At 56.2% G+C, this 226440-nt stretch carries 217 protein-coding genes, 1 tRNA gene, 1 other RNA gene, 3 pseudogenes and 1 other annotated feature (1 of these 223 only partly in view); of the genes and pseudogenes, 118 read left to right on the top strand and 104 right to left on the bottom strand.

Annotated elements, in window-relative coordinates; translation table 11 throughout:
- Window positions 1–944: the 5' portion of a D-alanyl-D-alanine-carboxypeptidase/endopeptidase AmpH gene (gene ampH / locus A6013_RS14320; protein ID WP_041911111.1), read on the bottom strand. It extends 217 nt beyond the left edge of the window; the window shows 944 of its 1161 coding nt (coding positions 1–944); it begins with the start codon at window positions 942–944; the stop codon falls past the left edge of the window.
- A 204-nt stretch (window positions 945–1148) separates the two neighbouring features.
- On the opposite strand from ampH, the gene A6013_RS14315 reads away from it, so the two are divergent.
- The 3 genes from A6013_RS14315 (at window position 1149) to A6013_RS14305 (ending at window position 4129) form a co-directional block, all read left to right on the top strand.
- Window positions 1149–1682: an isochorismatase family protein gene (locus A6013_RS14315; protein WP_069733293.1), complete on the top strand. Its 534-nt coding sequence runs from the start codon at window positions 1149–1151 to the stop codon at window positions 1680–1682.
- Window positions 1683–1796: 114 nt separating this feature from the next.
- Window positions 1797–3017 carry a peptide antibiotic transporter SbmA gene (gene sbmA, locus A6013_RS14310; RefSeq protein WP_028012117.1) on the top strand — a complete coding sequence of 407 codons (1221 nt, stop codon included), beginning with the start codon at window positions 1797–1799 and terminating at the stop codon, window positions 3015–3017.
- 14 nt (window positions 3018–3031) lie between these two features.
- Window positions 3032–4129 carry a DUF1615 domain-containing protein gene (locus tag A6013_RS14305; RefSeq protein WP_069733292.1) on the top strand — a complete coding sequence of 366 codons (1098 nt, stop codon included), beginning with the start codon at window positions 3032–3034 and terminating at the stop codon, window positions 4127–4129.
- On the opposite strand, the gene A6013_RS14300 is transcribed toward A6013_RS14305, so the two are convergent.
- Window positions 4126–4425 carry a DUF2755 family protein gene (locus A6013_RS14300; RefSeq protein ID WP_014882725.1) on the bottom strand — a complete coding sequence of 100 codons (300 nt, stop codon included), beginning with the start codon at window positions 4423–4425 and terminating at the stop codon, window positions 4126–4128. The two genes, A6013_RS14305 and A6013_RS14300, sit on opposite strands and share 4 nt — an antisense overlap.
- 249 nt (window positions 4426–4674) lie before the next feature.
- Between A6013_RS14300 and A6013_RS14295 the strand changes: the two genes are divergently transcribed.
- Entirely contained in the window at window positions 4675–4905 is a 231-nt protein-coding gene (locus A6013_RS14295; protein WP_028012119.1) for a DUF2754 domain-containing protein, read from the top strand.
- Here the strand turns inward: A6013_RS14295 and ddlA are convergent.
- Window positions 4902–6002: a D-alanine--D-alanine ligase gene (gene ddlA / locus A6013_RS14290; protein ID WP_048959628.1), complete on the bottom strand. Its 1101-nt coding sequence runs from the start codon at window positions 6000–6002 to the stop codon at window positions 4902–4904. The two genes, A6013_RS14295 and ddlA, sit on opposite strands and share 4 nt — an antisense overlap.
- 103 nt (window positions 6003–6105) lie before the next feature.
- Between ddlA and A6013_RS14285 the strand changes: the two genes are divergently transcribed.
- From A6013_RS14285 to adrA, 5 genes are all read left to right on the top strand, one after another.
- Window positions 6106–6789, top strand: coding sequence for an extensin family protein (locus A6013_RS14285; RefSeq protein WP_069733291.1), 684 nt, complete (start codon window positions 6106–6108; stop codon window positions 6787–6789).
- A gap of 168 nt (window positions 6790–6957) precedes the next feature.
- On the top strand, window positions 6958–8172 hold the full coding sequence (locus A6013_RS14280; RefSeq protein WP_028012122.1) for a multidrug efflux MFS transporter: 1215 nt from the start codon (window positions 6958–6960) through the stop codon (window positions 8170–8172).
- Window positions 8173–8382: 210 nt separating this feature from the next.
- Entirely contained in the window at window positions 8383–8643 is a 261-nt protein-coding gene (iraP, locus tag A6013_RS14275) for an anti-adapter protein IraP (RefSeq protein ID WP_028012123.1), read from the top strand.
- Between the two features lie 275 nt (window positions 8644–8918).
- Window positions 8919–9239, top strand: a complete 321-nt coding sequence (gene psiF, locus A6013_RS14270) for a phosphate starvation-inducible protein PsiF (RefSeq protein ID WP_041911105.1) — start codon at window positions 8919–8921, stop codon at window positions 9237–9239.
- Window positions 9240–9341: 102 nt separating this feature from the next.
- Window positions 9342–10445, top strand: a complete 1104-nt coding sequence (adrA, locus tag A6013_RS14265; protein ID WP_047367591.1) for a diguanylate cyclase AdrA — start codon at window positions 9342–9344, stop codon at window positions 10443–10445.
- 14 nt (window positions 10446–10459) lie between these two features.
- On the opposite strand, the gene proC is transcribed toward adrA, so the two are convergent.
- On the bottom strand, window positions 10460–11269 hold the full coding sequence (proC, locus tag A6013_RS14260) for a pyrroline-5-carboxylate reductase (protein ID WP_041911103.1): 810 nt from the start codon (window positions 11267–11269) through the stop codon (window positions 10460–10462).
- Between the two features lie 97 nt (window positions 11270–11366).
- On the opposite strand from proC, the gene A6013_RS14255 reads away from it, so the two are divergent.
- The 5 genes from A6013_RS14255 to ppnP all read left to right on the top strand — a co-directional run bounded on the left by A6013_RS14255 (window position 11367) and on the right by ppnP (window position 14004).
- Window positions 11367–11825 (top strand): YaiI/YqxD family protein, encoded by a 459-nt coding sequence (locus tag A6013_RS14255; protein ID WP_010428006.1) that lies wholly within the window; start codon window positions 11367–11369, stop codon window positions 11823–11825.
- A 144-nt stretch (window positions 11826–11969) separates the two neighbouring features.
- Window positions 11970–12494, top strand: a complete 525-nt coding sequence (gene aroL / locus A6013_RS14250; RefSeq protein WP_028012127.1) for a shikimate kinase AroL — start codon at window positions 11970–11972, stop codon at window positions 12492–12494.
- 44 nt (window positions 12495–12538) lie between these two features.
- On the top strand, window positions 12539–12730 hold the full coding sequence (gene yaiA / locus A6013_RS14245; protein WP_003859135.1) for a protein YaiA: 192 nt from the start codon (window positions 12539–12541) through the stop codon (window positions 12728–12730).
- Between the two features lie 237 nt (window positions 12731–12967).
- Window positions 12968–13645, top strand: a complete 678-nt coding sequence (locus A6013_RS14240; protein ID WP_028012129.1) for an AroM family protein — start codon at window positions 12968–12970, stop codon at window positions 13643–13645.
- 71 nt (window positions 13646–13716) lie between these two features.
- Window positions 13717–14004, top strand: coding sequence for a pyrimidine/purine nucleoside phosphorylase (ppnP, locus tag A6013_RS14235; RefSeq protein WP_008503270.1), 288 nt, complete (start codon window positions 13717–13719; stop codon window positions 14002–14004).
- 46 nt (window positions 14005–14050) lie between these two features.
- On the opposite strand, the gene rdgC is transcribed toward ppnP, so the two are convergent.
- The gene (gene rdgC, locus A6013_RS14230; RefSeq protein ID WP_014882739.1) at window positions 14051–14965 is read right to left on the bottom strand and encodes a recombination-associated protein RdgC; all 915 of its coding nucleotides are present in this window, start codon (window positions 14963–14965) and stop codon (window positions 14051–14053) included.
- Window positions 14966–15088: 123 nt separating this feature from the next.
- On the opposite strand from rdgC, the gene mak reads away from it, so the two are divergent.
- Window positions 15089–15994 (top strand): fructokinase, encoded by a 906-nt coding sequence (gene mak, locus A6013_RS14225; protein ID WP_045259882.1) that lies wholly within the window; start codon window positions 15089–15091, stop codon window positions 15992–15994.
- 80 nt (window positions 15995–16074) lie between these two features.
- Here mak and sbcC read toward each other — a convergent pair whose 3' ends face one another.
- A complete protein-coding gene (gene sbcC / locus A6013_RS14220; protein WP_069733290.1) occupies window positions 16075–19206 on the bottom strand; it encodes an exonuclease subunit SbcC in 3132 nt (1043 codons plus the stop codon).
- Window positions 19203–20408 carry an exonuclease subunit SbcD gene (gene sbcD, locus A6013_RS14215; protein WP_069733289.1) on the bottom strand — a complete coding sequence of 402 codons (1206 nt, stop codon included), beginning with the start codon at window positions 20406–20408 and terminating at the stop codon, window positions 19203–19205. The genes sbcC and sbcD overlap by 4 nt, the downstream gene beginning before the upstream one ends.
- 187 nt (window positions 20409–20595) lie before the next feature.
- On the opposite strand from sbcD, the gene phoB reads away from it, so the two are divergent.
- From phoB to A6013_RS14180, 7 genes are all read left to right on the top strand, one after another.
- Entirely contained in the window at window positions 20596–21285 is a 690-nt protein-coding gene (phoB, locus tag A6013_RS14210) for a phosphate response regulator transcription factor PhoB (RefSeq protein WP_008503265.1), read from the top strand.
- 21 nt (window positions 21286–21306) lie between these two features.
- Window positions 21307–22602 carry a phosphate regulon sensor histidine kinase PhoR gene (gene phoR / locus A6013_RS14205; RefSeq protein WP_047363942.1) on the top strand — a complete coding sequence of 432 codons (1296 nt, stop codon included), beginning with the start codon at window positions 21307–21309 and terminating at the stop codon, window positions 22600–22602.
- A gap of 410 nt (window positions 22603–23012) precedes the next feature.
- Complete coding sequence (gene brnQ / locus A6013_RS14200; protein WP_028012134.1) at window positions 23013–24332, top strand: branched-chain amino acid transporter carrier protein BrnQ; 1320 nt, start codon at window positions 23013–23015, stop codon at window positions 24330–24332.
- Between the two features lie 81 nt (window positions 24333–24413).
- Window positions 24414–25787, top strand: a complete 1374-nt coding sequence (proY, locus tag A6013_RS14195) for a proline-specific permease ProY (RefSeq protein WP_028012135.1) — start codon at window positions 24414–24416, stop codon at window positions 25785–25787.
- A gap of 141 nt (window positions 25788–25928) precedes the next feature.
- Window positions 25929–27746 carry a maltodextrin glucosidase gene (malZ, locus tag A6013_RS14190; protein ID WP_069733288.1) on the top strand — a complete coding sequence of 606 codons (1818 nt, stop codon included), beginning with the start codon at window positions 25929–25931 and terminating at the stop codon, window positions 27744–27746.
- 85 nt (window positions 27747–27831) lie between these two features.
- Window positions 27832–30453, top strand: a complete 2622-nt coding sequence (locus A6013_RS14185) for a DUF2339 domain-containing protein (protein ID WP_069733287.1) — start codon at window positions 27832–27834, stop codon at window positions 30451–30453.
- Complete coding sequence (locus A6013_RS14180) at window positions 30450–31835, top strand: DUF3999 family protein (RefSeq protein ID WP_069733286.1); 1386 nt, start codon at window positions 30450–30452, stop codon at window positions 31833–31835. Before A6013_RS14185 ends, A6013_RS14180 begins: the two co-directional genes overlap by 4 nt.
- A 43-nt stretch (window positions 31836–31878) precedes the next feature.
- Here the strand turns inward: A6013_RS14180 and A6013_RS14175 are convergent, their stop codons facing one another.
- Together A6013_RS14175 and acpH are read right to left on the bottom strand one after the other, a co-directional pair.
- Window positions 31879–32481, bottom strand: a complete 603-nt coding sequence (locus tag A6013_RS14175; protein ID WP_008503347.1) for a peroxiredoxin — start codon at window positions 32479–32481, stop codon at window positions 31879–31881.
- Between the two features lie 127 nt (window positions 32482–32608).
- Complete coding sequence (gene acpH / locus A6013_RS14170; protein WP_041911095.1) at window positions 32609–33190, bottom strand: ACP phosphodiesterase; 582 nt, start codon at window positions 33188–33190, stop codon at window positions 32609–32611.
- Window positions 33191–33282: 92 nt separating this feature from the next.
- Here acpH and queA point away from each other — a divergent pair, with 92 nt between their 5' ends.
- The 7 genes from queA to A6013_RS14135 all read left to right on the top strand — a co-directional run bounded on the left by queA (window position 33283) and on the right by A6013_RS14135 (window position 39949).
- Window positions 33283–34353: a tRNA preQ1(34) S-adenosylmethionine ribosyltransferase-isomerase QueA gene (queA, locus tag A6013_RS14165; RefSeq protein ID WP_047367601.1), complete on the top strand. Its 1071-nt coding sequence runs from the start codon at window positions 33283–33285 to the stop codon at window positions 34351–34353.
- A 53-nt stretch (window positions 34354–34406) separates the two neighbouring features.
- Complete coding sequence (tgt, locus tag A6013_RS14160) at window positions 34407–35534, top strand: tRNA guanosine(34) transglycosylase Tgt (RefSeq protein ID WP_045259930.1); 1128 nt, start codon at window positions 34407–34409, stop codon at window positions 35532–35534.
- 22 nt (window positions 35535–35556) lie between these two features.
- On the top strand, window positions 35557–35889 hold the full coding sequence (gene yajC, locus A6013_RS14155; protein ID WP_000007630.1) for a preprotein translocase subunit YajC: 333 nt from the start codon (window positions 35557–35559) through the stop codon (window positions 35887–35889).
- A 27-nt stretch (window positions 35890–35916) separates the two neighbouring features.
- Window positions 35917–37764 carry a protein translocase subunit SecD gene (secD, locus tag A6013_RS14150; RefSeq protein WP_072031998.1) on the top strand — a complete coding sequence of 616 codons (1848 nt, stop codon included), beginning with the start codon at window positions 35917–35919 and terminating at the stop codon, window positions 37762–37764.
- Between the two features lie 10 nt (window positions 37765–37774).
- Window positions 37775–38746: a protein translocase subunit SecF gene (gene secF / locus A6013_RS14145; protein ID WP_047367602.1), complete on the top strand. Its 972-nt coding sequence runs from the start codon at window positions 37775–37777 to the stop codon at window positions 38744–38746.
- A gap of 142 nt (window positions 38747–38888) precedes the next feature.
- Window positions 38889–39254, top strand: a complete 366-nt coding sequence (locus A6013_RS14140; RefSeq protein WP_045259891.1) for a VOC family protein — start codon at window positions 38889–38891, stop codon at window positions 39252–39254.
- Between the two features lie 14 nt (window positions 39255–39268).
- Complete coding sequence (locus A6013_RS14135; RefSeq protein ID WP_069733285.1) at window positions 39269–39949, top strand: YafY family protein; 681 nt, start codon at window positions 39269–39271, stop codon at window positions 39947–39949.
- A gap of 118 nt (window positions 39950–40067) precedes the next feature.
- On the opposite strand, the gene A6013_RS14130 is transcribed toward A6013_RS14135, so the two are convergent.
- A complete protein-coding gene (locus tag A6013_RS14130; protein WP_028012146.1) occupies window positions 40068–40952 on the bottom strand; it encodes a nucleoside-specific channel-forming protein Tsx in 885 nt (294 codons plus the stop codon).
- Between the two features lie 270 nt (window positions 40953–41222).
- Window positions 41223–41762: a DUF3251 domain-containing protein gene (locus tag A6013_RS14125; protein WP_028012147.1), complete on the bottom strand. Its 540-nt coding sequence runs from the start codon at window positions 41760–41762 to the stop codon at window positions 41223–41225.
- Between the two features lie 152 nt (window positions 41763–41914).
- On the opposite strand from A6013_RS14125, the gene nrdR reads away from it, so the two are divergent.
- The 5 genes from nrdR to thiL all read left to right on the top strand — a co-directional run bounded on the left by nrdR (window position 41915) and on the right by thiL (window position 45520).
- Entirely contained in the window at window positions 41915–42364 is a 450-nt protein-coding gene (gene nrdR, locus A6013_RS14120; RefSeq protein ID WP_008503337.1) for a transcriptional regulator NrdR, read from the top strand.
- A 4-nt stretch (window positions 42365–42368) separates the two neighbouring features.
- Window positions 42369–43472, top strand: coding sequence for a bifunctional diaminohydroxyphosphoribosylaminopyrimidine deaminase/5-amino-6-(5-phosphoribosylamino)uracil reductase RibD (gene ribD / locus A6013_RS14115; protein WP_069733284.1), 1104 nt, complete (start codon window positions 42369–42371; stop codon window positions 43470–43472).
- 87 nt (window positions 43473–43559) lie between these two features.
- Window positions 43560–44030: a 6,7-dimethyl-8-ribityllumazine synthase gene (gene ribE, locus A6013_RS14110; protein ID WP_006176874.1), complete on the top strand. Its 471-nt coding sequence runs from the start codon at window positions 43560–43562 to the stop codon at window positions 44028–44030.
- Between the two features lie 21 nt (window positions 44031–44051).
- Window positions 44052–44471 (top strand): transcription antitermination factor NusB, encoded by a 420-nt coding sequence (gene nusB / locus A6013_RS14105; RefSeq protein ID WP_006809908.1) that lies wholly within the window; start codon window positions 44052–44054, stop codon window positions 44469–44471.
- Between the two features lie 77 nt (window positions 44472–44548).
- The gene (thiL, locus tag A6013_RS14100) at window positions 44549–45520 is read left to right on the top strand and encodes a thiamine-phosphate kinase (RefSeq protein ID WP_048961221.1); all 972 of its coding nucleotides are present in this window, start codon (window positions 44549–44551) and stop codon (window positions 45518–45520) included.
- Window positions 45521–45569: 49 nt separating this feature from the next.
- Here thiL and A6013_RS14095 read toward each other — a convergent pair whose 3' ends face one another.
- The 4 genes from A6013_RS14095 to xseB all read right to left on the bottom strand — a co-directional run bounded on the left by A6013_RS14095 (window position 45570) and on the right by xseB (window position 49636).
- Window positions 45570–46544, bottom strand: coding sequence for an aldo/keto reductase (locus tag A6013_RS14095; RefSeq protein ID WP_028012150.1), 975 nt, complete (start codon window positions 46542–46544; stop codon window positions 45570–45572).
- A gap of 62 nt (window positions 46545–46606) precedes the next feature.
- Window positions 46607–48469 (bottom strand): 1-deoxy-D-xylulose-5-phosphate synthase, encoded by a 1863-nt coding sequence (gene dxs / locus A6013_RS14090; protein ID WP_047367605.1) that lies wholly within the window; start codon window positions 48467–48469, stop codon window positions 46607–46609.
- Window positions 48470–48493: 24 nt separating this feature from the next.
- Window positions 48494–49393, bottom strand: a complete 900-nt coding sequence (gene ispA / locus A6013_RS14085) for a (2E,6E)-farnesyl diphosphate synthase (protein ID WP_028012152.1) — start codon at window positions 49391–49393, stop codon at window positions 48494–48496.
- The gene (gene xseB / locus A6013_RS14080) at window positions 49394–49636 is read right to left on the bottom strand and encodes an exodeoxyribonuclease VII small subunit (RefSeq protein ID WP_003859094.1); all 243 of its coding nucleotides are present in this window, start codon (window positions 49634–49636) and stop codon (window positions 49394–49396) included.
- 178 nt (window positions 49637–49814) lie between these two features.
- Between xseB and thiI the strand changes: the two genes are divergently transcribed.
- Window positions 49815–51263 carry a tRNA uracil 4-sulfurtransferase ThiI gene (gene thiI / locus A6013_RS14075; RefSeq protein ID WP_045259896.1) on the top strand — a complete coding sequence of 483 codons (1449 nt, stop codon included), beginning with the start codon at window positions 49815–49817 and terminating at the stop codon, window positions 51261–51263.
- Window positions 51264–51350: 87 nt separating this feature from the next.
- Here the strand turns inward: thiI and yajL are convergent, their stop codons facing one another.
- A complete protein-coding gene (gene yajL, locus A6013_RS14070; RefSeq protein ID WP_069733283.1) occupies window positions 51351–51944 on the bottom strand; it encodes a protein deglycase YajL in 594 nt (197 codons plus the stop codon).
- Window positions 51907–52818 carry a 2-dehydropantoate 2-reductase gene (gene panE / locus A6013_RS14065; protein ID WP_069733282.1) on the bottom strand — a complete coding sequence of 304 codons (912 nt, stop codon included), beginning with the start codon at window positions 52816–52818 and terminating at the stop codon, window positions 51907–51909. The genes yajL and panE overlap by 38 nt, the downstream gene beginning before the upstream one ends.
- Before the next feature lie 121 nt (window positions 52819–52939).
- Between panE and A6013_RS14060 the strand changes: the two genes are divergently transcribed.
- The gene (locus tag A6013_RS14060; protein WP_023293165.1) at window positions 52940–53431 is read left to right on the top strand and encodes a YajQ family cyclic di-GMP-binding protein; all 492 of its coding nucleotides are present in this window, start codon (window positions 52940–52942) and stop codon (window positions 53429–53431) included.
- A gap of 32 nt (window positions 53432–53463) precedes the next feature.
- Here A6013_RS14060 and A6013_RS14055 read toward each other — a convergent pair whose 3' ends face one another.
- From A6013_RS14055 to A6013_RS14020, 8 genes are all read right to left on the bottom strand, one after another.
- Window positions 53464–54825: an MFS transporter gene (locus A6013_RS14055; RefSeq protein WP_045259898.1), complete on the bottom strand. Its 1362-nt coding sequence runs from the start codon at window positions 54823–54825 to the stop codon at window positions 53464–53466.
- Window positions 54826–54973: 148 nt separating this feature from the next.
- A complete protein-coding gene (gene cyoE, locus A6013_RS14050) occupies window positions 54974–55861 on the bottom strand; it encodes a heme o synthase (protein ID WP_003859062.1) in 888 nt (295 codons plus the stop codon).
- 11 nt (window positions 55862–55872) lie between these two features.
- On the bottom strand, window positions 55873–56199 hold the full coding sequence (locus A6013_RS14045) for a cytochrome o ubiquinol oxidase subunit IV (protein WP_006176899.1): 327 nt from the start codon (window positions 56197–56199) through the stop codon (window positions 55873–55875).
- Window positions 56199–56813, bottom strand: a complete 615-nt coding sequence (locus tag A6013_RS14040) for a cytochrome o ubiquinol oxidase subunit III (RefSeq protein WP_003859057.1) — start codon at window positions 56811–56813, stop codon at window positions 56199–56201. Before A6013_RS14040 ends, A6013_RS14045 begins: the two co-directional genes overlap by 1 nt.
- Entirely contained in the window at window positions 56803–58794 is a 1992-nt protein-coding gene (gene cyoB / locus A6013_RS14035; protein WP_028012157.1) for a cytochrome o ubiquinol oxidase subunit I, read from the bottom strand. Before cyoB ends, A6013_RS14040 begins: the two co-directional genes overlap by 11 nt.
- Window positions 58795–58810: 16 nt before the next feature.
- Entirely contained in the window at window positions 58811–59758 is a 948-nt protein-coding gene (gene cyoA / locus A6013_RS14030) for a cytochrome o ubiquinol oxidase subunit II (protein WP_008503322.1), read from the bottom strand.
- A 477-nt stretch (window positions 59759–60235) separates the two neighbouring features.
- On the bottom strand, window positions 60236–61711 hold the full coding sequence (gene ampG / locus A6013_RS14025; protein WP_028012159.1) for a muropeptide MFS transporter AmpG: 1476 nt from the start codon (window positions 61709–61711) through the stop codon (window positions 60236–60238).
- Window positions 61712–61756: 45 nt separating this feature from the next.
- Window positions 61757–62335 (bottom strand): lipoprotein, encoded by a 579-nt coding sequence (locus A6013_RS14020; protein ID WP_028012160.1) that lies wholly within the window; start codon window positions 62333–62335, stop codon window positions 61757–61759.
- A gap of 306 nt (window positions 62336–62641) precedes the next feature.
- Here A6013_RS14020 and bolA point away from each other — a divergent pair, with 306 nt between their 5' ends.
- The 11 genes from bolA (at window position 62642) to A6013_RS13965 (ending at window position 73719) form a co-directional block, all read left to right on the top strand.
- Window positions 62642–62959, top strand: coding sequence for a transcriptional regulator BolA (bolA, locus tag A6013_RS14015; RefSeq protein WP_003859051.1), 318 nt, complete (start codon window positions 62642–62644; stop codon window positions 62957–62959).
- 330 nt (window positions 62960–63289) lie between these two features.
- A complete protein-coding gene (gene tig, locus A6013_RS14010) occupies window positions 63290–64588 on the top strand; it encodes a trigger factor (RefSeq protein WP_008503318.1) in 1299 nt (432 codons plus the stop codon).
- A 260-nt stretch (window positions 64589–64848) separates the two neighbouring features.
- Window positions 64849–65472: an ATP-dependent Clp endopeptidase proteolytic subunit ClpP gene (gene clpP, locus A6013_RS14005; RefSeq protein WP_014069126.1), complete on the top strand. Its 624-nt coding sequence runs from the start codon at window positions 64849–64851 to the stop codon at window positions 65470–65472.
- Between the two features lie 125 nt (window positions 65473–65597).
- Window positions 65598–66872, top strand: coding sequence for an ATP-dependent protease ATP-binding subunit ClpX (gene clpX / locus A6013_RS14000; protein WP_028012161.1), 1275 nt, complete (start codon window positions 65598–65600; stop codon window positions 66870–66872).
- Between the two features lie 183 nt (window positions 66873–67055).
- Window positions 67056–69410 (top strand): endopeptidase La, encoded by a 2355-nt coding sequence (lon, locus tag A6013_RS13995; protein ID WP_023334706.1) that lies wholly within the window; start codon window positions 67056–67058, stop codon window positions 69408–69410.
- A 210-nt stretch (window positions 69411–69620) separates the two neighbouring features.
- Window positions 69621–69893 carry a nucleoid-associated protein HU-beta gene (hupB, locus tag A6013_RS13990; protein ID WP_002444653.1) on the top strand — a complete coding sequence of 91 codons (273 nt, stop codon included), beginning with the start codon at window positions 69621–69623 and terminating at the stop codon, window positions 69891–69893.
- 212 nt (window positions 69894–70105) lie between these two features.
- A complete protein-coding gene (ppiD, locus tag A6013_RS13985) occupies window positions 70106–71977 on the top strand; it encodes a peptidylprolyl isomerase (protein WP_069733281.1) in 1872 nt (623 codons plus the stop codon).
- Between the two features lie 148 nt (window positions 71978–72125).
- Window positions 72126–72506: a helix-hairpin-helix domain-containing protein gene (locus A6013_RS13980; RefSeq protein WP_069733280.1), complete on the top strand. Its 381-nt coding sequence runs from the start codon at window positions 72126–72128 to the stop codon at window positions 72504–72506.
- Window positions 72507–72603: 97 nt separating this feature from the next.
- Complete coding sequence (locus A6013_RS13975) at window positions 72604–73002, top strand: YbgC/FadM family acyl-CoA thioesterase (RefSeq protein WP_025756175.1); 399 nt, start codon at window positions 72604–72606, stop codon at window positions 73000–73002.
- Window positions 73003–73049: 47 nt separating this feature from the next.
- On the top strand, window positions 73050–73403 hold the full coding sequence (locus A6013_RS13970; protein ID WP_028012164.1) for a type II toxin-antitoxin system RelE/ParE family toxin: 354 nt from the start codon (window positions 73050–73052) through the stop codon (window positions 73401–73403).
- Window positions 73390–73719, top strand: coding sequence for an addiction module antidote protein (locus A6013_RS13965; protein WP_028012165.1), 330 nt, complete (start codon window positions 73390–73392; stop codon window positions 73717–73719). The genes A6013_RS13970 and A6013_RS13965 overlap by 14 nt, the downstream gene beginning before the upstream one ends.
- A 2-nt stretch (window positions 73720–73721) precedes the next feature.
- On the opposite strand, the gene queC is transcribed toward A6013_RS13965, so the two are convergent.
- On the bottom strand, window positions 73722–74417 hold the full coding sequence (gene queC, locus A6013_RS13960) for a 7-cyano-7-deazaguanine synthase QueC (RefSeq protein WP_008503311.1): 696 nt from the start codon (window positions 74415–74417) through the stop codon (window positions 73722–73724).
- 66 nt (window positions 74418–74483) lie between these two features.
- Window positions 74484–76184, bottom strand: coding sequence for an SgrR family transcriptional regulator (locus A6013_RS13955; RefSeq protein ID WP_069733279.1), 1701 nt, complete (start codon window positions 76182–76184; stop codon window positions 74484–74486).
- Between the two features lie 101 nt (window positions 76185–76285).
- On the opposite strand from A6013_RS13955, the gene cof reads away from it, so the two are divergent.
- Window positions 76286–77104 (top strand): HMP-PP phosphatase, encoded by an 819-nt coding sequence (cof, locus tag A6013_RS13950; protein WP_028012168.1) that lies wholly within the window; start codon window positions 76286–76288, stop codon window positions 77102–77104.
- A gap of 41 nt (window positions 77105–77145) precedes the next feature.
- Here the strand turns inward: cof and A6013_RS13945 are convergent, their stop codons facing one another.
- On the bottom strand, window positions 77146–78192 hold the full coding sequence (locus A6013_RS13945; RefSeq protein ID WP_069733278.1) for a PLP-dependent cysteine synthase family protein: 1047 nt from the start codon (window positions 78190–78192) through the stop codon (window positions 77146–77148).
- A gap of 115 nt (window positions 78193–78307) precedes the next feature.
- Here A6013_RS13945 and A6013_RS13940 point away from each other — a divergent pair, with 115 nt between their 5' ends.
- The 5 genes from A6013_RS13940 to amtB all read left to right on the top strand — a co-directional run bounded on the left by A6013_RS13940 (window position 78308) and on the right by amtB (window position 84224).
- Window positions 78308–78766: an Lrp/AsnC family transcriptional regulator gene (locus tag A6013_RS13940; RefSeq protein ID WP_008503307.1), complete on the top strand. Its 459-nt coding sequence runs from the start codon at window positions 78308–78310 to the stop codon at window positions 78764–78766.
- Between the two features lie 30 nt (window positions 78767–78796).
- On the top strand, window positions 78797–80569 hold the full coding sequence (locus A6013_RS13935; protein ID WP_045259904.1) for a SmdA family multidrug ABC transporter permease/ATP-binding protein: 1773 nt from the start codon (window positions 78797–78799) through the stop codon (window positions 80567–80569).
- Complete coding sequence (locus A6013_RS13930) at window positions 80562–82343, top strand: SmdB family multidrug efflux ABC transporter permease/ATP-binding protein (RefSeq protein ID WP_069733277.1); 1782 nt, start codon at window positions 80562–80564, stop codon at window positions 82341–82343. The genes A6013_RS13935 and A6013_RS13930 overlap by 8 nt, the downstream gene beginning before the upstream one ends.
- A gap of 220 nt (window positions 82344–82563) precedes the next feature.
- Window positions 82564–82902, top strand: coding sequence for a P-II family nitrogen regulator (gene glnK, locus A6013_RS13925; protein ID WP_008503304.1), 339 nt, complete (start codon window positions 82564–82566; stop codon window positions 82900–82902).
- Between the two features lie 35 nt (window positions 82903–82937).
- A complete protein-coding gene (gene amtB, locus A6013_RS13920; RefSeq protein ID WP_069733276.1) occupies window positions 82938–84224 on the top strand; it encodes an ammonium transporter AmtB in 1287 nt (428 codons plus the stop codon).
- 94 nt (window positions 84225–84318) lie between these two features.
- Here the strand turns inward: amtB and tesB are convergent, their stop codons facing one another.
- Window positions 84319–85179, bottom strand: a complete 861-nt coding sequence (gene tesB / locus A6013_RS13915) for an acyl-CoA thioesterase II (RefSeq protein WP_028012172.1) — start codon at window positions 85177–85179, stop codon at window positions 84319–84321.
- Window positions 85180–85382: 203 nt separating this feature from the next.
- Between tesB and A6013_RS13910 the strand changes: the two genes are divergently transcribed.
- Window positions 85383–85910, top strand: a complete 528-nt coding sequence (locus tag A6013_RS13910; protein ID WP_028012173.1) for a YbaY family lipoprotein — start codon at window positions 85383–85385, stop codon at window positions 85908–85910.
- 33 nt (window positions 85911–85943) lie between these two features.
- Here the strand turns inward: A6013_RS13910 and A6013_RS13905 are convergent.
- Window positions 85944–86340 (bottom strand): annotated as a pseudogene (locus tag A6013_RS13905) (MGMT family protein).
- Between the two features lie 84 nt (window positions 86341–86424).
- Here A6013_RS13905 and ffs point away from each other — a divergent pair.
- The 3 genes from ffs (at window position 86425) to A6013_RS13890 (ending at window position 87243) form a co-directional block, all read left to right on the top strand.
- An RNA gene (gene ffs / locus A6013_RS13900) (signal recognition particle sRNA small type) lies at window positions 86425–86521 on the top strand.
- Between the two features lie 258 nt (window positions 86522–86779).
- Window positions 86780–87031 carry a hypothetical protein gene (locus tag A6013_RS13895; RefSeq protein WP_063155355.1) on the top strand — a complete coding sequence of 84 codons (252 nt, stop codon included), beginning with the start codon at window positions 86780–86782 and terminating at the stop codon, window positions 87029–87031.
- Window positions 87028–87243 carry a hypothetical protein gene (locus tag A6013_RS13890; RefSeq protein ID WP_028012176.1) on the top strand — a complete coding sequence of 72 codons (216 nt, stop codon included), beginning with the start codon at window positions 87028–87030 and terminating at the stop codon, window positions 87241–87243. Before A6013_RS13895 ends, A6013_RS13890 begins: the two co-directional genes overlap by 4 nt.
- An 80-nt stretch (window positions 87244–87323) precedes the next feature.
- On the opposite strand, the gene A6013_RS13885 is transcribed toward A6013_RS13890, so the two are convergent.
- Window positions 87324–88745, bottom strand: a complete 1422-nt coding sequence (locus tag A6013_RS13885; protein ID WP_069733275.1) for a PLP-dependent aminotransferase family protein — start codon at window positions 88743–88745, stop codon at window positions 87324–87326.
- 86 nt (window positions 88746–88831) lie between these two features.
- Here A6013_RS13885 and A6013_RS13880 point away from each other — a divergent pair, with 86 nt between their 5' ends.
- From A6013_RS13880 to A6013_RS13870, 3 genes are all read left to right on the top strand, one after another.
- A complete protein-coding gene (locus tag A6013_RS13880) occupies window positions 88832–89443 on the top strand; it encodes a YitT family protein (RefSeq protein ID WP_028012178.1) in 612 nt (203 codons plus the stop codon).
- Window positions 89444–89519: 76 nt separating this feature from the next.
- Window positions 89520–90590 carry a LacI family DNA-binding transcriptional regulator gene (locus A6013_RS13875; RefSeq protein ID WP_048999088.1) on the top strand — a complete coding sequence of 357 codons (1071 nt, stop codon included), beginning with the start codon at window positions 89520–89522 and terminating at the stop codon, window positions 90588–90590.
- A gap of 102 nt (window positions 90591–90692) precedes the next feature.
- Window positions 90693–93785, top strand: coding sequence for a beta-galactosidase (locus A6013_RS13870; protein WP_069733274.1), 3093 nt, complete (start codon window positions 90693–90695; stop codon window positions 93783–93785).
- 33 nt (window positions 93786–93818) lie between these two features.
- Here the strand turns inward: A6013_RS13870 and A6013_RS13865 are convergent, their stop codons facing one another.
- A complete protein-coding gene (locus tag A6013_RS13865) occupies window positions 93819–94637 on the bottom strand; it encodes a nickel/cobalt efflux protein RcnA (RefSeq protein WP_069733273.1) in 819 nt (272 codons plus the stop codon).
- 133 nt (window positions 94638–94770) lie between these two features.
- On the opposite strand from A6013_RS13865, the gene A6013_RS13860 reads away from it, so the two are divergent.
- Window positions 94771–95043: a metal/formaldehyde-sensitive transcriptional repressor gene (locus tag A6013_RS13860; protein WP_028012182.1), complete on the top strand. Its 273-nt coding sequence runs from the start codon at window positions 94771–94773 to the stop codon at window positions 95041–95043.
- Here the strand turns inward: A6013_RS13860 and A6013_RS13855 are convergent.
- A complete protein-coding gene (locus A6013_RS13855; RefSeq protein ID WP_069733272.1) occupies window positions 95036–96601 on the bottom strand; it encodes an EAL domain-containing protein in 1566 nt (521 codons plus the stop codon). The two genes, A6013_RS13860 and A6013_RS13855, sit on opposite strands and share 8 nt — an antisense overlap.
- Window positions 96602–96820: 219 nt before the next feature.
- Between A6013_RS13855 and A6013_RS13850 the strand changes: the two genes are divergently transcribed.
- Together A6013_RS13850 and ykgO are read left to right on the top strand one after the other, a co-directional pair.
- The gene (locus tag A6013_RS13850; protein ID WP_006176933.1) at window positions 96821–97081 is read left to right on the top strand and encodes a type B 50S ribosomal protein L31; all 261 of its coding nucleotides are present in this window, start codon (window positions 96821–96823) and stop codon (window positions 97079–97081) included.
- A 2-nt stretch (window positions 97082–97083) separates the two neighbouring features.
- Window positions 97084–97224 carry a type B 50S ribosomal protein L36 gene (gene ykgO / locus A6013_RS13845; RefSeq protein WP_003859006.1) on the top strand — a complete coding sequence of 47 codons (141 nt, stop codon included), beginning with the start codon at window positions 97084–97086 and terminating at the stop codon, window positions 97222–97224.
- Here ykgO and A6013_RS13840 read toward each other — a convergent pair.
- Window positions 97221–97931 carry a GNAT family N-acetyltransferase gene (locus A6013_RS13840; protein WP_069733271.1) on the bottom strand — a complete coding sequence of 237 codons (711 nt, stop codon included), beginning with the start codon at window positions 97929–97931 and terminating at the stop codon, window positions 97221–97223. The genes ykgO and A6013_RS13840 overlap by 4 nt on opposite strands.
- 101 nt (window positions 97932–98032) lie before the next feature.
- Here A6013_RS13840 and A6013_RS13835 point away from each other — a divergent pair, with 101 nt between their 5' ends.
- Window positions 98033–99493, top strand: a complete 1461-nt coding sequence (locus A6013_RS13835; RefSeq protein ID WP_069733270.1) for a PLP-dependent aminotransferase family protein — start codon at window positions 98033–98035, stop codon at window positions 99491–99493.
- Here the strand turns inward: A6013_RS13835 and A6013_RS13830 are convergent.
- From A6013_RS13830 to acrA, 6 genes are all read right to left on the bottom strand, one after another.
- On the bottom strand, window positions 99465–99932 hold the full coding sequence (locus A6013_RS13830) for a YlaC family protein (protein ID WP_028012186.1): 468 nt from the start codon (window positions 99930–99932) through the stop codon (window positions 99465–99467). The two genes, A6013_RS13835 and A6013_RS13830, sit on opposite strands and share 29 nt — an antisense overlap.
- Window positions 99933–100048: 116 nt before the next feature.
- On the bottom strand, window positions 100049–100600 hold the full coding sequence (maa, locus tag A6013_RS13825) for a maltose O-acetyltransferase (RefSeq protein ID WP_028012187.1): 552 nt from the start codon (window positions 100598–100600) through the stop codon (window positions 100049–100051).
- 209 nt (window positions 100601–100809) lie between these two features.
- On the bottom strand, window positions 100810–101028 hold the full coding sequence (locus tag A6013_RS13820) for an HHA domain-containing protein (protein ID WP_008499287.1): 219 nt from the start codon (window positions 101026–101028) through the stop codon (window positions 100810–100812).
- Between the two features lie 27 nt (window positions 101029–101055).
- The gene (tomB, locus tag A6013_RS13815; protein ID WP_028012188.1) at window positions 101056–101430 is read right to left on the bottom strand and encodes an Hha toxicity modulator TomB; all 375 of its coding nucleotides are present in this window, start codon (window positions 101428–101430) and stop codon (window positions 101056–101058) included.
- Window positions 101431–101939: 509 nt separating this feature from the next.
- Window positions 101940–105086, bottom strand: coding sequence for a multidrug efflux RND transporter permease subunit AcrB (acrB, locus tag A6013_RS13810; protein WP_047367620.1), 3147 nt, complete (start codon window positions 105084–105086; stop codon window positions 101940–101942).
- A gap of 22 nt (window positions 105087–105108) precedes the next feature.
- Entirely contained in the window at window positions 105109–106302 is a 1194-nt protein-coding gene (acrA, locus tag A6013_RS13805; protein WP_028012190.1) for a multidrug efflux RND transporter periplasmic adaptor subunit AcrA, read from the bottom strand.
- A 141-nt stretch (window positions 106303–106443) separates the two neighbouring features.
- Between acrA and acrR the strand changes: the two genes are divergently transcribed.
- Together acrR and mscK are read left to right on the top strand one after the other, a co-directional pair.
- Window positions 106444–107097, top strand: coding sequence for a multidrug efflux transporter transcriptional repressor AcrR (gene acrR / locus A6013_RS13800; protein WP_023310602.1), 654 nt, complete (start codon window positions 106444–106446; stop codon window positions 107095–107097).
- Between the two features lie 112 nt (window positions 107098–107209).
- Window positions 107210–110557, top strand: a complete 3348-nt coding sequence (gene mscK / locus A6013_RS13795; protein WP_047362428.1) for a mechanosensitive channel MscK — start codon at window positions 107210–107212, stop codon at window positions 110555–110557.
- A gap of 1 nt (window position 110558) precedes the next feature.
- Here the strand turns inward: mscK and rsmS are convergent, their stop codons facing one another.
- Together rsmS and priC are read right to left on the bottom strand one after the other, a co-directional pair.
- Entirely contained in the window at window positions 110559–110735 is a 177-nt protein-coding gene (rsmS, locus tag A6013_RS13790) for a pleiotropic regulatory protein RsmS (protein WP_045631461.1), read from the bottom strand.
- 14 nt (window positions 110736–110749) lie between these two features.
- Entirely contained in the window at window positions 110750–111277 is a 528-nt protein-coding gene (gene priC / locus A6013_RS13785; RefSeq protein ID WP_069733269.1) for a primosomal replication protein N'', read from the bottom strand.
- Between the two features lie 50 nt (window positions 111278–111327).
- Between priC and A6013_RS13780 the strand changes: the two genes are divergently transcribed.
- The 9 genes from A6013_RS13780 to A6013_RS13740 all read left to right on the top strand — a co-directional run bounded on the left by A6013_RS13780 (window position 111328) and on the right by A6013_RS13740 (window position 120696).
- A complete protein-coding gene (locus A6013_RS13780) occupies window positions 111328–111705 on the top strand; it encodes a DUF454 family protein (protein WP_063942743.1) in 378 nt (125 codons plus the stop codon).
- A 151-nt stretch (window positions 111706–111856) separates the two neighbouring features.
- Window positions 111857–112408, top strand: coding sequence for an adenine phosphoribosyltransferase (gene apt / locus A6013_RS13775; protein ID WP_000127359.1), 552 nt, complete (start codon window positions 111857–111859; stop codon window positions 112406–112408).
- Between the two features lie 88 nt (window positions 112409–112496).
- On the top strand, window positions 112497–114425 hold the full coding sequence (dnaX, locus tag A6013_RS13770; protein WP_047367624.1) for a DNA polymerase III subunit gamma/tau: 1929 nt from the start codon (window positions 112497–112499) through the stop codon (window positions 114423–114425).
- Window positions 113755–113819: a sequence feature (DnaX frameshifting element), on the top strand. Its footprint overlaps the gene before it by 65 nt.
- A gap of 54 nt (window positions 114426–114479) precedes the next feature.
- Window positions 114480–114812 (top strand): YbaB/EbfC family nucleoid-associated protein, encoded by a 333-nt coding sequence (locus A6013_RS13765; RefSeq protein ID WP_003858972.1) that lies wholly within the window; start codon window positions 114480–114482, stop codon window positions 114810–114812.
- Complete coding sequence (recR, locus tag A6013_RS13760; RefSeq protein WP_006809843.1) at window positions 114812–115417, top strand: recombination mediator RecR; 606 nt, start codon at window positions 114812–114814, stop codon at window positions 115415–115417. The genes A6013_RS13765 and recR overlap by 1 nt, the downstream gene beginning before the upstream one ends.
- 110 nt (window positions 115418–115527) lie before the next feature.
- Entirely contained in the window at window positions 115528–117402 is a 1875-nt protein-coding gene (htpG, locus tag A6013_RS13755; RefSeq protein WP_069733268.1) for a molecular chaperone HtpG, read from the top strand.
- Window positions 117403–117597: 195 nt separating this feature from the next.
- Window positions 117598–118242 (top strand): adenylate kinase, encoded by a 645-nt coding sequence (gene adk, locus A6013_RS13750; RefSeq protein ID WP_006809841.1) that lies wholly within the window; start codon window positions 117598–117600, stop codon window positions 118240–118242.
- A 124-nt stretch (window positions 118243–118366) separates the two neighbouring features.
- Window positions 118367–119329 carry a ferrochelatase gene (gene hemH, locus A6013_RS13745; RefSeq protein ID WP_069733267.1) on the top strand — a complete coding sequence of 321 codons (963 nt, stop codon included), beginning with the start codon at window positions 118367–118369 and terminating at the stop codon, window positions 119327–119329.
- A gap of 62 nt (window positions 119330–119391) precedes the next feature.
- Window positions 119392–120696, top strand: a complete 1305-nt coding sequence (locus tag A6013_RS13740; RefSeq protein WP_045260696.1) for an inosine/guanosine kinase — start codon at window positions 119392–119394, stop codon at window positions 120694–120696.
- 93 nt (window positions 120697–120789) lie between these two features.
- On the opposite strand, the gene ybaL is transcribed toward A6013_RS13740, so the two are convergent.
- Window positions 120790–122466, bottom strand: a complete 1677-nt coding sequence (gene ybaL / locus A6013_RS13735; protein ID WP_069733266.1) for a YbaL family putative K(+) efflux transporter — start codon at window positions 122464–122466, stop codon at window positions 120790–120792.
- A gap of 232 nt (window positions 122467–122698) precedes the next feature.
- Window positions 122699–123907, bottom strand: coding sequence for an MFS transporter (locus A6013_RS13730; protein WP_028012201.1), 1209 nt, complete (start codon window positions 123905–123907; stop codon window positions 122699–122701).
- A 164-nt stretch (window positions 123908–124071) separates the two neighbouring features.
- Between A6013_RS13730 and ushA the strand changes: the two genes are divergently transcribed.
- Window positions 124072–125724 (top strand): bifunctional UDP-sugar hydrolase/5'-nucleotidase UshA, encoded by a 1653-nt coding sequence (gene ushA / locus A6013_RS13725; RefSeq protein ID WP_069733265.1) that lies wholly within the window; start codon window positions 124072–124074, stop codon window positions 125722–125724.
- Window positions 125725–125843: 119 nt separating this feature from the next.
- Here the strand turns inward: ushA and ybaK are convergent, their stop codons facing one another.
- From ybaK to A6013_RS13695, 7 genes are all read right to left on the bottom strand, one after another.
- Window positions 125844–126323 carry a Cys-tRNA(Pro)/Cys-tRNA(Cys) deacylase YbaK gene (ybaK, locus tag A6013_RS13720; protein WP_008499307.1) on the bottom strand — a complete coding sequence of 160 codons (480 nt, stop codon included), beginning with the start codon at window positions 126321–126323 and terminating at the stop codon, window positions 125844–125846.
- A 198-nt stretch (window positions 126324–126521) separates the two neighbouring features.
- Window positions 126522–127316 (bottom strand): TraB/GumN family protein, encoded by a 795-nt coding sequence (locus tag A6013_RS13715; RefSeq protein WP_049000966.1) that lies wholly within the window; start codon window positions 127314–127316, stop codon window positions 126522–126524.
- Window positions 127317–127366: 50 nt separating this feature from the next.
- On the bottom strand, window positions 127367–129865 hold the full coding sequence (gene copA, locus A6013_RS13710) for a copper-exporting P-type ATPase CopA (RefSeq protein ID WP_069733264.1): 2499 nt from the start codon (window positions 129863–129865) through the stop codon (window positions 127367–127369).
- A 275-nt stretch (window positions 129866–130140) separates the two neighbouring features.
- Entirely contained in the window at window positions 130141–131025 is an 885-nt protein-coding gene (locus tag A6013_RS13705; protein WP_048249721.1) for a type VI secretion system-associated protein TagO, read from the bottom strand.
- A gap of 4 nt (window positions 131026–131029) precedes the next feature.
- Window positions 131030–131362: a hypothetical protein gene (locus A6013_RS13700; protein ID WP_010428212.1), complete on the bottom strand. Its 333-nt coding sequence runs from the start codon at window positions 131360–131362 to the stop codon at window positions 131030–131032.
- A 112-nt stretch (window positions 131363–131474) separates the two neighbouring features.
- Window positions 131475–131723, bottom strand: coding sequence for an ogr/Delta-like zinc finger family protein (locus A6013_RS25275; RefSeq protein WP_045346406.1), 249 nt, complete (start codon window positions 131721–131723; stop codon window positions 131475–131477).
- A 39-nt stretch (window positions 131724–131762) separates the two neighbouring features.
- A complete protein-coding gene (locus A6013_RS13695; RefSeq protein ID WP_069733263.1) occupies window positions 131763–132899 on the bottom strand; it encodes a phage late control D family protein in 1137 nt (378 codons plus the stop codon).
- A gap of 153 nt (window positions 132900–133052) precedes the next feature.
- Between A6013_RS13695 and A6013_RS13690 the strand changes: the two genes are divergently transcribed.
- The 6 genes and pseudogenes from A6013_RS13690 to A6013_RS13670 all read left to right on the top strand — a co-directional run bounded on the left by A6013_RS13690 (window position 133053) and on the right by A6013_RS13670 (window position 139105).
- Window positions 133053–134234, top strand: coding sequence for a phage tail sheath family protein (locus A6013_RS13690; protein ID WP_069733322.1), 1182 nt, complete (start codon window positions 133053–133055; stop codon window positions 134232–134234).
- Window positions 134235–134750, top strand: coding sequence for a phage major tail tube protein (locus tag A6013_RS13685; protein ID WP_006117904.1), 516 nt, complete (start codon window positions 134235–134237; stop codon window positions 134748–134750). It abuts the gene before it with no gap.
- Window positions 134751–134798: 48 nt separating this feature from the next.
- Window positions 134799–135116 (top strand): phage tail assembly protein, encoded by a 318-nt coding sequence (locus A6013_RS13680; RefSeq protein ID WP_069733262.1) that lies wholly within the window; start codon window positions 134799–134801, stop codon window positions 135114–135116.
- 5 nt (window positions 135117–135121) lie between these two features.
- Window positions 135122–135277, top strand: coding sequence for a GpE family phage tail protein (locus A6013_RS25270; RefSeq protein WP_032424037.1), 156 nt, complete (start codon window positions 135122–135124; stop codon window positions 135275–135277).
- Window positions 135278–135422: 145 nt separating this feature from the next.
- Window positions 135423–138158 (top strand): annotated as a pseudogene (locus A6013_RS13675) (phage tail tape measure protein); the annotation flags it as partial.
- A 458-nt stretch (window positions 138159–138616) separates the two neighbouring features.
- On the top strand, window positions 138617–139105 hold the full coding sequence (locus A6013_RS13670; protein ID WP_069733260.1) for a phage tail protein: 489 nt from the start codon (window positions 138617–138619) through the stop codon (window positions 139103–139105).
- 154 nt (window positions 139106–139259) lie between these two features.
- Here the strand turns inward: A6013_RS13670 and A6013_RS13665 are convergent, their stop codons facing one another.
- The 16 genes from A6013_RS13665 to A6013_RS13590 form a co-directional block, all read right to left on the bottom strand.
- Entirely contained in the window at window positions 139260–139856 is a 597-nt protein-coding gene (locus tag A6013_RS13665) for a tail fiber assembly protein (RefSeq protein WP_069733259.1), read from the bottom strand.
- A complete protein-coding gene (locus tag A6013_RS13660; RefSeq protein WP_069733258.1) occupies window positions 139856–140842 on the bottom strand; it encodes a phage tail protein in 987 nt (328 codons plus the stop codon). The genes A6013_RS13665 and A6013_RS13660 overlap by 1 nt, the downstream gene beginning before the upstream one ends.
- Window positions 140832–141446 carry a phage tail protein I gene (locus tag A6013_RS13655; RefSeq protein ID WP_069733257.1) on the bottom strand — a complete coding sequence of 205 codons (615 nt, stop codon included), beginning with the start codon at window positions 141444–141446 and terminating at the stop codon, window positions 140832–140834. The genes A6013_RS13660 and A6013_RS13655 overlap by 11 nt, the downstream gene beginning before the upstream one ends.
- Window positions 141439–142335 (bottom strand): baseplate J/gp47 family protein, encoded by an 897-nt coding sequence (locus A6013_RS13650; RefSeq protein ID WP_069733256.1) that lies wholly within the window; start codon window positions 142333–142335, stop codon window positions 141439–141441. Before A6013_RS13650 ends, A6013_RS13655 begins: the two co-directional genes overlap by 8 nt.
- Window positions 142322–142690: a GPW/gp25 family protein gene (locus A6013_RS13645; RefSeq protein WP_021312601.1), complete on the bottom strand. Its 369-nt coding sequence runs from the start codon at window positions 142688–142690 to the stop codon at window positions 142322–142324. The genes A6013_RS13650 and A6013_RS13645 overlap by 14 nt, the downstream gene beginning before the upstream one ends.
- A complete protein-coding gene (locus tag A6013_RS13640; RefSeq protein ID WP_069733255.1) occupies window positions 142687–143268 on the bottom strand; it encodes a phage baseplate assembly protein V in 582 nt (193 codons plus the stop codon). The genes A6013_RS13645 and A6013_RS13640 overlap by 4 nt, the downstream gene beginning before the upstream one ends.
- Window positions 143265–143903 carry a phage virion morphogenesis protein gene (locus A6013_RS13635; protein ID WP_069733254.1) on the bottom strand — a complete coding sequence of 213 codons (639 nt, stop codon included), beginning with the start codon at window positions 143901–143903 and terminating at the stop codon, window positions 143265–143267. Before A6013_RS13635 ends, A6013_RS13640 begins: the two co-directional genes overlap by 4 nt.
- On the bottom strand, window positions 143896–144366 hold the full coding sequence (locus A6013_RS13630) for a phage tail protein (protein ID WP_061357502.1): 471 nt from the start codon (window positions 144364–144366) through the stop codon (window positions 143896–143898). Before A6013_RS13630 ends, A6013_RS13635 begins: the two co-directional genes overlap by 8 nt.
- Before the next feature lie 210 nt (window positions 144367–144576).
- Window positions 144577–145014: a DUF2570 domain-containing protein gene (locus tag A6013_RS25265; RefSeq protein ID WP_083264124.1), complete on the bottom strand. Its 438-nt coding sequence runs from the start codon at window positions 145012–145014 to the stop codon at window positions 144577–144579.
- Window positions 145011–145556, bottom strand: coding sequence for a lysozyme (locus tag A6013_RS13620; protein ID WP_069733253.1), 546 nt, complete (start codon window positions 145554–145556; stop codon window positions 145011–145013). The genes A6013_RS25265 and A6013_RS13620 overlap by 4 nt, the downstream gene beginning before the upstream one ends.
- The gene (locus A6013_RS13615; protein ID WP_021312609.1) at window positions 145540–145842 is read right to left on the bottom strand and encodes a hypothetical protein; all 303 of its coding nucleotides are present in this window, start codon (window positions 145840–145842) and stop codon (window positions 145540–145542) included. Before A6013_RS13615 ends, A6013_RS13620 begins: the two co-directional genes overlap by 17 nt.
- Window positions 145833–146033, bottom strand: coding sequence for a tail protein X (locus A6013_RS13610; protein ID WP_006117890.1), 201 nt, complete (start codon window positions 146031–146033; stop codon window positions 145833–145835). The genes A6013_RS13615 and A6013_RS13610 overlap by 10 nt, the downstream gene beginning before the upstream one ends.
- Window positions 146033–146557, bottom strand: coding sequence for a head completion/stabilization protein (locus tag A6013_RS13605; protein ID WP_069733252.1), 525 nt, complete (start codon window positions 146555–146557; stop codon window positions 146033–146035). The genes A6013_RS13610 and A6013_RS13605 overlap by 1 nt, the downstream gene beginning before the upstream one ends.
- 98 nt (window positions 146558–146655) lie before the next feature.
- Window positions 146656–147513: a phage terminase small subunit gene (gene gpM / locus A6013_RS13600; RefSeq protein ID WP_069733251.1), complete on the bottom strand. Its 858-nt coding sequence runs from the start codon at window positions 147511–147513 to the stop codon at window positions 146656–146658.
- A 46-nt stretch (window positions 147514–147559) separates the two neighbouring features.
- Window positions 147560–148609, bottom strand: coding sequence for a phage major capsid protein, P2 family (locus A6013_RS13595; RefSeq protein WP_069733250.1), 1050 nt, complete (start codon window positions 148607–148609; stop codon window positions 147560–147562).
- Between the two features lie 23 nt (window positions 148610–148632).
- Window positions 148633–149469, bottom strand: coding sequence for a GPO family capsid scaffolding protein (locus A6013_RS13590; protein WP_069733249.1), 837 nt, complete (start codon window positions 149467–149469; stop codon window positions 148633–148635).
- A gap of 159 nt (window positions 149470–149628) precedes the next feature.
- Between A6013_RS13590 and A6013_RS13585 the strand changes: the two genes are divergently transcribed.
- Both A6013_RS13585 and A6013_RS13580 read left to right on the top strand, forming a co-directional pair.
- Complete coding sequence (locus A6013_RS13585; protein WP_058678863.1) at window positions 149629–151359, top strand: terminase large subunit domain-containing protein; 1731 nt, start codon at window positions 149629–149631, stop codon at window positions 151357–151359.
- Window positions 151359–152417: a phage portal protein gene (locus A6013_RS13580; protein ID WP_069733248.1), complete on the top strand. Its 1059-nt coding sequence runs from the start codon at window positions 151359–151361 to the stop codon at window positions 152415–152417. The genes A6013_RS13585 and A6013_RS13580 overlap by 1 nt, the downstream gene beginning before the upstream one ends.
- Before the next feature lie 678 nt (window positions 152418–153095).
- Here the strand turns inward: A6013_RS13580 and A6013_RS13575 are convergent.
- The 7 genes from A6013_RS13575 to A6013_RS13540 form a co-directional block, all read right to left on the bottom strand.
- On the bottom strand, window positions 153096–155318 hold the full coding sequence (locus A6013_RS13575; protein ID WP_069733247.1) for a S8 family peptidase: 2223 nt from the start codon (window positions 155316–155318) through the stop codon (window positions 153096–153098).
- 11 nt (window positions 155319–155329) lie between these two features.
- On the bottom strand, window positions 155330–156469 hold the full coding sequence (locus A6013_RS13570; RefSeq protein WP_058678866.1) for an AAA family ATPase: 1140 nt from the start codon (window positions 156467–156469) through the stop codon (window positions 155330–155332).
- Window positions 156470–156602: 133 nt separating this feature from the next.
- Complete coding sequence (locus A6013_RS13565) at window positions 156603–159017, bottom strand: replication endonuclease (RefSeq protein ID WP_083264123.1); 2415 nt, start codon at window positions 159015–159017, stop codon at window positions 156603–156605.
- A 209-nt stretch (window positions 159018–159226) separates the two neighbouring features.
- Window positions 159227–160213, bottom strand: coding sequence for a Dam family site-specific DNA-(adenine-N6)-methyltransferase (locus tag A6013_RS13560; RefSeq protein WP_069733246.1), 987 nt, complete (start codon window positions 160211–160213; stop codon window positions 159227–159229).
- The gene (locus A6013_RS26820; protein ID WP_157844754.1) at window positions 160206–160373 is read right to left on the bottom strand and encodes a hypothetical protein; all 168 of its coding nucleotides are present in this window, start codon (window positions 160371–160373) and stop codon (window positions 160206–160208) included. Before A6013_RS26820 ends, A6013_RS13560 begins: the two co-directional genes overlap by 8 nt.
- Before the next feature lie 80 nt (window positions 160374–160453).
- Window positions 160454–160735: a hypothetical protein gene (locus A6013_RS13550; protein WP_139128229.1), complete on the bottom strand. Its 282-nt coding sequence runs from the start codon at window positions 160733–160735 to the stop codon at window positions 160454–160456.
- Window positions 160736–160949: 214 nt separating this feature from the next.
- Window positions 160950–161411, bottom strand: coding sequence for a hypothetical protein (locus tag A6013_RS13540; protein WP_224787880.1), 462 nt, complete (start codon window positions 161409–161411; stop codon window positions 160950–160952).
- A 123-nt stretch (window positions 161412–161534) separates the two neighbouring features.
- Between A6013_RS13540 and A6013_RS13535 the strand changes: the two genes are divergently transcribed.
- The 3 genes from A6013_RS13535 to cueR all read left to right on the top strand — a co-directional run bounded on the left by A6013_RS13535 (window position 161535) and on the right by cueR (window position 163423).
- Window positions 161535–161834 carry a helix-turn-helix transcriptional regulator gene (locus A6013_RS13535; protein ID WP_069733243.1) on the top strand — a complete coding sequence of 100 codons (300 nt, stop codon included), beginning with the start codon at window positions 161535–161537 and terminating at the stop codon, window positions 161832–161834.
- Window positions 161835–161903: 69 nt separating this feature from the next.
- Window positions 161904–162926, top strand: a complete 1023-nt coding sequence (locus A6013_RS13530) for a tyrosine-type recombinase/integrase (RefSeq protein ID WP_069733242.1) — start codon at window positions 161904–161906, stop codon at window positions 162924–162926.
- An 86-nt stretch (window positions 162927–163012) separates the two neighbouring features.
- Window positions 163013–163423: a Cu(I)-responsive transcriptional regulator gene (gene cueR / locus A6013_RS13525; protein WP_028012206.1), complete on the top strand. Its 411-nt coding sequence runs from the start codon at window positions 163013–163015 to the stop codon at window positions 163421–163423.
- On the opposite strand, the gene A6013_RS13520 is transcribed toward cueR, so the two are convergent.
- The 3 genes from A6013_RS13520 to A6013_RS13510 form a co-directional block, all read right to left on the bottom strand.
- Window positions 163420–163872: an NfeD family protein gene (locus A6013_RS13520; protein ID WP_028012207.1), complete on the bottom strand. Its 453-nt coding sequence runs from the start codon at window positions 163870–163872 to the stop codon at window positions 163420–163422. The two genes, cueR and A6013_RS13520, sit on opposite strands and share 4 nt — an antisense overlap.
- Complete coding sequence (locus A6013_RS13515; protein ID WP_008499312.1) at window positions 163869–164783, bottom strand: SPFH domain-containing protein; 915 nt, start codon at window positions 164781–164783, stop codon at window positions 163869–163871. The genes A6013_RS13520 and A6013_RS13515 overlap by 4 nt, the downstream gene beginning before the upstream one ends.
- Before the next feature lie 110 nt (window positions 164784–164893).
- Window positions 164894–165751, bottom strand: coding sequence for a hypothetical protein (locus tag A6013_RS13510; RefSeq protein WP_041911048.1), 858 nt, complete (start codon window positions 165749–165751; stop codon window positions 164894–164896).
- Window positions 165752–165997: 246 nt separating this feature from the next.
- Here A6013_RS13510 and fetA point away from each other — a divergent pair, with 246 nt between their 5' ends.
- Together fetA and fetB are read left to right on the top strand one after the other, a co-directional pair.
- Window positions 165998–166669, top strand: a complete 672-nt coding sequence (gene fetA / locus A6013_RS13505; protein WP_069733241.1) for an iron ABC transporter ATP-binding protein FetA — start codon at window positions 165998–166000, stop codon at window positions 166667–166669.
- On the top strand, window positions 166662–167444 hold the full coding sequence (gene fetB / locus A6013_RS13500; RefSeq protein WP_069733240.1) for an iron export ABC transporter permease subunit FetB: 783 nt from the start codon (window positions 166662–166664) through the stop codon (window positions 167442–167444). The genes fetA and fetB overlap by 8 nt, the downstream gene beginning before the upstream one ends.
- A 50-nt stretch (window positions 167445–167494) precedes the next feature.
- Here the strand turns inward: fetB and A6013_RS13495 are convergent, their stop codons facing one another.
- The 3 genes from A6013_RS13495 to tesA are packed head-to-tail and all read right to left on the bottom strand — an operon-like array spanning window position 167495 to window position 169830.
- The gene (locus tag A6013_RS13495) at window positions 167495–168349 is read right to left on the bottom strand and encodes a co-chaperone YbbN (RefSeq protein WP_069733239.1); all 855 of its coding nucleotides are present in this window, start codon (window positions 168347–168349) and stop codon (window positions 167495–167497) included.
- 58 nt (window positions 168350–168407) lie between these two features.
- The gene (locus A6013_RS13490; RefSeq protein WP_102863616.1) at window positions 168408–169217 is read right to left on the bottom strand and encodes an SDR family oxidoreductase; all 810 of its coding nucleotides are present in this window, start codon (window positions 169215–169217) and stop codon (window positions 168408–168410) included.
- On the bottom strand, window positions 169207–169830 hold the full coding sequence (gene tesA, locus A6013_RS13485; RefSeq protein WP_028012213.1) for a multifunctional acyl-CoA thioesterase I/protease I/lysophospholipase L1: 624 nt from the start codon (window positions 169828–169830) through the stop codon (window positions 169207–169209). The genes A6013_RS13490 and tesA overlap by 11 nt, the downstream gene beginning before the upstream one ends.
- Between tesA and ybbA the strand changes: the two genes are divergently transcribed.
- The 3 genes from ybbA to A6013_RS13470 all read left to right on the top strand — a co-directional run bounded on the left by ybbA (window position 169801) and on the right by A6013_RS13470 (window position 174226).
- Window positions 169801–170487: a putative ABC transporter ATP-binding protein YbbA gene (gene ybbA / locus A6013_RS13480; RefSeq protein WP_041912055.1), complete on the top strand. Its 687-nt coding sequence runs from the start codon at window positions 169801–169803 to the stop codon at window positions 170485–170487. The genes tesA and ybbA overlap by 30 nt on opposite strands.
- Window positions 170484–172898 (top strand): putative ABC transporter permease subunit YbbP, encoded by a 2415-nt coding sequence (ybbP, locus tag A6013_RS13475; RefSeq protein WP_059357446.1) that lies wholly within the window; start codon window positions 170484–170486, stop codon window positions 172896–172898. Before ybbA ends, ybbP begins: the two co-directional genes overlap by 4 nt.
- A 182-nt stretch (window positions 172899–173080) precedes the next feature.
- Window positions 173081–174226 (top strand): porin, encoded by a 1146-nt coding sequence (locus A6013_RS13470; protein ID WP_047367634.1) that lies wholly within the window; start codon window positions 173081–173083, stop codon window positions 174224–174226.
- A gap of 122 nt (window positions 174227–174348) precedes the next feature.
- On the opposite strand, the gene mnmH is transcribed toward A6013_RS13470, so the two are convergent.
- The 5 genes from mnmH to ppiB form a co-directional block, all read right to left on the bottom strand.
- Complete coding sequence (gene mnmH, locus A6013_RS13465) at window positions 174349–175419, bottom strand: tRNA 2-selenouridine(34) synthase MnmH (protein WP_069733238.1); 1071 nt, start codon at window positions 175417–175419, stop codon at window positions 174349–174351.
- Window positions 175420–175503: 84 nt separating this feature from the next.
- Entirely contained in the window at window positions 175504–176571 is a 1068-nt protein-coding gene (gene purK / locus A6013_RS13460) for a 5-(carboxyamino)imidazole ribonucleotide synthase (protein ID WP_069733237.1), read from the bottom strand.
- Window positions 176568–177077 (bottom strand): 5-(carboxyamino)imidazole ribonucleotide mutase, encoded by a 510-nt coding sequence (purE, locus tag A6013_RS13455; protein WP_006809824.1) that lies wholly within the window; start codon window positions 177075–177077, stop codon window positions 176568–176570. The genes purK and purE overlap by 4 nt, the downstream gene beginning before the upstream one ends.
- A 119-nt stretch (window positions 177078–177196) precedes the next feature.
- Complete coding sequence (lpxH, locus tag A6013_RS13450; protein WP_041911038.1) at window positions 177197–177919, bottom strand: UDP-2,3-diacylglucosamine diphosphatase; 723 nt, start codon at window positions 177917–177919, stop codon at window positions 177197–177199.
- Window positions 177920–177922: 3 nt separating this feature from the next.
- Window positions 177923–178417, bottom strand: a complete 495-nt coding sequence (gene ppiB / locus A6013_RS13445) for a peptidylprolyl isomerase B (RefSeq protein ID WP_000256009.1) — start codon at window positions 178415–178417, stop codon at window positions 177923–177925.
- A gap of 175 nt (window positions 178418–178592) precedes the next feature.
- Between ppiB and cysS the strand changes: the two genes are divergently transcribed.
- Window positions 178593–179978, top strand: coding sequence for a cysteine--tRNA ligase (gene cysS / locus A6013_RS13440; RefSeq protein WP_041911037.1), 1386 nt, complete (start codon window positions 178593–178595; stop codon window positions 179976–179978).
- A gap of 42 nt (window positions 179979–180020) precedes the next feature.
- Here cysS and A6013_RS13435 read toward each other — a convergent pair whose 3' ends face one another.
- From A6013_RS13435 to folD, 5 genes are all read right to left on the bottom strand, one after another.
- Entirely contained in the window at window positions 180021–180542 is a 522-nt protein-coding gene (locus A6013_RS13435; RefSeq protein ID WP_028012221.1) for a metal-dependent hydrolase, read from the bottom strand.
- Between the two features lie 73 nt (window positions 180543–180615).
- Entirely contained in the window at window positions 180616–181632 is a 1017-nt protein-coding gene (gene malI / locus A6013_RS13430) for a Mal regulon transcriptional regulator MalI (protein ID WP_028012222.1), read from the bottom strand.
- A gap of 83 nt (window positions 181633–181715) precedes the next feature.
- Complete coding sequence (locus tag A6013_RS13425) at window positions 181716–183215, bottom strand: PTS transporter subunit EIIC (RefSeq protein ID WP_028012223.1); 1500 nt, start codon at window positions 183213–183215, stop codon at window positions 181716–181718.
- Between the two features lie 223 nt (window positions 183216–183438).
- A complete protein-coding gene (ybcJ, locus tag A6013_RS13420) occupies window positions 183439–183651 on the bottom strand; it encodes a ribosome-associated protein YbcJ (RefSeq protein ID WP_045356450.1) in 213 nt (70 codons plus the stop codon).
- A 1-nt stretch (window position 183652) separates the two neighbouring features.
- Window positions 183653–184519: a bifunctional methylenetetrahydrofolate dehydrogenase/methenyltetrahydrofolate cyclohydrolase FolD gene (gene folD, locus A6013_RS13415; protein ID WP_028012225.1), complete on the bottom strand. Its 867-nt coding sequence runs from the start codon at window positions 184517–184519 to the stop codon at window positions 183653–183655.
- A gap of 310 nt (window positions 184520–184829) precedes the next feature.
- On the opposite strand from folD, the gene fimA reads away from it, so the two are divergent.
- The 6 genes from fimA (at window position 184830) to sfmF (ending at window position 190841) form a co-directional block, all read left to right on the top strand.
- Window positions 184830–185393 carry a type 1 fimbrial major subunit FimA gene (fimA, locus tag A6013_RS13410; RefSeq protein ID WP_028012226.1) on the top strand — a complete coding sequence of 188 codons (564 nt, stop codon included), beginning with the start codon at window positions 184830–184832 and terminating at the stop codon, window positions 185391–185393.
- Window positions 185394–185461: 68 nt separating this feature from the next.
- The gene (gene fimI / locus A6013_RS13405) at window positions 185462–186007 is read left to right on the top strand and encodes a type 1 fimbrial protein subunit FimI (RefSeq protein WP_028012227.1); all 546 of its coding nucleotides are present in this window, start codon (window positions 185462–185464) and stop codon (window positions 186005–186007) included.
- A gap of 34 nt (window positions 186008–186041) precedes the next feature.
- Window positions 186042–186734, top strand: coding sequence for a type 1 fimbria chaperone FimC (fimC, locus tag A6013_RS13400; protein WP_028012228.1), 693 nt, complete (start codon window positions 186042–186044; stop codon window positions 186732–186734).
- A gap of 14 nt (window positions 186735–186748) precedes the next feature.
- Window positions 186749–189310 carry a fimbrial biogenesis usher protein gene (locus A6013_RS13395; protein ID WP_069733236.1) on the top strand — a complete coding sequence of 854 codons (2562 nt, stop codon included), beginning with the start codon at window positions 186749–186751 and terminating at the stop codon, window positions 189308–189310.
- Window positions 189303–190310 carry a type 1 fimbria D-mannose specific adhesin FimH gene (gene fimH / locus A6013_RS13390; RefSeq protein ID WP_059355415.1) on the top strand — a complete coding sequence of 336 codons (1008 nt, stop codon included), beginning with the start codon at window positions 189303–189305 and terminating at the stop codon, window positions 190308–190310. The genes A6013_RS13395 and fimH overlap by 8 nt, the downstream gene beginning before the upstream one ends.
- Window positions 190311–190319: 9 nt before the next feature.
- Window positions 190320–190841: a fimbria assembly protein gene (gene sfmF, locus A6013_RS27595; RefSeq protein ID WP_028012231.1), complete on the top strand. Its 522-nt coding sequence runs from the start codon at window positions 190320–190322 to the stop codon at window positions 190839–190841.
- Between the two features lie 51 nt (window positions 190842–190892).
- Here sfmF and fimZ read toward each other — a convergent pair whose 3' ends face one another.
- The 3 genes from fimZ to A6013_RS13370 all read right to left on the bottom strand — a co-directional run bounded on the left by fimZ (window position 190893) and on the right by A6013_RS13370 (window position 193777).
- The gene (gene fimZ, locus A6013_RS13380) at window positions 190893–191525 is read right to left on the bottom strand and encodes a fimbria biosynthesis transcriptional regulator FimZ (protein WP_028012232.1); all 633 of its coding nucleotides are present in this window, start codon (window positions 191523–191525) and stop codon (window positions 190893–190895) included.
- Window positions 191526–192337: 812 nt separating this feature from the next.
- Window positions 192338–193054, bottom strand: coding sequence for a response regulator transcription factor (locus tag A6013_RS13375; RefSeq protein ID WP_069733235.1), 717 nt, complete (start codon window positions 193052–193054; stop codon window positions 192338–192340).
- Window positions 193055–193078: 24 nt separating this feature from the next.
- Complete coding sequence (locus A6013_RS13370) at window positions 193079–193777, bottom strand: EAL domain-containing protein (protein WP_028012234.1); 699 nt, start codon at window positions 193775–193777, stop codon at window positions 193079–193081.
- A 278-nt stretch (window positions 193778–194055) separates the two neighbouring features.
- On the opposite strand from A6013_RS13370, the gene A6013_RS13365 reads away from it, so the two are divergent.
- The 8 genes from A6013_RS13365 (at window position 194056) to A6013_RS13330 (ending at window position 204898) form a co-directional block, all read left to right on the top strand.
- Window positions 194056–194132 (top strand) — tRNA-Arg (locus A6013_RS13365).
- Window positions 194133–194419: 287 nt separating this feature from the next.
- Window positions 194420–196603, top strand: a complete 2184-nt coding sequence (locus A6013_RS13360) for a TonB-dependent siderophore receptor (RefSeq protein WP_069733234.1) — start codon at window positions 194420–194422, stop codon at window positions 196601–196603.
- Between the two features lie 127 nt (window positions 196604–196730).
- Window positions 196731–198704, top strand: coding sequence for a PhoX family phosphatase (locus A6013_RS13355; protein ID WP_069733233.1), 1974 nt, complete (start codon window positions 196731–196733; stop codon window positions 198702–198704).
- 102 nt (window positions 198705–198806) lie between these two features.
- On the top strand, window positions 198807–200195 hold the full coding sequence (gene pheP / locus A6013_RS13350) for a phenylalanine transporter (RefSeq protein WP_069733232.1): 1389 nt from the start codon (window positions 198807–198809) through the stop codon (window positions 200193–200195).
- Between the two features lie 244 nt (window positions 200196–200439).
- Window positions 200440–201675 (top strand): MFS transporter, encoded by a 1236-nt coding sequence (locus A6013_RS13345; protein WP_069733231.1) that lies wholly within the window; start codon window positions 200440–200442, stop codon window positions 201673–201675.
- A 15-nt stretch (window positions 201676–201690) separates the two neighbouring features.
- Entirely contained in the window at window positions 201691–202716 is a 1026-nt protein-coding gene (locus A6013_RS13340) for a sugar phosphate isomerase/epimerase (RefSeq protein WP_069733230.1), read from the top strand.
- Window positions 202709–203851, top strand: coding sequence for a Gfo/Idh/MocA family protein (locus A6013_RS13335; RefSeq protein WP_069733229.1), 1143 nt, complete (start codon window positions 202709–202711; stop codon window positions 203849–203851). Before A6013_RS13340 ends, A6013_RS13335 begins: the two co-directional genes overlap by 8 nt.
- A 75-nt stretch (window positions 203852–203926) precedes the next feature.
- Window positions 203927–204898: a LacI family DNA-binding transcriptional regulator gene (locus A6013_RS13330; RefSeq protein ID WP_069733228.1), complete on the top strand. Its 972-nt coding sequence runs from the start codon at window positions 203927–203929 to the stop codon at window positions 204896–204898.
- Here A6013_RS13330 and A6013_RS13325 read toward each other — a convergent pair whose 3' ends face one another.
- A complete protein-coding gene (locus A6013_RS13325; protein WP_041911005.1) occupies window positions 204899–206143 on the bottom strand; it encodes a mechanosensitive ion channel family protein in 1245 nt (414 codons plus the stop codon).
- 65 nt (window positions 206144–206208) lie between these two features.
- Window positions 206209–207645, bottom strand: a complete 1437-nt coding sequence (locus tag A6013_RS13320; RefSeq protein ID WP_069733227.1) for an MFS transporter — start codon at window positions 207643–207645, stop codon at window positions 206209–206211.
- 107 nt (window positions 207646–207752) lie between these two features.
- Here A6013_RS13320 and A6013_RS13315 point away from each other — a divergent pair, with 107 nt between their 5' ends.
- The 4 genes from A6013_RS13315 to A6013_RS13300 all read left to right on the top strand — a co-directional run bounded on the left by A6013_RS13315 (window position 207753) and on the right by A6013_RS13300 (window position 210028).
- On the top strand, window positions 207753–208622 hold the full coding sequence (locus tag A6013_RS13315; protein ID WP_069733226.1) for a helix-turn-helix transcriptional regulator: 870 nt from the start codon (window positions 207753–207755) through the stop codon (window positions 208620–208622).
- Window positions 208623–208761: 139 nt separating this feature from the next.
- Window positions 208762–209091, top strand: a complete 330-nt coding sequence (locus A6013_RS13310) for a type II toxin-antitoxin system RelE/ParE family toxin (protein ID WP_028012246.1) — start codon at window positions 208762–208764, stop codon at window positions 209089–209091.
- Window positions 209072–209359: a helix-turn-helix domain-containing protein gene (locus A6013_RS13305; protein WP_028012247.1), complete on the top strand. Its 288-nt coding sequence runs from the start codon at window positions 209072–209074 to the stop codon at window positions 209357–209359. The genes A6013_RS13310 and A6013_RS13305 overlap by 20 nt, the downstream gene beginning before the upstream one ends.
- Window positions 209360–209437: 78 nt before the next feature.
- A complete protein-coding gene (locus A6013_RS13300; RefSeq protein WP_069733225.1) occupies window positions 209438–210028 on the top strand; it encodes a hypothetical protein in 591 nt (196 codons plus the stop codon).
- Between the two features lie 27 nt (window positions 210029–210055).
- Here A6013_RS13300 and nfsB read toward each other — a convergent pair whose 3' ends face one another.
- From nfsB to A6013_RS13285, 3 genes are all read right to left on the bottom strand, one after another.
- Complete coding sequence (gene nfsB / locus A6013_RS13295; RefSeq protein ID WP_047367650.1) at window positions 210056–210709, bottom strand: oxygen-insensitive NAD(P)H nitroreductase; 654 nt, start codon at window positions 210707–210709, stop codon at window positions 210056–210058.
- A gap of 120 nt (window positions 210710–210829) precedes the next feature.
- A complete protein-coding gene (locus A6013_RS13290; protein WP_028012250.1) occupies window positions 210830–211198 on the bottom strand; it encodes an MmcQ/YjbR family DNA-binding protein in 369 nt (122 codons plus the stop codon).
- Entirely contained in the window at window positions 211188–211778 is a 591-nt protein-coding gene (locus A6013_RS13285) for a TetR/AcrR family transcriptional regulator (protein ID WP_028012251.1), read from the bottom strand. Before A6013_RS13285 ends, A6013_RS13290 begins: the two co-directional genes overlap by 11 nt.
- Window positions 211779–211968: 190 nt before the next feature.
- Between A6013_RS13285 and A6013_RS13280 the strand changes: the two genes are divergently transcribed.
- Window positions 211969–213072, top strand: a complete 1104-nt coding sequence (locus tag A6013_RS13280) for a RomA family MBL fold metallo-hydrolase (RefSeq protein WP_069733224.1) — start codon at window positions 211969–211971, stop codon at window positions 213070–213072.
- Between the two features lie 32 nt (window positions 213073–213104).
- Window positions 213105–213446: a RamA family antibiotic efflux transcriptional regulator gene (locus A6013_RS13275; protein WP_028012253.1), complete on the top strand. Its 342-nt coding sequence runs from the start codon at window positions 213105–213107 to the stop codon at window positions 213444–213446.
- A gap of 56 nt (window positions 213447–213502) precedes the next feature.
- On the opposite strand, the gene A6013_RS13270 is transcribed toward A6013_RS13275, so the two are convergent.
- Window positions 213503–213751: a DUF1158 domain-containing protein gene (locus tag A6013_RS13270; protein ID WP_041910998.1), complete on the bottom strand. Its 249-nt coding sequence runs from the start codon at window positions 213749–213751 to the stop codon at window positions 213503–213505.
- 488 nt (window positions 213752–214239) lie between these two features.
- On the opposite strand from A6013_RS13270, the gene A6013_RS13265 reads away from it, so the two are divergent.
- The 3 genes from A6013_RS13265 to A6013_RS13255 all read left to right on the top strand — a co-directional run bounded on the left by A6013_RS13265 (window position 214240) and on the right by A6013_RS13255 (window position 221240).
- Window positions 214240–216948, top strand: coding sequence for a cation-transporting P-type ATPase (locus tag A6013_RS13265; RefSeq protein ID WP_069733223.1), 2709 nt, complete (start codon window positions 214240–214242; stop codon window positions 216946–216948).
- An 83-nt stretch (window positions 216949–217031) separates the two neighbouring features.
- Window positions 217032–218096 carry an efflux RND transporter periplasmic adaptor subunit gene (locus A6013_RS13260; protein ID WP_069733222.1) on the top strand — a complete coding sequence of 355 codons (1065 nt, stop codon included), beginning with the start codon at window positions 217032–217034 and terminating at the stop codon, window positions 218094–218096.
- A gap of 9 nt (window positions 218097–218105) precedes the next feature.
- A complete protein-coding gene (locus A6013_RS13255; protein WP_069733221.1) occupies window positions 218106–221240 on the top strand; it encodes an efflux RND transporter permease subunit in 3135 nt (1044 codons plus the stop codon).
- Here A6013_RS13255 and A6013_RS13250 read toward each other — a convergent pair.
- On the bottom strand, window positions 221191–222312 hold the full coding sequence (locus tag A6013_RS13250; protein ID WP_047367655.1) for a YbdK family carboxylate-amine ligase: 1122 nt from the start codon (window positions 222310–222312) through the stop codon (window positions 221191–221193). The two genes, A6013_RS13255 and A6013_RS13250, sit on opposite strands and share 50 nt — an antisense overlap.
- A gap of 105 nt (window positions 222313–222417) precedes the next feature.
- Here A6013_RS13250 and A6013_RS13245 point away from each other — a divergent pair, with 105 nt between their 5' ends.
- Window positions 222418–223308, top strand: coding sequence for an oxidoreductase (locus A6013_RS13245; RefSeq protein ID WP_069733220.1), 891 nt, complete (start codon window positions 222418–222420; stop codon window positions 223306–223308).
- Window positions 223309–223361: 53 nt separating this feature from the next.
- Here A6013_RS13245 and A6013_RS13240 read toward each other — a convergent pair whose 3' ends face one another.
- From A6013_RS13240 to tssD, 3 genes are read right to left on the bottom strand one after another with little or no spacing between them, the layout of a single operon-like run.
- Entirely contained in the window at window positions 223362–223796 is a 435-nt protein-coding gene (locus A6013_RS13240) for a hypothetical protein (RefSeq protein WP_069733219.1), read from the bottom strand.
- Window positions 223793–224149, bottom strand: coding sequence for a tlde1 domain-containing protein (locus A6013_RS13235; protein WP_063154757.1), 357 nt, complete (start codon window positions 224147–224149; stop codon window positions 223793–223795). Before A6013_RS13235 ends, A6013_RS13240 begins: the two co-directional genes overlap by 4 nt.
- Before the next feature lie 31 nt (window positions 224150–224180).
- Entirely contained in the window at window positions 224181–224651 is a 471-nt protein-coding gene (gene tssD / locus A6013_RS13230) for a type VI secretion system tube protein TssD (protein WP_069733218.1), read from the bottom strand.
- Between the two features lie 448 nt (window positions 224652–225099).
- Between tssD and A6013_RS13225 the strand changes: the two are divergent.
- A pseudogene (locus A6013_RS13225) lies at window positions 225100–225252 on the top strand (ketopantoate reductase C-terminal domain-containing protein); the annotation flags it as partial.
- Window positions 225253–225635: 383 nt separating this feature from the next.
- On the opposite strand, the gene A6013_RS25250 reads toward A6013_RS13225, so the two are convergent.
- Complete coding sequence (locus A6013_RS25250) at window positions 225636–226292, bottom strand: ATP-binding protein (RefSeq protein WP_083275083.1); 657 nt, start codon at window positions 226290–226292, stop codon at window positions 225636–225638.
- Between the last annotated feature and the right edge of the window lie 148 nt (window positions 226293–226440).

The raw sequence follows: 226440 nt of genomic DNA, 5'->3' as shown, positions 1-226440 counted from the left end.
ATATAGACCCAGCCCAGGCCGAGCGCATCGGCTTTACCCGGCACGTCCATCCCGATGACGCGATGCAGCTGAGTACGCTGATAGATAAGAGTCTGCATACGATCGGCCTGGCTGCTGCGGGAGTAAAAATCCGAAGAAAGGAACTGCTGCATCCAGCGCATCATGTCGCCAGGGGTGGAATAGACCCCGCCGCTGCCCACGGCCGCCAGCGTGTTGTTACAGGGGCTTGCGCCTTTCTCTGCCACCATCAGGCGTTTGCACTGGTCCGGGGAAGGGGTAAAGGTGGTGTCTTTCATGCCCAGCGGACGCGTGATCTGCTCTTCAAACAGCTGCGGGTAAGGTTTGCCCGCCGCCGTTGAAAGCGCATCCGCCAGCAGATCGAACGCCAGGTTCGAGTAAGAGGCCTGCGAGCCCGGGGCGGATTTCAGCGTGGCGGTGCTCAGGTAGTTCCAGCGCTGTTGGCGCGTTGGCCAGACAAAAACGTCGCGGTGCGCCGCGCCGCCCGGCTGCTCGCGCGGCAGAGCGCTGGTGTGCGTCGCGAGGTTCACCAGGCGAATTGGCGTGCCCTGATACGTCGGCACGCGGGCACCCGGCGGGGCGTATTTGCTGAGCGGATCGTCGAGCTTTACCACGCCCTGGTCGAGCAGCTTCACCAGCATTTCGCTGGTCATCAGCTTGGTTAAGGACGCGACGCGCACAACGGAATCCAGCTGCGGACGAACGTTATTACCTGGACGCGTTTCACCAAAGCTGCGGAAAACGCGCTGGTTGCCGTCGATGACCACCATTGCCATCCCGGTCGCGCCGCTGCCGTAATAGATCAGGTTCGCGTAGCGATCGGCAATATCGGAAGCCAAAACGGGCGCCGTCAGCGGCTGGGCTGCCTGGGCGGTGGAGAAGCTCACCGCACACAGCGCGGCAAAAGAGAGCAGACAACGTTTCAACGAAAAGCATCCATGAAGTGAATGAGGAAAGTAATGGGTATTTATACTACTAATCGGCACCGTGCAATGCCCCGAATAGCATAACCATAGCGAGAAAAACGTAACCATGGGTAAATATGAAGAATTTCCCTGCGAGCGCTCTCCCATTTTGTGACATCGGGCTTATGATAGGCACCAGTGTTACTCAATCTTGCGGAGAACGGTATGTCTGAAAAGCGTGTGGTAATGGTGGTTGATATGCAGAACGGGGTGTTTGAAACCCCGCGTCATCAGCGCGAGACGTGTGTCTCTCTGATCAACCAGCTTACGCAGGCTGCCGACACGGTGATTTTTATTCAGCATGCCGAGGCCAGGGGGCTGGAAGAGGGAAGTGACGGGTTTGCGTTGCTGCCTGAACTCCATCAACCTGCTGGCGCGCTGTACGTGACCAAAACCGCCTGCGATGCCTTCTATAACACCGGGCTTGAAGCGCTGTTAGGCGAGCAGGGCATTCGCGAGTTTGTCATCTGCGGCTGCGCCACCGATTACTGCGTTGACGCCACGGTCAAGAATGGCGTCAGCCGGGGTTACCACATTACCGTGGCGGAAGATGCCCACACCACCGCCAACCGCCCGGCTGCTGAAGCACAGATCCTGATTCACCACCACAACGACGTCTGGCGAAACTTCATTGCGCCGGCGAACCCTGTCGCGGTGAAACGCACCGAAACAATTCTCGAAAACTGGAAAGCGAACTAATAATCAACCCACGGGTCTGACCTTTTTGCCCGAGCCGGGGTCCGGCTCGGGCAAGGTATTCGTGTGGTAATGTGTTGAGCACAGCAACAACCATAACAACAAGAAGGAAGTATCATGTTTAAGTCTTTTTTCCCAAAGCCGGGGCCTTTTTTCCTGTCGGCATTTATTTGGGCACTGATCGCAGTCGTGTTCTGGCTGGCGGGCGGCGGTGCATGGCTGACGCGCATCGTGGGGGCGACAGGCGAGGTGCCGATTAGCGCGGCGCGCTTCTGGTCGTTCAGCTATCTGCTGTTTTATGCCTATTACGCGCTTTGCGTCGGGCTATTTGCGCTGTTCTGGTTTAATTATTCCCCTCATCGCTGGCAGACGTGGTCCATTCTCGGAACGTCGCTGATTATTTTTGTCACCTGGTTTCTGGTCGAAGTGAGCGTAGCCATTAACGCGTGGTATGCCCCGTTCTACGATCTCATCCAGAAAGCACTTAGCGCCCCTAACAGGGTGCCAATTGGCGAGCTTTATAATCAGTTAAAAATTTTTATGGGCATTGCGATGATTGCTGTCACCGTGGCGGTGCTGAATAATTTCTTCGTCAGCCATTACGTCTTCCGCTGGCGTACGGCGATGAACGAATTCTACATGACCCACTGGGAGCGTCTGCGCCATATTGAAGGTGCTGCTCAGCGTGTTCAGGAAGACACCATGCGTTTTGCGTCAACGCTTGAGGATATGGGCGTCAGCCTGCTTAATGCCATCCTGAAACTGTTTGCGTTCTTACCGATTCTGGTCGCGCTTTCTCCACATATTTCAGCATTGCCGATTGTCGGACATTTACCGTACGGCCTGCTCATCCCGGCGCTGATTTGGTCGCTTATGGGCACAGGCCTGCTTGCCGTCGTCGGGATTAAGCTGCCGGGCTTAGAGTTTAAGAATCAGCGTGTGGAAGCGGCCTATCGTAAGGAGCTGGTCTACGGAGAGGACGACCCAACGCGCGCTGCGCCCCCGACGATAAAAGAGCTGTTCCGCAACGTCCGTTTCAACTATTTCCGGCTCTATTTCCACTACATGTATTTCAATATTGCCCGTATTTTCTATCTGCAGGTCGATACTGTTTTTGGACTATTCCTGTTGTTCCCGTCTATTGTTGCGGGAACAATCACGCTGGGCTTACTGACCCAGATTACCAACGTGTTCGATCAGGTCAGAAACTCGTTCCAGTATCTGATCAACTCCTGGACCACGCTGGTGGAGCTGATGTCCATCTACAAACGTCTGCGCAGCTTTGAACATGAGCTGGACGATCGGGACCTGCAGGAAGTCACCAACACATTTAGCTAATACAGGGAGTTGCTATGTCTTTTGCCGTACCGCGTGCGTTACCGCTGTCCTTGCTGGCTGCCCTCGTTCTGGCGGGCTGTGCCGAAAAAGGGGCTGCTCCGCTTAAAAAGGGCGAGAAGCCCGTGGATGTCGCAAGCGTTGTGCGGCAAAAAATGCCCGCCAGCGTGAAGGATCGAAATGCGTGGGCGGATGCGCTGGCAAAAACCTTTGAAAGCCAGAAGATTGCCCCAACCGAGGAGAATATCTGCTCGGTGCTGGCGGTGGCGCAGCAGGAGTCGATGTACCAGTCAGACCCGGTGGTGCCGGGTCTCAACAAAATTGCCTGGAAAGAGATCGACCGCCGCGCGGAATCGATGCATATCCCGGTATTCCTCGTGCATACCGCGCTGAAAATCACCTCGCCAAACGGCAAAAGCTACAGCGAGCGGCTGGACACGGTGAAAACCGAAAAACAGCTCAGCGCCATCTTTGATGATTTCATTAACATGGTGCCGATGGGGCAGAAACTGTTTGGCTCACTGAATCCGGTTCACACCGGCGGCCCGATGCAGGTGAGCATTGCGTTTGCCGAGAAGCATACCGACGGCTACCCGTGGGAAATTGACGGTACGGTGCGTCAGGAGGTCTTCTCCCTGCGCGGCGGGCTATGGTTCGGCACGTATCATCTGCTGAACTATCCGGCGAACTACAGCGAGCCCTTGTACCGCTTCGCAGACTTTAACGCGGGCTGGTATGCCAGCCGTAACGCGGCGTTTCAGAGCGCGGTTAGCCGCGCAAGCGGCGTCAAGCTGGCGCTGGACGGCGATCTTATCGCCTACGGCAGCAGCGAGGCGGGAAGCACCGAGCGGGCGATCCGGAAATTATCGACAACGCTTGATATGAGCAACAGCGACATTCGCCGTCAGCTTGAGAAAGGCGACAGCCTGGCATTTGAGAAAACGGATCTCTACAAGAAAATGTTTGCGCTTGCCGATAAGAAGAGTGGGAAAACGTTGCCGAGGGCAATTCTGCCGGGGATTCAGCTGGAAAGCCCGAAGATCACGCGTAACCTGACCACCGCCTGGTTCGCAAAACGCGTGGACGATCGCCGGGCTCGCTGTATGGGGCTTTAATGGCGACGACGAAAGCGCAGGACGAGCGCGACAACGCCTAAAATCATACACCCCGCGAGGAAGGGAACGAGGCCAAACAGCGTGCTCACGCCAAACCCGATTTCAACCCGCGGGCGTCCGTTATCCTGCACCTGCATCAGGTGTTCATAAACGCCCGGCGCGTGCACCAGCATATTAAGCAGCTGGGAGCCAGCCCAGAAGCAGAACAGGACAAACAGGGCATACGCGATATTACCCGCCGTGGAGGTTTTTGGTTTGCCGCCAAAAATCGGTTTCGACAATGTAAAGTCAGCCATGTTGACCTCCCGAAATATCACTCTGTTTTAATACGCGTCTTACGGGGTGAGTTTGACAGGTCATCGCATTTGTCAATATCAGAATCGTGGTAATTTTCGCTCAGGATTTCTCCTGGATTGTTGATTTCTGCAGCATGTCACAATTTGTTAACTTAAATGAAACTGCACCGCATTTCAGAATTTCCGCATCTGCCACAGACCTGGCGGTGAAACTGTGAGAGGATGTCTTTTTTTCCTGCCGGAGTTGTTATGAAGCTCACGTCCAAACTTCGCCGTGACTGGCACTACTACGCCTTTGCTATCGGGCTGATCTTTATTCTTAACGGCGTCGTGGGGCTGTTGGGATTTGAAGCAAAAGGCTGGCAAACCTATGCCGTGGGCTTGGTGACCTGGGTAATCAGTTTCTGGCTGGCAGGGCTGATAATCCGCCGCCGTCCGGAAGAGACGACAGCGGAGGAGACCGCTAAGGGTGCCGATTAGCCGTTAACGGAACTTTTCAGGGCGCTGTCGGCGGCATGACGCTCCAGCGCCAGCTCGATCAGGCGGGTGATCAGCTCAGAGTAGCCAAGCCCGCTGGCCTGCCACAGTTTAGGATACATGCTGATATTGGTGAAACCCGGCAGCGTGTTGATTTCATTGATCACCACCTCGTTCTCCGGCGTCAGGAACACGTCCACGCGCGCCATGCCGCTGCAGCCGAGCGTCTGATAGGCCTGAATGGCGATCGCCCGGATCTTATCGTTAATGGCCGGATCGATATCCGCAGGAACAACAACCTGGGCGCCTTTATCATCAATGTACTTGGTGTCGTACGAGTAGAAGTCGCTGTTTAAGACCACTTCACCGCAGGTGCTGGCCTGTGGGAAATCGTTGCCCAGCACCGCGCACTCAATTTCGCGGCCTTTGATCCCCTGCTCAACCACCACTTTATGGTCGAACTCGAATGCCAGACGGACGGCTTGCGTGAACTCTGCTTCGGTGGTGACTTTGCTGACGCCCACGGAGGAGCCCTGGTTGGCTGGCTTCACAAACAGCGGCAGACCCAGTTCAGTGCTAATTTGCGCGAAGCTGTGTTTGTCGCGGTTGGCGCGGGTGAGCGTCACGAACGGCGCGATATTCAGCCCGGCATCGCGCAGCAGGCGTTTGGTGACGTCTTTGTCCATGCAGGCGGCGGAGCCCAGCACGTCCGAGCCCACGAACGGCAGGTTGGCCATGCGTAACATTCCCTGCAGGGAACCGTCTTCGCCGAGGGTGCCGTGCACGATGGGGAAGACTACGTCGATCTGGGCGAGAGCCTGCGCGTTGCCTGCGTCGATGAGCTGACCCTTCACGACGCCGGGTACGGTGGCGACGCTAATTTCCGAAGGATTAAGGGCGATGTGTGCCGGATCGTGGGCATTCAGCAGATACTGGCTGGCATCGTTAACATGCCACTGGCCCTGTTTATCAATGCCCAGCAGCACCACGTCGAAACGGCTTTTATCGATCGCATCAACGATATTTTTAGCCGATTGCAATGACACCTCGTGCTCCGCTGATTTTCCCCCAAAGACAATACCTACGCGCTGCTTTGCCATCTCACTCTCTTCCAGTCTGACGAAAAGCCAATAACATACCACGATGCCCTGCGGGTTTCGCGGCCTTCTGCCATAATGTTTTGGGGAACAGTGAGGGGGGAGAGTGAAAGGAAAAACGCTGCTGACCATTTTCATCCTTGGGGCAATCGCAACGGCGGGCTATCGCTGGCTGCCGTCTTACTACAACCCTTTCACGCCGCTGAACCTGGACGACCCGCCTGGCCGCATTACCCAGTATAAACTGCGGCACTTAACGCGCGAAGCCTGCGCGAGCCTGTTAGCGCAGGCTAATCAAAAAAAACTGATCCGCACGCAGGCGGTCGCTGACAGCGGCGGGGAATGCCCGCTGAACAACGTCGTGCGCGTGCGTGACTTTGGCCCGGTGAGCCTGAACGGCAGTTTTCTTGCCAGCTGTCCGCTGGCGCTCAGCTCAGCCCTGTTTGTCAGCCAGCAGGCCCGGCCCCTGACTAAACGCTTTACCGGCAGTGAACTGACGCGCATTGAGCACCTCGGCAGCTTTGCCTGCCGCAATATCTACCACCGGCCCGATGCGCGGCGCAGCGAGCATGCCACGGCAGAGGCGCTGGATATCGCCGCTTTTCGGCTGGCGAACGGAGAGCGCGTTACGGTACTTAACGGCTGGAAATCGGCAAAAACGCAGCCCTGGCTGAAGGCTCTGCTGGCGGCAAGCTGCGGTTACTACGGAAACGGTCTTGGGCCGGAATATAACGCGGCGCACGCCAGCCATTTTCATCTGGGAATGCGCGGCTTTGGTCTCTGCCGCTGAAGCATAATCTTCCGCCAGAAAATGGATGAATTGTGACTTATTTCACAAATATGATGACTGGGAAGATAAAACACCAAAGTCAGCGAGGCCGCATCTCTGGTGCGACGTTAAGACGCGTAACTTGCTAATCTGACGGCGAATTCGCCTAAAAATGAAGACTATTTCTGTATGGAATCCTGGAAAGTTAATCTCATCTCGGTCTGGTTCGGCTGCTTCTTCACCGGGCTTGCCATCAGCCAGATCCTGCCGTTCCTGCCGCTGTACGTGTCACAGCTGGGGGTCAGCTCCCACGAAGCGCTGTCCATGTGGTCCGGGCTGACGTTCAGCGTCACGTTTCTGGTCTCCGCCATTGTGTCACCGATGTGGGGCAGCCTGGCGGATCGGAAAGGGCGCAAGCTGATGCTGCTGCGCGCCTCCCTCGGGATGGCGATTGCTATTCTGCTCCAGGCCTTCGCCACCAACGTCTGGCAGCTGTTTTTCCTGCGGGCGGTGATGGGGCTGACGTCCGGGTATATTCCCAACGCCATGGCGCTGGTTGCCTCTCAAGTGCCGCGCGAGCGCAGCGGCTGGGCGCTGAGTACGCTCTCCACCGCCCAGATCAGCGGCGTTATCGGCGGCCCGCTGCTGGGAGGCTTTCTGGCTGACCATGTCGGTCTGCGCGCGGTATTCATCATCACCGCAATCCTGCTGGTGATCAGCTTTCTGGTTACGCTCTTTCTTATCAAAGAGGGGGGCCGCCCCGTTATCAGTAAATCTGAGCGCCTGAGCGGCAAGGCCGTCTTCGCCTCACTGCCATACCCGGGACTCGTAATTAGCCTGTTTGTCACCACCATGGTGATCCAGCTCTGCAACGGTTCGGTCGGCCCGATTCTGGCGCTGTTTATTAAGTCGATGGAGCCGGACAGCAACAATATCGCCTTTCTCAGCGGCATGATTGCCGCCGTGCCGGGCGTCTCCGCGCTGATCTCTGCCCCGCGTCTGGGAAAACTGGGCGACAGGATCGGCACGGCGCGCATCCTGATGGCGACGCTGATTTTTGCGGTGGTGCTCTTTTTCGCCATGTCGTTTGTTACCTCTCCGCTTCAGCTGGGCGTGCTGCGGTTTTTACTCGGCTTTGCGGATGGCGCTATGTTGCCCGCCGTACAGACATTGCTGGTCAAATATTCCAGCGACCAGGTCACGGGGCGTATTTTTGGCTATAACCAGTCGTTTATGTATTTAGGCAACGTCGCCGGTCCGCTTATTGGTGCGTCCGTTTCTGCAATGGCGGGTTTTCGCTGGGTATTTGCCGCGACGGCGATTGTCGTTTTAATCAATATTATCCAGCTGGCTATTGCCCTGCGTCGCCGCAGGCAATTAGCGGAGGCGAAATCTGCGAAATAACCTTTTCGCAGATGTATTATATATTCTTATGGTAGCCGCATTTTTATATAACAAAATGCGGCGTTTTTTTATAGAAAAACGTTTCGCTGAAAAGATCGCTGCGCTAATTTGGCGGCAATGTCACTTTTGCATAAGATAATACTTTTCTCCGCTTTGCATATTTCATTCCTGGTGTTAATTTCAGAGGAAATCCCATAAGGAAATAGCACGATGAAAAATCTCATTGCTGAGTTGCTGGTTAAGCTTGCACAAAAGGAAGAGGAGTCGAAAGAGCTGGTCGCCCAGGTCGAAGCGCTGGAAATAGTTGTCACCGCGCTGCTGCGGCAGATGGCAACATCGGATCAGCAGGCGTTAATTGAAAGTATTGAAGGAGCGCTGGATAAGGCGCGGCCCGATACGCAGGTTCCGCCAGAGGATGCCGAGTTGCTGCAGCAATACGTAAAGAAGCTGTTGAGGCATCCGCGCAGTTAAGCCGTTACTGACATGTCATAGGATTGTCATGCAGGATGCCTGGAGTCGCTCTGTTTTATTTTTGTATTTGTACATGAAGAAAATAAATTGAAACAGAGCGCGCTTTTTAGCGCGTTACATTCCCTGTTAATTACCCCTGCCATTTATGCTGATACCGTCAATTCCTGCGTGCTGGAACTGAAATGATAAATTCCCGGCCGAAATCACATCTGCCGGGTGGTTTTTTTCCTGTCACGAACCAGACTTACAGGGAATGTTCACAAAAGGATGGTGCAATGAAAACAACATTACTGGTTACTCTGCTCTCCGGCCTGTTCCTTATCTCCTCGGCGAACGCGGAAGAAAAAACATTAACGCCGCAACAGCAACGCATGACCACCTGTAATCAACAGGCGACGTCCCAGAGTCTTAAGGGGGATGCACGTAAAACCTACATGAGCGACTGCCTGAAAAACGGCGCCGCGAAACCCGGCGAAAAAAGCCTGACGCCGCAGCAGCAAAAAATGCGCGAGTGTAATGCGAAAGCAACCGAACAGTCCCTCAAGGGCGACGATCGCAGCAAGTTCATGAGTGCCTGCCTGAAGAAAAAAGTGTAGTTCTAACGGGTGAGCGGCTCCGGCGGCTCACCCGAAATTTCATACTTTCCCCGCAGACCCCCTCTCTATAATTTGGGAAAATGTTTCAGAATATTCCCAAAAATGATGAATGATGACATTTATTACTACAAAAAGCGCATTCGGGAAGAGTGGAGTTTAACCCTTTCTCAGGATGACCCTCACCGTACCGGCATCCAGTTTGCCAGGCGAGCCCGGCTGGCGCGCGTTGTCGGGCTGGCGGCGATGTTTGTCCCGGTGGCGGAAATTCTGGTCAGCCATTTTTTACCCGGCGGCTGGTGGTTGTTGCTGGTGGGGTGGGCATTCATCTGGCCGCACTTTGCCTGGCAGTTATCCTGCCGCGCCGCTTCACCTCATCAGCAGGAAATTTTTAACCTCAAGATGGATGCCGTTATAGCCGGGGTCTGGATCGGCGTGATGGGGATGTATGTATTACCCACTGCGGCGCTGGTGATGATGGTGGGGATGAATATGATGGGCTCTGGCGGCTGCCGCCTTTTTATCGCGGGGATCGTGCTCACCCTGCTTACTGCGCTGCTTACGTTACCGCTTGCTGGCAGAGCGCAGCCCTTTAATCCGGGGGCGCTGGAGTGGGGCTTAACGCTTCCTGTCCTTATGCTTTATCCCATGCTGTTTGCCTGGCTTAGCCATCGAACGGCCGTCAGGCTGGCGGAACATAAGCGGCGGCTGGAAATGATGAGCACCCGTGACGGGATGACCGGGGTCTTTAACCGCCGACATTGGGAAATGCTGCTGCGCAATGAATTTGAGCACTGTCGCCGGAGCCACTGCACCGCCACGATATTGCTGATTGATATCGACCACTTTAAAAACATCAACGATACCTGGGGGCACGACGCAGGCGACAAGGCCATCGTGGCCATTACCCGCCAGCTTCAGATGTCGGTACGGTCAGGCGATGCGATAGGCCGGTTTGGCGGGGATGAGTTCGCGGTGATTATGTCCCAGACGGCCGCTGAAAGCGCCATCGCCGTCATGTCGCGGGTTCACGCGCGGCTGGAAACGCTGTCGTTACCGTGCGCGCCGAAGGAGCCTCTGCGCATCAGCGTGGGCGTGGCCCCCTGGGGGCCGCAGTTTGTACACTATCGGGAATGGCTGAAGGCGGCAGATGTGGCGCTGTATAAGGCGAAAAATGCCGGGCGCGGCCGCACCGAAGTGGCCGCCTGACGCCCGGCCAGACATCAGGATTTACTCAGCTTCTCTGACTTTTCCATGCATTTTGCCATCGCTTCGATAACCGCAGAACGGAACCCGCGTTCTTCCAGCACACGCACCGCTTCGATGGTGGTACCGGCCGGGGAGCAGACCATATCCTTCAGTTCACCCGGGTGTTTACCGGTCTCCAGCACCATTTTGGCGGAGCCCATCACTGCCTGCGCGGCGAATTTATACGCCTGCGCGCGCGGCATACCGCCAAGCACCGCGGCGTCCGCCATCGCTTCTAAAAACATGAAAACGTACGCGGGGGCTGAACCGCTCACGCCGACCACCGGATGGATCATGGATTCTGCAATCACTTCCGCCTCGCCGAAGCAGCGGAAAATGTTTAGCACGTCCGCCACCTCTTCTGAAGTCACCAGCGCGTTAGGGGTGACGGAGGTCATACCGGCGTTGACCAGTGAGGGGGTATTCGGCATCGCGCGGACGATTTTACGATCGTGGCCCAGCGCGCGCGCCAGCTGATCGAGCGTCACGCCTGCGGCAATCGACACGACCAGCGTCTCTTTATTCAGGCTGGAGGTGATGTCGCTTAACACTTTGATCATGATGTTCGGCTTAACGGCACCAAAGACGATATCGGCAACCTGGGCAACCTCCTGCGCGCTTTCGGCGGCGTTGATCCCGTATTGATCGCGCAACGCGGCGACGTTATCCGGTGACGGGGTATAAACCCAAATCTGACCCGGCAGAACCTGCCCGCTGGCGATCAGGCCGCCCAGGATGGCTTTGCCCATGTTACCGCAGCCGATAAACCCGATTTTCTTGTCCATCATGATTCTCCGTCATTATGCGTTGTTTTCTCTGATTGATAGCTTAACAACGAAATGCAGGCGACAATAGTCGGCAGAGTCATTATGGGGAGACAACATGGCGATTTGGGTTGATGCGGACGCGTGTCCAAATGTGATTAAAGAGATTTTATTCCGCGCCGCCGAGCGCGTTCAGATGCCGCTGACGCTGGTGGCGAACCAGAATATTCGCGTCCCGCCTTCGCGGTTCATCCGCTCCCTCCGCGTGCCGGCCGGGTTCGACGTGGCGGATAATGAAATTGTTCGTCTGTGCAGCGCGGAAGATCTGGTCATCACCGCCGATATTCCGCTGGCGGCGGAAGTGCTGGAGAAAGGGGCGGCGGCGCTCAATCCGCGCGGCGAGCGTTATTCGCCTTCAACCATCCGGGAAAAACTCACTATGCGCGATTTTATGGATACGATGCGGGCCAGCGGCGTGCAGACCGGTGGACCGGACAGCCTGTCCCAGCGCGATCGCCAGCAGTTTGCTGCCGAACTGGATAAATGGCTGCTGGAAGTGAAGCGCCGTACGGCGTAATGATAATTATTGTCAATATGTGGTACAGTGTGGCCTCCACAGGGTTGTCATCCCGTACCGCTTTGCAGTAAAGTATTCGACACATCTTCTGCAATTATTTCTTTACACTCTTTAGCCATTCGGCATCAAGGGGAACACCTGGCTATGACCCAACCCATCTTTTTAGTTGGCCCCCGCGGCTGTGGGAAAACCACCGTTGGCGTGGAACTGGCACGCGCATGTCATCGTCAGTTTGTTGATACCGACCACTGGCTGCAGACCGAGGCCGGCAAAACCATCGCAGACATCGTGGAGCAAGAGGGATGGGAAAGCTTTCGCGCCCGCGAAACGGCCGCGCTGAAAGCGGTCACCACGCCGTCAGCCGTCATTGCGACGGGAGGCGGTATTGTTCTGGCCGAATGTAATCGTCACTTTATGCGCGAAAAAGGCATTGTGATCTATCTCTGCGCGCCGGTGGCGGCTCTGGTAGGGCGACTTGAAGCATTTCCTGAAGAGGGACAACGCCCGGCGCTGACGTCACGACCGCTCAGCGAAGAGGTGAGCGAAGTGCTGGCCGAGCGTGATGCCCTCTACCGTGAAGCGGCACACCATGTCGTGGATGCCTCTGCGGCCCCGGAAGATGTGGTAATTCAGATTATTACCGCCCTGCGTCTGGCGTGTGCCAGCTAACCGCCGTCTATACTGATAGCTCAGACATAAAAAAAGGATGAGCTATGCCAACCAGACCTCCCTATCCGCGCGAAGCACGTATTGTTACCGTTGAAAAAGGCAATGGCGACCAGACCGTCACCTGGTACCAGCTGCGTGCCGATCACCCCAAACCGGACTCGCTGATCAGTGAACATGAGACTGAACAGGAAGCGCTGGATGCCAAGCGGCGCTACGAAGATCCCGAAAAGTCGTGAATGTTTTCCTAAACGCTCCAATACCGTGCCTGAATCACACTTTTTACTCATCGCAAATGTTAAGCAGGAGTTAATATTTAGTTATTACAGGTAGCTCCGTTACCGGCAGGCGATCTTTACATTTCGGGGCAGAGATCGCCTGCTACGCTTGGTGCTGTTTTGTTGAAAAAACGAACTGTACAGCGTAGAGAGCCTGTACCTGTGTTTACGTTTTTGTAGTGATGGAAGGCGAAGAAGATGAAGGCAACGTTGGCGATCCTCACCATTGGTGTGGTCCCTGTAAGCGAAGTGTTACCGCTCTTAACCGAGCATGTATCTGAACAACAGATCACGCATCTCAGCCTGCTGGGTAAGATGAGCCGGGAAGAGGTCATGGAAGACTACGCTGTAGAGGCGGGGGAGGATCCCCTGGCGACGTTATTAAGCGACGGTAAACTGGCGCATGTTTCTCGGCAGAAAATTGAGCGTTCGCTGCAGGCAGTAATAGAAGTACTCGATAATCAGCAATATGACGTTATTTTGCTGATGAGCACCGCCCCCATTAAGGGGCTCATCGCGCGCAATGCGATTTTGCTTGAGCCGATGCGCATTATTCCTCCGCTGGTAGCCTCCATTGTTGACGGGCATCAGGTGGGGGTCATTGTGCCCATCGAGGAGCTTATGGACAACCAGGAAGCAAAGTGGCACGTGCTCGAAAAAACGCCCCTGTATGCGCTGGCAAACCCCTTCTGGGACAGCGAGGCTAAACTCATTGCTGCCGGGAAGGAGCTGCTGGAGAGAGGGGCGGATGTATTGATTCTGGACTGTCTTGGTTTTCACCAGCATCACCGGGATTTACTGCAAAAGGCGCTGGACGTGCCGGTGCTGTTATCCAACGTTCTGATGGCTCGCCTGGCCTCAGAACTTCTGACGTAATGATTTTGCGTGACAGGTGATGAGCATGGCCCCTATAGTGAATTTTTATCTCTGAATATAAGGGCCAGTCCATGCTTCAAAGTAACGAATACTTTTCCGGTAAAGTGAAATCCATCGGTTTTACCAGCAGCAGCACTGGCCGCGCCAGTGTGGGCGTTATGGCTGAAGGGGAATACACCTTTGGCACGGCGGAAGCGGAAGAGATGACGGTGGTCAGCGGCGCGCTGAACGTCTTACTGCCGGGTGAAACGGAATGGAAAGTTTACGCTGCCGGGCAAGTTTTCAACGTCCCTGGCCACAGCGAATTTCATTTGCAGGTCGCTGAACCGACCTCTTATCTGTGCCGCTACCTGAAATAATCTTCTTTCCTCTCCCCTTTGGGGAGAGGATCAGGGTGAGGGGAAATTATCTCTGCGCTTCGCCGCCGAGACCTTCCACCAGATTCTGAATTAACGCGGCCAGTTCGCCGGTCATCAGGATAAAGTCCGCGTCAAAGCGCTGGGCGTAATCTTCCCGGTCGATATCTTCGTTTTGATCGCGCAACTCGTCGCAGAACTTCAGACGCTTCACGGAACCGTCGTCGCACATCACGAACTGAATGCGCTGCTGCCAGTCGAGCGCCAGTTTGGTGACCACTTTGCCCGCTTCAATGTGTACGGCGATCTCGTCGCTCACCAGATCCTGCTTTTTCGCGCGGATCACGCCGCCATCTTCCAGCAGGGCTTTCAGCTCGGCTTCGTCCAGAATCTGGAAACCTTGCGCCGCGGTACCGCTGCGAACCCACTCGGTCAGGGTCAGCTCAATCGGCGTTTCCAGCGCCAGCGGTACGACCGGTAAAGAGCCGATGCTTTTACGCAGCAGGGCCAGCGTATCTTCCGCTTTTTTGGCGCTGGCGCAGTCCACCATGATCAGCCCGTTAACGGTATCGATCCACATCATCGTCTGGCTGAAGCGGCTGAAGGCGCGCGGCAGCAGAGAGTGCAGTACTTCATCTTTCAGCGAATCTTTTTCGGTTTTTTTCAGCTTGCGGCCCTGCTCGGCTTCCAGCTTGAAAATTTTTGCTTCAAGCGCCTGCTTAACTACCGGCGTGGGCAGAATTTTCTCTTCTTTGCGGGCGCAGACGATGATTTGACCCGTGCTGCTGGCGTGGGTCAGTGCATCGCTTTGTGAACCCATTGGCGGAACCCAACCGGTTTTCGCCATATCCTGGCTACCGCAAGGGGAAAAGCTATAAGCGGCTAACTGTTTTTCCATCTCTTCTGCGCGCAGCGAAACGTCGCGGCTGAGACGGTAAACCATCAAATTTTTGAACCACAGCATGATAATTTCCACGGCCTTGTCGTTAAATCAGCGGGCATGATAACGAATTGTCGCATCGCTTGCATTGCTAATCGGGAAGCGTCCTTCTACTCTGTTGATAATCAAAATAATGAGGAGAGTCTTGTGCGTATTGGGATTGATTTGGGCGGCACCAAAACAGAAGTCATCGCATTAAGCGAGCAGGGGGAACAGCTGTTCCGCCACCGTCTGCCGACGCCGCGCGATGATTATCACCAGACGATCGAGACGATTGCCCGGCTGGTTGATATGGCCGAGCAGGCGACGGGCGAGAGGGGCACGGTCGGGATGGGGATCCCCGGCTCCATTTCGCCTTATACGGGTGTGGTGAAAAATGCCAACTCCACCTGGCTCAACGGTCAGCCGTTTGATAAGGATTTGAGCCAGCGTCTGAACCGGGAAGTGCGTCTGGCGAATGACGCTAACTGCCTGGCGGTCTCTGAGGCCGTTGATGGTGCAGCCGCAGGAGCGCAGACCGTGTTTGCGGTGATTATCGGTACCGGCTGCGGCGCGGGCGTGGCCTTTGGCGGACGTTCACATATCGGCGGCAACGGCACGGCGGGTGAGTGGGGGCACAACCCGCTGCCGTGGATGGATGAAGACGAGCTTAAATACCGCGCCGAGGTGCCGTGCTACTGCGGCAAGCAGGGCTGTATCGAGACGTTTATTTCCGGCACCGGTTTTGCAACCGACTACCACCGCCTGAGCGGCCAGCCGCTCAAGGGGAACGAGATTATGCGTTTGGTGGAAGAACAGGATCCGGTGGCCGAACTGGCGCTTAGCCGCTACGAAATGCGTCTGGCGAAATCGCTGGCGCACGTAGTGAACATTCTCGATCCGGACGTGATTGTGCTCGGCGGTGGCATGAGCAACGTTGACCGGCTGTACGCCACGGTACCAAATCTGGTGAAACAGTGGGTCTTCGGCGGCGAGTGCGAAACCCCGATCCGCAAAGCCGTCCACGGCGATTCCAGTGGCGTGCGCGGCGCGGCGTGGTTATGGCCGGAGTAAACGCAAAACGGCAACTTGCGTTGCCGTTTTTGATGTTTAGAGGGCCAGGGAGAGGGCACCAGACCGAATCGACCCAACACTCACCCCACCGCAAACTCCCTGTCCAGCCTGCTATACCCCAGTCCGTTGATCTTCTTCACCTTGATCTGCACCGGAATGCGCTCTTTCATCGCCTCGACGTGGCTAATCACCCCGATGGTTTTCCCGGTGGCGTTCAGCGCGTCGAGCGCATCCAGCGCGGTATCCAGCGTTTCACTGTCGAGCGTGCCGAATCCCTCATCCAGGAACAGGGAATCAATCCGCGTTTTGTGACTGACCAGGTCAGAAAGCGCTAACGCCAGCGCAAGGCTGACCAGGAAGCTCTCGCCGCCGGAGAGCGTGCGCGTATCGCGCACCGCATCGGCCTGCCAGGTGTCGACCACTTCCAGCTCCAGCGCCTCGCTGGCCTTACGCTGTAGGAGATAACGGCCGTGCAGGCGGTTAAGCTGCTGGTTTGCGAGCCAGACCAGGTTATCCAGCGTCAGCCCCTGAGCGAACTTGCGGAACTTGTCGCCGGTGCTGGAGCCGATCAGCGCGTTGAGATAGCCCCAGTCGTCGGCCTGGCGCGCGGCCTCTTCAATTTGCAGCATTAACGCCTGCTGATGCTGGCGGTTATCGCTGTCCTGCTTAAGCTGCTGGCGGATCTCGCCCTGATGCGTGGTGTTCTCACGAAGCCGTTGCGCCAGCTGCTGCAGCTGGCTTTGCAGGGTAGACACATCCGCGTCAAGTTCTTCCGGGCGCAGCGCAAGGTGCGCCTGCAGCTGCTGATTAGCCTGGCCGGAAAGGGCCGCGGCCTGCTGTATCTGGTTTTCCAGCGACTGTTTCAGCTGTTCGAGGCGGCGAATAGCATCGTCATCCAGCAGCGCGGCAAGGAATGCATCCCGATCGGCAAAACAGCTTGCGGAGAGCGCCGCGGTGAACTGCGTCTGCGATTGCTGCAGGCGCTCGCGCTCCAGCGCCTCCTGCTGCTGCAGGGCGGCGAGCTGGCTTTGCAGCGACACGCATTCATTGTGGATGTCGCGCCAGTCATCAGGAATGGCCGGTTCAGCCTCTTCACCGTGTGTTGCCGGAAGCGTGTCGAGCAGCGGCTTCAGCGCGCTCACGCGTTCCTGAAGCACGCCGTGCTGCGTTTGCTTCTCCTGCCAGTGGGCAAATTCCGCTTCGCGGGCGTGCAGCCAGTCGGCTTCATTGCCCTCTTCGGGAACGCTAAGCGAGAGCGCGAGCAGAGTATGTTCCAGCGCCTGGCGGGTTGCGGTGCGCTGCTGCTGATACTGGCGTTCCTGCGCTTCCTGCTCGTTCAGCTGGTTTTGCAGGGTCAGACGCTGGCTGAGCTGATAAAGCTGGCGCTCGTAGTGTTCCTGCTCGTTCATCCATGGCGCGATATCCTCCTGAATATTCAAAGCGATATTCAAAGACGCGCACGCCTCCAGCCACGCTTTGGTGAGCGCTTGCTCTTCCTGAGAAAGCGTCTGCGCTTCGTCTGTCTCACGCTGGATCTGTTGAGCCAGGGCATTAACCTGTCCCAGTACCAGCAGGCCTTCCTCTTTAAGCGCGGCGACCTCTTTTTCGAGCGCATCACGGCGACGCTGGTTATCCGTCAGCTCAAGCGACCGGTAGGTCTCCACGGCAGGATGCTCGTGGGAGCCGCACAGCGGGCAGGGTTTGCCTGCCTCAAGCTGTGAGCGATAGCTTTCCAGATTTTTAATCGTCGCTTCGCGTTCGCACAGGGCTTTCAGGTCCAGATAGTGCTGGTGTTTCTCTTTGTACTGCTGGCGGCGCAGCGCCAGGGTTTCATTGAGCTTGCTCTGCTCCGCCTGGGCTTTCTGCACGCTTTCACCGTTCTGGCTCAGGCGCTTTTGCAGCGGCTGATAGCGGGCATGCAGCGACGTCAGCTGCTGGCGCAGCGTACGGGACCGGGACTGCTGCTCCATGGCCGCGCTGACTTCATCCGCCGTCAGCGTCAGCGTATTTTCCGGCATCTCAGCCAGCTTTTTACGTAGCTCAGTTATCCGCGCAGCAAGCGCGACGAGCTGACTTTTGTCACGGTTTAGCTGTGAGAACTGGGCGCGCCAGCCGGCAATTTCCTGGCCCAGCAGGCGATAACGCTCATTCTCCGCCAGCCACTGTCCCAGCGCCGTCAGTTCGGCCTGTAGCCGCTCATGGGTACGCAGGGCGGTATTGCGGATCCGCGCGCGCAGTGCGGTTTTGGTCTGTAAGCGAGTATTTACTTCGTTAATTCGCTGCTGGGTTTGCGTCAGACGTGCGGTTTGCTCCTGCTGATGCTCCCAGAGCGGACGAAGCTGGGCGGCGGGCTGGGCAAGCTGGAGTTTTGCCAGTTCCGGCGCCGCGTTCGCCTGCGCCTGTTGCGCCTGCTGCTGCAGGGCGGTAACGCGCTGCTGCTCCCGCACGAGCTCGTCATGACGCGTAAGCCACTGAAAATCTTTCTGTTGGCTTTGCTGCTGGGCCAGCAGGGTTTTCTCTTCGTCAGTAAGTGCCTGCAAACTTTGCTGCAACTGCTGCTGTTGTTCTTCGTTGAGCAGCACGACACCCGCCGCCTGCGCCTCGCATTTTTCCAGCGCGCTGCGGGCGGCTTTGTGTTTCTCAAACACCATCGCGGAAATCTGGCCGTAGATTTCGGTGCCGGTGAGTTCTTCCAGCAGTTCTGCGCGGTCGGCCGGTTTGGCATTCAGGAAGGCGGCAAATTGCCCCTGCGAGAGCAGCATTGAACGGGTAAAACGGCCGTAGTCCAGCCCGGTGAGCGCCGCGGTTTGCTCCAGTTTATCCGACACCTTATCGGCCAGAATCTTGCCATCCTCGCAGCGGGCCAGCTCCACGCGCGGTGCCTGCAAGTTCCCGTCCGGCTGGTTGCGCGCCCGGTTCTGGCTCCAGAATGCGCGATAGGCAACGCCTTTCACCTCAAATTCCACTTCCGCCAGGCACTCGGCGGTATCGCGCGTCATCAGATCGTTTTGCGCCTGAGAGACCTTATTCAGGCGCGGGGTTTCGTGGTAGAGCGCCAGGCAGATGGCATCGAGCAGGGTGGTTTTACCCGCGCCGGTTGCGCCAGTGATGGCAAACAGGCCGTTGCTGGCAAAAGGCTCCGCAGTGAAGTCAATTTTCCACTCGCCCTTGAGGGAGTTGAGATTTTTCAGGCGCAGGCTCAGAATTTTCATGCGTTTTCTTCCTCGTCATTGAGGGCGTGCAGAGTATGGCTGAACAGCTCGTTGAGCCTGACGCGCTTCGCATCATCGATCTCTTCCTGCGACAGTCGGCGCTCGAACACCTCTTCTACGCGCAGTTCGCTAAGCGTTTCGCGCTGGGCGCCGAGCAGAATTTTCTCGCGCTGCTCGCGGCTGCGGCGCACCAGCAGCACCTCAACCGGCAACTCTTCGGTCAGCGCCTGAATTTTCCGCTGCATATCGTGCAGGTAGTCATCGGTGGTGATTTCAATATCCAGCCAGACGGGCGGGTTAAGCTCAGTGCCGCGCCACTGCTCAAGCTGGGCGGTGATGGCAGCCAGATCGCCCTTCAGCACCGCCAGCGGCTGGGTGACCGGCACTTCCAGCGTCTCGACGGCGCTGAGTTTGCCCTCATCAAAGCTCACCAGATGCACGGATTTGGCTTTTCCGGTTTCATCGAAGCTGAGCGAAATAGGGGAGCCACAGTAGCGGATATGCTCGCAGCCGCCGATGACCTGGGCGCGGTGAATGTGCCCGAGCGCGATGTAGTCCGCGGGCGGGAAGTTTTGCGCCGGAAAGGCGTCCAGCGTACCGATATAGATCTCGCGGACCGCGTCACTTTTGCTGGCCCCGACGGTAGTGAGGTGCCCGGTGGCAATGACCGGAATGGCCTGTTCACCGCGCAGGGCACAGGCTTCCGCGTGCTGCTGGTGATAGTAGTCGGTGATGGCCTGCAATAAATGCTGCTGCTTTTCCGCGCCCGACAGTCCCGCCTGGCTTTGCACGATGTCGCGCGGACGTAAAAAGGGAATCGGACACAGTACCGCGCCCGGCGACCCGTCGCGTTTTTTCAGGATCTGCGGCGCGTGCCCGGCGCTGGCGACCACGGTGGTATTGAGAAACGCCAGGATGTCGCGGGATTCATTGAGCGTGGCGACGGAGTCATGGTTACCGGCGACAATCACCAGATGACAGCCGGTCTGCTGCAGGTTCACCACGAAGCGGTTATACAGTTCACGCGCATAGCTCGGCGGCGAACCGGTATCAAAGATGTCACCCGCCACAATAATGGCATCCACCTCGTGCGCCTGGGCCGTTTCCAGAAGCCAGTTCAGGAACGCTTCATGTTCAGCCGCACGGCTTTTGCTGTAAAAATTTTGACCCAGATGCCAGTCCGAGGTGTGAAGTATGCGCATAGGAGATCCGTGGCGAAAAACGATGCGGGCGATTATAAACTGTCAGGGAGAGGAAAATAACCGCTGTAATAAAACAACAGTTTGCCATTTATAGTGGTACTGTTTTTCATAAATCTGTCATAAATCTGACGCATAATGGCGCCGCATTACAAACTTGTAACTTAAATAAGATAAGACAGGGCAAAGTATGGCGAGACGTATTCTGGTCGTAGAAGATGAAGCTCCAATTCGTGAAATGGTGTGCTTCGTGCTCGAACAAAATGGCTTCCAGCCGGTTGAAGCGGAAGATTATGACAGCGCGGTGAACCAGCTGAATGAACCCTGGCCCGATCTGATTCTGCTTGACTGGATGTTGCCCGGCGGCTCCGGACTGCAGTTTATCAAACATCTGAAGCGTGAAGCGCTGACCCGCGACATCCCGGTGGTGATGCTCACGGCGCGCGGAGAGGAAGAGGATCGCGTGCGCGGTCTGGAGACCGGCGCGGACGATTACATTACCAAGCCTTTCTCCCCGAAAGAGCTGGTTGCCCGCATTAAAGCCGTCATGCGCCGTATTTCCCCGATGGCGGTCGAAGAGGTGATCGAGATGCAGGGCCTCAGCCTTGACCCAACGTCACACCGCGTGATGACCGGCGAAAATCCCCTCGACATGGGGCCTACCGAATTTAAACTCCTGCACTTCTTTATGACCCATCCGGAACGCGTTTACAGCCGCGAGCAGTTGCTGAATAACGTCTGGGGAACTAACGTGTATGTCGAAGACCGGACGGTTGACGTACATATCCGCCGCCTGCGAAAAGCGCTGGAACTGAGCGGCCACGATCGCATGGTACAGACGGTCCGCGGTACGGGTTATCGTTTCTCGACCCGTTTCTGAATAATGACAGGAGTGTGACGCGTGCTGGAACGTCTGTCATGGAAAAGGCTCGTCTTTGAACTGATCTTATGCTGTATTCCGGCCCTTCTTCTGGGGGCCTTACTTGGGCATCTGCCGTGGTTTCTGCTGGCGGCGGTCACCGGGCTGTTAGCCTGGCATTTCTGGAACCTGCTGCGTCTCTCCTGGTGGCTGTGGGTGGACCGCAGTATGACCCCGCCGCCGGGAAGCGGCAGCTGGGAGCCGCTGCTGTACGGCCTGCACCAGATGCAGATGCGTAATAAAAAGCGTCGCCGCGAGCTGGGAAGCCTGATCAAACGCTTTCGCAGCGGTGCAGAGTCGCTGCCGGATGCGGTGATCCTGACGACAGAAGAAGGAACTATTTTCTGGTGTAACGGGCTTGCGCAACAGCTGCTGGGCCTGCGCTGGCCGGACGACAATGGTCAGAACATCCTCAACCTTCTGCGTTATCCCGAGTTCACGCTGTATCTGAAAAAGCGTGATTTCACCCGTCCACACAATCTGAAGCTGAATAACGGTCGCCATCTGGAAATCCGCGTGATGCCCTACAGCGATCGCCAGTGGCTGATGGTGGCGCGCGACGTCACCCAGATGCACCAGCTGGAAGGGGCGCGTCGTAACTTCTTCGCCAACGTCAGCCACGAACTACGCACCCCGTTGACCGTGCTGCAGGGCTACCTGGAGATGATGCAGGAGCAAACCCTGGAAGGCGCGCCGCGTGAAAAAGCGCTGCATACGATGCGCGAGCAAACGCACCGTATGGAAGGGCTGGTGAAGCAGCTGCTGACGCTGTCAAAGATTGAAGCGGCGCCTTCTCTTGCGCTGAATGACACCATTGATGTGCCAATGATGCTGCGCGTCGTCGAGCGTGAAGCGCAGACGTTAAGCCATAAAAAACATCAGCTGACCTTTGACGTCGACAACACGCTGAAGGTGCTGGGCAGCGAGGATGAACTGCGTAGCGCTATCTCCAACCTGGTGTACAACGCGGTAAACCATACGCCGGAAGGAACGGATATCGTGGTGCGCTGGCAGCATACGCCGGCAGGCGCCGAGTTTAGCGTTGAGGATAACGGGCCGGGGATCGCCCCGGAGCATATTCCGCGCCTGACCGAGCGCTTCTACCGGGTGGATAAAGCGCGATCGCGGCAGACGGGGGGGAGCGGCCTGGGGCTGGCGATTGTGAAACACGCGGTGAATCACCATGAAAGCCGTCTTGATATCCAGAGTACCCTGGGTAAGGGAACCCGCTTTAGTTTCGTTATCCCGGAACGATTAATTGCCAAAAAGAGCGCCTGACGGCAGGCGTGTCATTTTACCTTTCCACGGGTCAGCCATCGCTGGCCCGTTTGCTTTGCAGTCAAGCGAAACGCGTGTGAATTTTATACGGTTGGCTGTTTTTTGTTCGCATGATTAGCCATGGGTTTTTCCTATAATTAGCGCATTGTTCTGGTGCGCGTTTTCATACTGGCATATTGTTCTGGTTTTGCGATCCCTCCTTGCCTTTAAACGTTATAAGCGTTTAAATTGCCCCCCAGATACTGTCAGACCGACTGTATTTGCGTGGTAAATCGAAAAACTATTCTTCTCCACGCCAGGACGGGAGCATTTCCCGCTGAAATTGAGCAAATTTTCGGCTGTATCGTCCCGTCAGGGAAATCGAAAAATCTCAACGTTTTCAACACCACATCCACAGGCAGTAAGGTTTTATGACCCATCACTTAAAATCGCGTGACATTATCGCGCTGGGCTTTATGACATTTGCGCTGTTCGTTGGCGCAGGCAACATCATTTTCCCTCCAATGGTTGGCTTACAGGCGGGTGAACACGTCTGGACCGCCGCGTTCGGTTTCCTGATTACTGCCGTGGGCCTGCCGGTACTGACCGTTATCGCACTGGCGAAAGTCGGTGGCGGCGTGGATAGCCTTAGCACCCCGATTGGCAAAGTGGCTGGCGTTCTGCTGGCTACCGTCTGCTATCTGGCCGTTGGTCCGCTGTTTGCCACCCCGCGTACCGCGACTGTTTCCTTCGAAGTGGGCATCGCCCCGCTGACCGGCGACGGCGCGATGCCGCTGTTCATCTACAGCCTGATTTATTTCGCCATCGTGATTCTGGTTTCCCTCTATCCGGGCAAGCTGCTGGACACGGTAGGTAACTTCCTGGCGCCGCTGAAAATTGTAGCGCTGATCGTGCTGGCCGTGGCGGCCATCATCTGGCCAGCCGGCCCGATTAGCGACGCGATGGATGCCTATAAAAACGCCGCGTTCTCTAACGGCTTTGTGAACGGCTACCTGACGATGGATACGCTGGGCGCGATGGTGTTTGGTATCGTTATCGTTAACGCCGCGCGTTCCCGCGGCGTGACCGAAGCGCGTTTGCTGACCCGTTATACCATCTGGGCTGGCCTGATGGCCGGTGTGGGCCTGACGCTGCTGTATCTGGCGCTGTTCCGCCTGGGCTCTGACAGCGCGATGCTGGTTGATCAGAACGCGAACGGTGCGGCTATCCTGCACGCTTACGTTCAGCACACCTTCGGTGGGGCGGGCAGCATGCTGCTGGCGGCGCTGATCTTCCTGGCGTGTCTGGTAACAGCGGTTGGCCTGACCTGCGCCTGCGCAGAGTTCTTTGCGCAGTATCTGCCGCTCTCTTACCGTACCCTGGTGTTTATTCTCGGTATCTTCTCCATGGCGGTGTCTAACCTCGGTCTGAGCCACCTGATTCAGGTCTCTATTCCGGTGCTGACGGCAATCTATCCGCCGTGCATCGTGCTGGTTGTGCTGAGCTTCACCCGTCCGTGGTGGCATAACTCCTCACGAATTATTGCGCCAGCCATGTTTATCAGCCTGATTTTTGGTATCCTTGACGGGATTAAAGCATCAGCGTTCGCTGAAATTCTGCCAGCCTGGACACAGCGTCTGCCGCTGTCCGAGCAGGGCCTGGCCTGGCTGATGCCTACCGTTGTTGCACTGGTTCTGGCGGTTATCTGGGACCGTGCTGCAGGGCGTCAGGTCACATCGAACGCTCATTAATCAACGGCAACAAACTGTTTAACCACGGGGCTTAAGGCCCCGTGGTTTTTTGTTTTTTTCGTGTTGAATGGCAAGATTTAAATGGAAAGCACTAACAAACTTAAACGTGGATTGAGCACGCGCCACATCCGCTTTATGGCGCTGGGCTCTGCTATCGGCACCGGTCTTTTTTATGGCTCGGCAGATGCCATCAAAATGGCCGGTCCAAGCGTGCTGCTGGCGTACATCATCGGCGGTGTGGCGGCGTATATCATCATGCGCGCCCTCGGCGAAATGTCGGTTCACAACCCGTCTGCCAGCTCCTTCTCCCGCTACGCGCAGGAAAACCTCGGCCCGCTGGCCGGGTTTATCACCGGCTGGACCTACTGCTTCGAAATTTTGATTGTGGCGATTGCCGACGTAACCGCATTCGGCATCTACATGGGCGTCTGGTTCCCGGCGGTGCCGCACTGGATCTGGGTGCTGAGCGTGGTGTTGCTCATTTGCGCCGTCAATCTGATGAGCGTGAAGGTGTTCGGCGAGCTGGAGTTCTGGTTCTCCTTCTTCAAGGTCGCGACCATCATCATCATGATTGTGGCGGGTTTCGGGATCATCATCTGGGGGATTGGCAACGGCGGCCAGCCGACCGGCATCCATAACCTCTGGAGCAACGGCGGCTTCTTCAGCAACGGCTGGCTCGGGATGGTGATGTCGCTACAGATGGTAATGTTCGCCTACGGCGGCATCGAGATTATCGGCATCACCGCCGGGGAAGCGAAAGATCCGGAGAAATCCATTCCGCGCGCCATCAACTCGGTGCCGATGCGTATTCTGGTGTTCTACGTGGGTACGCTGTTCGTGATTATGTCCATCTACCCGTGGAACCAGGTAGGCACTAACGGTAGCCCGTTTGTCCTGACCTTCCAGCATATGGGCATTGCCTTTGCTGCCAGCATTCTGAACTTTGTGGTGCTGACCGCGTCGCTTTCGGCCATCAACAGTGACGTCTTTGGCGTGGGCCGCATGCTGCACGGCATGGCGGAGCAGGGCAGCGCGCCGAAGGTGTTCGCCAAAACTTCACGCCGCGGCACGCCGTGGGTGACGGTGGTGGTGATGACCGTAGCGCTGCTGTTCTCGGTTTACCTGAACTACATCATGCCGGAGAACGTCTTCCTGGTGATTGCGTCCCTGGCGACCTTCGCGACCGTGTGGGTGTGGATCATGATCCTGCTGTCGCAGATTGCCTTCCGCCGCCGTCTGTCGCCGGATGAGGCGAAAGCGCTGAAGTTTAAGGTGCCGGGCGGGGTGGCGACGACCGTGGTCGGGCTGATCTTCCTGGTGTTTATCATTGGCCTGATTGGCTACCATCCGGATACCCGCATTTCCCTGTACGTGGGCTGTGCGTGGATCGTTCTGCTGCTGATCGGCTGGGTGTTTAAGTGCCGCCGTGACCGTCAATTGGCAGAAGCACAGTAATATTTTTATCCCCCCTCCCTCCCGGGAGAGGGGATTTTTGCCTCCTCCCCCGTCCTCCTCCCCCAATAAATCTCGTCATGGTGAGCTATCCTTAACCACCCTGTGGCAAGGTGACGTCAATTTCATCAGAGGGGATTCGTGATGTTAAACGCCTGGCACCTTCCGGTTGCCCCATTTGTTAAGCAAAACAAAGACAACCTTGTGATTACGCTCTGGCTGGCGGGGGAAAATCAGCCGGAACGCGTGACGCTCCGCGCCGAAATTGATAACGAAGAGACCGGGCTGAAAATGCACAAGCTGCGCAGCCAGCCGCAGCCGGGGATTACGGCGTGGCGGGCGAATATCGATTTGCGCAGCGGGCAGCCGCGCCGTCGCTATAGCTTTAAGCTTTTGTGGAACAACCGCCAGCTGTGGTTTACCCCGCAGGGGTTTAGCCGTTTCCCACCGGCCCGGCTGGAGCAATTCGCCGTCGATTACCCGGATAACGGCCCGCAGTGGGTTAACGATCAGGTCTTTTATCAGATTTTCCCGGACCGCTTTGCGCGCAGCGAAAAACGCACCGCCGGCCAGGACAAGGTCTATTACCATCATGCCGCGGGTCACGACATCATCCTGAAAAAATGGGATGAACCGGTGACGGCGCAGGCGGGCGGCTCGACGTTCTACGGCGGCGATCTCGACGGCATCAGCGAAAAGCTGCCGTACCTGAAAAAACTCGGCGTGACGGCGCTGTACCTCAACCCGGTGTTTAAAGCCCCGAGCGTACACAAATACGATACCGAAGATTATCGCCACGTTGACGAGCAGTTTGGCGGTGACGAGGCGCTGCTGCGCCTGCGTAAGAACACCCAAAAAGAAGGCATGCGCCTCATTCTGGACGGTGTCTTCAACCACAGCGGCGATTCGCACGCGTGGTTTGACCGGCATAACCAGTCGATGGGGGGAGCATGCCATAACCCGGATTCGCCGCAGCGCGACTGGTACAGCTTTAGCGAGGAGGGCCGCGCGCTGGACTGGCTGGGCTACGCGAGCCTGCCGAAGCTGGACTTCCAGTCGCCGTCACTGGTGAACGAGATTTACGGCGGGGAAGACAGCATCGTGCGTCACTGGCTGAAGGCGCCGTGGAATATGGACGGCTGGCGTCTGGACGTGGTGCATATGCTCGGTGAAGCGGGCGGGGCGCGAAATAACCTTCAGCACGTGGCCGGGATCGCGCGTTCGGCGAAAGCGGCTCAGCCGGAGGCGTTTGTCTTTGGCGAACACTTTGGCGACGCGCGCCAGTGGCTGCAAAACGATGCCGAAGATGCGGCGATGAACTATCGCGGCTTTACCTTCCCGCTGTGGGGATTCCTGGCTAACACCGATATCTCCTACGATCCGAACCATATCGACGCCGAAACCTGCGCCGCGTGGATGGATAACTATCGCGCTGGCCTGTCGCATCAGCAGCAGCTGCGGATGTTTAACCAGCTCGATAGCCACGATACCGCGCGCTTTAAATCCCTGCTCGGCAAGGATGTGGCGCGTCTGCCGCTGGCGGTCACCTGGCTCTTCACCTGGCCGGGCGTACCGTGCATTTACTACGGAGACGAAGTGGGGCTGGACGGCAACAACGATCCGTTCTGCCGCAAAACCTTCCCGTGGGAGGCAGAGAAACAGGATAAGGTGCTGTTCAGCCTGTATCAGCGGCTGGCGAAGCTGCGCAAACAGAGTCTCGCCCTGCGCTACGGCGGCTGTCAGGTGGCGTACGCCCACGATAATGTGGTGGTCTTTGTCCGCGTCTATAATCAGCAGCGCGTACTGGTGGCGATTAACCGGGGCGAGGCCTGCGAAGTAGTGCTGGATGATTCGCCGCTGCTTAAGGTGGCGACGTGGACGAACAAAGAGGGCAAGGCAACGATACAGGATGGCGTGCTCGCGCTGCCTGCGGTATCCGCGACGGTCTGGCTCGGCAGCTAATGCGCTAAAGTTTCCCCTTTTAAGATGGCGCAAATGCAACGATTTGTGTCAATCTTAACGGATCGTTTACGGTGAAGGTGGAAACATGGACGAGCTTTACATCCTTGGCTGTTTATTCCTGGTTTTTGCGCTGCTGGTTGCGCCCGTGCTTGCGGTTATCGGGTTTAATCGAAGCACGGCGGCGCAGCAGGAGATCGCCCGGCTACGCCAGCGCATTGAGGTGCTTGAGCAGCGCGGCGCAGCTCAGGTAGCGCCGGAGACAGAACAGGTGCAAGCGGTCACTCCGGCTGTCGTGGCCGCACCGGTGGCTGAGGACGCGCCCGCGCCTGTCGATCCCTGGCGTCCCGACATTCCTGCAGCCGAGGCAAAACCCGCTCCGGCCCCTGCGCCTGCGGCTAAACAGCCTTCTGCCTTTGGCGGCATTGTGACGTCGCTGACGCGCTGGTTTATGCAGGGTAATCCCCTGGCGAAGCTTGGCATTCTGCTGCTCTTCCTCGGCCTCTCTTTCCTGCTGCGCTATACCGTTGAACACTCCCTGTTCCCGCTTGAGCTACGCCTGGTGGCGACGGCGCTGTTTGCCATCGTGCTGCTGGCGGTTGGGTGGCGGCTGCGGCACAAGCAGCCGATCTACGCGCTTATCTTACAGGGCGGGGCGACGGGCATTCTCTACCTGACGGTCTTTGGCGCCTTCCGGCTCTGGCAGATGCTGCCGATGACGCTGGCCTTTGCGCTACTGGTGGTGATTTGCGCCGCGAGCGTTGGGCTGGCCGTGCTGCAGAAAGCGCTGAGCCTTGCCATGCTGGCGAGCCTCGGCGGGTATCTTGCGCCGCTACTACTATCTACCGGGGGCGGCAGCTTTGTGGCGCTGTTTTCCTTCTATCTCCTGCTTTCCATCGGCATTCTCGCCATCAGCATCTGGCAGCACTGGCGCGAGCTCAACCTGCTCGGGCTGCTCTTTACCTTTGGCGTGGGCGGCCTGTGGGGGCTAAGTGAGTACCAGCCTGAAGACTATTGGATCTGCCAGCTGTTCCTGATTGCCAATACGCTGATATTCGGCGTGCTGAGCGTGGCGCTGTCGCTGCGGGCGCAGGAGAAAGGAAAGCAGATTATTGACGGCGTGCTGCTGTTTGCTCCGCCGCTGATAGGCTTTGGGATGCAGTACGGTTTGACCCGGCACTGGGAATATGGTCCGGCCCTGAGCGCTTTGGGATACGGCGCATTTTATCTGGCCCTCGCTTTCCTTGCGCTGCGCCGCTATCCGTCCATCGGGCGACCGCTGGTGATGGCGGCGCTGGCGATCGGCGGCGGGTTTGCCACGCTTGCGATTCCGCTCGCGCTCTCCGCGCGGTGGACGGCGATGGCCTGGGCGCTGGAGGGGCTGGGCATCCTCTGGCTGGGCGTGCAGCAGCACCAGCGGCGCATGAGCTATAGCGGGACGGCGCTGCTGGTGCTGGCGCTCGGCAGCGCGCTGTGGGCGCAGATGAACGGCGTTACTCCGCTGAGCCTGCTGCTTATCTTCGCCATCCTCAGCCTTTGCTGGCTGGCTGCGGCCTGGCTGTGGCGGAACCTCTTTCTGCCGGTTAGCTGGGCGCTGCTGGCAGGCGGGCTGCTGTTCTGGCTCGTGGCGCTATTTGGCGCGTCGCGGCTGGTGTTGAAGCAGGAACTGCCTGTTCTGGCAGGCGTGCTGGCGCTGACGGCGGCGTCGGTCTGGGGCTGGCGTCAGGCTGCCGCTCGTCTGGCGTGGCGGGAGCTGGATGCCAGCAAATGGCTGCTGTGGCCGCTGATGCTGGTGATGGTGGGCTATCAGCTCTCGCACCAGCAGATGTTTGCCGCCGGCTGGTCAAATCTGGCCTGGGGTATTGCGCTTCCCGCCGCGCTGATGCTGCTGCGGCGCGACGGCGCCCGTTTAGCGCCGCGCATCTCTATGGGGCTGCATCTGGCGCTGTTCTGGATGATATTACTGGCGCTGGCGGCGGAGCTTTACTGGTTTGCCCGGTCGCTGCCGTGGGGCATGGCGGCCTGGGGCAGCGGGCTGGCGATGGCCGCAGGCGGCGGGGTGATTATGGCGCTCTCTGCGGCGGTGCGCCGTCGCGGGTGGCCGTTCCGGGAGTGGCCCGCGCTCTACGCGTGCATAGCACCGATCCCCGTGCTCGCGGCGCTGCTGGTATTGCTGGTGGTGACCAATTTCCAGGACGGCGTGGTTTATCGTCAGACCTGGCTGCCGCTGGTGAACCCGCTTGAAGAAGGCGCGGCGTTCGCGCTGCTGGGGCTGGTGGTCTTTTACCGGGCGGTGGATCGCTACTACCCGACGCAGCTCTTGCAGGCCCGTCCGTGGCCTGCCGTCGCGATTATGGCGTTTGGCTTCTGGTGGCTTAACGGTGCGCTGATGCGCGCCCTGGCCTGGTACGGCGACGTGGCCTGGAATATGGCGTCGCTGTGGGATTCGCGGCTGATCCAGACCACGTTTGCCCTGTTCTGGATGCTGAGCGCGCTGGTTATCATGGTCCACGCCACCCGTAGAGCTTCCCGTCAGGAGTGGCTTGGCGGTGCCGCGCTGCTGGGCGTGGTGATGGTTAAACTGATGCTGGTGGACAGCGCGGGTGGAGGCGGTCTGTCGCGTGCGGTGGCGTTTATCGGCGTGGCAATACTGGTGCTGATCGTGGGGTATTTCTCGCCGTTACCGCCCAAAACAGGAGATGAAAAATGAAATGGATGAAAGCGGTAGCTTGTACCGCTCTGCTGGCGCTTGCAGGCCCGGCGTTCTGCGACGAGGTACAAACGGAATCGCCCCGGGACTATGCCTTTGGCCGCTCGCTGGATACGTCTGCTCCTTCCCAGTGGTATCGGGTGACGCTGCCGCTCGCCGTCTATACGCAGAGCACGTCGCCGGATCTGCATGACGTTCGCGTCTTTAACCAGTCGGGCGAGCCGGTTCCTTTCAGCCTGGTCACCGCGACGCGTCCGCAGGTGGCAGCGCAATCCACGGCGCTGCGCCTCTTTCCTCTGGACGCCTCACCGCTTGCGCCTGCGCGTGGGGATGAGGGCAGCGATAAGATCCTGCTCCGTTCCGGAAACGGCGTAGAGATTGTGCTGGAGGGGCAAAAAGCCGCCGCAGCCGGGCAGCATTATCTGCTGACCCTGCCGGAGCAGGCTACGGGTGAGATTGCCCTGTCCCAGCTGCAGCTGCTCTGGAATACCCCGCAGGCGCCGTGGCAGGGAACGGCGTCGATCTACTACAGCGAGGATCTTAAGCGCTGGTATACCCTGCGCGAGGATATGCCGCTGCTGGACGTGATGAGCGGGCAGGATCGTCTTAAGCTCGATGGGATCGATACCGATATCGTTTTGTCTCCCGATACGAATCGCTATCTCCTGGTTGTGCTGAATGCTCAGAGCCAGGGGGTGACCTTAACCGGCGTTAACGCGATTAGCGCTCCTGCGCGGGCGACGCCGGACGCGATCGCTCTTGAGGGGATAGGGGAGCAGCTATCGACAAGCGAAGCGCAGTGGCACTGGGCGCAGCCGCAGCCGCTGAGTGCTATCAGCATTGTACTGAATGGCGACGGCGTCCTTCCCGTGGAGATAGCGTGGCGGAGTACGGAAAAAGACACATGGCACCCCCTGAAAAAAGAGGTGCTTTACCGTCTGGAGGGCAAAACGTCTTCACCGGTTTCGCTTAGCGGAGGCCTGGTGCAGGCGGTGAAAATCACGACGCTGAATGCGCGCCTGCCGGAATACCTGCCGGGCGTCACCGGGCATCGTGACCGCTATGATCTGGTGTTCAACGCGCAGGGAAAAGCGCCATACGTGCTTGCCTGGGGTAATGGCGCTGCAAAGCCTGCCAGCGTGGAGCCTGACATGCTGATCCCAGCCGATCTGCGCAAAACCTATGATATGGAGCACCTGCCGCAGGCCGACATTCTGGATGATGTCGCGTTAGGCGGCGAGGGGCGTCTGACCGCTACTTCTGCGTCCGAGCGGGAGAGCCGGATGAACGCGCTGCTGGTGTGGGGCGTGCTAATTGCGGGCGTAATTCTGCTGGCGGGAATGGCCTGGCGCATCTGGCGAGAGACGCAGCGTAAGGCATAAAAAAAGGCCCGCATAAGCGGGCCTTCTTCGTAAACCGTGCCGATTACAGGCTGGATACGTTCTCAGACAGGTATTTAGCAACGCCGTCTGGGGACGCAGCCATACCTTCTTTACCTTTTTCCCACTGAGCCGGGCACACTTCGCCGTGCTCTTCGTGGAACTGCAGCGCGTCAACCATGCGCAGCATTTCGTCGATGTTACGGCCCAGCGGCAGATCGTTCACAACCTGGTGACGAACGATGCCGTTTGCGTCGATCAGGAAGGAGCCGCGCAGCGCAACGCCAGCGTCCGGATGTTCAATACCGTAAGCCTGCTGGATTTCGCGTTTGATGTCCGCAACCATTGCGTATTTCACCGCACCGATGCCGCCTTTGTCGACAGGGGTGTTACGCCATGCGTTGTGTACAAATTCAGAGTCGAAGGAGACGCCAACCACTTCCACGCCACGCTTCTGGAATTCTTCATAACGTTTGTCGAACGCGATCAGCTCAGACGGGCAAACGAAAGTGAAGTCCATTGGCCAGAAGAACAGAACGGTCGCTTTACCGTTGGTGTGCTGTTTGAAGTTGAAGTTTTCAACGATTTCACCGTTGCCCAGAACTGCTGCAGCTGTAAAATCCGGAGCCGGACGAGTTACCAGAACCATATGATTCTCCTGTAGATACTAAGGTTATTTGGAACGCAACGCGAGCCAGTATAGAGAGTGTTCGTGGATAAGACAAAGAGGTGGTGACAATCGTTCCGCCAGCTTTTACCTATCAATGATCGTGCTGTCAGAGCTGCTTGTTTTTCGCCTGCGCCATCATGCGCGGATAAAACTGCCAGAATTGGCTCTCCAGCGCATCGTAATGCTCATCCAGGTCGTACCAGGAGTCGCGCAGCGCATCCAGCCGCGGGCGACGGCTCGCCATGCCATTCAAGACATTCTGGATAAAGTCCATCTCGCGATAGCGCTCCAGCCAGCGTTCCGACCACAGGTAGTTATTCAGATTCACAAAGCGCGGCGGCGAGTCGGGCAAAATGATCGACACCTGCTGGTGGGCGTAGCGCACAAAAGCCGGCAACGGCATCTCCGGCGAGAGCTGTTCCCAGTGGCGAGACAGGAAGTGGTCCCACATCACATCGAGCGTGATCGGCGCAACGCGGCGCGTTTCAGGGCGAAACCACGCTTTCGCTTCCGTCACCTCGGGCAGATTATCAGTGATGACATCAATGCGGCGGTGCATAAAAATCCCGTCGACAACCTCGGGAGAATACGCTTCAGCGGGGTTGCCGCGCACGAAATCGGCCAGCAAATTGCCGGAAAGGGAGCTGTCAGCGAGGTGAGCGAGATGCAGGTGAGCGAGAAAATTCATGCGTTTTATTTGTCCAGTGGCGGCTAGTTGTTGCAGCAAAAGGGTGTGAGCACTAGACTATGCCGCCTGTTTTTAAGTCACGAGTATACGTCATGCGCGTCGCCGATTTCTCCTTTGAACTACCTGAATCCCTGATTGCTCACTATCCCATGCCTGAGCGCAGCAGCTGTCGCTTACTGTCACTGGATGGGCCAACGGGCGAGCTGACGCACGGTACTTTCACCGATTTGCTCGACAAGCTCAACCCTGGCGATCTGCTGGTCTTTAACAATACCCGCGTGATCCCGGCGCGCCTGTTTGGCCGTAAGGCCAGCGGCGGCAAGATTGAAGTGCTGGTCGAACGTATGCTCGATGATAAACGTATTCTGGCACATATTCGCGCTTCCAAAGCGCCGAAGCCGGGCGCGGAGCTGCTGCTGGGTGATGACGAAAGCATCAAGGCGACCATGACCGCGCGCCACGACGCGCTGTTCGAGGTGGCGTTCGACGACGAGCGTACGGTGCTCGATATCCTGAACGCCATCGGCCATATGCCGCTGCCGCCGTACATTGAGCGCCCGGACGAAGAGGCCGATCGCGAGCTGTACCAGACCGTCTATAGCCAGAAGCCTGGCGCGGTCGCGGCGCCAACCGCAGGTCTGCACTTTGATGAACCGCTGCTGGAAAAGCTGCGCGCGAAGGGCGTTGAGATGGCGTTTGTGACGCTGCACGTCGGCGCGGGCACCTTCCAGCCGGTGCGGGTGGACAGTATTGAAGACCACATCATGCACTCCGAGTATGCCGAAGTGCCGCAGGATGTGGTGGACGCGGTGCTGGCGGCGAAAGCGCGCGGTAGCCGCGTCGTGGCCGTCGGTACGACGTCCGTGCGTTCACTGGAAAGCGCCGCGCAGGCTGCAAAGCGCGATCTTATCGAGCCGTTCTTTGGCGATACGCAGATCTTTATCTACCCGGGCTATCAGTACAAAGTGATTGACGCGCTGGTGACCAACTTCCATCTGCCTGAATCGACGCTGATTATGCTGGTCTCTGCGTTTGCGGGTTATCAGCATACGATGAATGCGTACAAGTCTGCGGTAGAACAAAAATATCGCTTTTTTAGCTACGGGGACGCGATGTTTATCACGTACAATCCGCTGGCTTTGAATGAGCGTGTCGGGGAATAAGTCCGCGGCACCGTATGACAACGTTGGACTGTTTTTCTGACGTCGGAGAAAAAATGAAATTTGAACTCGATACCACCGATGGCCGCGCGCGTCGCGGTCGCCTGGTGTTTGATCGCGGCGTGGTGGAAACCCCCGCGTTTATGCCTGTGGGCACGTACGGCACCGTAAAAGGGATGACGCCGGAAGAAGTTGAAGCCACGGGCGCACAGATTATCCTCGGCAATACCTTCCACCTGTGGCTGCGTCCAGGTCAGGAGATCATGAAGCTCCACGGCGATCTGCACGATTTTATGCAGTGGAAAGGCCCGATCCTGACCGACTCCGGCGGCTTCCAGGTCTTCAGCCTGGGCGATATCCGCAAGATCACCGAACAGGGCGTACACTTCCGTAACCCGATCAACGGCGATCCGATTTTCCTCGATCCCGAAAAGTCGATGGAGATTCAGTACGATCTCGGCTCCGACATCGTGATGATCTTCGACGAATGTACGCCGTACCCTGCAGACTGGGACTACGCGAAACGCTCTATGGAGATGTCTCTGCGCTGGGCGAAGCGCAGCCGCGACCGTTTTGACTCCCTGCAGAACAAAAATGCGCTGTTCGGCATCATTCAGGGCAGCGTTTACGAAGATTTACGCGATATCTCTGTTAAAGGTCTGGTAGAGATAGGTTTTGATGGCTACGCTGTCGGCGGTTTGGCTGTGGGTGAGCCGAAGGAAGACATGCACCGCATTCTGGAGCACGTCTGCCCGCAAATCCCGGCGGATAAACCACGATACCTGATGGGTGTGGGTAAACCCGAAGATCTGGTGGAAGGCGTACGTCGCGGCATTGATATGTTCGACTGCGTGATGCCAACCCGCAACGCGCGTAACGGTCATCTGTTCGTTACCGATGGCGTGGTGAAAATCCGTAACGCGAAGCATAAGAGCGACACCAGCCCGCTCGATTCCGAGTGCGATTGCTATACCTGTCGCAATTATTCTCGCGCGTATCTGCATCATCTCGATCGTTGTAATGAGATTTTGGGCGCGCGTCTCAATACGATTCATAATCTTCGCTACTATCAGCGCTTAATGTCTGGTTTACGCAAGGCTATCGAAGAGGGTAAATTAGAGAGCTTCGTGACCGATTTTTACCAACGTCAGGGGCGGGATGTTCCACCGTTGAACGTTGATTAATATTAATAATGAGGGAATTTGAATGAGCTTTTTTATTTCTGATGCGGTAGCGGCAACAGGTGCTCCGGCGCAGGGCAGCCCGATGTCTCTGATCCTGATGCTGGTTGTGTTCGGTCTGATCTTCTACTTCATGATCCTGCGCCCACAGCAGAAGCGTACCAAAGAGCACAAAAAGCTGATGGACTCCATCGCGAAAGGCGATGAAGTGCTGACCAACGGTGGTCTGGTCGGCCGCGTAACCAAAGTGGCTGAAAGCGGCTACATTGCTATCGCCCTGAACGACACCACTGAAGTGGTTATCAAACGTGACTTCGTAGCTGCCGTTCTGCCGAAAGGCACCATGAAGGCGCTGTAATCCCAACTTTTCCCAAAGGGAACTGCCGTGTTAAACCGTTATCCTTTGTGGAAGTACATCATGCTGGTCGTCGTGATTATCGTCGGCCTGCTGTACGCGCTTCCCAACCTGTATGGTGAGGATCCGGCTGTTCAAATCACTGGCGCGCGCGGTGTCGCCGCCAGTGAGCAAACGCTGATCCAGGTCCAGAAAACGTTACAAGAAGAAAAAATTACCGCTAAGTCTGTGGCTCTGGAAGAGGGTGCAATTCTTGCTCGCTTCGACACCACCGACACGCAGCTCCGCGCTCGCGAAGCGCTGATGGGCGTGCTGGGTGACAAATATGTCGTGGCGCTTAACCTTGCTCCTGCAACCCCTCGCTGGCTGGCTGCGCTGAACGCAGAGCCAATGAAGCTGGGTCTTGACCTGCGTGGCGGCGTTCACTTCCTGATGGAAGTGGATATGGATACCGCGCTCGGCAAGCTGCAGGAACAGAATATCGACAGCCTGCGCAGCGATCTGCGCGACAAAGGCATCCCATACACTACCGTGCGTAAAGAAGATAACTACGGCATGAGCATCACGTTCCGCGACAGCGCGGCGCGCGATCAGGCTGTAGATTACCTGACCCAACGTCACCGTGACCTGGTGATCACCTCTCAGGGCAGCAACCAGCTGCGTGCGGTGATGACCGATGCGCGTCTGAAAGAAGCGCGTGAATATGCCGTTCAGCAGAACATCAACATTCTGCGTAACCGTGTAAACCAGCTGGGCGTGGCTGAGCCGCTGGTACAGCGTCAGGGTGCTGACCGTATCGTGGTTGAACTGCCGGGTATCCAGGATACCGCGCGTGCGAAAGAGATCCTCGGTGCGACCGCGACGCTGGAATTCCGTCTGGTGAACTCCAATGTCGATCAGTCTGCCGCGGCGTCTGGCCGTATTCCGGGTGACTCCGAAGTGAAACAGACCCGTGAAGGTCAGCCGGTTGTGCTGTACAAGCGCGTGATCCTGACCGGTGACCACATCACCGACTCCACTTCAAGCCAGGATGAGTACAACCAGCCGCAGGTTAACATCTCGCTGGATAGCGCGGGTGGTAACATCATGTCTAACTTCACCAAGGACAACATCGGCAAACCGATGGCGACCCTGTTCGTGGAGTACAAAGACAGCGGTAAGAAAGATGCAAACGGTCGTGCGGTGCTGGTGAAAGAGGAAGAGGTGATTAACATCGCCAACATCCAGTCTCGTCTGGGTAACAGCTTCCGTATTACCGGTATTAGTAACCCGAACGAAGCGCGTCAGCTCTCGCTGCTGCTGCGTGCCGGTGCGCTGATTGCGCCAATTCAGATTGTTGAAGAACGTACCATTGGTCCAACCCTGGGTATGCAAAACATCCAGCAGGGTCTGGAAGCGTGTCTGGCCGGTCTGGCGGTCTCTATCCTCTTCATGATCTTCTTCTATAAGAAGTTCGGTCTGATTGCGACCTCCGCGCTGATTGCAAACCTGGTGCTGATCATCGGCATTATGTCCCTGCTGCCGGGGGCGACGCTGACCATGCCGGGGATTGCGGGTATCGTTCTGACCCTTGCGGTGGCGGTCGACGCCAACGTACTGATTAACGAACGTATCAAAGAAGAGTTGAGCAACGGTCGCTCTGTCCAGCAGGCGATTGACGAAGGTTATAAAGGCGCGTTCAGCTCTATCTTCGATGCGAACGTAACAACACTGATTAAGGTTCTTATCCTGTATGCAGTGGGTACTGGCGCGATCAAAGGCTTTGCGATTACCACCGGTATCGGTGTCGCAACGTCAATGTTTACCGCTATTGTCGGCACCCGTGCCATCGTGAACCTGCTGTACGGCGGCAAGCGCGTCAAAAAGCTGTCTATCTGAGGAGTGCGTTGTGGCACAGGAATATACTGTTGAACAATTGAACCATGGCCGTAAAGTCTGGGACTTTATGCGCTGGGACTACTGGGCCTTCGGCATTTCAGGTTTACTGCTGATTTTGTCCATCGTCATTATGGGCGTGAAAGGCTTTAACTGGGGTCTCGATTTCACCGGTGGTACGGTCATCGAGATCTCCCTGGAAAAACCGGTCGATATGGACCAGATGCGCGAATCGCTGCAGAAAGCGGGCTTTGAAGAGCCGCTGCTGCAGAACTTCGGCAGCAGCCGCGACATCATGGTGCGTATGCCGCCGGTGCACGATGCCAACGGCAGCCAGGAGCTGGGCAGCAAGGTCGTACAGGTCATTAACGAAACCACCAGCCAGAGCGCGGCGGTCAAGCGTATTGAGTTCGTCGGCCCGAGCGTGGGTGCGGACCTGGCGCAAACCGGCGCCATGGCGCTGCTGGTGGCGCTGATCTCCATCCTGGTGTACGTCGGTTTCCGCTTCGAGTGGCGACTGGCGGCCGGTGTGGTTATCGCCCTGGCGCACGACGTGGTGATCACCATGGGCATACTGTCTCTGTTCCACATTGAGATTGACCTGACCATCGTGGCATCCCTGATGTCCGTAATCGGTTACTCACTGAACGACAGTATCGTGGTATCTGACCGTATCCGTGAAAACTTCCGTAAGATCCGTCGCGGCACGCCGTACGAAATCTTTAACGTGTCGTTGACCCAGACGCTGCATCGTACCTTGATCACCTCCGGTACTACCCTGATGGTGATCCTGATGCTGTTCCTCTTCGGTGGCCCGGTGCTGGAAGGCTTCTCGCTGACCATGCTGATCGGTGTCTCCATCGGTACGGCGTCGTCTATTTACGTGGCGTCCGCTCTGGCACTGAAACTTGGCATGAAGCGCGAGCACCTGCTCCAGCAGAAGGTCGAGAAAGAAGGGGCGGATCAGCCGTCCATTCTGCCGTAAGGCGACGTTTAGCGCGTTATCGGAATCCCGGTCTGTTGACCGGGATTTTTTTTATCTGCTCCTGACAAACACTCCTGACAGTATGCTGTCAGGAGCCCTGCCGTAGACTCCTTCTGAACCCACACAACAGGCAGGAGGATGTATGAAAAGCGTAATTAACTGGTTTGAAATTCCGGTTTCGGATATGGATCGCGCCATCAAATTTTATGAGCCGGTGATGCAGCTCGCGCTGCGTCGCGAGAAAATGGACATTGCCGAGCTGGCGGTTTTCCCGCATGAGGATCCCGCCACCGGAGGAGCGCTGGCAAAATTTGACGGCGTTACGCCCTCTTTGCAGGGCGCTATTATTTACCTGCATACTGACAATCTGGCGGCCACGCTCGATCGCATTGCCTCTGCGGGCGGCGAGTGCGTGTTTGGCCCGCTGGAGCTGCCGCATGGTATCGGCACTATCGCACTGTTTACCGACAGCGAGGGTAACCGCGTCGGCCTTCATCAACCTGCCTGAGAGCGAATGACGTTATGACCCGACGCGCTGACCGTTTGTTTCAGATTGTGCAGATCCTGCGGGGCAGGCGTCTGACAACGGCTGCGCATCTGGCGGACCGGCTTGGCGTGTCCGAGCGCACGGTCTACCGCGATATCCGCGACCTGTCGCTTTCCGGCGTCCCGGTGGAAGGCGAGGCGGGAAGCGGATATCGGCTGATATCGGGTTTTGACCTGCCGCCGCTGATGCTGACAAATAAGGAATCCGAAGCGCTGATGGTCGCGATTCGCCTGCTCAAAACCTGGGGAGGTGAATCGCTGTCGCGCGAGCTGGAGTCGGCCCAGGAGAAGGTGCTGGCTATTCTGCCCGAGGAGAGCCGCAGAAAGGCGGAGCAGACGCGGATCTACGCCCCGGATTTTTGCATGCAAAGCCACTCCCGCAGCGATTTTGACATGATTCACCAGGCGATTTCCGCTCAGCGCGTATTGGCGCTGCATTATCGTGATGAAGCCGGGCTGCTCTCAAAACGTGAGGTACAGCCGCTGGGGTTGTTCTTCTGGGGGGAGCGCTGGCTGCTGGCGGCATGGTGTGAACGGCGCGATGACTACCGCTGTTTCCGGCTCGACCGGTGTCTCAATGTTGTAATGACGGAGAGGCGGTTCAGTGAGAGTGCGGACAGGTCTTTGGCGGATTTTTTGCGCAAGGTGAAGCAGTAAAAAGCCGGGTGGCGAGGTAAAAGCAAAACGGCAACGATGTTGCCGTTTTTTGTGTTTGCACCCTCTCCCGTGGGAGAGGGAAGGGGTGAGGGCACCAGCCCGCACAATCCCGCACTGATTAGAAGTTGTAACCCACGACCAGGTAACCACCCCAGCCGGTAGAGCGGACGCTAAAGTCGCCGTTACCGAAGTTCAGGCTCGCGTCGTCGTTCCACTGGCCACCGTTGTGCCAGTAACGCGCAACAACAGAGTAATGCCAGTGATCGTAGTTCAGCGCCAGGATGTGGCTGGAGGCGATGGAATCGTTGGTACGCGCTTTCTTGCCGTTCAGGTCACGGAAATCGTCGTCGCCCAGGTCTGAGCCCCAGTCAAAGTTAGTGAAACCGATGTAGCTCAGATTACCGCCCCACAGTTGGGTAATTGGCACGAAGTATTTCACTTTGAAACGGTAGCCGTCCCACTCGTTTTCATTCGCTGCGCCGTAGTTCTGCCACTGGTATTTTGCATACACGTTCAGGGACAGGCTCATCGGCAGGCCGGTGTCAATGTCAGTACCCAGACCCATATACCAGGTGCTCTGACGACCGGACTTATTGCGGCCCATGTCGTAGATGTAGTTGTTCGCGAAGTACCACTCTTTGAACGGACCAAACGCCAGGCTGGTACCGGTCAGTTTGTCGATGGAGAAGCGCGGTTCAATCTCCATGAACAGTGGGGAACCGTGGTTCCAGATACCTTTCGCATCGGTGTTACCACCGAAGAACACAGGCGCATCCATATAGCCGTAGAAATCAAACCAGTCTTTCTTGGCGAACGCTTCATATTCCAGGTAGGTATCGTTGCGGATCTGCGGTCCGAAACGGGTGTGGTAGCTGCCTACCACGTTAACGCTCTGGTGCCACCAGTCGGAGAGGTATTGTGGTTTCTCGTTTTCCGCTGCGTTAACAGTGAAAGAGGAGGACAGTGCCAGAACTGCACCGGCTGCGAGTAATGTTTTTTTCATAATCATGCCACTGATTGAAATTCCCTTCCGGGAGTGAAAAATGCGCGAATTGCGTTTCTAAATATTTCGTGTTTCTGCGGTGCCTATTATAGGAATCCCTGCTCACAAAAATATGTGTTGTTTCACATATCTCTCACACGCGTAATCGATTGCGTTCACGTTTGCGTACTTTAAACGGCCGGGATTGTAGCGGCAATCATTTCTGTTGCCAATCCATACGAAATGTAAATGTTAGCGGAGTGACATTTCACTCCGCTCAAAAGGAAGGGATTACTGCGCGGCAGGTTGAATGTCGTGAATGCGGATAAAGCCTAACTGCTCAGGCGTAAGTCCGCTTAGCTGAAGTGGAATATCCACATCGCTGGGCGCTAACACGCTGGCTGGAGCGGTGAACAACTGGTTCTTCACGTTCACCTCCTGGTAGCTCTCCGTGGTGCCCTGGATCTGGCCCCACTCTACCGTGCCGCTGAAGGCGGGCAGCGGATCGTTGGACTCACCGTGAATACGTAATGTTGCGCGCGTACCATCCGCATTCGCCGCCACATTCACCAGAGACATCTTCAGCGTGCCAATCTGGCTATTAAGCAGGGCAGGCGTATTCGCTCCTGGCAGCAGATATACCCCGCTGGTGGATTTAGCGTTCAGCGCGTTTTGCTGGGTGATCTTCACCGTTTCTTTGTTCAGTTTGTCCATCGCCGTGTTGAGCGTATTCACGCTTTGTTTCATCTGGCGGACTTCGGTTTGCTGTGCACAGGCACTAAGGGTGAAGAGGCTCCCCACCAGTAAAATTTTCAGGTAACGTCTTGTCATAGCGTTTATTCCTTGAAATGACGGATCCCCATAATGGTAGCCAGCAACGTACCGCCAGACATAGATCCTTTATCTCAAAAAAGCTCCTCCTTTGTTGTCAGGCCAGATCAGGGTAAAATGAAAATCAGTTAACCAGATAACAGGGATACCGTATGCATTGCCCATTCTGCTCCGCTGTGGATACCAAAGTCATCGACTCTCGCCTTGTGGGCGAAGGGTCTTCTGTGCGCCGTCGTCGGCAGTGTCTGGTGTGCAACGAGCGTTTCACGACCTTTGAGGTTGCAGAGCTGGTAATGCCGCGCGTAGTAAAAAGTAACGACGTGCGCGAGCCGTTTAACGAAGAGAAACTGCGCAGCGGAATGCTGAAGGCCCTCGAAAAACGGCCCGTCAGCGCGGATGATGTCGAAATGGCGTTAAACCACATTAAATCTTACCTGCGTGGCCTGGGCGAGCGTGAAGTGCCGAGCAAAATGATCGGCAACCTGGTGATGGAGCAGCTGAAAAAGCTCGATAAGGTCGCCTATATCCGCTTCGCCTCTGTCTACCGCAGTTTCGAAGATATCAAAGAGTTTGGCGAAGAGATCGCCCGCTTACAGGATTAAGCCCATGCAGGATGAGAAGTACATGGCGCGAGCCATGAAGCTGGCGCAGCGCGGTCGTTTTACCACCCATCCTAACCCCAACGTCGGGTGCGTTATCGTGAAAGATGGCGAGATCGTGGGGGAAGGGTTTCACTATCGCGCAGGCGAGCCGCATGCTGAAGTGCATGCCCTGCGTATGGCTGGGGAGAAAGCGCGAGGCGCGACGGCCTACGTGACGCTGGAGCCATGCAGCCACCACGGGCGCACGCCGCCGTGCTGTGAAGCGCTGATTGCGGCAGGGGTTTCGCGCGTGGTCGCCGCTATGCAGGATCCTAACCCGCAGGTGGCGGGCCGCGGCCTGTATCGTCTGCAACAGGAAGGGATCGACGTCAGCCACGGCCTGATGATGCAAGATGCGGAAGCCATCAACAAAGGCTTCCTGAAGCGGATGCGCACCGGCTTCCCGTTTATTCAGCTCAAGCTGGGCGCCTCGCTGGACGGGCGTACGGCAATGGCGAACGGTGAAAGCCAGTGGATCACCTCGCCGCAGGCAAGGCGCGATGTGCAACGTCTGCGCGCGCAAAGCCATGCTATCCTCACCAGCAGTGAAACCGTTCTGGCTGACGATCCGGCCATGACCGTGCGCTGGGATGAGCTGAATGCCGATACCCAGGCGCTTTATCCGCAGGAGAACCTGCGCCAGCCGCTGCGTATTATTATTGATAGCCAGAACCGCGTGACCCCGGAGCACCGCATCGTGCAGCAGCCGGGTGAAACCTGGATTGCGCGCACCAAAGAAGATACGCGCGAATGGCCGGAAGGCGTGCGCAGCATTATGGTGCCGGAGCATAACGGACATCTGGATCTCGTGGTGCTGATGATGTTGCTCGGCAAGCAGCAGGTGAACAGTATCTGGGTCGAAGCCGGTCCGACGCTCGCCGGCGCGCTGCTCCAGGCGGGGCTGGTGGATGAACTGCTCGTCTACGTTGCGCCTAAACTGTTAGGTCACGACGCGCGCGGCCTGTTTGTGCTGCCTGGCCTTGAAAAACTGGCCGATGCACCGCAACTCACATTCAGCGAGATTCGTCCGGTGGGTCCGGATGTCTGCCTCCATGTAAAGACAGCGTAATTGCTCCCGAAATAGGGAAGCAGTGCGCAAAGTATTATGATAAAATCCGCCCCCCTGCGGGGCCAAATGAACCCGTAAAGGAAGAGTATGAACATTATTGAAGCTGCTGTAGCTACCCCGGACGCTCGCGTCGCCATCACCATTGCGCGTTTCAACAACTTCATCAACGATAGCCTGCTGGAAGGTGCGATTGACGCCCTGAAACGTATCGGCCAGGTTAAAGATGACAACATTACCGTTGTTTGGGTTCCAGGCGCTTATGAACTGCCACTGGCGGCGGGCGCGCTGGCGAAAACCGGTAAATACGACGCGGTGATTGCGCTGGGTACCGTTATTCGTGGCGGCACTGCGCACTTCGAATACGTTGCGGGCGGTGCAAGCAACGGTCTGGCACACGTTGCGCAGGATGCTGAAATTCCTGTCGCGTTCGGCGTGCTGACCACCGAAAGTATTGAACAAGCCATCGAACGTGCTGGCACCAAAGCCGGTAACAAAGGTGCAGAAGCTGCACTGACCGCGCTTGAAATGATCAATGTATTGAAAGCCATTAAGGCCTGATTTTTTTGTAAGGGGAATTCCGTGAAACCTGCTGCTCGTCGCCGCGCCCGTGAATGTGCCGTCCAGGCACTTTACTCCTGGCAGTTGTCCCAGAACGACATCGCTGATGTTGAATACCAGTTCCTGTCAGAACAGGACGTGAAAGACGTTGACGTTCTGTACTTCCGTGAACTGCTGTCGGGAGTGGCGACTAATAGCGCGTATCTCGATGGCCTGATGAAGCCATACCTGTCCCGTCTGCTCGAAGAGCTGGGCCAGGTGGAAAAAGCAGTGTTGCGTATCGCGCTGTTTGAGCTGTCTAAACGTGATGATGTGCCGTACAAAGTGGCCATCAACGAAGCGATCGAACTGGCGAAAACCTTCGGCGCTGAAGACAGCCACAAGTTCGTTAACGGCGTACTTGATAAAGCCGCACCTGCGATCCGTCCCCACAAAAAGTGATCCGCAAACCGGAGTTCTGCATTGCCTGACGGGCAGTGCGGCTCCGGTTTTTTCTTTTATTTGCTGAGGCATAACGTATGGCATGCGGCGAATTCTCCCTGATTGCCCGTTATTTCGACCGTGTCAGAACCTCTCGTCTTGATGTTGAAACCGGCATTGGCGATGACTGTGCACTTCTCAATATTCCTGAAAAGCAGACGCTGGCAATCAGCACCGACACCTTAGTGTGCGGACGTCATTTCTTACCTGATATCGATCCTGCCGATCTGGCGTATAAAGCGCTGGCGGTCAACGTCAGCGATCTGGCGGCAATGGGCGCCGACCCGGCCTGGCTGACGCTGGCCCTGACGCTGCCGGAGGTGGATGAAGCCTGGCTTGAAGCGTTCAGCGATGCGCTGTTTGAACAGCTGAACTACTACGATATGCAGCTGATTGGCGGCGATACGACTGCCGGGCCGCTGTCGATGACGCTGGCGATCCACGGCTATGTGCCGCTCGGTCGCGCGCTGAAGCGCTCGGGCGCTAAACCGGGCGACTGGATCTACGTGACCGGTACGCCGGGAGACAGCGCGGCAGGGCTGGCGATCCTTCAGGATCGCTTAAACGTGACGGACGCTGACGATGCGGCGTATCTGGTGAAGCGCCACCTGCGCCCGACACCGCGTATTCTGCACGGTCAGGCGCTGCGCGAGAGGGCCAGTTCGGCTATCGATCTCTCTGACGGTCTCATCTCGGACCTCGGCCATATCCTGAAGGCCAGCGGGGTGGGCGCGCGCGTTGACCTGGATCTGTTCCCGCTGTCGGAGCAACTGCTTCGCCATGTGGAGCCTGAGCAGGCGCTGCGCTGGGCGCTCTCCGGTGGGGAAGACTACGAGCTGTGCTTCACGGTGCCAGAGCTGAACCGTGGAACGCTGGACGTGGCATTGGCCCATCTTGGCGCAAAGTTTACCTGCATCGGTCAGATCATGCCGGAGAGTGAAGGGCTGAAGTTTGTGAAAGACGGTGCGCCCGTTACGCTGGACTGGAAAGGGTACGATCACTTCGGGTAAGTTTGTGCGCTCAGTATTGCCGGGTAAGCGTACGCCACCCGGCAAGTGTTTACTTAAACCCCACCACCGGATGCTGCTGATACGGCGTCTCCAGCTCGGCAACCTGCTCCGGCGTCAGCGATAAATCCACCGCGCTTAACAACTCGTCCAGCTGTTCTTCCCGCGATGTACCAATAATCGGTGCGGCGACACCCCGCTTGCCCAGCAGCCACGCCAGTGCCACCTGCGCGCGCGTTGCGCCGATATCGTCGGCGATCCCGGCTAAACGTTCGGCAATCAGCGCATCGCTGGCTTCGGTACCGGAATAAAGATTTTTACCCACTTCATCTGATACCAGCCGCGCCGTGGTTTCTCCCCACGGACGAGTTAAGCGTCCGCGCGCCAGCGGGCTCCACGGGATCACCGCCACGCCTTCCTGGTAGCAGAGCGGCAGCATCTCGCGTTCTTCTTCCCGGTAAATCAGGTTGTAGTGATCCTGCATGGTGACAAAGCGCGCCCAGCCGTGCTGCGCCTGGAGATCGAGCGCCTGAGCAAACTGAGATGCGTGCATTGACGACGCGCCGATATAGCGCGCTTTACCCGCTTTCACGACATCGTTCAGCGCTTCAAGGGTTTCTTCAATTGGCGTGTTGTAATCCCAGCGGTGAATTTGCAGCAGGTCGACGTAATCCATGTTCAGGCGTCTGAGACTGTCATCAATGGAGCGCAGGATCTGCGCGCGAGAGAGGCCTTCAGCCAGATCGCCTGACGGGTAGTACACCTTGGTGGCGACCACAATCTCATCCCGACGGGCAAAATCACGTAGAGCGCGGCCCACAATCTCTTCGCTGCTGCCGTCAGAGTAGCTGTTGGCGGTATCGAAGAAGTTGATGCCGCCGTCTATGGCGCGCTTGATGATAGGGCGGCTGCTCTCTTCCGGCAGCGTCCAGGCGTGATTTCCCCGGTCAGGCTCGCCAAAGGTCATGCAGCCCAGGCAAAGCCGGGACACCCTGAGGTCCGTTTTTCCTAATGTCGTGTATTGCATGGTTCCGCTCCTGCTGTTTAAACAATACGTTTAAGCATAGCAGGAGCGGAAAAGGGGAGGGATCAGGCCAGCCAGCTGCGGATTCTGGCTTCGATACCGGCGGCGTCCAGGCCGATGTCGGCACGCGCCTCGTCCTGTGTGCCTTGCGGGATGAAGTGGTCCGGCAGGCCGAGGTTCAGCACCGGAACCAATTTACGGTTCGCCATCAGTACCTCGTTAACGCCGCTGCCCGCACCGCCCATGATGGCGTTCTCTTCCAGCGTGACCAGCACGTCGTGGCTTTCCGCCATGCTCAGAATCAGAGATTCATCGAGCGGCTTCACAAAGCGCATATCCACCAGCGTCGCGTTCAGGGTTTCAGCGACTTTTGCCGCTTCCGGCATCAGCGTACCAAAGTTCAGGATCGCCACTTTTTCGCCGCGACGTTTCACCAGACCTTTACCGATCTCTAGTTTTTCCAGCGGCTGTAGTTCAACGCCAAGGGCATTGCCGCGTGGATAACGTACCGCGCAGGGGCCGTCCTGATAGTGGTAGCCGGTATACAGCATCTGACGACACTCGTTTTCGTCGCTTGGCGTCATGATGACCATGTCCGGGATGCAGCGCAGGAAGGAGAGATCAAACGCCCCCTGGTGCGTCTGGCCGTCGGCCCCCACGATGCCTGCGCGATCGATAGCAAACAGCACCGGCAGCTTCTGGATGGCAACGTCATGGATCACCTGGTCGTAGGCGCGCTGCAGGAAGGTGGAGTAAATCGCCACCACCGGCTTGTAGCCGCCAATCGCCAGCCCCGCCGCGAAGGTGACCGCGTGCTGCTCGGCAATGGCGACGTCGAAATACTGGTCCGGGTATTTTTTGGAGAACTCGACCATGCCGGAGCCTTCACGCATGGCAGGCGTGACCGCCATCAGCTTGTTATCTTTTGCCGCCGTCTCGCACAGCCAGTCGCCAAAGATTTTTGAGTAGCTTGGCATTCCGCCGCTGCTTTTCGGCAGGCAGCCGCTGGTATGGTCGAACTTTGGCACCGCGTGGAAGGTGATCGGATCTTTCTCCGCCGGTTCGTAGCCACGCCCTTTTTTGGTCATGATGTGCAGGAACTGCGGGCCTTTCAGGTCGCGCATGTTTTTAAGCGTGGTCACCAGACCCAGCACATCGTGCCCGTCCACCGGGCCGATATAGTTAAAGCCCAGCTCTTCGAACAGCGTGCCCGGCACGACCATGCCTTTGATATGTTCTTCGGTACGCTTGAGCAGCTCTTTGATCGGCGGCACGCCGGAGAAAACTTTTTTCCCGCCTTCCCGCAGGGAGGAGTAAAGCTTGCCGGAAAGCAGCTGCGCCAGATGGTTGTTCAGCGCGCCGACGTTCTCGGAGATCGACATTTCGTTATCGTTGAGGATAACCAGCATGTCCGGCTTGATATCGCCCGCGTGGTTCATGGCTTCAAAAGCCATCCCGGCGGTGATCGCCCCGTCGCCAATGACGCAGACGGTGCGGCGCTGCTTGTTCTCTTTCTCGGCAGCAACGGCAATACCGATGCCCGCGGAAATGGAGGTCGATGAGTGGCCGACGCTCAGCACGTCATACTCGCTCTCACCGCGCCACGGGAACGGGTGCAGGCCGCCTTTCTGACGAATGGTGCCAATTTTATCGCGACGTCCGGTCAGAATTTTGTGCGGATAAGCCTGGTGGCCCACGTCCCAGATAAGCTGATCGAACGGCGTGTTATAGACGTAATGCAACGCCACGGTCAGCTCAACCGTGCCAAGCCCGGAGGCGAAGTGGCCGCTGGAGCGGCTAACGCTGTCGAGCAGGTAACGACGCAGCTCGTCACACAGCTTCGGCAGACTCTCTTTCGGCAACAGACGTAACTCCTGGGTGGAGTCAACTAACGCCAGTGTCGGGTATTTGGCAATATCAAAACTCATCAAAGGCTCATCGAGATATATAGTTTATTTATCACGCTGGATTATATAGTCCGCTAGCGCTTCCAGTGCCGAGGTATCCAGCGATTGCGCGGCCAGCTCATTCAGCGACTGGCGGGCATCGTCAATCAGATCCCGGGCTTTACGTTGGGCTTGCTCAAGACCCAGCAGGGCGGGATAGGTACTTTTGCCAAGCTGCTGATCCGCACCCTGACGTTTACCCAATGTTGCAGTATCGCCCACCACATCCAGAATGTCATCCTGAACCTGGAATGCCAGACCGATACTTTCTGCGTATCTGTCCAGAATCGGCAGGGCTTTGCGCCCTTGCTCACCCGCGCTCAGCGCGCCCAGGCGAACGGCGGAACGAATAAGCGCGCCCGTCTTATGGCGATGAATACGCTCCAGCTGTTCCAGATTAACCTGACGTCCTTCCGCTTCAAGATCCAGCGCCTGACCGCCGCACATGCCGGCCACGCCGCTGGCCATTGCCAGTTCGGAGATCATCGCCAGGCGGTCGCGGTCGGCCACTTCCGCCATCGGCGCATCACTGAGAATCGAGAACGCCAGCGTCTGCAAGGCATCGCCCGCCAGAATGGCATTCGCCTCGCCAAACTTAATGTGGCAGGTTGGCTGACCCCGGCGCAGATCGTCGTCGTCCATCGCCGGGAGATCGTCGTGGATCAGCGAGTAGGCATGGATGCACTCCACGGCGGCTGCCGGGGCGTCCAGCGTATTATCGCTGATGCCAAACATGTTGCCCGTGGCATACACCAGGAACGGACGCAGGCGTTTTCCCCCTAAGAGTGCGCCATAGTGCATGGCTTCAACCAGTGGAGTGTTCTGAAAAGGCTGCGGCTCAATAAAACGGCGCAGGGCGTCGTTGGCGCGAACGACGCGCGCCTGAAGCGCGTTGGTAAAATCCATTTACTCGGCGTCCGGTGTGAATGGCGTGGTTTTAGCGTCTTCGCTGTCGGAAAGCAGGATCTGCACACGCTGCTCGGCCTGCTGGAGTTTTACCTGCCCCTGGCGCGCAAGCTGCACACCGCGCTCAAATTCGTTGAGGGCGTCTTCCAGCGGTAAATCGCCGCTCTCGAGGCGGGTAACAATCTGCTCAAGCTCACTCAGCGCAGTTTCAAAACTGGCCGGTGCGTCGTTCTTCTTCGGCATAGTGAATTAACTCTTATATTCTTCGCCCCAACATGGTAACGGACTCGGGGCAATTATCAAATAACGCGAGTGGCGCGATGGTGGTATACTTGCGCGCCTGGATGCAGCCACGGGTGTGGGCTGCTGTATCATTTTCCACTACAAGCCTTTATAAGCTTGCCTAAGAAACATTGCCGCCATGAAGTTTATCATTAAATTGTTCCCTGAAATCACCATCAAAAGCCAATCTGTGCGTTTGCGCTTTATTAAAATTCTCACCGGGAACATTCGTAACGTATTAAAACACTACGACGAAACGCTCGCCGTGGTGCGTCACTGGGATCACGTTGAAGTCCGCGCGAAAGACGAAAGCAAACGCCTTGATATTCGCGACGCGCTGACCCGTATTCCAGGTATTCACCATATTCTGGAAGTGGAAGACGTTCCGTTCAGCGATATGCACGATATCTTCGAAAAGGCGCTGGTACAGTACCGCGACCAGATCGAAGGCAAAACCTTCTGCGTGCGCGTGAAGCGTCGCGGTAAGCACGAGTTCAGCTCGATTGAAGTCGAGCGCTACGTCGGCGGCGGTCTGAACCAGCACGTTGAGACGGCGCGCGTGCGCCTGACTAACCCGGACGTCACCGTTAACCTTGAGATCGAGAACGATCGTCTGCTGCTGGTTAAGGGCCGTTATGAAGGTATTGGCGGTTTCCCGATCGGCACGCAGGAAGATGTGCTGTCGCTGATCTCCGGCGGCTTCGACTCCGGCGTCTCCAGCTACATGCTGATGCGTCGCGGCTGCCGCGTGCACTACTGCTTCTTCAACCTGGGCGGCGCGGCGCATGAAATTGGCGTTCGTCAGGTGGCGCATTACCTGTGGAACCGCTTCGGCAGTTCCCACCGCGTGCGTTTTGTGGCGATCAACTTTGAGCCGGTAGTGGGCGAAATCCTTGAAAAAGTGGATGACGGCCAGATGGGCGTGATCCTCAAACGTATGATGGTTCGCGCGGCGTCCAAAGTCGCCGAACGTTACGGCGTGCAGGCGCTGGTCACCGGCGAAGCGCTGGGCCAGGTCTCCAGCCAGACGCTGACCAACCTGCGTCTGATCGACAACGTATCAGATACGCTGATCCTGCGTCCGCTGATCTCCCACGATAAAGAGCACATCATCGACCTGGCGCGCGAAATCGGCACCGAAGACTTTGCCCGCACCATGCCGGAATACTGCGGCGTGATCTCAAAAAGCCCGACCGTCAAGGCAGTGAAGGCGAAGATCGAAGCGGAAGAAGAGAACTTCGATTTCAGCATCCTGGAAAGAGTGGTGGCAGAAGCGTCCAACATCGACATCCGCGAGATTGCCCAGCAGACCGAGCAGGAAGTGGTTGAAGTGGAAACCGTGAGCGGTTTCGGTGCGAACGATGCGATTCTGGATATCCGCTCCATTGACGAGCAGGATGACAAGCCGCTGAAGGTTGAAGGCGTAGAGGTGGTTTCTCTGCCGTTCTACAAGCTGAGCACTAAGTTTGGCGACCTCGATCAGAGCAAAACGTATCTGCTGTGGTGTGAGCGCGGGGTGATGAGCCGCCTGCAGGCGCTGTACCTGCGCGAGCAGGGATTCGCGAATGTGAAGGTTTATCGTCCGTAGCGTGCGGCCTGGTGCCCTCACATTAAAAACGGCAACCAACGGTTGCCGTTTTGCTTTTACCTCGCGCCACCCGGCTTTTTTTATGCACTACTCTTCATAGTAATTATAAATCCCCGCCGGCATCACCAGCGACGACGCCACTTCGTAGGCCTTCTCCCGCCCGACCAGCAGATCAATAATCTTTAAGCCAAAATCAATCGCGGTGCCGGGTCCCTGGCTGGTCAGCAGGTTGACGCGCGGATCCCAGACAACGCGTTTATCCACCCAATGATCTTCCGGGATCGTATCCTTAAGCCCCGGGAAGCCAGTCATATTGCCGATGGGGAAGATATCGTGCGGAATCAGAACTGTTCCAGCGGCGGCACAGATTGCCGCGACGATACGACCCGACAGATGAAACTGACGCACGGTTTCAACCAGCAGCGGGCTGTCGCGGAAACATTCCGCGCCTTTTAAGCCGCCGGGCAGGACGATGATGTCGTAATCGCCGTCAGCAACCTGGACAAGCGGTGCGTCTGCCAGGATTTTCACCCCTCGTGAACAGGTGATTGCCAGATTGCCGTCGCTGGCTACGCTGGCGGTTGTTACCTTAATGCCGCCACGTACCAGTAAATCAATAGTGGTGACCGCTTCCATCTCTTCGCTACCAGGAGCGAGGCAAATCAGTGCCGACGCGCTCATATTCACTCTCCTTACGTTTAACCAGGTCATACAGACGGGCGTTTTCCGGCACGGCGATGCCGTGCGCGCGGGCGCGCTTTAGCAGATAGCCGGTAATGTAATCTATCTCCGTATGGCGAAATGCCCGAACGTCCTGCAGCATCGAGGAGATGTTCTCAGCCGTGCTCTCAATAACCTGCTCGACATAACAGCGTAAATCCTCTGCTGAGGTGTGCAGGCCTTCTCGCTCAATGACCGACGCGACTTCTGCACACAGGGACGCCACCTCCTGCGGATGGTTTTTTAGCTCCCCGTTCGGGCAGTTCCACAGCGCCGTCAGCGGATTGATCACGCAGTTTACGGCCAGCTTGCGCCACAGTTGAGGGCGGATGTTGTTGTGCCAGGCGACGTCCGGCAAGACCTTTTGCAGAACATCGGCCAGATAGCTGTAGTCGCCATCCTGTGTTCTGGCCGGGCCGATGTGCGTCACGCCGCTGGCGACATGCACGATAATAGTCCCGTCGCGACGCGCAGCGTGGGTGGTGGTCGCCATTAGCAGAGGCTGCGGGACGCTTTTCAGCTCATCAAGGGTTCCCATACCGTTATGCAGCAGCAGAATGGGGGACGTGGGGGGGAGCTGCGCGGCCAGAGTCTTAACCGCATCTGAGACCTGCCACGCCTTGAGCGTCACCAGCAACAGGTCGCTTTGCGCCAGGAAATCAGGATCGTTCGCGGTGAGGGATTCGTTAAAAATGCTTCCGTCTTCACCAATCAGGTTGACACTGCAATAGGGCTGGGGCACGCGCAGCCAGCCCTGAACCTCATGTCCGTGCTTGCACAGCGCGGTCAGCCACAGCTGGCCGAGCGCTCCGCATCCGAGCACCGTAATTTTCATTGTTCCTCCTCACCTGCAACTGCGCCAAGTGTTACAGCTTAATTATACAGCTAAGCTTCTGTTGAGTTATGCCTCGTAGCGGGTATTATGCAACGCAACAAAAGTGAAGGGAGAAGAAAAGATGCCATCTTTCGATATTGTTTCCGAAGTTGATATCCAGGAAGTTCGCAACGGCGTTGAGAACGCAACCCGCGAAGTTGAGTCACGTTTCGATTTTCGCGGCGTTGAGGCGTCGTTTGAGCTGAACGACGCAAATAAGACCATTAAGGTGCTGAGCGAGTCTGATTTCCAGGTGAATCAGCTGCTCGACATTCTGCGCGCCAAGCTGTTAAAACGTGGCATCGAAGGAACGTCTCTGGACGTGCCGGACGAGTTTGTCCACAGCGGTAAGAACTGGTTTGTAGAAGCCAAACTGAAGCAGGGCATCGAGAGCGCGGTGCAGAAGAAGATCGTTAAGCTTATCAAAGACAGCAAGCTGAAGGTGCAGGCGCAGATCCAGGGCGAAGAAATTCGCGTAACCGGAAAATCTCGCGACGACCTGCAGTCCGTGATGGCGCTGGTGCGCGGCGGGGATTTGGGTCAACCTTTCCAGTTTAAAAACTTCCGCGATTAAGACAAAAAAGCCCGGTTCAACCGGGCTTTTTTTCAGGCCTTCAGCGCCTGCTCCACCTCAAAGCGGTTCGTCACTTTGCTGTCAATTTTGACATAAGCGCTGCGTTCTTCGGGAACAATCAGCACCTCTGTGACCCCTTCTTTTCCTTCCAGACGCTGCTTCAGCGCGTCGCTAATCTCCACGTCATCCGGGATTTCTACCCGCAGGCTGCTCACGTAGCGTGGCTCTTTCATGGTGCTGGCGACCAGCAGCCAGACTGTTGCCAGCAGCGCGCCCGCGAGAAACACGGTTTGTGAATCAAACAGGCCGTCGACCCAGCCGCCAAGCGAGCCGCCGATCGCCACGCCGAGGAACTGGCTGGTGGAGTAAATGCCCATTGCCGTGCCTTTGTAACCGGCGGGGGACTCTTTGCTGATCAGCGACGGCAGCAGCGCTTCCATCAGATTAAACGCCAGGAAGAAGAGCTGCACGCCTGCGATCAGCTCCCAGAAGTGCGGGCCGGCACCCCACAGCACGATCTCGGCAATCAGCAGTAACGCCACGCAGCCCACGAAGACGCGCTTCATTTTGCGCTTCACTTCGGCGTAGATGATGAACGGCACGACAGAGACAAACGAAATCAGCATCGTGACCAGATAAATTTTCCAGTGCTCGGCCGCCGGGAAACCTGCTGCGGCAAGCTGGCCGGGCAGGGCGACGAAGGTGGACATCAGCAGAATATGCAGGCACATAATGCCGAAGTTAAGTTTCAGCAGACGCGGCTCGGCGATGACTTTGCTAAAGCAGCCTTTAACCATCCCGGATTCACGGTTAAGGACGTGATTTTTACTGTCTGGCACAACCCACAGGGTGAGTGCGATCCCGATAGTCGCCAGCACCGCAATCATCCAGAACAGGGCGTGCAGACCCAGTTTGTGCGTAATGATGGGACCGAGCACCATCGCAATCGCAAACGTTACGCCAAAGCTCACGCCGATGAACGCCATCGCTTTGGTGCGGTTTTGCTCGCGGGTTAAATCTGACAGCAGCGCCATCACCGCCGCGGCAATCGCACCGGAGCCCTGCAGGGCGCGGCCCAAAATAATGCCCCAGATGGAGTGGGAGAGGGCGGCAATAACGCTCCCGAGCACAAAGACCAGCAGCCCGCCGACAATCAGCGGCTTGCGGCCCACCCGATCAGAGAGCAGGCCAAAGGGGATCTGGAACACCGCCTGCGCCAGACCGTAGATACCGATCGCCAGACCAATCAGCGCTTCGCTGGCACCCTGTAACGCCATGCCGTACGTGGTCAGAACGGGCAGGACCATAAACATGCCAAGCATCCGCAGCGAGAAAACAGTCCCTAAACCCCAGGTCGCACGCAGCTCGCCCGGCGTCATTTTATAATCGTTCATTACCACCTCAGTTCAAAAGCAGGCCATAGTGTAGTGCGGGGAAGGGGCGGGGTAAATAAAGGCTTATTTAACAAATATTACATGCGCAATTAATAGATTTCGTGAATAAAAAAGGGTGCCGAAGCACCCTTTTCATCATCACATAAACTTACCAGACGTAAGTCAGCAGGTTTTGCGAGTCCGGCACCATGAAGTCTACGGACATCATCACGGACAGGGAGGTGATGGCGACAATCGAGAACACAAACAGCTTGCGTGCCCAGACTTTGTCATCTTCCACCTTGTAGCCGCGCAAGGCCATGCCGAGCCACCAGACGCTCACCGCGGCTGCTACCACCAGATATTTATATCCGGCGTAACCGCCCAGAGAAAGCATCAGCGTTGCCACGGCAAAAGCGATGATGTAGAGCGTGATGTGGTTCTTGGCAACTGAAATGCCCTTCACGACCGGCAGAACCGGAATGTTCGCTGCCTGATAATCCTTGAAGCGGAAAATCGCGATGGCATAGGAGTGCGGCATCTGCCACAGGCTAAAGATAGCCAGCAGGATGAGCGCACCGCTGTCGAACTCGTTCGTGACGGCGCAGTAGCCAATCACCGGCGGCGCAGCGCCGGAGAGAGAACCAATCAGCGTGCCGTAGACGGAGTGACGCTTCATATACAGGCTGTAGACGCCTACATACACCACGAACCCCATCACCCCCAGCCAGCAGGCCAGCGGGTTAGCACCAAACCACAGCAGCATAAAGCCAGCAATACCCAGCAAGGTGGCGTACACCAGCGAGACGGAAGGGGCAATCAGGCCTTTAACCAGCACCCGATTTTTGGTCCTTTCCATCTTCTTGTCGATATCCATGTCGATGTAGTTGTTAAATACACAACCGGACGCAACCACCAGTGACACACCGACCAGCGTGTAAATAAAGAGGGTGTAATCAATGCTGCCTTTAGAGGCCAGCAGGAACCCTCCGATTACGGAGATCAGGTTGCCAAAGATGATGCCTGGTTTCGTGACTTGCAGGTATTGCTTAAACATACTCGCCGCTCTTAGTGAACCATCATGTTGTAGTTGAGGTTCCACATAATCCAGATGGAACCGACTACCAGGATAGCGATGATAATCACGGTAAAGATAAAGGCAGTCATATTCCAGCCTTCATCGGACTTGGTGTTCATGTGCAGGAAGCAAACCAGATGCACCAGAATCTGAATCACCGCGGTCACCAGGATTGCTCCCAGGATAACCGGCTTGGACGCAGAACCGCTCATCACCATCCAGAACGGGATCACCGTCAGGATGATCGACAGGATGAAACCTGTCATGTAGGTTTTTACGCTGCCGTGGGAAGCGCCATGATCGTTAGAATGACTCATTACATCGCCCCCATCAGATAGACAACAGAGAACACGCAGATCCATACCACGTCCAGGAAGTGCCAGAACAGGCTCAGGCACATGATACGGGTACGGTTAGTGCTGGTCAGGCCGCGGCGGGAGATCTGGAACATCAGTACTGCCATCCAGATCAGACCCGAGGTCACGTGCAGACCGTGGGTACCCACCAGCGCGAAGAACGCGGACAGGAAGCCACTGCGATCCGGTCCGAAGCCTTCCATAATCAGGTGGTGGAATTCATAGATTTCCATCCCGATAAAGCCAGCACCAAACAGCCAGGTCAACGCCAGCCAGGAGACAACCTGGCTCTTGTTGTTTTTGTACATGGCGATAGCCGCCATGCCGTAGGTGATGGAGCTGAATAACAGCAGTGCGGTTTCAACCAGAACGAACGGCAGTTCAAAAATGTCCTTGCCGGTCGGGCCGCCCGCTGTGCCGTTCACCAGAACGGCATAGGTCGCGAACAGACAGCAGAACAGAATGCAGTCGCTCATCAGGTAGATCCAGAAACCGAAGACTTTGGTCGGTCCTGTATCATGGTGCGCATGTTCATGCGCGTGGGCAGTTGAGTGCGCCAGAGTATCAGTTGCCATTTTTCAGCCCCGCTTTAGAAATCTCGTCGAAATGCTGATTTTCCAGCTTTTCAACTTCACGGACTGGTACGTAGTAGTCCACGTCCTCGTCAAAGCTCTTCACAATCCAGCTGATTACGATGCCAGCGAAGCCAACAATCGCCATCCACCAGATGTGCCAGATCATTGCGAAACCAAATACCGTTGCGAAAGCGGCAATCACGATGCCCGCAGCGCTGTTTTTCGGCATATGGATCTCTTCGTAATGCTCAGGTTGCTTGTACGCTTCACCTTTTTCTTTCATTTCCCAGAATGCGTCACGCTCGTGAATGTGCGGCACTACGGCAAAGTTATAGAACGGTGGTGGAGAAGAGGTTGCCCACTCCAGCGTACGGCCACCCCATGGGTCACCGGTCAGGTCGCGGTTCAGGTTACGGTCGCGGATGGACACGTAGTACTGAATCAGCTGGCACAGAATACCGCAGGCAATCAGCGCTGCACCGCCCGCTGCAACCATCAGCATTGGGTGGAACTGCGGATCGATCTGCTGGCTCAGACGACGGGTCATACCCATGAAGCCCAGCACGTACAGCGGCATAAACGCCACGAAGAAGCCAATGATCCAGAACCAGAACGCGCGTTTACCCCAGGTTTCGTTCAGCGTGAAGCCAAACGCCTTAGGCCACCAGTAAGTCACACCTGCGAAGCAGCCGAAGACCACGCCGCCGATAATAACGTTATGGAAGTGCGCAATCAGGAACAGGCTGTTGTGCAGAACGAAGTCAGCACCTGGCACCGCCAGCAGTACGCCGGTCATCCCACCTACGGAGAAGGTCACGATGAAGCCGATGGTCCACAGCATTGCTGAGTGGAACACGATACGGCCCTGGTACATGGTGAACAGCCAGTTGAAGATCTTCACCCCGGTAGGGATGGCGATAATCATGGTGGTGATACCGAAGAAGGCGTTTACGTTCGCGCCCGCACCCATGGTAAAGAAGTGGTGCAGCCAAACGATGAACGACAGAACGGTAATACACACGGTTGCCCACACCAGAGAGGTGTAACCAAACAGACGCTTACGCGAGAAGGTTGCCGCGATTTCGGAGAACACACCGAAAACAGGCAGAACCAGAATGTACACTTCCGGGTGACCCCATGCCCAAATCAGGTTGATGTACATCATCATGTTGCCACCCATATCATTCGTGAAGAAATGGGTGCCCAGGTAGCGGTCCAGGGTCAGCAGCGCGATGGTGACGGTCAGAATTGGGAACGACGCGATAATCAGTACGTTGGCGCACAGAGATGCCCAGGTAAATACTGGCATCTTGAACATCGTCATACCTGGTGCACGCATCTTCAGGATGGTCACGAAGAAGTTGATACCGGTCAGGGTGGTACCGACACCGGAGAGCTGAAGCGCCCAAATCCAGTAGTCAACGCCTACACCCGGACTGTACTCAATTCCCGAAAGCGGTGGGTAAGCCAGCCAGCCGGTCTGTGCGAATTCGCCCACGCCCAGTGACAGGTTAACCAGGATTACACCGACAACCGTGAACCAGAAGCTCAGGTTGTTCAGGAACGGGAACGCTACGTCGCGCGCGCCAATTTGCAGCGGAACGACAACGTTCATCAGACCGATTACCAGCGGCATCGCCACGAAGAAGATCATGATAACGCCGTGGGCGGTAAAGATCTGATCGTAGTGGTGCGGTGGCAGGAAGCCGGCTTCGCCCGCAGACGCGAGTGCCTGCTGGCTACGCATCATGATTGCATCCGCAAAGCCACGAATTAACATGACGATACCGACGATGCAGTACATGATACCGAGTTTTTTGTGGTCAACCGAAGTCAGCCACTCATTCCACAGGTAGCTCCACTTACCGAAGTAAGTGATCAGGCCAACTAAGGCCGCGCCACCAATGATAATTGCAGCCACCGTAACCATGATAATCGGTTCATGGTAGGGCACTGCATCCAGTGTCAATTTTCCGAACATTTTCTTCCTCGGCCCCTTAGTGAGCGGTTTCCGCGTGGCTCATGTCCATGCCTTCCATACCTTCGTGCGCGCTGTGCTCGCCTTCTGGCTGGGTCATGTCCATGCTCTTGCCGTGATCCATAAATTTGCCAATAACGTCTTTGAACAAATCTGGTTTCACGTTAGAGAAGTACTCCACCTTGTTGTATTCGCTAGGTGCAGCCACTTTTTCGAACGCCGCCATGTCAGACATGGTGTTTGGAGACTGCTTCGCTTTTTCAACCCACTGGTCGAAAGCGGCACGGTCCGGCGTCGCAATAGCTTTGAACTTCATACCTGAGAAGCCCGGGCCGCTATAGCTGGCGGAGATACCATCGTAGGTGCCTGCTTCATTCGCGATCAGATGCAGGTTCGTCTGCATACCGGCCATCGCGTAAATCTGGCTACCCAGACGCGGGATGAAGAAGGAGTTCATTACGGAGTTGGAGGTCACTTTGAACTGAACCGGAGTGTTCGCCGGGAAGGCGATTTCATTCACGGTAGCAATGCCCTGCTCTGGATAGATGAAGAACCATTTCCAGTCCATGGAGACCACTTCAATGGTAATAGGTTTTTCATCGTGAACCAGCGGCTTGCTTGGCTCAAGTGCGTGAGTGGTTTTCCAGGTCAGCACGGCAAGGAACAGGATGATCAGGATAGGTACCGTCCAGACCACAGCTTCAACTTTGTTGGAGTGTGACCAGTTCGGGCTATACTTCGCATCTTTATTGCTCGCACGATACTTCCAGGCGAAACCAACAGCCATCAAAATGGCAGGAATAACCACAATCAACATCAGGCCAAAAGCCGTCAATATCAGTGAACGTTGTTCCAGTCCAATCTGTCCTTTGGGGTCTAGTAGTGCAGAATCACAGCCACTGAGTAATACAGTACCTGCGAATAATGACAACCATCCCAAACTTTTATTGTATTTCCTGAGTCTCATTTAACGACCTCAATTCCACGGGAGTCTGGTGGCGTTTAAAGTGTGCGGGCATTTTACGGGAAGGTTACATTACTGTAAACATCATTAGGCCTGTGTCAGGAAGGTGTTACCGGGTTCTGCCGCACGTGTCACAAGTGTTGCAGATTATGTCGGTTTTTATGACCGAAGCCGCATGATATGGGCTTTATAACGAAAGGACCCCCAAGCATACCCTAAAAGGGGCAATTGGTATAACCATTGTTAAAAATATACAAAAAATTAACAATTAATTATCAATAAAAAGACATCTAAAAAACGAAAAATCAAACTTTCCAATGCTGAATCGTTTAATGAAAAATAGCGTTTTGGAATTGGCTCCAATAATTTCCAAATCCTATCCCGCACAAAACAACAAATATTTTTTTAGCGGCTGTTGGCTATTTCACCGTTATAATTTCGGTTAGTGATTACAACGGGAAATAACCTTTCACTTTTTCTTCAGGTCATCTGCGTTTTACGCAATGCCATAAAATCGAGCAGACCGCCCGTCAGGATCCCGGCGATGGCCAGCAGGGCTCCTGCGTCCAGCAGAAGAGCTTCGAGGGGGAGCGCCAGAGACGTACTGGCGTTAACGATAAGTACCACAAGCCATAGCGCCAGCGCGCCGCAGCCCGCCATTAGCAGACGTAACGCAAATCGGTAGGCGCGGTGATATTCAGTGCGCGGCATAAAGTGTTCGGTCCGCTGGGTATATTCCAGCGTCTGGCGACACACCAGCAATAATAAAATCCCCGGCACGGCAGCAGCGACCGAGAAGAGATAAAACGTTGGCCAGCCGTGGGCTTCTACAAACCAGCCGGCAATCGGACCTACGTACACGCGGCCAACGGCCGAGAGTGCCGAGAGCAGCGCAAACTGCGTGGCGGAAAACGATTTATTGCACAGGGTCATCAGCAGGGCGACAAACGCCGCCGTCCCCATGCCGCCACAGAGATTTTCAAAGAACACCGCCGCGGCCATGCTGAACATATGCTTGTCAGTCACCGACAGGAGCCAGTAGCCCGCGTTAGATGCGCCCTGCAGGATGCCGAAGATCAGCAGCGCGCGGAACAGCGTCAGGCGCTGCATCAATACGCCGCCGTAAAGCGCACCGACGATGGTCGCAAACAGCCCCAGCGTTTTATTCACCACGCCCACTTCACCGGCATCAAAACCGACGCCGCGGATCAGGAAGGTGGTGGTCAGGCTCATGGCAAAGGCATCGCCCAGCTTATAAAGGACGATGAGCAGCAGGATCAGCCAGGCATTGTTGCGGCCAAAAAAGTCACGCAGCGGTTCGGCCACGGCCTGCTCCAGCGAGCGGGGAACCGGAATGACGTCGCTCGGTTCGGGTGCAAATAGCGTAGCGATAATGCAGGGGATGAGCAGGGCAGCCATCAGCCAGTACATACCCTGCCAGCCGAGATAACGGTCGGCCAGCCACAACGCCAGCCCGCCGGAGACCAGCATCCCGAGGCGATAGCCCAGCACGCTGATCGCCGCACCGGCACCGCGCTCTTCCGCAGGTAACACGTCCGTCTTCCAGGCGTCGAACACGATATCCTGAGAGGCGGAACAGAAGGCTATCACCACCGCAAGCGCGGCCATCCACCGGAGCTGTGTGGTCGGCTCAAGAAAGCCCATCGCCGCAATCGCCAGCAGCAGCAGGACCTGTGTCATCACTAACCAGCCGCGACGACGCCCCAGAAACGGCGGCGTATAGCGATCCATCACCGGCGACCACAGGAACTTAAAGACATACGCCTGACCGACAAGCGAGAAGAAACCAATGGTTTTGAGATCGATGTTCTCAACCGTCATCCACGCCTGAAGCGTGCCGGAGGTGAGCGCGAGGGGTAAACCGGAGGCAAAGCCGAGGATCAGCAGAATCGCTGATTTCGGTTGCTGGAAAATGCGTAAGTAGTGACTGGACATGTTCTTATGAACTGACCCGGTGAAGTACCGGGCCAGTGAGCAGGATTAACGTGCGTTCTGCTTGATAAAGTCGTGAATGCTGGTGTCCTGCGCCATATCGGCGATGGTGTCCGTCAGCACGCTGTTAACGGCGTTAGCAATATTCTTGTTAGAGGCCTGGAACGCGCCTTCAACAGAGTAGCTGGCGCGGTAGTTTTTGGTCATCTTGTTGCCGTTCTTCGCGGTGGCAATGATGGCGATATCCGCTTTGGTCGCAATGTTGTAGCGCACGTTGCCCTGAGAGACGTCTGCGTACAGGTTGTTGACGATAATCTGCAGATCAACCGCGCCGCTTGGGCCAATCATGTAGCCGCGAGCGGTCATTTGCTTCTCAAGCACTTCCTGCAGCAGGAAGCGCAGGTCGCGGGATGCGGTCAGCGTCACCTGCTGGTTGTCGCGAGTCACTTTTGCCAGCGCCTGGTCCTGACGCTGATCGGCACCGTTAATGCTCACGGTGACGCCCATCAGGCTTGGGTCCTGCTGAGGCAGGGTGATTTTTGGTGAGACATCAATAGTGGTAGGCGGAGTCGCACAGCCTGCCAGCATAAAAAGGGCTACCAACGGAAAGAAGAGTTTTTTAAACATTTTCAGGTTCTCAACGAATCGTAAGCATTAAAGAGAGAAAAATTGCCGCCATCATATCATCGACTACGGCCAGGGGAAGTGGTCAACGCATGTAAATTCATCGTCTTGTCTGAAAACTGACCAGCTCATCCTTTTTCTCCTCCCGCCAGAGACGACAGGTATGAGTGTCACAGTGAACTTCATGCATTTGAATGAGAAAATCAGACGAAAGCTAAATATTTGTTGTCAAGGTGTAATGGAAACGGTAAAAGCGGCTAACATTTAAAGGGATGGGTGACATCTTAGCGTTGTCGGAGGAGTAATTTCATGATGATACGTGAACAGATAGAAGAAAAATTAAGGGCAGCGTTCAACCCTGTGTTCCTCGAAGTCGTCGACGAAAGCTATCGTCATAACGTGCCGGCAGGTTCTGAAAGCCACTTTAAAGTGGTTCTGGTTAGCGATCGCTTCACGGGAGAACGTTTCCTGAACCGACATCGCCTGATCTACAGCACCTTGACGGAAGAACTCTCCACGACCGTGCATGCGCTGGCACTGCATACCTACACCATTAAGGAATGGGAAGGCTTGCAGGATACGGTTTTTGCGTCGCCGCCGTGTCGCGGTGCAGGCACCATCGCCTGATAAATCGGATTTGCAACGGCTGGAGCTTTTCCAGTATGTTGCTTACAGATTTCCTCAAAACGGCTTCCGGGCCGTTTTGTTTTGTCTGAGTTTTGAGCGGATGGTGCGATTTTAAGGCTAAAAATAGCCTTAAAGTGTGAAAAAAGCCGCAGCAACATGCTCCAACCGTTCTCGACTCACCTAAGTGATGCCGCTATAATGCCGCGTCTTATTGAATGTCTTCGGGATGATTCTGGCGACAGGGAATGTGAATCTGCACTAAGAGAGCATCCCGGTATAACAGACAGATTCAGAGTTGACCGAGCACTGTGATTTTTTTGAGGTAACAAGATGCAAGTTTCAGTTGAAACCACTCAAGGCCTTGGCCGCCGTGTAACGATTACTATCGCTGCTGACAGCATCGAAACTGCTGTGAAAAGCGAGCTGGTCAACGTAGCAAAAAAAGTACGTATTGACGGCTTCCGTAAGGGCAAAGTACCAATGAATGTTGTTGCTCAGCGTTATGGCGCTTCCGTGCGTCAGGATGTGCTGGGTGAACTGATGAGCCGCAACTTTATCGACGCGATCATCAAAGAAAAAATCAATCCAGCCGGCGCGCCAAACTACGTGCCAGGCGAATACAAACTGGGCGAAGACTTCACCTACTCCGTAGAGTTCGAAGTGTACCCGGAAGTTGAGCTGAAAGGCCTGGAATCTATCGAAGTTGAAAAACCGATCGTTTCCGTGACTGACGAAGACGTTGACGGCATGCTGGACACCCTGCGTAAGCAGCAGGCGAACTGGAAAGAGAAAGAAGGCGCTGTTGACGCGGAAGACCGCGTAACCATCGACTTCACCGGTTCTGTAGACGGCGAAGAGTTCGAAGGCGGCAAAGCGTCTGATTTCGTACTGGCAATGGGCCAGGGTCGTATGATCCCAGGCTTCGAAGACGGCATCAAAGGCCACAAAGCGGGCGAAGAGTTCACCATCGACGTGACCTTCCCTGAAGAGTACCACGCTGAAAACCTGAAAGGTAAAGCAGCGAAGTTCGTCATCAACCTGAAGAAAGTTGAAGAGCGCGAACTGCCAGAACTGACTGAAGAGTTCATCAAGCGTTTCGGCGTGGAAGATGGTTCTGTTGCAGGCCTGCGTACCGAAGTGCGTAAGAACATGGAGCGCGAGCTGAACGGTGCTGTGCGTAACCGCGTGAAATCTCAGGCGATTGAAGGTCTGGTAAAAGCGAACGAAATCGACGTTCCTGCTGCCCTGATCGACAGCGAAATCGACGTGCTGCGCCGTCAGGCTGCACAGCGCTTCGGTGGCAACCAGCAGCAAGCGATGGAACTGCCGCGCGAGCTGTTCGAAGAGCAAGCGAAACGCCGCGTTGTTGTTGGCCTGCTGCTGGGCGAAGTGATTCGTACCCACGAGCTGAAAGCTGACGAAGAGCGTGTGAAGGGCCTGATCGAAGAGATGGCGTCTGCATACGAAGATCCATCAGAAGTGATCGAGTTCTACGGTAAGAACAAAGAGCTGATGGACAACATGCGCAACGTCGCACTGGAAGAGCAGGCTGTTGAAGCGGTACTGGCGAAAGCGAAAGTGACCGAAAAAGCGACCTCTTTCAACGAACTGATGAACCAGCAGGCGTAATTTCGCTCTAACGGTTTAAAGTTTGAACAAAAAACCCGTTGCCTTCCGGCGACGGGTTTTTTTTATCGCGGCATGGGTTCTGGAAGGGTGCTAAAACGCCCTTTCAGTGTTAGCGTTACAACAAAAGGTTGTTATGCTTGAAATAGGGCGTGGCGAACCCCATAAGTATGTAATCACGATGATTGAGACTGGCTGATAATCCGTCCATAAGGTTACAATCAGTACAGCAGGTGTTTTCAATTTTGAACCAGGAGACGGAAATGTCATACAGTGGCGAACGAGATAACTTTGCACCCCATATGGCGCTGGTGCCAATGGTTATTGAACAGACCTCACGCGGTGAGCGTTCTTTCGATATCTATTCCCGTCTGCTCAAGGAACGCGTTATCTTTCTGACCGGCCAGGTAGAAGACCATATGGCTAACCTGATCGTGGCGCAGATGCTGTTCCTGGAAGCGGAAAACCCGGAAAAAGACATTTACCTGTACATCAACTCGCCTGGCGGTGTGATTACGGCGGGCATGTCCATTTATGACACCATGCAGTTCATCAAGCCAGATGTCAGCACTATCTGTATGGGGCAGGCTGCATCCATGGGGGCCTTCCTGTTAACCGCAGGGGCGAAAGGTAAGCGTTTCTGCCTGCCTAACTCCCGCGTGATGATTCACCAGCCGCTGGGGGGTTACCAGGGGCAGGCGACGGATATCGAAATCCACGCCCGCGAAATTCTGAAAGTAAAAGCGCGCATGAATGAACTTATGGCGCAGCATACAGGTCAATCTCTTGAGCAGATCGAGCGCGATACCGAGCGCGATCGCTTCCTCTCTGCTCCAGAGGCAGTTGAGTACGGCTTAGTCGACTCCGTATTGACCCATCGTAATTGATGCCCGCGACGCGAGTGTGCCGCTATACTAAGGTAGGGCGGCACGCTGCTTAAAGCACACGCGTCTTAGAATGGCATTTGCGTCGTCATGTGCGGCACAAAGAACTTAAAAAGAGGTTTGGACTCATGACAGATAAACGCAAAGATGGTTCGGGCAAACTGCTGTACTGCTCTTTTTGCGGCAAAAGCCAGCATGAAGTGCGTAAACTGATTGCCGGGCCGTCCGTGTATATCTGCGACGAATGCGTCGATTTATGTAACGACATCATTCGCGAAGAGATTAAAGAAGTTGCGCCGCACCGTGAGCGTAGCGCATTGCCAACGCCGCATGAGATTCGTCATCACCTTGACGACTATGTCATCGGTCAGGAGCAGGCCAAGAAAGTGCTGGCGGTGGCGGTATACAACCACTACAAACGTCTGCGTAACGGCGACACCAGCAATGGCGTAGAACTGGGCAAAAGTAACATTCTGCTGATCGGGCCAACCGGCTCCGGTAAAACGCTGCTGGCGGAAACCCTGGCGCGCCTGCTGGATGTTCCGTTTACCATGGCGGATGCCACCACCCTGACCGAAGCCGGTTATGTGGGTGAAGACGTTGAGAACATCATTCAGAAGCTGCTGCAGAAGTGCGATTACGACGTTCAGAAAGCACAGCGCGGGATTGTTTATATTGATGAGATCGACAAGATCTCCCGTAAATCAGACAACCCGTCCATCACCCGTGACGTGTCGGGTGAAGGCGTGCAGCAGGCCCTGCTGAAGCTGATCGAAGGTACGGTTGCGGCCGTTCCGCCGCAGGGTGGACGCAAACATCCGCAGCAGGAGTTCCTGCAGGTCGATACCTCCAAGATCCTGTTTATTTGCGGCGGCGCGTTTGCTGGTCTGGATAAAGTCATTTCCCACCGTGTTGAAACCGGCTCCGGCATCGGTTTTGGCGCAACGGTGAAGGCGAAGTCCGAGAAAGCCAACGAAGGTGAACTGCTTTCGCAGGTTGAGCCTGAAGATCTGATCAAATTTGGTCTGATCCCTGAATTCATTGGCCGTCTGCCGGTTGTAGCAACGCTGAATGAGCTGAGCGAAGACGCGCTGATTCAGATCCTGAAAGAGCCGAAAAATGCGCTGACCAAGCAGTATCAGGCGCTGTTCAATCTGGAAGGCGTTGAGCTGGAATTCCGTGACGAAGCGCTGGATGCGATTGCCAAGAAAGCGATGGCCCGTAAAACCGGTGCGCGTGGTTTGCGCTCTATCGTTGAAGCGGCATTGCTCGACACCATGTACGATCTGCCGTCGATGGAAGACGTCGAAAAAGTGGTTATCGACGAGTCCGTGATCGGCGGCCAATCCAAGCCGCTGCTGATTTACGGTAAACCGGAAGCCCAGCAGGCATCTGGCGAATAATTCACCAAATCATACAAGCAGTTAATCAAAAAGGGGGGATTTTATCTCCCCTTTACTTTTTCCGTATTCATAGCGTTGAATGTGTGGGAAACATCCCCATATACTGGATACATGTTAATGGTTATGTGAAGCACTGTGACATGACCAGCTTACCTGGCGGACACTAAACTAAGAGAGAGCTCTATGAATCCTGAGCGTTCTGAACGCATTGAAATCCCCGTATTGCCGTTGCGCGATGTGGTGGTTTATCCGCACATGGTCATACCCTTATTTGTAGGGCGGGAAAAATCTATCCGTTGCCTCGAAGCCGCCATGGATCATGATAAAAAAATCATGCTGGTGGCCCAGAAAGAAGCATCAACGGATGAGCCGGGTGTAAACGATCTTTTCACCGTCGGGACCGTGGCCTCTATTTTACAAATGCTGAAGCTGCCGGACGGCACCGTGAAGGTGCTGGTCGAAGGCTTACAGCGTGCGCGTATTACCACGCTGTCAGACGATGGCGAACACTTCTCTGCCAAGGCAGAGTACCTTGATTCGCCTGAACTTGATGAGCGCGAGCAGGAAGTGCTGGTACGTACCGCGATTAGCCAGTTCGAAGGCTATATCAAGCTGAACAAGAAAATCCCACCAGAAGTGCTGACGTCGCTGAACAGCATCGACGATCCTGCGCGTCTGGCGGACACCATCGCTGCACACATGCCGCTGAAGCTGGCTGACAAACAGTCCGTGCTGGAGATGTCCGACGTTAACGAACGTCTGGAATATCTGATGGCGATGATGGAGTCTGAAATCGATCTGCTGCAGGTTGAGAAGCGCATTCGTAACCGCGTGAAAAAGCAGATGGAAAAATCTCAGCGTGAGTACTATCTGAATGAGCAAATGAAGGCCATTCAGAAAGAGCTGGGCGAGATGGACGACGCACCGGACGAAAACGAAGCGCTGAAGCGTAAAATCGACGCGGCGAAGATGCCGAAAGAGGCGAAAGAGAAAGCCGAAGCAGAACTGCAGAAGCTGAAAATGATGTCTCCGATGTCGGCTGAAGCAACCGTCGTGCGCGGCTACATTGAGTGGATGGTGCAGGTTCCGTGGAACGCCCGCAGCAAGGTCAAGAAAGACCTGCGTCAGGCCCAGGAGATCCTCGATACTGACCACTACGGCCTGGAACGCGTGAAAGACCGCATCCTTGAGTACCTCGCGGTACAAAGCCGAGTAAACAAAATTAAAGGCCCAATTCTGTGCCTGGTAGGACCGCCGGGGGTGGGTAAAACCTCTCTGGGTCAGTCCATCGCCAAAGCGACCGGACGTAAGTACATCCGTATGGCGCTGGGCGGCGTGCGTGATGAAGCGGAAATCCGTGGTCACCGCCGTACCTACATCGGTTCTATGCCGGGTAAACTGATCCAGAAAATGGCGAAAGTGGGCGTTAAAAACCCGCTGTTCCTGCTTGATGAGATCGACAAAATGTCGTCGGACATGCGCGGCGACCCGGCGTCTGCTCTGCTGGAAGTGCTTGATCCAGAACAGAACGTGGCGTTCAGCGATCACTACCTGGAAGTGGACTACGACCTCAGCGATGTAATGTTCGTGGCAACGTCCAACTCCATGAACATACCGGCACCGCTGCTGGACCGTATGGAAGTGATCCGCCTCTCCGGTTATACCGAAGACGAAAAGCTGAACATTGCTAAACAGCACCTGCTGCCGAAGCAGATTGAGCGTAACGCGCTGAAAGCCAACGAGCTGACCGTCGAGGACAGCGCGATTATCGGCATCATTCGCTACTACACCCGTGAAGCGGGCGTGCGTAGCCTTGAGCGCGAAATATCTAAGCTGTGCCGTAAGGCGGTAAAACAGCTGCTGCTGGATAAGAGCCTGAAGCACATCGTGATTAACGGTGACAATCTGCATGCCTACCTGGGCGTTCAGCGTTTCGACTATGGCCGCGCGGATAACGAAAACCGCGTGGGTCAGGTGACCGGTCTGGCATGGACGGAAGTGGGCGGCGATCTACTGACCATCGAAACCGCCTGTGTGCCGGGCAAAGGCAAGCTGACCTACACCGGCTCGCTGGGTGAAGTGATGCAGGAGTCCATCCAGGCTGCGCTGACCGTGGTGCGCGCGCGCGCGGAAAAACTGGGTATCAACCCGGATTTCTACGAAAAACGCGACATTCACGTTCACGTTCCTGAAGGGGCGACGCCGAAAGATGGCCCAAGCGCGGGTATTGCCATGTGTACCGCTCTGGTTTCCTGTCTGACGGGCAACCCGGTACGTGCCGATGTGGCAATGACTGGTGAAATTACGCTGCGCGGTCAGGTCCTGCCAATCGGCGGATTAAAAGAAAAACTGCTGGCGGCACACCGCGGTGGGATCAAAACCGTATTGATCCCTTACGAAAATAAACGCGATCTGGAAGAGATTCCGGACAACGTGATTGCCGATCTGCAGATCCATCCTGTTAAGCGAATTGAGGAAGTTCTCAGTCTCGCACTGCAGAATGAACCCTCCGGAATGCAGGTTGTAACCGCAAAATAGTGACCTCGCGCAAAGAGCGTCAATAAAAACAAGGCTGGTAAGTCATTTCGCACTTGCCAGCCTTTTTTTGTATAGCTAATTTAGATTGCTGATTAGGTCAGCCATCAACAACGGGTGTTGTAAGGTCATGGCAGGCCTGATATAACTGCTGCGCGGTCGCGTTGTGAAGGACTCAGGCGCGATATAAATTATAAAGAGAGGAAGAGAACAGTGAATAAATCTCAACTGATTGACAAAATTGCTGCTGGTGCTGATATTTCTAAAGCTGCAGCTGGACGTGCGTTAGATGCATTAATTGCTTCTGTTACTGAATCTCTGCAGGCTGGGGACGACGTTGCACTGGTAGGCTTCGGTACTTTTGCTGTTAAAGAGCGTGCTGCCCGTACTGGCCGCAACCCTCAGACCGGTAAAGAGATCACCATTGCTGCTGCTAAAGTGCCGGGTTTCCGTGCAGGTAAAGCGCTGAAAGACGCAGTAAACTGATTGCTTTCCCGTTTCAGGGAAGCCGGATAGTACAAGGGCGCATCGTTTGATGTGCCTTTTTTGTTTGTCCAGACCTGATTTGTGCGAGTTTATGCGAGTTGTGGGCTGACAATCGCCCCGTTTTCTTGTCACAATACGCCTTCACGCGCGACGGGCAGGATTTTCCGTCAGCGTCAGGTAACCAGTCACCTACAGCGGAGTGTTGTTACACCATGATGGACAGCTTACGCACGGCTGCTAACAGTCTCGTGCTCAAGATTATTTTCGGTATCATTATCGTGTCGTTCATATTGACCGGCGTGAGCAGTTACCTTATTGGCGGTGGCGCGAACTATGCCGCAAAAGTGAATGGCCAGGAAATCAGCCGTGGTCAGTTCGAGAATGCTTTTGCCGGTGAGCGTAACCGTATGCAGCAACAGCTGGGCGACCAATTCTCTGAACTGGCGGCGAATGAAGGGTACATGAAAACCCTGCGCCAACAGACACTGAACCGTCTTATCGACGAAGCGCTGCTGGATCAGTATGCCAAAAAGCTGGGCCTTGGCATCAGCGACGAGCAGGTCAAAAAAGCGATCTTCGCCACTCAGGCATTCCAGTCTAACGGTAAATTCGACAACGCGCGTTACAACAGTATCGTTAACCAGATGGGCATGACGGCGGATCAGTACGCGCAGGCGCTGCGTAACCAGCTGACAACCCAGCAGCTCATTAACGCTGTCGTGGGTACCGATTTCATGCTTAAAGGTGAAACCGACGAACTGGCCGCGCTGGTGGCACAGCAGCGCGTGGTCCGTGAAGCGACCATTGATGTGAACGCCCTGGCGGCGAAACAGCAGGTGAGCGACGCAGACGTTAATGCTTACTACGAGCAGAATAAAAACACCTTTGTTTCTCCGGAGCAGTTCCGCGTCAGCTACATTAAGCTGGATGCAGCTGCGCTGCAGGAAAGCGCGTCTGATGCCGAGATCCAGTCTTACTACGACCAGCATCAGGATCAGTTCACTCAGCCGCAGCGTAACCGCTACAGCGTGATTCAGACCAAAACTGAAGCAGATGCTAAGGCGGTACTGGATGAGCTGAACAAAGGCGCTGATTTCGCCACCCTTGCGAAAGCGAAATCCACCGATATTATCTCTGCGAAAAACGGCGGTGATATGGGCTGGCTGGAAGACGCAACCACGCCCGACGAGCTGAAAAATGCCGGCCTGAAAGAGAAAGGCCAGCTGTCTGGTGTGATTAAATCATCCGTTGGTTTCCTGGTCGTGCGTCTGGACGACATCACCCCGGCGAAAACCAAGCCGCTGGCTGAGGTTCGTGATGATATCGCCGCGAAAGTGAAACAGGAAAAAGCCCTGGATGCTTACTACGCGCTGCAGCAGAAGGTGAGCGATGCTGCCAGCAACGACAACGAATCTCTGGCAGGTGCAGAGCAGGCGGCGGGTGTCAAAGCGGTTGAGACCGGCTGGTTTGGTCGCGACAACCTGCCGGAAGAGTTGAACTTCAAACCGGTTTCTGATGCCATCTTTAACGGTGGTCTGGTGGGCGAGAACGGCACGCCGGGCAGCAACTCTGACATCATTACCGTTGACGGCGATCGCGCCTTTGTTCTGCGCGTCAGCGAGCACAAGCCAGAAGCGGTCAAACCGCTGGCGGAAGTGAAGGATCAGGTCGTCGCTCAGGTTAAGCACAACAAAGCAGAACAGCAGGCTAAACTGGACGCTGAGAAGATTCTGGCCGATCTGAAAGCGGGTAAACAGGACGCGCTGAAAGCGGCAGGTCTGAGCTTCGGTGAGGCGAAGACGCTGAGCCGCACCGGTCAGGACCCAATCAGTCAGGCCGCGTTTAGCCTGACGCTGCCGGCAAAAGACAAGCCAAGCTTCGGTACCACCACCGATATGCAGGGTAACGTTGTTCTGCTGGCGCTGGACGACGTGAAAGCCGGCACTCTGCCAGAAGCGCAGAAGAAGGCGATGGTTCAGGGCATTACTCAGAACAATGCTCAGATTGCTTTCGAAGCCATGATGAGCAACCTGCGTAAAGACGCCAAAATCAAGCTGGGCGATGTCATGACTCAGCAGCAGTAATTACGTGTCTGCTCGCAGATTTTCGTAACGCTCTGCAAAAACTAAAGGCCGCTTTCGCGGCCTTTTCCATTTCTGCAATCTGCTGTTTGTGCCTGTTTTCACAGGCGGCTATCGTTGCGTGGCTGTCAACAAACAAGGAGATAACAGCATGAAATGTGGAATCAAAGCACTGTTAATTACGCTGGCTATTGCCACCACCGGGATGAGCGCGGGCGCGCAGGCGGCGACGCCCGCCGCCAAACCACAGGCTACGCAGAGCAAGTCTGACGCGGCCGTGCCGGTACAAGGGCAGACCAAAGCGGCTGACGCCGGTAAAAATGCGGATGATGACGGTACGCGGGTCAGCATTAACTCGGCCTCGGCAGAGGATCTCGCCCGCGCAATGAATGGCGTGGGCCTGAAAAAAGCGCAGGCTATCGTCAGCTATCGTGAAGAGTACGGCCCATTCAAAACGGTCGACGATCTCAAACAGGTTCCGGGCATGGGCAGCGCGCTGGTTGAGCGCAACCTCTCACACCTGACACTGTAATAACGCAATTTCTTGCACTGCGGCAAAAGTTTGCCAGGATAAAGAGGTCATACCAGTTATGACCTCTGATCCTAAAACAATGAAAGGCTATTGCGCTATGCAGACAAAAATCAAAGTACGCGGTTTCCATCTTGATGTTTATCAGCACGTCAATAACGCTCGCTATCTTGAGTTTCTTGAAGAAGCGCGCTGGGACGGGCTGGAAAACAGTGAAAGCTTTCAGTGGCTGACCGCGCACAACATCGCGTTCGTGGTCGTCAATATCAACATCAACTATCGCCGTCCGGCCGTGCTGGGCGATGTGCTCACCGTGACCAGCCAGGTACAACAGCTAAACGGCAAGAGCGGCGTGTTAAGCCAGGTGGTGACGCTCGATCCAGAAGGGCAGGTGGTGGCTGATGCACTGATCACCTTTGTCTGTATCGATCTGAAAACTCAGAAAGCGCTGCCGCTGGAAGGGGAGCTGCGGGAAAAGCTGGAGTTGATGATCGCGTAGGATTTTGTCTTTTATAAAAGACAAAAGGATTTTTCAGGGATAGAATAATGGACAGGGACTACGTTGTTGAACGTTACCGGACCCGTGACGGGAAAGTGCCGTTTGAGGAGTGGGTAGCCAGAATGAATCGAAGGGATCCGGATACGGTTTTCCGGATCCTTATGCGGATCAACCGCGCAATAAAACGTAATTTTGGCGATTACAGATACCTCAGGGAAGGTGTTTGGGAGATGCGAGTCGACAGTGGCCCCGGCTACAGAATCTATTTTGCAGTAAAGAATCGGCAGGTTTTATTGTTACTTATCGGTGGTGACAAAAAGAGCCAAAAAGCGGATATCAAACTGGCAATAGATTACTGGAAAGATCATCAAATTAAAGGACAATCGAATGAGCGCCACTGAACGAAAATATTCGAGTTCTGTTAGCCATCATGATGCTGTTGTGAAAATGCTACGAGAGAATCCTTCCTACGCTCAGCGTTATTTGCAAACAGCCCTGGAAGAAATCTATGAAGACCAGGGGATCCCTGCCTATCTCATTGCACTCCGCCAGGTTATCGAAGCACGCGGTGGCATCGGAGAAATTTCTGCTAAATCAGGCCTCTCTCGTCAGCAGCTATACCGAACCTTATCAGACAACGGCAACCCAACGCTGACAACGCTGATGAAAGTCACCCGTGCTGCCGGTGTGAAACTGTTCGACAGCACGGTTAAGTAGCCCTATTTAAGCCCGGTCTTTTTCTGCATCGCGGCCATCACGCCGGCTTTATCGGCAAGATAGTGGTTAAGCCCGTTAGCGCGCAGATTACAGGCGGCGCACTGGCCGCAACCGTCGCCTTTGATGCCGTTATAGCAGGTGAGGGTTTCGCTGCGAACCAAATCCAGCTTGCCCCAGTAGTCGGCCAGCGCCCAGGTTTCGGCTTTATCCAGCCACATGAGCGGGGTTTCAAAGCGCGTCTCTTTCGCCATCCCCAGATTGACGGCGTGGTTAAGCGCTTTGACAAACTCATCGCGGCAGTCCGGGTATCCTGAGAAGTCGGTCTCGCATACGCCCGTAATTACCGCTTCGGCTTTTACCTGATAGGCATAAATCGCCGTCAGGGTCAGGAACAGAATATTACGCCCCGGCACAAACGTGTTCGGAATGCCGCTGGCATCGGGTTCGTAGTCCGGTACAGGAATACTGTCCCGGGTGAGGCTGCTGACGGCCAGTTCATTTAACAGCGTAACGTCCAGCACCTTGTGCGCGCGTGCCCCCAGTTTAAGGGCCAGTTCACGGGCAACGTCGATTTCAGCGCGGTGACGCTGGCCATAATCGAAAGTCACACAGTGAACTTCATCATACTGATGAAGGGCCTGAACCAGGCAGGTTGTAGAGTCTTGTCCTCCGCTGAACACGACGACGGCACGTTTCATAAATCATCTCGACTGTTACGGTAAAACCGTTATGTTACCGTCTGGCTACGGCGGCGACCAGCTTCTTCACGATTTGGGGGCGGGTAGCCAGGCTTCGGTAAAATCAAACCAGCCGCGGGTGTTGAGGCGTATGCCGTTGACTCCCGGCGGGGCGCTGATTTGATATTGATAGTTAAAAAGCGGCGTCAGCACCGCATTCTCCATCAGGCGGTTGAAAATGGCTTGCAGACCGGCGTGTCGGTCCCGAGCTTCGGCCTGAGACTGCACCGAATCCAGCGTGGCTTGCAGATGGGCGTAGGCCGGTGCGCTTAACACGTGCGGCCACAGGGCATCGCAGCGCAGCCACTGCTCAAGCGTATACGCTGGCGCTTCGCCAATCAGCCTGTCCCCCATCATGATGTCTGCATCGGCAAGCTGCTGGCATCCGTCCCACGTCTTGGCGTCGTGGAAGATGACGGTCAGGTCACAACCCTGTCGCGCCAGGTACGCCTTTAACTGGCTGGCCATGGTGTGAAGCTCAACGGGAAGATGGTAAACCAGCGTCAGCGCCTCAGGCAGGGCAACGTCCGTTAAGTCAGGCCATTCGGGGATTGTCCAGCCGGGAAGCAGTTCCCCGGTGGGCGTAATGAGTCCTTCGTTGAGCGGAAGCGTGTGCAGAAGCCTGGAGAGATGGATGATATTGATAAGCCGCTTCGCCTGGATCTCACTCAGACGCGCGCTCTGTTTCAGCGTGAGGTAACAGAAGCCCAGGCTGGTGCTGCTGCTGACCAGCCTCAGGGTTTCAAGCTCATCGGCCTCGCCAATCGCAATTTGCACCGGGTGACGACAGCTGGTGCCCAGCCTGTAATCAAACAGCTGGGGGGTGATCCAGTATTCGATGGCTTTGAGCAGAGGATGGCTCAGGTGGTATTGCTCATGGCTTTCCAGACGAACCAGGTCGGGCTCAAAGGCGGCCAGCCGGAAAGGGCCGCAGCCAAGTTCAGGATAATCGGGATGCGCCAGACGGCTGCAGTAGGTTGCCAGCCTGTGCGCCAGCCAATAGTCCGGTTGATGCAGCATAAATGTCAGACACTGTGGATGCGTTGTTTCGATACGTAAAACGCTCCTGAACAGGGTGCGCAGGGCGGGAAGCGTCAACAGTGCCGTAAGGCTTCGCTGGAGCTGCGCCGTTTCTATTTTATCGCCGTTATGCCAGTGCAGGGTGGAGCGAATGTAGAAATGCCAGCGCAGCCCGTCAGCAGAGACCTCCCAGTGATGCGCGAGATCGCCCGTGGGTTCACTGCTGTTACCGTTAAAACGCGTCAAGCCTGAAAATACCTGTCCCGCCAGATGCTGCTCCGCCCGGCCAGGCAAAAAGCCCGGCTGAAGCGGCTCCAGCGAGCGATAGTAGGGGATACGCAGCGTCGGCGTGTCGTTTTGCCACTGCCCGCCTAAAAACGGATGCAGCAACGATCTCAGCGCTTCAGGAGCAAGCTGGGCCAGCTCCAGCGCGTTATGCTGCTGCCCGCTCTTCAGCGCCTCTTCCATCATCGCATTGCGCAGTGACTCCGGGCTGGCATGGAACGTCAGCTCACCGCGCTTGCCGCGACCAGACCGCGCGTGCCAGCTGAGCCAGCCCGCCTCCTGAGCCTGACGCAGCAGGGTGCGGACATGCCGCTCGCTACAAAAACAGCGGCTGGCAAGCTCACTTATGGTGACCTGCTGTGGAGCGCCAGCGGAAGGTTGCCACAGGCGTTGATACTGGTTAAGACGGTTAAGCTGGCGCATAAGAAACCCGGAACAATAATTTTCATCTATTCACTATTACTTCCGTATATCTCACACGATACTGATGCACAAGTTAATCGCATCACATTTCAGGAGTAATCATGGCCCGCCTCGCTGCATTTGATATGGACGGTACGTTGTTAATGCCGGATCACCGTCTGGGGGAGAAAACGCTGAGTACCCTGAAGCGTCTGCGCGAGCGTGATGTCACCCTGACGTTTGCCACTGGCCGCCACGTGCTGGAGATGCGTCATCTGCTGGGCACGTTTTCCCTGGATGCGTTTTTAATCACGGGTAACGGAACGCGCATTCACACCGTTGAAGGAGAGGTGCTGCACCGCCAGGATCTCAACCCGGAAGTGGCGGATATTGTTCTGCACAGCACGTGGGACACGCAGGCCAGTATCCACGTATTCAACGATCAAGGCTGGTTTACCGGAAGCGAAATCCCCGAATTGTTGCACGCGCATGTTTATAGCGGCTTCAAATACCAGCTTATCGATCTGCGCCGGATCCCCGCCCACGCGGTGACCAAGATTTGCTTCTGTGGCGATCACGACGATCTTTGCCGCTTACGCATTCAGTTAAATGAGGCGCTGGGCGACCGGGCGCACCTGACCTTCTCGGCGGTGGATTGTCTTGAAGTCCTGCCGGTGGGCTGTAACAAAGGTTCAGCCCTGGCGGTGCTCAGCGACCACCTGGGCTTAACGCTGCAGGAGTGTATGGCGTTTGGCGACGCCATGAATGACCGCGAAATGCTGGGCAGCGTTGGGCGCGGCCTGATTATGGGGAATGCGATGCCGCAGCTGATCGCAGAGCTTCCTCATCTGCCGGTTATCGGACACTGCGGCAACGAAGCGGTGTCCCATTTTTTGACGCATTGGCTGGACAATAACAACCTCCCATATTCCCCCGAATAGTGAGACCCTTCCAGCAAGCCAGACTTCGGTCTGGCTTTTTTTTATTTCAGCAGCTGCGCAATCTGCGCTTTCCACGGGGTGATGTCGCCGATGTTGGCCTGTACCCACTCCGCATTGTAGTAGGTCTCAAGGTAGCGCTCGCCGCTGTCGCACAGCAGCGTGACGATGGAGCCGGTACGGCCTTCCTCGCGCATGCGTGCCGCAAGCTGCAGTACGCCCCACATGTTGGTGCCCGTTGATGCGCCCACCTTGCGGCCGAGCTGCGTCTCCAGCCAGTGCGCGGTGGCGACGCTGGCGGCGTCCGGCACCCGGAGCATTTCGTCGACAACGTCAGGAATGAACGACGGTTCCACGCGCGGGCGGCCAATTCCTTCAATTTTACTGCCCACCGGGCTGCGCAGGCTGGCATCGCGGCTTTGCCAGTAGTCGAGGAACACGGAGTTCTGGGGGTCAACCACCATCAGCTGGGTATCATAACCCTGACAGCGAATGTAGCGTCCGATAGTGGCTGACGTGCCGCCCGTACCGGCGCTCATCACAATGTACGACGGAACCGGATGCGGTTCGTGGGTCATCTGGCGGAAAATACTGTCGGCAATGTTGTTATTGCCGCGCCAGTCCGTTGCGCGCTCGGCAAAGGTGAACTGGTCCATATAGTGGCCGTTTAGCTCGCGGGCGAGCATTTCAGAGGCGGCGTAGATCTCGCAGGCGCTTTCCACAAAATGGCAGCGTCCGCCGTAAAATTCGATCTGCTCGATTTTTCGTTTTGCGGTGCAGGAGGGCATCACGGCGATAAACGGCAGGCCCAGCAGACGAGCGAAATAGGCTTCAGACACCGCCGTTGAACCGGATGAGGATTCAATAATGGTCGTGCCTTCTTTGATCCAGCCGTTGCACAAACCGTATAAAAACAGAGAGCGCGCCAGGCGATGCTTCAGGCTACCGGTAGGATGGGTGCTTTCATCCTTCAGGTAGAGCTGAATACCGTCAAATCCCGGCAGGGGGAGGCGAATCAGGTGGGTATCCGCCGAGCGCTGGTAGTCGGCATTGATTTCGCTGATGGCATGTTTAACCCAGGTGCTATTCATCGTAGTTATCCGTTTGTCATTTTGTGCCCAGCATAGCGAAAAGCACAGAAAAAATTGTTGCTATCTGGCCTTTAAAATAGAATGAAGGGAGAAAAATTTTCTCTATGAGGTGGGTATGCTAGATAAAATTGACCGCAAGCTCCTTTCATTGCTGCAAAGTGACTGTACCCTCTCTTTGCAGGCGCTGGCAGATGCCGTTAATCTGACCACCACACCGTGCTGGAAGCGCCTAAAAAAGCTGGAAGATGACGGCATTCTTCTGGGGCGCGTCGCATTACTCGATCCCGAAAAACTGGGGCTTGGGCTGACGGCATTTGTGCTGATAAAAACCCAACACCACAGCAGCGAGTGGTATTGCCGCTTCGTCACTCAGGTGTCTGAGATGCCCGAGGTGCTCGGCTTCTGGCGTATGGCCGGCGAGTACGATTACCTGATGCGCGTCCAGGTGGCTGACATGAAGCGCTATGATGATTTCTACAAGCGGCTGGTGAACAGCGTCCCGGGCTTGTCGGACGTCACCTCAAGCTTCGCCATGGAACAGATTAAGTACACCACAGCCTTACCCATTGAATAACTTCGTAAAATACCTTCAGGAACAAACCGCGTGCGATTATTTGCCCAATTAAGCTGGTACTTTCGTCGGGAGTGGCAACGCTACCTCGGTGCAGTCGCCCTGCTTATTATCATTGCCATTTTGCAGCTGATCCCGCCGAAGGTGGTGGGCTACGTCGTGGATGGCGTCACTGAACAGCATTACACCACCGCACGGGTGTTGATGTGGGTCGGCACGCTGGTGCTGACGGCGGTCATTGTTTATCTCCTGCGCTACGTCTGGCGCGTGCTGCTGTTTGGTGCGTCCTATCAGCTGGCCGTTGAGCTGCGTGAAGATTTTTACCGCCAGCTGAGCCGACAGCATCCCGAATTTTATCTGCGTCATCGCACCGGGGATCTCATTGCCCGCGCGACGAACGACGTCGATCGCGTGGTCTTTGCCGCCGGGGAAGGGGTGCTGACGCTGGTGGACTCGCTGGTGATGGGCTGCGCGGTGCTGATCGTCATGTCCACGCAGATCAGCTGGCAATTAACCCTGCTTGCCCTGCTGCCGATGCCGATCATGGCGCTGGCGATCAATCGCTACGGCGAACAGCTGCACGAGCGCTTCAAGCTGGCGCAGGCGGCGTTTTCTTCTTTGAACGATCGCACCCAGGAGAGCATGACCAGCATCCGCATGATCAAAGCGTTTGGCCTGGAAGATAGGCAGTCCGCGCTGTTTGCGGCCGATGCGGCAGACACGGGGGCGAAAAACATGCGCGTCGCGCGTATTGATGCGCGATTTGATCCAACGATTTATGTCGCAATCGGCATGGCAAACCTGCTTGCGATTGGCGGCGGGAGCTGGATGGTGGTGCAGGGCACATTGACCCTGGGGCAATTGACCAGCTTTGCGATGTATCTGGGGCTGATGATCTGGCCGATGCTGGCGCTGGCCTGGATGTTTAATATCGTAGAGCGCGGCAGCGCCGCCTACAGCCGCATCCGCGCCATGCTGGCCGAAGCGCCGGTGGTCAATGACGGCAGCGAAGCGGTGCCGGAAGGGCGCGGCGTTATGAACGTCGACGTTCGCAAATTTGTCTATCCGCAAACGGAACATCCGGTGCTGGAGAACGTTAGCTTTACGCTGCGGCCGGGCCAGATGCTGGGCATCTGCGGCCCGACGGGGTCCGGAAAAAGTACCGTGCTCTCTCTGCTTCAGCGCCACTTTGACGTCACCGAGGGCGATATCCGTTTCCATGATATCCCCCTGGCGAACCTGCTGCTGGACGAGTGGCGTGGCCGTCTGGCGGTAGTCAGCCAGACGCCGTTTTTATTTTCGGACACCGTGGCGAATAACATTGCGCTTGGTCATCCGTCGGCGACGCAGGAAGAGATCGAACACGTGGCGCGCTTAGCCAGCGTACATGACGATATTTTGCGTCTGCCGCAGGGCTACGAAACGGAAGTCGGGGAACGTGGCGTCATGCTGTCCGGCGGGCAGAAACAGCGAATCTCGATTGCCCGCGCGCTGCTGTTGAATGCTGAAATCCTCATTCTGGATGATGCGCTCTCCGCCGTGGATGGTCGTACCGAGCATCAGATTCTGCATAACCTGCGCCAGTGGGGCGACGGACGCACGGTAATTATCAGCGCCCACCGTTTGTCAGCGCTCACCGAGGCCAGCGAAATTCTGGTCTTACAGCACGGACACATTGCCCAGCGCGGGCAGCATGAAACGCTTGCCGAGCAACCGGGCTGGTATCGCGATATGTACCGCTATCAACAGCTTGAGGCGGCGCTGGACGATGCGCCGGAACAGGATCAGGAGGCCACCAATGCGTAAGCTCGGAACGATGTGGCCGACGCTCAAACGTCTGCTGGCCTACGGTTCGCCGTGGCGCAAACCGCTCTCCGTGGCCGTGCTTTTACTCTGGATAGCGGCGATTGCTGAGGTGAGCGGGCCGCTGCTCATCAGCTACTTCATCGACAATATGGTCGCCAAAAGCTACCTGCCGCTGGGGCTGGTGGCGGGCTTAGGCGTGGCCTACGTTGGGTTGCAGCTGGCGGCGGCAGGGCTGCACTATGCGCAGTCGCTGCTGTTTAACCGTGCCGCCGTGGGCGTGGTTCAGCAGCTGCGCACGGATGTAATGGACGCGGCGCTTCGCCAGCCGCTCAGCGAGTTTGATATCCAGCCGGTCGGGCAGGTGATTTCGCGCGTGACCAACGATACCGAAGTGATCCGCGACCTGTACGTCACCGTGGTCGCGACGGTGTTACGCAGCGCGGCGCTAATCGGCGCGATGCTGGTGGCGATGTTCAGCCTCGACTGGCGCATGGCGCTGGTGGCGATTACCATCTTCCCGGCGGTGCTGATCGTGATGATCATCTACCAGCGCTACAGCACGCCGATCGTGCGTCGGGTGCGCGCCTATCTGGCCGACATTAACGATGGCTTCAACGAAGTGATTAACGGCATGAGCGTCATCCAGCAGTTCCGCCAGCAGGCGCGCTTTGGCGAGCGGATGGGCGAAGCCAGCCGATCGCACTATATGGCGCGTATGCAGACGCTGCGCCTTGACGGCTTCCTGCTGCGTCCGCTGCTCAGCCTTTTCTCTGCGCTGGTGCTTTGCGGTTTACTGATGCTCTTTGGCCTGAGCTCAAGCGGTACGATTGAAGTGGGCGTGCTGTACGCTTTTATTAGCTACCTGGGGCGCCTTAACGAGCCGCTGATCGAGCTCACGACCCAGCAATCGATGCTGCAGCAGGCGGTCGTCGCCGGCGAGCGCGTGTTTGAGCTGATGGACAGGCCGCGTCAGGCCTACGGTCGTGACGAGCGACCTCTGCAAAGCGGCGCCATTGCCTTTGATAACGTCTCGTTTGCCTATCGCGAAGACCGGCTGGTGTTGCAGGACATTACGCTGGATGTTCCGTCGCGCGGTTTCGTGGCGCTGGTGGGACATACGGGCAGCGGCAAGAGCACGCTCGCCAGCCTGTTGATGGGCTACTACCCGGTCACGCAAGGCGAAATCCGCCTCGACGGACGCCCGCTCGCGTCTCTCAGCCACAACGTGTTGCGTAAAGGCGTCGCGATGGTGCAGCAGGATCCGGTCGTCCTGGCCGATACCTTCTACGCCAACGTGACCCTGGGGCGAGACTACTCTCAGGAGCAGGTATGGGAGGTGCTGGAAAAAGTGCAGCTGGCAGACCTGGCGCGCGGGTTTAGCGACGGGATTAATACCCGGTTGGGCGAGCAGGGAAACAACCTCTCCGTTGGGCAAAAGCAGCTTCTCGCGCTGGCGCGGGTGCTGATTGAAACCCCGCAGGTGCTGATTCTGGATGAAGCGACGGCCAGCATTGACTCCGGCACCGAGCAGGTCATCCAGCAGGCGCTGGCTGCGGTACGCGACCATACGACGCTGGTGGTGATTGCCCATCGCCTTTCCACCATTGTCGATGCCGATACCATTCTGGTGCTGCATCGCGGACAAGCCGTGGAGCGCGGGACGCACCGTGAACTGCTGGAAGCCAAAGGGCGCTACTGGCAGATGTATCAGCTTCAGCTGGCGGGCGAAGAGCTCGCGGCCAGCGTGCGCGAGGAAGAGTCGCTCAGCGCCTGATGCACCAAAACAAAGCAACGCGCTAACAGTCATTCCTGTTGGTGCAATACTGAAACGCACCGTGCACCGACATGGTGCGTTTTTTTTCGCCGGTTCGTTAAGGAAGACGGCATAACGCTCGTCGCACCGCTTTTCTCCCTCCATTTCATTTCTGGCACACCCCTTGCAATACCTTCTGCGTGAGCTGCGGCCATTACCGAATTCTGACTGGAGGGGATCTATGAAGCTGGTTACGGTGGTAATCAAACCATTCAAACTGGAAGACGTGCGTGAAGCATTGTCCTCAATGGGTATTCAGGGACTGACTGTCACCGAAGTGAAAGGCTTTGGTCGTCAGAAGGGTCATGCCGAGCTTTATCGCGGGGCGGAATACAGCGTTAACTTTCTGCCAAAAGTAAAAATTGATGTCGCGATTGCTGACGATCAGCTTGATGAAGTGATTGATGTGATTAGCAAAGCGGCCTACACCGGCAAAATTGGCGACGGCAAAATTTTCGTTGCCGAACTGCAGCGCGTCATTCGCATTCGTACCGGCGAATCTGACGAAGCGGCACTGTAAATAACGCCTGGCACACAGTGATAGGGATCGAGAAAATGAAGATAGCAACACTTAAAATGGGTCTGGGTTCGCTGGCACTGCTGCCGGGCCTGGCGCTGGCTGCTCCTGCCGTGGCAGACAAAGCCGATAACGCCTTTATGATGATCAGCACCGCGCTGGTGCTGTTCATGTCTATCCCGGGCATTGCGCTGTTCTACGGCGGCCTGATCCGCGGCAAAAACGTTCTCTCCATGCTGACGCAGGTTGCCGTGACGTTCGCGCTGGTCTGCGTGCTGTGGGTGGTTTACGGTTACTCGCTGGCATTCGGCACCGGCAACGCCTTCTTTGGTAACTTCGACTGGGTAATGCTGAAAAATATTGAGCTGACCGCGCTGATGGGCAGCTTCTACCAGTACATCCACGTCGCGTTCCAGGGCTCGTTCGCCTGCATTACCGTCGGGCTGATTGTGGGGGCGCTGGCGGAGCGCATCCGTTTCTCTGCCGTTCTGATCTTCGTGGTGGTCTGGCTGACCCTCTCCTATGTGCCGATTGCGCACATGGTCTGGGGCGGTGGTCTGCTGGCAACGCACGGCGCGCTGGACTTTGCGGGCGGTACCGTTGTCCATATCAACGCCGCGGTAGCGGGCCTGGTGGGCGCATACCTGATTGGCAAACGCGTGGGCTTCGGTAAAGAGGCGTTCAAACCGCATAACCTGCCGATGGTGTTTACCGGTACGGCTATCCTCTACTTTGGCTGGTTCGGCTTCAACGCCGGCTCCGCAAGTGCCGCGAACGAAATCGCCGCGCTGGCGTTCGTGAACACCGTTGTGGCGACGGCGGGTGCAATTCTCTCCTGGGTATTCGGTGAGTGGGCGGTACGCGGTAAACCTTCCCTGCTGGGTGCCTGTTCAGGGGCGATTGCCGGTCTGGTCGGTATCACCCCGGCGTGTGGCTATGTGGGTGTCGGTGGTGCGCTGCTGGTGGGCCTGGTCGCGGGCCTGGCAGGTCTGTGGGGCGTCACCGCACTGAAACGTGTGCTGCGCGTGGATGACCCTTGCGATGTGTTCGGCGTCCACGGCGTGTGCGGCATCGTCGGCTGTATCATGACCGGCATCTTCGCCGCGAAATCACTGGGTGGCGTGGGCTACGCAGAAGGTGTCACCATGGTTCATCAGGTGCTGGTGCAGCTGGAAAGTATCGCTATCACCGTGGTGTGGTCTGCCGTTGTCGCCTTCATTGGCTATAAGCTGGCGGATATGACCGTTGGGCTGCGCGTACCGGAAGAGCAGGAGCGCGAAGGTCTGGACGTCAACAGCCACGGCGAGAATGCGTATAACGCCTAATAAAAAGCAAAACGGCAACTTCGGTTGCCGTTTTTAATGTTTATTCCCTCTCCCATGGGAGAGGGGCAGGGTGAGGGCATCAGGCCGCACACTATCACCCGCGATTACGCATTACCCCTTCCTGCACCGTAGAAGCGACCAGCACGCCGTCCTGGGTATAAAACTCTCCACGCACAAACCCGCGAGCGCTCGACGCTGACGTACTCTCCACGCTGTAAAGCAGCCACTCATTCATATTGAACGGACGGTGGAACCACATGGAGTGATCGATGGTTGCGACCTGCATCCCTTTTTCAAGGAAACCAACGCCGTGCGGCTGTAGCGCAACCGGCAGAAAGTTAAAGTCTGACGCGTAGCCCAGCAGATACTGATGCACGCGGAAATCTTCCGGCACGGTGCCATTGGCGCGGATCCAGACCTGACGCTTCGGCTCGGCGGTGTGGCCTTTCATGGGGTTGTGGAACTCAACCGGGCGGATCTCCAGCGGTTTATCGCAGAGAAACTTCTCTTTGACCTGCGGCGGAAGCAGATGTGCCAGCGCGCGGGCGATATCGGTCTCTGATTTGAGTTCGTCCGGCGACGGTGCTGGCGGCATCACTTTCTGATGTTCATACCCCGGTTCCGGCGCCTGGAAAGAGGCGGTCATATAAAAGATAGGCTTACCGTTCTGAACGGCCGCCACGCGGCGTGCGCTGAAGCTGTTGCCGTCTCTCAGGACTTCAACGTCATACACAATCGGTTTTGCGCTGTCGCCAGGGCGTAAGAAATAGCTGTGGAATGAGTGCACCAGACGGTCTGCAGGGACGGTCTCCTTTGCAGCGTACAGCGCTTGTCCAACGACCTGGCCGCCGAAAACCTGACGTAAGCCGAGGTCTTCGCTCTGCCCGCGATAGAGTCCTTCCTCAATTTTTTCCAGATTCAGTAATGTCAGCAGATTGTTCAGTGCCTGACTCATAATTGTCCTCAATAAACGCCGTAGCGAAAGATAGGCAGAGTATAACGCAGAAATGAAAGTGGTCCGATGGGTAGAATAATCTGAATGTCGGCACGTTTTTAGGCATTAATCGGTGATCTGTGCCACACTTAAAAACGTTATGTGATTGAAACGACATCGGATGGGATCGATCCCGCTGGTGCATTGATGATAAGGAGACTTCAATGAAACTCGTGCCCATGCTAAGTGGTGTAGCTATTGCGGTGGCGTTGTCCGCCTGTGCCGGTAAGAGCGCCCAGGTGCCGGTACCAGCTGCAGATCCGAACGGGATTAATACCCTTTCACAGCAATCCATTCAGCAGCCTAACGTTTCCGGTACAATCTGGATTAAACAGAGAGTCGCTCTGCCGCCGGATGCGGTATTAACGGTCACGCTGTCTGATGCTTCCCTGGCGGACGCGCCGTCGAAGGTGCTGGCTCAGCGCGCGGTCCGTACTGAAGGTAAGCAGGCTCCGTTTAGCTTCGTGTTGCCGTATAACCCGTCAGACGTGCAGCCGAATGCCCGTATTCTGCTGAGCGCAGCGGTAACCATCAACGGCAAGCTGGTCTTTATCACCGATACGGTCCAGGAAGCGATTAACCACGGTGGAACCAAAATCGACCTGAATCTGGTGCCGGTGCAGCAAACCGAAGTCCCGGTTGCTCCACAGACCAATCAGCCGTCCCTGCCAACCCCACCGACCCAGATGTAACTGTTGCTCTTACCCTCTCCTTCGGGGGAGGGTTTAGTACACCCAGCGGTATTTCTGCAAATCAATCTGTCCTGCGCCCGACACCTGCACACCCTCTGAAAGCAATGCCTGACGCTGACGCTGGAGATCCGGCCCGGTCAGCGAGATAGCGCCATGACGGTTCACCACCCGATGCCAGGGCAGCGTACTTCCCTCCGGCAGCCGCTTCAGGACGCCACCGACCTGTCGCGCCGCGCGTGGAGAGCCTGCCAGCCTTGCCACATCACCGTAGGTGGTGACATAGCCTTCCGGAATCGAGGCCACGATTTGCCATACGCGCTGGGGAAAGGAGTCGTTTTCGTCCATACCTTCACCTGTGGGGATGTTTGGACCGTCATGGTAAACGAAGATCGCCCTGATTGCTGCGCCTGTTTGCGCAAGAAACCAGCATCCGGTTCCTGGTCGCTTGCAATTGGCTCTTCGCACAGGGATAATGCGCCAGCGCGTTGGTTATCAACGCTCTCAATGGGGGCTCTGTTGGTTCTCCCGCAACGCTACTCTGTTCACCAGGTCAGGTCCGGAAGGAAGCAGCCAGGGCAGACGACGTGGGTGCCGGGATGTAGCTGGCAGGGCCCCCACCCATTTGTGGCCTCATCCATCTTTCCTGTTTCCATCTCTTTTTAGCCTTTATTCCACAATAATATAATGCCTATACCGTGTAATATATATTTCATCGCCCTGAAATATTACTGTCATAAACCTGTAATAATAGACTGGCATTTTATAATTGGACGTCTATTTTCGTCAAAATTCAAAAAAATATAGATCTGGATAACAGTGATAACTTCGTGTATTAAATAAAGTACTTATTCCGAAGGGAAGTGACAAACATGGCTACTGCAGTTTTAAATGTTAAAATTGACGAAGCGCTAAAAGAAAGACTCCGCCACTATGCGGAAGTAAATAACGAAAATTTAAGCGTGACCACAGAGAAACTGCTGCTGCTGGCGTTTGAAGCAGTAGAAGAGGCGGGAGTATCGGAAGAGGATATTGATAATCAGCATACGGAAGAAGAGAGTGTTTCTCCTTTTACTCCTAAAGAAATCAAGGCTCTACGTAAAATTCTGAAGAAGAGAAAATGAAACAACAACTGTCAACTGCCAGTGACTACAACGAGGCCTGCGCTCTGTTGCGTTCAGGCTACGTGAAGCATGTACGTCTTGGCTGGAATGTTGGAAGCGATGAGTTCTTTCGTATTGCGTCTGACTGGTGTGATACCGGTGCAAAAATTAAGAAAGACGGTGATAATTTCGTTATTTCCCTGAAAGGTTTCCCCATTCCTCCTCAGCACTAAATCCTGACCAGTGAAAACTGCTGACTGCATATATTACAGTCAGCAGTTTTTATTTTATGATCCAGTTCAAAATTTTAATATTAAACCAGGCGGCGTTTGACTGCTGGCGTATTTGAATTTAGCGCGAGCCATAACGGTTTAATCCGCAGCAATGCCGCTTCCAGCTCCGCTGGCTCCAGCGAAAAGGGCATACGTAAAAAGCGGTCAAACGCCCCCGATAAGCCAAACCGCGTCCCGGTTCCCAGGTTAATCCCGATGATTTCTGCCCGTGCGGCAAGCTGTGTCGCCAGCATGCCAGGAAGTTCGATCCAGTAAGAGAGCCCACCCTCCGCCTCATGAAACGTCCACTCCGGGAAATGTTCTCGCAGTAGGTTACTGCATCGATCGCGCCGTTCCGCCAGCATCTTGCGGCGAGCGGGCAGAAAACGCTCGCTATTGTCGATAAGCCACAGCGTTGCCAGCTGCTCAAGCAGCGGCGAGCCTAAATCCAGCGTATCGCGCGTCTGGGCGAGCGTGGCGATAGTCCGCGAGGAGGCGCGGATCCAGCCGAGACGCAGCCCGCCCCAGAAGCTTTTTCCGGCAGAGCCTAGCGTTATCACGCTGGCCTGCGGGTTAAACGATGCCAGCGGTGGCGGCGGTGGCGAATCAAACCAGAGATCGACCATCGTTTCATCCACGACCAGCACCGTGCGGGTCTGGGCTGCTATATCAGCGATTGCCTGACGGGTGGCGATATCCATACATCGACCGGTTGGGTTGTGAAAATCTGGCATCAGGTAGGCCAGGCGCGGCGCGGTCTGGGCAAGCGTAGCCGCAAAGCCATCCGTATCCCAGCCCGTTTCCGGCAACGACACTCCTACTGGCCGACACTGTGCTCCCTGAATAGCGGCAATCGCCAGCGGATAGGTGGGGTGATCGACCACGACGCGATCCCCCGGTCCGGCCATCATCCGCAGCACCAGCGCGAACCCGCTGACGGCACCGTTGACCACCATCACCTCGTCTGCCCGGGTGGGAAGACCTCGCGCGGTATAGCGCGCAGCGATGGCCTCCCGTAGCGCCGGCAGCCCAAGCTGCTCGTAGCCCGTCAGCGAGAGGTGTTGAGTAATAGCCGTAAGTGCATGGGTGTAAGCCTGGTGGATCTCCGGCCCGGCGCTGAGGGCGGCAGTGGAAAGATCCAGGGCGACGCTCGCTGCGGAAAGGGTGGGAACGGCGCGTGCATCCGGGAGGATGACGCGCGACCCGCTGCCGTGGCGGCTTTCAAGATAACCCTCTTCACGCAGGTGGGCGAGGGCGCTGCTGACGGTGGTTCGGCTGACGTTCAGCGCCGTCGCCAGCTCACGCTCACCCGGCAGGCGCGTATGCAGCGCCAGCCGGCCATCAAGGATTAATAAGCGCAGCGCGTCGGCCAGCTGGCGCCAGAGCGGAGTGCGGGATGAAGTTTGCTGCCAGTGCCCTAAAAGGCGTACCAAAGACTGGCTTCCGAAGCGGCGTGATGACATAAGCAGTCCACTATTTAAAAACTGGACATTAATCTTAGTGCCATTTTAGGTCAGGATGAAAGTCGGGTTCACTGGAGAAGATAAAAATGGTACGTCGTCTGCTACAACTTTATGTCGGTTTAGGGCTGTATGGGCTTTCCACCGCGATGTTTATTCGTGCGGATCTGGGGGTCGATCCGTGGGATGTGTTTCACCTTGGCGTGGGAATACAGCTGGGGATGAGCATCGGAACGGTGATCATTTTGACCGGGGCTGCGGTGCTCTTACTGTGGATCCCACTGCGTCAGATGCCCGGTCTTGGCACGATCAGCAACGTGATTTGTATCGGTCTGGCGGCGGACGCCAGCATGGCGCTTATCCCCGAACTGAGTTCGTTATCCGTGCGCATCGCTTTCCTGGTGTCGGGCATCGTGATGAACGCGATCGCCACCAGCATGTACATCGGGGCCGGTTTCGGGCCTGGTCCGCGCGACGGCCTGATGACCGGCATTCACGCCCGGCTGGGGTGGTCCATTCGCAGCGTGCGTACCTCCATCGAAGTGTCCGTCCTGCTGATTGGGTGCGTGCTGGGTGGCTCGTTTGGGGTGGGAACTGTGGCGTATGCTCTGACCATTGGCCCGCTTATCCAGCTCTGTTTGCCCTGGTTCCGCCAGAAGCCGCGCGGTGAGAAAATGACGCAGCCGGAGCGGGTTGTTTAATTTGCGAAGCGCTCACATGTTTTAACGGCGTCGCTGTGCCAGAATAGACGCTTCGAAAATCGCGATGCCAGAACGCATGAAAGCAATCACTCTTTATGATGTCGCCCTCCTTGCGGGGGTTTCTTATCAGACCGTTTCCCGCGTGATTAACGACGCGGAGCACGTCTCTGCCCGCACGCGGGAAAAGGTGCAGCAGGCAATGGCGGAGCTGCATTACGTTCCCAACCTGCGGGCGCAGCAGCTGGCGGGGAAACGCACCCGTACGCTGGGGCTCATCACCACCGATCTGGCGCTGCACGCGCCTTCGCAAATTGTCTCGGCGGTAAAATCCCGGGCTGCAGGGCAGGGGGCGAGCGTCCTGATTTCCATGGTGGAGCAGCCGCAGCAGTGTCAGGCGGCGCTTCAGGCGCTGCTGGCGCAGCGGGTAGACGCGCTGCTGGTAAATGTGCCGCTTGACGATCCGCACGCCGAAGCGCTCAGGTCGCTGGCGACGCCCGTCCCGGTGCTGTTCCTCGACGTGTCACCGTCAGCGCAGGTAAATAGCCTCGTGTTTAACGCCGAAGAGGGGGCACGCCTGGGCGTTGAGCATCTGCTTTCGCTGGGGCATCAGCATATTGCCCTGCTGAGCGGGCCGGAAAGCTCTGTCTCTGCGCGCGCGCGTCTGGCGGGATGGAAAGCGACGCTGGCGCAGGCGGGTCTTGACGCGGCTGCGGTGGCCTACGGCGACTGGAGCGCGGCCAGCGGCTATGAGAAGGGACATGTGCTGCTCTCAGGGGCGGTACTGCCGGATGCCATTCTGGTGGCGAACGATCAGATGGCGCTTGGGGTAATGCGCGCCTGTGCGGAAAAAGGGATAGCTGTTCCTGGCCAGATATCGGTGGTCGGGTTTGACGATACGGCCGACAGCGCCTGGTTTTCTCCGCCGCTGACGACCATTCGTCAGGCGTTTCGCGAGGCGGGTGAGCGCAGCGTGGAGTGGCTTCTGTCCCCCTGCGGGGGGGAGGAATGCTGGCAGGTTCAGCTGCCGGTAACGCTGGTGACCCGCCATTCCAGCGCGCGCCGCACCCCGCAGCAGGCCGAACGCGAGGATCTGGCGCAGCAGCTCAGAAGCCTGGCCCTCCTTGCCGGGCAGCTTGCCCGCAAATAAAACTTTGTGATCGGACTCGCTACCCCGCGATTGCGTGCTTTACCGTCGCCGGGTGCCAGGGCATGTTAACCAAAATTGTGAGCGCTTCGCAAAGAGGTTAATATGCCCAACACTTTATCGCTGACTCTCAGCGCCATTCTGGCCCGACGGGACTGGGAAAACCCGGGCGTCACCCAGTGGAACCGTCTGGAGGCACATGCGCCGTTACACAGCTGGCGTCTTGAACAGCCTGCCCTGGATGATGCTGGATCCGCCAGCAGACGCTCCCTCAATGGGGTGTGGCGATTTAACTACTTTCCTGCACCCGAGCAAATCCCGGAGGCGTGGGTAACCGAAGACTGTGCGGACGCCGTTGCGATGCCCGTGCCGTCGAACTGGCAGATGCAGGGGTTTGACACGCCCATCTACACCAACGTCACCTATCCTATCCCCGTTAATCCGCCTTTTGTGCCGCAGGAAAACCCAACCGGCTGTTACTCGCTCACATTTGATGTGGATGACGCGTGGCTTCAGAGCGGGCAGACCCGCATCATCTTTGACGGCGTGAACTCTGCGTTTCATCTGTGGTGCAACGGGCGGTGGATGGGCTATTCCCAGGACAGCAGGCTGCCTGCCGAATTCGATCTCTCGACGGTCCTGCGGCCCGGTGAGAATCGCCTGGCGGTCATGGTGTTGCGCTGGTGCGACGGCAGCTATCTGGAAGATCAGGACATGTGGCGCATGAGCGGTATTTTCCGCGATGTGACGCTGCTGCATAAACCCGAAACGCAGATTGCCGATTATCGCGTGGTGACGGACCTGAATGCGGAGCTGGACCGCGCGGTGCTTAAGGCAGATGTCGCGCTGGCAGGGGCGGGCTTTGCAGACTGCGAGGTGGTCTTTACTCTGTGGCGCAAGGGTGAAAAATGCGCCAGCGTTTCCCGGCGTCCGGGGTCTGCCGTTGTGGACGAGCGTGGCAGCTGGGACGAACGCTTAACGGTGGCGATCCCCATTGACCGCCCCGCGCTCTGGAGTGCTGAAACGCCGGAACTGTATCGCCTGACGATGGCGCTTCTCGGCCCGCAGGGTGAGGTGCTGGAGGTTGAGGCGTGCGATGTGGGCTTCCGCCGCGTTGACATCAGCAACGGCCTGCTGAAGCTTAACGGTAAGCCGCTGCTGATCCGCGGGGTTAACCGTCACGAGCATCACCCGGAAAACGGTCAGGTGATGGACGAGGCGACCATGCGTCGCGACATCGAAATCATGAAGCAGCATAACTTCAACGCCGTGCGCTGTTCGCACTATCCGAACCATCCGCTGTGGTACCGGCTTTGCGATCGCTACGGGCTGTACGTCGTTGACGAAGCCAATATTGAAACCCACGGCATGGTGCCGATGAGTCGCCTCGCTGACGATCCGCGCTGGCTGCCCGCCATGAGTGAGCGCGTAACCCGCATGGTACAGCGCGATCGCAATCATCCCTCAATTATCATCTGGTCGCTGGGTAACGAGTCCGGCCACGGCGCGAATCATGATGCGCTGTACCGCTGGCTGAAAACCACCGATCCCACGCGCCCGGTGCAGTACGAAGGCGGCGGGGCGAATACGGCGGCGACCGATATTGTTTGTCCGATGTACGCCCGGGTCGATTGGGATCAGCCCTTCCCGGCGGTGCCTAAATGGTCAATTAAAAAATGGGTCGGTATGCCCGACGAAACGCGTCCGCTGATCCTCTGTGAATACGCCCACGCGATGGGAAACAGCTTCGGCGGGTTTGCGAAATACTGGCAGGCGTTTCGCAGCCATCCTCGCCTGCAGGGTGGGTTTGTCTGGGACTGGGTCGATCAGGCACTGACGAAGAAAGACGAAAAGGGCAACGCGTTCTGGGCCTACGGCGGGGACTTTGGCGATACGCCGAACGATCGCCAGTTCTGCCTCAATGGCCTGGTCTTCCCCGATCGCACGCCGCACCCGGCGCTGTACGAGGCGCAGCGCGCCCAGCAGTTCTTTACCTTTACGCTGGTCAGTACCTCTCCGCTGGTGATTGAGGTGCAAAGCGGCTACCTGTTCCGCCCTACCGATAACGAGGTGCTGAGCTGGACGGTTGCCCGGGACGGAGACGTGCTGGCCGCAGGTGAGATGACGCTGGCGATAACGCCTGAAGGCGCCCGGCGTCTGGAACTCGACCTGCCGGAGCTGAAGGCCGGGCCGGGTGAAATCTGGCTGAACGTTGAGGTTCGCCAGCCGCTGGCAACGCCGTGGTCACCGGCTGACCATCGCTGCGCGTGGGAACAGTGGCTGCTTCCGTCTCCGCTGTTTGTCGCACCGCCAGCCTCTGCGGGCGAGCCGCCGGTTTTAACGCAAAACGATCGCATCCTGGTGGTCACGCATCGTCAACAGCGCTGGCAGTTCGATCGCGCATCCGGAAACCTGACTCAATGGTGGCGAAATGGCGTTGAAACGCTGCTTTCACCCGTGACGGATAACGTCAGCCGCGCGCCGCTGGACAACGACATTGGGGTGAGCGAAGCGACGCGCATCGATCCAAATGCGTGGGTTGAACGCTGGAAAGCGGCGGGCATGTACGATCTCACCTCGCGCATGCTGCACTGTGAGGCAGAGCAGCATGCGCGTGAGGTGGTGGTTACCACGCTTAATGTCCTGGAGCATCGCGGCAGGGCGCTGTTCCTGAGCCGTAAAATCTGGCGGGTGGACGAGCAGGGTGTTCTGCATGGCGACATTCAGGTCGATATTGCGTCTGATATCCCGGAGCCCGCGCGCATTGGCCTGAGCGTTCATCTCGCTGAAACGCCAGAAAAGGTTGACTGGCTGGGGCTGGGTCCGCATGAAAACTACCCGGACAGAAAGCTGGCGGCGCAGCAGGGGCGCTGGACACTGCCCCTGACAGACATGCACACGCCGTATATCTTCCCGACGGAAAATGGTTTGCGCTGCGATACCCGCAAACTTGTGCTGGGTGCGCATCAGCTGAATGGCGCGTTCCATTTCTCAGTGGGCCGCTATAGCCAGCAGCAGCTGCGTGAGACAACCCATCATCATCTGCTGCGGGAAGAGCCGGGGTGCTGGCTCAACCTCGATGCGTTTCATATGGGGGTGGGCGGCGATGACTCCTGGAGCCCCAGCGTTTCGCCGGAATTTATCCTGCAGACGCGCCAGCTTCGTTATACCTTTAGCTGGCAGCAGACTCTTACCTGACCAGAGAGGCGGCCACCGGGCGTGGCCGCCTGCTTACGCCAGAATGCCGCTCAGGCCATGCAGGCTCATGTAAATCCCTATCACGATAATCAGCGCGGCGGAGATCCACGGCGCTTTGCGGGAAAGTTCGCTGAATCCGGGCCAGCGTTTTGTCGCGTGCTTGAGGCTTAAGGCGGCAATCGCGCCGGAAGCGACCAGCGTTAACGCCAGACCGATGCTGAAGCTGAATACCAGCGTCGCGCCGAGCGCAAAATGCTTCAGCTGCAGGCAGATCAGCAGAACGGTGATGGACGCCGGGCAAGGGATAAGCCCGCCGGTCAGGCCAAACATCGCGATCTGTCCTGTCGTCACGTTTTGTCCGTTAAAACGCCGGTTGATATCCTGCGCGTGCGCGCGCTGGTGGGCGTCCTGCCACTCCTCTTCAACCAGCGGGTGTTCGTGGTGATGGTGATGATCATGGTGGTGGTCATGGTCATGATGGTGGTGGCAATCGTGATGATGATCGTGTGGCCGGCTCTCTTTCCAGGTTCGCCACGCCATCCACAGGGCGATTGCAACGATCAACACCCCGGAGATCAGCTGGAACCAGGGTTCGGACGTATGTGCGTCCCAGCCGCGGCCAAACCATAGTCCTGCCATGGCAATGATCCAGACTACCGCCGTATGGGAAAGCGTAGCCGCCAGACCGAGCAGCACCGCCTGCTTCAGCGTGCCGCGGATAGCCACGATAAAGGCAGCCATCATTGTTTTTGAGTGGCCCGGCTCCAGGCCATGCAGCGCACCGAGCAGGATAGCGCTGGGAACAAACAGCCAGGCATTACCCTGCTGCAGGAGTGAAGCAAAATCGTTCATTGAAATTTCCAGTATGGAAAGCGTGCGCAAATAGTACTCCCCCCCAGTAGGTTAATACTACCCCCCAGTAGAAAAATACTCAGGGGGAGTAGAGCGTGATATGCTTTAAAAGCCAAAACTGAGGGAGACAGAGATGTCACATACCGTTCGCGATAAGAAGATGTTATTGACTCGCCTGAAGAAAATTCAGGGGCAGAGCACCGCGCTGGAGAAAATGCTCAACAGCGATCACGAATGTGCCGAGGTGTTACAGCAGCTGGCGGCGATCCGTGGCGCGGTCAATGGCATGATGATGCAGGTGATTGAAGGGCATCTTACCGATCATGTCGTGAAAGAGCCCGAAGAGGCGCAGCGTGAAGCCGATCTTGGCGTCGTGCTGCAGGTGATCAAATCCTATCTTAAGTAGAGCGCGTGGCGAGGTTGTTCTCTGCCCAAAGGATAAATTCCGTCTTGGGCAGCGCCTTACTGTAGAACCACCCCTGCCCATACTGCACGCCGTGGCGGTGCAGCCAGGTAAGCTGCCCTTCGGTCTCCACGCCTTCCGCCACCATTGCCAGCTGCAGCGACTTCGCCATTTCGATAATGTGCGGCGTTACGTTTTTGTACTCCAGTGCGTCCACGAACGATTTGTCAATTTTTAGCGTGTCGACATCGAGATGCTGCAGATAGCTGAGGCTGGAATAGCCCGTGCCAAAATCATCAATGTAGACAGGGTGGCCCGAACGGCGAAACGCGGCGATAGCCGGCGCGCTGATTTTGGGGTCGGTAAAGCCACGCTCGGTTAACTCAAGGGCGATTTGTCGGGGATGAATCTGCCACTTATTCAGGAGTTGGCTCAGTAAAGGCGGCAGATTACCGGAGGTCAAATCGGCCGGGGCGAGGTTGATGGAGATATGCTGATCGGGGTGGAGCTGCAGCCAGTGGCCCATATCTTCAAACACTTTTTCCATAACTAACTGCGTCAGCTGCGAGATGAGGCCGGTTTGCTCGGCAAGCGGCACAAATATATCAGGCGAGAGACTGCTTCCGTCTGGCTGGGGCCAGCGCGCAAGCGCTTCCGCACCCACGATTTTTCCACTGCACAGCGCCACGATGGGCTGATAGTGAACCACAAAATCGCGGCTGTTAATGGCGTCCAGCAGGCGATTGCGTGGCGACTGGATACGTCGCAGGATCCGCAGGACAAACAGTGCCGCCAGCAGGCTTATCAGGACGCCAAACGGCAGCCAGAAAAGCAGCTGTCGGTGCCAGCTTTCAGCCAGGGGGGTGAGCGATGCCCACGTGACGACAGTAAATCCAAGCTCAGGTACCGGCTTCATCACGTACATGGAGCCCTTGTACTGAACGCTGGAGACGCCTCGATCGTTGATCCGATCGCGGATATGCGGATCAAGCGTGTTACTGCTGGCGAAAATAAGATGCGTTGCGCTTCCCACCAGAGCGGCATCAATGGCAATCGCCCCGAAAGGGATCACATCCACAAGCGAGGCAGGATCGACCAGAACAAGGTAATGGCCCTTCCCGAGCACGGCCATATAGCGGTGAAAGCCAAGATCGTTCTGTGCGGTAAGCCACGCGCTGTAGCCATCTTCGGTGATACGCATGGGGGGAGGATAAGCGGCGGATTTACTGGCCTGCTCAAGCGAAGAGCAGAGGGGTTTAAGGTTGTCGATATAGATCACCTCCTGGATATAGCGCCACGAGAACGCGACCCGACGTATTTCCCTCAAATGCAGCGGACTACAGGGAACGCCCTTAAATCCCTGCAGGTGATTTAACGCTTCTTTAGCCTGATCCACGACCCTGTCGGTGCGCATCAGCACCCGAGAAGCATAGCTATCCAGCGCATCAACAAATTTCTCTTCTGCCTGGCGATGGGCAAGCCAGATGCTGAGGCAAATGGGAACCAGCACGGAAAAGATAAGTACGCCAGTCACCAGACTGACCAGATGTCGGGTTTTCATGCTGTCGTTTCCTTTCTCATATGCCCAAATCCGGACGCTGAGTTTCCTGCCTGAAGAGAAAGATTTTACCGCGAAATGAAATAGTTATAGCACGTGGGGGCAGGGTTTTCATGTTATCTAAAGCAAATTAGAAAATATCCTCAGGAGAGAGAGGGTTGTTTTTTCAACCTTGCCTGGATATTATTTTGTTATGTTATAACAAAACACAAAGGGTTTATGATGAAACCAAACATCCATCCAGCGTATCGCACCGTGGTATTCCACGACACCAGTGCCAATGAATACTTTAAAGTGGGTTCAACCATTAAAACCGACCGCGAAATTGAGCTCGACGGTGAAACGTATCCGTACATCACTATCGAGGTTTCTTCAAAATCGCATCCGTTTTATACCGGTAAGCAAAAAACGTTTTCCACGGATGGCAGCGCAGCGCGCTTCCGCAAGCGTTTTGGCGGTTTTCTTAATGCGAAGCGGGGCTAACCATGCAGGTGCTTAACTCATTGCGCAGCGCAAAACAGCGTCACCCGGATTGCCAGATAGTCAAACGCAAGGGACGCTTATACGTGATTTGCAAATCTAATCCGCGTTTTAAGGCGGTGCAGGGACGTAAAAAAAGACGCTAGACGCGCGTTTCTCGCCAGCTTTCCAGGGATCTTTTCTGTTTGCCATCGGCAGTAAAATTGTCGGTGGCAAGCCAGCCTTCAAAGGCGCTCGCCAGCGCCGGCCACTCTTTGTCGAGAATCGAAAACCAGTCGGTATCCCGGTTACGGCCTTTTATGACCAGCGCCTGGCGAAAACGGCCTTCAAACTGAAAGCCCAGACGCAGTGCCGCTTTGCGTGATGGTTCGTTCAGGCTGTTGCACTTCCATTCATATCGCCGGTAGCCCAGGGTATCGAACGTGTACCGCATCAGCAGATATTGCGCTTCTGTTGACATGGGCGTGCGGCTTAACAGCACGGAGAAGTGAACGTGTCCCACTTCCACAACGCCGTTTTTAGGATCGATCCGCATCAGGGCCAGCGTCCCGACCGGGGCCTGGGTCTGATTATCGATAACGGTAAAGTGCATCGGGTCAGATAACTCACACACGCTTGCCACCCATTCGGCAAACTCAGCGGCCGTGGCATCGGGTTCACGCAGAAGCCACGTCCAGCTTCGGGTGTCTCCGGCCAGAGCATAGGCGGAGAACAGCGCCCCGGCATGCTCCACACGCAGCGGTTCAAGCCGACAATAATGCCCCTGCAGTACCACCCGGGATGGATGAGGGCGAGGCTGCCAGTCGGTAAGGGCTTCGCCCACAGGTTGTCCAAACTCATTGAATATCTTCATCTTTATTTCCGTGACGTTGAGAAGAGTTTCAGATTAGAAAATTACTGGTTCCTTAAAAAGAACCACTCAGCTATGTTTTGGTGGTACCACAAGGAGATGAGATGAACATACCGGGCGATGAACTTTATACCTTGCTCCATGCTGCGCTTAAAACGCGTGGGGAAGAGACGCTCCAGCGCGCGCTCTATCTTGCTTTACGGGAGGCCATACTGGGCGGAAGGCTTCGGTCCGGCAGCCAGCTGTCCGGCTCGCGAACGCTGGCGCAGCAGCTTTCCGTTTCACGGAACACCGTCAATGCGGCGCTGGACCAGCTCACGCTCGAAGGCTATTTGCTGCGTAACCGTCAGGGGACGCGGGTGGCGCAATTCGCCCATCGTGCCAGCCCGCGGGTTCTGACCGATCCTGAGGTCAGGCTGGCAAAACGTGTCGTTCAGCTGCCTGCGCCTGTGCCGCGCGACACCCCGGTGATGGCCTTTACGCCGGGAACGCCCGCCATCAACTATTTCCCCTTGCCGCTGTGGCGGCGATTGTACGATCGCGTCCTGCGGGAGGAGGGGAGCGCTCTGCTGGGCTATGGCGACCCGGCCGGTGAGCCGTCGCTGCGGGCAGCCATCGCCCGTCACCTTGCGCTTTCTCGCGGCATTGACTGCGACGCCAGCCAGATTGTGATAACCGAAGGGGCGCTGGAGGGCGTCAATCTGTGCACGATGCTGTTAAGCGAGCCGGGGGATGTCGCCTGGGTGGAAAATCCCGGCTACAGCGGAGCCAAAAGCGCCTTCGTCAAAACCGGCCTTGCGATGATCGGCATACCGGTGGATGACGAGGGAATGTGCTGGGAAGGGCTGCATGCGCCTTCACCTGCGCTCGTTTTCACTTCGCCGTCGCATCAGTTTCCTTACGGGAGCGTGCTCAGCGCGCGGCGGCGTCTGGCGCTGCTGGAACTGGCCCGCCAGCACAAGGCGTGGATCATTGAGGACGATTATGACAGCGAGTTCCGCTATGTCGGCGAGCCCGTACCGGCGATGCTGGGCATGGTTAACAATGCGCCCGTTGTGTATCTGGGGACGTTTAGTAAAACGCTGTTTCCGTCGCTCCGAATGGGGTTCATGGTGTTACCGCCAGCGCTGGCGAAAGCAGCGCGTCCTGCTATCGGCTCGCTGCTGCGCGGCGGACATCGCGCAGAACAGCGCACCCTGGCGCTGTTTATCGAGGAGGGGCACTATGCCCGTCATCTTGCCGCCATGCGTCGCCTGTATCGTAAGCGTTACCGCCAGCTGCGGGAGGTGCTGAGCGCAGAGCTTTATACTCCGCACCGTGTTCTTGCCGGTGAAGGGGGAATGCACCTGACATTGGCGATTGACGGTATCGACGACCAGCGGCTGGTGGAGAAAGCGAGGGCATTTCAGCTGGCACCTGCTGCGCTGAGCGGCTATTACCTGGAGACGAAGCAGGGGCAAACCGGCCTGGTTTTAGGTTACGGCAACACCTCTGCTTCGCAGTTTGCACCGGGTATCCGACGCCTGCAGGCGTTAATTACGCAGCAGCAGGGCGGGAAAGGGTAAAAACATCATAAAAAGAGAGCTGGCCTTTCGTTGCGACCATTTTCTGCAGCTTCTCTTTGTGCACGGTTTCGACAGCCGGAGAGTGCAGGATGCTGTCGATAAGCTCATTTGGCACAAAACGCGTGTTGTACCATTCGCCGTTGTAGCATACCCGGAAATCGAGGACGTCGATATCTTCGTAACGGTAGCGGGGATTCACGTCGAAAAAGAAAAAGGCGTTAAACACGACAAACAGCACCACCAGCAGCCAGACGGAGTCCACCAGCGTTTCGGACTTCAGCATGACAATCAGCGTCGCCAGCCAGGCGGCATACATGGCAACAAACAGCCCGGGATGTTTGCGGATAAAGCTAATGCTAAAGCGCGGGCGATTGTCTCGCTTTTCGCGGTGGTTAAGATCGTCGATGGTAGCGGTAAGCAGGCGCTGTATCTCGGTCATTTTTGGCCTTTTGAGAGTTGACAATACAGGGTATCTGCCAATTTTAGGGGAGCCATCCGGCTGAAAAAAGTAACAGTCGGGCGCTAAAAGACCATAACAGTTGGCTCCCCGGAGCGTTACAGCGTTTTGATGATTTTCGCCGGGTTGCCGCCCACGACGACGTTAGCCGGCACGTCTTTCGTCACGACGGCACCGGAAGCCACAACCACATTATCCCCGATGGTGACGCCTGGGTTAATGACCGCACGTCCACCAATCCAGACATTATTGCCAATGGTGACGGGCTTACCAAACTCCACTCCGCTGTTACGTTCTTGCGCATCCAGCGGATGGGTGGCCGTATAAATATGAACGCCCGGCGCGAGCATGCAGTTGTCGCCAATATGTACAGGGCAGACATCCAGCATTACGCAATCGAAGTTGGCGTAAAAGTCTTTGCCCAGATAGATGTTATATCCATAGTCACAGCGGAAGCTCGGCTCAATATATGCCCCTTCGCTTTGTCCCAGCAGTTCCGCCAGAATGTTCTGGCGTTCTGTTTTTTCGTCAGGCGCGGTGTGGTTATAGCGGTGAAGCAGATGGCGCGCCCGAAGCCGGTCGGCGCGTAACGTCTCATCACCAGGGCGGTAATGTTCACCTGAAATCATCTTCTGTTTTTCTATGCTCATCGGAAACCTCTCTGGATGTTATTCCTGAAGGGTAATCGCAACAGGCATTAAGGGGAACGTTCCCGGAAGGCCGATGTGACCACAGTCACAACATTGTTGCTGATGAGCGCGTTTAACACGGAGACCTGGCTTTCGCGCAGGGAGCATAATGGGACAGGTGAATACAGCTTATAACGTGGCGTAGAACCTCTACAGACACACTTCAAAGATTAACGGACAAATTTCCATACAGAAGTAGGGATTTTGTCATACAGCTTATTCATCGTTAGCTCTGCAAGGCGATGGTCAGCGGCTGAATAAAATACCGCCAGTTCATTATCAGAAAGCTCGTATTTATTCTTTTCAATGACGCGTTCAAGGGTGTCAATTGACTGACAACGTCGTAAGCGCATCAAATAATCGATTTTTGTGAGTGGTTTATCAGACATAAATTCACCTTAGTAATTGTAATAATTTTAACAGGAAAGACTAACCGGGTTAGCTCTGCTCACGTTGACGAAACAGCGGAATAGCCGGTTTCCCGATTTACGCCATTTTTGCAAATCCTGAGTGTTAATGCCGTAACTGCTGAACAACATAAAGGTGTCGTCCAGGTATTCATCAATTTGCTCAATGAGCTTATTATCTTCATTGTACTTAATTTTATAATTAAGTGCGAAGGTAGCGATATGCTCTATCAGCTCATTCAACTGTAAATTGATGGCAGACGTTGGGTCATTTACCCAGCCATGGTTGCTTTCATCAAGATTGGCAAGGCAGTCATGGTACAAGGATTCGCAGAGAAATTTCAACTGCGCGATATCATGCCTTTTTGGCGAGTACTCGTCCATAGCGCATCCCCTTCTGAGTGATTTCTTACTCACCGAACATCATTGTCGGGATGGATACATCTGACTTAGCTACATGAGCGCTGTGTTCCTGATAACCTAACTATAAGCCACTCCTTCCTGGATTTCACCGCGCTATTACGAAAAATTACAAATAAAACCGCAGGCTGCGAGCGTCTACGCAAATGTTCATCCGAAACTGAACTTTTTTATCAGGATTAACGATAGTTTTTTCGCTTCCTTACATTTCATTGGCTTAGCTTACAGCCATAAGAAAAGTTCACATCCGGAGTTCCGTTTGTCTTAACTTTTAATTAGGAATATTCCTAACAACTTAAGCAGGGAAATAGATTTAAAAAAATCCTGAGTTCACCTATTAAGTTATCAGTTAAATATGATATGTCTGTTTAAGATGACAGAAAATAAATAGGACCTCAATAAGCTTATTTTATGATTTTTTCTGAAAATGAAAAAGGCCGCAAATGCGGCCTTTTTATTATATGAAACCGGTATCAGTGAGGTTCTACCGAATGACTGTGCTCAACATCTTCATTCTTCCGGCTGAAGCGGCGGCGCACCACCACGAAGAACACCGGGACGAAGAAGATAGCCAGTACGGTCGCGGTGATCATACCGCCCATTACACCTGTACCGACCGCGTTCTGCGCACCGGAGCCTGCACCGGAGCTAATAACCAGCGGCATTACGCCGAGGATGAACGCCAGAGAGGTCATCAGGATTGGACGCAGACGCATACGCACCGCTTCCAGCGTCGCCTCAATAAGGCCTTTACCCTCTTTCTCCATCAGATCTTTGGCGAATTCTACGATAAGTATCGCGTTCTTCGCCGACAAGCCAATGGTTGTCAGCAGGCCTACCTGGAAGTACACGTCGTTGGTCAATCCACGGAACGTTGCCGCAAGCAGCGCACCAATAACCCCGAGTGGAACCACCAGCATAACGGAGAACGGAATTGACCAGCTCTCGTACAGCGCCGCCAGACACAGGAAGACCACGATCAGTGAAATGGCGTACAGGGCAGGGGCCTGGTTACCGGACAGACGTTCCTGATAGGACATACCGGTCCAGTCATAGCCGATACCCGCAGGCAGTTTGCTGGCCAGCTCTTCCATCAGGTTCATGGCTTCACCGGTGCTTCGGCCCGGTGCGGCCTGACCCAGGATTTCCATCGACGGCAGACCGTTGTAACGTTCCAGACGCGGAGAGCCGTATTCCCAGTGTGACGTTGAGAAGGATGAGAACGGCACCATCTGACCGTTGCTGCCGCGAACGTACCAGTTGTTGATATCGTTCGGCAACATACGGTACTGCGCTTCGGACATGACGTACACTTTCTTCACGCGACCACGGTCGATGAAGTCGTTGACGTAGCTACCGCCCCAGGCCGCGCCCAGCGTGGTATTGATGTCGCTGATGGACACGCCCAGCGCCTGCGCTTTTTCCTGATCGATGTTGATCTTATACTGCGGCGTATCTTCCAGTCCGTTTGGACGTACGCCGACCAGCAGGTCAGGGTGTTTAGCCACTTCGCCGAACAGCTGGTTACGCGCCTGCGTCAGTTTCTCGTGACCCAGACCGCCCTGGTCGATAAGCTGGAAGTCGAAGCCGGTCGCCGTACCCAGTTCAACAATCGCTGGCAGGTTAAAGGCGAAGACCATCGCATCTTTAATCTGCGAGAAGGTGCCCATGGCACGGCCCGTAATCGCTTCAACTTTATTCTCATCGCCCGGACGATCCGCCCAGTCTTTCAGAGAAACGAAGGCGATACCGGTGTTCTGACCACGACCCGCAAAGCCAAAGCCGTTAACCGCAAACACGGATTCAACGTTCGCTTTCTCTTTGGTGAGATAGTAGTCCGTCACTTCGTCCAGTACCTTCTGGGTACGCTCTTGCGACGCCCCTGCCGGAAGCTGTGCCATCGTCAGGAACACGCCCTGGTCTTCATCTGGCAGGAACGAGCTTGGCAGACGAACGAACAGGAACGCCATCCCCACTACGATGATGATATAGAGCAGCAGATAACGACCGGTGCTGCGCAGGATATTACCCACGCTGTCGGTGTAGTGGTGCGCGCTCTTATCAAACATGCGGTTAAACCAGCCGAAGAACCCTTTATGCTCGCCGTGACCGCCTTTCTGAACCGGCTTCAGCATGGTGGCACACAGCGCTGGCGTCAGGATTAACGCTACCAGTACCGACAGCGCCATCGCGGAGACGATGGTAATGGAGAACTGGCGGTAAATCGCACCCGTAGAGCCCCCGAAGAAGGCCATCGGGATAAATACCGCGGACAGCACCATCGCAATACCGACCAGCGCGCCCTGGATCTGGCCCATAGATTTACGGGTGGCTTCCTTCGGCGGTAAACCTTCTTCCGCCATCACGCGCTCGACGTTTTCTACCACCACGATGGCGTCATCCACCAGCAGGCCGATGGCGAGCACCATCCCGAACATCGTCAGGGTGTTTATCGAGAACCCAAAGGCTGCAAGGATGGCGAAGGTCCCCAGCAGAACGACCGGCACGGCGATGGTTGGGATCAGCGTCGCGCGGAAGTTTTGCAGGAACAGATACATCACCAGGAACACCAGGATGATCGCTTCTACCAGCGTTTTAACCACTTCGTGAATCGAAATTTTAACGAACGGCGTAGTGTCATACGGATAAACGATTTTCAGGCCAGACGGGAAGAACGGTTCCATCTTCTTCAGTTCCGCACGGATCGCCGTCGCGGTGTCCAGGGCGTTCGCGCCTGTCGCCAGTTTGATACCCAGACCGGACGCCGGTTTACCGTTAAACTTCGCGATGATGTCGTAGTTCTCACCACCCAGCTCAACCCTGGCCACGTCGCGCAGACGAACTTGCGAACCGTCCTGGTTCACCTTCAGCAGAATTTTGCTGAACTCATCGGCGGAGGTCAGACGGGTTTGCGCGATAATGGACGCGTTAAGCTGCTGGCCTTTCACCGGCGGCGTACCGCCTAACTGACCGGCTGCCACCTGGGCGTTCTGCGCTTTAATCGCGTTAATCACGTCAACCGGCGTCAGCTGGAAGTTGTTCAGTTTGTTCGGATCCATCCAGATACGCATTGCGTACTGGGAACCGAACAGCTGAACGTCACCCACACCGGACGTACGGCTGATGGCGTCCTTCATGTTGGCGCCCACGTAGTCGGAAATATCCTCCTGCGTCATGGTGCCGTTGGTGTTAATAACGCCGACAACCATCAGGAAGCTGCTGGACGATTTCTCGACGCTCACACCCTGCTGTTGCACTTCCTGCGGCAGAAGAGGCATTGCCAGCTGCAGTTTGTTCTGCACCTGAACCTGCGCAATGTCCGCATCCGTACCGGATTCAAAGGTCAGGGTGATCTGAACCGTACCGGTGGAGTCACTGTTTGAGGACATGTACATCAGGTTATCGATACCATTCATGTTCTGTTCGATAACCTGAGTCACGGTATCCTGCACCGTTTTCGCATCAGCCCCCGGGTAGGTTGCGGAGATCGTTACCGCCGGTGGCGCAATCGTTGGATATTGCGCAACAGGCAGCTTCAGGATCGCAAGTCCCCCGGCCAGCATGATGATAATGGCGATCACCCACGCAAATATGGGGCGATCGATAAAGAAATTAGGCATGTCTTAACGGCTCCTGTTTAAGTTAAGACTTGGTTTGTTCTGACTGGCCAGCGGCCGAAGCTTGTTGTTTATCGTCAGATGTCACTTCCTGTGCTTTTACCTGCGCGCCAGGACGTACTTTTTGCAAACCAGTAACAATCACGCGATCGCCATCTTTCAGACCTTCCGTCACCAGCCATTTATCGCCAATCGCCTGCGTGGCGGTGATATTGCGCGTTTCGACTTTGTTATCTGCCCCAACAACCAGTGCGCTCGCATCGCCGCGTGGCGTACGGGTCACACCCTGCTGTGGAACAAGAAGTGCGGTTGGATTCGTTCCTTCTTCCAGACGCGCGCGAACGAACATACCTGGCAGCAGATTTTTGTCAGGGTTCGGGAAAATCGCACGTAAGGTGATGGAACCGGTGGTCTGGTCGACCGTCACATCAGAGAATTCCAGAGTACCTTCCTGCGGGAACTTGATACCGTCGTTGGTAACCAGCTCCACTTTGGCTTTGCCGTTTTCCTGTTTCAGGGTGCCGTTAGCCAGCTCCTGTTTCAGGCGCAGGAAATCGTTGCTGGACTGCGTCACGTCAACGTAGATCGGATCAAGCTGCTGCACGGTAGCCAGCGCAGTGGTCTGCCCGTTCTGCACCAGCGCCCCTTCCGTCACGGCAGATTTACCAATACGACCGCTGATAGGGGAGGTCACTTTGGTATAGGCCAGGTTAATGCGTGCAGTTTCGACAGCCGCTTTGGCTGCTACCACGGCCGCGTTAGCCTGCTGGGCATCTGCCAGCGCGGTATCGTAATCCTGTTGGCTGATGTACTTCGTGCCGAGCAGTTTCTGATAGCGGTTCAGCGTCAGCTGAGCGATTTTTGCCGCCGCTTGTGCTTTAGCCAGGTCACCTTTCGCGCTTTCATAAGAAGCCTGATAGGTCGCGGGATCAATCTGATACAGAGACTCACCGGCCTTCACATCGCCGCCTTCGGTAAAGTTACGTTTCAGGATAATGCCGCTAACCTGAGGACGCACTTCCGCAATGCGGTAAGCGTTTGTACGGCCTGGTAATTCTGTGGTGATCTGCAGAGGTTCAGATTTGAGTGTCACAACGCCGACTTCTGGCGCCTGCTGAGCTCCTTGTTGAGCCGGTTTGTCGTCACATCCTGTAAGCGCTAAGCTGCCTGAGAGCATCAGAACGACCGCCAGAGGCGTTAACCCTCTGTTTTTGTTCATATGTAAACCTCGAGTGTCCGATTTCAAATTGATCAAGGGTCCTGAGTCTAAAAACCCATTGCTGCGTTTATATTATCGTCATGCTATGGTACATACATTCACAAATGTATGTAAATCTGACTCCTGTAAATTCACCCACCTATGGCACGAAAAACTAAACAACAAGCGCTGGAAACCCGACAACACATTCTGGATGTGGCAATACGTTTGTTCTCTCAGCAGGGTGTTTCTTCTACCTCGCTGGCGCAAATTGCTCAGGCTGCCGGTGTGACGCGGGGAGCGATTTACTGGCACTTTAAAGATAAGTCAGATCTGTTCAGTGAAATCTGGGAGCTTTCAGAGTCCAGCATTAGCGATCTCGAGAGTGAGTATCGGGCAAAATTCCCTGACGATCCACTCTCAGTATTAAGAGAAATATTAGTATATATCCTTGAAGCAACGGTAGTTGAAGAGCGTCGCAGATTAATGATGGAAATTATCTTTCATAAATGTGAGTTCGTGGGCGAAATGGCGGTGGTGCAACAGGCGCAGCGCAGCCTCAGCCTGGAGAGCTACGATCGTATCGAACAGAACCTGAACCTGTGTATGCAAGCAAAGCTGTTACCGGCCAATTTACTCACCCGCCGGGCAGCCATCCTGATGCGCAGCTACATTTCAGGTCTGATGGAAAACTGGCTTTTTGCGCCGCAATCCTTTGACCTCAAAGAGGAAGCCCGCAGCTACGTGGCGATTTTACTGGAAATGCTACAGCTCTGCCCGACGCTGCGCAGCGACGCGCCTTCGCTCACGGCCTGAGCCCTTCCAGGATTTATCTCAGAGGCTTACGTTCTCGCTATTCTGCTTCCGACGAGCGTGATATTCTTCACGCCGGACTATTTTCGGTCATCTGCTGACATCATTCACAACTATGCTGCCCATCAATCGCTCGCAACATCCTGTATTTGCATTGCTCTTTGCTATGCTGTTTTTCTTCTCCACCGCGCCGCTTTCCTGGGCCCGCGCAGACAACAGCACTGATATTCCCTCGCGCAGTGAAATTCAGTCGCAGCTCGACACCCTGAACAAACAAAAAGAGCTCTCTCCTCAGGAGAAACTCACCCAGCAGGATCTGACGGAAACGCTGGAAAACATTGATAAGATTGAGCGCGTTAAAGCTGAAACCACCCAGCTTCGTCAGAAGGTGGCGCAGGCGCCGGAGAACATGCGTAAGGCCACGGAAGCGCTGAGCGCGCTGAGCGACGTCGATAACGACGATGAAACGCGCAAAACGCTCTCCACGCTCTCCTTACGCCAGCTGGAATCGCGCGTCGCGCAATTGCTCGACGATCTGCAAACCGCACAGTCTGACCTCGCGACCTACAACAGTCAGCTCGTCTCCCTGCAAACCCAGCCCGAGCGCGTGCAAAACGCGATGTACGCCGCGTCTCAGCAGCTGCAGCAGATCCGCAACCGCCTGAACGGCACGACGGTAGGGGAGGGCACGCTGCGCCCGACCCAGCAAACCCTGCTGCTGGTTCAGCAGTCGCTGCTCAATGCGCAAATCGAACAGCAGCGTAAAAGCCTGGAAGGGAATACGGTGCTGCAGGACACGCTCCAGAAACAGCGTGATTACGTGACGGCGAATATTAATCGTCTGGAGCATCAGCTTCAGCTGTTGCAGGAGGCGGTAAACAGCAAACGCCTGACCCTGACGGAAAAAACCGCTCAGGAAGCCGTCTCGCCGGACGAAACTGCCCGCATTCAGGCCAACCCGCTGGTGAAACAGGAGCTTGAGGCTAACCACCAGCTCAGCCAGCGCCTAATACTGGCGACGGAAAGCGGCAACTCGCTGGTTCAGCAAAATATCAAAGTGAAGAACTGGCTGGATCGCGCGCTGCAGGCGGAGCGCAACATCAAAGAGCAGATCGCGGTCTTGAAGGGCAGCCTACTGCTGTCGCGTATTCTCTACCAGCAGCAGCAGACGCTGCCGTCTGCCGACGAGCTGGAGGACATGACCAACCGCATTGCGGATTTACGTCTGGAGCAGTTTGACGTCAACCAGCAGCGCGATGCCCTTTTCCAGAGTGATGCTTTCGTCGCCAAAATTGAAGAGGGGCACTCCAGTGACGTAAACCCGGAAGTGCATGACGCGCTGCTCCAGGTGGTGGATATGCGCCGTGAACTGCTGGACCAGCTCAATAAACAGCTGGGCAACCAGCTGATGATGGCAATTAACCTGCAGATCAACCAGCAGCAGCTGGTCAGCGTGTCAAAAAGCCTGCAGGAGATTTTGACGCAGCAGATTTTCTGGGTGAACAGCAACAAGCCGATGGACTGGGACTGGATTAAGTCCTTCCCGGAGACGCTGAAAACGCAGATTAAGAGCATGAAAATCACCGTGAACTGGGAGAAAGCCTGGCCTGCGGTAATGATTGCTTTCCTGGCGGGCTTACCGCTGCTGCTGATTGCCGGTCTGATCCGCTGGCGTTTGAAATGGCTGAAACAGTACCAGGCGAAGCTGGCCTCGGAAGTAGGGCAACTGCGTAACGACAGCCAGCTCCATACGCCAAAAGCGATTCTGATCGATCTCATTCGCGCGCTGCCGGTGTGCCTGATTATTCTGGCCGTGGGCCTGATCCTGCTCACGATGCAGCTTAACGTCAGCGATCTGCTCTGGGCGTTCAGTAAAAAACTGGCACTGTTCTGGCTGGTATTTGGCGTGTGCTGGAAGGTGCTCGAAAAAGACGGCGTGGCGGTGCGTCACTTCAACATGCCTGCGCAGCTGACCAGCCACTGGCGTCGCCAGATTGTGCGCGTCAGCCTGGCGCTCCTGCCGCTGCACTTCTGGTCGGTAGTCTCCGAGCTTTCCCCGCTGCATCTGATGGATGATGTGCTGGGTCAACTGGTCATTCTGCTCAACCTGCTGCTGATTGCGATCCTGATGTGGCCGATGTGCCGCGACAGCTGGCGTGATAAAGAGTCCCACAATATCCGTCTGGCCACCGTGACGGTGCTGGCGATCATTCCGCTGGCGCTGATGGTGCTTACGGCAACGGGCTACTTCTACACCACGCTGCGCCTGTCCGGGCGCTGGATCGAGACGGTCTATCTGGTGATCGTCTGGAACCTGCTCTATCAGACCGTGCTGCGCGGCTTAAGCGTCGCGGCCCGCCGCATTGCTTACCGTCGTGCCATTGCGCGTCGTCAGCATCAGGTGAAAGAGGGGGCTGAAGGCGCGGAGCCGCAGGAAGAGCCGACCATCGCGCTGGAGCAGGTTAACCAGCAGACGCTGCGTATCACCATGCTGGTGATGATCGCGCTGTTTGCGGTGATGTTCTGGGCGATCTGGTCTGATTTAATTACCGTCTTCGCCTATCTCGACAGTATTACCCTCTGGCAGTACAACGGTACCGAAGCCGGCGCGGCGGTGATGAAAAGCGTCACCATGGGCAGCCTGCTGTTTGCGCTGGTGTCGTCGGTAGTGGCCTGGGCGCTGATTCGTAACCTGCCGGGTCTGCTGGAAGTGCTGGTGCTCTCAAGGCTGAACCTGCGTCAGGGGGCGTCTTACGCCATCACCACCATCCTGAATTACGTCATCATTATCGTCGGGGCGATGACGGTATTCGGCTCGCTGGGCGTCTCGTGGGATAAACTGCAGTGGCTGGCGGCGGCCCTCTCGGTCGGTCTTGGTTTTGGCCTGCAGGAGATCTTCGGTAACTTTGTCTCCGGCCTGATTATCCTCTTCGAACGTCCGGTGCGTATCGGCGATACCGTCACCATCGGTACGTTCTCCGGTACCGTCAGCAAGATCCGAATTCGTGCGACCACCATCACTGACTTCGATCGTAAAGAGGTGATCATCCCGAACAAAGCGTTCGTGACCGAGCGTCTGATCAACTGGTCGCTCTCGGATACCACCACGCGCGTGGTGATTCGCCTCGGCGTGGCCTACGGTTCCGATCTGGATAAAGTGAAAGAGGTATTGCTTAAAGCCGCTAAATCGCATCCAAAAGTCATGCACGATCCTGCGCCAGACGTCTTCTTCACCACCTTCGGGCCAAGCACGCTGGATCACGAGCTGCGTTTATACGTGCGTGAATTGCGCGATCGCAGCTACACAGTTGATGAACTGAACCGCGCGATCGACCGCCTGTGCCGTGAAAACAACATTAACATCGCCTTCAACCAGCTTGAGGTTCACCTGCATAATGAGAAAGGTGATGAGCATACGGAAGTGAAGCGCGACATTAAGGGCGACGACCCGACTCCGGCTTAATCTATTTTCCCTCTCCCACAGGGAGAGGGTTAGGGTGAGGGGGAAGTTTCCCCTCAAAATCCCGCCGCACAATCTCCAGCGCTTTAAGCACCGTCTCGGCCGGGATCTCATGATTCTCCAGAAGCATAATTAAGTCGACGGCCAGCTTGACCTCGTCGGGTGCATTTTCCAGTGACATAGATGTGGCTCCAGTTAACGGGTCAGGCGTTCAATCACGCGTTCAATCTCATCCAGCGCCTGACGGCAGCGGACGATGCGGCCTTCCAGCGCGCTAATCTCGCGCATCAATAGCTGCTGCTCTTCCAGCGTTTCGCTGTTGTTCAGGCGGGTTTCGCGCTCGCGCTTCATCTCAAACAGACGCCGCTCAAACTCCTGGTTCTCCAGCCGCTTGCGCTGCCATTTGCCCAGACCAGGCGAGGCGCTGTCCCACGCCCGTAGCGGCCAGGCGGCGATTTCGCGGTGCAGGGCAGTGATCTGCTCGGTAAGATGCTCCGCAAGCCACACCACCTGTTCCTGTTGTTCACTCTCAACCGCGTGGCGAAGCTCATCGAGGTTGGTCTGCATCTCAGCAAGGTAATCCTGAATGACGGTGCTGCGGGTGCGGAAAAGCTGCCGGTCAAAGCGCGGTTTCAGCGTGGCGTGTCCCATCAGCGGCGTGGCCTGCGCCCGCAGAGCGATCAGCTGATTTTGCAGCCTCTCAAGAAGCAGTGCTGTTTTCAATGCGCTCTCCAGTGGTAAAGTAGCCGTTCAGTTTGATAACGATTCGCATTATGCAGCGTACTATTTTAATCATCATTGGCTGGCTCGCGGTAGTGCTGGGTACGCTGGGCATCGTATTGCCCTTGCTGCCGACCACCCCGTTTATCCTGCTGGCCGCCTGGTGCTTCGCCCGCTCGTCGCCGCGTTTTCACCACTGGCTGCTGTATCGCTCGTGGTTTGGCGGCTACCTGCGGCACTGGCAAAAACACCGGGCCATGCCGCCCGGGGCCAAGCCGCGCGCCATTGCCTTTATCCTGATCACCTTCGCCGTTTCGTTATGGCTGGTGAACATGATGTGGGTGCGTATTCTGCTGCTGGCGATCCTGGCCTGCCTGCTGATCTTCATGTGGCGGATCCCCGTGGTTGATGAAAAGCAACAAAAGCACTGAAGCCTCATCATTGCGGTTGCAATTATGGCGCGCAGCCAGTAAATTCGACCGTTTTCGAGCACAGGTGCGCCTGGTCAAAGGTTAAACAACTGTTACTTTGACCGACTCGTCGCGCGCCGTGAGTAACACTGTTTCATTTAGGCACAAACCGATGACCGCAACTGCACAGCAGCTTGAATATCTGAAAAATAGCATCAAAAGCATCCAGGACTATCCAAAGCCTGGCATTCTTTTCCGTGATGTCACCAGCTTGCTGGAAGACCCGAAAGCGTACGCGCTCAGCATTGAACTGCTGGTCGAACGTTATAAAAACGCCGGGATCACCAAAGTAGTAGGTACCGAAGCCCGCGGCTTCCTGTTTGGCGCACCGGTTGCGCTGGCGATGGGCGTGGGTTTTGTGCCGGTGCGTAAGCCGCGCAAACTGCCGCGTGAAACCATCGCCGAGAGCTACGAGCTGGAGTACGGCACCGATCAGCTGGAGATCCACGTTGACGCGATCAAGCCCGGCGACAAAGTGCTGGTGGTGGACGATCTGCTGGCAACCGGCGGCACCATTGAAGCGACCGTCAAGCTGATCCGCCGTCTGGGTGGTGAAGTGACCGACGCGGCCTTCATCATCAACCTGTTCGATCTTGGCGGTGAACAGCGCCTGGAAAAACAGGGCATTACCAGCTACAGCCTGGTGCCTTTCCCGGGTCATTAATCCCGGTTTTCACAACCTCGCTCAATGGGTGAGGTTGTGATAGCATTCCCCTCCATAAATTCACCTTCCAGCGTTGCAGAGCCTGCCCATGAGTTATCAGGTGTTAGCCCGTAAATGGCGACCACAAACCTTTGCTGACGTTGTCGGTCAGGAACATGTGCTGACGGCCCTGGCGAACGGCTTGTCGCTAGGTCGCATCCATCACGCCTATCTTTTTTCCGGCACCCGCGGCGTCGGTAAGACTTCTATTGCCCGTCTGCTGGCGAAAGGTCTGAACTGCGAAACCGGGATCACCGCCACCCCGTGCGGCGTGTGTGACAATTGCCGCGAGATCGAGCAGGGGCGTTTTGTCGATCTGATCGAGATCGACGCCGCCTCGCGTACCAAGGTGGAAGACACCCGCGATCTGCTCGACAACGTGCAGTACGCCCCGGCGCGCGGCCGCTTCAAGGTCTACCTGATCGATGAAGTGCACATGCTGTCGCGCCACAGCTTTAACGCCCTGCTGAAAACGCTGGAAGAGCCGCCCGCGCACGTTAAATTCCTGCTGGCGACCACCGATCCGCAAAAGCTGCCGGTCACCATCCTGTCGCGCTGCCTGCAGTTCCACCTGAAGGCGTTGGACGTTGAGCAGATCCGCGCTCAGCTTGAGCACATCCTTGACGAAGAGAAGATCGTTCACGAGCCGCGCGCCCTGCAGCTGCTGGCCCGCGCGGCTGACGGCAGCCTGCGTGATGCGCTAAGCCTGACCGACCAGGCGATTGCCAGCGGTGACGGCAAGCTCTCGACCGAAGCGGTCAGCACCATGCTCGGCACGCTGGATGACGATCAGGCGCTGTCGCTCATCGAAGCGATGATTGCCGCCAACGGTGAGCGCGTGATGTCGCTGGTGAACGCGGCCGCTGCCCGCGGTATTGAGTGGGAAGCGCTGCTGGTCGAGATGCTCAGCCTGCTGCACCGCGTGGCGATGCTGCAGCTGTCTCCGTCGGCCATCGGTGCGGATATGGCCGCTATTGAACAGCGGATGCGTGAACTTGCCCGCACCGTGCCGCCTGCCGACGTGCAGCTGTATTACCAGACGCTGCTGATTGGCCGCAAAGAGTTACCGTTCGCGCCGGACCCCAGGATGGGCGTCGAAATGACGCTGCTGCGCGCGCTGGCGTTCCACCCGCGCATGCCGTTGCCGGAACCGGAAGCGCCCCGACAGTCCTTTGCGCCGGTTGCTCCGACCGCGGTAATGTCACCGCAGCAGGTGCCACCGCAGCCGACGCCGCCGCCACAGCAAAATGTGCCGCTGTCGGATGCCACCAGTTCGGTGCTTGCCGCACGCAGCCAGCTGCAGCGTGCGCAGGGAGTAACCAAACCAAAAAAGAGTGAACCGGCAGCGCCAGGAAGAGCGCGGCCGGTGAACAACGCCGCGCTTGAACGACTGGCCTCGGTAACGGAGCGCGTACAGTCGCGTCCGGCACCGTCCGCGCTCGAGCAGAAAGCCCCGGTGAAAGAAGAGGCTTACCGCTGGAAGGCGACCACCGTTGTTGAAACGGTCAAGGAAGTGGTCGCCACGCCGAAAGCGCTGAAAAAGGCGCTGGAGCATGAAAAAACGCCGGAGCTTTCCGCGAAGCTCGCCGAAGAATCTATTGCACGCGACGCCTGGGCCGCTGAGGTCAGCCAACTCCAGTTGCCGAAGCTGGTGGAGCAGGTCGCGCTAAACGCCTGGAAAGAGCAGGACGGCAATCAGGTGCGTCTGCACCTGCGTCCGGGCCAGCGGCACCTCAATTCCCCTGGCGCGCAAAAGGCGCTGGCCGAGGCGCTTGCTGCTTTACAGGGTTCACCGGTTGAATTGACTATCATTGAAGATGATAATCCGGCAGTGAAAACGCCGCTCGAGTGGCGCCAGGCCATTTATGAAGAGAAGCTCGCGCAGGCGCGCGAGGCAATTATTGCGGATAACAACATCCAGACCCTGCGCCGGTTCTTCGACGCCGATCTGGATGAAGAGAGTATTCGCCCCATTTGATCGTGAGTCTGACTTACGGTTGTAATCCTTAAACGTGAAAGAAGAGAGAAGCCTATGTTTGGTGGAAAAGGCGGTCTGGGTGGCCTGATGAAGCAGGCTCAGCAGATGCAGGAAAAAATGCAGAAGATGCAGGAAGAGATCGCTCAGCTGGAAGTCACGGGTGAATCCGGTGCCGGTCTGGTCAAGGTGACCATCAACGGTGCGCACAACTGCCGTCGCGTTGAAATCGACCCGAGCCTGCTCGAAGACGACAAAGAAATGCTGGAAGATCTGGTTGCAGCCGCGTTTAACGATGCCGCTCGCCGTATCGACGAAACCCAGAAAGAGAAAATGGCCTCTGTTTCCAGCGGTATGCAGCTGCCGCCGGGCTTTAAGATGCCGTTCTGATGCAAACCAGTCCGCTGCTCACGCAGTTAATGGAAGCACTGCGCTGCCTGCCGGGCGTTGGCCCGAAGTCGGCGCAGCGCATGGCGTTTACGCTATTGCAGCGCGACCGCAGCGGCGGGATGCGCCTGGCGCAGGCTCTGACCCGCGCCATGTCAGAAATTGGTCACTGTGCGGATTGCCGCACCTTTACCGAGCAGGACGTGTGTAACATCTGTACGAACCCGCGTCGTCAGGAAAACGGTCAGATTTGCGTGGTGGAGAGTCCGGCGGACATCTACGCCATCGAACAAACCGGGCAGTTTTCCGGCCGCTATTTTGTGCTGATGGGGCATCTCTCCCCGCTGGACGGCATTGGCCCGGACGATATCGGTCTCGATCGCCTTGAACAGCGTCTTGAGTCCGAAACCATCAAAGAGGTGATCCTCGCCACCAACCCCACGGTGGAAGGGGAGGCAACCGCCAACTATATCGCCGAGCTGTGCGCGCAGTACGGCGTTGACGCCAGCCGCATCGCCCACGGCGTGCCGGTCGGCGGCGAGCTGGAGATGGTCGACGGCACCACGCTGTCGCACTCGCTGGCCGGACGACACAAGATTATTTTCTGACCAAACGGAGGCTGCGCGCGCGGCCTCCGCTTGAAAATTTCCCCCCTTATCCCCATCTCTCACTCAACGTTTTACAACCCCATTAAATGGCATTGTTGAGGTCGACTTAGATGAAAGGACAAGAAACCCGTGGTTTCCAGTCAGAAGTAAAACAGCTTCTGCACCTGATGATCCATTCCCTGTATTCCAACAAAGAAATTTTCCTGCGTGAGCTGATTTCCAACGCCTCCGATGCGGCGGACAAGCTGCGCTTCCGCGCGCTGTCCAACCCGGATCTGTATGAAGGCGACGGCGAGCTGCGCGTGCGCGTCTCTTTCAACAAAGAGAACCGCACCCTGACCATCGCTGATAACGGCATCGGGATGAACCGCGACGAGGTGATCGACCACCTCGGGACCATCGCTAAATCCGGCACCAAAGCGTTCCTGGAGTCCATGGGCTCTGACCAGGCGAAAGACAGCCAGCTGATTGGCCAGTTCGGCGTAGGCTTCTACTCGGCGTTCATCGTGGCGGACAAAGTCACCGTGCGCACCCGCGCGGCGGGCGACAGCGCCGAGAACGGCGTGCTGTGGGAATCCAAAGGGGAAGGCGAATACACCGTTGATGACATCACCAAAGCGGATCGCGGCACCGAAATCACCCTCCACCTGCGCGAAGGGGAAGACGATTTCCTGAACGACTGGCGCGTACGCTCTATCATCAGCAAATATTCCGACCACATCGCGCTGCCGGTAGAGATTGAAAAACAGGAAGAGAAAGACGGTGAAACCGTGGTTTCCTGGGAGAAAATCAACAAGGCGCAGGCGCTGTGGACGCGTAACAAGGCTGAAATCAAAGACGACGAGTACAACGAGTTTTATAAGCACATCGCCCACGACTTTACAGACCCGCTGACCTGGAGCCACAACCGCGTGGAAGGGAAGCAGGAGTACACCAGCCTGCTGTATATCCCGGCACAGGCACCGTGGGACATGTGGAACCGCGATCACAAGCACGGCCTGAAGCTGTACGTGCAGCGCGTCTTCATCATGGACGACGCCGAGCAGTTCATGCCGAACTACCTGCGCTTTGTTCGTGGCCTGATAGACTCCAACGATCTGCCGCTGAACGTCTCCCGCGAAATCCTCCAGGACAGCACCGTCACCCGTAATCTGCGTAACGCCTTGACCAAACGTGCGTTGCAGATGCTGGAAAAACTGGCGAAAGACGACGCGGAAAAATACCAGACCTTCTGGAAACAGTTCGGCCTGGTGCTGAAAGAAGGCCCGGCTGAAGACATGGCGAACGTTGAAATGATCGCTAAACTGCTGCGCTTCGCCTCTACGCACACCGACTCCTCCGCCCAGACCGTGTCGCTGGAAGAGTACGTCTCCCGCATGAAGGAAGGGCAGGAGAAGATCTACTACATCACCGCCGACAGCTATGCGGCAGCGAAGAGCAGCCCGCACCTGGAGCTGCTGCGTAAGAAAGGCATCGAAGTGCTGCTGCTTTCTGACCGCATCGACGAGTGGATGATGAACTACCTGACCGAGTTCGACGGTAAGGCGTTCCAGTCCGTTGCCAAAGCCGACGAGTCCATCGACAAGCTGGCGGATGAAGTGGACGAAAGCGCGAAAGAAGCCGAGAAGGCGCTGGAGCCGTTCGTTGAGCGTGTCAAAACCCTGCTGGGCGACCGCGTGAAAGAGGTGCGCTTTACGCACCGTCTGACCGATACTCCGGCGATTGTCACCACCGATGCCGACGAAATGAGCACCCAGATGGCGAAGCTGTTCGCCGCGGCGGGCCAGGCCGTGCCGGAAGTGAAATATATCTTTGAGCTTAATCCGGATCATCCGCTGGTGAAACGCGCGGCGGATACCCAGGATGAAGCTCGCTTTGCCGAGTGGGTTGAACTCCTGCTGGATCAGTCCCTGCTGGCCGAGCGCGGCACCCTGGAAGATCCTAACCTGTTCATTAAACGTGTGAATGCGCTGCTGCTGGCGTAACTGACCACGTCTCCCCTGGTCTTCTCCCTCTCCCCGTGGGAGAGGGCCGGGGTGAGGGCACCAGACCGCACTCTCCCAAATTATCTCCCCCCATTAACCGTTTCAGCCTTCCCGCCTTCCTTGAGCCACGCCCGTTCTGGTGGTATTGTTTAGCGCTTTTGAAAAATTGAAACGACATTTGAGGGGATTTTCGCAATGCGTATTATTCTGCTTGGCGCTCCGGGCGCGGGTAAAGGAACTCAGGCTCAGTTCATCATGGAGAAATACGGTATTCCGCAAATCTCCACCGGTGACATGCTGCGCGCCGCTGTAAAATCTGGCTCCGAGCTGGGTAAACAAGCGAAAGACATCATGGACGCAGGCAAGCTGGTAACCGACGAGCTGGTTATCGCGCTGGTTAAAGAGCGCATTGCGCAGGAAGACTGCCGCAACGGTTTCCTGCTGGACGGCTTCCCGCGCACCATTCCTCAGGCTGACGCCATGAAAGAAGCGGGCATCAACGTGGACTACGTTCTGGAGTTCGACGTACCGGACGAGCTGATCGTTGACCGTATCGTTGGCCGTCGCGTGCACGCTGCCTCTGGCCGCGTTTACCACATCAAATTCAACCCGCCTAAGGTTGAAGGCAAAGACGACGTGACCGGCGAAGAGCTGACCACCCGTAAAGACGATCAGGAAGAGACCGTGCGTAAACGCCTGGTGGAATACCATCAGATGACCGCGCCGCTGATTGGCTACTACACCAAAGAAGCGCAGGCGGGTAACACCAAATACGCCAAAGTTGACGGCACCAAAGCCGTGGCTGACGTACGTGCAGAGCTGGAAAAAATCCTCGGCTAATCACGCGCCTCTCACCCGGGCTTCCGGGTGAGAAATATTCTCATCTTACCTATTACAGCAATGGGTTTCGTTTAAACGCATTTCCGCTACAATTGACAACCTATCAAATGGTTAAGAGGCGTGAATGAGTCAGGCGAAAACCGGCATCCTGCTTGCCAATCTGGGCACCCCAGAAGCACCCACTCCAGCGGCGGTAAAACGCTACCTGCGACAATTTTTAAGCGACACGCGCGTCGTGGATTTTCCGAGACTGCTGTGGTGGCCGCTGCTGCGTGGCGTCATTCTGCCGATTCGCTCTCCGCGCGTCGCCAAACTTTATCAGTCCGTCTGGATGGAGGAGGGCTCGCCGCTGATGGTGTACAGCCGTCGTCAGGAAAAAGCGCTGGCCGCCCGTCTGCCGGATATGCCCGTCGCACTCGGCATGAGCTACGGTAAACCTTCGCTGGAAAGTGCCGTCGATGCGCTGCTGGCACAGGGCGTGGATCATATCGTCGTGCTGGCCTTGTATCCGCAGTACTCCTGCTCGACGGTGGCCGCCGTCTGGGACGAGCTGGCGCGTATTCTGAAGACGCGTCGCCGCATTCCGGGCGTGACCTTTATTCGCGATTACGCCGATAACGACCTCTACATCAAGGCGCTTGCCAACACCGCCCGAGCATCGTTTGAGAAACACGGCGAGCCGGATCTGCTGCTGCTCTCCTATCACGGTATTCCGCAGCGTTTCGCCAATGAAGGGGATGATTACCCCCAGCGCTGCCGGGATACCACCCGCGAGCTGGTCTCCGCCCTTGGCCTGCCGCCGGAGAAGGTGATGATGACCTTCCAGTCGCGCTTTGGCCGCGAGCCGTGGCTGACGCCGTACACCGATGAAACCCTCAAAATGCTCGGCGAGAAGGGCGTGAAGCACATTCAGGTGATGTCGCCGGGCTTCTCGGCGGACTGCCTTGAAACGCTGGAGGAGATCGCGGTGCAAAACCGGGAATTTTTCCTTGAGGCCGGCGGCGAAAAGTATGAGTACATTCCGGCGCTTAACGACTCACCTGAGCATATCGACATGATGGTCTCGCTGGTGACGAACAGCCGCTGATCGCACTCCGGGCCGGGTTTGTGCTACCATTCCCGGCCCATATTCTTCGTACAGTTCAGACCATGAAATTTCCCGGTAAACGCAAATCCAAACACTACTTTCCCGTCGATGCCCGCGATCCGCTCCTGCAGCAAATCCAGCCTGAAAATGAAACCAGCGCGGCCTGGGTTGTCGGTATCGACCAGACGCTGGTGGACATTGAAGCGAAAGTGGATGATGAGTTTGTCGCCCGTTACGGTCTGAGCGCCGGTCACTCGCTGGTGATTGAGGACGACGTTGCCGAAGCGCTGTACCAGGAGCTGGTGCGCGAAAATCTGATTACCCATCAGTTCGCTGGCGGCACCATCGGCAACACCATGCACAACTACTCGGTGCTGGCAGATGACCGCTCGGTGCTGCTCGGCGTGATGTGCAGCAATATCGAAATCGGTGGCTACGCCTACCGCTACCTGTGCAACACCTCCAGCCGCACCGATCTTAACTATCTCCAGGGCGTAGACGGGCCGATTGGCCGCTGCTTTACGCTGATCGGCGAATCCGGCGAGCGTACCTTTGCCATCAGCCCGGGCCACATGAACAAGCTGCGCGCGGAAAGCATTCCCGAAGAGGTGATCGCGGGCGCGTCTGCGCTGGTACTGACCTCCTACCTGGTGCGCTGCAAGCCGGGCGAGCCTATGCCGGAAGCGACCATGAAGGCGATTGAGTACGCGAAAAAGTACGATGTGCCGGTAGTGTTAACCCTGGGCACCAAATTTGTGATTGCCGATAACCCGGAGTGGTGGCAGACCTTCCTGAAAGAGCACGTCTCGATTCTGGCGATGAACGAAGAAGAGGCCGAGGCGCTGACCGGTGAAAGCGATCCGCTGCTGGCGTCCGACAAAGCGCTGGACTGGGTGGATCTGGTGCTCTGCACCGCGGGTCCGGTTGGGCTGTATATGGCGGGGTTCACGGAAGAAGAGAGCAAGCGCAAAACCCAGCACCCGCTGCTGCCGGGGGCGATTGCGGAGTTCAACCAGTACGAGTTCAGCCGCGGCATGCGCCACAAAGACTGCGTGAATCCGCTGCGTATCTACTCCCACATTGCGCCGTATATGGGCGGGCCGGAGAAGATCATGAACACTAACGGCGCGGGCGACGGCGCGCTGGCCGCGCTGCTGCATGACATTACCGCGAACGCCTATCACAAAACTAACGTGCCGAACTCCAGCAAGCACAAGTTCAGCTGGCTGACCTATTCCTCGCTGGCGCAGGTGTGTAAGTACGCCAACCGCGTGAGCTACCAGGTACTGAACCAGCATTCGCCGCGCTTAACGCGCGGTCTGCCGGAACGAGAAGACAGCCTCGAAGAGGCGTACTGGGACAGGTAAAAGCAAAACGGCAACCTGTGGTTGCCGTTTTTAGTATTTGTTCCCTCTCCCTGTGGGAGAGGGCCAGGGTGAGGGCATCAGGCCGCAGCAAACTTACCCCGTAACCGCCTCTTCAACTGGCGGCTTCGTCAGCAGCGTCAGCATGGTGTTCGCAATCTCACGCTCGCCCATCACCACCTGATTCGCGCCGCGCTCGGTAATGTACTCCACCTCGTCGTCATAGTGCGCTCGGGCAATGATCTCAATACCGGGGCACTTATCACGCGCGGAGGCCACAATCTCACCCGCTTCATAACCGTTTGGAATGGTCAGCAGCAGCCAGCGGGCGCAGTCCAGATGTGCCAGCTCCATGATCTCTTCGTTTGCCGCATTGCCCAGCACCGCACGAATCCCGCGCTCGCGAAGCTCATCCACGCGGGTGCGTGACGTCTCAATCACCACCAGCGGGATCCCCTGAGCCATCAGCTTCTCGCCGAGCAGGCTACCCACGCGGCCAAAGCCCACCAGCAGGGCGTGATTACAAATATCCACCGGGATCTGCTTCTCTTCTTCCGTTGCCTCTTCCAGCGTCTGCTCTTCGAGGGTTTCGGTCTTCTCGAGGTATTTTTCCAGCAGGGCAAACAATACCGGGTTTAGCATGATGGAGAGGATTGCCCCTGCCAGCACCAGATTTTGCCCCGCCTGTGGCAGCAGGTTCAATGCCATGCCCAGACCGGCCAGAATAAAGGCGAACTCACCGATCTGCGCCAGGCTGGCGGCAATGGTCAGCGCCGTGCGCGGGGAGTGGCCGAACATTCGCACCAGGAAGAAAGCCGCGAGCGACTTACCAAAAATAATGATCGCCAGCGTGCCCAGCACGGCCAGCGGCTGCTGGATCAGCACCAGCGGGTCGAACAGCATCCCGACGGAGACGAAGAACAGCACGGCAAACGCATCGCGCAGCGGCAGCGTGTCGTGCGCCGCACGGTGGCTCAGCTCGGATTCGTTCAGCACCATCCCGGCGAAGAACGCCCCCAGGGCAAAGGAGACATCAAACAGCTCAACGGCACCGAAGGCGATGCCCAGCGCCAGCGCAAGGACGGAGAGCGTAAACAGCTCGCGGGAGCCGGTCGCCGCGCTGCGGGACATGATCCACGGCACCAGACGGCGGCCAACCAGCATCATGATGGCGATAAAGGCCACCACCTTACCGATGGTGATGCTCATATCCAGCGCCAGCGAGGCGAAGCCAATGTTCTCTTTTTCCATCATCCCGGCGACGGCGGGCAGCAGCACCAGCGTCAACACCATCACCAGATCTTCCACAATCAGCCAGCCAATCGCGATTTGCCCGCGCTGGCTGTCTATCAGCTGCCTCTCTTCAAGCGCGCGCAGCAGCACCACGGTACTGGCGGTGGAGAGGCACAGCCCAAAGACGATGCCGGTCATCAGCGACCAGCCCAGCACTGCCGAAAGCGCCATGCCCAGCAGCGTCGCCACCCCTATCTGGGCGATCGCTCCGGGTATGGCGATCGACTTTACCGCCATCAGGTCCTTCAGCGAAAAATGCAGACCGACGCCAAACATCAGCAGGATCACGCCCAGTTCCGCCAGCTCTGGCGCCAGTTTGGTATCCGCCACGAAGCCTGGCGTGAAAGGCCCCGCCAGTACACCCGCTAACAAATAGCCGACAAGAGGAGAAATACGCAGCTTATTGGCAATCATGCCAAGGATAAAAGCGAGCACAAGTCCACCAACAATGGTGGTAATAAGCGGTGTGGCGTGGTGCATTCCGTCTCCTTTCGTGGTGAGTGTTCCATTTTTGGCGTGAATACCAAAAAGCCAGGTAATAGTTTATGACAATTTTTACCCTTATGTTTATTAATAATTGTTGAAGTTTGAATAAAACAGCAATATGCGCGTAAAAAAGCGCATTTTGATAAATTACGCAAGAGGAGAAAGAAGAAACCCTTATGGCATCAGGCTGTCAGGCAGCCAAAGTCAAACTTTGGCTGCCCGTAATTTACGCTTTGTGGCGGTTATCAGGCAGGAATATGGTCAACATCCCAAGAAGTGGCAGGAAAGCGCAGATTTTATAAACCAGGAAGATGCTGGTGTGATCCGCAACCATCCCTAATACCGCTGCACCCAGCCCGCCCATGCCGAAGGCGAAACCGAAAAAAAGTCCGGAAACCATACCGATACGACCCGGCAGCAGCTCCTGGGCATAGACCAGAATGGCGGAAAACGCGGAGGCGAGGATAAAACCAATAATCACGGTCAAAATCCCCGTCCATTCAAGGCTGGCGTACGGCAAAATGAGGGTAAACGGCGCCACCCCGAGGATAGAGCCCCAAATGACATATTTACGGCCAATTTTATCCCCCACCGGCCCGCCAATGACCGTTCCTGCGGCCACCGCGAAGAGGAAAGCAAACAGGTGAAACTGTGCGTTTTGTACCGATAATCCGAATTTTTGCATCAGATAAAAGGTGTAATAGCTGCTAATGCTCGCCATATAGAAGTATTTGGAGAAAATCAGCACCAGCAGCACGGAGACCGCAAGAATGACCTTATTACGAGGCAGGGGATTGATAACCTTCGCTTTAGGTTTCCCTTTGTTCACGCGATGCTGCGCGGCATACCAGCGGCTGATTTGCGCCAGCACGACAATCGCCAGCAGGGCGGCCAGCACAAACCAGGCCACATTGCCTTTGCCATACGGGGCGATAATCACCGCCGCCAGCAGCGGGCCGAGGGAGCTACCGAAGTTGCCCCCTACCTGGAAGAGTGACTGCGCCAGCCCGTGACGGCCACCGGAGGCCATACGCGCCACGCGGGACGATTCCGGATGGAAGACGGACGAGCCGGTTCCCACCAGCGCGGCGGCGAGCAGAACCGCTTCAAAACTGCCTGCCATGGCCAGCAGCACCAGCCCGCTTAAGGTAAAGCACATGCCTATCGGCAGCGACCACGGCATCGGGTATTTATCCGTCCAGTAACCCACCACCGGCTGCAGCAGCGACGAGGCCAGCTGGAAGGTCAGGGTGATCATCCCGATCTGTACGAAGGTTAACGAAAACTCGGACTGCAGCAGCGGGTAGATCGCCAGAATCAACGACTGGATCATGTCGTTGAGCAGGTGCGAGAGGCTGATTGCGCCTAAAACTTTAAAAGAGGTGCGCGACGCCGGCGCGCCCGGAGCGGGCTGGGTTGATTCACTGATTGCCATAAATACCACGTCAATTTGTTATTAGAGATGCAGGGAGTAATTATTATCCGACTAACATACTCGTCCGTGACATTTGAAGAAAGTCGCAATTCTGAAAACTTATTTGTCTATTCTTGTTAGTCACTGTAATTTTTGCCTTTGTCTATTGGTCAGGGAGAGAGAAGATGAAGTTAATGAAGCGGGGCGTCGCGCTGGCGCTTATTGCCGCATGGGGCCTGGCAAGCCTGCCCGCGCAGGCGTATGAAAAAGATAAAACCTATAAAATCACCATTCTGCATACCAACGATCATCACGGTCATTTCTGGCGCAGTGAATACGGCGAGTATGGTCTGTCGGCGCAAAAAACGCTGGTGGACGGCATTCGCAAAGAGGTGGCGGCCCAGGGCGGCAGCGTGTTGCTGCTGTCGGGCGGGGATATTAATACCGGCGTGCCGGAATCGGATTTACAGGATGCTGAACCCGATTTCCGCGGCATGAATTTAATCGGTTACGACGCGATGGCCGTCGGCAACCACGAGTTTGACAATCCGCTGAGCGTGCTGCGCCAGCAGGAGAAATGGTCCAAATTCCCGTTCCTCTCCGCCAATATTTACCAGAAAAGCACCGGCGAACGTCTGTTTAAACCGTGGGCGCTGTTTAAGCGTCAGGATCTCAAAATCGCGGTCATCGGCTTAACCACCGACGATACGGCAAAAATCGGTAACCCTGAGTTCTTCACCGATATCGAATTCCGCAAACCGGCAGACGAAGCGAAGCTGGTGATTCAGGAGCTGCAGCAGAACGAAAAGCCGGACGTGATTATCGCCACTACCCACATGGGACACTACGATAACGGCGAGCACGGCTCCAATGCGCCCGGCGACGTGGAGATGGCGCGCAGCCTGCCAGCGGGCTCGCTGGCGATGATTGTGGGCGGTCACTCACAGGATCCGGTGTGCATGGCGTCGGAGAACAAAAAGCAGGTGGACTACGTGCCGGGCACGCCGTGTGCGCCAGATCGTCAGAACGGGATCTGGATTGTGCAGGCCCACGAGTGGGGTAAATACGTGGGTCGGGCGGACTTTGAGTTTCGTAACGGTGAGATGAAGCTGGTGCGCTATCAGCTCATCCCGGTGAACCTGAAGAAGAAAGTCACCTACCCGGACGGGAAAAGCGAGCGCGTACTTTACACGCCAGAGATTGCTGAAAACCAGCAGATGCTCTCCCTGCTGACGCCGTTCCTGAACAAGGGCAAGGCGCAGCTGGACGTGAAAATCGGCACGCTGAACGGTCGTCTGGAAGGGGACCGCAGTAAAGTCCGCTTCGTGCAGACCAACATGGGCCATCTGGTGCTGGCGGCGCAGATGGCGCGCACGAATGCGGACTTCGGCGTGATGAGCGGCGGCGGCATTCGTGACTCCATCGAAGGCGGAAACATCACCTATAAAGACGTGCTGAAGGTGCAGCCGTTCGGCAACGTGGTGGTGTATGCGGATATGAGCGGGAAAGAGGTCGTTGACTACCTGACCGCCGTAGCGCAGATGAAGCCGGACTCGGGTGCCTATCCGCAGTTTGCTAACGTCAGCTTTGTGGCGAAGGACGGCAAGCTCAACGATCTGAAAATCAAAGGCGAGCCGGTAGACCCTGCGAAAACCTACCGTCTGGCGACGTTAAGCTTTAACGCCACCGGTGGCGACGGCTATCCGCACATCGATAATAAACCGGGCTACGTAAACACCGGTTTTATCGATGCGGAAGTGCTGAAGCAGTACATCGAGCAGAACTCGCCGATTGACGTGAATGCCTATGAGCCGAAAGGTGAGGTGAGCTGGCAGTAGTGTTGTGCGGCCTGATGCCCTCACTCCAACCCTCTCCCACCGGGAGAGGGCGCGAACACAAAAAACGGTAACGCCTGTTACCGTTTTGCTTTTACCTCGTAGCCGCCACCCGGCTTTTTTTACTCCCGGCGGGCAATATCCGCAAACTTCGCATCCAGCATTTTCGCCAGATCGCCCGCGGCCAGTTCAATATCCAGCCCGCGTTTACCGCCCGAAATATAGATCGTCTCAAATTCCTGCGAAGGCGCATCGATCAGCGTCGGCAGGCGTTTTTTCTGTCCGAGCGGGCTGATCCCGCCCACCAGATAGCCCGTGGTGCGTTGCGCAACCATCGGGTCCGCCATATCCACCTTTTTCGCCCCCAGCGCTTTCGCTACCTTTTTGAGATCGAGCTGTCCGGCAACGGGCGTTACCGCCACGGCGAGGTGCTTCATATCGCCATTCACCGCCACCAGCAGCGTTTTATAGACCTGGTCAGCGTTCAGCCCCAGCTTGCGCACCACTTCATCACCAAAGTTGGTTTCGTTCGGATCGTGATCGTAGGTATGGATCCGGAAAGAAATATTGTTTTTTTCGAGTAATTTAACGGCGGGAGTCATAGCTATCCTTCTTACGACAGACAATTCATGCAGCCAGCATACGCCTGACGTTTGTCTAAAAAATAGCACCATCTTGCGCAATAGTGTTGGCAGTGATGGTCACTTTGAGCGACAATCGGCTCAGCCGAAGGTCACTTCGGTATAATAAAAACGATGAAATTCCTCTTTGACGGGCCAATAGAGATATTGGCCATTTTTTTATTTCAACAGCGACGGCAAATTCCCTTCGCCGTATAAATGCAGCGCCCCGACTGCGACCACGTACTCCCCCGCAGGTAAAGCATGCAGCGTCTCTCGCCAGGCTTTGTTGCGCGCATTCATCAGCACATCATAAAGCGATTCACTGAACGTCGACGGTAGCGCCAGCTTACCGTCCGCGGGCGGCGCATCCAGCCACCAGCCAATCATGGTTTGCAGCAGACGCGCGTTGGTGTGCCAGTGGGTCAGGGTATCATCCAGCAGCATCAGACCGTCGTCAGGAAGCTGGCGCAGGAGCGCAATCTGGCTGTCCGTCCCTTCCAGCTCGATGATGGGCATACGGCGCGCCCGCGCCACGTTCAGCAGCTGGTAATCAATGCCGTAGTCACCGCGCAGGCCCAGACGCTGCGCCTGCGTGGCCTGCAGCACCATCGCAATTTGCCACAGCGGCAGGTTGTCAATCATGGAGAGCGACACGCCGGTTTCTGCCGCCACGCGCCTCAGCTCCGCGAGCTGGTCGTCGTTCAGGCGCTCCGCCAGCGGGAGATCGCTTTCAAGCCCGGCAAACGGCGACTCGTGGCCGGAAATGTCCGCCTCGACGACCAGCGCGTCGGCGCGCTTCAGGCGTTTTATCAGACCGGATGGCAGAGGAGACATTCCCTGCGTGCCCATATGGATGCTGCCGACCAGGTGCAGGTGTTGCCCGCCGGGAAGCGAGATATCCAGGCCGGGCCAGGCATAGCGGCGGGGAAAGAGGGCGCGAAACGATGCTTTTATACGATTAAACAGACTCATACGCGCTCCATGACCGGAAAGGGTCATGCTAGCGCGTACGAGAACAAGGTTCAATCCTTCGGTTTAAACCGCAGCAGACGGTTGGCGTTGCTCACCACGGTAATGGAGGAGAGTGCCATCGCCGCACCCGCAACCACCGGGTTCAGCAGGGTACCGGTCAGCGGCCACAAAATGCCGGCAGCAACCGGAATACCGAGCGAGTTATAGATGAACGCCCCCAGCAGGTTCTGCTTCATGTTGCGCAACGTGGCTTTCGAAATGGCCAGGGCGTCGGCCACGCCCATCAGGCTGTGGCGCATCAGCGTGATGGCCGCGGTTTCGATGGCGACATCGCTCCCGCCACCCATAGCTATTCCTACGTCCGCCTGGGCCAGCGCCGGGGCGTCGTTGATGCCGTCGCCCACCATCGCCACCTGGCGACCCTGACTTTGCAGGTTCTTGATGGCGTCCGCTTTGCCGTCCGGCAGCACGCCCGCAATCACCTCATCAATACCGGCCTCTTTCGCGATGGCGTTGGCGGTGGTCGGGTTATCCCCGGTCAGCATCACCAGGCGATAGCCCGCGCGGTGCAGGCGCTGTAAGGCATCCACGCTGTCCTGGCGAAGCGGATCGCGCACGGCCAGCAGCGCGGCGGCTTTGCCATCCACCGCCAGCAGAACCGGGGTGGCGCCCCGAGACGCCTGTGCTTTCAGCTCTTCTTCCAGCGCGGACGTATCAACACCGTTTTCATTCAGCAATGCCTGGTTACCCAGCAGCAGCGCGTGGCCGTCGGCTTCACCGCTGACGCCAAGCCCGCGCAGGGTACGGAAATTGCTGACCTGCGGCAGGGCAGAAGCATTCGCCTTATCGAGAATGGCGCGGGCCAGTGGGTGGCTGGAACCTTGCTCCAGCGCGGCGGCAAGGCGCAGCGCATCCTCTTGCGCAATGCCAGCGGTACTCACGGCCACTACCTGCGGTTTGCCTTCGGTCAGCGTACCGGTTTTATCAAAGACAATCGTATCCAGGGTGCTCGCCCGCTGCAGGGCATCCGCATCACGGACCAGCACGCCAAACTCGGCGGCACGGCCCACGCCGGAGATAATCGACATCGGCGTCGCCAGACCAAGAGCGCACGGACAGGCGATGATCAGCACCGTAGTGGCGATGACCAGGGTGTAGACAATTTGAGGTGCCGGGCCGAAGAAATACCAGATCGCCGCGCTGAGCAGAGCAATGCCGACCACTACCGGCACAAAAATGGCCGAGATTTTGTCAGCAAGCTGGCCAATCTCCGGCTTGCTGCTCTGGGCCTGGCGGACCATGCGGATAATACGCGACAGCGTGGTGTGGCTACCGACGGCACTGGCGCGAAACAGCACGCTGCCGTCCTGCACTACCGTACCGGCATGAACCGCATCACCCTGTGATTTTTGCTGGGGGATCGGCTCCCCGGTCAACATCGCTTCATCCAGCCAGGCGTCGCCCTGGGTGATTTCACCGTCGACGGGCACCCGGTCGCCGGTGGTCAGGCGCAGCGTCATGCCCGGCTGTACCTCCGCCAGCGGGACGCTTTTTTCCCCATCGTCCGTGACCACGCGGGCCGTCGGCGGGGTTAAATCGAGCAAGCGTTCCAGCGCTTTCGAGGAGCGCTGACGGGCGCGCGCTTCCAGCATGTGGCCCAGGTTAATCAGGCCGATAATCATGGCGCTGGCTTCATAATAGAGATGGCGGGCTTCCATCGGGAACCACTGGGGCCAGACGTTCACGCTCATGGAGTACAGCCACGCCGCGCCGGTACCGAGCGCAACCAGCGTATCCATCGTCGCCGTGCGGTTTTTCAGGCTCTTCCAGGCGCTGGTATAAAAATGCCCACCTGCAAAGACCATGACCGCAAGGGTAATTAAACCAATCACCAGCCACAGCGTGCGGTTGTCTGCGGTGACCATCATGTTGTCACCCATCATGCCCCACACCATTACCGGAATACCGACCAGCAGGGCGACGATCGCCTGCCAGCGGAAGCGTTTCATGGTGGCAATAGCCGTTTCCTGCTGGCGTTCGCGGCGCTCGGCATCATCTTCAATAGCCTCCGCCCCGTAGCCCGCTTTTTCCACGGCCTGCACTAAATCTGCGGCGGAGGCACTGCCCATCACCAGCGCAGTACGCTCCGCAAGGTTGACCCGTGCCTGTGCGACGCCCGGTACCGCCTGCAGGGCGTTCTGCACGCGGGAGACGCAGCTGGCGCAGCTCATGCCGTTGATCAGCAGCTGTTGGCTGTCATCAATATCATCCGCTGCCGGAAGCTCAGGAGTGGCCGCTGTCAGTGCTTCCGACGGGGATGATGACTCTGCCAGCGGGTTAGCCTTTGGGTGGCTTAACTCCGCCCCATAACCGGCCTGTTTAATGGTATCAATCAGCGCGTCCGCGCTGGCGCTGCCGGTCACGGCGGCATGGTCGATAGTCACTTCAGCGCTTTCAACGTCAGGACGCTGTTCCAGGCTTTCTTTAACGCGTTTGACGCAGTGGCCGCAGGAGAGGCCGTCCAGCGTCAGGTCGATAGTGTGAGACATAACAAAACTCCCGTATAATATATTGGTCAGTTGTTGACCGGAGTAACGCTTTTCGCTAACTGTTATGAAGGTTAAACCTTCCATCAAGGGGAAGGTCAAGAATTTAAATTGCTGATTGAAAGGGATTTTTAAAATCAGCGTCCACATAGCGTCCACACTTCGACAAAAGTGTCCACATTACAATGACAAAGCCCCGCTTGTTGAGCGGGGCTTTTTTCATAACAAGTTACTCTTCATCGTCTGAAGGTAGCTCTGGTTAATGACATAAACTTCGTTTACTTCCAACCACAAGCTTTTTGAAGCGGTTTCATTGCATCTGAAAGGCCCTTCAGATCGAAGGTTGCGCTCACAGGGGCTTCATTGTATGGGGTGATTCTGGTGAACATTTTGTCTGCTTTAGCTAGAGATTTAATGAAATCGATGTCACTACCCTTGTAAAAAACTGCTTTGGTATCAGTTGAGATAGACCATTCTTTTTCAACTGCTTTCTGCTTATCCAGGCGGTAGAGCATGCTAGTTTGCTCAAGACCTAGGTACACATCCCAGTTAATGAATACCTCCGTTTTCTTTTCGCGGCAGGCTACATACATTGTTGGAATCACACTTTCTCCAAAAGGAGTTCGAATGTAATCATTACTGTTAAGTGAGAGGATTATGTTTTTTGAGTCGTCTACCGGCGAGGTGCTAATTGATGTTTGCCACTTGCCAGGGTTAGAAACAGAATTTTCTACAGCTTCAGTTTCTGCGGATGTAGTCTGCGGGAATAGCTTGTCGAAACATGCCAGCCTTTTAGTGCCATTAATTTCACTTTGGCACTCTAACAACTTAGCTCGGTCAGGTTGCTGATAATCAGTTTTTGCTGACGTGTTTATCGTGCTTGTTGTAGCTTTAAACGTTGGTGAGAAGAAGCGATCGTAACAAGATAGTCGTTTATCGTTATCTTTCTCCTCAGGGCATTGATCTCTACTCTCGAATTTATCAGCATTTTGTGTTCGTGATGGCGGTATTGATTTGTCGTAACAAGAAAGTCGTTCAGCATTATTTTCCATAGCCCGACATTCAAGTACTGCATTGAAGTTTTTATGTTCACTTCCTGCGTATACAGACGCTGCATTGAGTGCCATAAATGATGCTATTGCATTTAAAAACAGCTTTTTCATTTAATCATCCCTTTGGTCTTGTGAGGAATACAAGGATACCGATGATTATGTCGCCTATAACCCAGACACTAGCGATTGCCATTAAACCTAGACCGGTACCAATTGCAGCCCCAGCTCTTTCTGCATCGGAAGTTGCGTGATTTATTACTTCACCACTCCCACCTAATCCTGCGAAGAGGCAGTAGATCATAAATAAGTTGAACAGTATAAAAGCCCACTTGATGACTTTTCCAAAAAGTGAACGCCGTGGCTTTTTAAGCTGCTTCCCACATGACGGGCAGCGTAATGCTGTATCACTTACATCCTTAAGACACTCTGGACAGCTGACCAATGCCATAAACAAATCTCCTTAAATGAAAATCTTATCTTTTTGTTACAAATCATTGGGATTTTATCGGATTTGGACACATTGACAAGTGAAAAGCCCCGTTACATTGCGGGGCTTTTGTTTAAATAATCAGGCTAAGTTGATTATTTCCATAGTGCGAGGCGGGAAAGGCATCGCGGGGGATGAAGTCTGGCGGTAACGGTGCAGTACCTGCACGCTTTGTTACCTCCCTTTCTACGCTGTTAAGCGTGGTGAATGACCGGCTACATTCCAGATTCTGACACTGGTGATATTGCCGGATTGTCATATCGGTTATTTTACGGCTGGTACGGGTGCGGGCCATAGCGCCGCAAAAAGGACATCTGAACATAATGATGGCTCCCCTGTGGGAGTTGAACTCCATTTCATTTTATTCAGTTTCCGCTATCCAGTCAGGTATTTTCGCTTCCAGCTCCAGCCGGGTGGTAAAGCCGCTGTCGTCTATGACGTGCTCAGCGCGCGCAATAATCCAGTCCTGATTATCTATTTCATCCTTAAAACCGCTAACCGTGACGTGCATTTCGGGGTAAAGCTCAGCGCGGCCACGCGCCAGGGTGATCGAGAACTCGGCTGCACCACGCTGAAGCTGTTGCCATTTTGCCGCTGCTGCACGTTTTGCCGCTTCTTCATTCTGGTAGGTCTTGCGCAGCACATAGATGTTACCGTCTGCGCCTTCCATGTAATCGCCCTCACGGCTGCTGCTCTTCTCTTTTTTGGGCTTTGCTGGCTTACGGCGCTTAACGCTGACCTTTTTCTTTTTGCCGAAATTGAGATCCAGCCAGTAAGCCCTGACGCCGGTATACGCATCCCGATCGGCAATACGAAAGCGGTGCCGATCGCCGCTCGTCCGGTCAATACTGGCAGAGGGTAACGCCTTCCCGTCAGCGGTAACACCTCCGCCCGGGAGGATAAACAGCAGACTGCCGTTCTTTACGGTGGCAATTGCGCCCAGCATTTCCGCCATGCGGGTAAGGAATGACATATCGCTTTCCTGCGTCTGGTCAGCGTGATCAATCTCAATATCCATGAGCATTTCACTGATCTGCGCTTTCAGGCCGTAGCGGTGTGCAATGGCCGATACAACGCGCTCAACGGTCACGTCATGCCATGAGACTTCGCGCTTTACGTTGAACTCTTCACGAAAATCAGCGCTGCGGGCAGTAATACCAATGATATCACCCGGCCCTTCATGGGATACCTCATCAACCGTGTACAGTCCCTTGTAAATCAGCGGCTCACCCAGCCAGCCAATTGATACCGCAAGCTCAGCGCCACGCGGAGGCAGAGCAACCATACCGTCACTATCATCAACAGAAATGGAAAGCTGATCGGCATCAAAACCCCGATTGTCCGTCAGTGACAACGACATGATCCGCTCGTCAAGCTGCGTCCGTACCTTGCCGCCCATCGTTATGCTGAATCCCGGACTTTTTACCGCCTCGGTCAGTGAATCGTTATAACTGCTAACGGCGTCGTTAAGTGATTTTGTCAGGTCTGTAAGTGCCATGCTTTCCCCCTTCTTTCGGCGAAGGATCCCACGCGCGCGGGAGAGGCCAAATCGGTTTTTGTTGTCGCCGTCCGGCCAGACCCGCAATAGCGTGAGTGACATTCAGACATGAGGGATTATCACTGCGAACTCAATAACGTAATGGTGGCTAACATGTCAGAGACACGTTTCCACGGTGTACGCGTCCGGGAGAATACCGACCTGGTGACGGCCATCAATGACATTGAATCAAGTGTCATTGGGGTCGTTGCCGTAGCGGATGATGCCGACGCGGAAACCTTTCCCCTGAATACCCCCGTGTTGCTGACGCGGGTTAACAACGTGCTGGGTAAGGCGGGTAAAACCGGCTCCCTGTACAAAACGCTTAAAGCCATCGCTGACCAGACCAGTCCGAAGGTTATCGTTGTGCGCGTGGCAGCAGCCACGGAAGAGGAAGGCGGTAAAACGCAGTCGCAGCTCATCATGGGTGGCACGGCAGAAGACGGCAGCTATACCGGCATGTACGCGTTTCTTACTGCCGAGCAGAAGGTGGGTTATCGTCCGCGCATTCTGGCCGTGCCGGGCTACGACACGGAAGAAGTGACCTCCGCGCTGTGCGTCATTGCACAAAACCTGCGCGCGTTTGTTTACGCCAGTTGCTATGGATGCAAAACGATGGCTGAAGCCACCGCATATCGTGCGACCTTCGCCTATCGCGAGCTAATGCTTATCTGGCCTGATTTCATCGCATACAACCCGCAGACAGGAGAAAACGAAACCTTCCCGGCCCCTGCGTATGCCTGCGGCCTGCGTGCGCTGATTGACAACAATCAGGGCTGGCATAAATCGCTTTCCAATGTATCGGTAAGCAACGTGCTGGGTATTTCGCAGGATGTTTTCTGGTCGCTTCAGGCCGAAGACAGCGACGCGAACGAATTGAACAACAAGGAGATCACGACGCTCATCAAGCGTAACGGTTTCCGGTTCTGGGGCAACCGCGTTACGGACACCAAAGACTATATCTTTGAGGTTTACACCCGTACGGCACAGATTCTGGCTGACAGTATCGCTGAGGCGCAATTTGAATCAGTGGACGAACCGCTAACCCCGTCCAACGTCAAGGACGTGGTCAGCGGCATCAGCGGCAAACTCAATTCGCTGGTGACGCAGGGGCGGCTAATTGGTGCTGAATGCTGGTTTGATATCCTGGATAACCCGACAACCGGTCTCCGTCATGGTCAGGTACGCATTCGCTATAAATATACACCGGTTCCGCCAATGGAAGATCTGACGCTCTACCAGACCTTCACGGACGAGTATTTCGAATCGGCGTTTTCTTCCCTGGGAGGTGCATAAATGGCGGTTCCTCACAAACTGCGCCTGTTCACCTGCTTTGTGAACGGCAGCAACTGCATCGGCAAAGTCTCTTCCGTGACGCTGCCAAAACTGACCCGTAAAACTGAAGATTTTCAGGGCGGCGGGATGATTGGCTCCGCTGCGGTGGATCTCGGTCTGGACAGTGGCGCGCTGGACACCACGATGGTGGTTGGTGGTCTGGTTCAGTCGCTTCTGCTGAACTACTGCGGCGATATCGACGAGACCCGCTTCCGCTTCGCCGGTGAGTATTACACCGATGGTGAAAGCCTGCTGGTAGAGGTCGAACTGCGCGGCCGGATCACCGAAATGGACGGCGGCGAAAGCAAGCAGGGAGAAGACACCTCCGTCAGTTACACGATGAAGAACACCTATTACAAGCTCACCATCGACGATAAGCCGCTGTTTGAGTTTGATCTGCTGAACTTCATCTACAAGAAAGACGGCAAGAATATCTACCCTGACCGCATCACGTCTGCGCTGGGAATGGGTAACTGATTAACCAGATAAGTGGCGGCACAGCCGTGCCGCCCGGAGCATTCAACAATGAGCAAAAAAAACGATAACGCGATTACGCTGGCAAAACCCGTTGTTCGCGGCGATGAGAAAATTACTCAGGTAACGATCACGGATGAGATCAAACAGGCTGGTTCCCTGCGTGGGCTGAAGCTTGTCAACGTGATGAATATGGATGTGGATTCTGTGGCGGTGCTGCTGACCCGCGTCACGTCACCGCGCCTCAAACAGACCGAAATTAACGAAATGGATACCCGCGATTTCGTCAGCCTGTCAGAAGCGCTCGTCCCTTTTTTGACACCTGCGGCGTCTGGAGCATCGAGCGAGGCGGAGACGGAGAATCAGTAACACTCCTGCGGTTCGACCTGATCGACGATCTGGTTGCTGATATCGCGGTTGTTTTCAACTGGCCGCCCTCTGAAGTCTTCACGATGGAACTGGGCGAAGTCATAGCCTGGCGTGAGCGGGCGGCTGTCCGAAGTGGAGCCAGTGACAGTGAAAAGCCTTAATATCCGCGTCGCGTTCAGCGCGATCGATAAACTTACCCGCCCGGTCAATGCCGCCCGCCAGAGTGCGGGCGGTTTGTCTGAATCCCTCAAAAAAACGCAGTCCCGCATTAAAGATCTGGACAGTCAGTCACGCACGTTCAACCGTCTGCGTGACAGCGTACAAAAGACCTCCCGCAAAATCGACGACGCCAGCCGGACTCTCGAAGGGCTGAATCAGGCACAGCGGGAAGGTACACAGCTTACAGACAAGCAAAAAGCACATATGGCAGCGCTGGCCGCAAAGCTGGAGCGCCTTAACTCTGCACGCACGCAGGAAATGGTTAAGCTGCGCGCCGCCTCCCAGGCGCTGCGCAGCCACGGCGTTTCGCTGGTCGGCAGCGATCGCACCATTCAGAGCGCCATACGTCGAACCGAGCAGTACAACCAGACGCTTGAGCGAGAGCGAAGACAGCTTGCCGCTGTCACGCAGGCACGTGCGCGCTACGACCAGATGCAGCAAACGGCGGGCAAACTTCGCGGCGGTGGCACGATGGCCGTTGCCGGGGCCACTGCTGCCGGTTATGCAGCGGGGCGCTTTTTATCCCCTGCCGTTGGGTTTGACCGTGAAATGTCCCGCGTACAGGCGCTTACCCGCATAGATAAAAGCTCAGCAGACTTTTCGGCACTCCGCGATCAGGCCAAAAAGCTGGGTGCCGAAACGCAATTCACAACAACCGATGCCGCCAGCGGGCAGGCGTTTCTCGCTATGGCCGGCTTCACTCCGCAGGCCATTCAGGCCGCACTGCCTGGCGTGCTCAATATGGCGCTGGCCGGTGGCATGGATTTAGGCGAAAGCGCCGATATCAGCTCAAATATCCTGTCTCAGTTCCGCCTCGATCCCAAAGAAATGGATCGCGTCAGTGACGTATTAACTGGCGCATTCACCCGTACCAACACCGATCTGCAAAATATAGGTGAAGCAATGAAGTACGCCGGGACAGGTCTTTCCAGCCTTGGCGTCAGCGTCGAACAGACCACGGCCATGATCGGCGTGATGGCGAACGTAGGTTTGCGCGGGAGTATCGCCGGGACAGGATTACAGGCCGCGTTTTCTCGCCTTGCCGCCCCAACCGGCAGAGCAAAAACCGCACTCAAGGAGCTGGGCGTAGACGTTGCTGACGCCACGGGGAAAATGCGCCCTGCTGAAGAGGTTCTCACTGAACTCTATAAAAAGATCAGCAAGTACGGCGATACCGACAAGCTCTCTTTCTTCAAAGATATTGCCGGTGAAGAAGCGTCAAAATCATTGCAGGCACTGGTTATGTCAGCCGGGAGCGGGGAACTCCAGAGGTTACTGGAAGCTCTGAAAAACGCCAAAGGTGAAGCACAGAAAGCCGCCAAAATAATGGCGGATAACCTTGATGGCGATCTCAAGAATCTGGACAGCGCCTGGGAAGGCTTCCGCATCCAGATTAACGATCTCGTCGATAATCAGCTCCGCGCCCTGACTCAGGGACTGAGTGACGTTGTGGGGAATATGACACAGTGGGCGAAGGAGAATCCGAAGTTCGCCCAATCCCTGCTGGTTGTCGGTGGTAGCGTTCTGGCACTGACCGCCGCCATTGGCGGCACATCGCTGGCGATCGGCCTGCTGATGGGGCCGCTGGCTAAACTCCAGCTAGGCTTTACCCTGCTGACAGGAGGCAGGGGCATAACCGGAACTATTGCCGCTCTGCGAACTCTCGGCACGACTTCCGGCCCGGCAATGGCCAGCGTGCGCGGATGGGGGCCAGTTCTCGGCTCGTTAGCAGGGAAAATGCGGGGAGTTTCAACAATCATCCCCGCTATACGCGGCGCACTTATGGGGGTATTTCTTGCACCTGGCGCCGCGTTGGGCGCACTGACTAAAAATATCGGGATGCTTGCCCTTCGACTGACTGGCTTGCCAGCAATATGGGGCATGATCACTACTGCGGTATCTGTGCTTGGTACAGCGCTGTCACTGCTGTTTAGTCCCATTGGCCTGATAGTGGCGGCGTTTGTTGCAGCTGGCGTGCTTATCTGGCGGTATTGGGAACCTCTTAAGGTATTCTTTGCTGGCGTGTTCACCGGCATCATGGAAAGGCTGGCCCCATTACGCGAGACCTTCGCGCAATTCAGCCCCATCTTTGACGCGATAGGCAGCGCGGTTAGCCAGGTCTTTAACTGGTTCAAATCTCTGCTTTCCCCGATGGAATCCAGCAAGGAAACGCTGGATAAATGCGCCAGCGCCGGGGAGGTGTTCGGCAACGTTCTTGGTGGCGCGCTCCAGCTTGTTCTTGCACCTGCCAAAATACTGCTGGATACACTGGCATGGATCCTTGAAAAGCTCGGTGTTCTTCCTGATGAGGCGGAAAAAGCCAGGAAGAAAATCGAAGACGCGCAGCGCATGGCCGTTCTTCAGGACAAAATTGCCCTTCTTCAGGGGGATATAGCTAAAGTTGCACCGAAAAAAGTTGAGGTTAATAACGTTCCACCCGGAGCACCGCACACCACTTCACCGCTGACCGGCGATAACGGCACTATGCGCCGGTTGCAGAGTATCGACAGCAACACCAAAGCGACAGCCGACAACACGAAGAAGATCGGCCCCGGCGATATCGTATTTAAAAACCTGCCGCGTGCACTGGCCGTTCGTGGTGAATGGAAGGAGTCGCAGCTTGCCAGCACCACTACGGCAGGTCGGTTAAGTGAACGTCCCGCAAAAGTGGGGGAGGAGTGGAAGGAGCCACAACCTGCTAACACTACCACGGTGGGCCGATTAAGTGCGCGTCCCGCAGCGGTAGGGGAGGGGTGGAAGGAACCACAACCTGCTAACACTACCACGGCAAGCCGGGTAAGTGCGCGTCCCGTGGTAATGGGTGAGGAATGGAAGGCGGCACAACTTGCCAGCACTACCACGGCAGACCGGGTAAGTGCGCGTCCCGCAGTAGTGGGGGAGGAATGGAAGGAACCACAACTTGCCAGCACCACCACGGTGGGCCGATTAAGTGCGCGTCCCGCAGCGGTAGGGGAGGGGTGGAAGGAACCACAACTTGCCACCCCCACGGCAGGTCGGTTAAGTAAACGCCCCGCAGTGGTGGCGGCATCGCTTCCAGTCAAACAGGCGGAACTTCAGCCAGTTAGCCGCAGCGCCAGCAATATACCTGTTGCCGCAGGCGGCTTTACTGGGGAAATCCACGTACACCTGCACGGCGTTGACCGGCAGGACGCGCGCGAAATTGGCCGGATTGTTGCCGATCAAGTAAATGCCGAACTGGCCCGCCGTGAACGGCTTAATCGCGGCAGCTTCAAAGACAGAGATTAAGGGGAGGCAACATTATGATGATGATATACGGGATGTTCGTTTTCGAACTGAAGACACTACCTTACCAGCAGCTGCGCCACTCGCTGAACTGGCGTCATGTGAAGAATGATCGCATTAACCGATCGGCAAAATGGCAGTACATCGGCGCGGGGGAGACGCAGATTAACCTGGATGGTGTGCTCTACCCTGAAATTACGGGCGGTGACGTGTCTCTTACCGTTCTGGCAACGCAGGCATACACCGGGCGTCCGTGGCCTTTAATCAGTGGTGCGGGGCAGATTTACGGGATGTATGTGCTGACCGGGCTACAGGCCACGCATACGGAATTTGACCGCTACGGAAAGGCAAAAAAAATTGAGTTTTCGATCAGCTTTCAGCGCTGTGATGAAGATTTACGGGAGCGCTTGCAAGCGTCGTCTGTTGGCGATTTACTTGCTGGCTTGAAGGATAAAGCCACGTCCGCCTACAACTCTGCCAGTAGTACGCTGTCTGGCCTGCTCTGACAGCATCCACATAAAACTAAAGCGGGCATTTGCCCGCTTCATCTTCCGGAACACACCGCCATAACTGACTGTGCTACAGCACCGTTAAAAATGACTGTACTCGATACATATGGCCAGCACGGTTAGAATCGGCAGTACTTGCCGGTATGCAAACTTATTCCGGCTTAACCGACCAGGTAATTTCCGGCGCTTTCGACGTATCCACAGCCTGCACTGCCTTGATGTAGTTCATCCAGGCGATCAGGCTGGCTTTATCTTCATCGCTGATAATGCCTAACTGTAATTCCGTCTGCCACAGGCTGATCGTCGTTTGTGCCTCTGCAAGTAACGCAGCTTTCTGTTGTTCTGCTGCCTCCACATCTGCCTTGTGCTGTGCTTCGTTATCCGTCACCCACTCGCTACCGTCCCACGTATCGTAAGGCGTGGACGGTGCCAGAGTGGTTGTGCCCTCCGGGTAATCACCGGGCAAAGAAACGATCACCGATTCCCCTGTTTCAGTGCTGTACACCGTTTCACCACGGTGATCGGCGACGTATTCCCAGGCGGTAAAGTCTGCTGTCCGGCAAATGGTGAAATCTTCTTTGCTTTTTCCTGGCTCGTCAGTGCAGGAGTTGGCTGGCAGGCCAACGCCAACAGCCAGATATTCCACGGATGTAGACAGGTATTCCCGCGTCTCACCATCATAATTAAACACGGTAATATCACCCGCCACAGTGGCAATAAGTTCGCTATTCAGTTTTGCCTTCGCCATTATGCAGCCCTCACGATGTAGTTAAACGCGGTGTTACATGGTGCGGTTTCGTTCTGGCCCTCGTCGGATAAATACACGCCACTGCTCCCCGAATATGCAAAATAAACGGTCGCTGAACTCTTACGGTAAGATTCATGAACAGCAGGAGTTTCGCCCCCGTCTCCATTACCAAACAATAATGCATGAGTGTGCTTCCTCAACTTATCAGCAGCATACGACAGAATAGCGCGGCCACTATCCAGCCCCCGCCCATCGTCCCAGCCGCGAATAAACACGCCGCGCAAATCAGGCAGACTACCTGATGGATATGCAACAGCCAGTTTGGGGTATTTTGCCTTGTCAAAAGCTGCGCCATTGCACTTGAGAAAACCCGCTGGCGGTGTTGCCTGCGGCCACGGAAGCGGAAAACCTGCCGGGAAAAATTTATCAAAATCTGATTCCAGCAAATACTGCGTATGCGGATCAGCCGCGGCAATATGCGCCGCCAGCTGTTGATCCACATATGACTTAACTTCAATGACGGCATCATCGACATATTTACGGGTTGCCAGTACCACGGACGGATCGATTTTCAGCGTTACCGCCTCGGTACTGCTGACGATCAGGATCACGCGAATGACCTGCACACGCCCGCTGCCTTCCTGCAACTGCGGTTTATAGGTCTCCGCGCAGTTGGCAACTGCAATCATATCGCCGTCTTTATCAAACAGGCCGATTTCACGGATCCACCATCCGCCCACGTCTTCCGGTATGACCTGTTCCGCAATGATCTGATTGGTATTTACCGGGTCGATAGTCAGCATGTTAAGTTGCGCGCGGCGCAGCTCATGCGTCAGCGCGGTTTGTGCCGGGTTCGGTGTAGGTAGCGCACCATTGCCATCACCTACGGCCATCTGGGTGATCTCAACCTTCGCACCCAATGCCGTGGCGTTTGCCAGTTTTGCCGCCCCGATATTGGTTAACAGGGCAAAATATTTAGTCGCCACTTGCGATCTCCACGGTATCAATTAAATGGACTGCCGCGCCGGTGTAGTCACCACCGCCCACGGATATGGTTTCAGGAAAATAGGGGTAAACGGTCAGCGTATCGCCGATATAACATCCCGCCCCGGCTTCGATATACCCCTGCGACTGAAGCGAAAGAGAAAGGCCAGTAAGGTGGCGGCTTCTCGGCTTGGCATCGTCAATAAGGCGCTCAAGCTCAAGATAGGTTTCCTCCGTAATCCCCTGCTCCTGAATACCGATTTCGAGCTTGAATGTTCCCGGTTCTTCGCCGCTCTGCCACCACTCGATCACGCGAAGCAGAAAGCCGAACGGTTCAACGACGCGACGCAAAGCGGAAATAGTGCCCTTCTGACGGTGAACCAGCCAGGAGGCTTTAATCACCTGCCGCTTGGTCTGTTCTGACCAGTTCTTATCCCAGCGGTCAACTGACAGCGCCCAGGCGAGATAAGGCAGAAGATCAGCGGGGCATTCGTCCGGGTTCCACAGCTTGCGCAGATCAACAGGAATATCGGTAAGCCGCTCCGTCACCTTCTCTGTATTGCGCATAAAACCGCTGGCCGAAGGCGGCAGCATGTTCTTATTCATCAGTGCCCCCGGTTTCTATCGCGAAGGACTCGCACCGCGCTGCCTGCGTATCGGCGATCACAATATCACTGGCAGGCTCCAGCAGCTCCACCCTCTGCACGCCTTGAACATGAAGTGCCGCCATAATGGCTGAGCGGGCAACGTCACGGCCAATCTTGCCCTGCTGATTCAGCCAGGACTGAAGCGCGTCCTGCGCGGCGGTATGGATTGGTTCAGACTCCGGGCCGGGATAGAAATACAGCATCGCATTGATCTGATAATTCACTATCTCTGCTGCCTGAACGGTCAGACGATCGGCAACGGGGCGCTTATCGTCAGCAGACAGCGCTTTATCCACCGTCGCCAGCAGTTCCGCACTGGCAGTGCCGTCACCTTCGGTAGACAGCACAGAGACCACCACCACAGCAGGCGACGGGCTGATCGCTTTGGCGTCCGCCACTTTGCCGCTGGCACTTTTGGCAAAATATTCATATGCACCGGTTGGCCCCGCCACGCTTAGCCCTTCAAACGCAGCCTGCGCGCGCAGACGCAGTGCGGTATCACTTTCTGTTACCGCGTCAGTGGTTGCCGTCTCCGGGGTGATGATCAGGCGTTCGGTGTTCAGGTTGCCCGCGAGATTATCAAGATCGGACGATACGGCATGGCTCAACATACACGCCGCCGCACCGTCATTAATCCGCTGCCTGAGCATCATTTCACGGTAAGCAACTACCTGGGCGATCACGTTCAGCGGTTCGGATTCCAGCTCCAGCGCAGCGGCAACAGAAGCCTGCTGTTCCTGCGGGAATGCCGCCAGCATGACGGCTTTGACCTCGCTGAGAATGACTTCAAAGTCCAGCACTTCGATAATTTGCGGCTGCGGTAGCTGCGATAAATCAACTGTTGCCATTGCTGCCACTCCTGAGCGTTAGCGCACTGCCTGCCGTCTGCATGGTTTCGGTGATAATACCGACCAGTTCAGCGGTAACAGCGCCATCCTTTGAATAACTGATATTGATGCCGTTCAGGGCAATACGCGGCTCCCACATCGTCAGGGCGATCACTGCCGCACTCATACATTGCAGGCGCGTCACTTCGTTCTGTGGTTCATCCAGCAGATCGGGGATCATGCTGCCGTAGTCCCTCCGCATAACCCGGCTTGCCAGCGGCGTGGTCAGTATGTCGCGTACTGAATTCCACAGCTGATCTGTATCGGTAAGCTGGCCCGTGCCGTCCGGGTTCATCCCGGTATAGCGGACTGTCATTTCGGCCCCCCTGTGTTGCTGCTGCCACCCTGCACACCACCATGCACGTGCGAATGAACAGTCACCCCGTTAGACGAAAGCGATCCGCCAGAATGGGTAACATTGCCCTTCATCGTGCCACCCTCCGACAGTTCGAACGTCCGCGCTTTCAGATGGTTGGTGCATTCTACAATTGGTGTTTCAAGCGTGACGCTGGCAGAGGCTTTGATATGTGCTGTCTTCATGCCCTGCGCTTCCAGCGCGCTGGCCTCTGCGTCATAGCGGAAAGAGGCACCGTCTGGTGCTGTCAGCACAATCTCTTTCAGGCTGCTGCCCGGCGCAGGGTGGTCAATGCTGTAGAGACTGCCGATAATGACCGCCGTTTCAGGGTTGCCACCGATACAGCCCAGCCAGACCTGCTCACCCACGGAAGGCGGCACCCAGATACTGAATGCCCCGGCGCGCGTGGTGGTCCAGCGCAGCCAGTCGGTCTGAAGTTCGCCGCTTTGCACGCGCACGCGCCAGCTCTCTTCATCAACGTCAATAACGACGCCGACGCGGAGGATATTTTCCAGCAGGCGGATCAGTTCAGCGCTCATCTTGCGGCACTCCCCAGGCTGTTAACCACCTGCTCCGTAATCATCCGCTCATCGCCAGCGGTAACGCCCAGCAGCTCACGCACCGGATATTTAGCAAAAGCACCCGGCCCGACCTGATCGCGCTGGCCGTACTGGTGCACACGCGCAATGCGCGCGGCCACGCCGTCATAACCCACGGAAGTACCGCCAGCATCAGCGCGCATTTTGAGAAAGCGATAACTGCGCAACCTCTGAAACATCGGCACCTTCTTCGCAGTGCTGCGGCGCACTGAGCGCGTATTGATCTCGATGTAACGCTCAATATCGCTGCGGTAAAACGTGCGAATATCGTTGCGCTCTTCGTCAAAGCCGGTAATGGTTCGCCCGTATTTTCCCCGGCCACCGTGCCAGTTTTTCAGGCGGCGGATCTCACCCTGCCAGACAAAAACAATACCTTGTTGAGAGCGCAACACCCGGCGACGGCGGGCAGGATATGGCGAGCCTTCAGGGTTTTGCTGTGCTTTGATGCGCTGTTGCTGGCTCTTTCGCAGTGCCTGGCCAATAGCGCGGGCAGTGCGAACACGTCCGGCCTGCGAGGTGCCCGCGAGTATGTCGCTGAATACCTGATCCAGCTCACGGAAGAGATCGTTACTCATGCGCGTCACCCTCCCACGTCACATCCTCAAAGATGGCGCTCCAGTCTCCGTCCGCTGACGGGATGCGTGGTTTAGGTTCCGGCAAATGCTCCGCCCGGGGAATACCGTTTTCATCCAGAGTGACCCTCACACGCTCGCGCAGCGGCATTTCAAACAGAATGTCGGCGGTATCGTCGTTGTTGATAAGGGTCGTAAATTTAATGTTCCTGTTCTTCTCCGGGTTCAGCAGCAGATCGGGCTGGTTGTGCCAGAGCCATGCCATTAACGGCAACGTGAAATCATCAATATCACCGGCAAAATTCATCACAAACAGCACCAGGGTATAGCGGTACATAAACGATGGTGTTTCGCCGGTCGTCTCGATATTCCCTTCTTCCACAAATACGGTGAAGGCTTCAGGATTGGCCCTGCACCATTTGTTAGCGCGGGTCAGGGTCTCGCGTAGTGAGTCAGCTTTCAGCATGGTGATACCTTCTTAACGCCCGAAACGTTCAATCGCGCCCGCAATGATCAGCAGATAAATAAGCGTCCAGTAAGGGTGAGCGCTCAGGTAGTCGAATAAAGTCATGGTTTTGCCCTCGCGTGGTCAGTCAGTCTTTTCAGGCGGCGCAGATCGAGATCGGCTATCGCCGCCTTATCGGCATTGCAGGTATCCAGCGCATCGTGCAGGCGATCACTCCAGATAGCTATCGCGCCCCACGTGACCGGGGCGGTCAGTTCCGGCGCTGGCGTTGCTGCCGTCAGGCTTTCCGGCACCGGTTCGTGCACGATTTTCATTTGCGGCTGCGGCGGTACGGTGTTGCAGGCTGTTACTGACAGAAGTAGGCACAACAGTGTTGGCACAAGTATCGTCTTTGATGGCATCGCGCATGTTTTCACGTCGCTTTTCTCCCTGGGCGTTTCTTTGCTGTTCGGTTGCCCGCAACTGTGCAAGGACTTCGCGGGCGTCAGTAGTCAGTGCCCGCAGCTCATCCAGCACCTCACCATTACTCTTTACCTCGCGTGAAAGTGCTTCAGTGCGCACGGAGTCTTTACCGCGTTGATGCGTCTGCCAGAGCAGGCCACCAGAGGCCAGCGCCAGTAGCGCACATAAAATGGCTGTAATCTTCACTTAACAGCCTCCACGTCACGCAGGCACCACGCCTTAAAATCCGTTCTCCGGTTAACCAGCCCCTGGCTGCGTTTACCGCCGCTGTTCACAAAGTCCGTCAGCCGGTTACACATCGCCTGCCATTCATGCGCCTGCGCCTTCTTCCAGATGGTCGTGCGCTGCTTTCGCTTCTGGCCGTCCGTGAACCACATCAGGCCAGTACACCCCACATTAAGACTGGCATCCGTCATGGCCTCAAAGGCGGACTGTGGCATATGCCCGCCTTCAAAATTCTGGTTAATACAGTTTTCAGCGTGCCGCATATCGTTAATCCATCGACCGGCGATCTCGCTGTCACTGTACTTCCGCTTCTCAACGCGCCCCGTCGAACCAATTCCGACCGTGAGCACACCAGCCGTGCAGTAGTAGGGCGTATTCCGGCAGTCTTCCCAGCCAGCAATCTTCTGCTGGCCTTCAGGCGTTGTACGCAACGCACCCGGACTCAGCGAGATCCCCAGCGCAACAATGGCCGCAATGGAGCATTTTTTAATAAGCTGTTTCATCTTCCGGCTCATTCTGTTGCAGGAGGTCAAGCGCCCGGCGCTCTGACCCGCTCATCTGCCTGTGTTCTGCCTGCTCAAGGATCTGGTTAATCAGTTCGTTACGACGCTTCTGCCCCCGTTCGATGCGGGCGCGATAGAGCCATCCACGGGCACCAAAAACCATCCCGACGAGAAGACCGGCCAGCGCAATCTTTTCGCTCAGTGTCATGACGCCGATACTCGTGACCATGGCTGACATCGTGAATGTCAGCCAGTCATTCAGGCGCTGAAAGAAACTTAATCCCATAGCTGCACCATCTCCTGTGTCGCTTTGTGCGCGATTTCCGGCAGTTCAATCTCCTGACCGGCTTCAAGAAAAACCTGCTGACTCAGTCCGGGATTGGCAGATAACACTTTTTCAGTTACACCCTGCGTGGTGCCGTAGTGACGCCAGCAAAGCAAATCCACCGTATCCCCCTGCAATGCTTTCACTTTCATCAGCAAAGCTCCGCATAGAGGCGTGGCGTGTCGCGAATGTCGGCGATACTCCAGCGGGCATCCCGCCAGAGATCATCCCGTTGCAGGTCAAGCGCGGCGGCGTCTTTGTCGCCTTTCGCCGTGGTATCAACATCGCGATAACCTTCAAGTACCAGCGCCCTGGCAATCGAATAAACCGCACGCCGGAAGCGGTACACCTTCACGTTTTCACCGTTGATAACCAGCTTTTCCATCTCACCTGACGGCAGGACGGAGGGCACATCTTCCAGCGTGTGAAAACCTGCTTTGAGCTGACCGGCGCGCCAGTCCAGCAACTGCGCGGTGACATGGGCTACCGCTTCCGTGGTGACGTGCATCAGCCTGGACGTAGTGATACCGCCAGTGATACGCGCGGCCAGACGGAGATCGGCCAGTTTAATCACCGGCCAGAAGTCCCCGGCGCTGACAGTGGTATCACCATCATCAACATCGGGGGTATCACTGTCGGCAGGCAACACGCGCTTATTTGCCACAAGGCTGCTCATGCACTTATCTCCCATAAATCAGGCGGTGGGCGGGTGGTTAAAAGACCGTATACGGGCAGATATCCACCCGCGCCGCCTGTCGGACGGGGCCGAAGTCGTTAATTCTTTTTCTGGCTGGCAGGTTTGCGCTTGGTCGCTTTGCCTGTCACCGTCTTAGTCGTGGTTTTGCGCGTCGGCGCTTTACCTGCTGCGCTGGCGGTGGCGATCTTTTCAGGAACAGGCTCTGCAGTACCGTCAGTTTTGTCGGTGCTGGCCGTATCGCCTTCACCCGTGCCGCCGTCCGCAGACAGCTTCTTAACTTCACGGGCCAGCGTGGCAATCTCTTTTTTTACCCCGGCGTTGGGGTTGCGCGTCAGCGCTTCACGGAACAGCGCCAGCGCTTCCGCTTTGGTCGTGATATCAGTCGCACCACGGCGGGCAAGCGCACGGGCCTTGCACAACTTGGCGCGCACCACATCCGGCATATCACTGTCGGCGACAATTTCCGCTACTTCGTCAAGCACGGCGACACCAGACGATAAATCAGCGTCAGCATCAGCAGCGGCAAGCGTCAGCAACGGCTTGCTCATTTCTTCGGTCAGGAATGTTGCTGCCGTGCGGTTGAAGTTATCCGGCAGCGTCAGCCCGTGGCGCACCACATAGCGCCCCAGCCTCAACGCAAGCGCATAATCACGGCAGTCAATCGCCCAGACCATCAGCCGGGTAATGACTTCATCCTGTCGCCCGTTGTCGCCGTCGAGCGTGCCTTCAATCCATCCCTCATATTCAGGCAGCATGGATTTTTTCATTTCGGCTTTGGTTTCTTCGGACTGCACGCCGCTGAGGCGGGACAAGTCCATACGCAGGCGATGCAGAATTTGCTCATGCGCGGTGCGCTGGATATCGGATTCTTCATCCGCCTGGCCCCGGCGCTCTGCCATGACCTTCTGAAAATGTTTTTGTGCCGGTGTTAACATCGTCACTTCTCCCCGTCATGGCGGGGGAATTCCCCCGCCGCGTCTGTCACTCTCCAGCCTGTTCGGCCTGGGCGAACTGAATGCCGTCAATGAACGCAACATTGCCGTAGTCTTCAATGACGAAGTCATCGTTTGAAGACTGATACGTTGCGACACGGTTGTATTCCGGCTCTTCTTTGATCGTCCGGCGCAGACCGCCGCGCTGGTAGTACACCGACAGGTTTTTGAATGGGGTGATCAGCACGCCATTCACCGGGAAGTAAGGCGCGATAAAGGTCGGCATGTTGCCTACGCGCTCCTGTGCGACAATCAGCTGACCGGCCAGCATTTCGGTATTCGGGTTGGTCTGGCTTAATGCGTTGATGGCCGAGAAATTGCTGCTCGTCAGCAGGTCGCCCGCCAGAATCACCACGTTATCCGGGTTACGTTTGTGCCATTCATCCATCAGGCTGTTTTTGGCGTCGTACACCGCAGCGCCAATGTTGCCGTAGGTGCCTTTTGCAACAATCTTGTTATCTTCATCGCGCGAGGTGATCGTCACATTGGAAATGACGCGGTGCGGCGCTTCCTGGCGGATTTTTTCCAGCCAGCCAATGCCACAGTCCTGCAACAGCGGGTTAGCGGCACGGTCAGACGGGTCGCTGTACTTCACGCCGTTAAAGCCAATCATGATGCGGTCAAGCGACATCTGGCGGGCCATCGCCTTACTGATCAGCGGCTGGAACTCCGGCATGTGCGCCCACGCATCAAGCTGTTCATAGCTGATGCCGTAGTCATAGTTGACCTTGCGGCACATGTAATCGAACGGCTCCATTGAATGATTTGAGCCAGGGTTGCGACGACTGGTAACACTGTTGTTTACGCCAGCCATCGGGCCTTTGCTGCCGATCAGGACTTTCTGACCGATCTGCTGGTTGACGCCAAAAACGTTAATTTTGCTCAGGAAAGAATCATCCTGCTGTGCGGCCTGCTCAAGGCGCTGCTGACGCGTCGGATCTACGGCAAATTTTGCAGCAACGGCGGCGGTTGATACGCCGTTGAGCTGTGCCTGCCGGGCGATGTACTGATCAAATAGCTGGCGGGTATTGTTATCCATGTTCTCTGCTCTCTTTGTGAATATCAGTAATCAGCCAGTTGCGCGTTAGCGCCACCGCTCGCGGGTGCCCGCTGGCTGAAATTGCCGTCTGTGCTTCCCAGCTTGCTGGTCAGCGCGGCAAGGTCGGAGGTCAGCTTCTGAATGGCCTGGCTGTCCTGCTCGCGGGCGCGGCTTAGGTCGTTGAAGCTGTCCAGCAGAACGGCATGGGACTGGGCGACGTTCTCCACGGCGTCACGCACCTGGCTGAATTGCTCACCGTCAGATTTACGGCCTTTGCCGATAATCCCCATGACGCGCGCGAACCACTGTTTACCCTCATCGCTGCGCTGCTCAGCCAGTTCGATGATTTCTGCCTCAATGGCATCGGTGAACAGCGGGGCTTCACCCTGCTGATTGTTGAAGGACATAACCTGCTGACGCTGCTGCGCGGCAAACTTCAGACGCTCGGTGCCGAGGCTCGCCGGGGTATCGGTCATTGCCAGCCCCATGACATAAGCCTTGCCGTTAAGCGCAAACTGCGGGTGCAGCTCAATGCTGGAGTAAATTTTCTTACCTTCTTCCGTCAGCTTCTTCATGCGCTCAGAAGGTTCAATCTCGGCGTAAAGCGCGGTGCGTCCGGCGAGCGGGCCTTCGCTGATATCTTCAGCACTCAGAGCCGTCACATCCCCCATTGCGCCGAAATCACTGCCGGGGAACGGCGAAAGATAGTGCTCCACGTTGACGCGTGCGCCGTACACGTCCGGGCTGTAGTTTGCTGCTGCATCACGAAGGTGCTCAGGGCGAATCTCACGCCCGTCAACGGTTGCACCAGAGACAGCAACGCGGAATTTCTTACGGGCTGGTTTAGCTGCGCTAGCCATGTCGATAATCCTGTTGAGTGGTTTCTGTACGGTCATGATGGCAGAGCGTAACTTGCTGTCTCAACGAGGTTTTGTTGTCGGAGGAAGGCGAGACCTTAAAGTGGGCGATAGGGGGATCGCGCGCGGGGTAATCTTCACCACATCAACGGTGGAGGGCAGATGATACAGGACGCTTTTGTACGTCAGAGAGCAAAACAACTTTACTGGCAGGGCTACCCGCCAGCGGAGATCGCGCGTCTGATGGGAATTAATCAGAACACAATTTATTCATGGAAAAAACGCGATGAATGGGATGAAACGCCGCCCGTCCAGCGCGTCAGCCAGTCTATGGATGCCCGCCTCATCCAACTGACGGACAAGAAAGACAAGACAGGGGGAGACTTCAAAGAGATTGATCTGCTTACCCGGCAACTGAAAAAGCTGTCTGACGGACAGCAGGCAGAGACTGGAGCGGGCAAAAAGCCGCGCAAGCGCAAGCAGAAAAATCACTTCACCGAAGAACAGATCGTCGCGCTGCGGGAGAAAATACTGGATTCGCTGTCGTGGCATCAACGTGGCTGGTATGAGCAACGCCACCACCGAAACCGCATGATACTGAAGTCCCGCCAGATTGGCGCAACCTGGTACTTTGCCCGCGAGGCGTTACTTGATGCGTTGCGTGATGATGTGAAATACCCGTACCAGCGCAACCAGATATTTCTGTCTGCATCCCGCCGCCAGGCTCACCAGTTCAGGGGATTCATTCAGAGAGTTGCCGAAGAGGTAGATGTTGAGCTTAAGGGGGGCGACAAAATTGTACTGAGTAACGGCGCAGAGCTGCATTTCCTCGGCACGTCTGCGGCGACGGCGCAGTCCTATACGGGCAACCTGAAGTTTGACGAATTCTTCTGGGTCAGCAACTTCACCAATCTGCGAAAGGTTGCAGGTGCGATGGCAACGCTGAAGGGGCTGACGCGTACCTACTTTTCCACGCCGTCAGGCGAGACCCATGAGGCCTACCCGTTCTGGACGGGCGATCGCTGGAATGAGAAACGCCCGAAGGCACAGCGCAAAGCGTTTGATGTGGGCTGGAAAACGCTGAACAGTGGCTTGTTATGCCCGGATAAAACCTGGCGCCAGATTGTCACCCTGAAGGATGTGATAGAAAACGGCTGGGAATACACCGACCTTGAAGAGATCCAGGATGAAAACAGTGAGGATGAATTCCGCAACCTGTACATGTGCGAGTTCGTTCGCGATGGCGAGTCAGCCTTCAACCTTAACGCACTGATTGGCTGCGGAGCAGATGGTTATGACGAATGGCCGGACTGGAAGCCTTTCGCGTCCAGGCCGATGGGTAATCGCCCGGTCTGGATAGGCTATGACGCCAACGGCAGCAGCGGCAACGGTGACAGCGGCGCGATTTGCGTTGTGGTTCCGCCACTGGTGCCGGGCGGTAAATTCCGCACGGTGGAAACGGAACAGGTGCGCGGCCTTGAATTTGAAGAGCAGGCGAAAGTTATCGAAAACTTCACCTTCAAATACAACGTTCAGCATGTCGGCATCGACGTGACGGGCGGTAATGGTGAAGCCGTTTACCAGATAGTGAAGAAGTTTTTCCCGATGGCGATGCCCTACACCATGTCAATGACGTCAAAGCGCGCCCTGGTGCTGAAAATGCTACAGCTGATCCGCGCCGGGCGATGGGAATATGACCGCAGCGAGCGCGCCCTGATAAACGCCTTTAACTCTGTTCGCAAGGTAAAGACGCCGGGCGGATTCATCACCTATGACACTGACCGCTCGCGCGGCGTCAGCCACGGGGATTTAGCTTGGGCGACTATGCTCGCCATTATTAACGAACCGCTGGGCCAGGAGAGTGGCAGCGGCGGGTTTGCTATGGAGTTCTGATGAAGAAGCGCACCTACAAAAACAAACACACTGCCAGCAGCGGCAGTGCCGGACAGCCTGATATCTCTGACGCGCTCAGAAGCGATCCGGCGCTCAGCGCCTTCACGTTTGACGGGCCATATTCAGTGACAGACGGCTACGATCTGCTGGACAACATGTGCTGCGTCGATAACGGACGGTACTACGAAACACCAATAGACTGGAAGGGGTTAATCCGTGCGTTCGCACAATCCCCGCTGCATCAGTCGGCGCTTTACTTCAAACGCAATGTGCTGACCGGGTGTTATATCCCTCACCCATTACTCTCACGTCAGGCCTTCTCTGCTTTTGCGCTGGACTGGTTTGTCTTCGGCAATGCCTACCTTGAACGTCGCTCTAACCTCCTGGGCGCACCGCTCAAACTCCAGCATGTTCCGGCCCTGAACACACGGCGGGGGAGTGACCTTGATACTTACTGGTTTATCCGGCAGTGGAAAGATGAATACGAGTTTAAGACGGGGCAGATCTGCCACATCATGAACCCGGATATTCATCAGGAAATCTATGGTATGCCTGAATACATGGGGGCGCTGCTGTCCGCCAGCCTGTCCCATTCTGCCGACAGGTTCCGCAAACTCTACTATGACAACGGCTCTCACGCCGGATGTATTCTCTATGTCGGTTCGGAGAAGGTGGATCAGGAAAGCATAAAGGTGGTGCAGAAGACGCTGTCGCAGGCCAGAGGTAAAGGCTCCTTCAAAAACGTGCTGATCCACGCACCGGGCGGCGGCAAAGACGGCGTGCAACTGTTGCCGTTCAGCCAGATATCGGCAAAGGATGAGTTTCTTAACATCAAATCAGCAACGCGCAACGATTTACGCGACGCTCATCGCATCCCGCCGCAACTGATGGGCGCAATGCCGGAAGGCAACGGCTCGCTAGGTGATGTTGAGAAGGCCGCGCGCGTCTTCGCCATTAACGAAATGTTGCCCGTGATGGAAGCCATGAAGGGCGTCAATGACTGGCTCGGTCAGGAAGTGATTCGCTTTAATCCCTACGCTCTGCTCAAAGACGAGTGATCCGCACCATCCGCCGCACATCCTGCGGCGGTTATCCTTCAGTAATTTTCAATCTTCGCATGACCGGCCACCACCCGATCACCGCCCGGTACGACCTTTAACGCCCCTCACTCAGTGCGCATGCGCGCCATTCTGGCTGGTGCAAACTGCAATCGACCCGCACGCATCCATAATCGAGAAAGCGCGCGCAGAAAGCAGGGAAGGCCAAAGCATGGCATTTAAAGGCATCCCCTACAGACCCCTGTCGCGTGGGCTGTTCCCCCGTCACCTGCGCGCGACATTTGCTTCGTTTTTTGTGCATTTGCCGAACCGTGGCCAGACCACACTGCCACAGGGCAGAAAGGGTATAAATAGCGTCAAAAAAATTGTGCAAGTTTGTGCACTATTGTGCGACAGAGAAAAGAGGCCAAGAAGAAAGGAATGCCGCCAAATCTAGCGGCGTAGACAGGAAGGAGTCAGGCGTGATTCATTCTGATATCCCACCCCTCAGCGCGCTCATTCCCCCCGCCTTGCCTGCGCGCCAAACGTGCCTCTTTTTGTGCACTTTTGAAATACAGCCGGAACCGTATCAGAACTGGCGCGGAAGGGGATTAATAACATCAAAATAAAATGTGCTAATTCGCTCATATTCTTGCAGCGATAAAAAAAGCCTCAAACATGAGGCTTTTTGATAGGTAACTAAGTTCTGACAGGGACAGTAGCTTGAGGCTGAATAGGTGCCAAAATTTGGTTATAACTTCGTAATATATCGTTATACAAATCCGGGTGTTTATTTGCGGTTATCGTAAGTATCAAAGCATATTTAATTTTGTCAGCTTTGTTACTTTGTATCGCACCTCCTCCTTGCCTTGCATTATAATGAATGTCGAAAACAGGTTTATTTAGAGACGTGCCACGCATACTTTTTGATGCATGTAGTACTGTCTCCCATTTCCCCATATCAGAACGACGCTCTTGTTCATTAGCATATTTTTTAAGCTCAAAAAAACCTTTAGTATCAGCGTTCTGAGCGCCTTGCTTTTTCTTATTCTCATCCGGTCGGAACGAAATTTCGAGGCCTGCCTTTGTGTAAGAGGCTGAATCCTGAGGGTCGACAGATGTTGAATAACAAAAGGTTGCTGTTAGGTTCACCATACCATTAAGACCGCCATCAGGTATTGGCAGTGCTGCCCTGAGATATTTGCCAGGCTTCAACTCTCCTTGATACACGATTCTGGCGACTCCATCAGGGCTTATAATTATATCATTAACATCTTCAGGTAGTTTTCCCCAACCAACTTCGGCATGGGAATAATTTTTTTGAGAACATGAATGAATCATCAGCGCTTTAATCGCTAAAGTTGTTAGATTTCCACCCAAAAGGGCCTTGATTCCAACCGCAGTCCGTAATGCATATGGTGCAGCAAAGCTTGTACCCATTAGAGGTGCTATTACTGGATTTACATCTTCAGTTAGTACATGAAAATATTCGCTTTCTTCGCCCCCAAAAGCAACTAAGTCAGGCTTAATAACGCCAGGGCTTCTGCCTGGCCCCATAGCACTATACGAGGAACGCGCCCATTTATCAGAATCTGTAGAATTAGCCGCTCCTATCGAAAGACCATTCACTGAGTCAGAAGGAACTTGAATCCTGGCATTGCCGGACTCTTGATCCATCTCACCATTGTTTCCTACAGCGATTGTCATGAGCGTTTCACCATCACTGAGCAGATCATCGATCACAGAAGTCCATGCATGAACTTCTGAATCCTCGATAGGCAAATTAGGCCCTAAACTCAAGTTAATAAATTGATACTGTCTAGAAAGAAGCACCTCTTCAATCAACCCTAGTGTTCTATAAAGCTCAAGCGGGTGTTCATTACAGATATCAGCATCTAAGACTCTCAAGTGATCAACATAAGAGTATGGACGTGGAGCCATATTTCTTGCTTTTAATGGGCCAAAAAGAAAAGCAGAAGTTACTGCAAGGCCATGCTGCAATGCATCGCTATCATCTGCTGCACCATCATCCATAACTCGATATGAATTGAGCCATTTCTGTATTGAGTGTTGTTTAGGCAGGCCACCATCTAAAATAGCTGCTCTTAAATCACTTACTGGCGGATCACTTGGTAATAGCGTTTGAACTTGAGCTCCAGCGGCTCTTTGTATTGGACGAATACCGCGCAAAGGAGGTACGGGTCGGATTACCCTAACGAAAGTGAATAAGGATAAAATCTCAATTTTTTCTTTCCCACACTGTACAGGGACAAACCAAAGGTTACCCGCAGTAAAAGAAAGCTCTGAGTAAGGTGTAATATCGTTAACTTCGGCATAACGCATAAAAGCAGACTGGACAAGGTCACTATTGTCACTAGGTAAAAGATGTACACCTACCTCGTAGAAGTCACCAGCCTCCTTCTTGCTAAAGGGTACGATTCTTTCTTCTGGCTTATAAGCAGAAAACGCTTCAATTCGCGCAAAGTCTATCGCTTGATCACTGCCAGCGTCTAGAGACTGTACCCAGGGCAGGATATTTTTAAAAGAAGAACGCTTACCCGCCACAAAGATCTGGGTAGTTGGAAACTCAGTCACTTCGACTTTGCGCTTCCAGCCGTCAGGCTTAATTTTAACGGTTTTACTTCCTATTGATTGCAGGTTGTTTTCTCTGAGTAAAGTGTCAGGAAAAAAAGAACGCGCAATATAACTAGGATTAAGTGTTAAACTAGCAACAGCATAATCGTTTGGGCAGGCACTAGCGGGTAAATCATCCAAATCAGATGTTGCTTGTTGAACTTGAGGTATTAGCCTTTGCTTTGCTTCAGCAAATGTATAAACCTCTGATTTATCCATACCACGGCGAGGGCCTGAAACAGCACTCGCCAGCAACTCCCCACGACCTATTAGAAAGTTAGTAGCCATTACAATTCCTTTTATGCAATTGTGCCCTCAGAGGCACGACGTTTACGGATAGTATCTCGACTAACCCCGGTAATATCTGAGATAGAATGCTGTGAGAGCTTTGTCTCTTTACTGAGACTTAAGGCCACCTCCAGCTTCTCAGGCCTTTCCAATATAGAAATCCTACTTTTTATAAACTCTTCAATCAGTTCCTGATCAGATGCAATCCCTAATGCAACAGCTCTACGGAATTTATTTATTTCTTTTTCAATATTACTAAACGATTCATTTTTAAACGTTAAAGTCAAGATATCAACCCAACGTGAAAACATCGCAAAATCAGGCCCTGAAAATCTTCTTATTGCATCAGCAATATTTTCGGCATCCGGCCTGTCAAAGTTAACAATCATGTCGAAGCGACGCCATAATGCAGGATCAATTAACTCTTCGTGATTTGTGGCCGCCAACAGCAGAGAATCTGTCGGCCATTCATCAACTTCCTGCAAGATGACGGTTACCAACCTTTTGAGTTCTCCAATATCAGAGTCATCACTGCGTTTTTTGGCTATTGAATCAATTTCATCAAGTAATAAGATGCATGGTTTTTTCTTCGCATAATCCAGTGCAGCTCGCAGGTTGTTACCGCTTTTTCCAAGATAACTACTCATAACAGCAGTTAAATCAAGTATATAAAAAGGTACATTAAGTTGTTTCGCCAACCAAGCCGCAGTTAAGGTTTTTCCCACCCCTGGTGGGCCTACAAAAATTGCAGATCGTGTTGGTGACAGTCCCAAATCGTTTAACCGTTGGATGCTTTTACGCTCAAGTATGAGCCTGTCTAATACCAATTCATTTTTTTCCGAAAGCACTGGTTTCTCAAGTTCATCTTTCAAAACCGGCGTTTTTAGCAAACTCAGGCGCGACTCATCATCAACAGGCAAAGGCTGTTGAGAAATTGCAGGTGCAGGACTGGACGTCTTACGCAAACTGTTATGGCTACCCGCAGGTTTCGAACGCAAGTATTGATCAAGCTGAGCCGCTAAGTCAGGTGATGAGTCACGATACTTACGCACTAAGCGAGCGACATACAACCGAACATCATCATATTGTTCGGCTATAACCAGCCTGACTAGTTGGGCTAAATCTGACTGAATACCACTTAATTCGCCCATTGTGATTCTAACCTCTTAATTTTAAATGAAAAACACAAAAACATTATTGGACTACTTTTATAGTATTGCACTTATTCTCCGAACAGGAAAGGGGAATGCTATATGAATTTACAGTATGTTTTATGAATCACACTTACCTGGACGCCTGCCGCCAACGGTTGATCAGTAAGTCCGCCTTGTGCCGAGCGAGTGTCTTACGCCAGTGCTTGTCCGCACCGGTCGTAACCAGTTCCCCGGTTATTAGATTGGCCCTATAAGTTGTATCGAGTACGGTAACTTCTCTCCCTTGTGCTAGCTTCATCGCCTGCACCGAGTTGATTTGGATTTTTCTTAATTTTGCCCAACTGATGATCTCATCTGACAGTACTGCAACATCCTCGCTTGCTGCATTTTCTTCTTGGCGTATAGCGTGTGCAGCTTTGAGATAACTTTCGGCCCTAGCCCGGTCAAAATCGGTACAGTCATAAGCTGTAATGCTGTAAGCGAGCGTTTCAAAATGATCAGCTGGTGAAAGGCGCTGATTTGATTTGTGGTTTATGAGGTCATCCGCAATTTTTTTTCTCTGATCTCGACTCAATTGTCCGATCGCGATTTGCTCTGGCCCATCAGCGCCAGCTGATACGGCTATTTCTGACGGTGCTGATAGTGGCGGAGTTGTTTGTTTTTTAGCCTCAGTACAGTTATTGACACGAGTCCAAGAGGGCGCAGACGCGCCCTTAAGGTCAAAACCCGGATCGGCGCGGTCTGAAGATTTAGGCTTCATCTTCACAATACGATAAGAATGGAGGCGCGTTTCTACGGGCGGAATGCTGGATGCTGGCATAACCAGACCCTTGATAGCTTTCTGATACTCGCCGTAACTGCTTGGCTCGTTTTTGTATTGATACCAGGCGCGCAGCACCAACTTGGAACGGGAAACAAAAGGGCCACCCTGCAAAGTGATGTACCCCTGCCAATCTCCCGCGTGAGCCGCGCGGTGCAGCTCACCAAAAACAGGACTAACCCTGTCGGCTAAATCCTGATTTTTCAGGCGGCGCAGTTCACGCCAGACTGACACCGGCGCGCCCCCTAAAAACTGGAATTGACGTATACCCCAGCATGACGCCCAGGCCGTTGCGTGCTTCGCGGTTTCCTTCAGTGGGCGTCCACTTTCGTGATCGCTCTCGCCGTCCAGGGCGTAACCATCAATGTTTTTTGAGATGTATTTGACGACATAACCCGTAGCGCTACCCAAAGCCGGATCAATCGGCTTAAGTTCAAAGCGGGGCTGCTTACCAGACTTACCAGTTAATTCTTCCGCATCCTCACGCGTTGCGTAGTCTTCCATGACCTCTTTCAACTCCGCAGTATGCTCTGGGGCTGTAAACAGCAGACCGTGCCAGTGCGGAGTACCGTCATGATGGGATTCAGCGACGCGAAGACCGAAAATAGGAATTTCGCGGCGTGAGAGTTCAGCGCGAATCTGTTGCCATATTTGATTGAGATACCGCTGAGATCGGCGTGGGCTTGCCCCGTTCCACTTGTGGTTACGGTGTCCAAACGCGGTATAGGCGTGATATTTAGACGGGGCGGTTAGCGTGAAGAAACTTCCGGCATAACCGCTTTCCGTTGCCACCTTCTCAAAGCCTCCAATACGCGTCATAAGTTCTACGCGGCGTTTTTCAGGGTTCGATATGCTTTTATCAATCTGCTCTATAAGCGACATGCGCTCACCCGTAACCTGATCTTCAAGCTCCAGGCGGCTCATGATTTCCCTGCTACGCTTGCGACGCGCATCCCACTGTTTAACGTGGTTTTTGCTGCAATAGGGGGAAACATCGCGACGCACATCACCAAAGGCAATATGCAGATGTTCACGCCAGCGGCGTGCGTACTTTCGCAGCAGGCGTGACCAAAAACGATCATCAAGAATTTTTCGAATTGAAGCTGCCATTTCATCAAGTGGCATTTTGCGCCGTGAAGCCCAGGGCGCGATTAACCCGAAATAAGCAACCAGCCTTGAGCCTTCACGCAGCATTCGCTTGCTGTACTCCTCAGGGCTAAGTACAGCACAGGTTTCACTCACTTCAGCTAAGGCAGCATTTGCATAAATCGCGATATCCTGAGCAAGTAAATCAATGTCTTCGTCCGTACTGTCAGCCAAATGATTGAACCGGCGTGTTAGCTCGCGAAGGTTTTCAAACGTATGAAACAGTGGGTTTAATTCGGAAGAAATGATCCAGTCGCTGCCAACAGGCACGGCGTATTGCTCTGCAACTGCTCGCACGTGGGGAAGGTCGCGCGCCACGATATTGCGAAGGGTTAACTTTGCGATGTGACGCCCTTTGTCAGCGTGTACGGCATTTATGCGGGAGGAAACGCGGCGGCGGATAAATGTAGGTAGTGGCTTGAGGGTATCTTCAACCCACGCGAAAAACTCCTGCTCTTGACCCAATTCATAGAGATCAACAGCGGGAGTCTTATCGACAGCAATGGCCTGTTTGGGTTCATTCCACGGATAGGGGTAGCGGGCCGCCTCGTTAAAGCTGCCCGGTTTATCCGTAGTCATAGAGTGAACACGACGCGCCTGAGTCACCGGCTCACCCTAGATTGTCACAGTGTCGCCGGGCCTTACTTCCCGCGCGTCACGTTCGGAATAACTGATTATCTCGGTGTTGCTGTAACCTCCCTCACTAAGAACCTCAACGCGCGTGATCCAGAAATTACGGTATGGGCGAACGTCCAGAACCTTTGTTACTACCGGCTCAACTGTATTCATCAGAACACCTCCTGATCTTCAAAAGCACCAGAAGCAACCATTTCTAAATAAGTCGCATCGCCCATCACCGCCCCACAATCAGGACAGCCACCGCCCACGCGCCCACAGCAATCACAGACACGCAGCGTGCCAATCACCTCGCCAGCCAGGTTGCGCGTTTTAGCCCCAACTGAGCGCCGAACTTCATAAGGTTTAAGGGTGAACGGGTAATAAATTTGGCGTGTGTCCTCGGTGTCACTACCTGAAAAAACGGACACACAACCTTCATTGTTATGGGCGGTGATTAATGCCCCAACCAGGTCACGGTGATCAGTCGCCGTGAAGGGCTTTCCATAAGCGGTGAAATCAGCCGTTGCGCTGGCTGGCAGGTATGGCGGATCACAGTAAATTACTGTGTTCTCAAATACACGGCTTGCAACGGGAATGGTGTAGCGGAAATCTGAACAAAGAAACTGAGCGCCTTTCTCATATGCCCTTTTAGCAAAGTGCTGAATCTCCGCCACAGGGAAAATTGGCTTGCGACGATGTCCAAAAGGTACGTTGAATTCATTCTTTGCATTTACACGATATAAACCGTTATAGCAGTGACGATTCAGATAAAGGAATAAGGCGGCGAATCTTATTAACTCTTCAGAATAATACAGCCTGTTATCGCTCCCTTTATTATCAGTGCAGGAACGAAAATCACGATTGAATACATTAAATTCATTTCGATACTGATAATATGATTCTTTACAATTTCCGCCTTTAAAAAGCTCAGCGGCGGCATTCAACAAATCTTCAGTGTTACTTTTCAGAATCGAATAAAAATTGATAAGCGCGGCATTGCTATCGCACAGAATATAAGTTTTATAGTCAGTATTCAGGAAAACACTACCACTGCCCACGAAAGGCTCAACCAGGCAATCACCGAGGGGCAAAGCATCAAGCACATGCGACATAGCGCGAGACTTGCCGCCCGCCCAGATAAGAGGGGAGTTAACCATTTTTACGCTCCTTGTTTACTGCGACCTGTTCTCTGTTGGCGATCCAATCTTCCAGGCTGCGGTAAATTTCATTAGTGGAAAGCTTTTCTTTCTTCATCAGGTTTAATTTGATTCGCAACAACCCAAGCAGGTGCGCGCGGTCATTAGTTTGAATTGTCATGTTCAATCCCCTGAGAAAAGATAAAACGAAGCCCCGGCAAAAATGCCGTATATAAATCAGTTCATAGTGCCGTTATTAAATCAGCGCGCGGCGCTATTCCAGTACGCTTCTAATTCTGCGGCGAATAATTCGCAAATTGAGCCACCCGGAAGAATTGAAAATTGAATACCTGTTTCTTTACAACGCACCTCAAAACCATTTCGCGCAATATCGGAAAGAGCCATACCCTGAACAACATTACGCGATCTGCTGTATTGATGATCGGGGCCGTAACCTCTACGCGATAAAGTGCGTGCACCATTTTGTCTTGTCGCATTCAAACGGTTTCGCGCTTCGATAACTGCTGCTGTTGAAGTTGCCATTAGTGCCTCCGATGTAGCTGATCAATAGTCTGTCGAGCCTGAGACAATCCGAAGTCCAGCCCCAGATAATTACCATCTTTAGTTATTTGATATCGCTGACGTGAATACGGCTTTTTACGTGGCAACTTCAGGATTGTGAAGCCGCGATAGATTGCTGTTTTGCTATTGATCTGGATAAGCATTTTCAATCCCTGTACCTGTAGGTCCGCTATTGTCATGCAATGCGGCGTTGCTGGCTGTGACTGTTGCGCTTGTGCGTTGAATGCTGGTTACCAGTTACACGGCGATATGTTTTCTTATCTCGCATCAACCGATCAATGAAGTGCTTTTCTTCTGGAGTAATGAGTGCGCGGCAATGAGCTACAGCATTCCAATATTCTTGCAGCATTATGAAACGCTTAGGACGTTTAGAACCGGGCATCCCTTCGCGATGAACTGGTAATTGTGCGCGGTCCATCAGGTTGCGAACGCTCTTTAACGTGCGGCCAGTCAGATAAGCAAACTCGACCGGCGTAACGAAAATCTGTTTTTGCAGTTCTTCGGTATTCATATCCCGGATGCTTTCAGCCTGCGCGGTGGTCATTTTGCAGGTGCGAGCAACGCGAGCATTGTCTAACGGGAATTGGCGTAAATGTTGAGATCCCGCCGTTAAATCAATTTCTCGTAATTGTGTCATTTGTTAGACTCCATACGTTGAGGTCATTTGAGGCTTAATGAGCACTAATCGGCTTCGGGTGGCACTGTGGGCAAATGTTGCCTGTGTGCTTAATTTTTATGATTGTGATGAGATCTTATCATTATGTCAATGACGCAAGGCGAAAAACTGGCGCTTATTCGCGACTCTGAACGTTTAACTAAAAGGCAAATGTCTGAATTAACAGGTTTAAATTATTCAAGTTATGGGGGGTATGAGCGTGATAAGACGAAAATGACGCTCGAAGCAGCAGTGAGTATTTTTGGACACCCTCGTTTTCATAAGTATCAAGACTGGTTTATGTATGACCGGATCGACCCAAGCCGGGGCCAGATCGCACCGGCTCTCGCACACTTTGGGCAACAGACTACGCAATCAGACCACTCCGGGAAACAGATTGGTTAACTTTATATAAACATTACATTTTCACTATTTGTTACCAGGATAGTGAACTGACAATCGGAGGGTCTTCTTATGTCCGTTAAGAAACTCGAAGATGGTCGCTATGAAGTGGATGTAAGGCCGCGCGGGCGCGATGGAAAACGCATTCGGCGGAAGTTTGACAGAAAGGCAGAAGCGCACGCATTTGAGCGCAGTATCATTGCCAAATTTCAGAATCATGATTATCTGAATAAACCGGCTGATAAACGAAAGCTAAGCGAGTTTATTGCGCTTTGGTGGCAGTTGATTGGACGAAACAAAAACTATGCGAACCGCAGACTAAGCGCGGTTAATTGCATCTGCAAGGATATGGGCGACCCTATGCTTTACCAGCTTGATGCACGTTGCATTATTGATTACCGAGCATACCGGCTGGAGCAGGGGATTAAGGCTTCAACGATAAATCATGACCTTTTCGCCTTGAGTGGAATTTTCAAGTCAATGGCGGAGATCGACGAGTTCCACGGGGAAAATCCCGTGACATCGGTTGCCGCGTTGAAAGAGCCCAAAACCGAAATGTCATATCTGACACAGACCGAGGTTGATCGGCTCTTGTCGCTATGTTCCGGTGATTACTACCGCATAGCGATTTTGCTGCTGGCTACCGGTGCAAGGTGGGGGGAGGCATACAATTTGAAAGCGGAAAATATTGTCGGTAACAGAGTCATGTTTACCCTGACAAAAAACGGTGAAAGGCGCGTTGTTCCGATATCGGATGATATCGCCAGGATAATTAAACACAGGGAATCAGGTCGACTTTTCCGGGTGAGTTACAAAACGTTCCGCTTGAGGATGAAAGAAGCAAAACCCAATTTGCCAGATGGACAGGCCGCCCATGCTTTGCGGCACACGTTCGCGACGCACTTCATGATGAAGGGGGGCAACATCATTGCCTTACAGAGAATCTTGGGTCATGCGGATATTTCGCAAACGATGGTTTACGCGCACTTCGCTCCAGATTATTTACTGGACGCTGTGAGCTATAATCCTCTCAGCGGAATGTCCACATTGTGTCCACACTCTGGAGGCAAAGCGGGGGATTTGCGGGTTAGTTAAGTCTGTAAAATACTGATTCGGCGCAGTACCTTAAGGGGCTGCGCCTGTCAGAATCCCACCATCAAGGGGAAGGTCAAGGGGGAAATGTGAATATCAGTGACGTGGCAAAAAAAACCGGCTTAACCAGCAAGGCGATCCGCTTTTATGAAGAGAAGGGGCTGGTAACGCCACCGCTGCGCAGTGAAAACGGCTACCGCAGCTACACGCAGCTGCATCTCGATGAGCTGACGCTGCTGCGCCAGGCAAGACAGGTGGGGTTTAACCTGGAAGAGTGCGGCGAGCTGGTTAACCTGTTTAACGATCCGAAGCGCCACAGCGCGGACGTGAAAAAACGCACGCTGGAAAAAGTGGCGGAGATCGAGCGCCACATCATCGAGCTACAGGCGATGCGCGAACAGCTGCTGCAGCTGGCGGAATCCTGTCCGGGTGATGACAGCGCCGACTGCCCGATTATTGATAATCTTGCCGGCTGCTGCCATCGCAAAACCCACGTCTAGCAGGCTTTTACCCGCAGCGTAATCCCTTCCACCGCAATGACCTCAACCTGCGTTCCGGCGCTGAGGTCGTCGTCGGCCACCACCGGCCACGAGCTGTCGCCCACGCGCATGTGCCCGCGCCCGTTCACCAGCGCGGCGTCGAGCGTAAAGCGCTTGCCGACAATCTGCTGTCCGCGCTGGTTAAGATGCGCGTCCAGCGGTTTCTGCTCTTTGACCTGACGGTTAAGCCAGCGCCACCACAGCCAGGCGGCAACCAGCGTCAGCACGGCAAACAGCGCGCCCTGCCACGCCCAGCCCAGAGGAAGGATCCAGACCAGCAGGCCCGTAATGACAGCGGCAACACCGCTCCAGAGCAGGTAGCCGTTGCCGCCAAGCATCTCCGCCGCCAGCAATAAGCCACCGAGGCTTAGCCAGAAGGCATGAGGATGTGCAACGATGAGCTCAATCATTTTTTACGCTCGTTTCCGCTGTCTTTGATCAGTTCGGCGATCCCTGCGATAGAGCCCATCAGGCTGCTGGCGTCCAGGGGCATCATCACCACTTTGCTGTTGTTCGCGGAGCCGATCTCTTTCAGTGCATCGGTATATTTTTGCGCCACGAAGTAGTTCACGGCCTGGATATCACCGGCGGCAATCGCCTCGGAGACCATCTGCGTTGCGCGGGCTTCCGCTTCTGCGGAACGTTCACGCGCTTCCGCCTGTAAGAACGCGGACTGACGGTCGCCTTCGGCTTTCAGGATCTGCGACTGTTTTTCCCCTTCCGCTTTGAGGATCTCCGCCTGACGGACCCCTTCGGCTTCCAGAATATAGGCACGCTTGGTACGCTCGGCCTTCATCTGCGCGTTCATGGAGGCGATTAGCTCTGCCGGTGGGCGCACGTCGCGGATCTCAATACGGGTGACTTTGATCCCCCACGGGTTCGTTGCCTCGTCAACAATGTGCAGCAGGCGGGTATTGATGCTGTCGCGCTGGGAGAGCATTTCGTCCAGCTCCATCGAGCCGAGCACGGTACGGATGTTGGTCATCGTCAGGTTGACGATCGCCAGCTCCAGGTTGCTCACCTCATAGGCCGCTTTCGGCGCATCAATCACCTGAATAAAGCAGACGGCATCAATGGTAACGTTGGCGTTATCTTTGGAGATCACTTCCTGAGAGGGGATATCTAGCACCTGCTCCATCATGTTGATCTTGCGGCCAATCCGGTCCATGAACGGAACAATCAGGCTCAGGCCGGGCTGCAGCGTGTTGGTATAGCGGCCGAAGCGCTCGACGGTCCACTGGTAACCCTGAGGGACAATTTTGACACCTGCGCCCACGATAACCAGCGCGACGAATATAAGGACGGGAACAACGATGAGCATAAAAACCTCCTGTTTTGCATGCTTTGATGAGAAAAAGCGCGTGTTTGCTATTCGTAAGTATATCGGCTAATGGGCTAAAATTCGCCCCGTCCGACGGGCGGGGCAGAGCGTTAGTGGTAGCTGTAGGTAAAGTCAGCGATCAGCGCATCGTCACCCGCATCGGCGATGGCTTTCGACAGGCCGTGATAGAAGGTCTCCAGCCCAATCTCTTCGACCTGGCGCAGCTGCTCGCGGATCGGCGCGCAGAACAGTTCCGCATTGCCAGCGCCCACGCGCTTGTTGTTCGGCGGAAGCTGACCGGTGATCCCTTTGAACCAGGTGCGAACCGCGCCCTTCAGAGAGGTGGGCGCGTCGTTGACGGCGTCGTGTCCCGTCAGAATTTGCAGCGTCGGGAACTGGTCCGCGCAGACTGCCGTTTTCATACGCGCATAAAACTGGCTGAAGAGTTCGAAAGACTGCAGATCGGTGACTTTGGGTTTGGTCGTTTTGCCCTGAACGTTACCTGTCTTTTTCGCCGCGGGCTGCGCGGGCGCCAGCTTATTGAGCTGCAGATCGAACAGCAGGTTCGCGTGTTCGCGTCGTTTGCTTACGTCCGGGAAGCGCTCAATAAACGCGCGGATAAATTCCGGCGTCATCAGGTCCGCAAAATCATGGTTGACCAGCCACTGGCCGCGGGCAAACTCACCGGGAGACTGGAACCAGGCCGGAACCTTGCCCGGCTCGAACTCTTTGACATTCCCTCTGCCGTCGATTTCAACGAAGCGAGTGCCGTTATCAAACGCAAAGCGGCAATTCTTCAGCTGAATGACCGGCTTCATCTTCAGCAGGCCCTTAACGAACCGGACAAGCTCTCCCCCGAACACATAAGCCGTAACGGATTCTGAAGCAATGGCAGCAAGAAGCTGATCGATGGTTTTCACGCCGGGTTCAAGTTCAGAAAACTCATAAAAAGTGTGAATATTAGACATTCTTGTACTTCCTTATTGTGTTGCGGGCAGAGCTTAACACCACTTTAACGAATGTTCTAAACCAGGGATACGGAAGTGTCGCTAAGGTCACGGCGTGAACTGTAAAGCGAAAGTGTAAAGCATGTCTAATGAATGCACGGTAAACACAATCGGAAGTCTTGATGGCGAAAGGGGGCGCTAAAACGCGTTGTGACGAACGTGCGGCACGGATTATGCTAATAACGCTCAGGAGTTACTGGAAAAAATATGAACAACGAAAATGCAGTTTTGCAGATAAAGGACGTCGGCTTTCGTGTCGCAAATAACACGATCCTTCAGCACGTCGGGTTTAACCTTTTTCCCGGTGAGTTCAAGCTGATAACGGGGCCGTCAGGCTGCGGTAAAAGCACCTTACTGAAGATCGTGGCCTCACTGATGAGCCCAACGGAGGGAACCATTCTGTTTGAAGGGCAGGATATTGCGTCACTTTCCCCGGAAAGCTATCGCCAGCAGGTCTCCTATTGCGTACAAACGCCCGTGCTTTTTGGCGACACGGTTTTTGATAACCTGATTTTTCCGTGGCAAATCCGCAATAAAACGCCGGAGCCGGAAAAATTCATCGACGATCTGGCCCGTTTTGGCCTGGCGAAGGAGACGCTGACCAAATCCATCAGTGAGCTCTCGGGCGGCGAAAAGCAGCGCGTCTCGCTGATCCGTAATCTGCAGTTCTTACCGAAGGTATTGCTGCTGGATGAGATCACCAGCGCGCTCGATGATACCAACAAACGCAACGTCAACGAGATTATTCATCGTTACGCCCGCGAGCAGAATATTGCCGTGCTGTGGGTGACGCACGACTCAAACGAAATTACCCATGCGGATGACGTGATTACTCTCCAGCCGCACGGCGGGAAAATGCAGGAGGCCAACCGTGGGTGAGCATAACATTACCAATGCATCTCTGGCGTTTTCGATGGTGCTGGTGCTGATCGCTATCGTCGTCAGCTACCGGGAAAAGCTGGGCCTGGAAAAAGATATTGTCTGGAGTATCTGCCGCGCGGTGGTTCAGCTCATCATCGTCGGCTATGTGCTGAAGTATATTTTCAACGTCAACCACGCGGTGCTGACGCTGCTGATGGTGCTCTTCATCTGCTTTAACGCGGCGTGGAACGCGCAGAAACGCAGTAAATATATTGATAAGGCGTTTATCTCGTCATTTATCGCGATTACCACCGGGACGGCGCTCACCCTGGCGGTGCTGGTGCTCTCTGGCTCGATTGAGTTTACGCCGATGCAGGTGATCCCTATCTCCGGGATGATTGCGGGAAACGCTATGGTGGCCGTTGGCCTGTGCTACAACAACCTCGGCCAGCGTTTCAGCAGTGAACAGCAGCAGCTGCAGGAGAAGTTAAGCCTGGGGGCGACGCCAAAAGTGGCTTCAGCGCGGCTGATTCGTGAGAGCATTCGCTCATCGCTGATCCCGACCGTGGATTCTGCCAAAACGGTGGGGCTGGTGAGCCTGCCGGGCATGATGTCGGGGCTGATCTTTGCCGGTATCGATCCGGTAAAAGCGATTAAGTATCAGATCATGGTGACGTTTATGCTGCTTTCCACGGCGAGCCTGTCAACCATCATTGCCTGCTACCTGACCTATCGGAAGTTCTACAACCCGCGCCACCAGCTGGTGGTGACGCAGTTGAAAAAGACGGGGTAATATCGGTTTTTGTAGGCCCGGTAAGCGTTAGCGTCACCGGGCATTTTTTGTTAGTAGAGCAGCGCGTACAACTGACGACGATACTTCGACGCCAGCGCGTCTCCGGTGCCCAGCGCGGCCAGGATCTCCTGGAACATCTTGCGCGCCTGACCGTCTGCGGCAGCCAGATCTTTCTGCAGGTGGCTGAACAGCAGCTCCAGCGCCTCTTCGTTACGTCCCACCTGATGCAGCTGGAGCGCCAGCTGGCTTGCCAGCGCGGCATCCGCCGGGTTGTCGGCCACCTGCTGCTGCAGCTGCTGAATTTCCGGGGTGTCCGCCGCCTGCTTCAGCAGCTCAATCTGCGCCACCAGCCCCTGATAGCGGGTGTCCTGATCCTGCATTGGAACCGTCTTGAGCACGGCTTCCGCGTCTTCTGAACGGTGCAGGGCGATCTGCGTTTCCGCCAGCAGCAGGCCGATCTGGCTGTTCTGGTTCGACAGCTGCCACGCCTCTTTCAGCAGCGGCAGCGCCTCGTCGTATTTGCCTTCCTGCATCAGCGCCATCGCTTCCTGCGCTTTCAGCTCTTCTTCGCGCGGCAGCACTTTATCCAGCAGGGCGCGAATCGCCTCTTCCGGCTGGGGGCCCTGGAAGCCATCGACAGGCTGGCCGTTCTGGAACAGATAAACGGTTGGAATGGCGCTCAGACCAAACTGCGACGCCACCATCGGTTCGGCGTCACAATCCAGTTTCGCCAGAATGAACTGACCGTTGTACTGCGCGGCAAGGCTTTCCAGCACCGGCGTCAGCTGCAGACAGTGCTGGCTGCGCTCAGACCAGAAGTAGAACAGCACCGGTTTAGCCATCGACTGTTCGAGGACCTGTTGCAGGTTTGCTTCTGTAATATTGACGATATTCTGTACGGACATGCGGCTTTCTCTTTTGTCGGTTTACTCTTTACATGGGGATGAGCGTCGTCGCTTCAACTCAGCCGTGCAAAATTTTGTCCATTATCCTGCCCGGCAGCAGGCGCTTTAACCAGCCGACGGCATGGGTGACCAGCGTCACCGGATAGCGCATTTTGGGATGCTCGCTCTCAAAAGCATGGCGCACTTTGGCAACCACCGCCTCTGGCCCGAGGGTAAAACGTGCGGCGATGCCGGGGTTTTCGACCGGCTTGTCCGCCTGGGTCTGGTTCACGTTTTCGGTAAAGCGGGTGCGGATCGGGCCGGGTTCAATCAGGCTGACCTTGATGCCGCTGTGGCGCAGCTCCATGCGCAGGGCGTCGGACCAGGCTTCCAGCGCATATTTGCTGGCGGCGTAGGCGCCGCGGCCCGGGGTGGAAATCAGCCCCATCACTGACGATGTCATCACGATGCGCCCTTCGCCGTGCGGCAGCATGGCCGGGAGCAGACGCATGGTGAGCTGATGGACGCCGAAGAAATTGGTTGAAAACTGCTTCTCCAGCGTTTCGCGCGAGAGCGTATCCAGCGGGCCATACACGCCGTAACCGGCATTATTAAAGAGACCGTACAGACGGCCTTCGGTCAGGGCTATCACCTCGTCGGCGGCGCGTTCAACGCTCTCCGGCGAGTCCATATCCAGCTGTATGCCGGTAAAGCCCAGCCCGTTCATGCGCTCGACATCGTCAGGCTTGCGGCACGCTGCCAGCACCCTAAATCCCTGGCGCTTTAGTTCAAGCGCGCTCTCAAGGCCGATTCCGCTGGAACATCCTGTAATTAAGACCGATTTTTGCATAACTTTACCTGTCAGGAACTCCGCTGAATTACGAGTCATGTTTAACTAAAGGAGCCAGCCGCGTTGCCATCCAGTCGGCAATAAACGGCTGCGCATCGCGATTGGGGTGGATACCGTCGTCCTGCATCCACTGGGGTTTGAGATAGACCTCTTCCATGAAAAATGGCAGGAGCGGAATATCAAACTCTTTGGCAAGCTTAGGGTAGATCGCGCTAAAGGCCTCATTATACCGACGACCGTAGTTGGCGGGCAGGCGAATTTGCATCAGCAGCGGCTGGGCGTTTGCCGCCTTGATGTCCCGCAAAATGGTGCGCAGCGTTTGCTCGGTTTGCTGAGGCTGGAAGCCACGCAGGCCGTCATTACCGCCAAGCTCAACCAGCACCCAGCGCGGCTGATGCTGCTTAAGCAGCGCAGGCAGGCGCGACAGACCCTGCTGCGAGGTATCGCCGCTGATGCTGCCGTTGATAACGGTCGTCTTGCTTTGCCATTTGTCATTGAGCAGAGCCGGCCAGGCCGCGCTGGCCGCCATGCGGTAGCCCGCGCTCAGGCTGTCGCCAAGAATCAGTAACGTGTCCGCTGCCGCCGCGCGGAAGGTCATCAGCATCAAAAACAGGAAGGGCAAATGCCAGCGGAAAACAGTGTTGAAGTTCATCGTCTTAAGAAGTCCGTCGGTCAGGGGGAGCAGGAGCTTTCAATCCTTACCGGAGTTGAACTCGTTGTCAAACGCGCCGAAACCATCGCGCTGATTGGCGAATCCGGTTCCGGCAAGTCTACGCTGCTGGCGATTCTGGCCGGTCTGGACGACGGCAGCAGCGGAGAAGTCCACCTGGTCGGGCAACCGCTGCACCAGCTTGATGAAGAGGCGCGAGCCGCGCTGCGCGCGCGGCATATCGGTTTTGTTTTTCAGTCCTTTATGCTGATCCCGACCCTGAACGCGCTGGAAAACGTCGAGCTCCCGGCGCTGCTGCGCGGCGAAAAGAGTCGCGAAAGCCGCACGCATGCGAAGGCGCTGCTGGAACAGCTCGGCCTGGGCAAGCGCCTCGACCATCTTCCGGCACAGCTTTCTGGTGGCGAGCAGCAGCGCGTGGCGCTGGCGCGGGCGTTTAACGGCCGCCCGGAAGTGCTGTTTGCCGATGAACCCACCGGCAACCTTGACCGTAAAACCGGCGACAAAATTGCTGATCTGCTGTTTTCGCTTAACCGCGAACATGGCACCACGCTGATCCTCGTGACCCACGATCCGCAGCTGGCCGCCCGCTGCGACCGCCGCCTGCGGCTGGTGAACGGTATTCTTCAGGAGGAAGCATGATCGCCCGCTGGTTCTGGCGCGAATGGCGCTCGCCCTCGCTGCTGATTGTCTGGCTGGCGTTAAGTCTGGCGGTGGCCTGCGTGCTGGCGCTCGGCAGCGTCAGCGACCGTATGGAAAAAGGGCTCAGCCAGCAGAGCCGCGAATTTATGGCCGGGGACCGGGCGCTGCAAAGCTCGCGTCCTGTGCCGCCTGGCTGGATTGAGGAAGCGCGCAAGGAAGGGCTAAAGGTGGGGGAGCAGCTCACCTTCCAGACCATGACCTTCGCGGGGGACACCCCGCAGCTCGCCAGCGTGAAGGCCGTGGACGACATCTACCCGATGTACGGGGAATTACAAACCAGCCCGCCGGGGCTAAAGCCGACGCCCGGCACGGTGCTGCTGGCATCGCGCCTGATGGCACTTCTCAACCTGAAACCCGGCGACAGTATTGACGTTGGCGATGCCACGCTGAAAATCGCCGGGGAAGTGGTGCAGGAGCCCGACTCCGGCTTTAACCCGTTCCAGCTCGCGCCGCGCCTGCTGATGAACACCGCCGATGTCGCGAAAACCAACGCCGTCCAGCCGGGAAGCCGCGTCACCTGGCGCTACAAGTTTGGCGGCACGCCCGCGCAGCTGGAGGCGTATGAAAAATGGCTTCTGCCGCAGCTCAAGCCGGAACACCGCTGGTACGGGCTGGAGCAGGACGAAGGGGCGCTCGGCAAATCCCTCGAACGTTCCCAACAGTTCCTGCTGCTGTCGGCGCTGTTAACCCTGCTGCTGGCGGTAGCGGCGGTTGCCGTGGCGATGGGGCACTACTGCCGCAGCCGCTACGACCTGGTGGCGATCCTTAAAACCCTCGGCGCGGGGCGGGCGCAGCTGCGCAAGCTGATCGTCGGCCAGTGGCTGATGCTGCTGGCCCTCTCTGCGCTTACCGGCGGAATAATAGGCCTGCTGTTTGAAAAACTGCTGATGGTGATGCTGAAACCGGTGCTGCCAGCCGCCTTGCCCCCGGCAAGCCTCTGGCCGTGGCTGTGGGCGATGGGCGCGATGACGGTGATCTCGGTGCTGGTGGGGCTGCGCCCGTACCGCCTGCTGCTCGCGACACAGCCGCTGCGGGTGCTGCGCAATGATGTGGTGGCGAACGTCTGGCCGCTGAAGTTCTATCTTCCGGCGATTATTGCTGTTGCGGTCGGGCTGCTGGCCTGGCTGATGGGCGGCAGCACCCTGCTGTGGGCCGTGCTGGCCGGCGCGGTGGTACTGGCGCTGCTGTGCGGCGTGCTGGGCTGGATACTGCTCAACGTCCTGAAAAGGCTGACGGTAAAATCCCTGCCGGTGCGGCTGGCGGTCAACCGCCTGCTGCATCAGCCCTGGTCAACGCTCAGCCAGCTGTCGGCCTTTTCGCTGTCGTTTATGCTGCTGGCGCTGCTTCTCGTGCTTCGCGGGGATCTGCTGGATCGCTGGCAGCAGCAGCTTCCGCCGGAAAGCCCGAACTATTTCCTGATCAACATCGCACCGGAACAGGTGACGCCGCTGAAGGGTTTCCTGTCGGAGCATCACATTATCCCCGAGTCGTTCTATCCCATCGTCCGTGCGCGTCTGACGCAGATCAACGGCCAGTCAACCGAGGGGAACAAGGACGAGTCGCTTAACCGCGAACTCAACCTGACCTGGCAGGAGAAACGTCCCGACCATAACCCGATTACCGCCGGTAGCTGGCCGCCGAAAGCGGGAGAGGTGTCGATGGAAGAGGGGCTGGCGACGCGCCTGAACGTGAAGCTCGGGGACAGCGTGACCTTCACCGGTGATACCCAGGATTTTACCGCCAAAGTCACCAGCCTCCGTAAAGTGGACTGGGAAAGCCTGCGGCCAAACTTCTTCTTCATCTTCCCGCCGGGCGCGCTGGACGGGCAGCCGCAGAGCTGGCTGACCAGCTTCCGCTGGGAAAACGGCAACGGCATGCTGACGCAGCTTAACCGGGAGTTCCCGACGGTGAGCCTGCTGGATATTGGCGCGATCCTCAAACAGGTCGGGCAGGTGCTGGAGCAGGTGAGCCGCGCGCTGGAGGTGATGGTGGTGCTGGTGACAATCTGCGGCATATTGCTGCTGCTGGCGCAGGTGCAGGTGGGCATGCGCCAGCGTCATCAGGAACTGATAGTCTACCGCACGCTCGGCGCGGGTAAGCGGCTGCTGCGGGCGACGCTCTGGAGCGAGTTTGCGCTGCTTGGGCTGGTGGCGGGTCTGGTTGCGGCGATTGGCGCGGAGACGGCGCTGGCGGTGCTGCAGACAAAGGTCTTCGACTTCCCGTGGGAGCCTGACTGGCGTCTCTGGCTAGTACTCCCTCTCTGCGGCGCGGTGCTGCTCTCCCTCTGCGGGGGCTGGCTCGGGGCGCGATTGTTAAAGGGCAAGGCCCTGTTCCGGCAGTTTGTGAATTGATTTGGCATGGTAATAATTACGCACCGGTTTTTATGCCGGTGCGTAATGCTTAAATAGCACAAAGTGATAATGCCAGCGCATTTAGTAGCACAAAACATTAAAAACCCGCCCACACAGCCCGAAAATTTCCGGTTAATATTCACCAGCTAAATATTTAGCAGCGTGTCTATTAAGGAAAAATAATGACTATAAAAAAATCAGCGCTGGCGGCAACGATCGGCGCGGCAGTGGCATTGACTACTTTTGCATCTCAGGCAGAAATCACCGTACTTAAGCAGGATCCTCAGGCGGGTAACCCGCTGAGCCGCCTGAACTTCACCGTTGGCGGTAGTATTCGTCCGCAATTCCAGAACATGACCGGCGATGACGGCAAAAACGGCTACAAGCGTAACGGCTTTGACGGCGGAACCCGCTTCCGTTTCGCGGCAGACTACTACCTGTTCGATGACATCAGCTGGATCAGCTACTACGAGCTGGGGGTGAACATTCCGGCGCAGTTTAACTGGGATAACCACTACGCCGACGGCGCGCACGACACCTCACGCCGTATGCTCTACACCGGCCTGAAGAGCGATACCTGGGGTACGCTGACCTTCGGCCAGCAGAACAGCGTGTACTACGATGTGGTGGGCGCGAAAACCGATATCTGGGACTACGACATGATCGGCCAGGCGCCGGGTAATGGGATCAACGGCGACTACGACGGCTCTTACCGTTCACGCCAGATGCTGAAATATAAGAAAACCGTGGGCGATGCGGACATCTATGCATCCTACCTGTTTGAAGACAGCGAATACCTGCCGGGCAACGGCCTGCGCTACAAGCGTAAAGGCGGCGGCTCACTGGGTATCGATTACCACCTGACCACCGATCTGACCTGGGGCGCTGCGTGGAACTACACCCGCGCGGACATGCGTAACCCGGACAACGGCGACAGCAAATCCTACGACCAGAATATTGTCGGTACTGCGCTGAGCTGGACGCCGGACAACTGGACCTTCTCCGCTGGCGGCGGCTGGTACCAGAACTTCCTGACCACCAAAAAAGTGTCTGTTAACGACTACTTTGCGGGCGACGCGTGGGGTATTGAATACTTCGCTGGGTACAAATTCCCAATCGGTCAGTACGCGGTGAAATCCATCCAGCCTTACTTCATGGGTGACCGCATTGAGTACGTGAACGGCCGTAACTACCAGCGCATCGACAACGGCGTCGGTATCAGCTTCCAGCTGGATTACGGTTTCCGCGTGGATTACGAACACGTGTTCACCTCCAGCACCGACAACCTGGGCGACATGAACCTGGTGCGTCTGCGTTACGACTTCTAAGGTGTCATGTAGGGTGCGGCCTGATGCTCTCACCCTGACCCTCTCCCACGGGGAGAGGGAAAAAACATTAAAAACGGCAACCCAGGTTGCCGTTTTGCTTTTACCTCGCCACCCGGCCTTTTTTAGCGATTAAGCCACTCGGCAATTTCTGCGAACATCCCGCGAAAGACAATCTTCTCCGCTTTCTTCTCCAGCTGATAGCCGTACATCGGGTCGTAATAGTCCTTCAGCAGCGGTACAAGCCAGCTGAAGTGCGCGTCGGTGCTGCCCGTTCGCTGTTGTTCGGCAAGTGCCGCGTCCAGCAGCGCCGTAAATTCCGCAAAACGCTGTAGCCCAAGCCGACGGCGAATGGCAAACAGGCCGTGGTGCAGGTACTCGCTGTACTCCTTCCAGCCCGCCTCCTCACCGTACGCGGCAGAAAAATCCGCCCACATGTGGTCAAAATACTCTTCGCGCAGGCGCTCAAGTCGGGTTTCAAACGGGTCTTCGACGACAACGATAGGGGCGTCAACCATGCGGTCGCGCAGGCACTCCGGCAGGTGGTTGGAGCCAATCATCCGGCCCTCGTCCTCCAGCACCCAGCGCGCGGCGTCTTTTTTCAATAGCTCAACCGCAAGGTGATTCTCGAAGCTCGCCTGGGAAAGCTGCGGCGTAAGCGTGCGGCCAAACGACGAGCCGCGATGGTGCGCCAGCCCTTCCAGATCGATGCCCTGCGCGTGCTGCTTCACCAGCAGCGTTTTACCGTTGCCCGTACAGCCGCCAATAAGCACCATCGGCTTTTGCGACTGCTCAATGGTGACCTGAATCGCCGTCTGGCGCAGAGCCTTATAGCCGCCGCGGATCAGCGGATAGTCGATGCCAGCCTCTTTCAGCCAGGCCTGAGAGATATGCGAGCGCTGACCGCCGCGCGCGCAGCAGAGATAGCCCTCGGGGTGCGCAAGGCTGGCTTCGCGCCAGGCGTTAATGCGCGCCTCCCGCGTCTCGCCGCTCACCAGGCTATGGCCGAGCGCCAGCGCGGCGTCGGGTCCCTGGCGCTTGTAGCAGGTACCGACGGCGGCACGTTCGTCGTCGTTCATTAAGGGCAGGTTGAGTGCGGCGGGCATCGCACCCTGGGCAAATTCGATCGGCGCGCGAACGTCGATTAAAGGGGTATCAGACGCGAGGATCGCGCGATAGTCCGTTCCATCGTTCATGGTGATTCCAGAAGAAAACTCAGCAGCAATGGGCGGGGATTGTACGCCGGGGAAGGGGAAGGTCAACTCCCCGGCGCAGATGTCTTACTTGAGCTTTGACTGTGCCCAGACAATTCCGCTCGCGTATTCTGGCGGCAGGAGAGGAACGATCGCCTCCAGGGTGGCGCTCAGGCGGTCGGTATCGCTGTCGTTCAGGTTGAGATGACCCACTTTACGACCCGCGCGAACCTCTTTGTCATACCAGTGCAGATGCACCAGCGGCAGCTTCAGCCAGTCGTAGTTCAGATCGGTCCCGATCAGGTTGATCATCACCGACGGGCTGTTAACGACGGGCTGTGGCAGCGGCAGGTCGGTGATGGCGCGCAGGTGCAGTTCGAACTGGCTGATAGAGGCGCCGTTTTGCGTCCAGTGGCCGCTGTTGTGCACGCGCGGCGCCAGCTCGTTGATCAGCAGGCCCGACGGCGTGACGAAGCACTCCATCGCCATCACGCCCACGTAGCCCAGCTCGTGCATGATGGCAGAAAGCATCTCTTCCGCCTGCGCCTGCTGGTCGGCATTGGCCTGCGGGAAGGCGACGCTGGTGCGCAGAATGCCGTCCTGATGCAGGTTATGCGTCAGCGGGTAAAACACCGTGCGGCCATCGTGCCCGCGTGCGCCAACCAGCGACACTTCGCCGCTGAAGTTGATGCCCTGCTCAACGATGCACTCGCCGTAGCAGTCGTCCGGCAGCTCGGCGGTGTCGCCTGCGCGCAGGCGCCACTGGCCGCGGCCGTCGTAGCCACCCACTCGGCGCTTCACAATCGCCAGTTCGCCCAGCATGGCGAAGATGTCATTCCACTCGCTTTTATCAGACAACAGCTGCCACGGGGCAGTTGCGAGGCCCAGCTTGTCGAACAGCTGCTTCTGCGTCAGACGGTCGGCAATGATCGGGAACACGTCGCGGTTCACAAAGGCGTTATGGCGCGCCAGCTCGCGGGTCAGGGCGGTTTCCGGCCAGCGTTCAATTTCGGCGGTGATTACGCTCTGATGGAACGGCACCGCTTCCGGCTCGGCGTCCAGCCCGACGGGCCAGACGGCAATCCCCAACGGTTCGCCAGCCTGACGCAGCATGCGGCCCAGCTGGCCGTTGCCGAGGACGCAAACCTGCTTCATGCCGCACCCCGCGGGTCCGGGTTATCCAGTACCTCGTCGGTCTGGGCTTTACGCCACTCCGCCAGGCGCTGGTGTAAATCTTTGTCGTGCGTTGCAAGAATTTGCGCGGCCAGCAGGGCGGCGTTCGCCGCGCCCGCTTTGCCAATTGCCAGCGTGCCGACAGGAATACCGCGCGGCATCTGGACGATGGAGTAGAGGCTATCGACACCGCTTAACGCGGCGCTTTGTACCGGGACGCCCAGAACCGGCACCAGCGTTTTGGCGGCAATCATGCCCGGCAGATGTGCTGCGCCGCCCGCACCGGCAATAATCACCTCATACCCATTCTCTTCGGCGCTTTCGGCGAAGCTGAACAGTTTGTCCGGCGTACGGTGTGCGGAAACCACTTCAACGTGGTGCGGAACATTCAGGATTTCAAAGATTTCGGCGGCGAACTGCATGGTAGCCCAGTCGCTTTTGGACCCCATCACGATGGCGACACGCGCCGGATTATTGCGGGAAGACATGCGTCTTAAAACTCCTGTGGTGCGAAACACACTGCTTTCGAGGGCACAGAGAATAGCATGTTATACGGGCAAGGAAAACGGTTGCGTGGCTGAGAAACAAGCGAAATGACGAGAAAACGTTAAAACGGAAAAGCGATCAGTTCGACACCGTCGGGAGTGACTTTGACCATCGAACCCTCAGTGTGCCATGCGCCCAATACCACGCGATGGGCCGGTTCACCGTTGGCGCTCAGAGAATGCACGTCAGGGCGATGGGTATGACCGTGGATCAGCCACTGAACGCCATGCTTTTCCATCACGCTCACCACAGCTTGCGGGTTGACGTCCATGATGGTCAGGGATTTACTGCTGTTGGCGGCTTTGCTGCCCGCACGCATTCTGGCGGCGATGCGGTTGCGGATAAACAGCGGCAGGGCAAGGAACACCTTCTGGATCCATGGGGTGTGGACCTTGGCGCGAAACGCCAGGTAGCCAGTATCGTCGGTGCAGAGCGTGTCGCCGTGCATGATGAGTACCTTGCGGCCATAGAGATCGAGCACCTGTTCTTCCGGCAGCAGCGTCATACCGCTTTCGCGGGCATAGCGCTTGCCGAGCAGGAAATCACGGTTGCCGTGAATGAAGTAGCAGGGGACGCCGGAATCTACCAGCGTTTTAATGGCGGCAGCCATTTCACGGTGCAGCGGGTTAGGATCGTCGTCGCCAATCCAGGCTTCAAACAGATCGCCCAGGATGTACAGCGCATCGGCGCTTTTCGCTTCACCGCGTAAAAAACGCAGAAAACCGGCGGTTATCGCCGGTTCTTCTGTTTGCAGATGCAGATCCGCAATAAAGAGTGTCGCCACGAATTACTCGCTGACGGTCACGCTTGTAATCACAACGTCTTCTTTAGGAACGTCCTGGTGCATGCCGCTGCGGCCGGTAGAGACGGCTTTGATCTTGTCGACCACGTCCATACCTTCAACCACTTCTGCGAACACGCAGTAGCCCCAACCCTGCAGGCTTTCGCCGGAGAAGTTCAGGAAGTCGTTGTCCGCTACGTTGATGAAGAACTGCGCGGTGGCAGAGTGTGGTGCCTGAGTACGGGCCATTGCCAGCGTACCGCGGGTGTTTTTCAGGCCGTTGTTCGCTTCGTTTTTGATCGCCTCTTTGGTCTCTTTCTGGCGCATGCCAGGCTCGAAACCGCCGCCCTGGATCATAAAGCCGTTGATCACGCGGTGGAAAATAGTGTTGTTGTAGAAACCTTCGCGGCAGTAGTCCAGGAAGTTTTTAACTGTTTCAGGCGCTTTGTCATCAAAGGTCTTGATTACGATATCGCCATGATTAGTGTGGAAAGTAACCATTTTTGCATCCTGTTCCGTTATTGTGGTACGTCGACCCGCCTTCGGGTCATATATAGGGGCTTGTTATAGCATAACCACAGGACGCGATCACCTTGCATTGTGTGCTGATCCTATTCCGAATTATGGGTATTATATGGAACAAACAACTCACACACGTGTTTACATGGAATCTTCGATGTTAAAAATCTTTAATACAATGACGCGCCAGAAAGAGGAATTTAAACCTATCCATGCCGGGGAAGTCGGCATGTACGTGTGTGGTATTACGGTTTACGATCTCTGTCATATCGGCCATGGCCGTACCTTTGTCGCGTTCGACGTGGTCTCTCGCTACCTGCGCTTCCTGGGCTATAACCTGAAGTACGTGCGTAACATCACCGACATCGACGACAAAATCATCAAGCGCGCTAATGAAAACGGCGAAAGCTTTGTTGCGCTGGTGGATCGCATGATTGTTGAGATGCACAAAGATTTTGATGCCCTCAATATTCTGCGTCCGGACAGCGAGCCGCGTGCGACCCACCATATCCACGAAATTATCGAGATCACCGAAAAGCTGATCGAACGCGGTCATGCGTACGTAGCGGAAAACGGCGACGTGATGTTCTCCGTGCCGACGGACCCAACCTACGGCGCGCTTTCCCGTCAGGATCTGGACCAGCTGCAGGCCGGCGCGCGCGTGGACGTGGTTGACGTGAAGCGTAACCCGATGGACTTCGTGCTGTGGAAGATGTCCAAAGAGGGCGAGCCGAGCTGGCCATCCCCGTGGGGCGAAGGCCGTCCGGGCTGGCACATTGAATGTTCCGCGATGAACTGCAAGCAGCTGGGCAACCACTTCGACATTCACGGCGGCGGTTCGGATCTGATGTTCCCGCACCACGAAAACGAAATCGCGCAGTCTACCTGCGCCCACGGCGGCGAGTACGTTAACTACTGGATGCACTCCGGGATGGTGATGGTTGACCGCGAGAAGATGTCGAAATCGCTGGGCAATTTCTTCACCGTGCGCGACGTGCTGAAGTATTACGATGCGGAAACCGTGCGCTACTTCCTGATGTCTGGCCACTATCGTAGCCAGCTGAACTACAGCGAAGAGAACCTGAAGCAGGCGCGCTCGGCGCTGGAGCGTCTGTACACCGCGCTGCGCGGCACCGACAAATCTGTGCCTGCGGCGGGCGGCGAAGCGTTCGAAGCGCGCTTCGTTGAGGTGATGAACGATGACTTCAACACCCCGGAGGCCTACTCCGTACTGTTCGACATGGCGCGTGAGGTGAACCGCCTGAAGTCAGAGGACATGGCAGCGGCGAATGCGCTGGCGTCCCATCTGCGCAAGCTCTCTTCCGTGCTCGGCCTGCTGGAGCAGGAGCCGGACGCGTTCCTGCAGAGCGGTGCGCAGGCGGACGACGGTGAAGTGGCGGAAATTGAAGCGCTGATTAAAGCGCGTCTGGAAGCGCGTCAGGCCAAAGACTGGGCGGCGGCGGATGCGGCGCGTAACCGTCTGACCGAGATGGGGATCATTCTGGAAGACGGCCCGCAGGGGACGACCTGGCGTCGTAAGTAAGTCTGTAACGCCCGGTGGCGCTAACGCTTACCGGGCCTACTTTTACCTTCTTTTCCACCACAACATCCCCATCAGCACCACCCCCGGCAGCCACACCCACAGCAGTTCCGAGATAATGACCTCATGCCCGTACGGCGTGGCGTAGCGCGACAGCGCAAACGGCGCGACCTTAATCACCTGCCACGGCGCAAAGAAGCGCTCGTCTGACCACGGCCACAGCCAGCCGACGCCTTTTCCGCCGGTGGTAACGGAATCCAGCAGGCTGTGCGACAGCAGTGAAACGGTTAAGAACAGCCAGCAGCGCGTCAGGCTGGCCCGGAACCATCGTCGGCCAATCAGCACGCAGAGTATCGGTACCGCAAAGGCAAACAGCAGCGAATGGGTAAAGCCGCGGTGGCCGAAAATATTCCCGTAGGCGACGCCGAATTTGAACGCCAGCACGTCGGCGTCCGGCAGCATGGCGAGCACGATCCCGGCAAACAGCAGGCGGGGAGGGATGACTTTCGTTCCCAGACCTAAGCCCAGGCAAAGGGGAACAGCAGCGTGAGTGATAACGGTAGGCATTGCAATTATCCATGGCAAATCACAGCAATATAGCAGCGAATCCGCTGCAGCAAACCTGTGTCAAATTCTGATTTTACGCCGACTCGCGGGCGATAAGCTGCCCGGACAGCGTTATGCGCTGGGTTTGCAGATCCGGCTCCTTTAGCTTGCGGATAATCAGCCCCGCCGCCTGTCGTCCGGTTTCATCGCTGGCCGAAGAGACGTAGGTGAAGGAAGGGGAGGTGAGGTTGACGTGGAGCATATCTTCAAAACCGATCAGCGCCACCTGCTGGGTCAGGAACACGTCTTTCCCCACGGTGCGGCCCACCTGATGAATGCCGGAAATGGAGCCGATCATCGCATCCGGGGAGTGGCAAAGCAGGGCGGTGATGGAGCTGTTTTTCTCCAGCAGCTGGCGCGTTGCCATCGCGGCGGCCTGGGTGTCGTCGCTGCAGGCCGGTGAATAATCATCGCGCCAGACCAGCCCGTTTTGCGTCATCGCGCTGCGAAAGCCGAGCAGGCGCTGCTCGCGGATAAGACAGCCCTCGCGCCCGCCAATGTAGGCGATCGTGCGGTGTCCGCGTTCGATAAGATAGCGTGCGGCAAGGTTCGCCGCCTGGCGATTATCGCGCATGACCAGATTGCATTTTTCGTCCAGCAGAGACTGCGAGACCGCCACCAGCGGCAGCGGGCACTGGCGGATCTGCTCCGGTAAAGCGGCGTTACGGGTGTCAGACGCCAGATAAATAACGCCCGCGACGCCCTGCTGCTTAAACGACAGCAGGGTCCGTTCCAGATGTTCCTGGTCGTTCAGCGGCTGGCCGAGAAACACCATATAACCCTGCTTCTCCAGCTCCTGAACGATGCTCGCCATCACCTTGATGGAAAAGCTGTCGCTGAAGTCGCGCAGGATCAGGCCGATAAGATTGGAGGTGTTGGCGCGGAGGTTGGCAGCGGCAACGTTATGAACATAGCCCAGCGTCGTGATGGCGGCATTGACCTTCTCGATCGTCGCCTCTGAGATTTTCCCTTTCTGACGTAGCACCAGCGACACGGTAGAGACCGAGACGCCCGCGTGCTTTGCGACATCAATGATGCTGACTTTCTTCAAAACCGCTCCCTGAAATTTACCGATTATCAGCCGGATAAGACACGTCTCCCAGCGTACAGGAGACGTGTCGTTCAGGCATCTTATTATTTGCCGATCATGGTGGACATGGTCTGGGCGATAAACTGTGCTCTGGCACCGAAAATCACCTGGATCCCGTTGTCGCCGACGAAGACCACGCCGCGTGCGCCAAGCCCGTTCAGTCCGTCCCTGTCCACCGCATCGCTCTTCGCCACTTCCAGACGCAGGCGGGTGATGCAGGAGCCGACGGAGTCAATGTTCTGCGCGCCGCCCAGCAGGCCGATGATTTCGGTGGCAAGTTCGGAATCGGACTTGTCATTCGCGCTGGCGGTCACCTCCGTACGGCCCGGCGTTTTCACGTCGAAACGACGGATCACGAAGCGGAACGTGAAGTAGTAAATCAGCGCCATCGGAATGCCGATGATAATGGCACTCAGGAAGTTGGTCTGATAGCCGTTAAACGACGGCAGGATCCCGAACGACAGGTAGTCGATAAAGCCCGCCGAGAACGATTTGGCGATATGCGCGTGCAGCAGGTACATAGTCATGTACGCCAGGCCCGCCATGATGGCGTTGAAGACGTACAGAATCGGCGCCACGAAGATAAAGGTGAACTCTACCGGCTCGGTGATCCCCGTCAGGAAGCAGGTGAGGGCAGCGGAGAACAGAATACCGGCCGCGATTTTCTTATTCTTCGTATGCGCTTCGTGGTACATCGCCAGGCATGCAGCAGGCAGCGCGAACAGCATCAGCGGGAACTCGCCCTGCATGAACTTACCGGCGTTCTGGTAGGTGTCGCTGCTGAAGGATTTCACCCCCTCTTCGAGCATCTTGAACCAGATGGTCTGGTCACCGTGGATCACCTGGCCCGCCTGGGTGGTGTAATCCCCGAACGAATACCAGAAGGACGGATACCAGATGTGGTGCAGGCCGAGCGGGATCAGCGCGCGCTCCACCAGCCCGAAGATAAAGGTCGATGCCGCCTGGTTATCACCGTTTACGATCACGGAGAGCGCGTCGATACCGGCCTGAATATGCTGCCAGACGTACGGTAGCAGCAGTCCCATCAGGAAAGAGAGGAACGCCGTGGCGATCGCCACAAAGCGCTTCCCGGAGAAGAAGCCGAGGAACTCCGGCAGCTGCATGGTGTGGAAGCGGTTGTAGCACCAGGCTGCGAGAATGCCGCAGATAAGCCCGCCGAAGACGCCCATCTGCAGCGTCGGGATGCCGACCACCATGGCATATTTTCCGCCCTGTGAGGCCATTTCCGGCGTAATGCTTAGCACGGTGCTGATGGTGATGTTGGTGACAAACACCGACACCGCCGCCGAGAGTGCTGCAATGCCGGATTCCGAGGCCAGACCGACAGCAGAGCCGATGGCAAACAGCATCGGCAGGTTATCAAAGATAACCCCGCCAGCGTTCATCATTAGCGGCAGGTGGAACTTATCGCCGAAGGCCAGCAGCAGGCCCGCAGCGGGAAGCAGTGAAATTGGCAGCATTAAGGCGCGACCAATCATCGATAACTTAGACAGCGATTTAACAAACCCTGATATCAGACTCATGCTGATTTCCCCCGAGTAGCGCTTTTTGAGCGCTGTTATTGTAAGTAGAACGTTTTAGTAGAACGTTCTACTTATCGTGGGGAAAGAGTGAAAAACGCGCAACTGAAATCTCACCTTTCAACAGATGAAATAGTGATTATTTGAAGTTGATCGATAAATAACCGTGATGGATATGGGGGGATTTTTGATCCCCTCTCCCCTTTGGGGAGAGGGTGAGGAGGACTCAGGCCGTCACGGTCACGCTCTGCCCTTCAAAGCTCACGGTCTGGCCGGCGACAATCTTGCAGCGCTTGCGGGTTTCCACCACGCCGTCGACTAAAACCCGCCCGTCGGCGATAACGATTTTCGCCTGCGCGCCGCTTTCGCTCCAGCCTTCGAGCTTGAGCAGATCGCACAGCTCAACGTGCGGGTGTTTGCCTAATGAAAATGTGGCCATCTTATGCTTCCTCTACATCGTGGTACTCTTCGCATGCCTGCAAAGTATTCTGAATCAGCGTTGCTACAGTCATCGGGCCAACGCCGCCCGGCACTGGTGTAATGTAAGATGCGCGAGCCGCCGCATCTTCGTACACCACGTCGCCGACCACTTTGCCGTTTTCCAGACGGTTAATCCCGACGTCCACGACAATCGCGCCCTCTTTGATCCACTCGCCTGGAATAAAGCCCGGCTTGCCGACCGCGACGATCAGCAGATCGGCGTTTTCAACGTGGTGACGAAGGTTTTTGGTAAAGCGGTGGGTCACGGTGGTGGTGCAGCCGGCCAGCAGCAGCTCCATGCTCATCGGGCGGCCCACGATATTGGACGCGCCGATGACCACGGCGTTCAGGCCGTAGGTGTCGATGTTATAACGCTCCAGCAGCGTCACGATGCCGCGCGGGGTGCACGGGCGCAGACGCGGCGCGCGCTGGCACAGGCGGCCTACGTTGTACGGATGGAAACCGTCGACGTCTTTATCTGGCGCGATACGCTCCAGCACCTTCACGTTGTCGATGCCCGCAGGCAGCGGCAGCTGAACCAGAATGCCGTCGATCTCTTTATCGGCATTCAGGGTGTCAATAAGTTCCAGCAGTTCCGCTTCGCTGGTGGTTTCCGGCAAATCGTAAGAGCGGGAGACGAACCCCACCTCTTCACACGCTTTGCGTTTGCTGCCGACATAAATCTGTGATGCCGGGTTGCTGCCAACCAGCACAACGGCCAGCCCGGGAGCGCGTTTTCCGGCGGCTTTACGCGCCTTCACTTTTTCCGCGACCTCAGAGCGCACCTGCTGCGCAATCGTTTTACCGTCAATAATCTTTGCTGCCATCAGAGAGAAGATTCCGTCTGTAACGTTTGAAAGGGGGGATTGCCTGTATTTTGTCAGAAGCGAGCGCCGCTGTCAGTCACCCTTTACGAGTTTTCATCCGTGAGACGCAAAAACCCTTCTTAAGTGATGGTCAATTTCTTAGACGGGATTAGGATGTGACCTGGCGAAATGGCAGTGTTTTGACATATTTAAAAATTACATCCTGAGCTACTTTGTCTCCTCCGAAATAAGTTTTCAATTATGCAATTGAACGTATTTCTTATTCCCGATTTTTCGCGGGAAGGGTTATTTACATTTTAAAGGAATAGACATGAAACTCAGCAACATTGCTTCTTCTGTTATTGCAACACTGGCCCTGGTCGCGGGTGCCGCTAATGCAGCCGATCCCGTTACGCCGGTTACCGTAAATGGCGGTACCGTGCATTTTAAAGGTGAACTGGTTAATGCTGCTTGTTCAGTAAATACCGATTCTTCCGAGCAGACGGTTAATCTCGGTCAGTATCGTACCGCGAAATTCACCAAAGTGGGCGACACCACCTCTAATATTCCGTTCAACATTGAACTGAATGACTGCGATCCGCTGGTTGCGAAAACCGCTGCCGTTGCTTTCACCGGCCAGATCGACGCGACCGACAAAACCCTGCTGGCCGTGACGTCCGGTAACAACGACAACACCGCGAAAGGCGTGGGTATCGAGATCCTCGACAGCAAATCCAGCGTGCTGACCCCGGACGGTGCCACCTTCTCTGCCGCGAAAGACCTGATTAAAGGGACTAACACCCTGCAATTCACCGCGCGCTACAAATCAACGGCTGCAACCACCGAGCCAGGCCAGGCGAACGCTGACGCCACCTTCGTAATGAAATACGAATAATACCCTCGCACAGGGATGTTCAGGCCTCAGGGACGAGGCCCGTCATACGCTACTGCCAGGAACGAAGGATGACAAGGACTGGAACACTACTGCTGTTAACCCTTGCGATGGCCTGCCCGGCATCGGCGCATACCGTGGTGATCGAAGGCGGCAAGGTGCATCTTCGGGGAGAACTGGTAAACGGCGGCTGCGCCGTGGCGCCCGACAGCCAGAATATGCGCATCGACATGGGGCAGTACCGAACCAATTCATTTTCCGGTGTGGGCAGCTTTTCAACGGTTAATGTGCCGTTCACCGTGCGGCTGCTGGACTGCAGCGTGGATGTCTCCCGCATCGTGGGGATCCAGTTTCAGGGCGTGACGCCCGCGGAAGATCCGCAGGTTTTTCTGGCGACATCGCGGCCAGGTGAAACGCCTGTCAGCAGCGGCGTGGGGCTGGCGCTTTTTGATGAGCAGCAGCGTCAGATTATCCCGAATGCGACGGCCGTCAGCTGGTTGCCCGTGAATACCAGCGAGCTCGCATTTCATTTTAGCGCCCGCTATCGCGCTATTTCCGAACACCTCGTGCCAGGCAATATTCAGTCGGATGTCTGGTTTACGTTGATTTATCCATAACACCTGCGAACACATTATTAAAGGTACGGTTTTGATGAATATGCTAATTAAACCAGGACTGCTTTTATCGTTTATTTTAATGATGGTTTCTGCTTGCGCGAATGCTTCCGGCGGTATTGCGCTGGGGGCCACGCGCGTTATTTATCCGGCGGATGCGAAGCAAACGTCGCTGGCGATCACCAACAGCAATAAACAAGAACGCTACTTAATTAACGCGTGGATCGAAAATGCCAGCGGGCAAAAGGAAAAAACCTTTGCCGTCACGCCGCCGCTGTTCGTTAGCGAGCCGGACAGCGAAAACACGCTGCGTATTATTTACGCCGGGCCCGCGCTGCCCGCCGATCGCGAATCGCTCTTTTACATGAACGTGAAGGCGATCCCGTCAGTGAACAAAGCGAAAACGGAAAACAATAACGTGCTGCAGCTGGCGATCCTTTCGCGCATCAAGCTGTTTGTGCGCCCGAATAACCTGGCGATGCAGCCGGATGAGGCGCTTTCCCAGCTGCGCTTTGAGCGCGTGGGGAACCATCTCAAAGTCAGCAACGCCTCACCCTATTACATCACTCTGGTCAACCTGAAGCTGGGCGGTCAGACGCTGGAAAACCTGATGGTCGCGCCGAAAAACTCGGCTCAGCAGGTGCTGCCCGCCGGGGCCGGCGGTACGCTCTCCTGGCAGAGCGTGAATGACTACGGCGCCATTACACCGGCGCGCAGCGTCAACCTGTGAGCAGAGTCAGGGCGATGAAAAACCACCAGGGACGTTACTGCCCGGTTGCACTGGCGCTGATGGCCGCGCTCTGGCCGCAGGCTGGCTGGAGCGAAAGCTACTTCAACCCGGCCTTCTTATCCGACGACACCGCCAGCGTGGCGGATTTGTCGCGTTTTGAACAGGGGCACCAGCAGGCACCCGGCATCTATCGCGTGGATATCTGGCGTAACGATGAGTTTATCGGTACCCAGGACGTGCGTTTTGAACAGGCCGAGAACACGCCGCCGGTGGCGGGCGGCCTGTCGCCGTGCATTACGCGCGCGATGCTCGATCGCTTTGGCGTCAACGTTGCCGCATTTCCCGAGCTGGCGAAGGTGCAGGGTGAAACGTGCGTTCCATTGACCACGGCCATTCCCGGCAGCGAAACGGTATTTAACTTTGCTTCACAGCGCCTGAACGTCAGCCTGCCGCAGGTGGCAATGCAAAACAGCGCGCGCGGCTATATTCCGCCTGAACAGTGGGATGAAGGCATTCCCGCCGCGCTGGTGAACTACAGCTTTACGGGCAACCGGGGAAGCGAAGACGACAGCTATTACCTGAACCTGCAGAGCGGGCTGAACTATGGTGCCTGGCGTTTACGTAACAACGGCGCATGGCGCTACACGCAAAATAACGGAAAGCGGCGCAGCGAGTGGCAGAATATTGGCACCTGGGCGCAGCGCACCGTTATCCCACTGAAAAGTGAGCTGGTGCTGGGCGACAGCAACACCGGGAATGACGTTTTCGACAGCGTCGGTTTTCGCGGCGGGCGGCTCTATTCGTCTGACAGCATGTACCCCGACAGCCTGCAGGGTTACGCGCCGACCGTACGCGGTATTGCCCGTACGCCTGCCAAAGTGGTGGTTCGCCAGAACGGCTACGTTATCTATCAAAGCTACGTCCAGCCCGGCGCGTTCGCCATTACCGATCTTAACCCGACCTCCTCCAGCGGTGACCTTGACGTCACGGTGGAAGAGAAAGACGGCAGCCAGCAGCGCTACACCGTGCCGTACTCCACCGTGCCGCTCCTGCAGCGTGAAGGGCGCTGGAAATATGACCTCGTGGCGGGGGATTACCGCAGCGGTAACAGCGACCAGGATACACCGTTCTTCGCCCAGGGCACACTGATTACCGGCCTTGCTAACGGCTTTACGCTCTATGGCGGCACCCAGCTGGCGTCACGCTATACCGCAGTGGCCGTCGGTGCCGGGAAAAACCTCGGTGACTGGGGCGCAGTCTCCGTCGATATCACCCACGCCCGCAGCCAGCTCGCGGACGACAGCAAACATGAAGGTCAGTCCCTGCGTTTTCTGTATGCAAAATCGCTGAACGGGTTTGGCACCAACTTCCAGCTGCTGGGCTACCGCTACTCAACGAAGGGGTTTTACACCCTGGACGACGTGGCCTGGCGCTCAATGGAGGGCTACCAGTATGCCGATAGCCAGGACGATAACGATGTGCCGGACGTGCAGAGCTATCACAACCTGACGTGGAATAAAAAAGGCCGCTTCCAGCTCAACATTTCCCAGTCGCTGGGGGATTACGGCTCGGTCTATATCTCCGGGAGTGAGCAAACCTACTGGGGGACGGACGAAACGAACCTCTGGTATCAGCTGGGCTACGCGGGGGGCCTGAAGGGGATCAATTACTCCCTGTCATGGTCGTGGAACAAATCCGTCGGGATCGACGGTACCGACCGGATCGCGTCGTTTAACGTCTCCGTGCCGTTTAGCCTCTTTACCCGCCAGGGCTATCGCCGGGACAGCGCGATCGATCGCGCCTATGCCACCGCATCCGCCAGCCGAAACAGCGATGGCGACACGAGCTGGCAAACCGGCGTCAGCGGCACGCTGCTTGAGGACCGCAACCTGAACTACAGCGTGACCCAGGGACACGCCAGCACCAACGGCTCAAGCGGAAGCGCCAGCGCCAACTGGCAGGCAACCTACGGCACGCTGGGCGTGGGCTACAACTATTCCCGCGATCAGCACGATCTCAACTGGCAGCTCTCCGGTGGAGTGGTTGGCCATTCAGACGGCGTGACCTTCAGCCAGCCGCTGGGCGATACCAACGTGCTGATTAAGGCGCCGGGGGCATCAGGCGTCAGCGTGGAAAACCAGACCGGCGTGAAGACCGACTGGCGAGGCTACGCGGTCATGCCGTATGCCACCGTCTACCGCTACAACCGCGTGGCGCTGGATACCAATACCATGAGCAACAACACCGACATCGAAAACAACGTGAGCAGCGTGGTGCCGACCAAAGGCGCGCTGGTCCGCGCCAGCTTTGATACCCGCATTGGCGTGCGCGCCCTGCTGACGGTAACGCGCGGCAACCAGCCGGTGCCGTTCGGCGCCGTGGTGCGCGAAACCCAGAGCGGCGTGACCAGCATGGTGGGGGATGAAGGGCAAATTTACCTGAGTGGGCTGCCGCTGGAAGGCGAACTGCTGGTCCAGTGGGGTAACGGGGCGCAGTCCCAGTGCCGTGCGCCTTACAGCTTGCCTGAAAAGAGCCTGCAACAGGCGATCACACTTAAGGGGATCCGCTGTGATTAAAATCCATATCTTTGCCTTGTCGCTTCTGGCACTCCTGCCCGCGACAAACGCGTTAGCCACCGTGTGCGTCAATGAAAAGGGCGTGCCGACGGAGGTGCATTACGACCTGACGGATAAATTCAACAGCTCGAATAACCAGGTTGGGCAGGTTGTCACCCTCAGCGAGAAATCGCAGTGGGTGGGGGTAAACGCCGTTTGCCCGAAGGGCACCGTCGGGAATACCACCAAGCGCAGCTACGTGACGGATTACCCGATCACCGGGACCAGCGATGGCTATCAGTATCTGAAGCTTAACGACTATCTGGACGGGGCGATGAAGATCACGGACAGCTATGCTGGCGCGTTTTATCCACCCAAAAGCTATATCCAGATGGGGAGCCATCCGAATGTTTCAAAAAACAAACCGTTTGGCGTGCAGGATTCCAGCCTTATTTTCCGTCTTAAGGTGACCCGACGCTTTATCAATATGGTGGTGATCCCGCGTGCCACCATGTTCCGCGTTTACGTCACTACCACCTCCTCCGATCCGTTGACCACGCCGGTCTACACCATCAGCTACAGCGGAACCATTCAGGTGCCGCAGAGCTGCGCCATCAACGCCGGCAATGTGGTTGAATTTGATTTCGGCGACATTGGCGCCTCCCTGTTCAGCAAGGCGGGCGTGGGTAACAAGCCGGAGGGCGTCTCATCGCAAAGTAAAACCATCGCGATTAAATGCACCAACGTGGAGGCAAACGCCATGCTGACGATGCGCGTCGAGGCTGAAAAGGTCTCCAATAATGTGGTGGTGTCGGATAACCCGGATGTGGGGTTTATCATTGCCAACGAGAGCGGTGCGCCGCTCACGCCTAACAACCTGACGAGCAAAATTCCGTTCCGCCTGGACGACAGCGCGCAGGCGCAGGTGGGGATCCGGGTCTGGCCGGTGAGCGTGACGGGCAACAAGCCAGCGGAAGGGCGCTTTACCTCGCGCGGATATTTGCGTGTGGATTACGACTAAGGAGCAGACATGCGAAACGGGATCCGTTTTATCACCGTGGCGCTCTTTGCGCTTTGCACCCAGGCTCAGGCGGAAACCGCATTGGGCGAAATTAATATTCGGCTCTACGGCAATATTGTCGATTTCACCTGCGTGGCAGAGGGTAACGATAGCGACAAAACGGTCACGCTGGGCACCTGGCCCACGAAGCAGCTCAACACCACGGGGAGCCGCACGCAGCCTATGCCCTTCACGCTGAAGCTGACCGGTTGTCCGCCCGGGGCGGCGTCCATTACGTTCTCGGGTAAGGCTGACGGGAGCAATAGCGGGTTGCTGGCGCTGAATGATGCCAGTACAGCGAGCCACGTCGCCGTCGAGATCAGGGATGCGGATAAAACGCGTCTGGCGCTTCAGCAGGCCAGCCAGCCGGTCACGGTTGATGCACAGGGGAATGCGACTCTATCATTTTATGCCAATTATATTGCCACGGCCGATAACCCTCAGCCCGGACGGGCTGATGCGGATGCTACCTTCATGATTAATTATAATTAGCACTGACCGCACTCCCTGCAGCTCGGATAAACTGCAGGGAGTGAATTCAGGTTATAGCAGCTCGTGCGCTTTGGCGTAATCTATTAATTCCACGATGCTTTGTACGCCAAGCTTGGAATAAATATTGGATTTGTGCGCGCTGATGGTCTTATTGCTCAACAGTAACTGTTCAGCAATCTCCTTATTGGATAATCCATTCGCCAGATAACGTAATACCGTGACCTCGCGATTCGATAATGGCATATCCGCTGCCATCCCTTTTCCCGAACCCATATGGTTTATAAAATTCAGCGTTTCCGACGGGAAAAAAGAATAGCCCATCAAAATCATCTCTACGGCGTTGTAGATCTCACCCAAATCTTTTCGTTTACTGACGAAGCCGTTGGCCCCGGCGCGAATCGCACGACCCGCGTAAAATAACTCTGATTTAGAGGAGAGAAACAGAATCTTGATGTCTTTGTTTAAGTTTCTGATTCTCTTCAGTAAAGCGAAGGCGTCTGTGCCCGTAAGTTCGATGTCAAGGATCACCAAATCGATAGGATGATTACGAATACAGTCAAGAACTTCATGGCTATCGCCAGACTTAAGCTTGACTGTGATATTTTTATTTTTCTGTAGCAGGACCTCTATCGACATTCTGACGATAGGATGTTCGTCCATAATGATAACGGATGCCGGTTTCATTTTTAATGCCTCAGATTGTTAAAAGCGTTATGCAGAGTTTTGTAAAACTCTCGAAATGCCGGAAGGATATAAAGTGCAGATCCCTATACCGTAGTATTTCCCTGGAAAGAGCGAAAGCATCCTTGTTTACGTAATGAAAAGAACAGTGCCTCAGCGCGGTCATCTCATTTGGCTGGTGTTGGCAAAAAGATTTTTCTTATTCAGATTTGGTACGCATCTTATTATACAGAGTAAGTTTTTTCCGAAAACCCTGTAAATTAGTCTCCGCTTATTGGTTTGTATTATCTTCTGGATCTTAATGGCTATGTTTTTAAATTTAGCGGAAATATCCTGTTATCCCATTTACCGCATCTTTTCATCTTTATGTAATAACAAAAAATAACAGATGTCACTTTATGTTGCGTAATTGTTAATAAAAAAGACCGTCGATTCGGCGGGCGACCCAGGGTCAAAGAGGCGAAAAAGTGCCCTCGCAAGGTGTCAAACCTTCATCTGAAAGTGCTTAAGGCGCATCAACGTCACGCCATCATCGCGCAGGAGAACATGCTATTCACTTTGCTTTCCGCTCCAGGAGAGTGAAGCGAAGCTGCTTGTTTTTACATCATTATCATCTTATTAACGCCTTCTGCATTCACTTAACGGATGGAGGAAAGTGCTGCCTTTGGTTCATTCTGTGACATTTCACATGGTTCCGAACCATAAATTAGGAATAGTTATAAAATCGAATACATTGTTAAAATTTAACCATTTCATAACATGCGTGGTAAGTAAATTCCTAAAGCGCTTTAGGAAATAAGAAGTTAGTGCGTAAGTTAAAACGTGCAGTCAGAGAAGTTATTAAGAAGGTGTAACAATTCCTGGCGATGGCTCAGCCCCAGCTTAAGCAGGATGCAGCTGAGACGATAGATAATGCGGCTATAGGGGCGATTCTGCAGAAGGGCAATCTGACGCAGCGTCTTACCGCGGGCAAGCTCCTGCAAAATGGGCCATTCATTGCGGGAAAACCAGTCTTTATCGGACCCCTGCGGCGGGCGGGCATCCATCAGGCTGTGTTGAAGCCCTGCCGCGTTCATCTGACGTTCCAGCACGTGAAAAGGCCCCGCCGCTTTGCAGAAGAGGCGGGTATCATAATTATCTGCCCGGACCAGTAGCCACGGCGTCAGGAAGGGGGGATACAGGCTATGCCTTCTTAACTGATCCAGTTGATCAATTAGCCCGGTGGAACGGCTTTCTACATCTACCACCAGACGCGCTGAAGGCCATTGTGCCTGAGCGCCGAGCGCATCATCCAGTGAGATATAGTCGCAACAGCTGCTCAGGGGAAACTGCCCATTGAGAAAACCGGTGCGCAGAAAATGATCCTCCGTGACCAGAATGATAAACGGAGCGTCGGTTTTTCGGGGCTGGCTGATGGACTGGCTCAAAAACTCGAGCCGGTCGAAAAAGGGGGGAGCAAAAGGTGAGCGCGTAAATCCCAGTGCATCACTTCCTGTACGCCGCCGCCGGTAACGGCGCACTGTCATTCGCATGGTCTCCCTCCTGGAAATGGCTCTTTAATCCTCCGGCCATGTCCAGGACGGCCAGTAATATCCCTGGCCGAGATCTGCGCCTGCCTGCAGTGCCCAGGTGCGATCGCGTTCAGTCTCAATACCTTCGATGAGCACGCTCCCGGCCAGCTGAAAGCAACGTGAAACCAGCTGCCTCAGCGCGGGTGTGGCGCGTAAACGCCAGAATGCGCCCTTATCAATTTTGATGCCGTTCAACGGTAATCGACAAAATAAAAACGGCTGAATGACCGTTTCGTCGATGTCATCCAGCCATATACTGTGCCCCTGTTCCCGGAGTTTCGACAGGTTTTGAATGACGCGCTGCTTCTGTGCGGCAGAGAAAGCCAGAAAGGCAGAGAGATCAACAATCTCGATATTCAGCGGCGTGTTTTTCAGATTGATGAGCCGCTGAAAAGACGCTGGCTCTGTCATAACGGTTATCGGCAGATTAATAAAAAGGTTATTACCGTGCGGCGTCTTTTTTAGTGCGGCAAGCTGCGCTTCAAGCAGCGTCATTGACCAGCCTGCCGACTGATGGCGAAAAAAATCCTCGCTGTGCTGCGTTTCGGACAGAATGCTAAGCACCTCCACGCCAACCTGACGCTGAGAGGTGAGGGCGACGACAGGCTCCAGTTTGATGCCGACGATGTCCTGAGAAATAAACTGTAATCGGGGGGGCGTATCGAACGGGTTTTGCGCTGTCACTCCATTGTCCTGTTGTCTGTCAGCCTCCAGGCGGCCGGGAAACCTCGCTCTAGTGTGACGAGCCGACGAGCAGGAAAACAGCAGGCGTTACTTAAATACAACTAAGCCTTTTCGCAGCGCTAAATTTTACGGTGAAACAGCGAGAAATGTTGAGAAAATAGCCGTATTTACAATCGGCTAGCGGTAATTGCCCCCGAAAACGGAAAAGGCATTGACTCACCTGACATTGACCGTATAATTCTTCGCGTTTCACCACCGCGAAGTTCACTCTTCTCAGTGCGCCCTTAGCTCAGTTGGATAGAGCAACGGCCTTCTAAGCCGTAGGTCGTAGGTTCGAATCCTACAGGGCGTGCCATTTAGAAACAGGCACTTACGCCAGTTTCAAACCATCCTGATTTTCTCCTTGTGTCGTATTTGCGTCATGGTTGCCAAAATGGCCTCATTTTCCGTGCGTGTGATCTCAAAGGGTTCAGCGCAAGGTGAGCATCCCCTTTTATCACGCATTAATTTGAGCAGGATCCTGCAGAGATTTGTGCTTGCCAAAGCATAGATAATGCGTATAGTTCTCATTTGCATTGCAACCAATATATTCTAAAGCCCGTCCACGGGCTATTTTTGCGCGCACTTTCAAACGAGTTAACGATGAACAACACCAAAATGCACAAAACGCTGCTGGCGCTCGCCATTGGCGCGGTTACACATTCCGCCTGGGCGGCAGAGGATAAAAAAGAAGACACCATCGTTGTGCAGTCTGCACCTGCCGGTGACTTTAAACCCGGTGGCGACCAGCTGGTGCCGGCCTTCCTTGACGGGCAGGTGGCCAACGGCGGGCGAATGGGGATGCTCGGCCAGCAGAACGCCATGGACGTGCCGTTCAACATCATCAGCTACACCTCAAAGCTGGTGGAAGATCAGCAGGCGAAAACCATTGCTGACGTGGTCGCCAACGACGCGGGCGTGCAGTTTGTGCAGGGTTACGGCAACAGCGCGGAAACCTTCCGCATTCGCGGCCTGAAGTTTGACGGCGACGACATGACCTTCGGTGGCCTCTCCGGCGTGCTGCCGCGTCAGGTGGTGGATGCCCAGATGGTTGACCGCATTGAGATCTTCAAAGGGGCCAACTCCCTGATGAACGGCGCGGCAAGCTCGGGCGTGGGCGGGATGATTAACCTTGAGCCAAAGCATGCCGGGGAAACGCCGCAGGCGAAAGTGGGCGTGGACTACACCTCGGATTCCCAGATTGGCACCACGCTGGATGCGGGGCGTCGCTTTGGCGATAACGACCAGTTCGGCGCGCGCGTGAACCTCGTGCATCGTGAAGGGGAAACCGGCGTACCGAATGACCGCCGCCGCACCACGCTGCTCTCCACCGGCCTGGACTACAAAGGCGACCGCTTCCGCACCTCGCTGGATCTGGGCTATCAGAAAAAAACCTTCCACGGCAGCCCGACCAGCGTCAACATCTCGGCGGTGGACTTCGTGCCTGAACCACCGAAGAACGATCGTAACTTCTCGCAGAAGTGGGCCTACAGCGATATCGAAAACGAGTTCGGGATGTGGCGCAGCGAGTATGACATCACTGACAGCTGGACCGCCTATACCGGCCTCGGCGCGCAGCACGCGCACGAAGAGGGGATCTACAGCGCGCCGAAGCTGATGGACAAAAACGGTAATGCGGTGGTCAGCCGTCTGGATACCAACCGCATCAGCGATTCCGTCAGCGGGATGGCGGGCATTCGCGGTAACTTCACTACCGGCTTCGTCTCGCACAAGGTCAACGTGGGGTACTCCGCGATGACCAAAAACGAAAAAATCGCCTGGAAAATGTCGGCGACGGCGGATAACCCGACCACCAACATTTATCACAACACCGGCGTCGCGATGCCGGACAGCACCAACTTCAACGGCTCCGGCGGTAAATACAGCGATCCGCTGACCAGCGGGCGCACCCGCACCCAGGGCTGGCTGCTGAGCGATACCCTGGGCGTGTTTGATGACAAGCTGCTGTTCACCGCAGGCGCGCGCCATCAGAAAGTGGTCGTTCGCGGGTATAACAAAATTACCGGCGCAGAAAACGACGCGGACGGCTTCGACGGCAGCCGCTGGATGCCAACCTACGGCGTGGTTTACAAACCGTGGGAAGAAATTTCCCTCTACGCCAACCACACCGAAGCGCTGCAGCCGGGCAAAACCGCACCTAACACCGCCACCAACTACGGCCAGAGCACCGGCATCGTTCACTCTAAGCAGAACGAAGTGGGCGTGAAGGCGGACTTCGGGCGCGTGGGCGGCTCTCTGGCGCTGTTTGAGATTAAAATGCCCTCGGCGATCCTCGATGCTAACAATCACTACGGCCTGGACGCTGAACAGCGCAACCGTGGCGTGGAGCTGAACGTCTTCGGCGAGCCGATGCTCGGGATGCGTCTGAACGCCAGCGCCACCTGGCTGCAGGCGGAGCTAACCAAAACCAAAAACGGCGTGAACCAGGGCAACGATGCGATCGGTATTCCGAACTTCTACGCCGTGCTGGGTGCGGAGTACGACATCAAGCCGGTTGACGGCCTGACAGCGACCGCGCGCGTGAACCACTCCGGCACGCAGTATGCCGACCTCGCGAACAGCAAAAAGCTGGATAGCTACACCACGCTGGATCTGGGCATGCGCTATCGCTTCGCGGTGAACCACAACGCAAACCAGATGACCGTGCGCGCGGGCATCGACAACGTGACCAATGAGAACTACTGGGCCAGCGTGGACGATTCCGGTACCTACATCACTCAGGGCGAACCGCGTACCTTTAAGGTCTCGGTTGGCTACGAGTTCTAAGCGTTCCACCTCGTTATCCGGGGCACGGATGCCCCCATCCTTCCGTCATCGCGTTATAAAATTGTAATAAAAGCTTCTTACACTGGTCGCCAACTCTTTACCTCTTGGCCAATGACAGGAAGCCGCTATGGGCAGACCCCTCAAATCCGTTTTTAAAAAAGAACATCGCGACGACATCGCTAACCGCAGCGCAAACCCGGTATTCTCCGAGGTGGCGGAGGTGTTCCTCTCCCGCCGCCGTTTTCTCCAGATGGGGGCCGTTGCGGGGGCCGCCGTATCATTCCCGTTTCTGATCAAACCTGAGAACGCCATTGCCGCGGTATCGAAACCGTCCGCGCTGGCAAAAGCGGTGTCGCTTGGGTTTACCAGCATCTCTGTTTCCACCGAAGATACGGTCAGGGTGCCGGAAGGCTATATTGCCCGCCCGTTCTATCGCTGGGGCGATCCGACGGGTCTCAAAGACAACATGCCGGCCTTTAAGCCGGATGCCAGCAATACCACGGACGAACAGGCCGCGCAGGCGGGCATGCATCACGACGGCATGGCGTGGTTTAGCCTGCCGCAGGGGGGGCAAAGCCCGGAGCATGGCCTGCTGGCGATGAACCATGAATACATCGACAACGGGATGCTGTTTACCGACGGTACGGCGAACTGGAGCCTCGACAAGGCCCGCAAGGGGCAGAACGCGATGGGCGTGTCGGTAGTGGAAGTGAAAAAAGCGGGCAGCGACTGGCAGGTGGTACGCCCGTCTTCATATGCCCGCCGCATCACCGTCAATACGCCGATGCAGCTTACCGGCCCGGCGCGGCATCAGGACTTAATGAAAACCGCCGCCGACCCGCAGGGGGAGCGCGTGCTGGGCACCATGCAAAACTGCGCTAACGGCCACACGCCGTGGGGCACCTACCTCACCTGCGAGGAAAACTGGTCGGATATTTTTGTCAAAAAAGCCGATCTCAATCCGCTGGAAAAACGCTACGGCATCAGCGACAGCGATGAATCCTACCGCTGGAACGAGGTGGACGAGCGGTTCAGCGTCGATAAAACTCCTAACGAACCCAACCGTTTCGGCTGGGTCGTGGAGATCGATCCCTACGACCCCACCTCCACACCGCGCAAGCACACCGCCCTGGGCCGCTTTAAGCATGAGGGGGCAGCCGTCACGCTCGCCGCCGATAACCGCGTGGTGGTCTACATGGGGGACGATCAGAAGTTTGAGTACATCTATAAGTTTGTCTCGGACAAAAAATACGATCCCGCGAACCGTGAAGCCAATATGCAACTGCTGACCTCCGGCACGCTGTACGTCGCCAGGTTCAACGAGGACGGGAGCGGAGACTGGCTGCCGCTGATCTTCGGTCAAAATGGCCTGGATAAGAGTAAAGGGTTTGAAAGCCAGGGGGATCTGCTGATTAAAACCCGCCTGGCGGCCGACGCGGTGGGGGCGACCAAAATGGATCGCCCCGAATGGATAGCCGTCGATCCGCACGCCAGCGGCAGCGTCTACTGTACGCTCACCAACAACAGCGATCGCGGGAAAGAGGGGAAAGCGCCGGTGGATGCCGCCAACCCGCGCGCCAACAACGTGTTTGGGCATATCATGCACTGGCACGAAGACGGCGCGGACCCTGCTGCTGCACGCTTTAAGTGGGATATTCTGGTCATGGCCGGACGCACCGACGGCGACGATCCGAAGGCCAAAGGCTCCATGCAGGGCGCGGCATTCGGCAGTCCTGATGGACTCTCTTTCGATCATCAGGGCGTCCTGTGGATCCAGACCGACGTCTCCTCCAGCACCATCAATAAGAAAGCGTACGAGGGGATGGGCAATAACCAGATGGTGGCGACCATTCCGGGCACCAACGAGTATCGCCGTTTCCTGACCGGACCGCGCGGGTGTGAGATCACCGGCATTGCGTTTACACCAGACAACCGCACGCTGTTTATCAACATTCAGCACCCAGGGGAGGGCGGGGATGATATTACCGACCCGGCCAATCCTCGCGCCGTCTCCAACTGGCCGGACGCCAGTCCGAACGGACGCCCGCGATCGTCCACGGTGGTGATCGTTAAAGCGGACGGCGGAATTATCGGGTCGTGACGTTTATCCGCCGGGCGCACGCGCTGGCCCGGCGTTAAGCTTGCTACCACCAGCATGAAGTGTTAAAACGTGCCCCTTCTAAAAAAGAGACAGGGGTAGGGCGTGAAAGACGCGTCATCCGCTTCAGGCCATGGTCGCGCTGAAGCCTCGTCGGATCAGAATCCGACGCTGCAACGTGGTTTGCAAAATCGACATATTCAGTTAATTGCCCTCGGCGGCGCAATCGGTACCGGGCTGTTTCTCGGCATCGGCCCCGCCATTCAGATGGCCGGTCCGGCGGTTCTGCTGGGTTACGCTATCGCCGGGATTATCGCCTTCCTGATCATGCGCCAGCTCGGCGAGATGGTCGTTGAAGAGCCGGTGTCAGGCTCCTTCGCGCACTTTGCCTATAAATACTGGGGCCCGTTCGCAGGCTTCCTCTCCGGCTGGAACTACTGGGTGATGTTCGTGCTGGTGGGGATGGCGGAGCTGACCGCCGCCGGCATCTACATGCAGTACTGGCTGCCGGACGTGCCCACGTGGATCTGGGCGGCGGCCTTCTTCATCATCATTAACGCCGTTAACCTCGTCAACGTGCGCCTTTATGGTGAAACCGAGTTCTGGTTTGCGCTGATTAAGGTGCTGGCAATTATCGGCATGATCGGCTTTGGCCTGTGGCTGCTGTTCTCCGGCCACGGCGGCGAGCGTGCCACTATCGACAACCTGTGGCAGCACGGCGGCTTCCTGGCGACCGGCTGGAAAGGGCTCATCCTCTCGCTGGCGGTGATTATGTTCTCCTTCGGCGGTCTGGAGCTGATTGGCATTACCGCGGCCGAAGCGCGCGATCCGCACAAAAGCATTCCGAAAGCGGTCAACCAGGTGGTGTACCGTATTCTGCTGTTCTATATCGGCTCGCTGGTGGTGCTGCTGGCGCTTTACCCGTGGGTGGAAGTGAAGTCCAACAGCAGCCCGTTCGTGATGATTTTCCACGATCTCAACAGCAACGTGGTCGCTTCGGCACTGAACTTCGTCATTCTGGTGGCCTCTTTGTCGGTGTACAACAGCGGGGTCTACTCCAACAGCCGTATGCTGTTTGGCCTCTCCGTACAGGGCAACGCACCGAAGTTCCTTACCCGCGTCAGCCGCCGCGGCGTGCCGGTGAATTCGCTGTTCCTTTCCGGCGCGATTACGTCTCTGGTAGTGCTAATTAACTACCTGCTGCCGAAACAGGCCTTCGGCCTGCTGATGGCGCTGGTTGTCGCCACGCTGCTGCTGAACTGGATCATGATCTGCCTGGCGCACCTGCGTTTCCGCGCGGCGATGCGCCGTAAGGGACGCGAGACGCAGTTCAAAGCGCTGCTCTATCCGGCGGGGAACTACCTCTGTATCGCGTTCCTGGCGTTGATTCTGGTGCTGATGTGCACCATGGATGAGATGCGGCTTTCAGCAATGCTGCTGCCGGTATGGGTGGTGTTCCTGTTTATCGCGTTTAAGCTTTCACGCAAAAAGTAACCCGTTTTTCTCCCTCTCCTTGTGGGAGAGGGCCGGGGTGAGGGCAACAGACCGCACCAAACCAGACCGCACCTGCCTTCACGCCCGGTGGCGCTGCGCTTACCGGGCCTACAAAACACTGCTTCATCTTTATCGTGACCCCCCTCCCAAATCTTCTACGATCCAAAGGATCTTTATTTTGTAATCGATTACTTTTCATTTGAGTTGTTTTGTAATCGATTACTTTTTCCGGGTGAGGCTTATCATGGTGTCAACTGAAAGTAGTGAAAAGGCGATAGCGCAGCACCGGCTGCTGGTGCCGCGGCTGTCGCTGATGATGTTTCTGCAATTTTTTATCTGGGGTAGCTGGTCGGTCACGCTTGGCCTGGTGATGACCCAGCACAACATGTCTCTGCTGATTGGCGATGCCTTCTCCGCCGGGCCCATCGCCTCGATTCTTTCGCCGTTCGTGCTCGGGATGCTGGTGGACCGCTTCTTCGCCTCGCAGAAGGTGATGGCGGTGATGCACCTCGCGGGCGCGGCGATCCTCTGGTTCGTGCCGGGGGCGCTGATGGCCGAGAACGGCGCGCTGCTGATTGGCCTGCTGTTTGGCTACACGCTCTGCTACATGCCGACGCTGGCGCTGACCAACAACATCGCGTTCCATAGCCTGGCGAACGTGGATAAAACCTTCCCGGTGGTGCGCGTGTTCGGCACCATCGGCTGGATCGTGGCGGGCATTTTCATTGGCGTCACCGGCGTGGCGTCCAGCGTTACCATCTTTCAGGTAGCGGCGGCCAGCTCCGTGCTGCTGGCGCTTTACAGCCTGACGCTGCCGCACACGCCTGCGCCCGCGAAAGGCCTGCCGGTGAAGGTGCGGGATCTCTTCTGCGCGGATGCCTTTGCGCTGCTCAAAACCCGCCACTTTTTCGTCTTCTCCGTCTGCGCGATGCTGATCTCCGTCCCGCTCGGCACCTATTACGCCTACACCGCCTCGTATCTGGCGGATGCAGGAATTGCCGACGTCAGCACCGCCATGTCCTTCGGGCAGATGTCCGAGATCTTCTTCATGCTGGTCATTCCGCTGCTGTTCCGCCGTCTGGGCGTGAAGGTCATGCTGCTGATCGGCATGCTGGCGTGGTTTGTGCGCTACGCCATGTTCGCGCTGGGCGTCAGCGAGGAAGGGCGCATTCTGCTGTATCTCGGCATTCTGCTCCACGGCGTCTGCTACGATTTCTTCTTTGTCGTCGGCTTTATCTACACCGACCGGGTGGCAGGTGAAAAGGTCAAAGGCCAGGCGCAGAGCATGATCGTGATGTTCACCTACGGCATCGGCATGCTGCTTGGCTCGCAAATTTCCGGCGCGCTCTATAACCGCCTGGTGGCAGGGCAGACCGTGCCGCAGGCGTGGGTGACATTCTGGTGGATCCCGGCGGTAGCGGCCGCGGCGATCGCGCTGATTTTCCTTTTCACGTTTAAGTATGACGATGACAAGGCGTAACGTTCAGGAGGTGGTATGAGGACGATGAAAGGCCCCGGCATTTTTCTGTCGCAGTTTATTGGCGCAGAAGCGCCGTTTAATTCGCTTGACGGGCTGGCTGAATGGGCGGCAGGTAAAGGTTATAAGGCGGTGCAGATCCCCTGCAACCATCCGCACATCTTTGACGTCGAGAAAGCCGCAGAGAGCCAGGCCTACTGCGATGACATCGCCGCAAAGCTGGCCGCGCACGGGCTGGTTATCAGCGAACTGTCGACCCATCTCGAAGGGCAGCTCGTGGCGGTGAACCCCGCCTACAGCGACGCGTTTGACCACTTCGCGCCCGCCGCCGTGCGCGGTAACGAGGCGGCGCGACGGGCGTGGGCAACCGAAAAACTGAAGCAGGCGGCGGTCGCCTCGGCCAGATTAGGGCTTAAGGCGCACGCCACCTTCTCCGGCTCGCTGGCGTGGCCGTTTTTCTATCCGTGGCCGCCGCACAACGAGCAGCGTTTTCAGGAAGCGTTCGAGGAGCTGGCAACCCGCTGGCGGCCAATACTGGATACCTTTGGCGAGCAGGGGGTGGACGTCTGCTTTGAGCTGCATCCCGGGGAAGATCTGCACGACGGCGTGACCTTCGAGCGTTTTCTGGCGCTGGTGGATAACCATCCGCGCTGCAACATCCTCTTTGATCCGAGCCATATGCTGCTCCAGCAGATGGACTATCTGGCCTTTATCGACATCTTCCATGCGCGCATCAAGGCGTTCCACGTGAAGGATGCCGAGTTCCGCCCCAGCGGGCGCAGCGGCGTGTACGGCGGCTACCAGCCGTGGATCAACCGCGCCGGTCGCTTCCGTTCGCCCGGCGACGGGCAGATCGACTTTAAGGGCATTTTCAGCAAGCTGACCCAGTACGACTACGACGGCTGGGCGGTGCTGGAGTGGGAGTGCTGCCTGAAGGATGGCGATACCGGGGCGAGTGAAGGCAGCGAATTTATCCGCCGCCATATCATTCCCGTTTCCGGACGGGCGTTTGACGATTTCGCCGCAGGGGGCAGTCATGATTAACGTCGGGATCGTCGGCAGCGGGTTTATTGGCCCGGCACATATCGAGGCGCTCAGGCGCCTCGGGTTTGTTCAGGTGGTCGCGCTGTGTGACGGCTCGCTCGTTAAGGCGCAGGAAAAGGCGCGCCTGCTAAACGTACCGCACGCGTACGGCAGCGTTGAGGAGCTGCTCGCGCACCCTGATTTGCACGTGGTGCACAACTGCACGCCGAACCACCTGCATGCACAGATTAACCGCCAGATCCTGTGCGCGGGCAAGCACGTGTTTTCCGAAAAGCCGTTGTGCATGACGCCTGAGGAGGCGCGCGAGCTGGTGGCGCTGGCGGAGCAGGCGGGCGTGGTGCATGGCGTGAGCTTTGTCTATCGCCAGTTTGCGATGGTGCGCCAGGCGGCGAGCATGCTGCGCGCAAGCAGCCTCGGGCGGATTTTTGCCTCACACGGCAGCTACCTCCAGGACTGGATGCTGCTGGAAACCGACTACAACTGGCGGGTGGATGCCGCGCTCGGCGGCGCATCGCGCGCGGTGGCGGATATCGGCTCCCACTGGTGCGACACGGTGCAGTTCGTCACCGGGCGGCGCATTACCGAGGTGATGGCTGATTTATCCATCGTCTGGCCGACGCGCAGGGCCAGCAAGGGCGGGAATCAAACCTTCTCCCATGACGAACAGGCGGAGTATGAAGACAAACCAGTCACGACCGAAGACTTCGGCTCGGTGCTGTTCCGCTTTGACGACGGCAGCAAGGGCTGCTTTAGCGTCTCGCAGGTGAGCGCCGGGCGTAAAAACCGCCTGACGTTTGAGATAAACGGCAGCGAGCGGTCGGTGGCATGGGATCAGGAGATCCCGCAGCAGCTGTGGATCGGCCATCGTGCGCAGGCCAACCAGACGCTCACCGACGATCCGGGCCTGATGAACCCTGACGTGGCCGACAGCGCCCATTTCCCCGGCGGGCACATTGAAGGCTGGCCGGATGCCTTCAAAAATATGATGGCGCAGTTCTACCGCGCCGTGCAGGCGGGCGCAATGCCGGAGACGCCGCAGTTTGCGACGTTTCACGATGGCGCAAACGTGATGTATATCATTGATGCCATTGTGAAAAGCCATCAGCAGCAGCGCTGGGTGCGCGTGGAATGCTGACGCATTGCCCGGTTCGCCGGGCAACAAATTTATGGTAGCCTGCACAAAACGCTAACCGCAGGATGTATCGTCGCTATGTCAATTCAGAAAATCGCTCAGCTGGCCGGGGTTTCCGTGGCGACGGTCTCCCGCGTGCTGAATAACAGCGACACCGTGAAGGCGAAAAACCGCGAGCGCGTTCTGCAGGCGATTCAGGAAAGCAACTACCAGCCAAACCTGCTCGCCCGTCAGCTGCGCACCGCCCGCAGCTATATGATCCTGGTGATGGTGTCCAACATCGCCAACCCGTTCTGCGCCGAAGTGGTGAAGGGCATCGAAGCCGAGGCGGAGAAAAACGGCTACCGCATTCTGCTGTGCAACTCCGGCTCGGACATCGAGCGCTCCCGCTCGGGCTTGAGCCTGCTTTCAGGCAAAATCGTCGACGGCATTATCACCATGGACGCCTTCTCGAAGCTGCCGGAACTTGCCGCGCTGATTGGTTCTGCACCGTGGGTGCAGTGCGCCGAATACGCCGATGCGGGCGCGGTCTCCTGCGTCGGCATCAATGATGTGGACGCTTCACAGCATGCCGTCAGCCAGCTGGCCGACGGCGGCCGCAAGCGTATCGCGATGATCAACCACGATCTCAGCTACAAATATGCCCGCCTGCGCGAACGCGGCTACAAGAGTGTGCTCCACCTGCGGGATCTGGACTATCAGGCGGTGGAGTATGCCAGCGATCTCAGCTCCGGGGCGGGCATGGCGGCGATGCAAAACCTGTTAAAAGATAATCCGCCGGATGCGGTATTTGTCGTTTCCGATACGCTGGCGGCGGGCGCGCTGCGCGCCATTCAGCAGGCAGGTCTGCGGGTGCCAGAGGATATTGCCGTGGTCGGCTTTGACGGTACGGAGCTGGCGGACATGATTTCACTTACCACCATCGAACAGCCGTCGCGCGATATCGGGCGCAAGGCGGTCAATCTTCTCTTAAACAAAATCGACAACCCGGATGCGCCCACGGAAAGGGTGATGATGGACTGGCGCTTTATTTCCCGCGCCAGCACCTGATTATCTGGCAATAACGCCTGCCAGGGAGCGAATATCGTTCCCGGTCGGCGACTGGTGAATACGCAGGCCAAACTCATCCACTACCGCGAAAATATGGTCGAAGATATCGGCCTGAATATCTTCGTATTCCGCCCAGATTACCGTATTGGTAAAGGCATATATTTCAATCGGCAGCCCGTTGGCATCCGGCGCCAGCTGGCGCACCATCAGCGTCATATCTTTACGAATACGCGGATGATTACGCAGATATTCATTCAGGTAAGCGCGGAAGGTGCCGATATTGGTCATCTTGCGCAGGTTTAATACCGATTCCCCTTCGCCGTTCTGCTGATTCCACAGGCTAATTTCCTCATGGCGCGCGGCCAGATAAGGCTTCAGCAGTTTCGCCTGAATCAGCTTCTGCTGCTCCTGCTCGTCGAGAAAATGAATGCTGGTGGTATCGATATTCAGGCTGCGCTTGATGCGTCGCCCGCCGGAGGCGGACATCCCACTCCAGTTGATAAAAGCGTCGGAGACCAGCGCCCACGTCGGAATGGTGGTGATGGTGTTATCGAAGTTGCGTACTTTAACGGTCGTCAGGCCGATGTCCGTCACCGTACCATTAGCGCCGTACTTCGGCATCTCCAGCCAGTCGCCGAGCTTGAGCATGTCGTTGGCGGAAAGCTGAATACCCGCCACAAGGCCGAGTATCGGGTCTTTAAACACCAGCATCAGAACGGCGGCCATCGCACCCAGACCGCTGATCAGAATCGCCGGGGACTGGCCGATCAGCAGGGAGATAATCAATATCCCCACCAGGATAGCGCTCACCAGCTTGATGCCCTGGAAGATCCCCTTCAGCGGCAACTGCGAGGCGGTCGCCATCTTTTGCGACAGATTAAATATCACGTCCAGCAGCGAGAAGAAGGAGAGCAGGGCATACACCATCACCCACAGCTTCGCGCAGGTGGTGAGTATTTCCGCCGCTTCGCTGCCTTTTTGCAGCCACAGTACCGCCTGAACGTTGACGATTATCCCCTGCAGGGTAAAGGCCAGACGGTGAAATAATTTATTCTGGGTAATGATTTGCAGCCATAAATGGCTACTGGCCTGCGCGCGTTTCTCGAATGCGCGCAGCACCAGTTTGTGCAAAATAAAATGAACAATGATGGCGGTGAGAAAAATAATACCAAAGATAATCACTAAAGAGGTGGTGTGATTAATTTCAATCCCTAACTCTTCAACCTGAGCAATTAATTCCTGCATAACGTCTCCTGTATTGTTGCAGCCCCATAATGGCGGCTGCGGATCTATTATGCAAATTCACAGGGTTATTTGGCGGCCTCACAGACCTTCACTACCGGCAGGCAGAGACGATGACGCATGCGCAGCGTCGCCAGCGCCAGGATAACCATCAGGCAGGTTTCCACCGCCAGGAAAAGGGTAATCGCCTGCGCGTAATCCCCGTGGTAATGCTGCAGCCCGTGCAGCAAAATCGCCCCGAAAATGGCCGGTCCCAGACCCAGCGCGGCCTGCTGCAGCGTGCTGAGAATGGCGCTTGCGGCCCCTGCGTCGTCAGGCTGGATATCGCGCATCCCGATGCGGTAGAAGCTGTTTACAATCAGCGCCTGACCGTAGCCCACCAGCCCGGTGGCAGGGGCCAGCGTCAGCGCGGTGTTGTTTACGCCCCAAATCCGGAACGTCGCGATGAGCGCCAGCAGGCCGATTATCTGAATTGCCAGACCCGTCAGCAGAATCGTGCTGGTACTGTAGCGGGCAATCAACCGCGGCGCGAACCAGGCAGAGATAAAATAGGTCACGCCCAGGGCGATAAAGCTGTTTCCGGACTGCCACGGCGCCATCCCCAGACCGGTCTGCATGGTCAGCGCCATACAGAACATAAACCCGGACCAGACGCTGAAAAAGAGCAGCGCAATCACGATGCCAAAGCGAACGCTGCGAAGCTGAAGCAGGCGTGGCGGGATCAGCGGATGGGCATTCTCTCGCTCCTTTTTGCGCGCGTTCCGCGCCATCAGCCAGGCCAGCGGAATAATGGCTAGAAGCATAACCTTCAGCGACCACGGCCAGTGCCACTGCGGACCGAGCGCCATCGGGAACAGCAGGCAGCAAAGAATGAGGGCCAGCAGCACGGTGCCTGTCCAGTCGATGCGCGACGGCGTTTCACGACGGGTTTCCGGCACGTAGCGGCGGCTTAACGCCAGCACCACCAGACAAATCGGCACGTTGATAAAGAAGGCGTTACGCCAGCCCAGCCCGGCGATATCCGCCGACACCAGCCAGCCGCCGCCCATCTGCCCGACGATAAACGCAATCCCGCCAATGCCGCCAAACAGGCTAATGGCTTTCGCGTGGGCGCTCCCTTTTAGCGTGACGTGCAGCGTGGCGAGGATCTGCGGCATGATGAGCGCTGCCCCCGCGCCCTGAACGATGCGTGCGGCCAGCAGTAGTTCAATATTTCCCGCCATCCCGCACAGCAGCGAGGCCAGCCCAAAAACGGCCACGCCCCACATAAACAGGCGACGGCGGCCACGGTTATCCCCCAGCTTGCTGCCGAGCGCAAGGCAGACGGCAAAGGCCACGCCGTAGAGAGCGACAATGAGCTCCAGCTCGGTGGCGGTGGCGTGCAGCGAGTGGGTGATGGCGTCCAGCGCCACGTTGGTGATTGAGGTATCAATCATCGGCAGCATCTGGCCGGTTAACAGCAATATCAGGCCTGCGCGACCCGGTGAAACAACTGACGTATTCATGGTAACTCCATTGCGTCATTCATCAGATGGTCGTAGCATCAACCATCTGATAAACGGGTACCAGTTCTTGCTTATACTGGTACTGGCACTACCATGCAGGGGGATTTATGGCCTTGATGTCTGAACCCGTCACCTCACTTCAGGATGACACCCGAAAACAGCTGGGGGCATTTTTACGCGCCCGGCGGGAAAGCCTCGATCCCCAGCGTCTCGGCCTGCCGCGCAGCGGTCGGCGGCGCACGCCGGGCCTGCGCCGGGAAGAGGTGGCGATGCTCGCTGACGTGGGCGTGACCTGGTACACCTGGCTTGAGCAGGGCAGGGACGTCAACCCCTCCAGCGCAGTGATGGCCGCCATCGCAAAAGCGCTGCAGTGCACCCCGACCGAGGCCCGGCATCTTTTCGTGCTCGCCGGCTTGCCGCCGGGTGAAGCCCCGCAGGCGGTCTGCTGCGAGGGCATCAGCGAAGGCACGCGCCGCCTGCTCGATACCCTGATGCCTAAACCCGCCAGCATTCAGAAGCCCAACTTCGACATCGTCGCGTGGAATGACAGCTTCGGGCACCTGATGGGCGTTGATTTCAATGACATCCCGCCGGAAGACCGCAACTGTATTTACCTGTTCCTTACCCATCCGGCGTGGCGCGCGCGTCTCGGCAGACGCGACGACGTGCTGCCGATTTTCGTCTCCTATTTCCGCGCGGCGATGGCCGAGCACCGGGGCGACCCGCTGTGGGAAGCCAAACTGGCGCGCTTCTTCGCGGTGTCCGAAGAGTTCAAAACCCTGTGGCACCAGCGCAACGACGTGCGCGGCGTGGAGAACCAGCTCAAGCTGTTTACCCATCCAGAACTGGGAGATTTTACGCTGCAGCAGATGTACTGGTACTCCGCGCCGCGAAACGGATCGCGGCTACTGGTGTATCTCCCGGTGGATGAGGCGGGGGAAAGGGCGATGGAATGGCTGGCGGCGCAGGGGAAGTAAGTTTTTTGCGAGGCGCTTTCAGGTAATCAAAGCGGCTCCGGTTCTTCCTGTTAAAAATGGGTAAGGTGGGACACGAAAAGCTAAATTAGCCTTTAATGCAAATTGCCTTATATGCTAATATCATCAGGGATGAAATATCGTGTTCAGACTTATCGTTCATGAGGCGGTAAGGGAAGAGATTCTCTTACTACCTGCTGGGGTGAAGGCGAAGCTGATTCGCCAGCTTGATAAATTGCGTTTAAACCCGACGGCTCTTCGGGAACCTGACAGCAAACCATTGCCGCATGGCCTGTTTGAAATAAGGACCGTTGGGCTGATCCATACCCGAGGTATCTATGTTTACCAGCGGGAAAAGACGATTTTTCTTTTGCGCGTGTTTGTTAAGAAGACGCAAAAAACGCCCTCTGCTGAACTTCGTCTGGCACTGAAGCGACAACAGGAGATGTTGGATGAGCAAGAAGATTATTGACTGGGATGAACTCAGGGCTGAACTGTTAAGCGATTCAGAGGTTCAGGCTTCCTTTGATGCAGAAGAGCGCAAGGAGCGTTTGCGGGAGATGCTGGCGCAATGGCGCAATCATGCTGGCCTGACGCGCGCCCAGGTGGCGGAGCGGATGGGCGTCAGCGCACCAACGGTATCAAGAATGGAAGCGAATATTACCCGGGCAAGTCTCGATACATTAACGCGTTATGCGCTGGTGTGCGGGATCAAGCATCCGCAGATTACGCTTTATTGACGCTTAATCAACTTACTGAATTTACGCGATTTCTATTGGAAGTTAAGTTGACTATACTTATGCGATGAGAAACAACTAATGATTGATTCCGCAGAGTTCAGCCAAAAACTTGGGCTTATCTCCCGAAACGTCGAACATACCGAAGCATTTCTGGCGCGGGGTACTGCGGATTTTCATCTGCCGGGGTTCTTGCTGCCTGTCGGATACCGGCTTTTAAAATCGCGTTATGGTGATGAATATCGTCTCGTGACTACCGATGACGGTAAGCCTTATACGGCGTATGCCGTGAAGCTTACATTTCATAAAGAAATTACCTTTCCCCACGGTGCCGCCACGCAGGTGATGGTATGGCGCACCCCGCGCGCCGTCCACCAGCGCGTAATAAGCGGATTACCGCAATTATTTTTCCAGTGGGTGCTCAGCGAATACGACATCGTAGTCTCCGACAGCGAGCAAACGGGGGACGGACAACGGTTCTGGCTGCGCATGATCGACTGGGCGTTCACCATGAACTATCGCATTAGCGTGGCAGACGGTACAGTGGGAGAAGAATGGACGTTAACGCCCGTAAACTGTTACGCCGAGCTGGAAGAGCGCTGGATTGCCTTTGCCTGGGGAAGCGATCGCGATGTGCATCCACACCGCAGGCTGGTCATCAGTAAAACGTAACGGGCCGCGTGCAGCGACCCGTTTGAATCAGCACTCAGTCACAATCGTGCTCAGCGGCAGACGAGACTTCGGCAGCGTGGCGTTAAAATCTTCCACGCTGTGATGCCCAACCGGGACCACCACCAGGCTGGTGAAGCCTTTCTCTTTCAGACCAAACTCTTCATCCAGAATCGCCGCGTCAAAGCCTTCAATCGGCACCGCGTCCAGGCCCATCGCGCCCACGCCCAGCAGGAAGTTACCGACGTTCAGGTAAACCTGTTTCGCCATCCACTGGTCGTCATCTTTCAGATCCACACGGTGCATGTCGGCGAAGTAGGTGCGGCCCTTATGGTTCGCGGCTTTGGCTTCCGGCGTGTTGAAACGGCCATCGGCCTCTTCCTGGTCGACAACGCGTTCAAGCCAGGCGTCGTCCATCGCGGTTTTCGCGCAGAACACCACCACGTGAGAGGCGTCCAGCATTTTGCGTTCGTTGAACACGTAAGTGCCCGCCGCGGATTTCGCCACGCGGGCTTTACCTTCCTCGGTGCTGGCCACAATGAAGTGCCACGGCTGGGAGTTGGTGCTGGACGGGCTGTACTGCAGCAGGGTTTTGATTTTCTCTGCTTCTTCAGCGGTCAGTTTTTTGGTTGGGTCGAACGCCTTGGTAGAGTGGCGTTTCAGGGCGACAGAAATGATATCCATAACTACTCCTGGTAATGAAATTCGCCCGTGCGCGGGCGCGAAAGGAGAGCAGATTACCGCGCGAAGCGGCAAAAGATAAGTGCGATTCGAGCGGTTATACTGTTCGGGACAGACGAACAATCAGGCAGGGCGTATCCATTTCTGGTCTTTTTTCGGCAGCTTATCGACGACCAGGTTCCACGAATCCTCGATCAGGTCGGCGACCAGTTCTGGCGTGATGTCCTCGGTGCCGTAAAGCGAAATCCAGTGTTTTTTATTGAGGTGGTAGCCCGGCTCAACGCCACGGTAAATCTGCTGATTTAACAGGGATTTTTCCGGGTCGGATTTCAGGCTAACGTGGGGGCGTCCGTGCGCGGTGGCCATCAGCATAAAAATTTTCCCGCCCACCTTAAACACGTCGTACTCGGGGCCAAACGGCCAGCAGTGTTCGGTGAAAGGCATCTCCAGCGCGACGCGTTTTGCGTGCGCCTGCAGGGATTTACTGTCCATCGTTATCCTCCTGAGCCAGCCCGCGCCACATGGCTTCGAAACCCAGCGCTTTAAAATCGGTGGCGCGGGACGGATCGCGGGTGGCAAACTCCATGGTGGTTTCCGCCAGCGATAAGAAAAGCGCATCGCCAAACGTTTTGAATTCATCGGACATAAACACCGGGCGCACCGAACGGCGGCATAGCTCGTGAAGTTCCGGGAACATCTCTTTCACCGCCTGTTCCGTTTCAGCGCTCAGCTTTTCACTCACGCCAATCTGGCGGATCGCCGCATGCGCCACGGGGTTACGAATCCCCCAGTCCACGTAGCTGTTCCAGATATTGCGGGTATGCTCTTTAGGAAGCGTGAGGGTGCGATCGAGGTTCGCCAGCATGGTCTGGCAGAGATCCTGCTTGAGGTGCAGGTAAAGGGCATTCAGCAGATCGTCTTTAGTAGCAAAGTAGCGAAACAGCGTGCCTTCAGCGACGCCCGCATTACGGGCAATTAACGCCGTTGAGGCGGCAATACCTGACTGTGCAAATGCCACCGTCGCGGCTTCCAGTAAGGCCTGTTTTTTATCTTCACTCTTCGGACGTGCCACTAAATTTTTCCCCCTTTCAATTATAAAAACCCTGATTGAAACACGTGCTTTGACACGCTGCAACGCGGAATGTCAAAGATCGAAAACGTCTTGACGACTTTATCATCATATCTATAATGAGTGCTTACTCACTCATAATCAAGTTTCCCTCGCGTAAACCATCGGATGGCGCGCGTTTTCGGGTCAGGATATGAAAAAGCCTCTCTTCATCTGCGTGGTGTTCCTCATGATTATTGCTTCAGCTACGAGTTTACCGTTTGTTCTGAATGCCGGATTTGGCCAGCCGCCGCAGGGTGCGCAGCTCACACAAGTGGAGGCTTCTCCGCACTATCGCGACGGAAAGTTCCACAACGCGCTCCCGACGCCTGGCTTTACCGGGCAGCAAAACATGCTGGTGGCGTGGTGGCAGTTCCTGACCCGTAAAACCGAAAACGCTCGTCCGGCGCAGCCGCTGCCGCTGGTGAAAACCGATCTGGCGAGCCTGCCTCTGGAGCAGGATACGCTGGTGTGGCTCGGCCACTCCTCGTGGTATATGCAGCTGGCGGGAAAACGCATTCTGATCGACCCGGTCCTCGGCAACTACGCCGCGCCGTTCTCGTTCCTCAATAAAGCGTTTGCGGGAGAGTATCCGTGGCGCGCGGAGAGCATGCCGGAAATCGACCTGCTGATTATCTCGCACGATCACTACGACCATCTGGACTACGCCACCTTCCGGGCGCTGCTGCCGAAGGTGAAGCGCGTCGTTACGCCGCTCGGCGTGGGATCCCACCTGCGCTACTGGGGAATGAAGCCTGAGATTATCGACGAACAGGACTGGAACCAGTCGGTGCACATCAGCGATGCGCTGACGGTTCATGTCCTGCCCGCGCGCCACTTCTCGGGGCGCGGCATTAAGCGTGACCAGACCCTGTGGGGCAGCTTCATGTTTGTCACGCCAGAGCAGAAGGTCTACTACAGCGGCGATTCCGGTTATGGCCCGCACTTTAAGGCCATCGGCGAACAGTTTGGTGAAGTGGATTTAGCCATCATGGAAAACGGCCAGTACGACCAGGACTGGAAGTACATCCACATGCTGCCGGATGAAACGGCGCAGGCCTCGGCGGACCTCAATGCGAAAGCGGTGGTGCCGGGGCATAACGGACGCTTCGTGCTGGCGAAACACACCTGGAACGATCCGCTGATCCAGCTGGCGCGGGCCAGCAAGGACAAAAACTATCGGCTGCTGACGCCGGAACTGGGTGAGCCGGTCCGGGTGAGCGATAGCACGCAACAATTTCGTGAGTGGTGGGAATAATGTTGAACCAAGAAACAGAGGGGGAGAGCAGCATGACGATTTCCGCTCAGGTCATTGATACGATTGTCGAATGGATCGATGACAACCTACACCAGCCGCTACGCATCGAAGAGATCGCCCGCCACGCGGGTTACTCCAAGTGGCATTTACAACGGCTGTTTATGCAGTACAAAGGCGAAAGCCTGGGGCGCTACATCCGCGAGCGCAAGCTGCTGCTGGCGGCGCGGGATCTGCGTGAATCTGACGAGCGCGTGTACGAAATCTGCCTGCGCTACGGCTTTGAATCGCAGCAGACGTTTACGCGCATCTTTACCCGCACCTTCCATCAGCCGCCCGGGGCTTACCGCAAAGAGAACCATAGTCGGGCGCATTGAAATTGACGAAACAAAGGCCGGGTAAGGCATCGCTGCTACCCGGCTTTTTTATTGGCCTACGACGCCAGTGAAAACCAGCGGCGCCAGACGAAACGCAGGATGAAGAATTCGATAGCGCCGAGCAGTAAAAACCACACGCAGAACAAAATGGTGTAGAGCTGGTTCAGGTCGACCATATGAAAGGTTTGAACCAGCTTCTGCGCCAGCACCAGACCCAGCGACGGCGCGGGTAGCAGTAAGCAAGAGATCAGGGCCATCAATAAAATGCCCCCCGCAGTCAGCAGCGATTCCAACGGGTGTTTCATCGTAATGTTAATCGTCAGTTAAAAATGTCATTGTCCGGCATCCTTTAACGTAAAGCAATATCAACCCGTCGGCCCTTTTTTAATTAAATAATTCCTTCACCCGAAGAATAATGCTCGGAAGGAGAATAATTTAATCCTGATGATTAAATTAATATCGCGCTATGTAAATAAATGTCTGCATCACGAAAATAATTTTACAAACATATAGGTGCTATATCCAATTAACGTCGCAATAACAATGGCTGCGACAATGTATAACGCCAGGCGCCGTCCGCGATAAATACCAAACATGGTTCCCCCTCGTTTAGGATTGGTTTAGAAATATTTTGTAAAAATCAGCTCGTCGAAATAATTTTAATCAATTTTGAATAACCCAGTGGTAAATATATTGCGGTAGATCAATTTTACCCACAAGACTTTAAAATCAATTTATTTAAGCCAGAAAGGAATTCAGGCTTCTGTTCACCGGATATTGAAGGAAAAATATGATGACTGAAAAAAAATACTCCCCAAACGTGCCGCCTTCCGGCGGGCTGGCATACCAGCAGACCGCAGAGCAGGTGCTTACCCACGTGCAGAGCCAGGCCAGCGGTCTGGATCGTGCAGAGGCGCAGGCGCGTCTGCAAAAAACAGGGCCGAACGCGCTGCCGGAGAAAAAAGGCAAACCCGCCTGGCTGCGTTTTTTGGCCCATTTTAACGATGTGCTGATTTACGTTCTGCTGGCCGCCGCGGTATTAACGGCGGTAATGGGTCACTGGGTCGATACGCTGGTAATTTTGGGCGTGGCGGTCATCAATGCGCTAATTGGCCACATTCAGGAAAGCAACGCGGAAAAATCGCTGAAGAGTATTCGCAATATGCTTTCCAGCGAGGCGCGCGTTATTCGTAACGGCAGCCATGAAACCATACCAACGACGGAAATAGTTCCGGGCGATATTATTGTATTGCGCGCGGGGGATCGTATTCCGGCGGATATGCGTTTAATCGAGGCGCATAATTTACGCGTGGAGGAGGCGATTCTCACCGGTGAGTCCACCGTGGTGGATAAACACACGAATCCGCTGAGCGGCGAATTACCGCTGGGCGACCGCACCAATATGGTCTTTTCCGGGACGACCGTGAGCGCAGGCGGCGGCGTCGGCGTGGTCACCGCGACCGGTAAGGATACGGAGCTCGGCCACATCAACCAGATGATGGCGGGCATTGAAAAGCACCGCACCCCGCTGCTGGTGCAGATGGACAAGCTGGGTAAAGCCATCTTCGTCATTATTCTGGCGATGATGGCCGCGCTGTTCGTCTTCAGCCTGATGTTCCGCGAGATCCCGATGGGCGAGCTGCTGCTCTCCCTGATCAGCCTGGCGGTCGCCTCCGTACCGGAAGGCCTGCCGGCGATTATCTCCATCATCCTCTCCCTGGGCGTACAGGCGATGGCGCGCAAGCGGGCGATTATCCGCAAGCTGCCGACGGTTGAAACCCTGGGCGCGATGACCGTGGTCTGCTCGGATAAAACCGGGACCCTGACCATGAACGAGATGACGGTAAAAGCCATCATCACCGCCGACGTCTGCTACCGCGTGGACGGCAACAGCTACGAGCCGGTAGGCAATATCTACCTGGAAGGCAGCGACGAGCCGGTGCAGATCCAGCCGGGCACCGTCCTGGAGCAGTATCTGCGCACCGTTGACCTGTGCAACGACAGCCAGCTGATTCAGGACGAGCGCGGCCTGTGGGGCATTACCGGTGGGCCGACCGAGGGCGCGCTGAAGGTGCTGGCGGCGAAGGCCAGCCTTGAGCCGGTGGCGACCACGCTGATTAACAAGATCCCGTTCGATTCTCAGTACAAGTACATGAGCACCCACTACCAGATTGGCGGTGAGGATCAGATTTTGATTACCGGCGCGCCGGACGTCATTTTCGCCCTGTGCAACCAGCAGCAGACGCGTAACGGTGCGCAAGCGTTCAACCGTGCGTACTGGGAAACGGAGATGGAGCGCTATGCGCGTCAGGGGCTGCGCATGGTCGCCGCGGCGTTCAAGCCGGCGAACGGCGGGCAGGAGCTGACGCACGACGACCTGAGCCACGGCCTGATCTTCCTCGGCATCGCCGGAATGATGGATCCGCCGCGCCCGGAAGCGATTGATGCGATTAACGCCTGCCAGCAGGCGGGGATCCGCGTCAAGATGATCACCGGCGATCACCCGCAGACGGCGATGAGCATCGGCCAGATGCTGGGGATCAGCAACAGCGAGCAGGCGGTCACCGGCTATCAGCTGGAGAAAATGGACGACGCCGAGCTGGCGGAAGCGGCGGTGAAGTATGACATCTTCGCCCGTACCAGCCCGGAGCATAAGCTGCGCCTGGTAAAAGCGTTGCAGGATAAAGGCGAAATTGTCGGCATGACCGGCGACGGCGTAAACGATGCCCCGGCGCTGCGCCAGGCGGACGTCGGCATCGCGATGGGCATCAAAGGCACGGAAGTCACCAAAGAGGCGGCGGACATGGTCCTGACGGACGATAACTTCGCCACCATCGCCAGCGCGGTGAAAGAGGGGCGTCGCGTTTACGACAACCTGAAGAAAACCATCCTGTTCATCATGCCGACCAACCTGGCGCAGGGGCTGCTGATTGTGATTGCGCTGCTGGCGGGGAACATCATTCCGCTAACGCCAGTGCTGATTTTGTGGATGAACATGGCGACCTCCGCCACGCTCTCCTTCGGCCTGGCCTTTGAGGCCGCCGAGCGCAACATCATGCGCCGCCCGCCGCGCCAGACCGGGCAGCACGTAATGGACGCCTACGCCGTGTGGCGCGTGGCCTTCGTCGGCACCATGATTGCCATCGCCGCCTTTGCGCTTGAAGCCTGGCTGGCCCCGCGCGGGCACAGCGCGGAGTTCATCCGCACCGTGCTGCTGCAGATGCTGGTCTGCGCCCAGTGGGTGTACATGATTAACTGCCGCAACACCGAAGGGTTCTCCCTCAACCGCGGCCTGCTGGCGAACAAAGGGATCTGGCTGGTGACGGGCGTACTGTTCCTGCTCCAGGCGGCGATTATCTACCTGCCGTTTATGCAGATGCTGTTCGGCACCGAAGCGCTGCCGCTGCGCTACTGGTTCGTGACGCTGGCGGTGGCTGGGGGGATGTTCTTCGTCGTCGAAATCGAGAAGCGACTGACCCGCAGGTTCCGTAAGGCTGCATAACGAAAATCTTACCCCTCACCCTAACCCTCGCCCCTTTGGGGAGAGAGCCGGGGTGGGGGGAGAAACAACGCTGAGGTACTCCCATGAAACTTCCACTCCTGTTCGCCCTTCTTGTCAGTACCCTGCAACCCGTCTTCGCCGCCGCGGTCCCCGTTCGCGTCGCCACCGTGGAGCAGACCGCCCATGCCGCCGAGCGCCAGATCCCAGGCCGCATCGAAGCCATTCACACCGTTGAGCTGCGCGCGCGTACGGAAGGCGTGATAACGAAAATCAACTTCCGCGACGGGCAGTACGTGAAAAAAGGCGACGTGCTGTTCGAGCTGGACGACGCCGAGCCGCGCGCTGCCCTGCGTCTGGCGCAGGCCGAAGTGAGAAGCGCTGAAGCCACGCTGCGTCAGGCGCAGCAGCAGCTTTCCCGCTTCGAAAGCCTGGGCAACAGCAACGCCATCAGCCGTCACGACGTGGACAACGCCCGCATGCAGCGCGACGTGGCGAGCGCCGCGCTGGAGCAGGCGAAAGCCCGGCTCGACACCCGCAGCGTCACCCTGAACTACACCCGCATCACCTCGCCGATTGACGGTCGCGTGGGCCACAGCCAGTTCCATGTGGGCAGCCTGGTGAATCCTGCCAGCGGCGTGCTGGTGGAGGTGGTGCAGCTCGATCCCATCCGCATCGCCTTTGCGCTGGAGGAGGGGGCGTTTGCCACCAAAGCCGGACAGCACGCAGATATCAGCGCCATGAAGCAGGCCTGGCAGGCGCTGATCGACAGCAACGGTCAGCGCGTCGGCGGGGAACTGACGTCCGTGGACAACCGCATCGACCCGCGCACCGCCAGCGTGATGCTGCGCGCCGAGTTCGCTAACCCGCGCCACCAGCTGCTGCCCGGCGGCAACGTGAATGTCTACCTGCGTCCGGCGAGCGAGTTGCCGGTGCTGACGCTGCCTGCCGCCGCGGTCCAGCAGAACGGCGACGGGTTCTTCGCCTGGGTGGTTAACGCCGACGGCAACGCCGAAAGGCGCCCGCTGAACGTGGCCGGCCAGATCGGCCAGCAGTTTCAGATTGCCTCCGGCGTGAAGCCCGGTGAGCGAGCGATTACCGACGGCGCGCAGCGCGTGCAGCCCGGCGCTGCCGTCCAGATACTCAATTAAGGAGCCATCATGCTGACGTTTTTTATCAAACGCCCGCGCTTCGCGATGGTGATTGCGCTGGTCATCACCCTGCTGGGGGCCATCGCGCTGAGGATTATTCCGGTAGAGCAGTATCCGCAGATCACCCCGCCGGTGGTGAATGTTTCTGCCAGCTGGCCGGGCGCCAGCTCGGCTGACGTGGCGGAGGCCATCGCCACGCCGCTGGAGACGCAGCTTAACGGGGTGGATCATATGCTCTATATGGAGTCCACCAGCTCGGATGAAGGCACCTACAGCCTGAACATCACTTTTGCGGCGGGGACCGATCCGGACCTCGCCGCCATCGACGTGCAAAACCGCGTGGCGCAGGCCGTGGCGCAGCTGCCGACCGAGGCACAGCAAAACGGCGTGCAGGTGCGCAAGCGCGCCACCAACCTGATGATGGGTGTAAGCCTTTACTCACCGAACAACACCCACACGCCGCTGTTTGTCAGCAACTACGCCAGCACGCAGGTGCGCGAGGCGCTGTCGCGTCTGCCGGGCGTGGGACAGGTGCAGATGTTTGGCGCGCGGGACTACAGCATGCGCATCTGGCTGCGTCCGGACCGCATGAACGCCCTGAACGTGACCACCGATGACGTGGCGCAGGCGCTGCGCGAGCAGAACGTGCAGGGAGCGGCGGGCCAGATCGGTACGCCACCGGTATTCAACGGCCAGCAGCAGACGCTGACCATCAACGGGCTGGGGCGCTTAAGCCAGGCCGAAGACTTTGCCGACATCATTATTCGCGCCGGGGAGATGGGCCAGCTGGTGCGCCTGAAGGACGTCGCCACCATCGAGCTCGGCTCGCGCAGCTACAGCTCCGGCGCCCAGCTGAACGGGCATGACTCCGCCTACCTTGGCATCTACCCAACGCCGTCCGCCAACGCCCTGCGCGTGGCCGACGCGGTGCGCGCGGAGCTGGATCGTCTCTCGACGCGCTTCCCGGACGACCTGGTCTACGAGGTAAAATTCGACACCACCACCTTTGTTGCCGCCACCATTAAAGAGATTGGCGTCTCGCTGGCGCTGACCATGCTGGCGGTTGTGGTGGTCGTTTCCCTGTTCCTGCAAAGCTGGCGCGCGACGCTGATTGTCGCCCTCGCCATTCCGGTGTCGCTGGTGGGCACCTTTGCGGTACTCTACGCGCTTGGCTACTCCGCCAACACGCTGAGCCTGTTCGCCATTATTCTGGCGCTGACCATGGTGGTGGATGATGCCATCGTGGTGGTTGAGAGCGTCGAAACCCTGATGGCGGAAGGGCAGAGCCGCACGGCGGCGACCGCGCTGGCGCTGCGCCAGATCGCCGGGCCGGTGATTGCTACCACGCTGGTGCTGCTGGCGGTGTTTGTGCCGGTGGCGCTCCTGCCGGGAATTGTGGGCGAGCTGTACCGCCAGTTCGCGGTGACGCTCTCCACCGCCGTCACGCTCTCAAGCCTGGTGGCGCTGACCCTGACGCCCGCGCTCTGCGCGATGCTACTGCGCCCGCGTCCGGCGAAGCCTGCCGCCATTTTCCGTGGGTTCAACCGTGGGCTGGACGCCACGCGCACGCTTTACACCCGGATAGTGAGCGTATTCAACCGGCGTCCGTGGCTGGCGCTGCTGGCCACCGCAGGCGCGGCGGCAGTAGTGGCGTTCAGCTTTATGTCGATGCCAAAGGGCTTCCTTCCGCAGGAAGATCAGGGCTACTTCTTCGCCAGCGTCCAGCTGCCGGAGGCGGCCTCGCTGGAGCGCACCGAAGCGGTGATGGCTACCGCGCGCGCGCTGATCGCTAAAAACCCGGCGGTGGAAGACGTCATTCAGGTCTCCGGGTTTAACATCCTCAACGGCACCAGCGCCTCCAACGGCGGGTTTATCTCCATCATGCTGAAGGACTGGAGCGAGCGCCCGCCGCTGGACGAGGTGATGGGCACCCTTCAGCGCCAGCTGCTGGCCCTGCCGGAAGCGACCATCATGACCTTCGCGCCGCCGACGCTGCCGGGGCTGGGCAACGCCTCTGGCTTCGACCTGCGCATTCAGGCGCAGGCGGGGCAGAGCCCGGCGGAGCTGGAGCGCGTCACGCGTGAGGTGCTGGCGAAAGCCAACCAGCATCCGCAGCTGAGCCGCGTGTTCACCACCTGGAGCAGCAACGTGCCGCAGCTGACGCTGACCGTTGACCGCGAGCGTGCGGCTCGCCTCGACGTGCCGGTGTCGCGCATCTTCAGCAGCCTGCAAACCGCCTTCGGCGGCACCCGCGCCGGGGATTTCAGCGTCAACAACCGCGTCTACCACGTGGTGATGCAGAACGAGATGCAGTGGCGCGAGCGCGCGGAGCAAATCAGCGAGCTGTTCGTGCGCAGCAACAGCGGCGAGCGGGTGCGTCTGAGCAACCTCGTCACCATCACGCCGACCGTCGGCGCGCCATTTATTCAGCAGTACAACCAGTTCCCGTCGGTATCGGTAAGCGGTTCGGCAGCGGAAGGGGTAAGCAGCAGCACCGCGATGGCGGCGATGGGCGAAATTCTGGCGCAGAGCCTGCCTGCCGGGTACGACTACGCCTGGAGCGGCATGTCGTATCAGGAGCAGCAGACCGGCAACCAGGCGGTATGGATTGTGCTGGCGGCGGTGGTGATGGCGTGGCTGTTCCTCGTCGCCCAGTACGAGAGCTGGACGCTCCCGGCGAGCGTGATGCTTTCGGTGCTGTTCGCCATCGGCGGGGCGCTGGTCTGGCTGTGGCTGGCGGGCTACGCCAACGACGTATACGTCCAGATCGGTCTGGTCTTGCTGATCGCGTTAGCGGCGAAAAACGCGATTCTTATCGTGGAGTTCGCCCGCGCGCGGCGGATGGACGGGATGGCGATTGTCGATGCCGCGCGGGAAGGGGCATCGCGCCGCTTCCGCGCGGTGATGATGACCGCCGTGTCGTTCATCATCGGCGTCCTGCCAATGATGCTGGCGACCGGGGCGGGTGCCCAGAGCCGCCGCATCATTGGCACCACGGTGTTCAGCGGCATGCTGGTGGCAACCGTGGTAGGGATTGTGTTTATCCCCGCGCTGTTCGTGCTGTTCCAGCGCCTGCGCGAGTGGGGCCACGGCCTTACGGACTCGTCGCCCACAGCTCGCAGTGCTTCTGAACCAGAGAAATAAGCGAGCCGCCGTCGGCGATGAAGTCCCGCATGCGCTGCGCCTCGCTCTTGCCCTGCTTTAACAGCAGGGCAATTTCATTAATTGCGCTCGTTGCGCCGAGCTTCTCGGCCGACGGCGCAACCTGCTCCAGCAGCCAGGCGATATCCTCCGCCACGGTTTTGTGCTCGCCGGTATGCACGTCCGTCAGAACCCCCTCCAGCCCGTAGCGACACGCCTGAAAACGGTTAAAGCGGTACAGCAGAAAATCCCGCTCCTGATGCTTATACGGCCGCGTGGTCAGCAGCCAGTGGGACGTCGCCTGGATCAGCCCGGCGATGTTAATCGCGTGGCCGAGCGTCAGCGGGGTATCCATCACCCGTACCTCAACGGTGCCAAAGTGCGGGCTGGGGCGAATATCCCAGTGCAGATCTTTAATGCTGTCGATCATGCTGGTAGCGCTCAGGCGTCGGAAAAGCCCCTCGAACTCCTGCCAGCTGTTAACCCACGGCATCTGGCCGTTATCCGGGAACCCGGAGAAGATATTGAGCCGCGACGAGGAGAACTTCGTGTCGGTGCCCTGCATGTACGGCGAGGCGGCCGCCAGGGCGATAAAGTGCGGCACGAAGCGCGACAGGCCGTGCAGGAGATAAATGGCGTCATCCCCGGTCCGGCAGCCGACGTGCACGTGCTGTCCGAACACCGTTGCCTGCAAAATCAGGTAGCCAAAGCGCTCCAGCGTGACGTTATAGCGCTCGTCGTCGCACACCTCCTGACGCTGCCACTTCTGGAACGGGTGCGTCCCGCCGCCGCAGATCTGGATGTGCTGCTCCGCCGCCGCGCGCAGGATGCTCTGCTGCATCACCGAGAACTGCGCCGCCGCCTGGTCAATGTTCTGGCACACGCCGGTGGCGATTTCGAGCATGCTTTCGGTGATGTCGTGTTTGACTTCGCCCCCTTTGATGTCGTCTTTGACGGCGGCGATGAGGGCAGAGGAGTCCTGGCTCAGATCGTAGCCCGGCGGGTTAACCACCTGCAGTTCGAGTTCGATACCGAGGGTGAACGGTTCAGAGGATTTGAAATCAGGTAAAGGCATGGCGCACTCCGTTGTCTGTTGTGTGTTGAGTATAGACAACGACGTGGCGCTCACTTTTCAGGGTGGTATAACTGTTAGCAGGCTTAGCGAAAAGAGGGGTTAACCATGTCTGAGAATCCAGTGATTGCGCTGATTGGTCCCGGTGCGATTGGCACCACCATTGCCGCGGTGTTGCATGACGCTGGCCGCACGCCGCTACTCTGCGGACGCACCGCGCATCCGGAATTACGCCTGCGTTACGACGAGGGGGAAACGGTTGTGCCCGGTCCGGTATTCACCGATCCGTCCGTCATTACTCGCCCCGCAGATCTTGTTTTTGTGGCGGTAAAAACGACGCAAAATTCCGACAGCGCCGGATGGCTGCGCGCGCTGTGCGATGAAAACACCGTGGTCTGCGCGCTGCAAAACGGCGTAGAGCAGAAGGCGCAGCTTGAGCCTTTGGTCAGTGGCGCAACGGTGCTGCCGTCGGTGGTCTGGTTCCCGGCGCAGCGCGAGCCGGATGCCTCCGTCTGGCTCCGGGCGAAGCCGCGCCTGACGCTACCGGACGCGCCCCAGGCGCAGCGGGTAGTCGAAGCGCTTCGTGATACGCGCTGCGCGGTTGAGCTCTCGGAAGATTTCGCCACCGTCGCCTGGCGCAAGCTGCTGCAAAACGCGGTCGCCGGGCTTATGGTGCTGGCCAACCGCCGCGCCGGGATGTTCAGGCGAGAGGATGTCAGCGAGCTGGCGCTGGCCTACCTGCGCGAAGGGCTGACCGTCGCCCGCGCTGAAGGGGCGAAGCTGAACGATGACGTGGCGCAGGATATCCTGGCGAACTTCCAACGCGCGCCCGTGGATTTGGGTACGTCGATTCTCGCTGACCGTCAGGCGGATCGCCCGATGGAGTGGGATATCCGTAACGGCGTCATCCAGCGCTACGGCCGCAAACACGGCATTGCGGTGCCCATCAGCGATGTAGTGGTGCCGCTGCTGGCGGCGGGGAGCGAGGGGCCGGGGTGAGCCTGGGTCTGGAGTGAAGGAAAGACCCGGCCGTTGTGCGCCGGGTAGCGTCTCTACTTAGCCTGACGGGCTTTCTCTGCTTTCAACTCTTCCATTGTTGCCTCCAGGATCCAGAGGCACTGAGCACCCTCAACCGTCTCCAGCAGCGCCCGGCGGGTACGCTGATAGAACGCGTCGATTTCTTCGGGGGATTTCTCTAAAGGCGGCGTGCAGACAATATCGCTGCCTATCATGTGCGGCCACTTTCCGGCGTCAATGGCGCGGAGCGCTTTCAGCGTTGCGTTCGTGTTTGTTATGAGCGCTGCGGCTAAGGCGTCCTCCAGCTGTTGCGCCTGCTTGACGTCAGCCGTAGCAGACAGGGTAGGAGCTTGCTCAATCCAGTGTGCATCACCAGAGGCGATTCCATTAAGTGCTGATGACCAGTCAGTGCTGGCTGCAATGGCTGGGACGGCGAGCGCACATAGCAGGAGTACGATAGGGTATTTCATCGCACGACCTCAAGGTCACCGCCGTCACGAAGGATTTTACGTCGCGTTGACAGTGAGAGAATGATGCACCCCTCTGATGCAAACCCGGCTGGACCATACTTGTGGTCACCATGAATGCGGAATTCTGAGCGACCAAAACTCTCTCCGGAGGTTTGCTCAAGGATGATTGTAATTGGTCCTTTTGAATTCGAATGACCCGCGATTTTATATGTCCCGCGAGGCAGTGGCCCCAGTCCCTTTACATGCTGACGGTCCGGGTTGTTTTTATTCGTAAGAGCACCGGAATATCCGGTCTCAATTAATTTACCGTCTTTATACATCCTGCCGGTAGACTGCTCATACTTCCATCCCATAACGTTCTCCTTATGCCGTTTTGCGATCATTTCAGCTATCAGAATGCATGATGTTACCGTCGACATAGCGCCAGGTAATTTTTTCATACAGCAGTTCTACCAGCTCAAGATGTTTATGTTTCTCATAGTCAGGATCTTTGACGTCAAGCATCATTGGACAGACGCTGAGGATCGTCACTCCCTCCATAATTGTGGAAAAATATTCCACTTCCTGGCCGGCATCGTTGATATGGTAAAACTTCACCTCTGCGGATTTTAGCTTCTGGCCTGTACTGACTGCCTTGTACAAATAGGGGCTGGAGGCGTCGATCTCTTTATCGAAAGAATAAGGGGAATGGACGCGAAGACTTGTTGCTTTGCCGTTATGCTTGTCCGTGGGTTGCATTACGCCGTGGTTCAGTGCGATTAACTCAATACTTCCTTCACGACCATGTATATCGACAGAGCCTTTGATGTCGGCACCACCGTCGTCTTTGAGCCATAAATAAGCGGGAATAGCCATTTGTATAAAACTCCATTTAAGAAAATCCTGAAAAAGCCTTTTGGTTAAGTTGGTTAGGTAACCATGGTGACGCTAGCGCTTATAAAGTGGGTCGTCAATTTTTGTACGATTTGGATATGAAATGATCTGCATTTTTGTTGATATAAATTAAGAAAATGTGGGATCTTACGGTTTGAAACTGGAAAATTTATTAATGTTTAATGCCGTGGTTTTACTTAAGTATTAATCAAGTAAATATTGATTGAAAGTCTAATAAATATTTGGTTTGTTATTAGGTTTATATCTATTTAACGATTTATTGATTGGTTAAAAGCTCATAACGGTTCGTCAGAATACCCGCAAATCCCTAGCGACATGCCTGAAACGGTTAAAGAGGTTAAGCAGAAAATCCTACTTCCGATGCTTATATAGCCGTCTGGTTAGCTGCCAGTGCAGATCTTTTATGCTGTCATTCCTGGCCGACCGTCAGGCGGATCGCCCGATGGAGTGGGATATCCGCAACGGCGTCATCCAGCGCTACGGCCGCAAACACGGCATTGCGGTGCCCATCAGCGACGTGGTGGTGCCGCTGCTGGCGGCGGGGAGCGAGGGGCCGGGCTAACGGCCGCTGTTTTTCCATTCGGCAAAGTAATGGGCGGCCGTGCTGCCCATCGCTTTTCTAAACAAAATGATAAACGCATTCATACCTGAGAGTGGAGGCGGGCCGATAGAGAGGAAGGGAGATGAATATGAATGTCCGCTCTGTGCCAAAAGCAGACGTTGAAAACATTGTAGAATCGAATATTGCTATAAAAGCTAGAAGAATTAATAAGCCGCCAGCAGACGGCTTATGTGTAGAAAGGTAGATTCAGCTGTATTCAACGATATTAATGTCCGCTCTGTGCCAAAAGCAGACGTTGAAAACATTGTAGAATCGAATATTGCTATAAAAGCTAGAAGAATTAATAAGCCGCCAGCAGACGGCTTATGTGTAGAAAGGTAGATTCAGCTGTATTCAACGATATTAAACCCTTCATCAGCAGTTGGTTCTGAGAAATAATGCGTTATGATTTCAAATTGTTGATCTGAGGTCGAAAATTCATGTTCTCCTTCTGCATTACGCACGCGTAAGCGGGATTTACATACGTCATCRGAAACTTTCAGATAGTGCAGCTGATTACTGGCACCTGACTCCATAATAATGCTCATCATCCATTCACGATTTGTTTGTGTGTTTGCCGGAAAATCAAGAACTACTGATAAACCAGCTTTTAGTAGTGACACCAGATGAGGCTTCATGGCNGAAACTTTCAGATAGTGCAGCTGATTACTGGCACCTGACTCCATAATAATGCTCATCATCCATTCACGATTTGTTTGTGTGTTTGCCGGAAAATCAAGAACTACTGATAAACCAGCTTTTAGTAGTGACACCAGATGAGGCTTCATGGCATTTCTTAGTCTTAATGAATACTGCACATAATCAGATATGGATTGCATTTCATTAGCAAAGAGGGTAGCCAGCCAGTGATCCTCGCTGACAATTACAGTCCCAGGTGATGATCCTAATTTTGCTGACAACGTGGATTTTCCTGATGCAATTTTTCCACATAACAAGTGCAGGACAGGTTTTTCAGGCGTCGTGACTGCATTTATGTCCATTGTTTACCTCACTGGATTGTTACCGGTAAGGCCCGCCTTACCGGCGGGAAAATGGCGAACGTTATCCCACCTGAATTCGACAGGTGATAATAATGATTGATTCGAATAGCACAAAGTGTGTTTTCATCGACATTCAAGTTAACAGGGT

The organism is Enterobacter sp. IF2SW-B1 (assembly GCF_001743375.1).
In the GTDB taxonomy this organism is placed as follows: domain Bacteria; phylum Pseudomonadota; class Gammaproteobacteria; order Enterobacterales; family Enterobacteriaceae; genus Enterobacter; species Enterobacter bugandensis.
This window is presented reverse-complemented; position numbering and strand designations above follow the sequence as displayed.

What these genes read in the sequence shown, in the direction of transcription:
- A6013_RS13360 (WP_069733234.1), top strand. Translation starts at nt 194,420, where the DNA reads ATGAACAACACCAAAATGCACAAAACGCTGCTGGCGCTCGCCATTGGC.
- A6013_RS13325 (WP_041911005.1), bottom strand. Translation starts at nt 206,143, where the DNA reads ATGCAGGAATTAATTGCTCAGGTTGAAGAGTTAGGGATTGAAATTAAT.
- cof (WP_028012168.1), top strand. Translation starts at nt 76,286, where the DNA reads ATGGCCCGCCTCGCTGCATTTGATATGGACGGTACGTTGTTAATGCCG.
- rdgC (WP_014882739.1), bottom strand. Translation starts at nt 14,965, where the DNA reads ATGCTGTGGTTCAAAAATTTGATGGTTTACCGTCTCAGCCGCGACGTT.
- A6013_RS13865 (WP_069733273.1), bottom strand. Translation starts at nt 94,637, where the DNA reads ATGAACGATTTTGCTTCACTCCTGCAGCAGGGTAATGCCTGGCTGTTT.
- A6013_RS13250 (WP_047367655.1), bottom strand. Translation starts at nt 222,312, where the DNA reads ATGCCTTTACCTGATTTCAAATCCTCTGAACCGTTCACCCTCGGTATC.
- A6013_RS13270 (WP_041910998.1), bottom strand. Translation starts at nt 213,751, where the DNA reads ATGAAACACCCGTTGGAATCGCTGCTGACTGCGGGGGGCATTTTATTG.
- aroL (WP_028012127.1), top strand. Translation starts at nt 11,970, where the DNA reads ATGACCCAACCCATCTTTTTAGTTGGCCCCCGCGGCTGTGGGAAAACC.
- yajL (WP_069733283.1), bottom strand. Translation starts at nt 51,944, where the DNA reads ATGAGCGCGTCGGCACTGATTTGCCTCGCTCCTGGTAGCGAAGAGATG.
- phoB (WP_008503265.1), top strand. Translation starts at nt 20,596, where the DNA reads ATGGCGAGACGTATTCTGGTCGTAGAAGATGAAGCTCCAATTCGTGAA.
- proC (WP_041911103.1), bottom strand. Translation starts at nt 11,269, where the DNA reads ATGGACAAGAAAATCGGGTTTATCGGCTGCGGTAACATGGGCAAAGCC.
- ybaK (WP_008499307.1), bottom strand. Translation starts at nt 126,323, where the DNA reads ATGACTCCCGCCGTTAAATTACTCGAAAAAAACAATATTTCTTTCCGG.
- acrR (WP_023310602.1), top strand. Translation starts at nt 106,444, where the DNA reads ATGGCACGAAAAACTAAACAACAAGCGCTGGAAACCCGACAACACATT.
- A6013_RS13570 (WP_058678866.1), bottom strand. Translation starts at nt 156,469, where the DNA reads ATGGGCGAATTAAGTGGTATTCAGTCAGATTTAGCCCAACTAGTCAGG.
- A6013_RS13690 (WP_069733322.1), top strand. Translation starts at nt 133,053, where the DNA reads ATGTCAGAGACACGTTTCCACGGTGTACGCGTCCGGGAGAATACCGAC.
- A6013_RS13540 (WP_224787880.1), bottom strand. Translation starts at nt 161,411, where the DNA reads ATGACACAATTACGAGAAATTGATTTAACGGCGGGATCTCAACATTTA.
- A6013_RS14140 (WP_045259891.1), top strand. Translation starts at nt 38,889, where the DNA reads ATGAAAAGCGTAATTAACTGGTTTGAAATTCCGGTTTCGGATATGGAT.
- A6013_RS14130 (WP_028012146.1), bottom strand. Translation starts at nt 40,952, where the DNA reads ATGAAAAAAACATTACTCGCAGCCGGTGCAGTTCTGGCACTGTCCTCC.
- A6013_RS13820 (WP_008499287.1), bottom strand. Translation starts at nt 101,028, where the DNA reads ATGTCTGATAAACCACTCACAAAAATCGATTATTTGATGCGCTTACGA.
- A6013_RS13615 (WP_021312609.1), bottom strand. Translation starts at nt 145,842, where the DNA reads ATGGGATTAAGTTTCTTTCAGCGCCTGAATGACTGGCTGACATTCACG.
- A6013_RS13940 (WP_008503307.1), top strand. Translation starts at nt 78,308, where the DNA reads ATGCTAGATAAAATTGACCGCAAGCTCCTTTCATTGCTGCAAAGTGAC.
- iraP (WP_028012123.1), top strand. Translation starts at nt 8,383, where the DNA reads ATGAAAAATCTCATTGCTGAGTTGCTGGTTAAGCTTGCACAAAAGGAA.
- A6013_RS14095 (WP_028012150.1), bottom strand. Translation starts at nt 46,544, where the DNA reads ATGCAATACACGACATTAGGAAAAACGGACCTCAGGGTGTCCCGGCTT.
- A6013_RS13830 (WP_028012186.1), bottom strand. Translation starts at nt 99,932, where the DNA reads ATGACCGAGATACAGCGCCTGCTTACCGCTACCATCGACGATCTTAAC.
- A6013_RS13640 (WP_069733255.1), bottom strand. Translation starts at nt 143,268, where the DNA reads ATGAGCGCTGAACTGATCCGCCTGCTGGAAAATATCCTCCGCGTCGGC.
- A6013_RS13880 (WP_028012178.1), top strand. Translation starts at nt 88,832, where the DNA reads ATGGTACGTCGTCTGCTACAACTTTATGTCGGTTTAGGGCTGTATGGG.
- A6013_RS13530 (WP_069733242.1), top strand. Translation starts at nt 161,904, where the DNA reads ATGTCCGTTAAGAAACTCGAAGATGGTCGCTATGAAGTGGATGTAAGG.
- A6013_RS13590 (WP_069733249.1), bottom strand. Translation starts at nt 149,469, where the DNA reads ATGGCTAGCGCAGCTAAACCAGCCCGTAAGAAATTCCGCGTTGCTGTC.
- A6013_RS13705 (WP_048249721.1), bottom strand. Translation starts at nt 131,025, where the DNA reads ATGAAAAAGCTGTTTTTAAATGCAATAGCATCATTTATGGCACTCAAT.
- copA (WP_069733264.1), bottom strand. Translation starts at nt 129,865, where the DNA reads ATGTCTCACACTATCGACCTGACGCTGGACGGCCTCTCCTGCGGCCAC.
- tesB (WP_028012172.1), bottom strand. Translation starts at nt 85,179, where the DNA reads ATGAGTCAGGCACTGAACAATCTGCTGACATTACTGAATCTGGAAAAA.
- A6013_RS14125 (WP_028012147.1), bottom strand. Translation starts at nt 41,762, where the DNA reads ATGACAAGACGTTACCTGAAAATTTTACTGGTGGGGAGCCTCTTCACC.
- dxs (WP_047367605.1), bottom strand. Translation starts at nt 48,469, where the DNA reads ATGAGTTTTGATATTGCCAAATACCCGACACTGGCGTTAGTTGACTCC.
- A6013_RS13330 (WP_069733228.1), top strand. Translation starts at nt 203,927, where the DNA reads ATGTCAATTCAGAAAATCGCTCAGCTGGCCGGGGTTTCCGTGGCGACG.
- A6013_RS13645 (WP_021312601.1), bottom strand. Translation starts at nt 142,690, where the DNA reads ATGACAGTCCGCTATACCGGGATGAACCCGGACGGCACGGGCCAGCTT.
- A6013_RS13320 (WP_069733227.1), bottom strand. Translation starts at nt 207,645, where the DNA reads ATGAATACGTCAGTTGTTTCACCGGGTCGCGCAGGCCTGATATTGCTG.
- A6013_RS14175 (WP_008503347.1), bottom strand. Translation starts at nt 32,481, where the DNA reads ATGGTTCTGGTAACTCGTCCGGCTCCGGATTTTACAGCTGCAGCAGTT.
- A6013_RS13970 (WP_028012164.1), top strand. Translation starts at nt 73,050, where the DNA reads ATGGACAGGGACTACGTTGTTGAACGTTACCGGACCCGTGACGGGAAA.
- tssD (WP_069733218.1), bottom strand. Translation starts at nt 224,651, where the DNA reads ATGGCTATTCCCGCTTATTTATGGCTCAAAGACGACGGTGGTGCCGAC.
- A6013_RS13885 (WP_069733275.1), bottom strand. Translation starts at nt 88,745, where the DNA reads ATGTCATCACGCCGCTTCGGAAGCCAGTCTTTGGTACGCCTTTTAGGG.
- ybaL (WP_069733266.1), bottom strand. Translation starts at nt 122,466, where the DNA reads ATGCACCACGCCACACCGCTTATTACCACCATTGTTGGTGGACTTGTG.
- A6013_RS13550 (WP_139128229.1), bottom strand. Translation starts at nt 160,735, where the DNA reads ATGGCAACTTCAACAGCAGCAGTTATCGAAGCGCGAAACCGTTTGAAT.
- A6013_RS13490 (WP_102863616.1), bottom strand. Translation starts at nt 169,217, where the DNA reads ATGACTCGTAATTCAGCGGAGTTCCTGACAGGTAAAGTTATGCAAAAA.
- A6013_RS14045 (WP_006176899.1), bottom strand. Translation starts at nt 56,199, where the DNA reads ATGAGTCATTCTAACGATCATGGCGCTTCCCACGGCAGCGTAAAAACC.
- A6013_RS14135 (WP_069733285.1), top strand. Translation starts at nt 39,269, where the DNA reads ATGACCCGACGCGCTGACCGTTTGTTTCAGATTGTGCAGATCCTGCGG.
- A6013_RS13765 (WP_003858972.1), top strand. Translation starts at nt 114,480, where the DNA reads ATGTTTGGTGGAAAAGGCGGTCTGGGTGGCCTGATGAAGCAGGCTCAG.
- purK (WP_069733237.1), bottom strand. Translation starts at nt 176,571, where the DNA reads ATGAAGCAGGTTTGCGTCCTCGGCAACGGCCAGCTGGGCCGCATGCTG.
- A6013_RS13680 (WP_069733262.1), top strand. Translation starts at nt 134,799, where the DNA reads ATGAGCAAAAAAAACGATAACGCGATTACGCTGGCAAAACCCGTTGTT.
- A6013_RS13670 (WP_069733260.1), top strand. Translation starts at nt 138,617, where the DNA reads ATGATGATGATATACGGGATGTTCGTTTTCGAACTGAAGACACTACCT.
- fimI (WP_028012227.1), top strand. Translation starts at nt 185,462, where the DNA reads ATGACAAGGACTGGAACACTACTGCTGTTAACCCTTGCGATGGCCTGC.
- ispA (WP_028012152.1), bottom strand. Translation starts at nt 49,393, where the DNA reads ATGGATTTTACCAACGCGCTTCAGGCGCGCGTCGTTCGCGCCAACGAC.
- thiL (WP_048961221.1), top strand. Translation starts at nt 44,549, where the DNA reads ATGGCATGCGGCGAATTCTCCCTGATTGCCCGTTATTTCGACCGTGTC.
- A6013_RS14280 (WP_028012122.1), top strand. Translation starts at nt 6,958, where the DNA reads ATGGAATCCTGGAAAGTTAATCTCATCTCGGTCTGGTTCGGCTGCTTC.
- ybcJ (WP_045356450.1), bottom strand. Translation starts at nt 183,651, where the DNA reads ATGGCCACATTTTCATTAGGCAAACACCCGCACGTTGAGCTGTGCGAT.
- ddlA (WP_048959628.1), bottom strand. Translation starts at nt 6,002, where the DNA reads ATGGCAAAGCAGCGCGTAGGTATTGTCTTTGGGGGAAAATCAGCGGAG.
- yajC (WP_000007630.1), top strand. Translation starts at nt 35,557, where the DNA reads ATGAGCTTTTTTATTTCTGATGCGGTAGCGGCAACAGGTGCTCCGGCG.
- A6013_RS13520 (WP_028012207.1), bottom strand. Translation starts at nt 163,872, where the DNA reads ATGATTGAGCTCATCGTTGCACATCCTCATGCCTTCTGGCTAAGCCTC.
- A6013_RS13580 (WP_069733248.1), top strand. Translation starts at nt 151,359, where the DNA reads ATGAAGAAGCGCACCTACAAAAACAAACACACTGCCAGCAGCGGCAGT.
- A6013_RS13975 (WP_025756175.1), top strand. Translation starts at nt 72,604, where the DNA reads ATGCAGACAAAAATCAAAGTACGCGGTTTCCATCTTGATGTTTATCAG.
- panE (WP_069733282.1), bottom strand. Translation starts at nt 52,818, where the DNA reads ATGAAAATTACGGTGCTCGGATGCGGAGCGCTCGGCCAGCTGTGGCTG.
- A6013_RS13700 (WP_010428212.1), bottom strand. Translation starts at nt 131,362, where the DNA reads ATGGCATTGGTCAGCTGTCCAGAGTGTCTTAAGGATGTAAGTGATACA.
- ppnP (WP_008503270.1), top strand. Translation starts at nt 13,717, where the DNA reads ATGCTTCAAAGTAACGAATACTTTTCCGGTAAAGTGAAATCCATCGGT.
- ykgO (WP_003859006.1), top strand. Translation starts at nt 97,084, where the DNA reads ATGCAGGTGCTTAACTCATTGCGCAGCGCAAAACAGCGTCACCCGGAT.
- lon (WP_023334706.1), top strand. Translation starts at nt 67,056, where the DNA reads ATGAATCCTGAGCGTTCTGAACGCATTGAAATCCCCGTATTGCCGTTG.
- acrA (WP_028012190.1), bottom strand. Translation starts at nt 106,302, where the DNA reads ATGAACAAAAACAGAGGGTTAACGCCTCTGGCGGTCGTTCTGATGCTC.
- A6013_RS13685 (WP_006117904.1), top strand. Translation starts at nt 134,235, where the DNA reads ATGGCGGTTCCTCACAAACTGCGCCTGTTCACCTGCTTTGTGAACGGC.
- A6013_RS13425 (WP_028012223.1), bottom strand. Translation starts at nt 183,215, where the DNA reads ATGAGTCTGATATCAGGGTTTGTTAAATCGCTGTCTAAGTTATCGATG.
- htpG (WP_069733268.1), top strand. Translation starts at nt 115,528, where the DNA reads ATGAAAGGACAAGAAACCCGTGGTTTCCAGTCAGAAGTAAAACAGCTT.
- A6013_RS13375 (WP_069733235.1), bottom strand. Translation starts at nt 193,054, where the DNA reads ATGCGAATGACAGTGCGCCGTTACCGGCGGCGGCGTACAGGAAGTGAT.
- A6013_RS13435 (WP_028012221.1), bottom strand. Translation starts at nt 180,542, where the DNA reads ATGCCTACCGTTATCACTCACGCTGCTGTTCCCCTTTGCCTGGGCTTA.
- A6013_RS13890 (WP_028012176.1), top strand. Translation starts at nt 87,028, where the DNA reads ATGAAACAACAACTGTCAACTGCCAGTGACTACAACGAGGCCTGCGCT.
- nfsB (WP_047367650.1), bottom strand. Translation starts at nt 210,709, where the DNA reads ATGGATATCATTTCTGTCGCCCTGAAACGCCACTCTACCAAGGCGTTC.
- amtB (WP_069733276.1), top strand. Translation starts at nt 82,938, where the DNA reads ATGAAGATAGCAACACTTAAAATGGGTCTGGGTTCGCTGGCACTGCTG.
- A6013_RS13605 (WP_069733252.1), bottom strand. Translation starts at nt 146,557, where the DNA reads ATGAGCAGCCTTGTGGCAAATAAGCGCGTGTTGCCTGCCGACAGTGAT.
- A6013_RS13870 (WP_069733274.1), top strand. Translation starts at nt 90,693, where the DNA reads ATGCCCAACACTTTATCGCTGACTCTCAGCGCCATTCTGGCCCGACGG.
- dnaX (WP_047367624.1), top strand. Translation starts at nt 112,497, where the DNA reads ATGAGTTATCAGGTGTTAGCCCGTAAATGGCGACCACAAACCTTTGCT.
- sbcD (WP_069733289.1), bottom strand. Translation starts at nt 20,408, where the DNA reads ATGCGCATACTTCACACCTCGGACTGGCATCTGGGTCAAAATTTTTAC.
- queC (WP_008503311.1), bottom strand. Translation starts at nt 74,417, where the DNA reads ATGAAACGTGCCGTCGTCGTGTTCAGCGGAGGACAAGACTCTACAACC.
- adrA (WP_047367591.1), top strand. Translation starts at nt 9,342, where the DNA reads ATGATGAATGATGACATTTATTACTACAAAAAGCGCATTCGGGAAGAG.
- A6013_RS25275 (WP_045346406.1), bottom strand. Translation starts at nt 131,723, where the DNA reads ATGTTCAGATGTCCTTTTTGCGGCGCTATGGCCCGCACCCGTACCAGC.
- A6013_RS13655 (WP_069733257.1), bottom strand. Translation starts at nt 141,446, where the DNA reads ATGAATAAGAACATGCTGCCGCCTTCGGCCAGCGGTTTTATGCGCAAT.
- brnQ (WP_028012134.1), top strand. Translation starts at nt 23,013, where the DNA reads ATGACCCATCACTTAAAATCGCGTGACATTATCGCGCTGGGCTTTATG.
- fimA (WP_028012226.1), top strand. Translation starts at nt 184,830, where the DNA reads ATGAAACTCAGCAACATTGCTTCTTCTGTTATTGCAACACTGGCCCTG.
- A6013_RS13650 (WP_069733256.1), bottom strand. Translation starts at nt 142,335, where the DNA reads ATGGCAACAGTTGATTTATCGCAGCTACCGCAGCCGCAAATTATCGAA.
- A6013_RS13340 (WP_069733230.1), top strand. Translation starts at nt 201,691, where the DNA reads ATGAGGACGATGAAAGGCCCCGGCATTTTTCTGTCGCAGTTTATTGGC.
- A6013_RS13565 (WP_083264123.1), bottom strand. Translation starts at nt 159,017, where the DNA reads ATGACTACGGATAAACCGGGCAGCTTTAACGAGGCGGCCCGCTACCCC.
- ybbA (WP_041912055.1), top strand. Translation starts at nt 169,801, where the DNA reads ATGCCAGCGGAAAACAGTGTTGAAGTTCATCGTCTTAAGAAGTCCGTC.
- A6013_RS13495 (WP_069733239.1), bottom strand. Translation starts at nt 168,349, where the DNA reads ATGTCCGTACAGAATATCGTCAATATTACAGAAGCAAACCTGCAACAG.
- A6013_RS13955 (WP_069733279.1), bottom strand. Translation starts at nt 76,184, where the DNA reads ATGCGCCAGCTTAACCGTCTTAACCAGTATCAACGCCTGTGGCAACCT.
- queA (WP_047367601.1), top strand. Translation starts at nt 33,283, where the DNA reads ATGCGCGTCGCCGATTTCTCCTTTGAACTACCTGAATCCCTGATTGCT.
- A6013_RS14180 (WP_069733286.1), top strand. Translation starts at nt 30,450, where the DNA reads ATGAAATGGATGAAAGCGGTAGCTTGTACCGCTCTGCTGGCGCTTGCA.
- A6013_RS14060 (WP_023293165.1), top strand. Translation starts at nt 52,940, where the DNA reads ATGCCATCTTTCGATATTGTTTCCGAAGTTGATATCCAGGAAGTTCGC.
- A6013_RS13620 (WP_069733253.1), bottom strand. Translation starts at nt 145,556, where the DNA reads ATGAAACAGCTTATTAAAAAATGCTCCATTGCGGCCATTGTTGCGCTG.
- A6013_RS13300 (WP_069733225.1), top strand. Translation starts at nt 209,438, where the DNA reads ATGATTGATTCCGCAGAGTTCAGCCAAAAACTTGGGCTTATCTCCCGA.
- ribE (WP_006176874.1), top strand. Translation starts at nt 43,560, where the DNA reads ATGAACATTATTGAAGCTGCTGTAGCTACCCCGGACGCTCGCGTCGCC.
- cysS (WP_041911037.1), top strand. Translation starts at nt 178,593, where the DNA reads ATGTTAAAAATCTTTAATACAATGACGCGCCAGAAAGAGGAATTTAAA.
- mscK (WP_047362428.1), top strand. Translation starts at nt 107,210, where the DNA reads ATGCTGCCCATCAATCGCTCGCAACATCCTGTATTTGCATTGCTCTTT.
- A6013_RS13965 (WP_028012165.1), top strand. Translation starts at nt 73,390, where the DNA reads ATGAGCGCCACTGAACGAAAATATTCGAGTTCTGTTAGCCATCATGAT.
- fimC (WP_028012228.1), top strand. Translation starts at nt 186,042, where the DNA reads ATGAATATGCTAATTAAACCAGGACTGCTTTTATCGTTTATTTTAATG.
- A6013_RS13280 (WP_069733224.1), top strand. Translation starts at nt 211,969, where the DNA reads ATGAAAAAGCCTCTCTTCATCTGCGTGGTGTTCCTCATGATTATTGCT.
- fimZ (WP_028012232.1), bottom strand. Translation starts at nt 191,525, where the DNA reads ATGAAACCGGCATCCGTTATCATTATGGACGAACATCCTATCGTCAGA.
- A6013_RS13335 (WP_069733229.1), top strand. Translation starts at nt 202,709, where the DNA reads ATGATTAACGTCGGGATCGTCGGCAGCGGGTTTATTGGCCCGGCACAT.
- A6013_RS13695 (WP_069733263.1), bottom strand. Translation starts at nt 132,899, where the DNA reads ATGGCACTTACAGACCTGACAAAATCACTTAACGACGCCGTTAGCAGT.
- A6013_RS14295 (WP_028012119.1), top strand. Translation starts at nt 4,675, where the DNA reads ATGAAGCTCACGTCCAAACTTCGCCGTGACTGGCACTACTACGCCTTT.
- tomB (WP_028012188.1), bottom strand. Translation starts at nt 101,430, where the DNA reads ATGGACGAGTACTCGCCAAAAAGGCATGATATCGCGCAGTTGAAATTT.
- A6013_RS13910 (WP_028012173.1), top strand. Translation starts at nt 85,383, where the DNA reads ATGAAACTCGTGCCCATGCTAAGTGGTGTAGCTATTGCGGTGGCGTTG.
- A6013_RS13835 (WP_069733270.1), top strand. Translation starts at nt 98,033, where the DNA reads ATGAACATACCGGGCGATGAACTTTATACCTTGCTCCATGCTGCGCTT.
- tig (WP_008503318.1), top strand. Translation starts at nt 63,290, where the DNA reads ATGCAAGTTTCAGTTGAAACCACTCAAGGCCTTGGCCGCCGTGTAACG.
- A6013_RS13585 (WP_058678863.1), top strand. Translation starts at nt 149,629, where the DNA reads ATGATACAGGACGCTTTTGTACGTCAGAGAGCAAAACAACTTTACTGG.
- A6013_RS14040 (WP_003859057.1), bottom strand. Translation starts at nt 56,813, where the DNA reads ATGGCAACTGATACTCTGGCGCACTCAACTGCCCACGCGCATGAACAT.
- A6013_RS13715 (WP_049000966.1), bottom strand. Translation starts at nt 127,316, where the DNA reads ATGAGTCTGTTTAATCGTATAAAAGCATCGTTTCGCGCCCTCTTTCCC.
- maa (WP_028012187.1), bottom strand. Translation starts at nt 100,600, where the DNA reads ATGAGCATAGAAAAACAGAAGATGATTTCAGGTGAACATTACCGCCCT.
- A6013_RS13780 (WP_063942743.1), top strand. Translation starts at nt 111,328, where the DNA reads ATGCAGCGTACTATTTTAATCATCATTGGCTGGCTCGCGGTAGTGCTG.
- A6013_RS13260 (WP_069733222.1), top strand. Translation starts at nt 217,032, where the DNA reads ATGAAACTTCCACTCCTGTTCGCCCTTCTTGTCAGTACCCTGCAACCC.
- purE (WP_006809824.1), bottom strand. Translation starts at nt 177,077, where the DNA reads ATGTCTTCCCGCAATAATCCGGCGCGTGTCGCCATCGTGATGGGGTCC.
- A6013_RS13895 (WP_063155355.1), top strand. Translation starts at nt 86,780, where the DNA reads ATGGCTACTGCAGTTTTAAATGTTAAAATTGACGAAGCGCTAAAAGAA.
- A6013_RS13630 (WP_061357502.1), bottom strand. Translation starts at nt 144,366, where the DNA reads ATGCTGAAAGCTGACTCACTACGCGAGACCCTGACCCGCGCTAACAAA.
- A6013_RS13265 (WP_069733223.1), top strand. Translation starts at nt 214,240, where the DNA reads ATGACTGAAAAAAAATACTCCCCAAACGTGCCGCCTTCCGGCGGGCTG.
- cyoE (WP_003859062.1), bottom strand. Translation starts at nt 55,861, where the DNA reads ATGTTTAAGCAATACCTGCAAGTCACGAAACCAGGCATCATCTTTGGC.
- ribD (WP_069733284.1), top strand. Translation starts at nt 42,369, where the DNA reads ATGCAGGATGAGAAGTACATGGCGCGAGCCATGAAGCTGGCGCAGCGC.
- A6013_RS13515 (WP_008499312.1), bottom strand. Translation starts at nt 164,783, where the DNA reads ATGCTCATCGTTGTTCCCGTCCTTATATTCGTCGCGCTGGTTATCGTG.
- proY (WP_028012135.1), top strand. Translation starts at nt 24,414, where the DNA reads ATGGAAAGCACTAACAAACTTAAACGTGGATTGAGCACGCGCCACATC.
- A6013_RS13945 (WP_069733278.1), bottom strand. Translation starts at nt 78,192, where the DNA reads ATGAATAGCACCTGGGTTAAACATGCCATCAGCGAAATCAATGCCGAC.
- A6013_RS13245 (WP_069733220.1), top strand. Translation starts at nt 222,418, where the DNA reads ATGTCTGAGAATCCAGTGATTGCGCTGATTGGTCCCGGTGCGATTGGC.
- yaiA (WP_003859135.1), top strand. Translation starts at nt 12,539, where the DNA reads ATGCCAACCAGACCTCCCTATCCGCGCGAAGCACGTATTGTTACCGTT.
- A6013_RS13860 (WP_028012182.1), top strand. Translation starts at nt 94,771, where the DNA reads ATGTCACATACCGTTCGCGATAAGAAGATGTTATTGACTCGCCTGAAG.
- A6013_RS13395 (WP_069733236.1), top strand. Translation starts at nt 186,749, where the DNA reads ATGAAAAACCACCAGGGACGTTACTGCCCGGTTGCACTGGCGCTGATG.
- sfmF (WP_028012231.1), top strand. Translation starts at nt 190,320, where the DNA reads ATGCGAAACGGGATCCGTTTTATCACCGTGGCGCTCTTTGCGCTTTGC.
- xseB (WP_003859094.1), bottom strand. Translation starts at nt 49,636, where the DNA reads ATGCCGAAGAAGAACGACGCACCGGCCAGTTTTGAAACTGCGCTGAGT.
- A6013_RS13240 (WP_069733219.1), bottom strand. Translation starts at nt 223,796, where the DNA reads ATGAAATACCCTATCGTACTCCTGCTATGTGCGCTCGCCGTCCCAGCC.
- ppiB (WP_000256009.1), bottom strand. Translation starts at nt 178,417, where the DNA reads ATGGTTACTTTCCACACTAATCATGGCGATATCGTAATCAAGACCTTT.
- acpH (WP_041911095.1), bottom strand. Translation starts at nt 33,190, where the DNA reads ATGAATTTTCTCGCTCACCTGCATCTCGCTCACCTCGCTGACAGCTCC.
- A6013_RS14020 (WP_028012160.1), bottom strand. Translation starts at nt 62,335, where the DNA reads ATGTTTAAAAAACTCTTCTTTCCGTTGGTAGCCCTTTTTATGCTGGCA.
- gpM (WP_069733251.1), bottom strand. Translation starts at nt 147,513, where the DNA reads ATGTTAACACCGGCACAAAAACATTTTCAGAAGGTCATGGCAGAGCGC.
- A6013_RS13930 (WP_069733277.1), top strand. Translation starts at nt 80,562, where the DNA reads ATGCGTAAGCTCGGAACGATGTGGCCGACGCTCAAACGTCTGCTGGCC.
- A6013_RS13315 (WP_069733226.1), top strand. Translation starts at nt 207,753, where the DNA reads ATGGCCTTGATGTCTGAACCCGTCACCTCACTTCAGGATGACACCCGA.
- A6013_RS14240 (WP_028012129.1), top strand. Translation starts at nt 12,968, where the DNA reads ATGAAGGCAACGTTGGCGATCCTCACCATTGGTGTGGTCCCTGTAAGC.
- adk (WP_006809841.1), top strand. Translation starts at nt 117,598, where the DNA reads ATGCGTATTATTCTGCTTGGCGCTCCGGGCGCGGGTAAAGGAACTCAG.
- A6013_RS13535 (WP_069733243.1), top strand. Translation starts at nt 161,535, where the DNA reads ATGTCAATGACGCAAGGCGAAAAACTGGCGCTTATTCGCGACTCTGAA.
- glnK (WP_008503304.1), top strand. Translation starts at nt 82,564, where the DNA reads ATGAAGCTGGTTACGGTGGTAATCAAACCATTCAAACTGGAAGACGTG.
- A6013_RS13275 (WP_028012253.1), top strand. Translation starts at nt 213,105, where the DNA reads ATGACGATTTCCGCTCAGGTCATTGATACGATTGTCGAATGGATCGAT.
- A6013_RS14315 (WP_069733293.1), top strand. Translation starts at nt 1,149, where the DNA reads ATGTCTGAAAAGCGTGTGGTAATGGTGGTTGATATGCAGAACGGGGTG.
- A6013_RS14305 (WP_069733292.1), top strand. Translation starts at nt 3,032, where the DNA reads ATGTCTTTTGCCGTACCGCGTGCGTTACCGCTGTCCTTGCTGGCTGCC.
- A6013_RS13610 (WP_006117890.1), bottom strand. Translation starts at nt 146,033, where the DNA reads ATGAAAGTGAAAGCATTGCAGGGGGATACGGTGGATTTGCTTTGCTGG.
- ushA (WP_069733265.1), top strand. Translation starts at nt 124,072, where the DNA reads ATGAAGTTAATGAAGCGGGGCGTCGCGCTGGCGCTTATTGCCGCATGG.
- A6013_RS13235 (WP_063154757.1), bottom strand. Translation starts at nt 224,149, where the DNA reads ATGGGATGGAAGTATGAGCAGTCTACCGGCAGGATGTATAAAGACGGT.
- A6013_RS13305 (WP_028012247.1), top strand. Translation starts at nt 209,072, where the DNA reads ATGAGCAAGAAGATTATTGACTGGGATGAACTCAGGGCTGAACTGTTA.
- ppiD (WP_069733281.1), top strand. Translation starts at nt 70,106, where the DNA reads ATGATGGACAGCTTACGCACGGCTGCTAACAGTCTCGTGCTCAAGATT.
- psiF (WP_041911105.1), top strand. Translation starts at nt 8,919, where the DNA reads ATGAAAACAACATTACTGGTTACTCTGCTCTCCGGCCTGTTCCTTATC.
- A6013_RS13290 (WP_028012250.1), bottom strand. Translation starts at nt 211,198, where the DNA reads ATGGACAGTAAATCCCTGCAGGCGCACGCAAAACGCGTCGCGCTGGAG.
- folD (WP_028012225.1), bottom strand. Translation starts at nt 184,519, where the DNA reads ATGGCAGCAAAGATTATTGACGGTAAAACGATTGCGCAGCAGGTGCGC.
- nrdR (WP_008503337.1), top strand. Translation starts at nt 41,915, where the DNA reads ATGCATTGCCCATTCTGCTCCGCTGTGGATACCAAAGTCATCGACTCT.
- malZ (WP_069733288.1), top strand. Translation starts at nt 25,929, where the DNA reads ATGTTAAACGCCTGGCACCTTCCGGTTGCCCCATTTGTTAAGCAAAAC.
- recR (WP_006809843.1), top strand. Translation starts at nt 114,812, where the DNA reads ATGCAAACCAGTCCGCTGCTCACGCAGTTAATGGAAGCACTGCGCTGC.
- A6013_RS13850 (WP_006176933.1), top strand. Translation starts at nt 96,821, where the DNA reads ATGAAACCAAACATCCATCCAGCGTATCGCACCGTGGTATTCCACGAC.
- A6013_RS13875 (WP_048999088.1), top strand. Translation starts at nt 89,520, where the DNA reads ATGAAAGCAATCACTCTTTATGATGTCGCCCTCCTTGCGGGGGTTTCT.
- A6013_RS13345 (WP_069733231.1), top strand. Translation starts at nt 200,440, where the DNA reads ATGGTGTCAACTGAAAGTAGTGAAAAGGCGATAGCGCAGCACCGGCTG.
- sbmA (WP_028012117.1), top strand. Translation starts at nt 1,797, where the DNA reads ATGTTTAAGTCTTTTTTCCCAAAGCCGGGGCCTTTTTTCCTGTCGGCA.
- cyoA (WP_008503322.1), bottom strand. Translation starts at nt 59,758, where the DNA reads ATGAGACTCAGGAAATACAATAAAAGTTTGGGATGGTTGTCATTATTC.
- A6013_RS13255 (WP_069733221.1), top strand. Translation starts at nt 218,106, where the DNA reads ATGCTGACGTTTTTTATCAAACGCCCGCGCTTCGCGATGGTGATTGCG.
- A6013_RS13730 (WP_028012201.1), bottom strand. Translation starts at nt 123,907, where the DNA reads ATGGCAATCAGTGAATCAACCCAGCCCGCTCCGGGCGCGCCGGCGTCG.
- ybbP (WP_059357446.1), top strand. Translation starts at nt 170,484, where the DNA reads ATGATCGCCCGCTGGTTCTGGCGCGAATGGCGCTCGCCCTCGCTGCTG.
- clpX (WP_028012161.1), top strand. Translation starts at nt 65,598, where the DNA reads ATGACAGATAAACGCAAAGATGGTTCGGGCAAACTGCTGTACTGCTCT.
- A6013_RS14300 (WP_014882725.1), bottom strand. Translation starts at nt 4,425, where the DNA reads ATGGCTGACTTTACATTGTCGAAACCGATTTTTGGCGGCAAACCAAAA.
- apt (WP_000127359.1), top strand. Translation starts at nt 111,857, where the DNA reads ATGACCGCAACTGCACAGCAGCTTGAATATCTGAAAAATAGCATCAAA.
- rsmS (WP_045631461.1), bottom strand. Translation starts at nt 110,735, where the DNA reads ATGTCACTGGAAAATGCACCCGACGAGGTCAAGCTGGCCGTCGACTTA.
- A6013_RS14255 (WP_010428006.1), top strand. Translation starts at nt 11,367, where the DNA reads ATGGCGATTTGGGTTGATGCGGACGCGTGTCCAAATGTGATTAAAGAG.
- A6013_RS14185 (WP_069733287.1), top strand. Translation starts at nt 27,832, where the DNA reads ATGGACGAGCTTTACATCCTTGGCTGTTTATTCCTGGTTTTTGCGCTG.
- A6013_RS13560 (WP_069733246.1), bottom strand. Translation starts at nt 160,213, where the DNA reads ATGGTTAACTCCCCTCTTATCTGGGCGGGCGGCAAGTCTCGCGCTATG.
- A6013_RS26820 (WP_157844754.1), bottom strand. Translation starts at nt 160,373, where the DNA reads ATGACAATTCAAACTAATGACCGCGCGCACCTGCTTGGGTTGTTGCGA.
- A6013_RS13510 (WP_041911048.1), bottom strand. Translation starts at nt 165,751, where the DNA reads ATGTCTAATATTCACACTTTTTATGAGTTTTCTGAACTTGAACCCGGC.
- A6013_RS13855 (WP_069733272.1), bottom strand. Translation starts at nt 96,601, where the DNA reads ATGAAAACCCGACATCTGGTCAGTCTGGTGACTGGCGTACTTATCTTT.
- cyoB (WP_028012157.1), bottom strand. Translation starts at nt 58,794, where the DNA reads ATGTTCGGAAAATTGACACTGGATGCAGTGCCCTACCATGAACCGATT.
- mnmH (WP_069733238.1), bottom strand. Translation starts at nt 175,419, where the DNA reads ATGAACGATGGAACGGACTATCGCGCGATCCTCGCGTCTGATACCCCT.
- A6013_RS13840 (WP_069733271.1), bottom strand. Translation starts at nt 97,931, where the DNA reads ATGAAGATATTCAATGAGTTTGGACAACCTGTGGGCGAAGCCCTTACC.
- A6013_RS13470 (WP_047367634.1), top strand. Translation starts at nt 173,081, where the DNA reads ATGACTATAAAAAAATCAGCGCTGGCGGCAACGATCGGCGCGGCAGTG.
- tesA (WP_028012213.1), bottom strand. Translation starts at nt 169,830, where the DNA reads ATGAACTTCAACACTGTTTTCCGCTGGCATTTGCCCTTCCTGTTTTTG.
- A6013_RS13575 (WP_069733247.1), bottom strand. Translation starts at nt 155,318, where the DNA reads ATGGCTACTAACTTTCTAATAGGTCGTGGGGAGTTGCTGGCGAGTGCT.
- thiI (WP_045259896.1), top strand. Translation starts at nt 49,815, where the DNA reads ATGAAGTTTATCATTAAATTGTTCCCTGAAATCACCATCAAAAGCCAA.
- A6013_RS13635 (WP_069733254.1), bottom strand. Translation starts at nt 143,903, where the DNA reads ATGAGTAACGATCTCTTCCGTGAGCTGGATCAGGTATTCAGCGACATA.
- A6013_RS13595 (WP_069733250.1), bottom strand. Translation starts at nt 148,609, where the DNA reads ATGGATAACAATACCCGCCAGCTATTTGATCAGTACATCGCCCGGCAG.
- acrB (WP_047367620.1), bottom strand. Translation starts at nt 105,086, where the DNA reads ATGCCTAATTTCTTTATCGATCGCCCCATATTTGCGTGGGTGATCGCC.
- A6013_RS13665 (WP_069733259.1), bottom strand. Translation starts at nt 139,856, where the DNA reads ATGGCGAAGGCAAAACTGAATAGCGAACTTATTGCCACTGTGGCGGGT.
- bolA (WP_003859051.1), top strand. Translation starts at nt 62,642, where the DNA reads ATGATGATACGTGAACAGATAGAAGAAAAATTAAGGGCAGCGTTCAAC.
- ampG (WP_028012159.1), bottom strand. Translation starts at nt 61,711, where the DNA reads ATGTCCAGTCACTACTTACGCATTTTCCAGCAACCGAAATCAGCGATT.
- A6013_RS13980 (WP_069733280.1), top strand. Translation starts at nt 72,126, where the DNA reads ATGAAATGTGGAATCAAAGCACTGTTAATTACGCTGGCTATTGCCACC.
- A6013_RS14055 (WP_045259898.1), bottom strand. Translation starts at nt 54,825, where the DNA reads ATGAACGATTATAAAATGACGCCGGGCGAGCTGCGTGCGACCTGGGGT.
- hemH (WP_069733267.1), top strand. Translation starts at nt 118,367, where the DNA reads ATGAGTCAGGCGAAAACCGGCATCCTGCTTGCCAATCTGGGCACCCCA.
- fetA (WP_069733241.1), top strand. Translation starts at nt 165,998, where the DNA reads ATGAACAACGAAAATGCAGTTTTGCAGATAAAGGACGTCGGCTTTCGT.
- A6013_RS13740 (WP_045260696.1), top strand. Translation starts at nt 119,392, where the DNA reads ATGAAATTTCCCGGTAAACGCAAATCCAAACACTACTTTCCCGTCGAT.
- clpP (WP_014069126.1), top strand. Translation starts at nt 64,849, where the DNA reads ATGTCATACAGTGGCGAACGAGATAACTTTGCACCCCATATGGCGCTG.
- A6013_RS13355 (WP_069733233.1), top strand. Translation starts at nt 196,731, where the DNA reads ATGGGCAGACCCCTCAAATCCGTTTTTAAAAAAGAACATCGCGACGAC.
- tgt (WP_045259930.1), top strand. Translation starts at nt 34,407, where the DNA reads ATGAAATTTGAACTCGATACCACCGATGGCCGCGCGCGTCGCGGTCGC.
- sbcC (WP_069733290.1), bottom strand. Translation starts at nt 19,206, where the DNA reads ATGAAAATTCTGAGCCTGCGCCTGAAAAATCTCAACTCCCTCAAGGGC.